Genomic DNA, 215937 nt, shown 5'->3' on the forward strand with positions numbered 1-215937 from the left:
CTCGACACGCTGCCAGGCAAGCCTACGGGTGCAGACCTGCAGGCCGCGCTGGCGAAGCGCTATGCCGGCAGCAAGCATGTCACGGCGATGCCGCTGCACAGCGAAGGCGGCAAGCTCGAGCCGGAGGCGCTCAACGAGACTAACCAGCTCGAGCTCTATGTCTTTGCCAGCGACAAGCACCACCAGGCGGTGCTGGTCGCTCGCCTCGACAATCTCGGCAAGGGGGCCTCGGGCGCGGCCGTGCAGAACATGCGGCTGATGCTGGGGCTGGCCGACGCCTGAGTGCCGCGTCGTGGACGACGAGACGCTGCAATTCTATCGGCGCAATGCCGAGGCCTATGCCGGGTGGGCGAAAGCGCCGTCCACCCGGCTGAAGGGTTTCCTCGCGCTCTTGCCGCGGGGCGGCGCGATCCTCGAGCTCGGTTGCGGCGCCGGTAACCACGCCGCGGTGATGCTTGCGGACGGCTTTGTGTTGCGTGCAACCGACGGTTCGCCCGAGATGGCTGCGGTCGCGGCGCGCCGCATCGATCATCCCGTCGAGGCGATGCGTTTCGACGAGCTCGAGGATTGCGAGATCTATGACGGCGTCTGGGCCAGCGCCTGTCTGCTGCACGTGCCGCGCGACGAGCTGGCGGGCATCCTGGCCCGCATCCATCGCGCGCTGCGGCCGGGCGGCATCTTCTACGCGAGCTACAAGATCGGCCACGACGACGGTCGCGACAGCATCGGCCGCTACTACAATTATCCGCCCGCAGAATGGCTGCAGGCGACCTACGCCGCGTCAGGCGCCTGGACGCAGGTCTCGTCCGACACCGGCGAGATCAAGAGCTTTGACGATGCGCCCGCGACGATGCAGCACATCGTGGTGCGCAAGACTGCGGAATAGCACGACTGCGGAATCGGGAGGCCGGTGCGGCCGAGTGCCGCGACCGGAGGCAATGATCGGCTTCAGACGATCTTGAAGATCGCGAGCGCCAGGACGATCTGAGCGATGAAGCCGACCGTGAAAGCCAGTGTGCGGAACACCGGCACACCCAGCGCGTAGACGATCAGGTGCGCGACACGAGCCCAGAAATAGACGGCGCAGGCCAGCACGGTCCATTTGGTGGAATAGTCGGCGGCGTTGAGGATCAGCACCAGCGGCGCGAAGATCACGAGGTTTTCGATCGCGTTGTCATGCGCGAACATCAGCCGGTTGGCCCATTCGGCATGGGGCTTGTCGGTGCGCGAGGGATTGGCCATGGCGCCGGAGAGGCCGCGGACCTGGATCCGGTTCAAGGTGTAGGGGAGCCACAGCAGTCCGGTCAGGATCACCGTCAGCGCCAGCCAGAACAGTTCACGCGTCATCGTCTCCCCCTCGAATGATTTCGATTCCCGGCCCGGCCGGGACGATTTGTTATAGCCGAGCGGGAGGCACAGCGCTATGCGCGGACGCGGACGTAGCTGCCCGGTGCGTCCTCGAGCGGTGGCGTCGCGACCGAGCCGGCCTCGCGCGCCGGCACCTGCTCCGGATCGTGGCTCTCCAGCCATTGCCGCCAGTCCGGCCACCACGAACCCTTGTGCTCCTCGGCGCCCTTCATCCAGTCGGCGAGCTTGACGCCCTTGATGTTGTCGTTGGTCCAGTACTGGTACTTCTTCGACGCCGGCGGATTGACCACGCCGGCGATGTGGCCGGAGCCGGACAGCACATATTTCACCGGGCCGCCGAAAAACTGCGAGCCGTAGAGCACCGATTCCGCCGGCGCGATGTGATCCTCGCGGGCCGCCAGATTGTAGACCGGAACCTTCACCTTCGAGAGATCGAGCAGCGTGTTGTCGAGCACCATGGTGCCGGTCGACAGCCGGTTTTCCAGGTAGCAGTTGCGCAGGTAGTAGGAGTGGTTCGACGCCGGCATCCGCGTCGCGTCGGAATTCCAGTGCAGCAGGTCGAACGAGGAGGGTGACTTGCCCTTCAGATAGTTGTTCACGACATAGGACCAGATCAGGTCGTTGGAGCGCAGCATGTTGAAGGCCATCGCCATCTTGCTGCCCTCGAGCACGCCGCTCTCCTGCATGTCGCGCTCCAGCGCCGAGATCTGATCCTCGTCGACGAACACGAGCAGATCGCCGGCCTGGGTGAAGTCGACCTGCGCGGCAAAGAACGTGGCCGAGGTCACGCGCTGGCGGCGCTTCTCGGCGAGATAGGCCAAGGTCGAGGCGAGCATCGTGCCGCCGACGCAGTAGCCTGCGGTGTGCACCTTCATCTCGCCGGTCGCCTTCTCGATCACGTCCATCGCCGTGAGCGGGCCTTCGGTCATGTAGTCGGCCCAGGTCTTCTTGCCGAGCTCCTTGTCTGGGTTGACCCAGGAAATCACGAACACCGTGATGCCCTGGTCGACGCACCATTTGATGTAGGATTTCTCGGGGCGCAGATCGAGGATGTAGAACTTGTTGATCCAGGGCGGCACGATCAGGAGCGGCGTGCGCAACACGTGCTCCGTCGTCGGCGAATACTGGATCAGCTGCATCAGATCGTTCTGGTAGATCACCTTGCCCGGCGTCGTCGCCATGTTGACGCCGACCTCGAGATTGCTCGGATCGGACTGGCGGATGCGCAGCGTGCCGTGGCCGGCCTCGATATCCTCGGCCAGCATCTTCATGCCGCGGACCAGATTGTCGCCGCTGCTGTCGACGGTGGCGCGCAGCAGTTCAGGATTGGTCAGGACGAAATTCGACGGCGCGATCGCGTTGGTGATCTGCTGCACATAGAACTCGGCCTTCTTGCGGGTATGCGGATCGATCCCTTCGGCGTCGTGGACCAGTTGCTGCGCCCATCGCGAGGTCAGGAGGTAGAGCTGCAGGATGAAGTCGAAGAACTGGTTCGATTTCCACTCCGGATCCTGGAAGCGCTTGTCGCGCGGGGCCGGCTCGATCGCCGGCTTGGCGTCGGCTTCACCGGCCATGCGGCGCGCCGCCATGCCCCAGAGATCGAGATAGTCCTTGCCGAGCTGCATCTGCAGTGCCGAGGCGCGCTCCTTGTCGGACAGCCAGTATTCGGCGATCACGCTGAACGTCTTGACGACCTCGCCGAACTCGTTCGGCGTCTTGTCGCGGAGCTCACCGTTCTGGCGCGGCTTCAGATAGGCCGCAAGCGCCTGGCCGCTGCTCTCCATCGCGCGCGCGATGTTCATGGCGAAGGCTTCGGCGTTGAATTTGGGGGCGGTCTGGGAGTCGGGAATGACGTTGCTCATCTCAAGGACACTATCGCTTCGTATCGGGGGCGTCATCGCGCGGTGCGGCATTGATAATCAGTCAAATTCCAACGTTTCGTTGTGTTGCACTGCGACAAAAAAGCTTTGTTCTGACATATTGATGCCTCAGCGGATGGTTTTGGTGCTTCCGGCTTTAATCGTTTCGGACAACAATGGTTTGAACGACTAAGGTAAGATTTGACGCAGCGGGGACGCTGCAAGGCTTGTACCAGTGCGGCTCGTACCAGTGCGGCCCGTGTCGGCGAGGGTGCGCATCGCGCGCGGCCTGCTTGTTGGGGATATTCGGCGGATGCCGATCGATCGGATGATGAGGGGGCTCGTGGGCGCCGCGCTGCTTGCGTCGATGGCGGCGCTGGGCGGCTGCTCGAGCACGGTTGCCGATATGACATTGCCCGCCGACGCCCCGGCGCGGGCAAAGGATCCGAGCGGCTATCTCCCGGTTCACGATTTGCCGCCCGATCGTACCGAGCAGACCATGAAGCCCGCGGATCAGGCGAAGCTCGAGCAGGAGCTGATCGCCGCGCGCGACCACCAGGCCCAGGAGTCCGGCGCGACCCAGAATACGTCCGGGAAGTGAGGCCGAACGGCCGATCAGCGCTGGCGCCACCGGGCGTCCGTGCTAAAAGAACCTCAATTCAACCGCATATCCGGCCGTCGCCCGCTGATTGCGCGCCTGAGTTCGCTTTAAGTCATTGATTTAAGTGCGATTTCTGGATGAGGCCGGCTCCGGCCTCGAACAAGCCGCAGGGGTGATCGATTCTGGCATGCAGGTTTGTCGGAGCAAGGGTCCCATGGAAGATTTCTACCGCATTCGCCGTCTGCCGCCTTACGTCTTCGAGAAGGTCAACCAGGCCAAGGCGGCCGCACGCAATGCCGGGGCCGACATCATCGACATGGGCATGGGGAACCCGGACCTGCCGACCCCGCCGCATGTGATCGAGAAGCTGAAGGAGACGCTGGGCAAGCCGCGCACCGACCGCTACTCGGCCTCGCGCGGCATCAACGGCTTGCGCAAGGCCCAGGCCGGCTATTACGCGCGCCGCTTCGGCGTCAAGCTCAACCCGGACACCCAGGTCGTCGCGACCCTCGGCTCGAAGGAGGGCTTTGCCAACGTCGCCCAGGCGATCACCGCGCCAGGCGACGTCGTGCTCTGTCCGAACCCGAGCTACCCGATCCATGCCTTCGGCTTCCTGATGGCCGGTGGCGTGATCCGCTCGGTGCCGTCGGAGCCGACCCCGCAATTCTTCGAGGCGGTCGAGCGGGCGATCATTCATTCGATCCCGAAGCCGATCGCGCTGATCGTCTGCTATCCGTCGAACCCGACCGCCTGTGTCGCCGACCTCGACTTCTACAAGGACCTGGTCGCGTTCGCGAAGAAGCACGACATCTTCATCCTGTCCGATCTCGCCTACGCCGAAGTCTATTTCGACGACAACAATCCGCCGCCGTCGGTGCTGCAGGTACCGGGCGCGATCGACGTCACGGTCGAGTTCACCTCGATGTCGAAGACCTTCTCGATGGCCGGCTGGCGCATGGGTTTTGCGGTCGGCAATGAACGCATCATCGCAGCGCTGGCGCGGGTGAAGTCCTATCTCGATTACGGCGCCTTCACGCCGGTCCAGGTCGCGGCGACCGCTGCGCTGAACGGACCTGACGACTGCATCCGCGAGATGCGCGACACCTATCGCAAGCGCCGCGATGCGCTGGTCGAGTCGTTCGGCCGCGCCGGCTGGGAGATTCCGCCGCCGCAGGCCTCGATGTTCGCCTGGGCGCCGCTGCCCAAGGCATTCGAGGCCGTCGGCAGCATGCAGTTCGCAACCTTGATGGTGGAGAAATCCGGCGTCGTGGTGTCGCCCGGTGTCGCCTTCGGCGAGCATGGCGAAGGCTATGTCCGCATCGCGATGGTGGAGAATGAGCAACGGATCCGGCAGGCTGCGCGCGGCGTGCGCCGCTTCCTTGAAAGCGGCATCGAAACGTTGCACAACGTGGTTCCTCTCGCCAACCGACGCTGATCTCCCGGGTTCCTGAATTCTCATGGTTGCACCGTTGAAAGTGGGCATAGCGGGGCTCGGCACCGTCGGTGCCGATGTCCTCCGCCTGATCGATACGCAGGCGCGCGTGCTCGCCGAGCGCTGCGGCCGCGGTGTGCGGGTCACGGCCGTCACCGCACGCTCGAAAGCCAAGAAGCGCGGTCTCGATCTGGCCGGCATCGCGTGGGCCAAGAGCCCGCAGGCGCTCGCCGAGGATCCCAACATCGACTGCTTCGTCGAGTTGATGGGCGGCGCCGGCGATCCTGCGCTGTCGGCAATCGACGCCGCGCTGAAGTCGGGCAAGTCGGTCGTGACCGCCAACAAGGCGCTGATCGCCAAGCATGGCCTGCGTCTCGCCGCCGCCGCCGAGAAGCATGGCGGCGCGTTGAATTTCGAGGCGGCCGTCGGTGCAGCGATCCCCGTCATCAAAACGCTGCGCGAGGGGCTCGCCGGCACCGGCATCAGCCGCGTCTATGGCATCCTCAACGGCACCTGCAACTACATCCTGACGCGGATGGAGCAGGAGGGCCTGTCGTTTGAAGAGTGCCTGAAGGATGCCCAGCGCCTCGGCTATGCCGAGGCCGACCCGTCGTTCGACGTCGACGGCTACGACACCGCGCAGAAACTTGCGATCCTGGCGAGCCTCGCCTTCGGCACCAAGGTCGCCGAGAGCGCGGTCTATGTCGAGGGCATCTCCTCGATCGCACCTGAGGACCTCAAGGCCGCTGCGGAGCTAGGCTACCGGGTCAAGCTGCTCGGGGTCGCGGTCCGCACCGCGAAGGGCATCGAGCAGCGCGTGCATCCGACCATGGTGCCGAAATCGTCCTCGATCGCCCAGGTGATGGGGGTGACCAATGCGGTGACTGTTGACGGCGAGGGCATTCCGCCGATCACGCTGGTCGGGCCTGGCGCGGGCGGCGGCGCGACCGCCTCGGCCGTGGTCGCCGATATCGCCGATGTGGCGCGCGGCATCCGCGCCAGGCCGTTCGGGCTGCCGGTCGAGCGGTTGCGCGACACCACCAAGGCGCCGATGGAGCGCCACGAGGGCGGCTACTATATCCGCCTGATGGCGCGCGATCTTGCAGGCACTGCCGCAACAATCGCCACCCGGCTGGCCGAACAGAAGATATCCCTGGAATCGATCGTGCAGCGTCATCCGGATGGCGTCGACGTGAACGGTGCGGCCAAAAAACCTTCACCGGTTCCGGTCATTCTGATTACCTATGCTACCACCGAGGATGCGGTGCATCGGGCACTGGCCGCGGTGCAGCGCGACAAGGTCATCAGCGGGCGGCCGCAGGTGATCCGGATCGAGAAGAACTAGAGCGTTTTCGAGCGAAGTGGGTACCGGTTCGCGTGAAGAAAACGCGTCAAATGTAGAATCTGGAACTTCCATTCCGATACGATCGGAATGGCAGTTCCAGCGCTCGGCCCGAACGGGTCGCGCGCGAGACGATTGATGCGGGCAGGGGTCCCTGTCCCTGAGACCTGAGGAGTACGCGATGTCGACCCATATTTCCGTTCCGCCGCAGATGCTGCTCGAGCGCATCCTGACGCTTGAAATCGTGCGGGTGACGGAGCGCGCGGCGGTGTCGGCCGCGCGGCTGCGCGGCCACGGCCAGGAGAAGGCGGCCGACAAGGCCGCGGTCGACGCGATGCGGCGCGAGCTCAACAAGCTGCCGATCGAGGGCACCATCGTGATCGGCGAGGGGGAGCGCGATGAGGCGCCGATGCTGTTCATCGGCGAGAAGGTTGGGCTCAATGCCGGTCCCAGGGTCGACATCGCGGTCGATCCGCTCGAAGGCACCACGCTGTGCGCCAAGAACATGCCGGGCTCGATCGCCACCATGGCGATGGCCGACGGCGGCACGCTGCTGCACGCGCCAGACGTCTACATGCAGAAACTCGCAGTCGGTCCGGGCTATGCCAAGGGCGTCGTCGAGCTCGATGCCTCGCCGGCCGACAACGTCCGCCGCCTCTCCAAGGCCAAGGGCGTCGATCCCTCCGCCATCAACGTGCTGGTGCTCGACCGCCCGCGCCATGCGGACATCATCAACAGCGTGCGCTCGACCGGCGCTGCAGTGCAGCTGATCACCGACGGTGACGTCGCCGGCGTCATTCACTGCGCCAAGCCCGACGAGACCGGCGTCGACATGTACATCGGCACCGGCGGCGCGCCCGAAGGCGTGCTGGCGGCCGTCGCGCTGCGCTGCATCGGCGGCCAGATGCAGTGTCGCCTGATCCTCGACACCGAGGAGAAGCGCGAGCGCGCCCACAAGATGGGGGTCACCGACCCGAAGATGATCTACGGCATCGAAGATCTGGCCCGCGGCGACTGCCTGTTCGCCGCCACTGGCGTCACCACCGGCTCGCTGCTGTCGGGCGTGAAGTTCAAGAAGGACGTGATCGAGACCGAGACCGTGGTGATGCGCTCGGTGACCGGCACCGTGCGCTACATCAAGGCCGAGCACCGGCAGCTGGAGAAGTTTCATCTCGATTGAGAACAAGAACAACAACAATCGTCGTCATTCCAGGGCTCGCGAAACGAGAGCCCGGAATGACAAAGTGAAAGTGTGACGCAACCAAAAACAACAAAGGGAGAGACGCGCATGTCCGACATCTCCGGTGTCAAAGCCCTGGTCTTCGACGTGTTCGGCACGGTGGTCGATTGGCGCACCAGCCTGATCAACGACTTCACCAAATGGGGGGAAACGCGCGGCGTCACGGTCGACTGGACCGCGCTGGTCGACGGCTGGCGCGCGGTCTATTCCGCCTCGATGGATGAAGTGCGCAAGAACCCGCAAAACGGTTATGTCATCCTCGACGTGCTGCATCGTCGCTCGCTGGAGACGCTGGTCGCGCAGCTCGGCATCAAGGGCCTGACCGACGCCGACCTGCACCATCTGACGATGGGCTGGCACCGCCTCCATGCCTGGCCCGACAGCGTCGCGGGGCTGACGCGGATGAAGACGAAGTACATCCTCTCGCCGCTGTCGAACGGCAACGTCGCGCTGCTCACCAACATGGCGAAGTTCGCTGGCCTGCCCTGGGACCTCGTGATGTCGGCCGAGCTGTTCGAGCACTACAAGCCCGATCCGGAGACCTATCTCGGCGCCGCAAAGCTGCTCTGCCTCAAGCCCGAGCAGGTGATGATGGTCGCCGCGCACAATTACGATCTCAAGGCCGCGCAGAAATACGGCCTGAAGACGGCCTTCGTGCCGCGCCCTAGGGAATACGGCCCGCTGCAGAAATACGACCTCGAGGCCAGGGGCGACTGGGACATCGTCGCCAACGATTTCGGTGGGATAGCCGACAAGCTCGGCTGCTAGGGCTGGCCTGCGAATCATTGAAGCGTTACGGTTCTTTCCTAGATCGTTCGGTTCCGAGTAGTTCGAAACCGAACGATCTAGATTCTGTTTTGACGCGTTTTCTTCACGCGAACCGATGTTCACTCGCTTGAAAACGCTGTTGCTCGGAAAGGACCATGACGCTCCACGCATCCGCACTGCCCGTCGAGATGCCACCGGCATTCCTCGGCGTGACGCGCTCTCTCACCGGAAAGCTCTGGCGCGACCGGCTGGATGCGCGCGGCGCGGCGCGGGCGCTCGCGATCGTGCAGCGGCACAATCTGCCCGAGATGCTGGCGCGCGTGCTGGCCGGGCGCGATGTCGAGATCGATGGGGTCGCCGACTATCTCGATCCGACCATCCGCAAGCTGATGCCGGATCCGCATACGGTGACCGAGATGGAGGTTGCGGCCAGTCGTATTGCGGACGCCGCTGTGCGCGGCGAGAAGGTCGCGATCTTCGGCGACTATGATGTCGACGGCGCGACCTCGGCCGCGCTGCTCGCCTGGCATCTGCGGCATTGCGGGCTCGATCCGCTGATCCACATTCCCGACCGTCTGTTCGAAGGCTACGGGCCGAATACCGACGCCGTCCGCGCGCTGGCGGCCAAGGGCGCGACGCTGCTCGTCACCGTCGATTGCGGCACCACCAGCATCGAGCCGCTGGCGGAAGCGAAGCAGCTCGGGATGTCGGTCGTCGTGATCGATCATCACCAGACCGGCGACGAGCTGCCCGTGGTCGACGCGCTGGTGAATCCGAACCGGCCCGATGATCTCTCCGGCCTCGGCCATCTCGCGGCGGTCGGCCTCGTGCTGGTGACGCTGGTGGCGATCAATCGCGAGCTGCGCCAGCGCGGCTTCTGGTCGAGCGGGATGCCGGAGCCTGATCTGCTCGGCATGCTGCATCACGTCGCGCTCGGCACCGTCGCTGATGTCGCGCCGCTGATCGGGCTCAACCGTGCCTTCGTCGCCAAGGGACTGATCGCGATGCGACGGCGCGACCATGTCGGGCACACCGCGCTGATGGACGTGGCGCGGCTGAACGGGCCGCCGGAGGCCTGGCATCTCGGCTTCATGCTGGGGCCGCGCATCAATGCCGGCGGCCGCATCGGGCGGGCCGATCTCGGCGTGCGATTGCTGCTCGAGGGCGACGTCTCGGAGGCTGCGCGGATTGCGGCCGAGCTCGACCGCCTCAATGCCGAGCGGCGCGTGATCGAGCAGGCGGCGGAAGCACAGGCCGAAGCCGAGGCGCTGGCTTCGCTCGGGCTCGAGGACAAGGGCGCGGTGATCGTCACCGCGGCGGAAGGCTGGCATCCCGGCGTGGTCGGGCTGGTCGCGGCGCGGCTGAAGGAGAAGTTCGCGCGGCCCGCATTTGCGATCGCGCTCGAGCCCGGTGGCATCGGCACCGGATCCGGGCGCTCGATCGGCGGCGTCGATCTCGGCAAGGCGGTGCGGCAGGCCGTGCACGACGGCCTGCTGATGAAAGGTGGCGGCCATGCGATGGCTGCCGGCGTCACGCTGCGGAAGGAGAGGCTCGCCGAATTCCGCGCCTATCTGGAAAGCGCGCTTGCCGCCGACGTCGCCAACTCGCGTCACGAGAACGAGCTGTTCATCGACGGCGCGGTGACCGCGCGCGCCGTGACGCCGGAATTCGCCGCGACGCTCAATCGTGCGGGCCCGTTCGGCAGTGCCAACCCCGAGCCGGTGATCGCATTGCCGTCGCATCAGCTCGTCTACGCCGACGAGGTTGGGCAGGCGCATCTGCGGCTGCGCTTCAAATCCGGCGATGGCTCCATCGTCAACGGTATCGCATTCCGCTCGGTCGGACAGAAGCTCGGCAGCGCCTTGACGCAAAATCGCGGTCAACCATTGCATGTGGCGGGCTCTCTGTCGGTCGACCGTTGGCAAGGCACCGAACGTGTGCAATTCCGTGTGCTCGACGTCGCGGTGCCCGATCAAGGCCCGGCGGTGATCCGATAAGAAACGAGCGGGAGTGGACATGTCAGGACAGGTTTTGGGCAAGGTCGCGCTGGTGACCGGCGGCGCATCGGGCATTGGTGCTGCGATCGTGGAGCTGCTGGCGCTGGAGGGCGCGACCGTTGTTGCCACCGATGTCGATGAGCTGAAGGGGCCAGAACTCGCCGCGCGGCTCGAGAAGGCGGGCCGCGCGGTGATCTTTCTGCAGCAGGATGTCACCAGCGAGGAGCGCTGGATCGAGGTGGTCGCCGAGATCGGCAAGCGTTTCGGCCGCCTCGACATCATGGTCTCGAATGCCGGCATCGGCGTCGGCGTGCCCTCGATCGTCGACATGACGCTGGCGGATTGGCGCCGGCAGACCGCGATCAACCTCGACGGCGTGTTCCTTTCGGTGAAGCATTCGCTGCCGCTGATGCGCAAGCACGGCGGCGGCTCGATCGTGATGATGTCGTCGCTCGCGGGCCTCCGCGGCGCAGCGAACCTCGCCGGCTACAGCGCCACCAAGGGCGCGGTGCGGCTGTTTGCCAAGTCGATCGCAATGGAGTGCGCGCAGATCGGTGACGGCATCCGTGTCAACTCGGTGCATCCCGGCATCATCGACACGCCGATCTGGGGCAAGATCCCGACCGGCGCTGCCGGTGCCGGCCAGAACGCGCCGATCGATCCGGAGGAGCGGGCCCGATTTGCCACGCCGCTCGGCCGTGCCGGCCAGGCGATGGAGATTGCGCAGGGCGTGCTGTATCTCGCTTCCGACGCGTCGCGCTATGTGACGGGGACCGAGCTCGTGATCGACGGTGGCATGAATGCCGGCGGCGTGGTGCGGAGGACATAGAAGCAGCTGTCGTCCCCGCTTTGTGGGGACGACTATGTGGAGCGATCCCGCACTACCAAACAATCGGTGTCATCACCCGCGCATGCGGGTGATCCAGTATTCCAGAGACCGCGGTGCTTGAGAAGATGGGCCGCGGCGTACTGGATCGCCCGATCAAGTCGGGCGACGACAGTGGTGGGTGAGGACGCAGTCCGCAACCTGCATGAGCGAAGCGATATGCGCGATCAACTCCCCGAGTATCGCTGCGCTCACTCGGCTACCCGCCTTGCCGCAACCGCGCCAGTACCTTGAGCCCACCATAGCCATCGGCGGGCTGCAGGCCGGCCTTGACCTGAAAATCCTTGATCGCCTGCATGGTATCGTTGCCGACGCGGCCATCGGTGCCGCCGGTGTCGAAACCGGCTTTTGTCAACCGCGTCTGCATCTCCTGCACTTCGGCCAAGGTCAGCGCGCGCTCCGAGGCGGGGAAGGGCTGGATGAAGGGCGGACCACCGAGGCAGCGATCGCCGAGATGGCAGATCGCCAGCGCATAGTTCATCGACGGGTTGTAGCTCTTCACCGAATAGAAGTTCGGACCGAGCAGGAAGGCCGGTCCGCCCGGCTCGGGGATCCAGAACTGCGCCGAGGCATTCGGCTGCGGGAAGGGCTGGCCGTCGGCGCGGGTGACGCCAGCGCTGGCCCAGGCCGCATAGGAGCGGCTGCCGCCGGCGCCGCCGGAGGCGCGGACCTCGTAGCCCCAATGCTCGCCGCGGCGCCACTTGCCGCGATTGACCAGATATTTCGCAGTCGAGCCGAGCGCATCGTCGGGGCGGCCGAACGGCGAGACCTTGCCGTCGCCGTCATAGTCGAAGCCGACATTGAGCCAGACTTCCGGCATCCACTGCGAATGGCCCATCGCGCCGGCCCAGGAGCCGTTCATCTCCTCGGGCGTGCTCCAGCCGCGCTGCACGATCTTCATCGCGTTGATCAGTTCGCTCTCCCAATAGGCCTTGCGGCGCGGTTCGTTCCAGGCGAGCGCGGCAAGCGAGGGAAACACCGGCGTCATGTGGTTCTGCTGCACCAGCGGGTCGCCATAGGCGGACTCGACGCCCCACAGCGCGAGCAGCGTGCCGCGCTCGACGCCGAAGTCGCGCTCGATCCGGCCGAACAACGCCTCGTTCTTCCGGAGCGCTTCCTTGCCATGGATGATGCGCCAGTCGGAGACGCGGCGGTTGATGTATTGCCAGATCTTCTCGTGGAATTCCGGCTGATTGCGCATCTGCTTGAATACGCTCATGTCGGGCTCGACCCGCCCCATGCAGCGGTTCCAGGTCGCCTCCGAGATGCCCTTTGCGATGGCGCGGCCGCGGAAACTGTCGCGCCATTGATCGAAGCCCGCAGGGGCGGCCAGTGCGCGGAGCGGATCGGTCAGCGCGACGCCGACCGCGAGCCCCGTCTTCAGCACAGCGCGTCGGGCAGGGGATATCGGAGAATCAGCCTGTTTCATGCGTCCAGTCTAGCGGCGCAGTCGGGATGGACCAAAAGGCATGACGCCGCGGAATCATGATTTGAGCACGACCTGATCGGAAAACCGGTACCCACTTTTCCGGATCATGCTCTAGTTATCCTGCAAATCTGCGGCGATTTTTGACAGCCATTGCCGGACCACGCGCTCCGTCTTGTCGTCGAGGCCGGCGGCCAGCCGGCGCTCCTGCGCCTGGGCGATCCGGCGACACTGATCCAGCAAGGTGACGCCGTGGTCGGTCAGGGTCCACTGCAGCACCCGGCCATGGACCGGGTGCGGCGTCTTGCGGATCGCGCCGTCGCGTTCGAGGTTGCGGATGATCACACTTACGGTTTGCGGCGTCAGGATCGCGACCCGCGCCAGGTCGGCGCCTGATAGCCCCGGATAGGCCTTCAGCATCGTCAGCACGACGAACTGCGGCGAGGTGACGCCGAGGCGCGCCAGCGTGCGCTCCATCGACAGCCGCGAGGCCGCACTGGCCTGGCGGAGCAGATAGGCGAGATAGCCCTGCTCGCCGCGCTTGCCCTCGCCGGGCGGCGGTGGGACGGGCAGGGCGCGCGTGCCGGGGCCCGCTGCATGTCCCTGATCGCCAGTCGATTTTCCGGATGCCGCGCTGTTGGCCGGGCGCCGCTTGGCACCGCCGGATTTCCCGCGTTTCTGCATCGCCGCCATGCCGCCCGATGTTGCTCTGGTCGATATTCGCGTCTTGCTCATTTTATCAGTGCTCTGTTAAGTTAACAGTATACTGATAACATGAGGCCGACCCGATGTCACATGCGCGCAAGGAATACACCGACTTCCAGAAGCTCGCCCCGGACGTGTTCGCGGCCGTGCAGTCGCTCGGGCAGTTCGCGGCGAAGGCGGGTCTCGACAAGCAGCTGCTCGAGCTCGTCAAGCTGCGCGCCTCGCAGATCAACGGCTGCGCGTTCTGCGTGCAGTATCACATCCTGCAGGGCGAGAGCCTCGGTGTCCCCGTCGACAAGCTCAATCTCGTCGTGGTGTGGCGCGAGGTGTCGCTGTTCTCGGCGCGTGAGCGCGCCGCGCTGGCCTGGACCGAGGCGCTGACGAAACTGCCGGACGGCTTCGGCGACGAGGTCTATGTGCAGGTCACCGCCGAATTCTCCGAGCAGGAATTGACCTATCTCACCTCGGCAATCGCCTCGATCAATGTCTGGAACCGGTTCGGCGCTGCCTATCGCTGGACGCCGCCAGCGCGCAAGCCGAAAGCCGATGCGGCCGCATGAGGCGTCCGATTGAAAACCGTAACAGGGGAGAACCACCGATGAGTGCGATGACACTGTCTCTTCCACGCGCGCGGCCGCCGCGGCCGGTCGCGCTGGCCGTGGTTGCCGGCCTTGTCTGCGCGTTCGTGATCGGCAAGTCGCTGCCCGCTCCGATGGATGCGATCTCCGCGGTGATTGCACCGTTGTGCGCGAGCGCGAATGCGGCGTCTCCGCTCGACAAGGTCGAGGTCATCACCTCGCATGCCTTGCCGAACGTACCGGGCAAGCGCGTCACGGTTGTGCGTGTGTTCTACGGTCCGGGCGGCTTCACGCCGCCGCACCGCCATTCCGGCTCGGTGACGGCCTATATCACCAAGGGCGAGATCCGCTCGCAACTCGGCGGTGGGCCGGTGGAAACCTTCCATGTCGGCCAGTCCTTCTTCGAACCGCCGGGCTCGACCCACATGGTCTCGGCCAATGCGAGCACCACGGAGCCGGCCGAGCTGATCGCCGTGTTCGTGGCGGATGAGGGCGCGCAGCTGACGACGATGCTCGAATAGCCGCCGGCATCACCCGACGGGAGCCGGCTCAACTCCGCGGCTCGCTGAGCGCCGCGGAACACTGGACCAGTTTGGTGCGATGTCCGCGGCATACTGGACCTTGCAAGCGGGACGGGGGCGGGAATTGATGCGATCTCGCCGTCTGCTGTCGAGCGACTTGACCGATGAGGAGCAAACCGATGGTCCATCTGACGGGACTTTCTGCCTTCCCGATCACGCCCTCGAACCGGGATGGGCAGGTCGATGCGGGAGCGCTTCGCGCGTTGCTGGAGCCCTTGATCGCGGCGAAGGTGGATTCGGTCGGGCTGCTCGGGAGCACCGGCTCATATCCGTATTTCAGCCGCGAGGAGCGGCGGCGCGCGGTGCAGGCGGCGGTTGCCCTGGCAGATGGCAGAACGCCAATGCTGGTTGGCGTCGGCGCGCTGCGAACCGACGACGCGGTCAGGCTGGCGCAGGATGCACGCGATGCCGGCGCGGCGGCCGGCCTGCTGGCGCCGGTGTCGTACACGCCTCTGACGGATGACGAGGTCTTTGAGCATTTCCAGACGGTGGCGCGCGAAAGCGGATTGCCGATTTGCATCTATGACAATCCCGGAACGACGCATTTTCGATTCACGCCGGCGCTGATCGGCCGTTTAAGTCGCGTAGAGGGAATAGTCGCGGTGAAAAGTCCTGCGCTGGATGCTGCGGCTTTGCCCGGCCATGTCGCCGAGTTGCGGGCTGCCGTGCCGGATGGTTTCTCGTTGGGCTACAGCGCCGACTGGAATTGCACCGAGGCGCTGCTGGCGGGCGGCGAGACCTGGTACAGCGTTCTCGCAGGAGTCTTCCCCAGCATCTGCCTCGACATCGTCCGTGCCGTGGCACGTGGAGATATCGCCAAGGCGCGCCAGCTCGACGCGAGTCTGGAACCGGTCTGGCACCTGTTCAAGACATTCTCGAGTCTGCGCGTGGCCTATGCGATGGCCAATCTCAGGGGCCTCTGTGCTGCCGAGCCTCCGCGTCCGATCCTGCCATTGCCCCCGGACGCCCAGAACAAGGTCAGGGACGTGTTGGCCGCAACGGAGATCGACTGATCGCCTCGCATCGTCTGGCGTTGCGCAAGCGATGCAGTTCCGGATGGAACCCGCCGTCGCTCCGACGGCATCGTGGCTTCCATCCGCGCGCAAAATCGGCATAACAATCGCAAGGCGTGCCCGGCTCTCCTGGAGGCGTTCGATGCGGTTGGTGGTGTTGCTGTTGACGCTTCTGGTTCCCGCTGCGGCTTCGGTAAGATAGGCGGGCGTGCTGGCAATGCGGATCTCTCTCCGGCGCATGCTCGCGGGCGTGGCGATCGCCCTGATCGGCTGTACGGTTGCCTCGATCCCTGCCTTTGCCGAACGGCGCGTCGCGCTCGTGATCGGCAATTCCGCCTACCGCAACACGGTGCAATTGCCCAATCCGCGCAATGACGCGACCGATGTTGCGCGCATGCTCAAGAGCGCCGGCTTCGAGGTGGTGGAGGGCGTCGATCTCGACAAGCGCGGCATGGACGACGCCTTCCGCCGCTTCGCCGATGCGGCCGTCGGCGCCGACGCCGCGCTGTTCTTCTACGGCGGCCACGGCTTTCAGTTCCAGGGCACCAATTACCTCGTGCCTGTCGACGCCAAGCTCGCCGGCGCCACCGACATCGGTGCGCAGATGGCACGCGTCGACGACATCCTCGCCGATCTGCAGCGTGCCAGCGGCGTGCGCATCCTGATGCTCGATGCCTGCCGGGACAATCCGCTCGCCGATCAATTGCTGGCGCAGGTCAACCCGGCGCGCGCGGTGACGATCACGCGCGGACTGGCGCGGATCAAGCAGACCGCGGGCACCGTGATTGCCTATTCGACGCAGCCCGGCGCGGTCGCCGCCGACGGCGAGGGCCGCAACAGCCCGTTCGCCGCCGCCTTCATCCGTGAAGTCGGTCAACCCGGCGTCGAGATCGGCCCACTGTTCCGCCACGTCGCCGCCGACGTCTACAAGGCGACCAGCGAGCGCCAATTGCCCGAGGTGACGTTCTCGCTGCTCGGCGATTTCTATTTCACGGGTCAGCCGGTCGCAGCGCCGCCGCCGGTTGCCACAGCGCCGTCGACGACGCAAACGGTCTCGCTCGCGCTGCCGACGCCGGCCGCACGCTCCGCCGCGGAAGGCTGCGACAAGCTTGCCGCGTCGGCCGAGGATATCGACCGTCCCTCCGGCGTGCCCGGCGTGGCGCTGAATCGAATCCAGCCGCGGCTTGCGGTCGACGCTTGTCGCGCGGCGCTGGCGCAGGCACCGGATCACCGCCGCCTGCAGTTTCAGATCTCGCGCGCGCTGAGCGTCGCCGGCGAGAATGCCGAGGCGCGGGACTGGCTGACGAAGTCGGCGGCCGCGGGTTCGGTCGCCGCGATGTCCGACCTTGCCGTGATGCTCGAGAAGGGCGAGGGCGGCCCGGCCGACCTGCCGCGCGCGGTCGCCCTGTTCGATCAGGCCGCCGCCGCGGGCAACGTGCCGGCGATGCGCAATGTCGCGATCGAGTTCGAGAACGGGCTGGGGCGTCCGGCCGACGCGGCGCAGGCCGCGCAATGGTATCGCAAGGCGGCCGACACCGGCGATCCGCAGGCGATGGGTTTCCTTGCCGTGCTGTATCTCCAGGGCACCGGCGTGCCGAAGGATGCGAGCCAGGCACGCGCATGGATCGACAGGCTTGTCACCACCGAGCACACCGCGACCATGCTGCGCGTCGGCTATGTGCTGCTCGGGCTCACCGGCGCGGTGAAGGATTACGCGACGGCACGAAAGCTGTTCCTGCGCGCTGCCGAGCTCGGCGACGGCGACGGCAATGTGATGCTCGGCAACATGGCGGCCGGCGGCATCGGCGAGCCGCGCGATTTCGCCCGCGCCGCCGACTTCTACGAACGGGCGGCGGCGATCGGAAATCTCAACGCCAAGGCGAGCCTGATTCCGCTGCTGATGGTCGGCGTTGGCGGCGTCAGGCGCGATCCCGGCAAGGCCGCCGAGTATGGCCTGGAAGCGCTGCGCGGCGGCTCGCCGGTGGCGCGCGGATTATTGATCGAGAAACCGACGACGTCGCTGACGCCGGAGCTGCGCAAGGCCATCGAGCAGCGGCTGGCACGCGCCGGCCTGCTCAAGCGGGCGCCTGACGGCCGCTATGGTCCCGATACGCTCGCGGCGCTGCAGAGCGCGGTGCTCGCGAGATAGTGTCGGACCGCTAATTGCCGCCGCCTTCCTGGATGTCGATGTGATGCGTCACGTCGTCGGGCAGCGCATGGGCGACGGCGGCCGCGGGGCCGGGCTCCGGGCCGATCTCGCGGCCACGGCCGCGGATCAGCCGCTCATAGGCCGACACCAGCGTGGTGTAGGGATTGACCCACAGCCAGCCGTCGCGCGTGAACAATTGCACGTCGAAATGCAGGTGCCGCGAGGTGCCGTTGGGATGGTCGAGATAGTTCGAGACCACGCCGATCTTGTCGCCCTCGGTGACGCGGCGGCCGTTGAGCAGCCCGTCGTCATCCATCGCCGACGGGTTCATGTGCATGTAGCGGAAGCGGATATGCTCGGTCGAGGTGTTGACCTGCAAGGTCGCGGCCTGCTGCTGCGGTGAGCGGATCACCATGCTGTCGCGCACCGCGACCACCGCCTGTTGCTTGGGATCGCAGCCATCCTTGCTGTCCGCGGGGCAGGCGCCGGGGCGGATGTCTTGCCCTTGATGGCCGTAACCGCTGGCGCATTGGCCGACCTCGAAGCTGCGCGCCTCACAGAAATTGTCCTGCCAGGGATATTCGTCGACCGGCGCGCCCGCCTTGCGCTTGGCAAAGGATTGCGAGTGCGCGAAGGCCGGCGCCTTCTCGAGCGGAAAGCGGATTTGCGAATAGACCGTGAAGTCGGCGTGGCCGCCCTGCCTGCGTCCGCCGCTGCCGGTGACGATGTCGCCGCTCGGGCGATAGCTGAAGTCGGGCGATGGCGCGGCCGGCCGTTCGGCAATGTCGGAGGCGATCTGGCTGCGCGGCCGCGACGGTTGGCCGCCGGCGATGCGCAACGCCTTCAGGAAGCGTTCGGCAACCGGCGTCGCCTCGCGGCAAGCCAGTCGCTTCGCCCGCGGCACGCTGTCGAGACACTGGATCGAGACGACATAGGGAATGCCGAAGCGGGTGAAGGCGTAACGGAGATAGCCTTCACGAATGAAGCGGCGCAGGTCCGGAAACTGCGCGGCCAGCGCCTGCACCGGTTCGCCCTTGCCGCCGAGCCGGTCGGCAAGGTCGTAGACCAGGATCGAGCCCGAGATCTGCACCTCGACCGGTTTTGCGTATGTCCGCTTCGGCATGCCGTCGCCGGCACCCGGCTCGAGCGCGAACACGGCGTCATAACCGGATGCGCCGGCGTGGAAGAAATCGGCGGCGCGGAAGTCGGCCTGATAGCGCGCCACGGACGGGCTGTCCGGCGCGCCGGCCTGCCGCGCCTCAAGATAAACGGCCGCATCGAACGGCAGCAGCACCGGGATCGGACTACGCGAAATTCCGGGGAAGATCGGCGAGGTGACCGCGTTGAGCTGGACCAGCGCCGGCGTTGCGCGCGGATCGGAGGCCGGGACGCGGCGCTGGCCCGCGAACGTGAAGTTGGCGGCAACCGCCGACCGCACGTTGATCTCCTGCCGCAGCTGGTCGAGCACGGCACGCCACTCGACCCGCATGGCCGAGATCGATGGCGTCCTGAATTCGTCGGCGGAGGCGCCGGGAAGGGGCACGGCCAAGGCTGCCAGCCAGCAAGCGACGAAGCTGACAACCTTCCTGTTCACTGCGCCCCCCGGCCCCTGCTGCGACCAGAGAGACTAGCGCTTAGTCCTTGGCGCGTTCAACGTAGGACCCGTCCTCGGTCATGACCACGATGCGGGTGCCTGCGGCGACGTGCGGCGGCACGCCGGTGCGCACGCCGTTGGAGAGGATCGCGGGCTTGTAGGACGAGGAGGCGGTCTGGCCCTTGGTCACGGGCTCGGTCTCCATCACTTCCAGCGTGACGCGCTGTGGCAGCTGGATCGCGACCGGATTGCCCTCGTGCATCGAGAGCTTCACCGTCATGTTCTCCTGCAGATAGGGCGCGGACGAGCCGACGGTCTCCTTGGAGACCTGGACCTGGTCGTAATTCTCCGCGTTCATGAAGTGGAAGCCGTCGGCGTCTTCGTAGAGGTAATTGTAGTTGTGATCCTCGACCGTGGCCTTCTCGACCTGGTCGGTGGTCTTGTAGCGCTCCGACACCTTCACGCCGTCGCCGATGCGGCGCATTTCGATCTGGCTGACCGGGGTGCCCTTGCCGGGGTGAATGTTCTCGGCGGACAAGACCACATAGAGCCGGCCGTCCTGCTCGATGATGTTGCCCTTGCGGATGGAGCTGGCGATGACTTTCAAAGGTGTTTTCCTGAATGTGGCAGCCGGAGCGCAAACCGGATCGGCAGCTCCTTGGACATGCGGTGATTTCGGGCCGCAACATACTCATTTGTCATGGAGATACCAGCCTTTTGCGGCCGATTCCGACAGGTTGCCAACTGTTCCGGATGCGCCGTCGACCGGCCCTGAGCCGGTCGGTGCATGGACAAGCCCGATGTCTTTCGACATTAAGGGAGCGAGTTCGCTGCGGTTCCCCGGGATGTAGATCGTGCTGACCTTTAATTCTCGTAAAATCAACCGCTTGTGCCAATGTCTTGAGCTGAGATGCGGGCTTGTTGATGTTGAATCCGCAATGCTTGGGTCGCGACGGTAATGGCAGAGCAGGCTGAGCCTTCGCCGTGGTGGACGCCATCACGCTACACCGACCGCAGGCCGTTCCTGCAGGCGCGGCGCGCGATCACCGCGGCGCTGAGGGCGTGGTTCGAGGAGCAAGGATTTGCCGAGGTCGAGACCGGGATCCTCCAGATCTCGCCTGGCAACGAGACGCATCTGCATGCGCCCCATACCGAGCTGTTGCGGGCCGACGGCTCCCGCGCGACGCGCTATCTGCGGACGTCGCCCGAGTTCGCCTGCAAGAAGCTGCTCGCGGCCGGTGAGCCGAAAATCTACGAGTTCGCCCGCGTGTTCCGCGATCGCGAGCGCGGCGATCTGCACCTGCCCGAATTCACGATGCTGGAATGGTACCGCGCCCATGCCGGCTATGACGCCATCATGGCCGATACGATCGTGGTGATCGCGCACGCCGCGCAGGCGACCGGGATCGGGCGGTTTTCGTTCCGCGGCAAGACCGCCGATCCCTTTGCCGAGCCGGAGCTGCTGACCGTCGCTGCCGCCTTTGAGCGGTTCGCCGGCATCGATCTGCTGGCGACGATCGCAGGCGGCGAGGGTGACCGCGATGCGCTGGCGGCGGCGGCGCGCGACAGGGTGCGCCTTGCCGACGACGACACCTGGTCCGATATCTTCAGCAAGGTGCTGGTCGAGCATGTCGAGCCCAATCTCGGGCAGGGCCGCCTGACCGTGCTGTTCGAATATCCGTCGCCGGAGGCCGCGCTGGCACGCACCAAGGCGGCCGACCCCAGGGTCGCCGAGCGCTTCGAGGTCTATGCCTGCGGCGTCGAGCTCGCCAACGGTTTTGGCGAGTTGACCGATGCCGCCGAGCAGCGCCATCGTTTCACTGCCGCGATGGAGGAGAAGGCCCGCCGTTACGGCGAGCGCTATCCGCTCGACGAGGATTTCCTTGCCGCGGTCGGCTGGATGCCGGAGGCGAGCGGGGTTGCGCTTGGCTTCGACCGGCTGGTGATGCTGGCAAGCGGTGCGCCGCGCATTGATCAGGTGGTCTGGACTCCGCCTGCAGGAGAGACATGAACCGGATCGATCCCAAACTGGCGGCAACGCTGCGACAGCCGCGTGAGCTGGTCGATGCCGGGCTCGCGCCGGTCGACGCATTGACCGCGCTCGAACGGGTCGCCGCCCGTTATGCGGTCGCGGTGACGCCGGAGATCGCGGCCCTGATCGATCCGGCCGATCCCGATGACCCGATCGCGCGGCAGTTCATCCCCGATGCCGCCGAGCTCATCGCGCAGCCGGGCGAGAACCCCGATCCGATCGGCGATGATGCACATTCGCCGGTGGCCGGGATCGTCCACCGTTATCCCGACCGCGTGCTGTTCAAGCTGGTCCATGTCTGCGCGGTCTATTGCCGGTTCTGTTTCCGTCGCGAAATGGTCGGTCCCGGCAAGGCGACCGCTTTGTCGGACGATGCTTACCGCGCGGCGCTGGATTATATCCGCGGCCACGATGAGATCTGGGAAGTCATTCTGACCGGCGGCGATCCGTTGATGCTGTCGCCGCGCCGGCTGACCGAGATCATGGCGGATCTCGCCGGTATCGATCATGTGAAGATCATCCGCATTCATACCCGCGTGCCCATCGCCGATCCCGCGCGTCTCAGCCCCGAGATGATCGCAGCGCTGAGGCCGCAGGGGGCGACGACCTGGATCGCCGTTCATGCCAACCACCCGCGCGAGTTCGGCGCCAATGCCCGCGCGGCCTGCGCAGCGCTCGTCGATGCCGGCATCCCGCTGGTGAGCCAGTCGGTGCTGCTGCGCGGCGTCAACGATGACGCCGCCACGCTGGAGGCGCTGATGCGGACCTTCCTCGAGTGCCGGATCAAGCCCTATTATCTGCATCACGGCGATCGCGCCCCCGGTACTGCGCATTTGCGCACCACGATCGAAGCCGGGCAGGCGCTGATGCGCGCCTTGCGCGGCCGGGTCTCGGGTCTGTGCCAGCCGGACTACGTGCTCGACATCCCCGGCGGCCATGGCAAGGCGCCGATCGGACCGAGCTATTTGTCGCAGTCATCTTCCCGCGAACGTGAAGATTTGACGGAACGGCAATACCGTATCGTCGATTATTGCGGTGACGTGCACCTCTACCCGCCGGAAACATGAGCGGGGCCCCGGGAATCTGGCTACTAGGTGCGATGGCCGATATACGGAAGGTGCAGGATTGCGCGGCGCAGGGGCGGCGCAACTGCGCACCCATCGACGTCCCGGAGCGGGCGCGGTAAGAAGGGCTGAGAGGCGGAGGCGCAAGATGCGGAAAACAGTTTTGGCGATGGCTTTGATGGTTGCGGTCGGAGCGCCGCAAATCCTGACGCAGCAGGCTTGGGCCCAGGGCGGGTCGTCCACCATGCAGAAGGGCGGGCAGGTGCCGCAGGCGCCGATCGGGCACCGCCAGCCGCGCGCCGGCGACGTGCCGAGCGAGAAGAATCTGAGCGATCCGAACGCCGCCGCGAACAAGGAAGACGCGGCGCTCGACAAGAAGATCAAGAGCATCTGCCGCGGCTGCTAGAACGTGAGGTTCACCTCTCCCCGTCGGGGAGAGGCCGGATTGCGAAGCAATCCGGGTGAGGGGCCTCTGCTTGCTCGATAGACCGTAACCTTCACCCGATTTGGTGCGCAAATCGACCTCTCCCGAGGGAGAGGTGGCGTTTGCAATGCCGCTCCAGTTCGGCGTCTCAGGCCGAACGTTCCTGCAGGCCGGCGCGCCGCACACGTCGCCTGCCATCGACTGCATCCGCCAGCCGCTTCAACACGTCGGCCGTCGTCTTGAGGTCGATGCAGCCGTCGGTGATGCTCTGGCCATAGGTCAACGGCTTGCCCGGCACGACGTCCTGGCGGCCTGCGACGAGATTGCTCTCGATCATCACGCCGATGATGCGCTGCTCGCCGCCTGAGACCTGACGCGCGATTTCGTCGGCGACCATCGGCTGGTTCTCAGGCTTCTTGCTCGAGTTGGCGTGGCTGGTGTCGATCATCAGCCGCGGCGCGACGCCGGCACGGCCGAGCTCGGTCGCGGCGGCATCGACGCTGGCCGCATCGTAATTCGGCGCCCGGCCGCCGCGCAGGATGACGTGGCAGTCCTCGTTGCCGCTGGTGGCGGCAATCGCCGAGCGGCCGCCCTTGGTGACCGCCATGAAGTGATGCGGGTGCGAGGCCGACTTCACCGCGTCGGCTGCGATCCGCATGTTTCCGTCGGTGCCGTTCTTGAAGCCGACCGGGCAGGACAGGCCCGAAGCCAGCTCGCGATGGATCTGGCTCTCGGTGGTGCGCGCGCCTATTGCGGCCCAGGAGACCAGATCGGCGATGTATTGCGGCGTCGTCATGTCGAGGAATTCGGTGCCGGCCGGCAGGCCGAGATTGTTCACGGCCGACAGCACGTTGCGCGCAAGCCGCAGGCCCTTGTTGATGTCGAAGCTGTTGTCGAGGCCGGGATCGTTGATCAGGCCTTTCCAGCCGACGGTGGTGCGCGGCTTCTCGAAATAGACCCGCATCACGATCTCGAGGCGGTCGGCGAGCGCTTCGCGCAAGCCGGCGAGGTGACCGGCGTAGTCGACGGCCGCCGCGGGATCGTGGATCGAGCAGGGGCCGACCACGACCAGCAGGCGGTCATCGGCTCCGTTGAGGATGGCGTGGATGGCGTTGCGGGCGCCCATCACGACCCGGGTCGCGGTCAGGGTGCGCGGAATCTCCCCTATCACCTCTTCGGGTGTACTGAGTTCCTTGAGTTCTTTGATGCGAAGGTCGTCTGTGGTGCTCAACACGGCTTGGCTCCTTTGGATTGGGACCTGCCGGCACAAAAAAGCCGCCAGGTCTGGCGGCTTGGTTCGGACGTTTGCTGCAATTCTTCAGATTGAGCGCGATCCTCCTGCCGCCAGCGAGCTGTCGTAGCTAAAGTACCAAAAATAGCTGGTGGCGACGGTGATCATGAGGCGGCTCTATAGCGCACGGATATGGGTCTGTCATCCCAAATCCGCAACCCGTCGGGCGGTTCGGTGTCAGGTGTTGCGCGCGGCCAACGCCATGCCGATCAGGGTGGCGCCGCCGAACATCAGGTTGAGGCCGACGAGCAGGCCGATCGCCCATTCCGCCGAGCCCGGCAGGCCGGCGACGATGAAGAAGGCGATCACGATGTCCATCAGGCCGGCGATCAGGAGCCATGACCAGCGTCCCGACAATTCACGGCGATGCTCCAGCGCGTACATGATGGTGGCGACGCCTTCGGCGACGAAATAGGCGCCGATCACGATGGTCAGCGTCAGCACGCCCTGCATCGGCCGCGCCAGCAGTACCATTCCGGCCAGTACGGCGAGCGCGGCCGAGATCAGCGACCACCAGAAGCCCGGCATGTTGCGGGCCCAGAACGTCACGATCAGGCCGCCGATGCCCGAAATCAGGAACATCCAGCCGAGGAAGATGGTGACGGCGAGGCTCGCCAATGCCGGCACGATCAGCGCCGCGATGCCGAGCACCACCAGCAAAATGCCTTCGAACAGGAACGCCTTCCAGTGCTGCTTGACCGCGGCGCCCATCTGCGAGCGCAGCTTGTCGAGATCGTGGGGAAGGGTCATCGCGGCTCTCCCGGGTACGCGGGCGTGAAGCTATCCTAACCCGGGCCCGACGCCGACGAAAAGCCCCCGCCGGCACTCCGCACCCGGTTGCGGCCGAGCAGGTAGACCGCGATCGTGGCGATCAGCAGCGCCAGACCGATCAGGATCGAGGTGAAGCCGATCGGGACCAGGATGAACGACGCGTTGCGCTCGGGATTGACGTACCAATGATGCAGCGAGGTGAGCAGGAAGGCGACGCCGACAAAGCCCGCGCCGCCGCCGACCATCAGCAGCGCCCACATTCGCCTGAGCTGGCTCAGCCGCTCGCGCGCGACGTCGGTGCGCGGCGCATGGTGTTTGCCGACACGGCGCACCAGCCGGATCGCAAAGCCGATCGAGGCGAAGCCGATCACGACGCTGGACGTGCCGAGCAGGAGCCGCATGTTCGAGGAGAGGTCGGGAATCCGTTGCAGCGAGAGCAGCGGGAAGTCGAACGCCGCGTGCAGCGCGATCGGCGCGAACAGCACCAGCGCCCAGCTTGAGATCCGGGCCCAGTCGCGATGATGCCGGTGCGCACCGAGCGCGCCGCCCGAGCGCGCGATCGCAAGATAGGCGCCGGCAATGACGCCGAGCGAGCCGTGAAACGGCACGGTGAGCACGCTGCGCAGCGCGGCGAGCGCGCGCCACATGTCCTTGTGCTGGACGAGATAGGCGAGGTTCTCGTAGGCCGCAAAGCCCAGCCCGGCGGCTGCGCCATAGACCACGGTGTCCATCGGATCGGCAAAGGCGCGGCGTCGCGCCGAGATCGCGACGATGACGAGAACCTTAACGATCTCCTCCGGCGCCGCGACGCCGAACGCCGCGCGAACCGCTTGCGTCATCCAGGGATTGTCGGGAATGGCGAGCAGCGCGTTGAATGGAACCCGCGCCAGCCCGAGCAGCGAGATGCTGGCCGCGCCGAGCACGAAGGCGAGCCAGACCTGCGCCGGCGGTCCCGGGCGCTCGTCGGCCGCGATCACCAGCCACAGCACCAGCAATGCGGGCGCGATGGCGGCGGCGCCAATCACTGTGGGCAGCGACTCAAGCAACAACATGAACGTAATTTGTCCTTCTGAGCGGCGAAAATGGCCGCAAATCCAGCGCTTTGCAAGGTGGACTGGAGCAGCGGACACGCACTTGGGAATTCACGTTTCGCTGTAACGGATTGCGCGTCCCGCCGCGCGCGGCGCGGCGCCGCACTTCAAGGGGGCGGGCACGCCTGCATGCCACAGGCCGATGGAAGCGCCGATCAACGGCGTGATAGAGATATGTCTGATCAATCGGGAGGCATTGCCGGGTGTTTCTACGCGGGACAGAGACTCATACGCGGTCGATCCTCAAGGCCGTCAGTTGGCGGACACTGGGAACGCTCGATACGTTTGCCATCAGCTGGTTCATGACCGGCAAGATTGCGCTCGCAGGCTCGATCGCGGGACTGGAGATCGCCACCAAGATCGCCTGGTACTACGTGCACGAGCGGGTCTGGGCGCTGGTTCCGTTCGGCCGGCGGGCTTAGAGCATGATCCGGAAAAGTGTGAAGCGGTTTTCCGAAAGGATCATGCTCAAACAAAGAGCCGAAGCGCGATGACGAATCAAGCCAATTGCATCGCGCTTTAGCGCTGTGCCGCGGCCGCTTGTGACAACAGGCGCCGACAGGTCTCGACAAACACCTCGGCGCCCGTGACGATGTCGGCATCGTCGGTGTTCTCGCTCCAGTGATGGCTGATGCCGCCGATCGACGGCACGAACAGCATCGCTGCCGGCATGATGGTGGCGAGCACCTGGGCGTCGTGGCCGGCGCCGCTCGGCATGCGGATCGATCTGCCGTTCGCGAAGTTCGCGCCCGCGGCCTCGATCGCATCCTGGAACGCCGCGTCCATGATCGCGGGTGCGCCGGTCCTGATGCGCTGCACGTCGACGCCACAACGGCCTTGTGCGGTGACCTCGGCCGCCATGCGATGCAGCTGCGCCTCGAGGCGCGCGATCACCTCGGGATTGTCGTCGCGGATCTGGAACAGCATCTCGGCCTGGCCCGGGATGATGCTAGGCGCGCCCGGCTCCAGTGTGATGCGGCCGGTGGTCCACACCGTGCGCGGTCCGCATAGGGCAGGGAAGCTGTCGTCGATCGCGACGCAGAATCTTGCCAGCGCGAGCCCGGCGTCCTTCCGGACCGCCATCCGCGTGGTGCCGGCATGGTTCTGCGCGCCGGTGAATATGATCCGGTATTGCCAGATCCCGACGATCGAGGTGACGACGCCGATCGTGAGCGCGCTGCTCTCGAGCGTGTCGCCTTGCTCGATATGCGCCTCGAGATAGCCGATGTGCCGGCCCCGCTCGGCCTGCAGCCGCACCCGGCCGGCGAAACCCGCATCACGCAGCGCCTGCCGCATCGTGCGGTCGCTGCTGCGGTCGCGCGCGGCGTCGATCTCGGCCTCGCTCACGGCGCCGACATAGGATCGGCTGCCGAGGAAACTGCCGAAATGGCCTTCCTCGTCGCACCAGGCCGCCACCTCGACCGCGCCGCCGATGCTGGCATCGGCGTTGATCACGCGTGCTGCCTCCAGCGCATAGATCACGCCGAGTGGACCATCGAGCCAGCCCGCGTGGTTCTGGCTTTCGAGATGCGAGCCGGCGAGCAGCTTGGGGCCAGGCTTTGCACACATACCGAACACGTTGCCGATGCCGTCGATCGTTGCAATGAGGCCCGCGTCCGGCAGCCGCGCCGCAAGCCAGTCGAGCGAGCGCAGATGCGGTTCCGAGAAGGTCGGCTTGTGCACGCCGGTTCGGTAGGCGCCGATGGCGCGGAGCGCGTTGAGATCGGCGAGCACGCGCTTGCCATCGCAGCGGGCATTCATGATTGCGACTCCGTTTTGGTCCTTTGCCGCCTCAATAGCGTCGTCGTTGAATGTGAAGCTTCGGAAAGAAACAGGGCAAACGATTTCTTAGCGGTTCTGCTCTTAGCTCGCAGCACCAATAGCGTGAGAGTCTGATCATGTCTGCATTCCGGAACTGGGCCGGCAGGGCCGTTGTGCTGCTTCTGCCGATCGCACTCGGCGCCTGCGCGCAATATGCGCAATACGGCATGACCACGCCGGCACCGGGGACCGGGCCGCTGGCCTGGGATGGCGCCGGTCGCGATCCCAACCTCGCAGCCCCGCAACGGCACGCGCGGAATGCGACGCCCGCGGTGGCACAGTCGTCCGGTGAGCGGGAAACCGTGGCCGCAAACGACGACGACCAGCTGGCGCGAAAGCTCGTGATCTGCAGCACCTGCATCAAGCAGGCGCCGGTAGCCCAGTCGAACGATCGGCAGGATGTCGCGAGCGTCGCCAATCGTTAGCGCGGTCAGAGAGGGCGCGCCGTCACATCGTCATCAATGATGAGATGACGAGCCTTAGTTAGGCCACGATATCATCTGATGCGCACGGGCATGTTGTTCAGAAGACCCTTGGTTCTCGCGGCCATCCTCGCGCTCGCTGTCGTTTTGATCCACCTCAGCGGCAGCCGCGCGCACGCGCATATGCCGTCGCATTGCGGCTTCTGGACCTCGATTGAGGCCGGTTTGTCCTGCGAGTGAGCGGCCTGCGCGGCGCTCCCTGACGTTCTCCAGGTTCCTGGATCCAATGGAGGAACCCGAGCGGCCGGGCCTATGCCAATTGATCCATTTGGATCATGACGCGCACGCTGTGTTTGTGTTCTCAACTGGTGCAGTAAAAGGTGATATTGTAGGGTCGGACGTTCTCGGAGCGCTGCAAAGTGCGTGAGGTGTTCGGGTCGTTTTTCAGTGATTGTCGGGACGAATTTATGCTGCGTACTGGATTGATCTTGTTTGCCATTTTGGCGGGCCTCGTGGCCCTGTTGTCGCTGCCGGATACTGGCGACCAGGCATCGGCCGGTAGCGCGATCGGCACCCCGGTCAGTCAGCTGGATCGCTGACACGACGCTTGCCCGCCCGCTCAATCGCCACTATACGTTCGCCCGTCGCGGCCGTTCGCCGGCTGCGGCCAGTCCGGCGTGTCTCACGTTCAACGTATTGATTTGCCGGGAGTTTTGCTCCCTTCGTCTATCGGTTAGGACGCCACCCTTTCACGGTGGAGAGAGCGGTTCGATTCCGCTAGGGAGCGCCATTGATCCCAAAATCGCCCTCCTGCCATCAAATCCCCCGTGCTCGCATGACACCGCGATCCGCCGATCGCTGCAATCCAGTGCGATTTCGCAACCCTTTGTAAAGCGAAGGGGGGTACCCGTCAGCGTCGGGGATGAATGCGATGGCATTGGGAAGCAAGAAGCGTGAGTCGCGCCGGTCGCTGCGGCAGTCCGGCTGGATCACGCTCGATGGCGGCTTTGCGGCGCGGCCTTGCATGGTCGAGGACATCTCGTCGTCGGGCGCCAAGATCACGGTCGAGGACAACAACACGCTGCCGGCCAAGCTGCGGCTCGCGTTCTCGCGCGACGCGCGCACCGGGCGCGCCTGCGAGGTGGTCTGGCGCGAGGGCAAGACGTTCGGCGTCAAATTCGTGAACTAGCCTCGTCTGGCCGCGCGCGCTAAAAAGCGCGCATGCGGAAAACATGCTTTGCCGTCATCGCCGTGCTGCTTCCGGCCACTGCCTTTGCGCAACAGGCCAACAGCCGCAATTTTCAGACCCCGCCCGATGCCGGCAGGACGCTGCCGTCCAAGTCCACGACGCGCAGCAATCCTTGCGCGGCGTTCGGACCGGGCTTCGTCAAGGTCGAAGGCTCCGACACCTGCGTCAAGCTGGGCGGCGGCATCAGCGTCGGTGGCGGGATGTCGAGCGGGCGCTGAACCTCGCCCTGCGCCGCGTCACGACATCGGCGGCGCGACGACACGGACGAAACCCGGCCGTTGTCCGAGCTCGCCGAACCAGCGCGCGAGATTGGGCAGCGTCGGCTTGGCGACGCCCTCGACGCCGAGCCAGCGTCGCGCAAAGGCGCCGAGCACGATATCGGCGATGGTGAATTGATCGCCCTCGATGAAACGGCGGCTCGCAAGCTGGCCTTCGACGACGCGCCACACCACGGCTTCGGCATTCACATCCTTCTGGATCTGCACCAGGTCGCGCTTCTCCGGCGGCGTGCGGACCAGCGCCCAAAACACCGGGCGATCGACCGGCTGCAGCGTCGACAGCGACCAGTCGAGCCAGCGATCGACCGCGGCACGCGCCCGCGGCGCCGGCGGATAAATCGGCGTGCCTTGTCCGTAGGCCATGCAGAGATAGCGCATCACCGAATTGGATTCCCACAGCACGTAGTCGCCATCGACCAGTGTCGGCACGCGACCATTCGGATTCATCGCGAGATAGTCCGCCTGGTCGTTCTTGCCGAACTGCATCCCGGCATCGATGCGCTGATAGGGCACGTCGAGCTCGGCCAGGCACCACAGCACCTTCTGCACATTGACCGAGTTGGCCCGGCCCCAGATCGTCAGTTGCGGCTTGCCGTCCATCGCGCGCGTTCTCCTGCGGGCTTTTGCTTGCAGGTGTTCTTAGCGGAGTCTTCTGACGAACGCTCCCGATCAATTGCGTCAAGAGCAAAAAAGTGAAGCCCTGCCGCGGAGCGACAGGGCCTCACTTGTCTCGTCGTTGATCTGCACTCTACACGTCAGACCGGCTTCAATGACCGAAGAACAACCATAGCAGGATGATCACCGGGATTGGCACGCCCAACAGCCAAAGCAAAATTCCTCTTCCCATCGCGTCCTCCTCGCGTGTCTCATTTGCTGGAGACAACACGGGAGGTCGCGCACGGTTCCTATGCCGCTATGCCACGCGCCGCGACGATCACGGGATTTCCGAAGCTGAAAGACCGAACCCGACGAGGAGCGGGGCGAGGGCCTCACCAGTGGCCGGTGTTCGGCATCGAGGTCCACGGCTCGGCCGGCGGCTTCGGATCGCCCTTCTGCAGGATCTCGATCGAGTGCAGGTCGGGCGAGCGCACGAACGCCATGTTGCCGTCGCGCGGCGGGCGATTGATCGTGATGCCCATCTTCATCAGCCTGTCGCAGGTCGCGTAGATGTCGTCGACCTCGTAGGCGAGGTGGCCGAAATGGCGATCCTCGCCATACTTCTCCTCGTCCCAATTGTAGGTCAGCTCGACCAGCGGCGCGCCGCGGGTCGCGGGCTGCGACTTCAGGAGGTCGAGATCCTCTGGCGCGCAGAGGAATACCAGCGTGAAGCGGCCCTTGTCGTTGTCGATGCGGCGCACTTCCTTCAGCCCCAGCGCATCCTGATAGAACTTCATCGCGGTCTCGAGATTGCGGACGCGCAGCATGGTGTGGAGATAGCGCATTTTCTTGTCCTCCTGGGAGCGTTCAGAGATTTTTGTTGGGGCGAGGGTAGTCCGGGGGCAACAAATAGCAGCAAAATGCAACAAGGGGCAGCCTTTGCGCGTGCGATGCGAGCGTCCGGAAACCGCTTTGCGCCCTCGGGCTTCTCAACCTTTCGCGAGCTTGCAGGCGCGCGGGTCCGGCGGTGCCAACATGAAACCGTCTCGAAACACGCCTGAAACCAGATTGCGTGAACGTGCGGGCGTCTCCTCCTGTCTAACAGGCATAGGAGATCGACAATGCGTAAGATGATTCAAGTTGGTTCGAAGGAAGAAGTCGAATTGCTGCTGGCACTGTTCGGCTCGCAGCCGAAGCCGCCCAAAGAGAAGTCGCGCTAGACGATCCACGGCGCAATGGCCAAGCTCGCCGGACGACTGTTCGTCGGACTAGCCCTACACCTTGATATCGAGGACGGTCTCGACGGCGTCGCGGTCGGCCTGGTTCTTGGCGGCGAAGACGTCGAGGACATCAGCGCTGATGATGCGCGGTTGAGCCTTCGCCATCTGGTCGATGACGAGCTGCACCCTGGCTTGCGTCACTTCGACGGGCGTCGGGTAGATGAGCACGGCTCTCCTCCTGGCGGGAACCTTGTCGGGGTAAGCTTGTCGGCCGGCTCGCCTGCGGCCCCGGTTCGGGTCATAATGCTGAGGTATCCGGGACCGGGCGACGCGATCGATGAGGAATGGGCTCTATTCGATCCATATCCATATGACCGACGGCGTGAAGGGGCGCGACAGCGGCGTCCTGATTCTGCGCGATGGCCTGCTGATCGGGGGCGGTCCCTATTTCTGGTCGATCGGTGCCTATACCGCCGGCGAGGGGACCTGGAAGGGCCATCTCAGCACCAACCAGCACACCCAGTTCGCCGATGCCTATGTCCGTCCGCTGTTCGGCGGGCATGAGGTCTCGAGCGGCTTCTCCGGAACGTTCAGCGATGACGAGGCGGAAGCGTTCGGCACGGTGCTGGTTGGAACGCGCAGCCTGGGCTTCCACGCGACGCTGAAGCGGCTGGCGGATGCATGAGCGGGGGCTGTGGATTTGTGCGCAGCAAGAGCAGGAATTCGTTAACTAAAGGCGCACGCTAGCGCTGTGGATATGCTGCGGACAGAAACGGGATTTGCTGCGGACAATGCCTTTCGGACGGCGCTGCTTGCATCACGCCGGCGGCTCGCCGTCCGGCTGCTCCGGAGGTTTGTGATAGATCGCAATGCCGATGAACCCGGCGAAGGCGATCACATCAAGCAGAAGTTCCATCCACGCTGGCATAGCGATGGTCCCGTTCGTGCCGACAAACTAACCCGAACGATTGTGTTCTGGTTCCCGTGCTGACCGATGGTTGATCTGCCCGATCGCATGGCTGCGGAACCCGATCTGTGACGGACCCTCCGGATCGGGGCTGCAACCAACCCGGCGCGCCGGCGTTAATCGGCCAGATCAACGTGTTTGAGGAGGTGCGCATGAGAAAGGCATTGGCGGTTCTGGCAGCGGTCGCGACGGTTGGCGCGACGACGCTGAGCGCGCCGGCGCAGGCGCGCGGTATCGGCCCTGGCCTGGCCTTCGGTCTGGCGGCCGGTGCGATCGCCGCCGGCGCGGCGGGGGCCTATGGCCCATATTACTACGGACCGGGCTACGGCTATTACGGTCCGCGCTACGGCTACTACGGTGGCCCGCGCTATTACGCCTACGGCCCTGGACCATACGCCTACTATGGCGGCCCGTATTATCGGCACCGCTATTATTATCGGCACTGGTGACGGCAAAAGCCCGGAGCACATCGCTCCGGGCTTTTCCAACTCTGCTCTACAGGCGCGGTCGGCAACGGAGGTTCGTCACGCGGTCTCGCGTTGAAAGCCACTCCAGACGCTGCCGAGTTTGCTGGCGTAGAATTCCTGACGATCGCGTTCGAATTTTCGCTGGGTCGCCCTGAAGCTGGCAACGCGTGCGACGATCTCCTCGCGCTCGCGCGCGACGCGGTCTTCGTTCTCGGTCATTGCGCATCCTCCGTGTCGCCCTGTCCCCGTCGGCATTGGCATCACGGAATTGGGCGCGAATGCGGAGCGGGCGTTGCAGGAATGTGATGAAGCCGAGGCGACCTGATCGCCGTTTCGGCTGCCGGCGTCGCATGAACTCGCAATCGGTCTGCCCATGCTATAATGGTCGCGGCCAACCGGACCGTCTCCAGTGATTGCAAAAGATCTGCACAGCGGTGTCGAGCAGCTCGGCAACATGATTGCCGAGGCATCATCGATCGTTCCGTTCACGGGGGCCGGCATCTCGACCGAGTGCGGCATTCCCGATTTCCGTTCGCCCGGTGGGATCTGGACCCGCAACCGGCCGATCCCGTTCGACGAGTTCGTCGCCAGCCAGGATGCGCGCGACGAGTCGTGGCGCCGCCGCTTGGCGATGGAACCGACTTTCGCCGCGGCTAAGCCCGGTCGCGGGCATCGCGCGCTTGCCTCGCTCTATCGCGCCGGCAAGGTCAGCGGCATCATCACCCAGAACATCGACAATTTGCATCAGGCGTCAGGCGTCAAGGCCGCCGACGTCATCGAGCTGCACGGCAACACGACCTATGCCCGCTGCATCGGTTGCAGCAAGGACTACGATCTGTCGTGGGTGAAGCTGCACTTCGACCAGACCGGTAGCGCGCCCGACTGCGCCGACTGCGGCGATCCGGTCAAGACGGCGACGATCTCGTTCGGCCAGGCGATGCCCGAGGATGCCATGCGCCGCGCCACGGAACTCACCCAGCAGGGTGATCTCTTCCTCGCGATCGGGTCATCGCTGGTGGTGTGGCCGGCCGCGGGCTTTCCGATGATGGCGAAGAATAGCGGCGCGAAGCTCGTGATCATCAACCGCGAGCCGACCGATCAGGACGACCTTGCCGACCTCGTGATCCGCCACGACATCGGCGACACGCTCGGTCCCTTCGTGGGCAATTGATGCCCATTTGATTCGCGGCCGCGCAAGCCTGTTCATAGTTCCCGGCAGATTCGATTTTTATCTATGCGCCGCAAGCGGGAGTGTTATCTTTTGATTCGAGATTCGCGCGACGTTATCGCGAGTTGGTGATGGATAGCAGCGTGTTCAGGCTGCGCCGCGATGTCGGCGAGCTGCATTTGATGTGTGGGGTCCGGGGTCATGGGGTCGGACGGATTTGAGTCCAAGAAGCTCGGCGGACCACCGACGAGCGGCGTTGGGCAAAGCAGGATTGGGCAGAGCGAGTACGGTGCAGCCGCGCCGCGCGATCCAGGGATCGACGCATTCTCCGGTCTCGGCGACACGGCGGCCAACCTGGTCGAGCTCACCGGCGTCATCAAATGGTTCGACGCCTCGAAGGGGTACGGCTTCATCGTCCCCGACAATGGCTGGCCCGACATCCTCTTGCACGTGACGGTGCTGCGACGCGACGGCTACCAGACCGCCTACGAAGGCGCGCGCCTGGTCGTCGAATGCGTGCAGCGCCAGAAGGGCTACCAGGCCTTCCGCATCGTCTCGATGGACGAGTCGACCGCGATCCATCCGGCCCAGATGCTGCCGCCGCGCACCCACGTCACGGTGACGGCGACCAGCGGGCTCGAGCGCGCGCAGGTCAAGTGGTTCAACCGGCTGCGCGGCTTCGGCTTCGTCACCTGCGGCGAGGGCACGCCCGACATCTTCGTGCACATGGAGACGCTGCGCCGCTTCGGCATGACCGAGCTGCGCCCCGGCCAGTATGTGCTGGTGCGGTTCGGGCCCGGCTCCAAGGGCATGATGGCCGCCGAGATCCATCCGGAGAGCGGGCCGTCGGCGCTGTCGTCGCACTAAGCCCGATGGCTTGCGCCTGACGGAAACGTGAGGCGCCGGGCGGCTGCCGAAACGCCGACTTCAAGGGTCTGGCATTTGCCGCAATCGTCGGGGTAGGGTCCGCCGGAAATGTCCCGGACCCCGTGAGTATCATTCGATGAATCTCGATCGCATTGTTGGGCGGCTTCGGCCGTGGCTGCTGGCCGCGCTGGTCATCACGTTCGGCGCGCTGGCGGGTGCGTCGGCACAGGCCGCAACCTTCCAGCCGCTCGAGATCGTCACCAAGTCCGGCGTCCACGTCTTCTCGGTGGAGATGGCGACATCAGCGCAGGAGAAGGAAACCGGCCTGATGTACCGCAAGGAGCTGGCCGACGGCAAAGGCATGCTGTTCGACTTCTCGCCGGAGCAGGAGGTATCGATGTGGATGAAGAACACCTACATCTCGCTCGACATGATCTTCATCCGCGCCGACGGCCGGATCCTGCGCATCGCCGAAAACACTGAGCCGCTGTCGACCAGGATCATCCCGTCGAGGGGCCTCGCCAAGGGCGTGCTTGAAGTGATCGCCGGCACCGCACAGAAGTACGGCATCAAGCCCGGCGACCAGGTCGGTCATCCCTTGTTCAACGGCCGCTGAAGGGCGAACCGATCAGGTCGAGTTCGCCTCCGCAGGCGGCGCTCGGCCAAAACATCGAAAACAACCCCATGCAAAGGAGCCGGCGGGCCGCCGGCGTTCGACACGACGGCTGCTCCAATGACGCCTGCCCCAATGACGGCTGTCCCAATGACGGCTTGACACGTCGGGCAACTCAGGGGCATAATTCCAATATTCCGAAATTGCAGAGACTGCCGCGCTGTGGGATGTGCCCGTGGCCACCACATGCGATAGCGCCGCCCGTCGAGGAGAGGTGGACCGAACTCGCGGCCAATCCTCTTAAAGCTCATTCCATTTCGCGCTAGCTGCTTGTTTTGATGTCGATTTCCAAATGCGAGCCGACGCCTTGCTGGCGTCAGGCGAAGCGTGTATTCACAGGGCCTCTCGGAAAATCGGGGTATAGCGCAGCCTGGTAGCGCGGCAGTTTTGGGTACTGCAGGTCGTTGGTTCGAATCCAGCTGCCCCGACCAAACTTCGCGTTGAATCCGCTGCATTTTCCGTCCGTGATTCCGAGTTGCGGTTCTTGCCTTGTTGCGCCGTGATCGTTGGCAGCGTATGCCGGCGCGTGATCGCGAAGCAGTCGACCTTGCGCTCGAGCGCGCTGGCTACGAAGCCGGCGCGCAGCGAATGGCCGGAAGGAAAATGTCTTGGGGTCGAGGCCCGCGGGCCGCGATCACTCGCGTGCAGATCACCGACGATCACGACGTCCGCGGATTCCGCCCAGACCCGTCGCCTACTTGCGACGCTCGAGCGGGTACTTCTTGAAGCCGTGTAGGGCGGCCGCCTGGTCGAGCCACAAGAGAGCGTCGAGCTCGTTGCCGATCAAACGGATGTCGCTTAGGACACTGGTCGTGTTGCCGATGTCGGCCTGGATCGTATAGCTAGCCTGGGCTCCCGCCGGCGTATCCTGCAGCACGCCAACGAACTTCGCGCCGTTCTCTGCGCGGAAATGGCTGCGATCGACCTCAGCCCTCGTCCTGGGCCTGGTGTTCACCACTGCCTGGAAGCCGCCTGGAGCGGGATCCGGCATATCATGGTGAACGGGGACAGTTACGTTGCGCATTTTCGATGCCTCCTTGGTCATGGTGGGTGTGGGAACAAGATTGAGCCGGCCGCGCTCGACCAGGTCGACCGCGGCGCCATCGGGTAACCGAGAGATCGCGATCGCGATCGCGCGGACGTGTGCGGGCTTCGACGGGAAGCCGCAGGTCTCGGCGTCGCTGTCGTCGGCGGGCAGCCCAATGATGAAAGCACGCCGCCCGTAGTCTGGCTGCAACGATGCCGCGAAAGCCTTGCCGGCAGCCTCGATGCCGCGCATCAACACCTGCAGCTCGGTGATAACGTTTATCGGTGCCGGCCGGCGATCGCTACACCAGGATTTCACGCTGTCGAGCCTGACAACGTGAAAGTCGGCGGCCTCCTGCTGGGATAGCCCGCATGCCTCACGCATCAGATCGTAGACGCTGGCCATAGCGTTTTGTCTCCCGTTTCATCATGGAAAGTGCGGTCCCAGTCGCCGAGGATCGCGTTCGTCTAGTTGTTCTCGAAACGATCGTCGAAAGACTGGCGTTCGGCAATAACGCCAGCAGAGCGAAGCCCAACCCTTCGCCTTGGCGTAGCGGGTGGGGCGGCGACGATTCGGAATGCGCTCGATGATCTCATACGGGTGGAAGGTCATCATCCAGGCTATGCTGGTGATGTGAGATTCACCGCGACCTTTCGAGATAGTGCAGGCCAATCCGCTCTGCGCCGTTGCGCAGTGCTTGCACTTCGTTCAGCGGGTTACGCTCGTAAAAAATTGAACATTGAAGGCTTCCTTTCCTTGCGGTGTCGGGCAAATCCCAACGCTGAAAAATTGTACACTAAAAGAGTACATGCGGCAAGGCCGATCGACACAAGACGGAAATATAAGGCTCTAGGAGCGTCCTGTTTCGTGTGGCGACATTCGATATCCTTGCCCTTAAGCTGTGCGCGGTGCAAACCGGGGAAACAGGCAAGATGAACTCAAATTTCGAGGCCATCGGTAAATACATCTTCTATTTTTCTCACCTCGAACAAGTTGTGCGCGTGGTGGCCAAGGAGCTTCTGGGGCTCTCCGACGATCAATACCACGGAGTGATGCCGGTGATTGATTTCGCGGGCGCTTGCAACGTCTGCAAAGCCGAAATCTCGAAAGAGAAGCTCCCATTGCCACAGGTCGGGCCGGCTCTCGATCTCATCAACCGAGCCTTAAAGTGCAACGAGGACCGGATACGTGTCGCTCATGGAAGCTGGAGATTAGGCCTGGGGGCCGCGGTCGCGTCACACGTCTCTCGAACGACACTTCGCGAAACCCACTACTTCTCCAATCCGGGAGAGCTTGATGAGAAAGCCGAAGCCTTGAAGGTCCTCGCTGGCAACCTGTGGGACTTTTTCCTTTCACCCGAGCATGGGCTGATCTGACATTCGCTGACGCAGCCTCATAACAACAATCCGGCGAGGAAACCCCATGCCCCGCAGACTGATCGATATCTCCGTTCCCTTGCAGAACGACGTTCCGGCCGATCCGCCCGGCAATCACCCGACGATCCAGTATATCGATCACCAGCAGGGCCTGCCGCGCATGCTGCAGTTCTTCGATGGGTTGAAGGCGGAGGATTTGCCTGACGGGCAGGGCTGGGCGGTGGAGCAAGTCTCGCTGTCGACGCACAACGGCACGCATCTCGATGCGCCCTGGCATTTCCATCCGACCATGAATCGCGGCGAGCGGTCCTGGACCATCGATGAGGTGCCGCTGGACTGGTGTTTGCAGCCCGGCGTGAAGCTCGACTTCCGGCATCTGCCTGACGGCTACGTCGCAACCGCAAAGGATGTCGAAGCCGAGCTGAAGCGGATCGGCCACACGCTGTCGCCGCTCGAGATCGTCGTCGTCAACACCAGCGCCGGCGCCAAATATGGCCGGCCGGATTACGTCACCTCGGGCTGCGGCATGGGCTATGAGGCGACGATGTATCTGCTCGAACGCGGCGTGCGGCTGACCGGCATCGACGGCTGGAGCTGGGACGCGCCTTTCGTCTACACCGCGAAGAAATACGCGGAGACCAGGGACGCCAGCCTGATCTGGGAAGGCCACAAGGCTGGCCGGCACATCGGCTACTGCCATATCGAGAAGCTGCACAATCTGGAGGAGCTGCCGTCGACCGGCTTCATGGTGTCGTGTTTCCCGGTGAAGATCGAGCGGGCTTCGGCGGGGTGGACGAGGGCGGTCGCGATCCTGGATGGCTAGGCCAACTGCTTGGGCAGCATGGTTTTTGGAACCGCCGGCGTGCCGATCATTCCGGCGGGCTGTTGCCGCGAGGCTACAGCCTCAGGCATTCAGATGCGTTTTAATGCACCCACTGGTCGTAGGCGTGTCGGATGATTGAGCGAAGGCCGTTCGTCGTCCGTTCATGGCTTCGCGGTTCTCTCCCTTAGACTAGAGCCCCGGTCTCGTCCGGGGCTCTTTCTTGCGCTCAACCTGAGGCCGCTGCTGTCGTGCCGCGCCCGAGCGCAAACTGGCCGACCGGTCCTTCGACGTGAAAGTCGAGCCCCGTCATTCGCGCGAACAGGTCGATATTGGTGGTGCCGATCGCGCAGCCGCCGAGACCGAGTGCGGTTGCCATCATGTACAGCGTCTGGGTCAGCACGCCGACATCCTTCAGGATCAGCGCGTAGGCGATCGCGCTGTACTTCCAGGAAACGCGGCCGAAGCGCGCGGCGATCGTGATCAGGATCTGCGGCGCAGCTTCCGCGTCCATCGCAAAGCTCGCGCCTTGCAGCATGGCGTCGAATTGCTGCGGATGCGCGTCGATGGCGGTCAGCGCATGCGCATCGGCATCGTAATGATAGAAGCCGCGCGCCAGGCCATCGCAATTGTCGACCGCCAGATAAAGCTCGAGCTCGTAGGCGCTGCCCGCCGCGGGATAGGGTCGGCTGGAGTATTCGACGTCGGGGCCGTCGGCGGCGAATTCGAGCGCGCCGCTCCATTTCGACCGGATGCGCGTGGCGCCATCGAGAAGTGCCGTGAGCTCGGCCAGCGTGACCGGCCGCTGCGCGTCGAAATCGCGTGTGGAGCGCCGTTGATGCAGCAACGCCTCGAACGGCGTGCGGCTACCGTCGCGCTCCTGCAGCTTGATCGTCTTGCCGGGCCAGGCGGGGCGCGCCGCGGGCAGCGGCGCGATCAGGCCCGTGTTCGGGTAGAGGCCACCCAGCGGGTTCGCCTGCCGGCCTTCGGTGCTGCGGGTGTGGAACAGCAGGTCGTGAAAGTCCCAGAGCACGAGGCCGTCATCGCCCTCGGCCTGGCGGAGCGTCTCGTGCTTCGTGGTGTCGACCGCGACCAGGATCTGGCAGTCCAGCAGCAGCGCCAGCAGCTCCGGCCCCGGATAGCCGTCCTGACGCTTGATCCGGCGGATCGTCTGGGGCGCGGCAAGGGATGCGAGCAGGCTCGCGATCGCCGCGTCGCGGATGCAAAACAGCGCAGCCGCGCGCGGGGACTCCAGCACCATCTCGGTGCCGCGGCGGCGCAGATAGGCAAAGCGCGACAGCACGATGGTTGCAGCATCGTCGAGCTTCGGCGCCTGCGGCCAGTAATCCGGCGCCTGCGGCTCGATGACGACGAGCTCGGTGTCGTCGCGCATCAGGCGATATTCGACGAGACCGCGCCGCGCCAATTGCCGGATCAGGCGCGCGATGTCCCGCGCGGCCGTGTCGTTTTCACGGGCCGCGAAAGGCAGCGGCAAGCCTGTCCGCAGCTCGCGCGCCCGTTCCGACGTGGCGGCGCTGTACTTGCCCAGCGGCTCCGAATAGTCGTCGAAATGGGCGGCGATGCTGCCATCGTCCTGCGCGTCGAGCGTGACGTGCGGATTGAGACGCGCTGCGAGCGTCGGCGGCGCGGCCTTCTGCGATCGCTTCGGCGCCGGCTTTGGCGCTCTCGTTTTCGATTTCGTTTTCTTCGACGCGCGCACGCCGGCCTGTCCTCAGGTATGCGGCAGGAACGGCGTCAGCTCGCTTTCCGGCGACGGGGCATCGCGCAGTCCGAGCTTGACCGGCACGTCATAGAGCCGTCCGGCTCCGAAGCGGCGATAGAAGTGGCGCATGCCGGGAACGATGACCCGCACGACGGGCACTTCGACGTCCGGCCGGGTCTGATCGAGGACGAGGAAGTCCATGCCGGCGCGGGCGGCGATGTCGACACAGGCCTCCGCCTGCGCGCGCGCATCGTCGAGCGGCACATTCGCCGACGGGGCCGGGGGAACCGCCGGTTTCGCCGCTGGGATCAGGAACGGGTAGTTGTCGAGCCGAAGCGGATTGATGCCGTCGAGGCTCGGCTTCTCGCCGTCGCCGCCGCCCATCAGCCCGATCGACAGGAACTGGTTGAGCTCCGTCAACGATCGCAGCAGCGCGATGCGCCGATCGAAGTGCGAGCCGGACCCGAACTCGATATTCTCCTGTCCGTTCTTGATCCAGTGCACGATGGCGACATAGGTCGGGATGCCGAGATCGCTGGTGATGTCGAGCACCCAGAGCTTTCGGCCGGATGCGGCGAGCTGGGACTTGAGGTCGCGGATGTAGGAATCGTCGAACTGATCGAGGTCGACCTCCGCCCGCTGCGATCGGTTGTACCACCAGATCGCGTAGGCATCGCGCTCCATCAATTCGAGGAAGCCCTGCACGATCGCTTCCTCGCGCGTATTGCCGGCCGCGCAGCCGTTCGAGTCGGCAGCGAAGAAGGCGCCGGGGCCATCGTAGAAGAAATACAGCAGGCTGGTCGGAATCTGCCTGAATTTCTTGTCGCGCAGCGACCAGACCGGCGACCACTCGATCCGTGCCGATGGATCGAACGGTTCGGGGGCGGGCTGAGTGTGGAAGGAATCATTTTCATTGCCGCGCGGCCCGGCGCGGTACTGCTCGTCGCTGAACAGCAGGATGTCGTTGGGACGGATCGCATCATCAGGCGCAAAATCGGTGAAGCGCTTGCGCGAGCGAATCTCGTCGCCCTGGAATATCCCCGAATAGCGCTCGATGGCTTCCATCAGCGCGCTGGCTTCGCCCTGCTCGGCGGTGCTGCCTTTGCCGAAGCTGCCGCCGCTCAGTCCCGCGCGGAGCTGGTCGACGCTCTGCGCCGGCGCGGAGAAATTATGCTGGGCGTGGAAATTGGTGTTCATCGGCAGATCAACATCGATCCGCTCGAGCCTGGTCACGACGCCGGTGAGCGGGCTGACATGCTTCCTGAAGCGATCCACCGTCGCGCGCGAGGACATGCTGCGATAGCCGCCGCTGGTCATCACGAGCTTGGCGCCCGCTTTCAACTCGATCGGCTGCGGCGCCCGCTTCGGATTTTGCAGCTTCTTGTTGCCACAGGTCGGACATTGCGGGCGTGTCGCCACGTAGTGCCTGGCCGTGGTCGAACCCAGCAGGTCGAGGCTGACGACGTTATTGCGCAGATCGGTGCGGAAGCCGCTGCCGATCGCCTTGGCGATCTCGATGGCGGCGAACTGGATCGCGCTTTGTCCGACCGTCTGCTGTGCGAGCGGAGAGAGCGCAACCGGGCGCGCGTTGCCACGATCGAGAAAGCCCTTGATCTCCCGGTTGCGGATCATGCGGTCGAACAGACAGGTCCAGCACGCGCCGTCCGCCTTGAAGACCGGGCCGACCAGCGGAAACACCCCGGCGGGCTGTACCAGCAGCCACGGAGCCTTGGCTGCCGCGCGCTCCCGGTTGCGCTCGGTCAGCCGCCGATCGAGGTAATCGTTGACCAGCGTGACCGTGAGATCGGGCGATGATTTGACGACGTGCACGCCGAGATCTTGCAGCGCCTTGCCGAGCTCGGCCGCGCCCTTGACGTCGATGGCTTCGACCCGCACGCGGCAGTTCTGCAGATTTTGTCGCGCGACATCGACGGGCAGGCCGAGGCTCGCCCAGAGCCCGTCGACGACGCCGCCCGAACCCGGCTGCTTCAGAATCACATAGCGCCGATCGAACATTCGCTTCAGCGCTTCCTGGATCGTCTCGACCGGAAACTTCCGTCCAAGGTCGGTCAACAGCTTGGTGACGCTCGCACCATTGGTGCCGATCGCGGAAGCCAGTGCGCAATAGAGCTCGCCGTGCAGAAAGAATTTGCGGTCTTCGGAATACAGGCAAACGACGTCGGGAGGCAGGACATAGGCCGTGAAATTCGGAGCGAATTGCAGAATTTCCTTGTTGGCCTGCTGAGAAGGTTTTTTGGGCAAAGACGCGATCCTGTACGACGGGCGGGGTCCGATGTTCTGACGGGGCAGGGCGCCGTCGTCAGCGTCCCCGCATCGACGTCGAGATCACGTCGCGCAAGGGCGAATGGACAACCGATGTGATGACAGATGTCATGGCATAAGTGGCGACGACATGAAATGGCCGGGTCGACCTGCGTCGAACCCGGCCATGACGATTGATACGCGTCAACTGATAAGCGTCGACGCGATGCTGTTGGGTCAGCAGAGGCGGCAAGCGCCCCACGACAGGCAGCAGCCGCCGCCGCAACCGCCACATCCGCCGCAACGGCAACCGCGGCAGCCGCGACAGCCTCTGCAACCACGGCAACCGCCGCAGCCGCGGGCTTCCTGGACGCGCTGTCCACCGACCTCTTCCTTGTCGAAGAGGTGGAACGTGGCGAGGCTGACGTCGGCGAGTTCTTCTTCACCGAGCGTGATGGCCTGGGTCGGTGCATAGTGGTTGGTCTGCGGCAGGTCGGCGGCCGGCACCGCAGCTGCGGATGCGCTTCCCACCAATGAGAAAGTCAGTCCGGCCGCACCCAACGCGGGCACGGCGGCCTTGGTCACTCGCTTCCGCTTCGGGGCTTGCTTCAGACTTGGCATAATCGCATCCTCCATTCCTGATCGTGACGAAACTGTTTTCCACTCCACCCTCGATATTTGTACGCTTCGTGCTGTCGGCATGCAAGACTCGCTGCGCCACGTTTCATCGTGCGTTCGTCGTTCATCGTGGGTTCATGCTGTGGTTCATCTTGATGAATGTGATCAGCGGCAGACGGTCGTCACACGGTCCTCTCGTTCACCATAGCTGCGCGCCGAGCGCGATGTTGCACTGCAGCTGACTTGAACGATCGCCACGGAATCGGCATCAAGGAATCGGCATGCAGAATGATGGCGCGAGCTTTGCTTGGTACGAGCTGCTGACCACGGACGTGGCGGGCGCGACCGGATTCTATCGCGGCGTTCTCGGATGGGACGCCAGGAACATTTCGACCCCGGGCTTTTTCTACAGCCTGTTCACCACAGGTGGCACTCCGCGAAGCGGGCTGATGGAGCTGCCGGAAGAGGGCCGGCGGCAAGGCGCGATGCCGCGATGGATCGGCTATGTTGCCGTCGCCGATATCGAGGCGACGGTGGCGCGGATTCGCGCGCTTGGCGGCGCCATCTACGTGCCGCCGACCGGCACCAATATCGGCTGCATCGCGATCGTCGCGGATGCGCAGCAGGCTACCTTCGGACTGGTCGACGGCTTGAAGATCGATCCGCCGCCGGTCGATGACCTCGATGCGCCCGCGCGGGTCGGTTGGCACGAACTGCTGGCAGCCGATTGGGGCAAGGCCTTCGGTTTCTACGCCGAGCTGTTCGGCTGGCAGCCGGTCGATCTCGACGGCCCGGCGCCCGAACCCTATCAGCTGTTCTCGACCGGTGGCCGGCCCGTCGGCGGCATCTTCAACAAGCGCCCGCTCGAACCGATTCCGTTCTGGCTCTACTACTTCAATGTGGACGACGTCGACGCCGCCATCGCACGGGTGACGAGCGGCGGCGGCCGCGTCTACGAGGGGCCGTTGCTGCTGCCAGACGGCGGCTGGATCGCGCGTTGCCTCGATCCGCAGGGCGCCACCTTTGCGCTGCAGGGTCCGCGGACCGAGGCCGGCATCGCCAGCGCCGCGACGCCGGAGATCCGCTGGAGCTCCAGCTGGGGCGGAATCTCGTCCAAGGGAAAATGGGCCGGCGACCAGCCGCCCGGAAAGCCGCGGCCGCCGCGCAAGTGAGCGAGCTCGCTCGGGGACGGCCCACTCAGCCCGAAGCGCTCAGCCAGCCTTGTTCAGCCAGGCTTGCTGCTCCAGCCCTTGCTCAGCTCGCTTTGGCGACCGGCGCTGCCGGCTTCGGTGCCGGCGGCTTGATCGGCTTGTCCTGCCGCTTCGACCACGAGATGTAATAGGCCACGATCGTCATGATCGCGATGCCGGAGATGCTGACGAAGATCTGCGCGAACAGCGAGCCCGAGCTCATCGACAGCTCGAAATGCCCGACGAACGACAGGAACACGCCGACGCAGAACACCGCGAGCGATTGCTGGCCGCACACGATCACCGGATCGAACACCTTCCACTCCAGCGCCGACCAGTCCTTCGGGATGAAGCGGATCACCAGCACGGTGATGACGACGAAATGCAGGAAGCGGTAGGGCGCGAGGTTGGTCTTGTCGTTCGGGTTGAAGGCCGAATAGAGCCAGTCCGGGAACATGGCGCCGAAGTCGGTGAAGCGCCCGGCCATGGTCATGATCAACCCGAAGATCAGATAGGCGATGCAGAACCACAGCGTGTAGCGCGAATTGATGATGTGCATGTTCTTGCGCGCGCCGCCCATCGCGCACCACGAGCCGAACACGAATAGCACCTGCCAGCAGAACGGATTGAAGTACCAGGTCCCGGCCGGATAGGCCGGCAGGTTCCAGCCCATGTGCCGCGACACCAGCCACAGCGCGATCGAGGTCAGCATGGTCCAGTTCGGCTGCCGCAGCATGATCCACAGCACCGGCGGGAACAGGCCCATCAGCACGATGTAGAGCGGCAGCACGTCGAGATTGACCGGCTTGAACTTCAGGAACAGACCTTGCCGCAACGTCTCGGTCGCGTTGTCGACGAGGCCGGCGACGTTGAACTCGTTGATGATCTCGGAATCGCCGAAGCGCAGCGCCAGATAGCTGATCGAAGCGATGTAGATCACGAACAGGATGATGTGGGCGACGTAGAGCTGCCAGACCCGCTTGGTCAGCCGGGTGGCGCCGACGACGAAGCCACGCTCCAGCATCATGCGGGCATAGACGAAGGATGCGGTGTAGCCGGAGATGAAGACGAACAGGTCGGCAGCATCGCTGAAACCGTAATTCCGCGTCGTGACCCAGTTCACGATGTTGTCGGGGATGTGGTCGAGATAGATCGCCCAGTTCGCGATCCCGCGGAACAGGTCGAGCCGGAGGTCACGTCCTTTGTCGGGCAGGGTGGCGTGGATTTCCATGGGGCGCGCGCCGCTTCTTCGAGTGATGCTGTCGAGAAGGCCGCGCTGCGGGCCCAAGGGGACTTTTCAAGAGGGCCCCGAGGCCAGATTGTCACAGCGCGGTAGAATGACTATACCGGTCCGGCGAAAGTTGCCTCCGAGATCAGGGAATCGCCGATCACAATGCTGAACGGTGTCTCTATACTATCCCGGTGGTTTCCTCCAATCGCTTCCATCTCGCATATCCCACGGGGCCCGACCATCCATGACCGCACGCATTTTTAAGCCCGCCAAAAACGCGATGCAATCGGGACGCGCCAAGACCAAGGAATGGCAACTGGACTACGAGCCGGAGCAGCCGCGCACCGTGGAGCCCCTGATGGGCTGGACCTCGTCCGGCGACATGAAGCAGCAGCTCACGCTGCATTTCGAGACCAAGGAAGACGCGATCGCCTATTGCGAGCGCAAGGGCATCGCCTATCAGCTGATCGAGCCCAAGGCCTCGGCGCACCGCCAGATCGCCTATGCCGACAATTTCGCCTTCCGCCGCTGGGAGCCCTGGACCCACTAGCTCGCTGCGGCGAGGCCGGTCGGGATCGGCAGCGGCGCGTCCTTGGAGACGCCGAGCACCGGAAAGCTCCTGATCTTCCGCACATTGGGCAGGCCGGCGAATTGCAGCAGCTGCCGGCGCATGTCGTCGACGCTGGGCGCCACGCAGCGAAGCATGAAATCGGCATCGCCCGAGATCCGCCAGCATTGCAGGAAGCGCGGTACCTCGGCCACCGCCGCCTCGAACGCCTCGATCGCGACCAGGGTCTGGCTCTCGAGCTGGATCAGGACGAAGGTCGTCACCTCGTAGCCGAGCATCCGCTCGTCGAGGCTGGCGCGGACCGCCTGGATCACGCCGCGGCCGCGCAAGGCGCGCAGCCGGCGCAGGCAGGGCGGGGCGGTGATGCCGACGCGGGCGGCGAGTTCGTTGATCCTGATCCGGCCGTCGTTTTGCAGCTCGGACAGGATCTTCAGATCGATGTCATCGAACTGTTGGCGTTCTGTCACGGTTGCGAGCCCGCGACGGCCGCGTGCGGGGTGCTGCCGCCGCTGCGAAGCTCGCCGCGTACGGTCTGCGCCGCGACGCCGGACAGCACCAGCTTCTCATGCGCCGCGATGATGGCCTCCCGGGTCAGCCGCCCGCCGGGGCGGTACCAGCTGCACAGCCCGGTCAACAGCGCGATGATGGCGAAGGTCGCGACCTGGACGTCGACCACATCGAACACGCCGTCGGCGACGCCCTGGTTCAGGATCTGCGCCAGCCGCTGCTCATAGGCGCCGCGCAGCGTCACCACGGCGTCGTAGTTCTTCGGCTCCAGGCTGCGCAGCTCGGAATTGGCGATGAAGACCTCGCGCTTGCGGGTCATGTGGTAGGTGACGTGGAAGGCGACGAAAGCCCGCAGCTTCTCGACCGCATCGCCCTTGCCCGCGAGCGCAAGGTCGAGCTCGCGCAGGAGATCGTTGATATGCTGCTGCACCAGATCGAACAGCAGATCCTGCTTGGTTGAGATATGATTGTAGAGGGAGCCGGCCTGGATGCCGACCTCGGCGGCGAGCTGGCGCAGGCTCATCGCCTCATAGCCGCGCTCGAAGATCAGGCGCACGCCGGCCTTGCGGATCGCTTCCAGCGTCTTCGGGCCGTGTGAGCCGATCGTGCGTGCCATCGGGGCCTCGGATGGGTGTCAGCTTGTCGGAAGCGAGAGAAACAAGCGAACGACCGTATGTTTATTGCACGAAATCCGAGCAAATTCAATGCGCTGCGGATTTCTTGCATGAACCATAGCACGATCGCTTGCGAAGCCAAGAAAAAAACGTATGATCGTTTAATTGCAAGATGAATCTCCAAGGGAGGGATCATGGCCTCGAACCGGGCAGCCATCTTCAATTTCGACCTCGGCGAGACCGCGGATGCGATCCGCGAGACCGTCCACGATTTCTCCTCCAATGAGATCGCGCCGCGCGCGGCCGAAATCGACCGCAGCAATCAGTTTCCGCGCGACCTCTGGCCGAAGATCGGCGCGCTCGGCCTGCACGGCATCACGGTCGAGGAGGAGTACGGCGGGTCGGGCCTCGGCTATCTCGAACACTGCATCGCGGTCGAGGAGATCTCGCGCGCTTCGGCCTCGGTCGGGCTGGCTTACGGCGCCCATTCCAACCTCTGCATCAACCAGATCCGCCGCAACGGCAACGAGGCGCAGAAGCGGAAGTATCTGCCGAAGCTGATCTCCGGCGAGCATGTCGGTTCGCTCGCGATGTCCGAGCCGTCCGCCGGCTCGGACGTGGTCTCGATGAAGACCCGTGCCGAGAAGAAGGGCGACCGCTTCGTGCTCAACGGCAGCAAGATGTGGATCACGAACGGTCCCCACGCCGAGACGCTGGTTGTCTACGCCAAGACCGATCCGAATGGCGGCCCGCGCGGCATCACCGCCTTCATCATCGAAAAGGGCATGAAGGGATTTTCCACCGCGCAGAAGCTCGACAAGCTCGGCATGCGCGGCTCCGACACCTGCGAGCTAGTGTTCGAGGATTGCGAGGTGCCGGAGGAGAACGTCCTCAACGACGTCGGCCGCGGCGTCAATGTGCTGATGTCGGGCCTCGACTACGAGCGCGCGGTGCTGGCCGCTGGCCCGATCGGCATCATGCAGGCCTGCATGGACGTGGTGCTGCCCTATGTCCACGAGCGCAAGCAGTTCGGCGAACCGATCGGCTCGTTCCAGCTGGTGCAGGGCAAGATCGCCGACATGTACACCACGATGAACGCTTCGCGCGCTTATGTTTATGCGGTGGCAAAAGCCTGCGATCGCGGCGAGACCACGCGCGAGGATGCCGCCGGCGCGATCCTCTATGCCGCCGAGAAGGCCACCCAGTGTGCGCTGGACGCGATCCAGCTGCTCGGCGGCAACGGCTACATCAACGACTATCCGACCGGCCGCCTGCTGCGCGACGCCAAGCTCTACGAGATCGGCGCCGGCACCAGCGAGATCCGCCGCATGCTGATCGGCCGCGAGCTGTTCGCGAAGACGGCCTGATTACAATCATCGCGCCCTCGGCGCGATGATCCAGCTCGAACATCCGGCTCCTCCAACGAAACGTGCAACCGAGATGCCGCTTCATTCGACGATCGATCCCACATCCTCCGAATTCGCGCGCAACGCCGACGTCATGCGTGGCCTGGTCGCGGAGCTCCGCGACAAGCTCAACGAGGTCTCCGGCGGCGGCGGCGAGGCCTCGCGCAAGCGTCACACCTCGCGCGGCAAGATGCTGGCGCGCGATCGCGTCGATCTGCTGGTCGATCCCGGAACGGCGTTCCTGGAGCTGTCGCCGCTCGCCGCCAACGGGCTCTATGGCGGTGACGTGCATTCGGCGAGCGTTGTCACTGGCGTGGGACGCATCGCCGGGCGCGAATGCATCATCGTCGCCAACGATGCCACCATCAAGGGCGGCACCTATTATCCGATGACGGTGAAGAAGCATCTGCGCGCCCAGGATATCGCGCGGCAGAACAATCTGCCCTGCGTCTACATGGTGGATTCCGGCGGCGCCTTCCTGCCGCTGCAGGACGAGATATTCCCCGACGAGCGGCACTTCGGCCGCATCTTCTACAATCAGGCGCAAATGTCGGCGCAGGGCATTCCGCAGATCGCGATCGTGATGGGCTCCTGCACCGCCGGCGGCGCCTATGTGCCGGCGATGTCGGACGAGAGCATCATCGTGCGCAATCAAGGCACCATCTTCCTCGGCGGGCCGCCGCTGGTGAAGGCGGCGACCGGCGAGGTGGTCACGGCCGAAGAGCTCGGCGGCGCCGACGTGCATTCACGGCAATCGGGCGTCACCGATCACTATGCCCAGAACGACGCGCATGCGATCGGGATCGCGCGCCGCATCGTGGGGACGCTGAAGCAGCCGGCCAAGCCGCCGCTCAACATGCGCACCCCCGAGGCGCCGCTGTTTCCCGCCGAGGAGATCTACGGCGTCGTCTCCGCCGACGGCAGAAAGCCGTTCGACGTGCACGACATCATCGCGCGGATCGTCGACGGCTCCGAATTCGACGAGTTCAAGAAGCTGTACGGCACCACGCTGATCTGCGGTTTCGCGCACATCTGGGGCCATCCGGTCGGGATCATCGCCAACAACGGCATTCTGTTCAGCGAGAGCTCGTTGAAGGGTGCGCACTTCATCGAGCTGTGCTGCCAGCGCGGTATTCCCCTCGTGTTCTTGCAGAACATCACCGGCTTCATGGTCGGCAAGAAATATGAGGCCGGCGGCATCGCCCGCGATGGCGCCAAGCTGGTGACCGCGGTTGCTACCGCCGGCGTGCCGAAATTCACCGTCGTGATCGGCGGCTCCTACGGCGCCGGCAATTACGGCATGTGCGGCCGCGCCTACTCACCGCGTTTCCTCTGGCTGTGGCCCAACGCCCGCATCTCTGTGATGGGCGGTGAGCAGGCCTCGATGGTGCTGAGCCAGGTGCGCCGCGACAACATCGAGGCCAAGGGCGAGGCCTGGTCGGCGGAAGAGGAGGAGGCGTTCCGGGCGCCGATCCGCGCCAAATACGAGAGCCAGGGCAATCCCTATTACGCAACCGCGCGCCTCTGGGACGACGGCGTGATCGATCCCGCCGATACCCGCCTGTTGCTCGGGCTCGGGCTGTCTGCCGCCGCCAACGCGCCGATCGAGCCGACGAAGTTCGGCCTGTTCAGGATGTGACCATGGACCGCTCAAAACTCTACCGGCGCTTCCGCACGCTCCTGATCGCCAACCGCGGCGAGATTGCCTGCCGCGTTATTCGGTCCGCGCGCGCCATGGGGTTGCGCACCGTCGCGGTCTATTCCGAGGCCGACCGCGATGCGATGCATGTCGCGCTCGCCGACGAGGCCGTGCTGCTCGGGCCGGCGCGGGCACGCGACAGCTATCTCAACATCGAGCGTGTGATCGCGGCCGCCAAGGAGACCGGTGCCGAGGCCGTGCATCCCGGCTACGGCTTCCTGTCGGAGAATGCCGAATTCGCGCAGGCCTGCCTCGATGCGGGTCTCGTCTTCGTCGGCCCGACCGCCGAGATGATGACGGCGATGGGCTCGAAGTCCGGCTCCAAGGCGCTGATGGAGAAGGCCGGCGTGCCGCTGGTGCCGGGCTATCACGGCGAGGCGCAGGACGAGGCGGTCCTTGCCGAGGCCGCCAACCGGATCGGCTTCCCGGTGCTGGTCAAGGCGTCAGCCGGCGGCGGCGGCCGCGGCATGCGCGTGGTCAATGCGGCGGCCGAGCTGTCGGCTGCGATCACCAGCGCAAAGCGCGAGGCCAAGGCGGCGTTCGGCGACGACCGCATGCTGATCGAGAAATACGTCCAGAACCCGCGCCACATCGAGGTGCAGATCATCGGCGACAGCCACGGCAAGCTGCTGTCGTTGTGGGAGCGCGAATGCACGCTGCAACGGCGCCACCAGAAGGTGATCGAGGAGGCGCCGTCGCCGACGCTCAACGCCGCGCAGCGCGAGGCGGTCTGCGAGGCCGCGCGCAAGGCGGCCGGCGCGGTCAATTATGTCGGCGCCGGCACCATCGAGTTCGTCTCCGACGGCAAGGACGTGTTCTTCATCGAGATGAACACCCGCCTGCAGGTCGAGCACCCCGTCACTGAATTAATCACTGGCGTCGACCTCGTCGAATGGCAGCTCCGTGTTGCCTTCGGTGAGTCGCTGCCGCTGAAGCAGGACGAGATCAGGCTCAACGGTCACGCCATCGAGGCACGCGTTTACGCCGAGAACCCGCAGAAGAACTTTATGCCCTCAGTCGGCCGCATCAAGACCTGGCGGACGCCGCCGGATGGCGATGGCTTGCGCATCGACGCCGGCTATCGCAGCGGCGACGCTGTGTCTCCTTACTACGACGCGATGCTCGCCAAGGTGATCGCCTGGGCGCCGACGCGAGAGGGGGCGATCGAGAAGCTCAACCGCGGTCTGGAGCAGACCGACGTCCGCGGCATCGTCACCAACATCCCGTTCTTGTCGGCGCTGGTGACGCATCCGGACACGCGGGCGAACAAGATCGATACCGGCTTCATCGAGCGTCAACTGAAGAACCTGACCGCCGAGAAGGGCGCGGCCGGTGAGTTCGAACTCTGCGCGGCGGTCGCGTCGATCGTGAGCGAGGAACGGAAGGCTGCGCGGAGCGAGGCGAACTCGCCCTGGCAGACCTTTGGCTGGATGCCGGTCGGCCGCCGGCAGCGGGTCTTTTCGTTCCGGCAGGGCCACGAGCCTGCCCAGACCATCACGCTGCACTATGGCAACGGACCGTCGACGCTGACGATCGGCGGCCGCGAACTCACATTTTCGATCTCGTCGCCTGGCGACGGCGGCTTCGACCTGATCCTCAACGGCGTCAAGTCGCGCGTTGTGTCCGTGATCGAGGGCCACGAACTCTATCTGCGCACCCGCAACGGCCGCTTCGACCTGCATTGGGTCGATCCGTTCGGCGGCGAGAGCGAGGAGCAGGTCGGCGAGGACAAGATCGTGGCACCCTTGCCGGGAACGGTGGTCGCTCTGCTCGCAGAGGAAGGCGCGACGCTCGAGAAGGGCGCACCGATCCTCACTCTGGAAGTGATGAAGATGGAGCAGACCTTGCGCGCGCCCTATGCCGGCGTGTTGAAGAAGCTCAAATGCAAGGTCGGCGATATCGTCGGCGAGGGCGTCGAGCTCGCCGAAGTCGAGCCGGCCGCGTCATGAGCGATCACGTCAGGATCATCGAGATGGGGCCGCGCGACGGCCTCCAGAACGAGAAGGCATCGGTCAGCATCGAGGCCCGCATCGCCTTTGTCGAGGCGCTGGTGGCCGCCGGTCTCACCACCGTCGAGGTCGGCGCCTTCGTCTCGCCGAAAGCGATCCCGCAGATGGCAAGCTCCGATCAGGTGCTGCGCGGCGTCAGCCACATCAAGGGTGCCGAATTCCACGTGCTGGTTCCGAACGAGAAGGGCTACGACGCCGCGCGCGCGGCCGGTGCTCAGGTGGTCTCGGTATTCGCGGCGGCGTCCGAAGGATTCTCGCGCGCCAACATCAACTGCTCGATCGCGGAATCAATCGAGCGCTTCCGGCCGGTGCTGGCACGCGCCAAGGCCGATGGCGTCAAGGTGCGTGGCTATATCTCCTGTGTGCTGGGCTGCCCGTTCGACGGCGAGATCAAGCCGAAGGCGGTTGCCGACCTCGCCGTCACGTTGTGGGATCTCGGCTGCTACGAGATTTCGCTCGGCGACACCATCGGCGTCGGCACACCGCTCAAGGCCAGGCAGATGCTGCGTGCCGTTGCCTCCGAGCTCCCGGCGGCCAGCCTCGCGATGCACTTCCACGATACCTACGGCCAGGCGCTGGCCAATCTCCATGCCGGCATGGAGGAGGGCGTCCGCGTCATCGATAGCGCCGCCGGCGGCCTCGGCGGTTGCCCCTACGCACCCGGCGCGACCGGGAATGTCGCGACGGAGGACGTGGTCTATATGCTCGAAGGCATGGGGATTGCGACCGGCGTCGACATGGGCAGGTTGCTGGCCGCGACGAATGAGATTGCCGGGTTGCTCGGCCGCCCGCCGGTGAGCCGCGTGGCCACCGCGCTGAACGCCAAGGCGACACGCGCTTCGTAGCGCGGGTAGAGCGAAGCGAAACCCACGGAAGGTGATGGGTTTCGCTTCGCTCTACCCATCCTACGCGCTGGAGCATTTTCGGTTCTGATTGAATCAGAACCGAAGCTCTAGCTTTTTGTTTTGACGCGTTTTCTTCACGCGAACCGGTATCCACTTCGCTCGAAAACGCTCTAGTGGCTCCCGTCCGGGCCCATGACCAGGTTCGGCAGTGAGGTGGAAATCTCCGGGAAGAAGCACAGCATCAGCACCGCGAACATCATCAGCAGCACGAAGGGCAGCGTGCCCCAGATCACCTCGCTGAGCGGAATGTCCGGCGCGACGTTGCGGATGACGAAGATGTTCAAGCCCACCGGCGGGTGGATCAGGCCCATCTCCATCACGATGGTCATCACGATGCCGAACCAGATGATGTCGAAATTGGCGGCGCGGAGCGGCGGCAGGATGATCGGTGCGGTCATCAGGATGATCGAGACCGGCGGCAGGAAGAAGCCGAGCACGATCACCATGACCAGGATCGCGAACAGCAGCTCCCAGCGCGGCAGGTGCATCGCGACGATCGACTCCGCCGCCGACTGCGAGATGTGCAGGTAGCTCATCACGTAGGAGTAGAGCAGCGACATGCCGATGATCAGCATCAGCATGGTGGATTCGCGGATGGTCGATTTCAGGATCGGCGACAGGTCGCTCGGCCGCCACACGCTGTAGATCACCGCGATCAGCGCCAGCGCGAGCAGGCCGCCGAGGCCGGCGGTCTCCGACGGCGTGGCGTAGCCGCCATAGAGCGCGATCATGACGCCGGTGAGCAGCAGCACGAACGGCAGCACGCGCGGCAGCGCGCTGAACCGCTCGGCCATCGTGAACTCGTCGCGCTGCAGGATCGCGGCATCCTTGCCGGTCGCCTCATAGGCCGCCTTGGCCGTCGCATATTCCTTGCGGAAGCGGAACACGGCGTAGATGCCGAACAGCGTCACCAGTAACAGCCCGGGTCCGATGCCGGCGAGGAACAGCCGGCCCAGCGATTTCTCGGCCGCGACCGCGAACAGGATCATTGTGATCGAGGGCGGCAGCAGGATGCCGAGCGTGCCGCCGGCGGCGATGATGCCGGCGGCAAAGCCGCCGGAATAGCCGCGCTTGCGCATCTCCGGAATGCCGGCCGAGCCGATCGCCGAACAGGTCGCGGGCGAGGAGCCTGCCATCGCCGCGAACAGCGCGCAGGCGAACACGTTGGCGACGCCGAGGCCGCCCGGCACCCGGTGCAGCCAGGCATGCAGCGCCGAATAGAGATCCTGGCCGGCGCGCGACTTTCCGATCGCCGCGCCCTTCAGGATGAACAGCGGGATCGACAGCAGCGTGATCGAGGCCATCTCCTCGTAGACGTTCTGCGTCACCGTATCGAGCGAGGCCGCCGGCATGTAGATCGCCATGAACACGACCGCAACCGCGCCCAACGCAAACGCAATGGGCATGCCGGAGAACATCGCAAACAGGGTGGCAAGCCCATAGGAGATGCCAATGCCAAACACGGTCATCGGCGGGCGCCACCAACAAGCGGGATGAGGATCTGCAGCAGGAGCTGCACGCAGAGCAGCGTCATGCCCAGCGCCATCAGCACATAGGGGATCGCCAGCGGCGGCGACCACATCGAGTTCGAGACCTGGCCGTCGACATAGGCTTCATGCGCCAAGGTCCAGGACTTCCAGGCGAAGAAGCTACAGAATGCGAAGCTCGCGACGTCGACCAGCCACAGCCTGACGCTGTTGGCGCGCGTCGAGAGCAGGCCGACAAAGGCCTCGATGCTGACATGGCCGCGCTGGCTCTGCACATAGGCCGAGGTCATGAAGGTGGCGCCGACCAGAAGGAACACGGCGGCCTCGTCCTGCCAGTAGTTCGCCATCTGGAACAGGGCGCGGCCGAGCACGCTGTAGCTCAGGATCGCGCAGGCGGTGATCAGCGCGAGGGCTGCGAACACCACGATGATGTTGTTGCAGACGGACAGCACGCGCTCGAGCGCCGCCAGGGGCGTATTGCCCGCGGCGACGCCAGTGCTTTCGTCTTGATCCGCGACCGGACCATGCATCATGCGGCAACGTCGCTTGCGAGCTTCAGCAGGTTGGCCGCGGTCGCGGTCTTGGCGCCGTAGTCCTTCCAGGCGGTGTCGCGCGCAATATCGCGCCACTTGCCGACGATGCCGGCATCGAGCGCAGCGACCTTGGCGCCGGCCTTCTCATAGACCTTGGCGACCTCGGCGTCGTCGTCCTGCGCGCCCTTGAGGCCGAACGCCTCGAGCTCCATGCCGACCGCGAGAATGATGTCCTGCTGGTTCTTCGGCAGATTGTCGAAGATCGCCTTCGACATCATCAGAGGCTCCAGCATGAACCAGTAGGAGGCGGTGGCGCCCGAGGTCAGCGATTTCGCGATCTCCTCGAGGCGGAACGAGATCAGGCTGGTCGAGGAGGTGATGCCGGCGTCGCAGGCGCCGGTCTGCATCGCGGCGTAAAGCTCGTTGGAGGGCACCGACAGCACCGCGGCGCCGGCGGTCTGCAGCACCATGTCCATCTCGCGCGAGCCGCCGCGCACCTTCATGCCCTTGGCGTCTTCCGGCGCCACGATCGCCTTGGAGCGGCTGGCGACGCCGCCGGCCTGCCAGACCCAGGAGATCAGCAGGATGCCCTTGTCGGCGAGGAAGTCGGACAGCGCCTTGCCGACCGGCTCCTTTTTCCAGCGCAGGCCCTGCTGGTAGGTCGTGACCAGGCCCGGCATCAGGCCGATATTGGTCTCCGGCAATTCGCCGCCGGCATAGGGCATCGGATACAGGCTGAGGTCGAGCGCGCCCTTGCGCATCGCCGAGAACTGCGCGTTGGTCTTGATCAGCGAGGAGTTCGGATAGACCTCCGCGGTGAGATCGCCGCCCGAGCGCTTGGCCACCTCGGCCGCGAACATCCGGCACAGCCGGTCGCGGAAGTCGCCCTTGTCGATGGTGCCGCCGGGGAATTGATGGGAGATCTTCAGCGCGGTCGCGGCATGCGCGGTGCCCACGCCCATGCGCAGGACGGCAGGCGCGGCGAGGGCGGAAGCGAGGACGTGGCGGCGTGTGAGCATGGTGTCTCCCAGGAAGAGCTTCTTGAGTGGCTGTTAGGCCGGGTGCGGAGCTTCAGCTTACCCGGTCTCGGCGTGAATCTTCTCTAGTCTGATAGTTCGAGGCGCCCTGATAGAGCGGACCCGCGCGCGACGGCAAGAGCTCGTCTTGCTGCAGCGCACACTGTGCCGCGCGGTTCAAGAATTCGTTATTCGCGGTAACACGGGATGGTCCCGACGCGTCGAGGAGGAAGCGGCAGTCGTCGCGCTCACATTCGACCACACAAGGGATCACCCTCATGACCAAGACCTCCATCGGCCTTTCCGCCGCGCTCCTGTCGCTCAGCCTCGCGCTCGCGCCCACAGCCTTCGCTCAGGACAAGATGGGCAAGGACGACGCGATGAAGAAAGAGGACTCGATGTCCAAGGATGCCATGAAGAAGGATGGCGGCATGATGAAGAAGGACGACGCCATGAAGAAGGACGGCGGCGCCATGATGAAGAAAGACGACGGCATGAAGAAGAACTGACCGCCGTCACCGCGTCGGCGTCACCGTATCGCCGTCCTCGCATCGCGGTCGTCTTATCGTCGTCAGCAGGCCCGCCGGTGCGGCGGGCCTGTTGTGCGGCCTACCGCTTCTTCTTGCCGCGCTCCTTGCGGGCGGCATAACGGGCATCGCGCTTGGCCTTCTGTTCGGCCTCCTGTGCGGCGAGCCGCGTCTCTTCCTCTTCCTTCTCGCGCGCGATCCGGGCGGCCTCGGCCGCGGCGGCCTCTTCCTCGCGGCGCTTCTGCTCGGCCTTCTCGGCGTCGCGCGCCTCCTTGGCCTTGGCGCGCCGCTCGGCGATCGCCGCGCGTTCGTCGGCCCGCGCCTTCACGGCAGGATCATCAGCTCCCGGCTGGGCGCGAAACTTGTTGAGGATGTTTTGCCGCGCCTGCTGGGCCGCCTTCGCGCGATCGGCAAAACCCGGTTCCTTGAAGCCACTCATAGAGGAGGTCTGCTCCGTTCTGTCTGTGTTGGGATTGGGGGTTAGTTCGCCGTTTCAATAAGTGATGCGAGGCGAAAATGCCAGCGTTGAACCAATACTCCGGAAGCAAGCGAGATATGATTCCGCAGCGATCGGCGCGGCGCCGGCCGTGTTACGGTGGTGAGCGAACGATCACCGCGAAGTCCCGACCATCAGCTGCGCGGAAAATGCACGCGCCGTCCGTAGTTGCCCAAGACTTTTGCAACCGTCTCGGCGGTCATTGCGGTCCGGTCGGAGGCGCGCTGGGCCTCCAGGCGGTCGCGCGCCTTCTCCCGGATCAGGAGGTTGATCAGCTGCAGCCGGCTGGTCTCGTCGACGGCCTCCGCGAGCAGTTGCCGGTAACGATAATGGTCGTAGCTCGCCTCGTGTTCGCCCATGTGGCACGCCCCGCAACCCGCGCTTCCCTTACGCGAACATTTTTTCGCAAGCTGCCGCCGCGTGCAACGTCTGGCGTTGAACCTGCGCATTTAATTCCGCGACTGTTGCAGAATTGATCGCCCGCAACAGTGCTAAGCGGTCATGATAAGTTCGACACAACTGGAACCAAGGCGATCATGAGCGAGCCGGAAGACGGAGGAGGCAGCCGCCGCGGCGCGCTGGTCGGGCTGCTGGTGGCAGTGGTGATGCTCGTCGTCGGCCTCTGGCTCGCCCGCGAGCTGACCGCGCAGAGCAAGCTGCAGGACTGCCTGATGTCCGGCCGTACCAACTGTAATGTGATCGAGCCGGCACGCTGACCGTTCTTGCGGCAGTGCAGTATGACCCCCACATCGGGTCCCAAAGGTCGGTCCGAAATATTTGGTCCCGTTTGTGATTTCCTTCACAGGACCCCGGGCAGGCCGTTCCTAGATTGCCAGTGATCGGACGGGAACCAAGGCCATGATGTCCAAGCTGTGGTCCGGAAGGGGCGTGGCGCTGGTTGCCGCGATCCTGACATGCGCATGTCTGGCTGCTCTTTTGTCCTGGAGCGTGGCGTCGCCGATGCCGGTCTCCAGCGCCGCCCTCGGGCCGGATTGGCAATGCAGCCGGGTCGCCTTCATCCTCACCACCTGCACCCGCGCGGTAGCGGCCGAGCGGCGGGCGATCCCGGTCGGGGTCCGGGCCAAGGAGGATTGCCCTCCGGAGCTCTAGCCGCCTTTCGATCTATTTCTTGGCCGTCCTGCGCGGCTTGATCGAAAGGCCGAGCCGCATCGCCATCTTCTTGATCCGCTCCGGCGAGCGGCCGGTGACCTTTGCAACCTCCTCCAGCGACTTGGAGGAGCGTGCCAGTTCCATCAGTCGTCGGTCCTCCTTGAACGACCAGCGCGGCTTTCGGGCCATCTTTCTTGCTATCCTTGCATTGCTCGCCAACAAAGCCGCCAGACGAATCGCCTGACGGCTTTGCCGGTGTGGGCCCGGACCTTGGGGAAATGTCCGGTGGATAAGCAATACTGCTTCCGGATAAGGCCGCAATTGAAACCGGAATTTAACCTAACCCATCAAGGTTACTCCGGTGGCGCGCGGCAGGAGGCCTTATGCGCAAGGTCGCCATTCCAGGTATTTTGCCAGGTATTTTGCCAGGTATCTCGCTAGGTATCTCGCTAGGTATCTTGCTAGGTATCGCGGCGCTTTGCCTGTCCGGGTGCTGGTCCGATTCCGAAGTCACGGGATCGACCAATAGCTGCACGGCCAACCTTTACAGCAGCTACAATCCCAAGGTGATGGACCAGTGCGTCAACGCCTGCATCAAATGTGACCACGGCAACATCACGACCTGCACGACCTCCTGTACCCTGAAAGGCGCGCGGTAATTCGATCCCGTGCCTTCGCACGGTGCGTGCAACGCGCCGCTGCCGGACGCGGTGCCATCAAAATTTAACGGCCCTGGGCTACCAAGCCGGCATGATGGATGCGGGAGCTTCACGGTGGTGGCGGGAGCGGGCGATGCGGATCGGCATCGCGGCGGCGCTGACGCTCGCCTCCACCATGGTCTTTGCCGGCACCGAACCGCCGGCGCGGGCCGACGATGCAACGTCCGCGGTCGACGCTGCGACGGCCGAGCTGCCGGTTGCGCCGACCCAAACCTTTCCGGCGCGCGCGGCGATCCGTGTGCTGATCGAGCAGGAAGTGCTCGGCACCGGGCTGCCGGCCGACATCGCCGAAGCGGTCGTGTTCGTCGAGAGCCGCTACGATTCCAGCGTGATCGGAAGCGTGGGCGAGATCGGCGCGATGCAGGTGCGTCCCGAGACAGCGGCGATGCTCGGCTTCCGCGGCGACAAGGCCGAACTGGCCAGGCCCGAGGTCAACATCCATTACGGCGTGATCTATCTCGCCCGCGCCTGGCGGCTGGCGCAGGGCGATTTGTGCCGCGCGCTGATGAAATATCGCGCCGGCCACGGCGAGGAGACCATGACGCCGCGCTCGGTGGTCTACTGCAACCGCGCGCGCAACCGGCTCGTCGCGATGAGCTCGCCGTTTGCGGTGCCGGGCGCAATGGCCGCGTTGCCGCCGGGCAATCCACCGGCGGCTGCACCGAAGCCGCCAGCCGAGGCCAAGTCCGAGGCGAAGTCCGCGCCGGCTGTTGCCAGATCGCCGCGTCCGGCCGACGTCTATGCGCGGCTCAGGCAGGGCACCCCCGCCGCCAGCCGCGCGTTCTGGGCCGTCCACGAGGCCCGTGTCCGCGCCATCAAAGCGAAGATCGAAGCGAAGTGGAGCCGCCGCGTGGCGGCGCGCTGAATAGACCTTCTTCACGTTTCAAATGGCCTGCGTTGCTCTCAGTCCCGTCATCCCGAAGCGCGGGCTGTCGCGAGCCTCGGATGCATTCGCCTCGCGCCTTGCACGATGCCGCGAACGGCTCTATCGCATCCTGATGGCGACACCCGTCGTTGCGCAGCAGGGACATCGTGGGACGGAACGGAATGAGCGAGGCGGCCTATGTTGCCATCGATTGGGGAACCAGCAGCTTCCGGCTCTGGCTGATGGACGCGGCCGGCGGCGTGCTCGGCGAACGGCGCAGCGACGAGGGCATGACGGTGGCCGCCAGGACCGGCTTTGCCGCCGTGCTGCAATCGCATCTCGATGCGCTCGGCGCGGCCGCCGGTCTGCCGGTCGTGATCTGCGGCATGGCTGGCGCGCGGCAGGGCTGGGTCGAGGCCGGCTACATCGATACGCCGGCGCGTCTCTCCGATATTCTCGATCGCGCCGCGGTGGTCGGCGGACACGCGCGCGAGATCCGGATCCTGCCGGGGATCGCCCAGCGCGATCGCGCGGCGCCCGACGTGATGCGTGGCGAGGAAACCCAGTTGCTCGGCGCGCTCGGCCTCGATGCGTCAGGTGCAGCCGACGTCTGCATGCCCGGGACGCACTCCAAATGGGTGCGCGTGCGTGGCGGCATCGTCGAACGTTTCGCGACTTTCATGACCGGCGAGCTGTTCAGTGCGATCGCGCGCGACACCATCCTGTCGCACGCCGTGGCAGACGCCGAGGATGCCATCGATCAAGATGCGTTCGGAGCGGCGGCGAGGGCGGCGTTTGCCGCGCCGGCGTCCGCCGCCAACCTGCTGTTCCGGGTCCGCGCGCGGCAGTTGCTGTTCGGCGGCACCGCTTCGGCCGCGCGCGAGACGATCTCGGGCACGCTGATCGGCATCGAACTGGCGGCCGGGCTTGGTGAACATGCGCAAGGCGGTGCGATCACGCTGATCGCGTCGGGGCGGCTCAAGCGGCTCTATCAACTTGCGCTCGAGACGCTTTCGATTCCGCATCATGCCGTCGATGCAGATGAGGCGGTCCGCCGCGGGCTCGTCACGGCGGCGACGGCGATCTGGACGAATTGAGGGATCAACCGATGAGCATTCCGTTTCCGCCGATGAAGCGCCCGCTGGTCGCGATCCTGCGCGGGGTGAAGCCGGATGAAGTTCTGGGCATCGTCAGCGGGCTGATCGAGGCCGGCATGACCGCGATCGAGATTCCGCTCAACTCGCCGGAGCCGTTCCGCTCGATCGAGATCGCCGTGAAACGTGCACCGCCCGACGTGCTGATCGGCGCGGGCACGGTGCTGACGGCTGATGACGTCGATCGCCTGCACGGTGCCGGCGGCCGGCTGATGGTGTCGCCGAATGTCGATGTCGACGTGCTGGCGCGGGCGCGTGCGCGTGCGATGGTGACGCTGCCCGGCGTGCTCTCGCCGACCGAGGCGCTGCTGGCGGCGCGGGCGGGCGCGTCGGGCCTGAAATTCTTTCCGGCGAGCGTACTGGGTGCTGCCGGCATCACAGCGATCCGCGCGGTGCTGCCGCCGGATCTGATGGTTGCGGCGGTCGGCGGCGTCTCCGACCGGAATTTTGCCGAGTATGTGAAGGCAGGCATTCGCGCCTTCGGTCTCGGCTCCAGCCTCTACAAGCCCGGCATCACGGCTGTGGAGATTGCGGCGAGGGCGAGGGTCACGATCGACGCCTATGATGCCGCGGTGCGCAGCGCGGGCTGACGCGCCGCGCACGCCGCTTTCCCGCATATCAAGAGCGACTTCGCTTGAACCGTCATCCTGCCTGCCCGGTCGCCTTGCGCATCACGAGATCGACGTAAGCGGATTTCGCCTCGGTGTAGGCTTCGCGATCGGTCGGATGCTCGGCGGCGAGCCGTCGCTTGAGCCGCTCGTAGGTCAGGGCTTCCTCGGGATGGCTGCGCAGATAGTCCCTGAATGCCAGGCGATGCCACATCTCGCCCTCCGGTTCCGTGACGTGCACGTGATGGGTGCGTCTCGCGCCGAACGGCGGCATCCCCTTGACGAAGAACATGCGGTCCTTCCTGGGATTGTGATGCCAATAGACATAGTCGAGGGGCTGAAGCGCCTCGACGAACGTCGCCTTCGCTGCGGCCAATGATCGCACGGCGATCAGGATATCGATGATGGGCTTGGCGGAGAGGCCGGGAATCGCGGTGCTTCCGAAATGCTCGAGCCCGACGATCAGCGATGAATCGAGCACGGAACGCAGCGTTTCGGCCTCTTCGCCGAACAGCAGCGGCCATCGCGGATCGTAGTCGACGATTTCGATCTCATCCATGCCGCTGTCGATCACCTGGAATAACGCGGAGTGTATCGCTGCGAAACAAGTACACGTTGCGAAAATGTCTAGCACACGGTGCGGCGGACTTGCTAGGTTGCTTGTGATTGATTGACGAACGGCAGAACGCCTTTTCCCAGCCGTGAAATGAATTTCAACCTGTGGGTGATTTCGATGCGGACCATTGCAAGAGACGCCATTGCTGTCTTCACGCTCGTGGCGACGGGGACGATGCTGGCTGATGCCGCGAAGGCGTCGTGCGACCACCGGCCTCCGACGCCGGAACCGCTCGCGGTCAATTCGAATGCGAATTCCATCACCATCAATTGGACACCGAAGGCCGGCTGGATCGATCTCTCCGTCAAGCGGAAAAAGACCAACACGTTCGTCGTGAACGTTGCCGGTGGCCTCGGCGGCCAACATCGCTATGTTGTCCCCAATCTTCCCTCAAACGAGGATTTCGAAGTCATGATCCGGTCTCGCGACGAGACCGGCACGAAGGGGTGCGTCTCCGTTCCACCGGTCGTGATGACCGTCAAGACGGAAGCGCCGGCGCCCGTCACACCGCCGACACCTCCGCCATCGACCTCGCTGACGCCTGACCAGAATGCCATTCTCGCCAAGCACAACGCCTATCGTCAGGTATGTGGTGCGCCGAACCTGGTGTGGGACGCCGCGCTTGCCGCGAACGCCGCCAGATGGGCGGGCGGCTGCCATACCGACAGGTTCGGCAATTTCTGCCACCAGTATCAGTCGTCGGCGGACTGCCCGGGTGCGCCAGGCAGCAATCCGAACGGCGAAAGCACATCGTTCGCGTGGCGTACGACGCGGCAGGGCAATGGCCCCGAACAATCGGTTATGCCCGGTCAGTTGCCCGCCGACGCCGTCAAGGGCTGGTACTGCGAGGTGTCGCGCTTTCCGTTCGACAGCCCGAACCCCACCATTGCCGGCGGCTTCACGGGCAACAATTGCTCGGGAACGGCGACGGGACACTTCACCCAGGTGGTCTGGAAAAGCACGACGCGGCTTGGCTGTGCGTCCAATACGTGTCCCGTTCCCGGCAAGCCCGGAATGACGGGCACGTTGTGGGTTTGCGAATACGCACCGGCCGGGAACGTGAACACGCCGCAGCAGATCCTCGCCAACGTGTCCAAGACTTGCGCGCGCCAGCCGTAACCGATCACGAGGCGATGGTGGCGGTGGACTATTCGTCCCGCCTGCCGCCGTCGATCACCCTGAACAGCGGCGCGGCCTCGCGGGGATGTTCGAGCAGCTCGTCGACCATGGCGATGGCCGCGGCGACATATTTTTCAGTCGCGGCATCGAGCGGCCGTTCGGCTTCGTCGGCCAGTGCGAGCTTGGCGCCATCGAGCAGTTTGCGGGTCCGCGCGGCGTGTTCGTCGCCGGCGGTCAGCGAGGCGCGGGCGATCGAGCGCAGCACGAACAACTCGCCCTCCAGCCGCAGCAACCGGTCGTTCAGCTTGCTCAGGACGGTGTTCAGGTTCCGCATGATGTCCTCGTCGCGCGCAGGGGGCCGGCCTTTCTACACGTCCTTTTCTGACGAAAGTCTTGCGCTCTCGGCCGGAATGGTCACGAACCATCCGGTGCGTTGCACGGCGCCGCCGGCCTGCCCATGGTTCCGACGGCCTTGGCGCGTCGGGAGGTTCGATTTGTGGATCGCAGCGAAGCTCCGTAGATTGATCGTGTCCGTCGTGCCGGTTCGGACGCTTTGCTTTGAGGAATGCAGATGAAGATTTCGGTCGAAACCACCGTTGCTGCAGACATCGCCGATGTCTGGCGGGCCTATACGACGCCTGATGACATCAAGCAGTGGAATGCCGCCTCCGACGATTGGCACACCACGGCTGCGACCGTCGACCTCCGCGCCGGTGGCGCCTTCTCGTCGCGGATGGAGGCCAAGGACGGCAGCATGGGTTTTGACTTCGCCGGAACCTACACCAAGGTCGAGGCGCCCCGCCTGATCGAATATGCGTTCGGCGACCGCACCGCGCAGGTCACGTTCACGCCCGAGCCCGGTGGCGTCAAGGTGCATGTCACCTTCGATGGCGAGGACACCCATTCGGTCGAGCAGCAGCGCGGTGGCTGGCAGGCGATCCTGGAGAATTTTGCGCGCTATGTCGAAGCGAAGCGGCGCCCTTGAGCGGAGCGCAGGCGAGGGCGTAATGCTGAAGCGTCCGCGCGCAACGATGCCGGCCGGCATTCGTCGCGCGCTCGACGCGGCCGGCCTGATGGCGGTATTCAGGGAACGGCCGCCCTACCAGCGCAACGACTATTTGCGCTGGATCGCCCGCAGCGTCCGGCCCGTGACGAAGCAGAAGCGCATCGACCAGATGCTGGAAGAATTGCGCAAGGGCGGGGTTTACATGGGCATGGCGCATCGGCCGAGCAAACGGAAATAGCCGCGTCGGATGGCACGGGCTCGGCTGACGTCGATGTCTGGATTCGTGGGCCACGCCGTCTGCGGCTGGCAGATGGATGATCCGGAGCAGGTGCGATGCGTTTTGCTTTGGCTCTCGGCCTGTTGCTCGCTCTCGGCGCGTCCGCGAGTGCGGCGCCGGCGCATCACCTCCACGCGCGCCGGCCTGCGGCGGCTCGTCCGCCCGCAGCCGCGGATGTCACGCCGAAAGCCCGCTTCGCGGTGCCCGGCTGGAGCGACGAGGACACCCGCAAATGGCTCGACAACGCGTCCATTGTCGGGATCGGCGGGTAGTTGCCGGCCTTAGACGATATTTAGTCGTCGGCCTCGGACGTCTCGTCGCGCCCGCCTGACGCCGAGCGGCCGCTGGACCGTCGGGATGCGCTCGACCTCGATGTTGCCGGCGCGCTTTCGCTTTCGCGCAACTCCTTGCGGATACGCCGCGCCGTCCGCATCACCCGCTTGATGATGGGGTTTGCCGAATCCTCGTCGAAGAACAGCATCACCTCGCAGCTCGGGCATTGCCGCGAATAGCCGTTCTGCAGCCGCCTCGCGCGATCGCGAAACACGTTCTTGCAGCGGGTGCAGTGGATCTGGACGGAGTCTTCCATGATGGCTTTGACCTGTCGGCGGGACGCCGGGCAGGGTACGCGACAGCCGCTTGGCGAAGCAACCGGCTGCCGCGTAGCTATTCTGCATCTGCTCCGCGGAACCGGCGGAGCAGATGGTCACGAGCCATGCAACAAGCGGCCTATTGCTGGCCGAGGTCGGAGGTGGCGCCGCCGGCCGGCGTGATCGTTCCCAGCGCCGACGAGGTGTTGCGGTTGTTGCCGTAGGTGATCACGCTGCCGGACACGTTGTTGATGCCCGTCGAGTTGAACGAGAGGGTGTTGTTCGACAGCCGCGTGGTGCCGCCCGACTGGTTCCGCACGCCGGTCAGGTTGCTCGAGATCTGGTTATCGTTCGCGAAGATGAACGCGCCGGTGTTGTCGATTCCGGAGATCGTGTTGTTGGCCAGCACCGACCTCGTGATCGTCGCCGTGGTGTTGTTGCCGAGCGCGATGCCGTAGGTGTTGTTGGTCGACCGAAAATTGTCGATTGCCACGGCGACGGTGCCGGACATCGGCGCGACCCCGAGGCCGGCCGAGCTGTAGCGGGCGTAGGTATCGAAGATGTTGAGAGTGCCGGCCGATGTCGAACGCGTATCGACGATGGCCTGCTGGGAGAAGTTCTCGATCCTCATCTTCTCCAGCGAGACGTTCAGCCCGGCGAGGATATTGACGCCGTGGAGGCCGAGGGTCGTGCCGGCGCCGTTGATCGTGAGGCCGCGCAGGATCACCGTATCGACTGGGCCCGCGTTGATGTTCACGCCGTTGGTGGCCGACGCCAGGATCGACGACGGGACGTATTCGCAATCGATAACGATAGCCTTGGTGATCGTCACGGTGCCGAAGCCGCCCGGATCGAGGCAGTTGATCTCGCCGCCCGCGGCAGTCTTGGAGATCGCACCGGCAAAGGTCTTGCACGGCGCGGTCCGGCTGCAGGGGTTGACGTCGTCACCGACGCCGGAGACCCAGGTCCGGGTTGCCTGAGCGTATGCCGGTGCCGATGCCAGCAGCATCGACGTGACAAGCACAAGAGATGAATCGAATGAAAAAATACGACGCATGATCAATATCTCCTTGGTTAGCGCGCGCACTATCAGCCATTTCTGCGGCAGCAACACAATGAAATTCGTCGGCAAACGATCGTCGACCATGCAATGCCGGTGATTTTGCGCACCGGGGAATTACGGGCCAGTGAAATTTGAGACGGCGATTTCCCATCGCGCGCACGATGTGCCTTCGTGGCCGCTGGCGCGACCGGCATATCGCGGCCGAACTGCGAATCGCAGCCGGTTTGCGCCGGCACTTGATGCGGATGCGAAACGCTGCTTCATGCGAGATCAGTGCGCGCGAAAATGCCGCAGCATCTCGCGCGCCGTCCGGTGTCGCCGCGCAGTGGGCGGACATTGGGCCGCGACGACCAGCAGCCGTGGGACTTCTCGCAACCGGCACTGGCGATCCCGGCAGGGCTTCCCGAAGTGAGCGGATCAAGGACTTACGAGGAAGTGGGTCACAAAACCCATCCAAGGAAATGCAGGGGATTTCGCAGCGTGTGACCCACTTCTCACGCATTGTTCTGCCCTCCCGGCGTGAACGCGAGAAGGTTCATGGCGCCGCCGGCCATCATCTGTTGCTGCACGGCCTTGGTGTAGAGCTCGGCCTGCTGCAGCGTGCGCCAGCCGAAGATTGCCATCAGCTGATGCGGCGTGGCGAGGTTCTGCGCAGCCAGCGTCGCGCCGGCCTTGCGGAGACCGTGGGCGCGTCCGGGCACCTTGGCCTCGTTGCAGCGGTCAGCAAACCAGTTGCCGAGACCCTTGACCGTGTGAGGCTTGCCGTACTCGGTTTCCAGGAAGGTCATGGTGCCGAGCGCACCGGCTGAGCGAGCTTGCTCGAGCACGGCCTCGAGCTGGGGCAGGATCGGGATCACCAGATCGACCGGCGCGCTGTTGCGGTTCTTGTGCTGCCTGAAGTCGAGCCAGCGGCCGGGATGGATCAGACGCAGAGGTGCGGCAACGTGCTCCGGCCGGCGAATATGCTGCTTGCCGAACTTCGACACATCGGAGATCCGCTGGCCGAGCAGCAGGAACAGCATCAGCGCCAGATGCGCCTTGGTGCCTGGCGGGTGCCGCTCGCAGTAGGTCTCGATCTCCGGGACGGTCCATGTGTGGTGGCCACCCGTCTGCGGCGCCCTGAGCAGATCGACGGCCTTGGCGCGGTTGGCGCCGATCAATGGCGGCTTCTGCTTGACGGCCCATTCGGACATCTTGCGGATCGCCTTCAGGCGATGGTTGGCCGCGTTGATCGAGGTCAGCGCCTTGCGGTTGACCAGCAGTTCGATCTTCTCCTGCGGGATGTCGCAGGGCAGATCGCCGATCTCGCGCTTGTCGTCCTCGCTGACCAGCTCCCGGCAAAGCGCCTTGAAGATGCGGACACGGTTCTTCTTGGTCTCGCCGTCATAGCCGCGGAATTCGAGGCTTTCGCGCTGGTATTTTTCGACCAGCCAGCGCAGCGATTTTTCCACAACTTTCGGCTCGGGTGGCCGTGGCTTCTCGCCTGCTTTGATATAGGGCCGCCCGGCCATCGCGGCCGCGAATTCCTCCAGAAACTCGATGGTTCCGGGCTTTTGACGAAGCCGGACCTTGCGGTATTTGCGGCTGCCGGGAATCCGTCGGCGGAAATAATGCCGCCAGTTACCGTGGCGGTCCTGGTCCTTGTAGTAATAGCGCTGGTCGAGGTCGGGCATGGGGATGCTCAAGTGACGGCCCCCCACGCTGGGTCGGGGACGAGCGACGCACTTTCGTCCTCATCCGGCAGTTCCTCGAAGGCGATGTCAAGCTGATACCGGTCCCAGACCCGGCAGCCGCGCACCAGCTTTCCGCGGGGCATCAGGCCGGATTTGACGAGCTCGTCAAACTTGGTTGGGGACATGCCGACCCAATCGGCCGCGGCCTCCCTCCGCAGTCCGCGGGGGGCGTAGGCACGCTCGCGATGGTCGACGGTCTGCTTCAAGGGTCGTGTCTCCGTCCGACCTCGGCATCGGCTCGCACCTGCGCCGCGATCCGGACCGCCTCGCAGGCGAGCGGCAGCAGGCAGAACACGAAGATGATCTTCTCGATGAGCAGGGCCATGATGTTCAACCCGGAAGGAGGGGTCCGCGTTCGCGGTCTACCGCTGCAAGACCCGCGCGCCGAGCGGATCTCCTGTGGATGACGCGCACATCGCGGCCGGCGAGCCGGAGATCGAGACGCGCGGCTCGGGCCGGAAGCGTTTGGCGAAGGGCAAAGGCGTGGTGTCGACGAAGGTGCCGAAGGTGGCCTTCTCCCGCCCGCGGGCTGTGGCCTTCTTCAGCGCGGCGACGAAGGCGTCGTCGGCGGCCTCGGCCTGCTCCTTGGCCTGCAGCTCGGATTTCGACAGCCAGCGGTCGAACTCGGCCGGTGACATGGTCTTGATGTCGGTGACGTCTGCCATGTGATGCTCCTTGGCAAGATTTTAAGGTTGGGGACAATGAACAGCGGGACGCGCGGGCGCACCTGTCAGGTTATCTGGCAGACGCGCCCGCGGGCCTTCGCGCCGCAATCACGCAGTACGCAACAGCACGCATCGCAACGAGGTCGCCGGTCTTGGCGTAAAGCCGCTCGGCGGCGACAAAAGGATTGATATCGAGTTCGGCCCAGAACGCTTGTTCGGATCGGTTGTGCTGCGCGGTGCGCGCCAGGCGGTGGCACTGCGCGCAGAGCGGAAGCGCCCAACGGTCTTCCGGCTTCTTGCCGAGCCCCGATGCCTTCCCGTGCGCCGCGCTCGCCATCCGGACGTGCGCCGCCTCGCTCGGCTCCATCCCGCACGACAGGCACGGGCAGCACCTGATCAATTTCAGATGCGCCTCGTCACGATCGGCTCCCTGCTTGACGCGCAGCCGGGGCTGGACGTCCACGCGCTTGAGCAGGGAGCCGATCGGAGCCCGGGGAAAGCAGTATTGCGGACGGTCGATGGTCACGGCGCCGACATCTCCCGCGCCACCACATGCTGAACCGCAACCGCGATCGCGTCCTCGACCAGCTCGGTGACCTCGAAGGCGCTGAACCCGCACAGCCGCAACGTCAGCACGGCATCGTGGCGGTCGGCGAAGGCCTCATGCTCGATCAGGACCTTCGCCATCTCGGCGACCCGGCAGCAGCGGGCGCTGTGCTCGGGCAGCACCAGCGGGCCGTCGACCAGGCGGAGGCGGGTGTGGATGGTCATGGCAGCACCGTCGAACAGTGCGGGCAGACGATGTCGCCGCAGTCGGAAATGGCCTGATGCATCCCGGTCGGCGAGAACGCGCAGTTGCGCACGACCAGGAACGGATCGCGCGGCGGAAATGCCTCCGAGATCAAGAGCTGCAGATGAGCCTCGATCTCATCCGCGATCGCGATGCAGACCGGTGGCGGGGCGGGTTGGGTTTGGCGAAGGTAGCCCATGTCAGTAGACCTCCGCCGCGATGCACGCCGCAACGGCGCGCTGGAAATCGCCGCTGGCGCGGGACATGTCCCGCCATACGCTACCTTCGGCCAGATCATCGGCGAGCCAGGCGAAGTCGGTGACGTAGCAGATCGCGTGCAGCAGGATGCGCTCGCCGGAGGAGCACACGCCATCGCACTCGCGCACGCGCTTGACGAAGTTGCCCTGGTCCGGATGGTTGAACTCGACGATCAGTTCGCGCAGGTCGCGCCAGCTCGATGCGGCGGCGAGATGATCGAGTAGACCCATCTTGCGGAACATGATCCGGGCCGGCTGGCTCATTTTGAATTCGGCGAAGTTCATGGTGGTCCTCGGTGATGCTGTGAAGGGTGAGGCGGCGGCGCAACGGAGCCGCCCGGCGCCGCCGCCCGTCGTGACCTTGGCGTGCTACGCCGCGGCCACGAACTCGGATGGGGTGGCATCGCCGCGCTGGCGCATCAGGGCGACGACCTCGTCGAGATCGGCATTGAAGCGGTCGACCTCGGCGGCGAGCGTCTTGATGTAGGCCTCGTCCCGGAAGGTGCGCTTCACGAACAGCGGGATGCCGGGCCAGTAGACCGCGATGTCCCACCAGTCGCGCCCGGTGATCCAGAGCGCGCCCTGCACCTGCGCCTTGTGCTCCTCGGGGAACTCGTCCTTGAGGATGACGTCGATCAGCAGATGCGGCGCCTTGGTCTTGATCTCCAGCCCGCCATTGTCGCCGATCAGCGAGTCCGGCGAACAGCCGACCCGGTCGCGGCGCAGGAAGCCGACCCGCTCCGGCATCTCGCCGGTCTGCAGCATGTACAAATCGCGCGCCTCGGGCTCGAGCAGGTGGCCGCGCTCCATGTCGCGGGTCGTCACCATCTCCATCGGCTGGCCGGTCAGGACCTCGCCGGCCAGCTTCAAGAGGTAGGTGCGGCGGGTCTTCTGCTCGGTCTTGGTCTTGCCGGGGGTCAGGACCGCGTCGAACGAGGAGGATGTCGCAATCCCCATCCGCGCGCGCTGCCAATCGGCCGTGTTCTGCTCGCAGGCCATGATCTGCAGCGGGTCGACGATCGGCCAGGCGAACGGCGTGACGACATGCTCGGGCAGGTCGGCGGCCGTGATGACCGGCTCAGCCGCAGCCGGCGCCGTCTCCACCACGCGCGGCCGGCGCGGCTTCTTCGGGGCCTCGGCGGGCACCGGGGTTTCCTCACGGAGGCGGGCGGCGAACTGCTCGGCGAGCAGATTATGGTTGGTCTTGTCGTCCATCACTTCCTCCCCACGTTCTTGATCAGGTCGACGGCCTTGGCGAAGTGCTCAACGCCGATATCCTCGATGCGCGCCAGTTTGATGCGGGCGGCGAAGGCCTTGTGCGAGATGCCGCGCTCGTCGAGCAGGGCGCGGATGGTCTGAGCCTGGGCGGCGCTGATGCAGCCGGGCAGCGGCGGTGCCGCGGCGGCCGTCGTGCCGGCGGCGTTGCCGTCGTCGTCCTTGGAGACCGCGATGTTGAAGATCAGCCGCAGCAGCCCGCGCTGGCCGTAGGTGAAGGCGCTCTGGGTGGCATGGGTCTTGGTCATGACGTCGCCGCCGCGCGCGCCCTTGCCGTCGGCCGGCATGTCGACATGGTATTTGCGGACGTGGCTGCGCTGGACGCTGAAGCCGCCGCTGCGCTCGGTGTGGGTGACGAGGCAGAACACCCGGACGTGGTCGGCCTTCGGCGAATCCTCCTCGCCGTAGGACAGCGCGAAACCCGCCGGGGCGTAGATCGGCCGCAGCATGCGGTCCATCGCGGCGTAGTCGGCATAGACGCTGCGGGTCTGGGTGTTCTCGACCATGGCGCGGACCGTCGTCATCTCGCGCTGCACGTCGGCCATCGCCGCGTTGAAGGCAGCCTCGGCGGCGAGCTCGGCCCGCTTGTCCTCGCGGGCATCCTGCCGGTCCTGCTCCTCGCGCTGGATCGCAACCAGCGCGCGGAACTTGTCGACGTCGAAAGCCGGGTCGCTGCCGGCGTGCAGGATGACGTCGAGCAGCGATGTCGGTGCGGGCATGGTCGGCGCCGCCGCCGGGGTGCGGTTGGTCGGCATGCTGGCGCGGGTCTGGCGCGCTGGTGGTCGGCTCTCAATGGTCTCGGTCACGTTCAACATGGGTTTGGCTCCGTTTTGATAAAGTCGCTGTGTGGGCTTGCCGTAGCTGCGCTCGAAGGCCGCGATCTGGCGGAGGCGCAGGCGGATAAAGTCGGGGTCAAGGGGCGTCGGGCGCCTCCTCTAAATCCGTGATGATCGCCCGCAGCACGCCGATCATCTTGTCCTTGTGCTTGGCGGTGCGGGCCAGGTGATTGAAGAAGGCGGCGAAGCACAGGTAGGTGATGATGACCTTGTGCTCGTCGGCGTCTTCGGGCTTGTAGAAGCAGGTCGTGGTCGCGACCAACGAAGTGGCGAGGATCGACATGGTTTGAGCCATGGTGACCGGTGCGACTTCGAAAGCCTTCTCCATGGTGTCATTGGTGGCGTCGGTCATTTTGATCCCTTCGGCTGGTAGGTGATGACGTTCTCGGAAAGCCGCTTCATCGAACCCAGAAGCGGGTTGAGGTAATCGACCGCAATGCCGTCGGACCGGCCGGCGTCGATCAGCTTGCCGAGCTGGCCCATGAATGCGTGGAGCTTGGCCTGCTCGGCCGACGGGAGCGCTTTGATGTAGGCTCGCGCCTTGCCGACGGCATCGGCGAAGTCGTCGCCCTGAAAGACCTGGTAGTTGCGGTCCCAATCGTTCTGGACGTGCGGCTTGACCCAGCTCAGCGTGATGTAGATGCCGGCGTTTGCCTCAATCTTGAGGTCGACGTTCGGTTTCACCTTGCCCTTCTCGGACAGCATGGCAGGCAGCGGGTTGATCGCGGCGTAGACGTCGTCGATCGTGACGGATGCGGGTTTGGACTTGGCCATCACGCAGCCTCCTCGATCTGATCAAGAAGGTCGGCGATCGCGTCCTGCTCGGTCGCGCCGTGCCCGACCGGATGGGTGCTGAAGAAGCCGTCCTGGTCGCAATCGCAGTCGTAATCGTCGGTCACGGCGGACCAGTCGAAGGAGCGGACCGGGATCGGCGGGTAATCGAACGAGGTGTGGATCTTGACGCCGTTGATCTGGTGCAGGGCCATGATCACACTTCGTCGCTGTCGAAGGCGTAAGGCGCGGTCTCGGTCGCGTGGGTCGCGTTGCCGTCGACGGCGCCAAGGAAGGCGCCGGAGAACAGGCGGAGATCGACGGCGCGGTTGGCGTTCTCGGCCACCTCGGCGCCGATCGCGAACAGCCATTCATCGAACAGGTTGGCGGCGTCGCGGATGTGGTCGGCCAGATGGGCGAACTCATCGCGTCGCGGGCGCAGCGACAATTCGCGCGGCACCTCCATCTCGACCAGCCGGCGGATCAGCGCCGAGCGGGCGGCCTCGAAGGGGTTGCGGATGGGCGTGACGCCGTAGGCCTTGGACACGGCGGGCGCTGCGGCAGGCTTGGACGGAAGCGGGGCGGGGAGAACTTCGGCGGTGGCGGACATGGGCGGCTCCATGTGGTTGATGGAGCCATTCTTAGCTAGTAGCTAAATCATGGTCAACAAGAATCTTTAGCTATCAGCGAAAAAATTTAGCTGCTGGTTTTGTCTGACCTGGAGGAGGGCATACCGAGAAGGCGATAGGAATGATCAATGCCGGCCTGATAACCCGCCTTGAAACCGATCCGGCGTGCGACCAAACAGGCGCCCGCGGTCGCCAGTATCCACGCACACAGAAAGATCAGCTGCATCGGGCCGCCCTCGGGAAACAATCTAAAGTCTCACGTGCGGGTTGTAAACGGGCGTGCTATCCACCTTTTGATTAAGACACCAAGGGTTGCATCCTTGTCGGCGGACGTCAGGTTTTCATTGCTGATTGCCTTCATCCTGTTCAGTCTAACGGCCATTTTGGCATGTGGCATGAGGCCCGAGCAAATGATCGTGCCCCACGGTGAAATCGTGGTGCAGATGATCCGTCCATTCTATGTCGACGGGCATGCGGCCGTAGCGCCGCCAAATCAGATCGAAAAGCTCCTGCAATATGGCGACGATCCAGATGAGGCGGATGACGTCTCATCAACGATCGAGATTTATGAGGACGGCCACCCCATCGGTCCCGGTCACAGTAGCTATGCCGACATCCGCGCGTACGGAGCAGGGCGGTATTCGCATTGGAAAGGCCGCGGAATCGCGTTTTCCACCAGCGACAATTCCGACCCGAACAGCAATGGCCGGAAGTATTTTGCTGTAAAGCCGAACCATCAATGATAGTTCGCCGTGTACCGGCGTTGGATGTCGTCAAGCCGATCCATGAGGGCCGTGTTTGGCAGTCTGTCGCAGATCCCCGGAAACGTTCCGAAGTCTTTGGCGACCTCAGCCTTGATCTCTTCCATGATCCGATTGGCGCGCTGGTAGGGGATGTTCGCGCCACGCGTGATTTGGTCGTTGGCGGCGCGCCAGCCGGCCTGCATCGAGGCGAACCAGGCATTGCTGCGCAGCGAGCAGATCGAGGCGTTGAACGCGAGCATGTAGTTGCGATCGACATTGCGCAGCGCGTCCTCCGCAGTTGGCCTCGCCGGACTGGCTGGTTGCTGCGCCAGCGAAGGGGTGGCCGATAGCAAGAGAAGCGTTACGGCACTGCACAATCGATGCATGAGCGCACCATCGCTAAAAAGTTGGGGACTAACTGCGCTTGGCCTGGTCGAGCAGCCGGGTGAGCGTGGCGGCATCGGAAGGGGACAGGTTCTTCAGCCGATCGAGCTGCGCCTGCGACGGCGGCTTTCGGTAGAAGTCATTGACCGTAATATTCAATTCCTCGGACAGCGCCCGCAGCACATGGGCTGACGGGTTTTTCTTCTTCCCCGAGATCAACTCGGACAAATAGGCATCGGTGATCCCCGCCGCGTCGGCGATGTCCTCTTGCTGGCGCCCGGACTGGGCGACCCATTCGCCCACGTATAAGGGCCTGAAAAGCTTCGCGGAACTTCGTGGCATGGGGGCATGATTTGCTAACGGCGAACCGTTGTCCAAAGCTGATAGCTAAAATGCGCGTTGACAGAAGATTTAGCCGATAGCTAAATCGTGCCCATGAGTGAGCAGACGAATCAGCGGGCTGAGGCTGCCCTGCAGGAATTGGCGCGAGCAATCGACGCCAAGCCGGGCACGCGCGCGGACTTCGCGAAGAAGGTCGGCATCGGCCAGGTCTATTTGTCGCAGATCCTGCGCGGCCGGCGCCCCATCGACCGCTTGCCGATGGGCACGGTGCGCAAAATCTGCGACGCTGCCGGTGTCCCGATCGAGCGTGTCGCGGTTGCGCCTTCGCTCTCGCCGTCCGATGAGGACGGGCGATGAACGCGTCAGCTCACATGCTTGGGCGACAAGGGCATCACCCCCGCGATGTTGTGCGGGTTCAGGGCGGCAATCGTGGCCAGGACCGCGTCCGGAATGTTGCTCGCGGGGAAGACGAGCTTGGCGACCACCTTCTTCTCGGTCTCGCCGCTGTCGTTCATCTCGTCGATGACGAACCAGAACCGATAGAGGTTGCCGCCGAGGCGTTCGATCGCGCCGAGGTTCGAGCATATAATGTCTTGAATTGGAACGGTTTCTTGCAGGCCGCGCATTGCAATTTCCCCCGCACACGAAAGGGGGAGAACGTCGCGCCGTTGCATGCGAAATACAACGTTCAATTCGTCTACCCCGTAACAACACGGGGTTTGCTGTCCCAATCACGTGCAACTTGTTCGCTCGGTACGTGCGCGAGGGCGGCGCCTCAACCTGCTGGAAATATCTGTGCACGTGATGGTGATTATCGTTCACGCGGCCGTGACAGTACCTGCCTCGCGTCGGACTGCTTTCCGACGAAATGGAGATATCCATGATCGAGGTCACCGACCACACGCGCGCTATGATGCGCACAGGGTGGATATATTTCATCAAGCCCCGAGGGCAGGCCGGTCCGATCAAGATCGGCTTTTCAAAAAGCTTGGGGGAGCGTTTCGGCTCGATCTCGACTGCATCGCCCCTCTTGCTGGAAATCATCGGATCCACGCCTGGCTCTCTGGAGGATGAGCGTTTCCTTCATCGTTGCTTTGCCGAGCAACATTCCCACGGCGAATGGTTTTACCCGAGCGCGGCTCTCCATGCAGCGATCGAAAATATTCTGCAAAAAGGGATTCAATTCGCGCGCGAGACTCTGACCGAGAAGGGTAAAGATCGGCCGTGGGCGCGCCGGAAGCGCTCTGATCTGACGAAATCTCGCATGTCGGCCTCGATGCGCAAGCAATGGGCATTGAGGCGCGCGCGGCTTGCGGAGCCAAAATCATGATGGTCTCCGCATCACGCGAACATCTTAATCCACGCGCCAGCGGCGATGCCGGTTGCGAGCACGGCGAGGATCGTCGCATCCCGCGAGCGCCGCAGCGCTTTCGCCGCCAGCTCGTAGGCGTGCTCGCCCATCGCTTGCGCGATCTCGGTGCGGCGCTGCTCGGGGGTGGGTTCGGTCATTTTCTGATTTCCAGTTCAGTTGCGTTGGGTGAGTGGGGGTTCGTTCCATGCATGGAACTCTACAGAAGCGGGTCGACGAGAATCGAAAAATCGAACGCAAGATCCTGCAGGGCTCTGCAACTTTTTGCAGTGCTTCGATTTTCGGTAAGGCCTGCAAGGGGATGTGGCCCGACAAGACAGCCGAGACGCTGGCCGCGATCACAGGCTGCTCGGTGCGCGCCGCCTCCTACTACATCTCCGGCGAGCAAGAGCCTTCCGCGCGCGTCCTCCAAGCCATCATCAATCTGTGGCTCCCGCCGCGCGAGTGATCTGGATCACCTCGCCAGCCAGATCGCGTCGGCCATCATCGGTCACCCCGCAGGGGAGGGTGTTGCAGCATGAGCAGGTCCCACTACAGCGACGACATCGACAACTGGCAGTTGATCAAATGGCGCGGTGCCGTCAACAGTGCGCTGCGCGGTGCGCGCGGGCAGGCCTTCTTCAAGGAAATGCTCGCCGCGATGGACGCGATGCCGGTCAAGCGCCTGGTCGCGCATGAACTGGTCGAGCCCGAAAACATCCCGTGCTCGCATTGGGGCATGTTCGAAACCGAATCCGTCTGCGCGATCGGCGCGGTCGGCAAAGCCCGCGGTATCGACATGTCCAGCATCGATCCGGAAGACGCCGACACCGTCGCCGGCAAGTTCAACATCGCTCACGCGCTCGCCTGCGAGATCGTCTACATGAACGATGAGTGGGGTTCATACAAGGAAACTCCCGAAGCGCGTTTCATCCGCATGCGCAAGTGGGTGGAATCCAACATCCTCGCCAATCCGCAGCCTCGCATTGCATCCGTCGGCGATGAGCATCTGCGCTGGGCCGATGACGGCGGCGCCAACATCGAGCCGAGCCAAGACCCAGAAATAACCTGACAGCTGCCGCAGCGAGTCCCGCCGGCAGTTGTCCCCATATCCAAAGCGTTTCCGCGTATCAGAACTTTCAGTTTCTTCCGGTTTTCGTAAGCGTAGCATCACGACCGCGTACCTCTGAAATCCAGAAAGCCTGATCCCCGCGCCCGGCCTCGTTTCCGGACGTGAGGCTGCTTGACCCTTTTGTGGAGCACCGCTGCCCATGCTGCCGACCTTCGACCAGTGCATCACTTTCGGCCTGTGGTGGCTCCTCGCAGGCTCGCTCACTTGGTGGGCGCTGTGGTGCCGGGACGTGGTGCACGAGATCAATGCCGAACGCGGCGCCAAGGCTATCTCGGTCGTGATCGCGTCCGCTGGTGTCATCGTCCTCTGGCCCGTCGCGTGGCTGGGCGTGGCTTACGGCGTCGTGATCATGCTCCGCAAGGGGGTGCGGCGATGAACGCAACCCCGTACCAGGTTATGCCTGCGCTCGCGCCCGACGAATTCGAGGCGCTGAAGGCCGACATCAAGGCGCGCGGCGTACAGGTCCCCGTCGAATACGACGAGATGGGCAATATCCTCGATGGTCACCATCGCGTGCAGGCCTGCTTCGATCTCGGCATCACGCATTGGCCGCGCCTGGTGCGGCATGGCCTTTCCGAGGAAGAGAAGCGACGCCACGCGCGGCGGCTCAATCTCGACCGTCGCCATCTCAATGCCGAACAGAAGCGCGAGCTGATCGCAGCCGAGCTGCGCGAGCAGCCGGCGCGCAGCGACCGCACCATCGGCGCCGGCCTTAACGTCGACCACAAGACCGTCGGCGCCGTCCGCGATAAACTTGAATCAACTGGGGAAATTCCCCAGTTGACCGAGCGCGAAGGCCGCGACAACCGGACCCGGCGCATCACCCAATTCGTGCCGGCGACGCCGGAGGAAGAGAAGGGTCTCTTGATGTCGGCGCGGGAATTGAACTTCCGCAATGACGAGGCCAATCGCGAGAACCGGCGCAGCCTGCAAAAGGAACTGTCCGAAAAATCGCTCGAGCTGACCGGCTCGCGCAAATACGCCGCGATCTACTTCGATGCGCCATGGAAGCGCAAGCAGGGCATCACCGACCGTTCCTATGAGAACCACTACCCGACCATGACGTGGGACGAGATCGTTGCGTGGGCCGCCTCGATGCGAGAGCGGCTACTCAACGATGCATGGGGTTTCATGTGGATCCCCCGCGCCCACGCTTTCGCGCTGCATCCGGTCACCTACAAGGTCGATGTCGGCGGCGAGATCGTCGAGGTCGACATCAAGACGCCGCTCGCCTGGGCCATCGCGCGGGCGATGGGCTTCGATGCGTTTTCGACCTGTTTCGTCTGGACCAAGACGGACGAGGAGCATGCCGACGACGCCGGCATGGGCATTCTCGTTCGCGACCAAGACGAGCTGCTGCTGATGTTCAAGAAAGGCCGCGGCAACGCCAAGCCCGCGCGCAACGAGGTCTACAACTCGAACCATCGCGAGCGCTCGCGCCCGCTCGGCCATTCCCGCAAGCCGCAGCATTACCGCGAGATGATCGCAAGCATGGTCGGCGACGGCGTGCCGGTGCTCGAATGCTTCGCGCGGCATGACGAGAAATTCCCGCTGCCCGGTGGCTGGGACAGTTGGGGCAATCAGGCGAAGTCGGCAAACGAGGAGGCCGCATGACCGAGCGCTGTCCATCCTGCAATGCCGATCTCGACGGCGGTCCGATCCCGGAAAACATCCGGCAGCACTATTCGCCGCCGTATCGCTTCTCGCGCCGCATCGACGTCGTGGATCGGCAGCGAGACTGCGTCGTCGCGCACAAGTGTCCGGATTGTCATCATCGCTGGCCCGCCGAGGATCACCGTCAATGAAACTCCCGCAATCCATCGTCTCCCATCTGTTCGCGCGCCTCTCCGCCATCACGGCGAAGCGTCCGCCTGACGTGCTGATCGGCAAGCCCGACGACACCTACATGCGCCGCTGGTGGGTGATCCCGCGCAACCGCGTCTTCAACGTCTACCTGCACCACTTCCTGCGCTCCGACGATGACCGCGCGTTGCACGACCATCCCTGGCTCAACGCCTCGATCCTGCTCGACGGCCGCTACACCGAGCACACGATCTCGGCCGGCGGCGTCAACCATCGCGTCGAATATTCGTCCGGCGCCGTGAAATTCCGCGGGCCGCGCTACGCGCATCGGGTCGAGCTGACGGACGGGCCGTGCTGGTCGCTGTTCATCACCGGACCGACCGTGCGCGACTGGGGTTTCCATTGCCCGGCCGGCTGGCGGCATTGGAGCGAATTCGTGGACGGCAACAATTCAGGCCACATCGGCAAGGGCTGCGACTAGAGGAGGGGACGATGACGGAATCCGAATTCCTGCGTGCGAGCGAACTGCGCGGCATGGAGCGTCTTGGCGCGGTGCTGCTCGGCGTCCTGATCGGCGCCGCTGCGATGGCGGTCGGCGGCACGATCTTCCTGCTGGTGTGATCGCGTGGGCGCAACAGAAAACATCCGCAACCTGGTGCCGAACATCGTGCTCAAGCTCGATCGCAAGGTGGTGTGCATCGAGCTTCATTGCTCCGATGATCCGGCGCCGCATGTCCTGTTCGATGACATCTGCGAGAAAACGAAGTCGGAGTGTGGGCTGTGCCTGACGCTTCACGCCACGGAGCCCGTCGCGCCATGACCGCCTCAACCCGCCATTCCTGGTCCGAGAAGCATCGGCTCCAGTTCACGACCTCACGCGCCTGCTGGCGCTGCGGGATGGTTGAGATGGTGCATCATCAGCACGAAGGCCCGCGGGATATGATCTGGACCGAATACTGGCGGGACGGCAATTGCGAGCGGGGTGACGGACGAGTCCCGGCGTGTGATGGGCGCAATGAGAAGGGTGTGAATCAAGGTGCCGCTGCCGGTGACGCGGCACTGAGCGGTCACCCCGGCAACGTCGGGGCCGCAACAGGGGCGCAGTCCCATGCGGGTTGAGCAGCAATAGGAGAGAGCGATGCTTGCAGTGCGTTGGAGCGACAACGATCATTATCTCGGACCCTTCACCTTCGCGTGGAGCGATCACTATCGGACCGTCGCGATCAGCGTGCAGTCCGGGGATGAAGATGAGCGGAAGGCTTATTTCCGGCTCAGCCTTGGGCGATTCTCCTTCCTATCGACGCTCCCGGCCTGGCTGATCCGACCTGAGAGAAAGCGCGTGCAGGCGACTTACTGGTCGCCGGAAGATATCGCGCGCATGGGGCGTGATTGGTATTGGGAGGCAATTCCGCGCGAGTACGGCGTCAGCATCATCGACGGGCATTTCAATGTCCAGTACGGGCGCGTGACGCACGATAGTTCGACCGAACAGCGCTGGGGTTGCTTCCTGCCGTGGACGCAGTGGCGCTTCGTGCGTCACAGCTTTTATGACTCGCTCGGCAATCATTTCTGGACCGCCCCCAAAGGGGCGTCATGGGATGTGCGACGCGAGATGGAAGATAAGTGCCCGACGCTCAAGTTTTCGTTCCGGGACTTCGATGGCGCTGAGCTGACGGCGACAACCAAGATCGAAGAACGGGAGTGGCTGTTTGGCGAGGGCTGGTTCAAATGGCTGTCCTGGTTTCGCAAGCCGATGATCCGGCGCAGCCTCGACATCAGCTTCTCCGGCGAGACCGGCCCAGAGAAGGGTTCGTGGAAGGGCGGAACGGTCGGCACCGGCATCGACATGCTGCCCGGCGAACTGCATGAAGCCGCGTTCCGCCGATATTGCGATCAAGAGCATCGTTCGAAATATCGCAAGTACCGGATCGAATTCGCAGACCCCGTCACATGAGTGCTGGTGCCAGCCACGCATGCGCCCCTGATCGGGTTTCCAGCAGCGGCGGGGTGATCTCGCCGTGGCTCGGCCGCGGCAGAGGCGCCTTGATTCACCCTGACTTCCGATCCGCAAGCCGTTCTGTCCCCAACGGCCTGCGGCCTGTCGACGATGCCGGCGCGACAAATGTCGTCGCCTGTGCATCGCGACGAGAGCCCGCGTCCGACAGCGCCCATACCCCAACGGACGCGGGCTCGTTCTTTTCGAACGGAGGAACGCGACCATGACGCGACCTGACCCGATCCCGAAGATCGTCGACCTGATGCCGCCCGATCCGTCGGCGCTGCCGCGCTACTCACCGGGATTCCTGGTTGCGATGGCACTGCTGACGACCGAACTGGTCAAGCGCCCGATCTCCGAGGAGAGCATCCCGGTCACCACCATCCTCGACATGTTCGAATACGGCGGATGGAAGCTGGAGCCGATGACGCGGGAGGATTTCGAGAAGGCCATGCGCAAGCGGGCGGGGAGGTCGATATGACGGGAGGGAAGGATATGGATCAAGGCACCACCACGCCCGCGTCGGCATCGAGCGGTCACCCCGCTGCGGAGGATGCTGCGGCAGCGGCGAGCGCGATCGACTTGAAGCAGTTCTGCGGCGACGATGATTTCCGCCCGTATATCCGCGCGCCGTTCCGCTACAAAGGGCACGTCTACGCCACGGACGGACGCGTCTTGATCCGCGTGGCCGACAATCAATCCTATCAAAGCTCCGACAAGGTCGCGGTCGAGAAGGTCCTTGATCTCGATGCGCCGCGCGAATTTCTCCGCGCGCCAGCGACCAAGCAATTTCCGAAGAAGCGGCCGGTCGAGAAGGTGAGATGTCCCGATTGCGACGGGCGCGGCACCGATCACGACTGCGAACGCTGCGAATGCACCTGCTACTCCTGCAAGGGAAGTGGGTCGATCGAAGAAAAGCCGGAGGTCTCGACAATCTTCGGGGGCCAAATCTTCGATCTCGAATACGTGCGGCTGCTCTACACGTTGCCGGATTTGGAGATCGCGCCGAACCCGGCCGATGCACCGATGTTCACACCGCTTTTCTTCCGCTTCACCGGCGGTGTCGGCGCGCTGATGCCGATGCGCGAGCAATACAAAATCCATGTCGACATCTCGCCGAGCAAAGATGCGGCAATAACCTGACAGGTCGACCAGCGCACGCCGCCGGTCATTGTCCCCAAATCGAAAGCATCACCATGCTCGCACCATCCGAATCCTCAGCCCCGGTTCTCAAAGAAGAACCCGCAACCCGCTTCGCCAAGGACCAGCTCCGCTCCATCATCGAGCGCATCGAGCGCCTGGAAGAAGAAAAGACCACCATCGCAACCGACATCCGCGACGTCTACGCGGAGGCCAAAGGCAACGGCTTCGACGTCAAGGCACTCAGAGCGATCGTCCGGATGCGCAAGCAGGACCCGAACGAGCGGCAGGAATCCGAGACCATCCTGGAAACCTACATGCAGGCGCTGGGGATGCTGTGATGGACCGCGAGAAAAAGGCCGTGCCAATCCCAGATCGCCGGATCAAGGAACGTATCGTCCGTAGCACCCCGGATTATCCATTGACGCCCGGGCTGCGCGTCACGCGGGCGGACGCCATCGGATTTATTCATAGATTTGATCGCGAGGAGGAGATCGAATGACACTCCTCCCCAACGACCCCTTCGAGCTCGGCCTGCTCCGCGCCATCCCCATGCTGCGCCGCTTCGCCTTAGCGCTCACCCGCAACACCGACCGCGCCGAGGATTTGGTGCAGGACACCCTGCTGCGCGCGCTCGACCACCGCGCCAAGTTCACCCCCGGCACCAACCTCGACGCCTGGCTCACCACGATTTGCCGCAACACCTGGTACCACCAGCGCCGCAAGGGCTGGCGGGAGATCCCCGACGCCGACGGGCTGATCGCGGCCAACCGCACCGCGAGCGACGACCCGCAGGCCGTGCTCGAGGCCAAGCAGGGGTTAGATGCCTTCCACGCGCTGCCGGACGCCTGGCGCCACCCGATGCAGCTGCATGCCGACGGCATGGAGGTGACTGCCATCGCTGCCCTGGTCGGCGTGCCCGACGGCACCATCAAGAGCCGGATGAACCGTGGTCGCGCCGCACTGCGCGCCGCAACCGCAGCGGAGGTCCGATGAAAGCAGGTTGGTTTTTGATGACGGCGACTGCGCTGGTTTTGGCGGCGTTCACCGCACCATCCGAATGGCACGACACAATCGCAGCTGCGAGCGCCGCGTTTCTCTGGAGCGTTGACCAGATCATTTGCGCCATTCGGGAGAGCAAGAAATGATCAGCCCGGACGCCAAGGTGACCACCCACGTCCCGCCGCGGAAGCGGATCGACCTCTCCCCGCGACGGGGAGGTGACCCCAACGCGGACATCGCCGCCGACATGGCCTACAGCCCGACCGAATGCGACCGCATCTGGGCGCTGGTCAAGCAGGCGGCGGGCTCCGAGGTGACGCCGGTCGACCTCGCGCGGCTGTGTGCGCCGCTATGAGATACCCGCTCTGGACGGTTGACGAGTTGAAGGCACTCCAGGCCCAGCGCCAAGCAGGTGCGTCGATCAACCGGCTCGTCCTGCCGGGCCGCACGCGGAAAGCCTGCACGCAGGCCTATTACCGCTCGCTGGACGGCCGGCTGGAGGTCATCGAGCGACACGAGCAGCGTGCTGCCCAGGCGCGTGCTGCTGCGGCGTCCGTGCCACAGAAGGCCGGCCGCAAGCCGAAACAGCCTGAGCCGCAGCCGATCGCGTCGCCAACTGCGGCGCTCTGCGGAGTGCACGGCCGCAGGCAGGACAATCTCGAAGTGCTGCGCGAGCGCGCCGATTTTCATGCGCGGATCGCCGAGCGCGGCCTCACTGCTGGCTTCTTCGGCGATCCGCCGCCGGGGCGCAGCGCGCTCGACAAACGGGAAGGGTCCTTACCATGATCGAGGCCCAGCACCCGGAAATCCGCGACCTGATCCGTCGCCTGACCGCGGCAGGCGCGGACACTGCCGCCTCGTGGCGCGCCATCACCGACACGCTCTGGACTCTCTCCGTGCGCTGCGCCGAGGCGGAAGCCCGGCTGGCGCAACTTCGACTGCAGGTGCCACTGGAATGAGCCGACCCTGGATGCCCCTCTACATCGCGGACTATCTCCGCGACACCCAGCACCTCAGCGCGCTGGAGCACGGGGCTTATATGCTCCTGATCATGCAGTACTGGACCGCGGGCGGCTTGCCGCAGGATGACGCGCGGCTGGCCCGCGTGACCCGCTTGACGCCGGCTGAATGGATGGTGGTCCGCCCGGTCGTTGCGGAATTCTTCGAGGCCGGCTGGCGGCATCCGCGGATCGACGCCGAGCTTGCGGAGGCCGAGCGCATCACGGCGGCGGCCAAGGCGGCCGGACATGCCTCGGCGCGCAGCCGCCGCAAGAGGGGGCATTCCCCGCATGAACCGGACGGCAACGAAACGTCAACGGACGTTGCAACGGAAACGCAACGGTCGTTCAACGGACGGGGCAACGAAACGCCAACGGCAGGGCCAACGGAAACGCAACCTATCACAACCACAACCACAGTTGATAGGATGGGAGATGCGCGCGCGGGCGCGAGAACCGCGTTCACCGCAGGTTCGAAAGCGCTGGCATCGGCGTTCTGGACCGCGCTCGGTTTCGACGATCCGCTGAAAATCCCGCCGGAATTCGCCGGCGTCGACTGGCGCGCGATCGAGTGGGAGCGGGCAGGCTGGACACCGGACCTGATCGGGGCCGAGGCACGACGTCTCGCCCGCGACGGCCCGCTGAAGCCGCTGACCTATTTCGAAAAAGTGTTCGCAACCGCCTTCGCCAAGCGACAGGCACCGCTCCCGGTCGTCACAGTCCGGGACGCGGAGAAAATCACGGTGACACGCCATGCAGGACAACCCGGAAACATCATTCAAGCCGCTGACCGTCTCGTTGAAAAACTCGCCAGCTTCGATGCCGGATCAGGCGACACTGACGAGCTACGCGGCGAAGCGGGCACGCCTGTTGTTCGGCTGCTATCGCAAGGGTGACGCCAACGACCCGGAGACCTACACCGCGGCCATCACCGCCGTGCTGGCGCGCTATCCGGAGGACGTGATCCAGGCGGTCACGCATCCGGCAACCGGGCTCGTCTCGAGGTTGAAGTTCCTGCCCGCCGTCGCCGAGGTCCGCGAGGCCTGCGAGGATCTGATGCAGCCCAGGCGCGAGCGCGAAGCCTACGAGAAGCGGGTCGCCAAGCAGATCGCGGAGCGCACGCAACTCGAGGAGAGGAAGCCGCCCCGATGAGCGCCAAAGCCTTGAACTGGGCGCAGGACCAGCGCCTCGCCAACCCGCTGCAGCAGATCATCCTGCAGGCGATCGGCGACTGGGCCGATCCCAAGGGGATCGCCCGCGGCTGCGACCTCACGTACCTGGCTGACGCGGCCAGGCTCGCGCCGGCCTCGGTGCGCAAGCATCTCACCGAACTGCGCGAGGCCAATACGCTCGATCTCGTGGAAAAGTTCAACGAGGACGGCGGCAAGGTCTATGACTTCACGCTGCACCTCGGGGATGCCGTCGCCTTGAGGCGGGTGCCGCTCTCCAAGGACGAGAAGAAGGAGAAGCCACAGCCGCAAGGGCCGGCCAGCTATCCAGCCGGCAGCATCGAGGCCAAGGCCATCCGCGTGCTGCACGACATGTGTGGCCGCTCCAGCGCGTTCTTCAAAATCTTCCGCAAGGCCGACGGCTCCGTCACCTGGTCAAAGGACATGACGCCGCAGCTTGCCGCGCTCGGTACTCCCGAATGTCCGCCAGCGGAACGCTGGGTGAGACTCAACCGACAGCAGGCCGGCGCGTGGGAGGATCTGATGCGCCATTACTTCGAACAGGGCGTGCTGCGCCAGAAGCTGCAGGAAGGCTCGCTCGCGCCTTGGCCGTGGCCACCCTCGTTGGACGGCAAGACCTATCCGGTGGGCGCCGAGCCGCCGCTGATGACCGACGACGACTACCAGAACTTCAACTGAAAACCCGAGGCAGGTGAGATGCAGATGACGGAGACGACGAAGGGCAATCTCGACACGGTGCGGAGTGCGTTGACGGGTATCACCGGTGTCGAGCCCGTCGCGGTCGGGCAGGCCGAGCGGTATTACGTGATCGTCTGCCGGCCGAACCACGAATTCGAGGCGGTCGATAGCTTCCGCCGCAACGCACAGCCGGCCTTCTGGCCGAGCTATGAGGAATTGGTGACCACGCGGCAACGCCAGAACGACCAGCCGGTGCGCCGCATCCGCCGGATCGGCATCATCTCGGGCTACGTGTTCACGCCGGCATCGCCCAGCCGGGACTTCACGGTCTTCCTGCAGCGCATCGTCGGCGCCATCGAGATCGCCAAGACGTTCTCCGGCGCGCCGCTGGTCCTGGACGAGGCCGATGTCGCGGTGTTCCGCCGGATCGAGGCCGAGGAGGGCTTCAAGGACACGGTCAAGACCGAGCACGATTTCAAAATTGGGGAAAAGGTCCGCTTCCGCGACGATCTCCAGCGCCGCTGGCCTCCCGGCAAGATCATCAAGCTTGCCCGCCAGGGGAGAATCAGTGTTGAAGTAGCCATGATGGGGCGGAAGATGGAAATCAAGGTCCTTCCGCATCAGATCGCCCGAACCTAAGTCCTGCCCCCTGCCAAGGGGACGCTCACTTAAAGGTCCGGCGACGGCGGCCCCGAGGGGCGGTTTCACAGCTCCTGCCTTGAGCAGGAGTCGGGCGGCGTGGCCCGATCATCAAGCCCCGGCATCGTCCGGGGCTTTGTCGTTTCTGCACCACATATTGCGTGACCGCGCGTTCGTTCGCTTTCGCGCGGTTGCGGCCCTTCTTGGGCTGTTTCCTCCCTAGACTTGGGCCGCTTGCCGCTGTGGTTGCTCTCGCGCAAGCGGCCCGTTTTTCCGTCGCTCATGGTCCGGTCAGGCACCTGACATAGGTTGACCAAGACCCAGCAATCAGCTATCAACGGGGTTCCACGCGCCGTTTTCGCTGGTGCTGGGTCTTGGTCTTCGTCACAACGAAGACTTCATGCCTTCGCCGTCGAAGCTCGGTAAACAAACACCCTCCCTGCAAGGAGGGTGTTTTGCGTTGTGGACCTGTTCCGTTGTGGCGGCGGTTTCGACGTCACCTACCGGTTCATGAAGGGCGGTTGACCCGTCAAGCTTATGAACGGATTTGATTCAGAGTGATTCACCGTGTCCTTGCCTGCATCGTCCGACAAGCTCGATCCTTCCGTTCCGCTCACTGACGAGCGCTACGAGCGGTTCGCGCGTTTGCGTGTGATGGGTGTGGGCTGCAAGGAAGCAGCGATCGAGGCCGGTCTGCCGGTGACGCACCGCAATGCGCCCCGGTTCGACCGGCATCCGGAGATCATCGCGCGCAAGGCCTATTTGGCCAAGGATGATGCCGAAGTCATCGCCGCAACCCGATTGATGGTGCGTGACCGGCTCGTCGCCTCGGTCGAGCTCAACGTTCTGGCGCACTATGCGATCATTGGCCACCAGGAGGTGGGCGGCAAAAAGGTCGCCCGTGTCGTGGGGATCAACTGGAAGGCGCTTCAGAAGTCCGACCACTCCGCCGCCGTGACCGGCTTCAAGTTCGACCGCGAGACCGGCGTCATGACCGAGTTCACGCGCGACGATCCGATGCAGGCGATGTCCCAGCTGCGCGACATGTACGGCTTCCGCGCGCCGCGGCGCACCGAGCTGACCGGTCGGGCGGGCGGTCCGGTGCAGATGATCGATGTCACCAAGTTGACGCATGACCAACTCGTCCAGCTCGAAAGCATTCTTGCCGCCGCCGCTCCCGCCGGGGACGTTGAAGCAGGTGAGAGCGGAGATCCAGCGGCGCACGGCGCTGCAGCAGAGGGAAGCGGAGAGAATTCGTCTCAGCCGCGACTCGATCTCCCAGCCAACGGCCGTTAGGGCGCAGGCGGGTCCGCAGGAACGCTTTCTCGCCTCGACGGCGGATATCTGCATCTACGGCGGATCGGCGGGCGGCGGCAAATCCTACGGCTTGCTGCTCGAAGCGCTAAGGCATATCGACAACGCCGCGTTCGGCGCGGTCATCTTTCGCAAGACGCTGGTCGACGTCAAAAAGCAGGGATCGCTGCTCGACACGTCGATCCCGCTCTACGGTCAGTTCGGCGCGTCGCTTCGCCAGGCCGGCGACATGCTGTGGCGGTTCCCATCCGGAGCCAAGGTCGCCTTCGGCCATCTCGAGCACGAAAAGACCGTGCTCGACTGGCAGGGTGCGCAGATCCCGCTGATCTGCTTCGATGAGTTGACGCATTTCTCGCGGACGCAGTTCTTCTACATGCTGTCGCGCAATCGTTCGACCTGCGGGGTGCGCCCGTATGTCCGTGCGACCTGCAACCCGGATGCAGATAGTTGGGTCGCGGAGTTCATCTCTTGGTGGATCGACCAGGAGACGGGTCTTCCGATCCCGGAGCGCTCAGGCGTCATCCGCTATTTCGTGCGGGTCAGCGACTCGCTGGTGTGGGGCGACACCGACCGCGAACTTCGCGAGCGATTTCCTGGCGCCGAGCCGAAGTCCGTCACGTTCATTCCGTCTCGCCTCGAAGACAACGCCATCCTGATGGCGCGCGATCCCGGCTACCGCGCAAACCTGATGGCGCTCAACGTCGTCGACCGCGAACGGTTGCTCGGGGGCAACTGGAAAATACGGCCAGCGGCCGGCTTGTTATTCAAGCGCGGCTGGTGCGAGGTGGTCGACGCCGTCCCCAACGGCGCGAAATTCGTGCGAGGGTGGGATTTGGCGGCGACGCCGAAAACCGAAAGCAACGATCCGGACCGCACCTGCGGCACCAAGATCGGGCGCATGCCGGACGGACGCTTCATCGTCGCGCACCATGTGCGCATGTGGGGCGCACCGCTCGAGGTCGAGCGGCTGCTCAAGAACACTGCCTCCGACGACGGCCTGCACACCCTGATCGCGTTGCCGCAGGACCCCGGCCAGGCCGGCAAGGCGCAGAAATCGCATCTCGCCCAGGTGCTGGTCGGCTATCGGGTCAAGTTCGCGCCGGCGACCGGCGACAAGGTCACGCGGTTCGGCGCGTTCTCCGCACAGGCCGCGGCCGGCAACGTCGTGGTGCTTCGCGGCCCGTGGAACGAGGACTGGTTTGCGGCGCTCGAAGCGTTCGGACCGGAAGCCCGTCACGACGACGACGCGGACGCCACCAGCGAGGCGTTCAACGAATTGATCGGCAAGCGCAGCATCGTGATCTCCGAGGAAGCGCTGGCAGCATCACGCCGCCCCAGCGTTTCCGCCCACCAGCACAGGTCCATCCGGTGACGAACCAGTCCCCCGCAGCAAAGCGGCAGGCGCGTTACCGGGAACGGAAACGAGCCGACAAGATTCAGGGGAAGGCGCCGGCCACCAAAGCGGGGGCCACGCGCCGCCTTCCTGTCGGTCAGAATGCGGTCGCCGCTTCGCAGCGACGTCCGATTGCCTCGACGAAAACAGCTGCGAGCCTGTTCGCGATCCCAAAGCCGCCGCCGGGCGTGCTGCCGAAAGAGCACCACGGGCTGGCCATGGACCAGCAGCCCAACGTCCTGCAGTTCGGTGCATGGGCCGGAAGCTATTACGGCGGCGCCTTTGCCGAGGGCATGGAATTCCTCGGCTATCCCTACCTTTCCGAGCTCGCGCAGCGCCCGGAGTATCGTCGGATCGTCGAGATCACCGCGACCGAGATGACGCGGAAGTGGATCAGGCTGCATTCGACCGGCGACGACAAGAACAAGGCGGACCGGCTCCAGAAGATCAATGCCGAGATGACGCGCCTTGGTGTGCAGCGGGCATTCAAGAAAGTCGCCGAGCAGGACGGCTTTTTCGGGCGCGGCCATCTCTATCTCGATACCGGAGCGACCGACGATCCGGGCGAACTGATCACGCCGATCGGCGACGGCCGCGACAAGCTGAGCAAGAAAAAGGTCGCCAAGGGTTCGCTGAAGGCTGTGCGTGCAGTCGAGGCGGTCTGGACCTATCCGACCAACTACAATTCGAACGACCCGCTGAAGGGCGACTGGTACAATCCGGACGTCTGGTTCGTGATGGGCAAGCGCATCCATGCGAGCCGGTTGCTGCCGTTCATCGGCCGCGAGGTCCCGGACCTCCTGAAGCCGGCCTATTCGTTCGGCGGCCTGTCGCTGACGCAGATGGCCAAGCCCTACGTCGACAACTGGCTGCAGACCCGGCAATCGGTCAATGACGCCGTCTCGGCATTTTCGGTCTTCTGCCTGAAGACGACCATGTCGGAGATGCTGCAGGCCGGCGGCGATGCTCTGACGAACCGGGCCGAGCTGTTCAACAACTTCCGCAACAACCGCGGCTTGATGTTGCTGGACAAGGAAGCGGAAGAGTTCGCGAACGTCTCGTCGCCGCTCGCCGACCTCGACAAGCTTCAGGCTCAGTCGCAGGAGCACATGGCCAGCGTCTCGGGGCTGCCGCTGCTCAAGCTGCTCGGCATCCAGCCGGCCGGCCTCAACACCACGTCCGAGGGCGAGTTGCGGTCGTTCTACGACTGGATCGCGGCCTGCCAGGAAGGTCTGTTCCGGGCCAACCTGACCCGGGTAATCGATTTCGTGCAATTGTCGCTGTTCGGCGACGTGGACGAGGAGATCACTTTCGAGTTCGTGCCGCTGTGGGCCCTGAACGAAAAGGAAGAGGCTGAGGTCGAAAAGATCGCGGCCGAAACGGCCGAAATCCGGATCAATTCCGGGGTCATTTCGCCCTCAGAGGAGCGCCAGGCGCTGGCCAGCCGGCCGGACTCGCCCTACGAAGGTCTCGACCCGGACGATGCGCCCGACCTCCTTGAGGAGGAGGAAGAAGGCCTCGAACCCCGCGCCGGCGCCGCCAAGCTGGCGTTGGGTACCGAGGAAGACGACGAATCGGAGGCGGACCGCAAGGCGGCGTGAAAAAGTGTCGATTTCGTCTATGCAAGGCTGGGTGCGAGGGTAGACTCGTCGCTTCTGAATCGGCCAGAGGCTAATATGAGTGCTCAAGAGTTGAGGTTTGGGATCAGGCAGTCGGTGGAAACCGAGGTCGTGATCACCGCGACATTTCCGACGTATCTCACCTTGTATGATTACGTCGATGATGGCACTGCGGACTGGCACTTTTTTGTCCGTATCGATCTCATCGGAGCTAGTTCCGCGCGGGTCGACTTTCTGAAGATCGAAAGCGACGGGACGTATGAATTCCGGTCGGAGGTGAGGTTGACAAGCCGGCTCGGCGAATATTTTGGTCCGCATAACAGCTATTCGAGGATCAGCGCGGGCGAATATCGATCGAAGATCGCGGAGTTGCGTGGCGTGCTCGATACGATTCCGAACGAGGAGTGATCTCGCATGATCGGTGTATCTCCTCGATTTGAGATGAGCGAGCGTGACAGGGGCGACAACGATCTGGTCGAAACGAGCCTTTTGATCGCGACTGGCATCGATCTCGACGACTGGGCCGAGCAGCTTGGCGTTGTTCATCGCAGCATCGTGCTGGATGAAAGTGAGACGCACGTCATAGACATTCGCACCGGCATGCCAGCGCTAACGGACGATGCATTTAGGCGCAGCATCCTGACACGAATTGGGCGCCTATGACGCCGAGTGAATGGATCAAGAGATTCTCGGATCGAATTGTCCTCTTCTTCGGGGAAGAAGAGCGAGAGCGTGCTGAGGAGAATGCTCGCATTTATCTTCAGGACGGCGATATTCGCGATGACCCGGAGGCGGCCGCCACGCTAATCATGGAAGGTTGGCGTGCTGCATGATCGACATCCGCCTCTCCGACATGCTCGACGCCCACGACGAGGACGTCAGCGCGGTGCCGATCTCACTATCTGATTTGCAGAAACAGGAAGCCGGACGAACCGAGCATGCCAAGCGCGCGCCGCAAGGGCGAAAAGCTGCTCGCGCCGGTTCACCCGAACGCGGGCGTTGAAGCTGAGTACCGGCGCCGTCTCGTTCGCCTGGTCGACGAAATGGCCGCGTCCTATCTCTATTGGGTGAAGGCGACATATCGCGCCAACGAGCCCGCGATCGCGCAGGACGAGACGCCGGCCGTCGCGCTGAAACGGCGCATCTCGCGGCTCGGCGCGCAGTGGACGAAGAAGTTCGACCAGGCCGCCGACGACCTCGCGAAGTGGTTCGCGGAGGCGGCCTCCAAGCGGTCATCGGCGGCGCTGCGCTCGATCCTGAAGAAGGGCGGTTTCTCGGTAGAGTTCAAGCTCACACCGGCGGTGCGCGACATCCTGCAAGCGACGATCGCCGAGAACGTCTCGCTGATCAAATCGATCCCGAGCCAGTACCTCACCAACGTCGAGGGGCTGGTGATGCGCTCGGTTACGGCAGGTCGTGATCTGGCGCAGCTGACGAAGGATCTGCAGGAGCAGCACGGCGTCACGCGGCGCCGAGCCTCGCGGATCGCGCTCGATCAGAACAACAAGGCGACCGCCGCGATCACGCGCGCGCGTCAGGTCGATCTCGGCATCACCGAGGCCATCTGGGTGCATTCGGGCGGCGGCAAGCATCCGCGGCCGACGCATCTGAAGGCGGGGCGGGAGCGGACGAAGTACACGATCAAGGACGGCTGGTATGATCCCGCCGTCGGCAAGAACATCTGGCCTGGTGAGCTAGTGAACTGCAGGTGCGTGTGTCGCGCCGTGGTGCCGGGATTTAGCTGAGGACATCATATGCGACGGTTGATTATTGGAGCGGCGTTACTCGCGCTCGCCGCTGGTTCGGCACACGCCCAGTCCGCGCCGACCGACAAGATGACCATCGAGGTCACTCGCGCCGAGCTCCAGATCATTGGCCAGGGCCTGATGGAATTGCCCTACAAGTCGGTCGCGCAATTGATGATCAAGCTGCAGGCGCAGATCGATGCGGCGGAGAAGACAAAGCCCGTCGATCCTGCGCCGGCGATCGTGCCGAAAGCCTATCCGGACGCGAAGCCGAACTGATGCGCGCTGATTACATCGTCGCGGGAGCGGTATCGCTCGTTGGATTGGCCAACATCGTGACTGCGACGATGTTCGATCGTCCGCGCACCATCGTCGTGCTCGCGCCTGCCATTGGCGGTGACGCCGATTGCAATCTGGCCTCGATCCAGCCGGATCGCTCGGTGAAGCTCGATTGGGAGTGCATCGACCGCGCCTCGGGCCGTTTCCGGATGGAAGCGCCCAGCATGTACGGCTCGATGGCGCTGGCGCTGAAGGCGGCGAAGGACCAACGAAGCGAGCGTTGACCCAGGATTCTGTCAAGTGCGAACGGCGCAATTAACAGTTTGTCCCCCGGGGCAAAATGGAAGTGCGGTTGCCCCACTGACATCGGGTGGGCTGAGGTCTATTCTTTTTGTCTAGACTCAACCGAGGCAGACAAAATGAATCAAACAGCATTTACAATCGATGAGTGGTGCACCGCGAACCGCATGTGCCGCGCGACCTTTTACAACCTGATGAAGTCGGGCAAGGGCCCGGTCATCATGAAGGTCGGAAGCAAGACGCTGATCAGTGTGGAGGCAGCAGAAGCCTGGCGGCGCCAGCGCGAGGCGGGAAATCATGAGCGCCGAGAAGAGACCATGAAGGCGAACGTCAGCAAGGCATGCGAGACGTGCGCATGTGCGCAACGGTTACACTCCGGAGAATGGCATTGTCGTCGCCACGCGCCCGTAGTGATCCTCGCAGGGTCTTGCGCTGGCGAGTGCGTGTGGCCGCTCGTTGGACCAACATCATGGTGTGCCGAATGGGAAAGGCGGAAATGACTCCGCTCGCATATCGCATACTGAGAGAAAATACGCTTCCGCTTAAGGAGCGGACTTTTCGCGATCGATGTGGACTGGTCGCGGCGATGAATGACATTCATTGTTTCGAGTGCAGCGACGTACTCCAAGCAGCGCGCGCCTTGGTCTGGGACAAGAAAAAGCCGCTAGAGGAAAATCAAAAGCGCGCTGCGTTGATGTCGGAAGTGACGTCCTTTTTGCCTGCGCCAAAAACGTGGATAGAGTTTAAGGACCCGGAGCGGCGTAACACGCGCTGGGGCGTGCTCATGCAAGAAGACGCCGGCTTTGCAACCTTTACAGTGGGCGCAGCTTGACGACTTCTGCTCCGCATCCGTCACATCGGAGCTTGCATTACGCGGGGAACGCGTCGGCGAAGTTAACAAGATGTTCATACCTGAAGCGTGTGAAGGCGGCCTCGCGGATTTGTTACGGCGGCTGAATACGCTGCTTGTGCCGTTGCTGGCGATGATAAACACGCCTCGCATTATCGGGCGCTGCCAGCATATGCCTCATGCTGGCTTGGCACGTGACTTGCGCAAGCGCTTTGGTGCGGGTCGATTCCCGCTGCGGGCTTGGACTGAAATCCAATTGAAGGTCACGCCTCCCGAACAAGGCGAAGGCGAGGCTGAGGCCCACCTGACCGGAGCGCGTGCACTACACTTTTGCAGAGCGCATCTCCGCGTAAGGCTCGGCCGCTTGGAATTGGTATCATCCCATTGGCGGGGCGATCCGGCGCTGGGCATCAAGCAGTCGAAGTATCGGCTGGTTTCCTAAACCGAGCAATCACTCATGCCATTCCTCACCGGATCGTCTCAGGCGACGATCTCCGCCAACATTGCTGAGCTGGTGCGCGCCGGGTATCCGGAGACGCAAGCAGCGACGATTGCGTATCGCAGGGCGGGCGAGGATGCTGCGCTTGCGCATGACTCAATGACGCCTACGGACTGGAGCGATCTTGTCTCTGGTCTCACGGCCCACATTGACGGAGGACAGCTCTCAGACGGCGAGATGGGCGAGATGACGCGAATCCTCGTCGCAGCGCGCGGGATCGCAGCGGACGCGTCCGGCAAATTGAGCGAGAAAGAACGCGAGGAAGCCGACCGCACCCACGGCTCGCGCGAGGACATGCCGGCCGGGGCCTTCCTGGAAGGTGAGGCGCGCAAGTATCCCGTCAAGGAAAAACAGGACGGCGAGTGGGTCTATTCGCGCAATCTGCTGCTGGCCGCTGCACGCGAGGCGCGCATGCATGGGCATGGGGACCTTGCCAAGCGCGCCGATACGATCCGCGCGCGCGAGTTCGGCGCCGCGCAGGATGAGGCGCTGCTGTCGTTTGACCGCGCCTCGGTCCGCAACTACGACGCCAACGGCTGGCTGCACGTCAAGACGACGCCGATCTCGAAGGCCAACGTCTGCGAATACTGGGGCCGCGAGATCCCCGGTCACGAAGACCTCGGTCTGCGGCCGGACCAGAAGTACAAGCTGCTGCGCCATCCGGATGAGTTGCGCAAGGCGGCATCGTCGTTCAACAATCTGCCGCTGCTCAACAAGCATGTGCCGATCTCGGTGCTGCAGTATGATCCGGAAGACGTGATCGGGTCGACCGGCTCCGATACCGAATTCGATCATCCCTATCTCAACAACTCGCTCGCTGTCTGGCGCAAGGACGGCATCGACGACGTCGAGAGCGGAGCCAAGAAACAGCTTTCCTCAGCGTATCGATACCGCGCCGACATGACGCCCGGCGAATTCGAGGGTGAACGCTACGACGGCGTCATGCGCGACATCGTCGGCAATCACGTTGCCATTGTTCCTGAAGGTCGAGCCGGGCCCGATGTGGTCGTCGGCGATAGCATGGAGAACTTGACTATGACGCTTTCCCGCAAGGCCCTGATGGTGCACGGCGCAGTCGCCGCCTACCTGCTTCCCAAGCTGGCGCAGGACGCCAAGATCGACGTCATGTCGGCCTTCCACGGCGTCACCCACAAGAACTTCCCCAAGCGCCGCGCCCAGATCGTCACCGACCTGACCAAGCTCACCGCTGGCAAACTGGCCAAGGACGCGAAGCTTTCCGACCTGCCGACCGTGCTGATGGCCTTCGATGCCATGGAGCCGGATGAGCCGAAGGCCAAGGACGAGGAAGACGACAAGGACAAGAAAGCCAAGGACGAGGGCGGCATCCGCGAGTTCCTGAAGGGCAAGCTCTCCGAGGACGACTACAAGGCGGCCTGCGACATGATGGACGACGATGATGTCGACGCCATGGACGAGGACGACGACAAGGAGAAGGACAAGGATAAGCCGAAGGCCGAGGACGAGGAAGACGACAAGAAGGACAAGGTCGACCGCAAGGCCATGGACCAGGCCATCGCCGACAATACCAAGGCCGAGCGCGATCGCGCCCGGGCCGTCCGCGATGCCGAGCGCTTCGTCCGTCCCTGGGTCGGCGATCTCGCCCATGCCTACGACTCGGCGGAGGAGGTCTACGGCGCGGCGCTCGAGGCGCGCGGCAAGAGCACCAAGGGCCTGCATCCGTCGGCCTTCAAGTCGGTGCTGGAGATGCTGCCGAAGGCCGGCGAGGCCAACCGGCCGGCGCCGCGGCTCGCGACCGACGCCAAGGGTTCGTCGAGCTTCAACGAAATGTTCCCCGACGCTGGCAAGATCAAGCTAACGGCGTAACCAGTTTCTGGCGGCGGCGTGGAAAGCAGACACGCGAACCTTTAGCAGCGCTCGGGTCATGGCCTGAGAGTCAAGCGCTGGAGCCCGGGTAGCGTCGGGCCCGCCAATTTCGAGTTTGAGCTTCCTTCCCAACCCTCATCAGCATGGAGAAACGCCAATGTCCGGCGGTATTCAGAGCCAAATCACGACCCAGCCGGCCCCGGGCATTCCCGGCGATTTCGCGAGTGCCAATCCTCGTTTCGCGGCAAACTTCGGCGCGGGCGGCGCGGTTGCAGGGCCGAATGGTCTTGTCGTCAACCTGGCGTGCTGGGCCTCGTATTCCCAGATCGACGGCGACGGCGCGCCGTGCGCGCTGAACAACTTCGGCTCCGGCAACATCACCGGCATTGCCGGGCGTCTGGAGCAGGGTCTGATCACGACCTATCTCTCGAATGCCGGCGTGACCATTCCGGCCGGCGTGCAGGCCTCGGCATTCACCGGCGGCGATTTCTGGGTGAAGAACAACGGCGCAGGTCAGGCACAGTCCGGTATGAAGGCCTACGCCAGCTTCACTACCGGCCAGTTCACCTTCGCCGCTCCTGGTGCGCCCACGACCGCGAGTGCGACCTCGTCGTCGATCGCGACTGGTACGGCTGCGACCTTCACGGGATCGATCTCCAACGACGTCCTGACCGTGACCGGGAGCGTCACCAATACGATCTATCCGGGCGCTATCTTGTCCGGCTCCGGCGTTGCGACGAACACGGTCATCACCAGCCAGTTGTCGGGCGCGACCGGCGGTGCCGGCACGTATTCCCTGTCGATCCCCGAGCAGTCGGTTGCATCCGAATCCCTGACTGCCACCCCGTATGTGCTCGACACCACCGGCGGCACGGTGACCGGGTCGATCGTGCAGGGGTCCGTGATTTCGTCCGCGGGCGGCACGGCAACCGGTACCGTCGTCGGCATGTCGGTCGCGACCGTCAATCAACCCGCCACGGGCAAGTATATCGTGGCTCCGGTCGCCAACATCGCGCCTGGTACCGTGACGTCCGGCACTATCGTCCTCGCGTCGAATGTCGAGACGTCGTTCTATGCGGTGTCGTCGGCGCTCGCCGGCGAGAGCGTCAAGATCAGCAACAACCCGGGCGTGACCCACTAACGGTCATGCCCTACGCTGTTGTCAGCCGGCTAACGCAAGGTCTCGCGATTGGCGCTCACGTCATTCGCGGGACCAACTACGATCGGTCCAAAGAGCGTCCCGACTACCTCATTTACGGGTGGGCGCTCACCGAAAACATCCCGGACGCTGTCTGGGAGTCGTGGTTCGAGGCGAACAAGTCGGCTCCGTTCATCGTAAACAAGATGGTCTTCGGGTCCAAGGACCTGATGGAAGCTCGGCGGTTCGCCCATGGCCGCCTCGCGGGCATCGGCCTCGCCGACGGCGCGCCGCAAGGTGCGGTGAAGCCGACCTGACGATGACATTTGTTCGCGTCCGCGAACTCTGAGAGATAGCAGCGAAATTGTTCCCTTCATCGGCCCTTGGGTGATGCGAAAGCATCCCCTGCTTGCTGCGCCGGGCGTGGATGGCCCAAGGCGCCGATGAAGTCGAGCCAGAGTCCTCGCATCCACGGGGATTGAGACCTGCGCGGTGAGATTTTCATAAACCTCATCGGAGCACTGAAGATGAACCAGCAAGAAGCAGTATCGCTGTGGAATGAGCACAAGGCTGCTCTTGCCCTGCGCGGCGTGACCATGGATTCCGTCCGTTCGTACCTGCCGGATGAATTCCGCCATGACTTCGGCATGGCGATGGACGCGCAGCCCGCGCTGTCGACGACTGATCCGAACTCGGCGGTCCCCGCGATCTTCACCACCATGGTCGACCCCAAGGTGTTTAAGGCGCTGTTCGCGCCGAACAAGGCTGCCGTCATCCTCGGCGAGGAGCGCCGCGGCACTTGGGTCGACGACACCATCATGCTGCCGGTGACGGAGGCGGTCGGCGAGGTCTCGAGCTACGGCGACTACGCCGAGAGCGGCACCGTCAATTCCAACATGAACTGGCCCCAGCGCCAGTCGTACCTGTTCCAGGTGATCAAGCAGTACGGCGAGCGCGAATTGGAGCGCGCCGGCGTCGCGCGGATCAACTGGGTCGCAGAGTTGGATTATTCGGCCGCGCTGATGCTGAACAAGTTCTCCAACTTGACCTATTTCTTCGGCGTGAATGGCCTGCAGAACTATGGGCTGCTCAACGACCCGCATCTCAATGCATCGCTGACGCCGGCGACGAAGAGCTACGGTGGAACCACCTGGTACAATTCATCCGGCCAGATCGCTGCGACGGCGAACGAGATCTATGCCGACATCGAGAACACGTTCGTCCAACTCGTCGCGCAGACGGCAGGCATGGTGGATCGGGAGACGCGCATGGTGCTCGCAATGTCGCCCCAGTCGGAAGCGGCGCTGACCACCACCAACTCGTTCAACGTCAACGTCTCCGATCTCCTGAAGAAGAACTTCCCGAACCTGCGCGTCGAGAATGCCGTGCAATACGGTGTCCTGTCGGCGACCAACCCGCAGGGCATCGCGGGCGGCAACTTCATGCAGCTGATCGCCGAGGAGATCGAGGGCCAGGAAACCGGCTACTGCGGCTTCAACGAGAAGATGCGTGCGCATAAGCTGATTCCGAAAACCTCCTCCTATGTGCAGAAGGTCTCGGCCGGCACGTGGGGCGCGATTCTTCGGCAGACCAACACGATCGCATCGATGTTGGGAATTTAACTTAGACCATTCGCCTAAACCGAACGAAAGGGAATCGCGCATGTCTGGCGCTGGAGACACTGTGACCGTTGCGTGCAAGCATCCTCCCGGATTGCTGCTGGTGCTGTACGGACGCGATGAAGATCATTACGAAGCCGCACCGGGCGGCGGCCGCATGCTCAAATTGGAATCGCGCGCGGTCGCACTTTCCGATCCGATCAAGATCAACGGACCGGCCGTACCGTTCGGTGCGACTCCGCCGTTCGTCATCGCGGGCGGCTACGCGCTCACGCCGAATGTGCCCGGAGACTTCATGGAAAAGTGGATGGAGGCCAACAAGGACTCACCAATGGTGAAGAACAATGTGATCTTCGTCCAGAAGAGCGACGCGGCTGCACAGAAGCAGGCGAAGGAGCAGAAGGAAGTCCAGTCTGGACTGGAGCGGCTTGACGTCAGGATGGTGCGCAAGGGTGAGCGCATGGTCCCCCGCGACCCCCGCTGGCCGAAGAGCGTCAATCCGAACCTGTCCGTCGTCGCCACCGACACCCGCGACGTCGCGTAACGCGTCACGTCACGCGTGACGCCCTGAAGAGGTGCGGCGATGGGTGTAATCGTCCCGTTCGACTTCACGACATGGTCGGAGCTGTTTCCGGCCTTCGTGACCTCGACGCCACAGTTCACGGCGTTGACCGAGCCGCAGGTCGTCAACCTGATCCTGCCGATCGCCGAGCAGTACAACCGGAACGATGGCGGCGGACCGGTCAACAATGCGGGCGTCCAGACGCAGCTATTGAACCTGATGGTCGCGCATGTCGCGCAGTTGATGTTCGGCTCCGCGACGCAGCCGCTGTCGCCGCTCGTCGGTCGCATCTCGAACGCGACCGAAGGTTCGGTCTCGGTTGCGACCGACTTCCCGACCACGCCGGGCAATGCATGGTTCGTGCAGACCCAGTGGGGTGCGATGTGGTGGCAGATGGCGCTGCCGTATCGGCTCGGGCGCTACCGGGCCAAGATCACACCGCAGGTGCAGGCAATCAATGGGGCAAGGGGGTTCTGGTGATCGTTGATACGCTGAAAATTCGTCGCAGCGAAGTGATGCAGTCCTTGACGCTCAGGGTCCGCGCGCAAGGCTTTGGCCGCGCATTTCGGGTTCGCGTCTGGATCGCCACGCGGCTCATCTCATTAGCTGGCAAGATTCTGGGCTGCCGGATGGACATCGAGATCAAGTAGATGGCCACCATGCGCGGCGGCGAGAAGCTGACGGCCGAGCTGCAGCGCATCGCCGACAACGTCCGCGGCAATGCGACGGTGAAGGTGGGTTTCCTGGAGAAGGCGACCTATCCGGACGGCACCCCGGTGGCGATGGTTGCGGCAATTCAGGAGTTCGGCGCGCCGAGCATCAATATTCCGCCGCGGCCGTTCTTCCGCAATATGATCGCGGACAAATCGTCGGAGTGGCCGAAGGCGGTCGGTGACCTCCTGAAATCGAACGACTTCGACGCCGAGCAGACCATGGGGCAGGCCGGCGAGGGCATTGCAGGGCAATTGCGCCAGAGCGTGGTCGACACCAATTCGCCGCCGAACGCAGCCTCGACCATCGAGCGCAAGGGCGCGAGCAAGCCGCTGGTTGATACCGGCCATATGCTGGCGTCGATCGATTACGAAGTGAAAACCTGAGTTCATCTTCAACGTAAAGCCAACCGCCCGCGTAACCGGGGCCTGAAGGAGCAATCGATCATGGGTAATCGCGGCACTCTCTGGGACCCGCAGGTTGGCGACCGTCCGTTCAACATCGCGCTGACCAACAACTACAGCGGCACCGTGAACCCGGGACCGACCAACGATTTCTCGCAGGGCTATCGGAAAGGCTCCGAGTGGATCAACACCACGACCGGCGAGATGTACAAATGCGTCGACGACACCACCGGTGCCGCGGTCTGGGCGCTGATTACCGGCTTCAGCGGCAACACGCTCGCTGCAGGCCTTACCTCGGCGCCGACGGCGATCGTCGACACGATCTCGAACGTCACCACGGCGGATGCGACCCATATCGCGGTCATCCTGCCGACCGGCGTCAAGGGCGACCAGCGGCTTGTGAACAACAGCGGCGGCGCCAGCGCGCAGACCATGAGCGTGTATTGCCAGTCCGGCGACACGATCGACGGCGGTAGCGCCGGCGGCCACGTCACGCTGACGGTCGCGCACCGCGCCGCATGGTTCTACTGCGTGGCGCCGAACACCTGGATCAGCGCGCTGGTCGGCGCGGTCTCGACCTAACCGGTGAACCTGCATTCAATCGTCGCGCCGATCATCGGCGCGATCAATCCGCTCATCTTCGTCACGGTCCGCAAGAGCGTCGGGCCCGTGACGAACCCGGATTTCACCAAGACGCCGGGCTACGCGACGCCCGGCGGCTTGACCGCGAGCATCGCAGGCAATGTGCTTGATGTGACGGCGGTCGCATCGGGCTTGCTGCAGCCCGGCCAGACGCTTGCCGATACGTCCGGAAATCTCCAATCCAATACCCTGATCACGGCCCAGCTCACCGGCACGCCGGGCGGCATCGGGACCTATCAGGTCAGTGTCGCGCAGGACGTGGCCTCCGAGGCGATGACCACCGCGCTCGTGGTGCAGGCGCAGGTGCAGGCGCTGTCGGGGCGGGATCTTCGCCAGCTCGAAGGCCTCAACCTGCAGGGCACGCTGAAGTCGATCTATTTGAACGGCGACCTGGCCGGCGCGGTTCGTGTCTCGGTCAAGGGTGGCGATCTCGTCACCTTGCCGGATGGCTCGGTCTGGCTGGTCACGGTGGTGCCGGAGCCGTGGAATCTGACGGCAGGATGGACCCACGCCGTTCTCACCTTGCAGGACGGATCGTGACGTCATCCATCACGCCGACGCAGTCGAACCTGACGCAGGCGATCGGTCAGTTCCTGATGGCGACGCTCGGGCTCTCGCCGGACCAGATCATCGTCGGCGAGGGCAACCGCGTCGCGGAGCCCGCCAGTCCGATCTTTGTCGTGATCACCCCGATGCGGTCGGATCGGCTGGCGACCAACATCGACAGTTTCGCCGACGTCAAGTTCACCGGCGCGATCACGGGTACGACGCTCGACGTCACGAACGTGGCGTTCGGAACCATCGCGCTCGGCTCGATGCTGTTCGGCATCGACGTGCTGTCCGGGACCGTCATCACGGCGTTCGGAACGGGGTCGGGCGGGGTTGGGACCTACACCGTCTCGCAGGCGCAGAATGTCGGCAGCGAGACGCTGTCCGCCGGCACCAAGGCGCTTCTGCTGGAATCGCGCACCACGGTGCAGCTGGATTTCCACAGCGCCGACCAGAGCGCGTCCGATCTTGCGCAGACAGCGGTCGCGACGCTGCGCGATGAATACGGTGTCGATTTTTTCGCGGCGCTGGATGCGCCGCTGAACCGGATCGCGCCGCTCTATGCGGATGATCCGCGACAGGCGCCGTTCATGAACGACCAGAGTCAGGTCGAATGGCGCTGGTCGCTCGATGCGGTGTTCCAGGTCAACCAAAGCGTCTCGGTTCCGCAGCAATTCGGCGACAGCCCGACGCTCACCACCATCGCCGTCCCCGAGCAGGTCGCTCTCTGATCTTCACCCGGGGTATCCCGGTCTTTTCCAAGAGGGAAGTTGAATGGGCACCATCGACGCGTCACAACTCGTCAGCGTTACGCCGAGCGTGCTGTCCGCCGGCGGCAGCGCCGTCGACATCGTCGGCATGATCCTGACGAACGGCACCCGTGTGCCGCTCGGCCAGGTCCTGGGCTTCCCGACGGCGGCGGCGGTCTCGAGCTATTTCGGGCCAAGCTCGAAAGAGGCGCAGATCGCGGGCGGCGGCGCCGGTCTCGGCAGCGGGTATTTCGGCGGGTTTGACAATTCCAACAAAAAGCCTGCGATCATCTATTACACGCAGTACAACACGGCGGCGGTCAACGCCTGGCTGCGCGGCGGCAACGTGTCCTCGCTCACGGTCGCGCAGTTGCAGGCGATCAACGGCACGCTGTCGATCAATATCGACGGCTCGACGAAGTCCGGCAGCATCAACCTGTCCGCGGCGACGTCGTTCACCAATGCGGCGACCATCATTGCCGACACGCTCGATATCGAAAGCCCGCAGGCCGGCTCCTTCACGGGCTCGATCACCGCGACCACGCTGACGGTCTCCGGCTCGGTCACCGGCACGCCGCTTGCGATCGGCCAGTTCATTCATGGCGCCGGCGTCGCCTCTGGGACCTACCTGACCGCGGGCAGCGGCACGTCGTGGACGGTCAACAATTCGCAATCGGTCGGCAGCGAGGCCATGACCTCGACCACGCCGGGCGTGGTGTTCGACAGCGTCTCGGGCGGCTTCCTGGTCACCAGCGCCACCACGGGCCCGACCTCGACCATTGCCTACGCGACGGGATCGACCGCCGCTTCGCTGAAGCTCGACCAGGCCGACGGTGCGGTGCTCTCGCAGGGTGCCAACGCGGCCGTCCCCGCAGCGTTCATGAACGCGCTGGTCGCCCAACAGAACAACTGGGCCACCTTCATGACCGGTTTCGATCCGGACGGCGGCAGCGGCAACACCGTGAAGCAGGCGTTCGCGGCTTGGAAGAATTCCAAGAACAACCGTTACGCCTATGTGTGCTGGGACAACGACATCACGCCGACGGAATCGGTCCCGGCAACGTCGAGCCTGGGCTATATTCTCGCCAACGACAACGATTCCGGCACCTACCTGCAGTATGAACCGTCCGATCTGAACCACGCAGCGTTCTTGTGCGGTACAGCGGCGTCAATCGATTTCTCCGAGACCAACGGACGCATCAGCTTCGCCTATCGCTCGCAGGCGGGCCTCGTTGCCGGCGTGACCGATCCGACGGTTGCGATCAATCTCGCCGGCAACCCGCAGACCACCGGTCGCGGCAACGGCTACAATTTCTACGGTGCCTACGCCAACGCCAACCAGGACTTCGTCTGGGAGCAGCGCGGCTTCGTCACCGGGCCGTTTGCGTGGTTCGACAGCTACATCAACCAGATTTGGTTCAACAGCCTGGCGCAGAGCGCACTGTTGCAACTGCTGAACACGGTGAAGTCGATCCCGTATGGTCCGGTCGGGCAGTCGCTGATGGAGGCGGCGCTCGCCGATCCCATCGCGCAGGCGCTCAACTTCGGCATGTTCGGGCCCGGCACGCTGACCAATGCGGAGATCGCCGCGGTCAACGCGCAGGCCGGCGCCAGCATCGCAGGGGCTCTGCAGGTCAACGGCTACTATCTCCAGATTCTCGCCTCCGATCCGACCGCGCGGCAGGGTCGCACCGGGCCGCCGGCGACGTTCTGGTATCTCGATCTCGGCGCCGTGCAGGCGATCAACCTCAACAGCGTCGCGCTGTCGTAACGGAGACGCATCGATGACCGATATCACAGCAGCGAACGCGATCCTGACGCTGGCGATCCCGGGGCTGTTCTCCAGCCCGCAGCAGATTCAGGGCTTCTCCGCAGATGACGTCTATGATCTCAACGAGGTCTCCAACGTCCAGGCCGTCATGGGCGTGGATGGTGTGCTCTCCGGCGGCTTCGTCTGGGTGCCGCAGGAACAGTCGATCGTGCTGCAGGCGAACTCGGACTCGAACGCGATCTTCGACACCTGGAACCAGAACCAGAAGGCGTCGCAGCGAACCTATCCGGCCTCGGGCGTCCTGACATTGCCCAGCCTCGGTCTCAAATTCGTGCAATCCGGCGGCCTTCTCACCACCTACAAGCTGCCGGGCGCGAAGAAGATCCTCACTCCGCGGCGCTTCATCATCACCTGGGAAGACGTCAGCCCGCAGCCGGCGTAACAAGGGGTTTCGCGTGCGAAAGACGGAAATCGTCAAGGCCACCCATGGCCGCGACGCCAACAAGCATTTCCAGATCACGGAATGGCCGGCGGAGGCCGCGGACCGCTGGGCGACCCGCGTTCTGCTCGCGATGACGCGAGGGTCCAAGCCGATCCACATCCCGGTGGAATCGCTGCTCGGCCGCGGCATGGAAGCGATCTTCGTGGTCGGCCTGCAGACCATCCTCAGCGCCAGCGTCGATACCAACGAGGTGCTGCCGCTGATCGACGAATTGCTGGACTGCGTGCAGATCGTGCGCGATCCCGTCGCGCGGGACAAGACAACTGGCGGTCCCGTCGCGTCGCCAGTCGTCGCCATGTCAGGCGATATCGAGGAGGTTCAAACCCGCTGGTGGCTGCGCTCGGAGGTGTTGCGCATCCACACGGGTTTTTCCGCGGCCGACATGTTCGGCACGCTTCTCTCCTCGATCTTGTCGCCGACGGGCCCGAATTCCGGGAATATGCCAACATCGGCGGCAAGCTCGGCGCCGTGATCTCGGCACGGCTGGCGACGCTCCACGAATTGCAAACGGTCTACGGCACCGAGGACCTGGAAGACATGCTGGAGATCGTCCAGGTCGATGCCGAGAACGCACGCATCGCATCGCGCTGGTCGGCCAGGCAGGCTAAGGCATGATCATCGACGAACTGGTGCTGGAATTCGGGCTCGACAGCCGCAATTTCTCGCGCAACCAGCATGAGGTGCTGGAGCAGCTGCGCCAGCTCGAGCAGGAAGGCGCGAAGTCGGCAACCCACGCCGAGCGTAATGCCAAGAACCTGACCGACATGTTCGCGACGTTCCGACGCGAGGCGGTCGGGGCGCTCGGCGTGTTCCTGGGCGGTGCGGGGATTGCCTCGTTCGTCAGCCAGATCGCGACCACGGACGCGACCGTCGGGCGTCTCGCCCAGACGATGAACATGTCGGCGAAGGAGTTGGTCGCCTGGCAGGGTGCGGCGCGAACGCTCGGCGGGTCCGGCGAAGGCGTGACCGGCACGCTGAACGCGATGACGCAGGACATGAACCGGTTCATGCTGACCGGTCAGGGAACGCTCACGCAGGTACTGCGGCCGCTCGGCATCAGCATCATGAATGCGAACGGCGAATTGAAGACTGCCGGCGAACTGATGGAGGATCTGGCGCAGGCATCGCAGCACATGGACCCGGCGCGGTTCGCGGCGCTGTTTCAGATGCTCCCCGGCGCCAATCAGGAAAGCCTCAACCTGATCATCAACGGCCGCGATAGCCTGCGCGCCATGCTCGATGAGCAGCGGCGGATCAACAACATCACGCCGGAGTCGATCCGGCTGGCGAAGGAATACCAGAAGGCGGTTTCCGAGCTCGACACGACATTCTCCCGGCTCGGCCGCACCATCGCGGTCGAATTGTTTCCCGTGATGACGGGGCTTGCCAAGATTTGGGCCGATACGCTGTCGGGCGGCGACAACAGCCTGCTCAAGATCAAGAAAGGCAGTCTGGTCGATCGTTTGCACGATTCCTTTTCCGGCGCTGTGCCCGGTCTGACGCCGGCGCAGGCGGTCAAGGACTGGTGGAATGCCAACCACCCGCAAGAGCCGGCAGCGTCCGACCAATCGAAAAGCGACAATTCGGCACCCGGGCCCGCCACGTCCGAGCCGCCTAAGCCGCCAACGGCCGGCGGCACCAATTGGACAAATTTCCTGCACGGCCTGTCCTATCTGGAAACCAGCGATCGTGATTCCGGCAATGCGACGTCGACCGCGCAAGGCTATTTCCAGTTCCTGAAGGGGACGGCCGCGCGCGCGACCAAGGCAGGGTTGCCGGACCCGCGATACGGCAGCTACGATGAGCAGTCGGACGCCACCAAGCGCTATATCGAGCGGTTCTATCCGCAGGCCTCCGCCGCGATCGCGCGCGGCGACTATGCAGCGGCCGAGCAGATGCTCAAGGAAGAGTGGCCGAGCCTGCCCGGAGGCTCGCAACAGCAGAACGCGGCGCGATACTCCGTGTACAGGCAGAAGCTCGGCGGCAATTCCTCGACGTCGAGCAGCAAGACCGACGTGCACATCGGACAGGTCAACGTCCAGACCCAGGCGACCGATGCGCGCGGCATCGCGCAGGATATCAAGCCGGAGCTCGACCGGGCCATGACGACGTCGCAGTTCAACACCGGGTTGGAATGAGCGATGCCGAACGTACCTGACGTCCCGGGCGTGCCCGCGCTGTCGTCGTTCCTCGACGACACCATTACGCTGCTGGTCTCCGATGCTGTTTCGCTTTTGGTCGGGGCGCAGGGCAACACCTATGACGTCCTGCTCGACGGATCGTCGGCGTTCGACTTCAATTCGATCCTTCGGGTCGGCTACGATCAGGAATACGCGGTTGCCGACTACAAGGTCGAGCCCGGCAGCTTCGTCTCCTACGACAAGGTGCAACAGCCGGCTGCGATCCGGCTTCGCTGCACTTCGTTGGGCGATCCCGATTCCTTCGCCAGCCTGGTGGCGCAAATCCAGAGCGCGGTCGACAGCACCAACCTCTACGACATCCAGACGCCGCAGCAGCTCTACCAGAACTACAACCCGGTGCGCTGGAGCTACGAGCAGACCGCGACCAACGGCGTCGGCATGCTGATCGCCGACATCATGTTCCTGCAGATCCGGGAATCCGAGGCCGCGGCGTTCTCGAATACGCAGCAACCGGGATCGGCCGGGCAGGCGGGTGCCGGCAACGTGCAGCCGCGCGACCCGACCGCGCAGGAACAGAGTTCACTGCTGGCGCCCGAGGATGGCGGCGCTCCGGGGATCATGTGATGCAGGTGGTGCCGACCCAGCCGGTCGCGAGCCAGCAGTTGCAATGCCAGCTCAACTCGCAGGCCGTGACGCTGAACATCTATCAGCAGGCCTTCGGCCTTTATGTCGACGTGCTGGTGGGAACGTCGCCGATCATCCAGGGCGTCATTGCGGAAGATCGCAACCGCATCGTGCGCTCGGCCTATCTCGGCTTCACAGGCGATTTCGTGTTCATCGATCTGCAGGCGCCAGCCGGGCAGTTCGGCGACGACCCGGTGTATACGGGTCTTGGAACGCAGTTTCAGCTGGTCTACCTCACCGTTCCGGACCTTGAATCCTATGGGTTCGAAGCATGACGACGACCTTTGTCGCAAAGCAGATCGAGGTCTCGATCCAGCTTGCCAACAACCCGCAGACCAACCAGCCTGCGCAGTTTGCCGAGACCGGCGGCGATACGCTGACGACCTCGGACAAGCGGGTCTCGGTGCGTATCCAGAACTCCGGCGCGCCATCGAGCTCGGCCGCGCAGGTCATGATCTTCGGACTCTCCAGCTCGGTGATGAACCAGCTGTCGACGCTCGGTATGGTGCTCAACCTGGTGCCGCGCAACACGCTGACGATCAAGGCCGGCGATGTCGGCGGCGCGCTGTCGGCGGTGTTCTCCGGCACCATCGTCAATGCCTATGCCGATCTCAACGCGGCACCCGATGTGCCGTTTATCCTGACGTGCCAATCGGGTCTGGCGGACGCGACCATGAACGTGCCGCCGACCACATTCAACGGTTCGACGCCGGTCTCGACCGTCATGTCGGGGCTCGCACGACAGATGAACGTGGGCTTCGAGAACAACGGCGTCGACTCCACGCTGTCCAATCCCTATTACCGCGGATCGCTGACGCAGCAGATGCGGCAATGCGCGAAAGACGCGGGCATCAATGCCGAAATCGTCAACGGCAATGTGCTGGCGATCTGGCCGAAATTCGGCTCGCGCGATACCCAGAACATTCCGCTGATCGCAGCACCTCCCGATGGCGGCATGATCGGCTTTCCGTCGTTTACGCAGCAGGGCATCCTGGTGCGCAACATCTTCAATCCGAACATCTCGTTCGGCGGCAAGGTGCAGGTGCAGACCAGCGAGGAGGCAGTCCAGAAGGCCAATGGCACATGGACGGTCTACAAGCTCGACATGGCGCTCGACGCTCAGCTGCCGCACGGCAAATGGGAGATGGCGGCCTACTGCTATAACGCCAATTCGCCGAATCCGGTCCTGCCGCCGCCGTGACCGACAACACAGCGAGTGCCGGCAGTAACGGCGCCGGACAGCAGGGCCCGAACGACAGTGCGGCCGGCATCAACGAAATCTCGTTCGCGGTGGATCGCATCCTCGCGCGCTACGACTTCATGAAGCCGGTCAAGGTGATTGCGGTCCATCTTAGCGATGGCACGCCGCCGGCGCCCGCGACGGTCGACGTGCAGCCGCTGGTGTCGCAGGTCGACGGCAACATGAATGCGGTGCCGGAGGGGACGGTCTACGGCATCCCATGCCAGCGCACCCAGGGCGGTCCGTGGACCATCATCTGCGACCCGGCGGTCGGGGACTTCGGCTATGTGATCTCCTCGGATCGCGACATCACCAAGGTCAAGGCGAGCCCCGGCGTGGCGCCTCCGGGCTCGCAGCGGCGGTTCTCGATTGCCGACGGCGTCTATGTCGGCGGCGTGCTCAACAAGCCCGGCAAGGCCTATCTCTGGCTGAAGGGTGACGGCTCGCTCAAGTTCGCGGATGCCGGCGGATTCGTGATCGAGAGCGATGGGCACGGAAACGCGACCGTCACGGGCAACGTGCTGATCAACGGCAATCTGCAACTCGGCGGCACGATCCAGGCGCTGGACGGCTCCGAATATGCCGGCAACATTTCGACGCTTGGCGACGTGCAGGCCGGCACGGTCAGCCTCAAGAACCATGTGCATCTTTACCAGCGGCCGACCTCGGGCGCGACGACGCCGACCGAGACGGGAGCAGCGCAAGCGCCATGAGCAGCACGCTTCTTCTCGATACCGTCGCATGGGACCTGGTGCTCGATGCCGACGGCAACATCGCTGTTGCCTCGGAGCCGTATTCGCTGGCGCAGGACGCGGCGTCGGCGATCCGAACCTGGTTCGGCGAAGCCTATTTCGACACCACGCTCGGGGTCCGCTGGGGCAACATCTTCGGCAAGGTGCCGAACTACGCCTTCATCAAGCAGCAATGCCAGGCGGCCGCAGTCACCGTGCCTGACGTGGCCTCCGCCAAGGTCTTCCTCACGTCAGCCGGAGGCCGCGGCATCTCCGGGCAGGTGCAGGTCACCAGCCAAACCACCGGGCTGACATCGGCAACGAACTTCACGGTCATCAGCCCGCAGGGAATTGGTTAAGCAATGACCGGAACGCTCGTCCCGTCTTTCACGTTCGGCCCGACCGGGTTCGTGGCGCCGACCGGGCCCGCCGTGCTCGCCGGCGTGCAGGGCGACATCAACGCGGCCTTCGGCAACACGCTGAACTATCAACTGACCACGCCGCAGGGGCAGTTGGCCTCTAGCGAAGCTGCGGTCATCTCGAACACCTACGCCACGTTCCAATATTACACCCAGCAGGTCGATCCGGCCTATGCGTCCGGCCGGATGCAGGACGCGATCGCGCGGATCTACTTCCTCGAGCGGGACCCGGCCGAACCGACCGTGCTGCAGCTCAACTGCACCGGCGGTCCCGTCACCATCCCGGTCGGCGCGCTGGTGCAGGACTCCAGCCAGAACATCTATTCCTGCACCACGGCAACGCTGATCCCGGCGACCGGGTCGGTGGTCGTGCCGTTCGCCTGCACGGTGCCGGGGCCGGTATCGGTGCCGGAAAGCGTTTCGATCTATCGCGGCGTCAACGGCTGGGACACAGTCTCGGTGGTCTCGGGCGTGGTCGGCCGCGACGTCGAAAGCCGCGCATCGTTCGAGCTCCGCAGGCAGGACTCGGTCGCCGGCAATAGTTTCGGTCCGGTGCCGGCTATTCTCGGCGCGGTCGCCAAGGTCGCGAACGTGCTGGACTATTTCGGCTACAACAACAACACGGCATCCCCCGTGACGGTGTTCGGCGTCACCATCCCGGCCTATGCGATCTATATCTCGGTGTCTGGTGGGCTCGCTGCGGACATCGCCTCGGCGATCTTGTCGAAAAAAGGCGCCGGCGCGCCGATGGCCGGCAACACCACGATCACGACCTATGACGAAAATCCGCTCTATGCGGCGCCGATCCCGTACACCATCAAGTTCACCATCCCGAATCCGCTGCAGCTCGTCTTCGGCGTCGTGCTGGTCAACAATGGCCTGATCCCGAGCGACGCGCAGACCCAAGTGCAGGCCGCGCTGATCCAGGCTGTGACCGGGCAGAGCAACCTCAATCCGGCGCCGCCGCGCGCGCGGATCGCCTCGACGGTCTACGCCGCGAACTACATCCCGGCGATCGCCGCGCTCGGCTCGTGGGCGCAGGTGGCCTCGATCCAGATCGGATCGACCAATTCGCCGGGTGCGGTCGTGGTCGGCAGCATGTCCGGCAATACGCTGACGGTGGCAAGCGTCACCAGCGGCGCGCTTGCGATCGGGCAGGCGCTGTTCGACGCCGATGGCCGGATCATCAACGGCACCGTGCTGGTGGCGGGCTCCGGCTCGTCCTGGACCGTGAACAACCCGCAGAGCCTCGGGGCGACGTTCACCGGTACCGGCAGCGGCACCAATCTCACGGTGACGTCCGTCACCGGCCTGATCGGGATCGGCGACGTGGTCAGCGGCACCGGCGTCCCGGGCAGCACCACGATCGTCAGCCAGACCTCCGGCACGCCCGGCGGCGCGGGGGTCTACGTCACCAGTAACGCGACGACGTCGGCCGGCGCTTCGCTCACGACCAACGCGGTGATCTCGGCAGTCGCGGCCAGCGGATCGTCGGTTGCGGTCCGGGCCGACCAGGTGCCGCAGATCACGGCGCCGAACATCGCGGTGACGACGACGTGAGCGGGCCTCCGTATCCGCACCCGAACCCGGCGCCAGGGTCGAATGCGATCGGGTCCTTCGCGATCGGCGTTTCGCCGATCGGTACGATCCCGACCTTCGACGTCTGGACCACGATCCTTGCGCAATATGCCAACTCGCCGATCATCACGTCGTGGGTCAATTCGTTCAACGCCGCGATGGACCTCACCGAGGCGTTCGATAATTTCTACGACCTGATCTGGAACGTGCTGACGGCGCAAGGATACGGGCTCGACGTCTGGGGCCGGATCGTCGGCGTGCAGCGCGCGATCTCGATCCCCGGCGGCGTGCAATATCTGGGCTTCGAGGAGGCGGGCGGCAGCTGGACCGGCTTCAACCAGGGCGGCTTCTATAGCGGCGGCGGCCTGACCCAGAACTATGTGCTGAGCGACGATGATTTCCGCAAGTTGATCCTCGCCAAGGCTTCCGGCAACATCTCCGACGGATCGATCCCGTCGGTCAACGCCATCCTGCTCGGGCTCTTCCCCGGTCGCGGTACTTGCTACATCGCCGACAACCTGAACATGAGCCAGACCTACACGTTCAATTTCGCGCTGACGGCGGTCGAGATCGCGATCGTGCTGCAGGCCAACGTGCTGCCCAATGCGGCCGGCGTGATCGTCAATATCCTGGTGAACTGAGGAAATCCCTCGCATGAAAAGCGTCCTCCGGCTGGCTTCAGCCGCAGCGTTGCTGTGGCTCTCGCAGATCGTCGGCGTGCTGGCGATGACGCAGGCACAGATGCCGACCAAGATTCCGATCCCGTGGGGCAACAGCGCGGGCTCGGCCTATATCCGCACCATCCCGCAGACCTCCCAGATCGGCATCCAGAACTGTGCGGCGTCGTGGCCGGATGGCTTTCCGCCGCTGACCTTCGTGCCGTCTTCGAGCGGGGGTTGCCCGCCGTTCGGCCAGGACATGAACGGCGTGCTGGCGGCGATCTCGCAATGGTCCCGCTTCATGCAGGCCTATTCCGGTCTGCCCTACGACGCGACGTTCTCGACGGCGGTCGGCGGCTATCCGAAGGGCGCCGTCGTGCAGTCGGGCCTGGTGCAGGGCCGGCTCTGGTACAACACGACCGACAACAACACGACGACCCCGGATGCGATCTCGGGCTCGTCCGGCTGGACCGTTCTTCCCGGAACCTATGCGCCAGGGACGCCGATCCCGGTCTATTCGACGACCTCGCCGCCGCCAAATGCGGTGCCTGCCGACGGTCTCACGGTCGGCAACGCAAGTTCGAACGCGACCTCGCGCGCCAATATCGACACCGCCTTCCTGTTCGCGTTCCTTTGGAATAATTGCATCAATTGCACGCTGTTCAATTCGTCCGGCGGCGTGGTCTCCAAGGGCGCCACCGCGCTCGCGGACTTCAATGCGAACCGCGCGATCGCGACCATCCAGATGATGGGGCGCGGCCTGATCGGCGCGGACTCGATCGGCGGCTCCTCCACGACGTTCCTTACCGGCGTGCCGGTGACGGTCGGCGGGCGGGTCATCCCGAGCTCGGTTCTCGGTGAGAACCTGCACCAGCTCACGGTCTCTGAGCTCGCGACACACACCCACGCGAACAGCCTGACCGATCCAGGGCATATCCACGCGAACTCGCTGACCGACCCTGGCCACACGCACACCAACTCGCTGACCGATCCCGGTCATAATCACACCCAATCATTCGCAAACCAGGCAAATCTCAATCTCGCCGCGGGCGGCAATGCGGTCCCGACCCAAGTCAATCTAGGACCCTCCGGCACCTCTGTGACCGGGATCACGATCAACAACGCGTCCGCGACGACCGGGATCACGATCAACAACGCGTCGTCGACGACCGGCATCACGCTCACGAACGCCAACCAGGGCGGCAACGTCGCGCACAACACGGTCGAGTTGTCGACGGTCGTCTGGTGGTACCTCTCGCTATGATGGGCCGAAACATGCAACTCATGCGAAAGTTCGTCTTCGCAGCGGTGCTCTGCGGAGCGTGGTCGACCGCCCATGCGCAAAGCTCGCCCGGCTGGACCTATGGCCAGGTGCCGACGCCGGCGCAGTGGAATGGCGCCTTCGCTGCGAAGCAGGACTATCTCGGTGCATCGCCTCTTTTGATCACCGGCGGGACGTTGTCCGGCCGCCTGATCACGGCGGCTCCGTCGTCGACCCTCGCAGGCCTCAATCTGACGCCTGGCTCGGCGCCGTCCGCGCCGGCCGACGGCGATCTCTGGTTCACTGCATCGGGCGTGTTCGCGCGCGTCAACGGCGTGACGGTCGGTCCATTGTCGAGCGGCGCAGCGGCATCGTTCGCCGCGACCACGCCGTTATCGGTGTCCTTCCCGGCCGGCGTCACGACCTATGCCTGTGCGACATGCGGCATCACGTCAAATCCGCTCTCGCAGTTTGCGGCGACGACGTCGGCGCAGCTCCGCGGAGTGATGTCGGACGAGACGGGCACCGGAGCGCTGGTGTTCGCAGGCGGGGCGATTGGAGCGGCCACCGGCACGTCGCTCGCGCTCGGTGGCGCCTCGATCGGGTCCAACGCGCTCGCAACAACCGGCTCGTCTCAACTTGGCGGCGCGGTGACGGTGACGTCGAACTCCGGCGCAGCCTTCGCGGTCGGAGCGAATGGCGGCACCAATGCCGCCTTCAGCGTTGACGCGTCGGCAAGTTCGGTTGCGACCGGGCTTCGTGTGCAGGGGCTCGCCGCCGGCAACGGCATCAACCTGCAGGCGACCTCTTCGGCGACGAATGAGGCGCTCGGCATCAACGCCAAGGGTTCCGGCATTCTCGCGCTTGGCGCAGTCTCGACCGGGCAAGTCCAGATTGGCGGCGGAGGTGGTGGCGTCCAGATCGGGTCCGCGCTGACTTATGGCGGCGTCACCTTGAACAATGCGGTCGCCGGCACCGGCAATCTCGTTGCCAGCGTCTCCCCCTCGCTGTCGACCCCGACCATCGCGGGCGCGACGCTGTCGGGCACCTTCGCCGGAACGCCGGCCTTTTCCGGTGCCAATTTCATCACGCTCGGCAACATCGCGCAGAACACGACGGCGTGGTCCTTCCTCGGTAACGCCACGAGCGGGACGGCGAACAATGCGCCGTTCACCATCGGTGGCTTGACGGCGAAGTCGTCGCCCGCATCGACCGATCTTTTGATGCTGTCGGACCAGGCCGCGAGCGGCGCCCTCAAGCAGGCAACGATCGCGCAGGTGGTCGGCTCGCTGGCGTCGGGCGTATCCTCGATCGATAGCAAGACCGGCGCGTTCACGACCGGTAACGGCATCGACACCAGCGTCAATGTCATCGAACTGACCGCGGCCCGTCGAACCCTGCCGACCACGCAGGTCTTCCTGTCGGGCTCCGGCACCTACACGACGCCATCGAATGTGCTGTGGCTCGAGATCGAGATGGTCGGGGGTGGCGCCGGCGGCGCCGGCAGCGGCAGTACCGGGGCGACGTTCGGGACCAATGGCGGCAACTCGACGTTCTCGACCTTCACCGCAGGCGGCGGCAATTCTCCCGCCAGTCAGTCTTCGCCCGGAAATGGCGGAACGGCGTCCGGCGGATATCTCAATCAGATCGGCGGCAGCGGCGGTGCCGGCAGCTCGGTGACGACGCCGGCCAATGGTCCGATCGGCGGGTCGTCGCCATTCGGCGGTTTTGGCCAAGGGGGCGCGCCCGGCGCCGGTGCGGGCAGTGCTGCAACCACCAACAGCGGATCTGGCGGTGGCGGCGGTGGCATCAACACGACCGCGCCCTCGGGCGCGGGCGGCGGCTCCGGAGGTTACCTGAAAGGCATCATCCAGAGCCCGAGCGCGACCTATTCCTACGCGGTTGGCGCGGCCGGCGGCGGCGGATCGGCCGGCAGCGGTGGTGCAGCGGGTGGGGCCGGCGCCGCAGGCCGCATCATGGTGATCGAGCACTACGGGTCCTAGGCGGACCATCACGACCTTCCTTCACATTCGGAGACCATCCCCATGCCGGAAATCGTAAACCCGGCGCTGGCCAATGCCGGCGCCGGGCCCGCTGCCGTGCCTCAACCGCGCTCGTCACAGGACGCGATCGACCTGATCGTCCGGGAAGAGGACTCCAGCCCCGAATATTACGCGCGCCATTACACGCATTTCGAATGGCCGCTCGGCGCCTCCGGGCCCACGGTCGGCATCGGCTACGACTGCGGCTATTCGACTGCGGCGCAGATCAAGTCCGACTGGACCGGTTTCGTTGCGGACGATGTGGTCACGGCGCTGCAACGCGCCGCTGGCCTGACCGGCGAGGCCGCGCATCAATGGGTGAGGGCGCATGGCGGCAGCGTCACGATCACCTGGAACCAGGCGATCGCCCAGTTCCGGGCGCATGAGCTCTTGAAGTGGGAGCACATCGTCTCCCAGCACCTGCCAGGCAGCGACAAGCTGAACGGCGACTGTTTCGGTGCGATCACTTCGATCGCCTACAACCGCGGTCCGTCCTTCGACGCGCCCGGTCCACGCTACGCCGAGATGCGGAGCATCAAGGCACATGTGGCGAGCGGCAACCTCGCGGCAGTCCCGGGCGACATTCTCTCGATGCGCCGGCTCTGGCCAAAGGGCGGCGATCTCTGGAATCGCCGCGTCCATGAAGCGGCGCTGTTCACGCAGGGCCTTCGCACCGCAGGCATCGCGTGAACCCGCACGCGCTGATCCACAAGCTCGCCGCCTTCAAGGGCTGGCAGCTGATCAAGGCGATCGACGACATCAAGTCGATCGTCGAGCCGCTGGGCTATTCGGTCAACGTGACCGGGGGCCTGGTGAACGTCGGCTCGATCGACAACGAGCCGACGCGCCTCAATGTCCGCATCGACGCGGATTCCATCATCAAGTCATTCTCGATCGGGTAGATCATCATGTTGCTGATCTCGACCGCACAGGCGCAACCGTTCGGCGGCTCGGCGGCCGAAGGCACCAACGGCTTTGGCGATGCCGTCTATCACGGCGTGATGGGCGTCCTGGTGTTGGCGCTGCTGGTGGCCGTGTTCTGGCCCGCGCTCAAGCGGCTGGTCCGTGCGGGGCTCGGCCGATGATCCGCATCCGCTTCGTTGACGGTGTCGACGCGGTCGCGGCCGGCATCCGCGCGGCCTGCTACGGCTTCTGGGCGATCCACACCGAGGCGGTGATGCCGGACGGCACGCTGCTGGGAGCCCACTACAAGGGCGGCGTGCAGGCGCGCGCCGGTGACTATGACGTCGGCCAATACACCAAGGACATCATCGTCGAGATCCCCGTCGAGCAGGCCTTGGCCGACAAATTCCATGCCTTCATGCGGGCGCAGCTCGGCAAGCCCTACGACATCGAGGCGATCGCCGCATTGGCACTCAACCGCGAATGGCAGGAGCCGGAAGCCTGGTTCTGCTCCGAGCTCGTTGCGGCCGCGCTCGTCGACTGCGGCTGGTTCACCTACCGCCTCGCCACCGAGTTCAACAAGATCACCCCGCGCGATCTGCTCTTGATCGTCTCGGGCCGCATCAACGTCAACTGAGGAGAACGAGAACATGGACTTTCTGAAGGGCTTCAATTGGGTTGCGGTGCTCGGCATCGTCGTCGCCGTCGAGACGCAGCTCGGCAACGGCTCGATGTCGCTTGCCAACATGGTGCCGGAGGCATGGATTCCCTACGTCAAGGCGTGGGCCGCCAATCTCGGATCGGTCGGTGCCCTGATCATGTCGGCCGGTGCGTTCGGCCCGCGACCTGCCGGGCAGTTCACCGTGACGCCGGCGGTGAAGCCGGCGGTCATGTTGGCGATCGCGACGGGCCTTCTGCTTTCTTGCGGCATCAATGGGGCGCGTGCGCAAACCCGGCAACCGGTGCGGGCCGCAGCTCCTGCAGGTGACGCCACACCCGCGGCCCCGTCTCCGTCGTCGCTTCCGACCCTCGGTTCCTATACCGCCGGCAAACCCCACCTTCTGAAGATTCCCAATCCGCTCGGCCTGCCGGACCCCATGTGCATCACGGACCATCCGGGCGCTAGCTGCCCGACCGGTACGGTGACCGGCGGCGGCGTCAAGATGACCGGCGACGCCAACAAGGACCTCGCCGACTTCATCAAGCGCGGTGGCATCACGCTGGTGCGCGACATGATGCGGGCCGACCAGTTCCTGTCCTATCCATGCGCCGTTGGGCCGGTCGCCGCCGGCTCGACCTGCACCAAGACGGACGGACTGTCGTCATCCTGCATAGAGGCAATCGTGCCGATTGCGAAGCTGGTGGTGAATGGGCCACCGGTCGCGCCGTCGCCGACGGCTTCTCCCGCGGCTGCGTCAGCAGCGCCAACTCCGACGCCTTCAGCAACGCCGACCCCTTCGTCGACGGTTCTGACTCTTGACGGCTTGCCTGCGGTCGAGGGGCCGGATGGTACGACAATGTCGACGGACAGTCCGGCCGTTACCTCTGCCGATGATGGCGTGGTTACGCAGGCGGCGAAGCTCGATATCGTCTTCATCGCGTTGACGGGGCCTTCTCTCAAGGCCGGATGCGCTGGTTGGGTGCAAGACAAGTTGCAAGCCGGCACGGGCCTTGCCGCAGGCGTCATGACATTCGTGACCACGCTCGGCGTCGCCGGCGCATAAGTTCAAGACGGGACAGCGCGCCGCTTGGAACGACGCGCTGCCCCTGACCTACATCGAGGTGCGGCCCTCAACGCAGGCTGGGAATGAGCAATGGGAATGAATTGCGAAGGCTTTCTTAACGCGAGGGAGGCCTGACCGATGGGAATCTCCTTTGAGTGGACGTTCAGGATCGGCGACATCCTAACGTTCTTCGGCGCGCTGTCGGTCGCGGCGGCCTTCCTCTACCGCCGGGGCGGCGACGAGACGCGCACTCGGCTGATGCTGGAGGCGCTGAAGGACGAGATCAAGGAAATGAAGACCGAGTTCAAGGCCTTCGGCGAGACCGTCAAGCAGGTCGCGACCCAGGGCGTGCAGATCGGCATGCTCATGAAGTGGTACGACGAGTTGCGCCGCGGTGAAGGGTTCGTGAAGGGCGCCCGCGGCGTTGATCGCGAATACCCGTGATCGCGCTCTACTACGTCTTCGCCTATGTGGTCGTCGTGCTGATCCTGGTGGCCGGCGTGCTGGTCCAGAACTGCTGGGACGGCCGCCGACGCCGCAGAAAGACTGGCAAATAACCTGACAGGTCGACCAGCGGACCCCGCTGGTCATTGTCCCCAAAGCTTACGACAGCGCATCTCTGACCCGGGAAAAGGCCGGGTGCTGCCGGTTCTTCACCTTGACCCAATCGCAGGTTCGCGGCCGGTACCGTCGCTGCCGGTGCTTGGAGACGATGCCTTCCAGCCCCATCTTGCAGGCGGCATCGAACAGGTCGGGGCCGATCTCGCCGTGCTCGAAGGGTGCGACGAAAATGCCCTCCGGCCGGCGCGCCAGCAGCTTCGCCAGCCGCGCCTTGCGGTCGACCAGCGGCAAATCGCGCAGGTCGTCGCCGTCGAGTGCAAGCAGATCGAACGCGTAAAGCTGCGCCTCCTCGTTGTTCCGGTTCGAGTGCAGGGCGTCGAAGTCGGAAATGCCGCGGACGTCGAGCACGCAAATCTCACCGTCGATCACGAAACGCTGCGGCTTCAATTCCAGGGCGGTCTCGACGATCCACGGGAAGCGCCAGGTCCAGTCCAGCCCCGATTTGGAGCTCAGCCGTACCGTGGCGCCATCGCGCTCCAGCCGGCCGCGGTAGCCGTCGTATTTGACCTCGTGGAGCCAGTCGTCTCCGGTCGGGACGGCCTTCGCCAGCACCGGCAGGCAGGGCTGTAGGGGTGTCTTTCGCATGGTGCGAAGATAGGTATTCCGGGCCGGATTTGCGAATCTAGACCGATGGCACAAGCTTGTTCCGGACGACGTAGGCGCGACCCTTGGTTGTAAGAGACCAGTAATTGTCGCCGCTGTTCATGTTAAACCCGCCCAGGTTGACCAAGTCTCGCTCGGCGAGCTCATCCAGATGATACTGCGCGATGCCTGGGTCCATTTTGAGTCTGGCGGCTAAGTATCTAGCATCGCTGTGATCGGAGTTCGGTTGCCCGAACATATCGATCAAAACGCGTACCGTATCGGCATCAAGATCAACTGATGGTGCGGGTGGGTCAACAAAGTCCCTCATGTGAACGGGCTGCCCGTGAGCAATCAGCTCCGCGCCGATTGAGTGGTCGAGTTCTTTGCATGCATCCGCCAAAAACTCCGCGGTCGGCGCGCTTTTGAAGCCTGTCACGATGTAGCGGGCATCCATCGCGACGTCTTCTTCCTTGATGTGGCTCAGAAGTGCAGTGGTCTCTGTCGATATTGGAAGGCCGGTTTTGGCTGCTTCTTCGCCCAAGCGGCTGATATTGTGGCCGATGCCTTTCAGTTTGCCCAGGTCGTAGCCGTGGCACCGCAGCTGGCTCTTCAGGTAGAGCTCGATCGCGTGGCAGAACAGGAAGGTGATTGGCGCGCTCGGGTGCGTCACCTTCAGCTGAGCCTGATGAAGCGTGACGGCCGATCTCCAATAGGATCGGGCGGTATTGAACAAGCCAAGCGCGGTCGTGCGATCAATATCCATGCGTGCGCCTCAATTGGACCAGCCGCAGCGTCAACTGCCTGCGGTCTCCGATATGCCGGTCGACGAACCCTTGGAGTTGGGAGGGGACCGCAGTGCCGTCGAGATCGCATCTGCGCTGGATCTCGCGCGCGATGTCCTCCGACACGTCCTCGCTCCAGTGCTCCGCCGTGTTGAAGCCGATCACCCGGATCGGGTCGTGATATTCGCCGGATAACAGACTGGAGATCACCGTCTCGAGGTCCGTTGCCTCGACATCGGCCTCGCGCCAGGCGCGGCCGATCTGGCCGAAATCGTCGGCGACCAGGTAGACGGTCTGGTCGGTTGCCGGGACAATCGATGGAACCCAGCCGGTCCGGGTCATACGCATACTCCACGCTACACGGGTGCCCCAAAGATAGGGGCGGCCGGCAGCGTTGTCGAATCGATCGCTGATATCCGAGCCGCCGTGTCGACCGCGCCGGCCAGCTATGCCCGGCCGGGCTTCCTCCTCGGTGACCGGCGGGGCGCCCGCGCGGGGCTGATCCGGCACCCGCGCGGGCAACCCTTCCTCGATCCTCTAAAACCAGGTGTTGGACATGAAGAAGCGATTTCTGATTGCGGCTGGACTTGCGGTCGCTATCGCCACGGCGGCTCTGGCGCAGGCGATCAGCACCGGCAACGAGTTCGCCACCCAGACCGCCGGCAAGTCGGTCGTCGGCACCGTCCAGATGTTCTGGAATGCCGCGCTGGGCTACGCCCAGCCGGTCTCGTCCACCACGCCCTTGCCCGTGAGCGCGGGCACCGGGACCAATCTGGCGCCGTTTGCCGCCTATTCCAAGGCGACCATCGCCCGGCCGAACAACACCACGACCTATACCGCCAACACCGGCTGGAACAACGCTACGTCGGCCGCGACCGGGTTCTTCTCGTTGACGACCGCCTGCCGCGTGAACGGCGGCCAGGTGCTGATCCCGCGCATCGACATCTGGTCGAGTGCCAATCCGGCCACCAAGCTCACCGGCGTGGTGTGGCTGTTCAGCGCGGTGCCCGGCACCAACGTCTCGGACAACGCGACCTTCACGATCGCCGCAGCAGACTTCGCCAACCTGACGGGCAGCGTTCAGGGCTTCGCGTTCACGCTCGGCAACGCGCAGACCAATTCCGGCGCCTCGAACAGCGGCGCGTCGCTGACCGGCACCACGTTCCAGGCGCAGTGCGCCTCCGGAACGACGACCATCACCGGCATGGTCGAGGTGACCAACGCCTATGTGCCGGCGGCCAATGAGGTGCTGACGGTCGGCGTGGCGACGATCGGCGCCAATTAGCGAAGTCAGGCTTGGTTCACCGAACCGCTGCCGTCTTATCGACAACGGTGCGGTCATCATGAAGCGCGGGGATTTTCACCATGGGTCAGAAGACGATTGGTGTTCGTGTGATGCCAAACGCTTCAGGCTACCTGGATGCGTCGGAAATCGACAAGCCGAGCCGATATGGTCGTGCGACCGCGGAGCGCGTGAAGAATACGCGATCAGGTTGGTGGCAGGTCACTGCGCCCGATGGGACAGTCGGTTCTCTGAATCCGGCTGTTCACCAAATTGAAGAACACGATGACGGCACCATAACGGTGTCGCCCTCGCTTGACTACGGAAAGCGCAAGCCGGGCGCGTGGCACGGGTGGCTCCGCCGCGGCGTCTTTGACGAGTGCTGACAAGCACACTGCCAGCGCACGGATGGAAGAGCGGCTTGCTCCGCTGCGCATAGTCCAAAGCATTTTCTTCCTTCGATCAGACAGAGACCTCACGACATGCTGAAGCATCTGTTGCTCGGCGCGATCGCGCTTGCGCTCATCATCGCGCCAGCGCTCGCCCGCGACCCCGACGGCCGCTACGCCAATTCACCGCTGAAGCCCTGGTTCGAGCAACTGTCCTCGAAGGGCGGCGGCCGCTGCTGCTCGGATGCCGACGGCACGGCGCTGTCCGACGTCGACTGGGAGACTCATGACGGACACTACCGCGTCCGGCTCGACGGCCAGTGGGTCGACGTCCCCGACGACACGGTCATCACCGAGCCGAACCGCTACGGTCGCACGATGGTGTGGCCGTTCTATCTCGACGGCCGCCCCGTAGTCCGATGCTTCATGCCCGGGAGCATGACCTGATGGCAAAGCGCAAAGGCATCACCCGGCGCGAGCTCGTCACCGGCGTCGCGGCGCTCGCGGCATATTCCCAGATCGGGGAGGCGGAGGCGTTCCCGCCGAACAAGTTCGTCACTCTCCTTGGGGGAGCTCGCACGCCGTCCTGGCTACCGGCGGGATTCGCCGGAGCTCTGAACTTCCAGACCCAGCAAGCTTATGTCGTCGGTCAGGGATACATCCCTTTCAGCCCACTGCTCACGACCGCGCGCACGACGCCTGAGCTTGTCACCGACTACAATGGCAACGTCACCGTCGTAGGTAATAATACCGCAGCGATTTCAAATGCTGGCCTTCAAATCTATGGTGCAACGACGAACGTTGTTCTTTGGAACAACGATGGCACCAACGCCGCGTGGACGAAAACCAACTGCACGGCGGCTCTTGATCAGCCTGCGGTCACCAGCGACCAAACACCGAATACGGCCACGAGCCTGACGGCAACCGGGGCCAATGCGACGTGCCTGCAGTCGATCACGCTGGCTTCCTCGGCGCGCTTCCATACAGCCTACGTGAAGCGCATGGTTGGCTCTGGCGAGATCGACATGACGATGGACGGCGGGGCCACATGGTGGCCCGTGACGCCGTATCTCAACTCGAGCGGCTATACCCGTCTTTCAATCCCCGGCAAGACGCTCGCCAATCCGCAGGTCGGCTTTCGGATCGTCACAAACGGCGACAAGATCGCCTTCGGTCTCGTCCAGAACGAGAATCATAATTTCCCGTCGCCCGCCATCCCGACGACCAGTGCGGCCGTCACCCGTAACCAGGATGTCATCACGGGAACGGCCGCGCTCAGAGCGCTGATTTCTCCGACCACTGGCACCATCTACGAGGCCTATGGGACGACCTACGCGCCACCGGCCGGGATTTGGTCTCTCTCGGACGGCACGACCAGCAATCGAATGGATGTTCGTTCGAACCAGACAGGGCTGGCGGGTTCGTTCATCACGGTCGGTGGCGTCCAGCAGTCCGGCATCAATGTCGGCTCTCAAGGCTCGCCGGGCTCGATTGCTGCGGCTGTGATGTCCTATACAACCGGATCGCAACAACTCGCGGTCAACGGGGCGCTTGCAACACCGGGAACGCCAGGCTCGATTTTTGCGTCGCCGACCACGATGCATTTCGGTCAGCTCGCAGGTAACACCAATCCGCTTCAGAATAATCTTCTTGTCTTTGCATGGTCGGCCTCGGCTTTGAACGGCGCCGCTGCCCAGGCAATGAGCGCACAGGCCTACTTCTCGCTGCCCGCGAATACGATCTTTTGTTGGGGCGACAGCCTTACCGCCGGTACGGAGGATGGCACCAACATCACCTATCCGAACGTGCTCTCGACGCTGTATGCCCCGGCGCGGCTGACAGAGAATATGGGGGTTGGTGGGCAGCCGAGTACTGCGATTGTCGGTCGCTTTCTAGCCGCCCCGTTCACATGGAATTACAACTCGGTCCTCTGGCTTGGCCGCAACAACACGAGCCAGGGATCGACGGTTCAAGCCGATATCGCATCTATGGTCGCCAAGCTCGGCCTTAGTCGATCCCTTGTGCTTGCGGTGCTCAATGGTGAGGGTGAAGGATCCAGCTCCGGCACGGTCTACAATAACATCACGGCACTCAATGCGGCGCTGTCGTCCACCTACGGCGCGCGTTATCTGGACGTGCGCAGCATGCTCGTGGCAGCCTATAACCCAGCAAATCCAGTCGACGTCATCGATCACACCAACGATATTCCGCCGTTCAGCCTCCGTGCGATCGATGTGACGGGAACGATATCGACAGCAACCGTCAATCCAACCGATACCGCGTTCTCCGTCTCGGTCAGCGGGTTGGCCGCGAACTTCATTCTGACGGTCGGCACTGAATATATCTATGTGAACGCTGTCTCCGGAACATCCATCACGAGTTGCGTCAGGGGCTACGCCGGGACGACTGCCGGGACGTATTCTTCAGGACAGACGTTCAGCGGGACGGACAACATTCACCTCAGCGCAGCCGGCTACGCCCTGGTGGCGCAATGGGTGGCGGCTGCTGCGGGTTATTGAGGTCGGTATCCTCCGCAAACGCCACGCCCTCCGGATCGTGCACAGCAAGCCACGCCTGTGCTTCATCCTCGGTCTCGAACCGCTTGAAGCGCTCGGGATCGTCCGGGGCTTTGGAGGTGTCTTCGTAGACCCTGACTTTCATCGGATGATCTCCGGAAAATGCGAAGCCCTCCCGCCCGAAGGCGAGAGGGCCTATGGTTAGCCCACATTGAGGCGCTTGTTAGTTTCCTTGACGTAGGCATCTGGGTCGTCCTGGCCGCCGCGATCGATCCACCTCTCGTACTCTTCTCCCATCGCTGGCTTGCCGTCACGTCCATGGAAGCGGACGAGATAACGTTCTTCGCCGGGCGAGTCGGTGGGCTTGAGTACGGTCGCGCGGCCTTCGAATATCAGCCCCTTGTTCACCGACATCTGAAACACATTAACGACGTCGCCCTTCTTGTGAAGATGCTTCACGATAGTTCTCCATTTTCAAACAGCCCGCACTTCCCGAGTGCGTGAGAACATCGTAGCAAATCGACTTTCGCCAACTTGGCAGTTTCAGCCGTTTCGGCTCTGTGATGTCCTTTGAAAATAGGGGTTGCGTGCATTTCCGAAAATCAGTTGACGCGGCAAAAATAGAGGCGGCGCGCATGATTGCGCGAGGTCACACTCGGATTTGGCGCCACTGTACCCTGCAACAATTTGTGAATCATCATCGGATGATCCTATAGCCTTTGACCGCCTTCTTTCTCGGCGCCCGCGGCTCCTCCGGCTGCCCGTGGTTGATCGCCCTCAGCATGAACATCCACGCAAACAGCACCCATCCTTGCTCTCGTTCTGCGGCCTTGATCAGGTGCTCTACGGCGTCCTGCCAGTGGGGTTGCTGCTGCTGGGCCTTGGGTAGCGAGAGGATGTGGTCGGCGGCCTCCTGGAGCGTCCTGAGCGTCTTGCCGGGCAGTTCGATCGGGTCGGTGAACTCGCGGGACCAGGTCATCCACGCACCGGCCCCCATTTCTGCCTCGGGAAGTCCGGCCGGATATCGGCACCGCGGCGGTGACATTCCTTGCACGTGAACCTGGGCTCGAGATCGGACAGCCGGACGTCATCCGGCCATTGGTCCACCTCTGCCGGCGCCAGCTCGACGGAATGGCTACACCTGTGGTCCGAGCAATAGACCAGCAGGCCGCGCACGCCCGATTGCCGCATTTCCCCGAGGGTGATCTTTTGTTCCGCCATCCCCGCAGGCTATCAGGCCGCGGGCGGCGTGAGGAGCCTGTGTGGGCGGCTTGTTTCCGGTGCCGCCGCCCCGAGCACCTGACAAATCGTCTTGGTCAGTAAACCAAAGGGAGAAACCTGACGGCCGACGATCCGGAACTGGTGATGGCGCGCCCCCTCAGGGAGAGCGTGGAGGGGATGGTAACTCGTCTTTTGAGTAGGGTCCTTTATCGACTTGCGTCCTCGTGAGCCTGCATCCGTCTCCACACCTTCGACCATCCGCAGTCCGATCGAAGCGCCCCCCGCAAACTTCGCAGACCTGATTGACTCTGGCTAATCCTCGTGCTCGCCGTATCTCGGTAGGCGTCCTGTTGTCTGCCATGCCCCCTCCATCTTGGCTTAGGACTGTTGTAGTTCTTCGCAGGATCGAACGCGTGCGCGGTGAGGCGAGATCGATCTATATGATCCGTCATGTGCGATATAGCGGCAACCGGCTCCAGGTCGAGCCAGACAATAGGGGCACTGTACTTTGAAATATTCGCTGTTCTTTGTCGGCGTTGGCGGCTTGGTAATGGCCGCCAACGCGGCTCGCGCGACATCGCGCTCAGCCTCGCCTATGGCTGTATTTAGCCCCAGCTTTGCTACAATAGCCATCGCGACGCGATTTATCGTTGCAAGGTCGTAGATCATTCCGCACTCCCTGCTCACCAAAGTCGTTAGGGGTTGCTCGCTCTAATTTTCTTCGGAATTGGCGGCTGGCCTGATTTAAGGCCGAGTCTATATGTCCTAGCTTGGACGGAACCTCGCGGCCAACCGACGTGGGGCCGATTGCCCCAATAAGCCTCGAGGGCTGCGACGCACATCTTTTCTGTGATCGGTATGTTGTCCACGTCGCGCCTCCTCGGGTTCTACTGAAGTACGCTGCGGGTCTTGACGCCGGGACCCATAAGCAGTTCGCCGTTGTCGTCGTGATATTCCCACCACAGGGTTTCCAGCCGATCGAGATCGCTTCTCTTCCAGCCGATCTGCAGACAGTAGGCGAGCCAGCGGGCGCAGGCCATGATCGCTTTCTTCTTCGGCATTCAATCCCCCTCCCGCGAGTTTCCCACAGGACTGGCCGGCCGCTGCACCAGATCGAGAAGCCGTTCTATCTTCCTCGAAACGGAAACCCATTCGGACGCCGGTATGCGCCAGACGTCCTCAAACGAGATGGTGGGCTCCGATTCCTCGGTTTCCTGTTCGATTGTGACCGTCACCTTGAAGCCGCTGCCGTCGCTGTACGGAGCGAAGCCGGACTTCGAATAGAAGAACTTTTCGTCACCCATTGCCGCCCTCCGTGCTCGGTGAGGAGATGGCACCGGGCCGCACTGGCAGACGCTTCCAATGCGTAAAGGCTCGAATGTGAAACGTCGGGCCGTCCGAAGTCGCAAGGCGCCACTCGGTTTCATCGTTGTCGTCATCCCAGAAGACAACCTGATGGAAGCCATCTAGCAATCGGTCGTCGCAGACGAGATAAGCCTCACCGTCCCTTGGGAAGGTTTCGATCGGCTGCCAGTCACCGCCCGTCTGCTCGGATGACCGAGCAACCCCCGTCAGCAAATCTTCAATCACCTCAGCGATCGATTGCCGAACCGTGTTCGGGACGCGCTGCAGACTGGCGTCCGGTTTGCGGAGCGCGTCGATGGCGCGGTTCGCTCTTTCGACATCAATCTGCATTGCGGGCCTCCGCAAACTTGCGACGAAGCTCTTCACGCCGAGCATCTTCCTGCGCCTGCGCTTCCGGAGTGAGCTTGAACATCGCGACGCCGCTCGATGTCGGGTAAATGTCGCCGCCGTCCGAAACCATGTAGAGGCCGTCAGGCCACTTGCCCTGGTAGTAGCAATCGAAGATTCCGGTCGAGCCGAGTTCGATCACTTTGAAGTCGGAGCCGTCCTTCGGGCAATACTGCGGCTCTCTCCAGCCCAGTTCCCTTAGCCTTTGATGAGCGTCCCATAGAGCCGCGATAGCAGCCTTCTCGTCCGGCATTTGCTCGGCGCGTTTGGTCTCCGCTGTCTTGGCGTGCTGCCATAGGGCGTCGGCCTCGGCTCGCGTCAGCGGCTCATGCCGCAGAATTGGCATGCCGTTATGATCGCGGCGCTCAGTGTCGAAGGTTTTGTGCCCGACGATATCGTCAGGTCCTTGGGCGATGAACATATTGCAGGTGTCGGCGGTGTCCATGCTGTGTTCCCCCAGCGCTCGGTTGCACATACGGCAAACCTCATCTGTCATGATCCTATCCCCGATCTCTCCGAATGACCGTTGCGGCCATCAGCCAACTTGTGCGATCTGGATGGCTCGATCGAACATTGCCATCGCCTGCGAATGACCCTTGTCGTTCTCTTCGTGAGGCCACGAGCTGCCCTGTTCTTTGGCCGCGAGTTCCAGCAGTTTGTATGCCGAAGAATTTTCAGCGACTTTGATGTTCGTGCCGGAGACAACAGCAAGAGCTCCGATCGAGCAGAAACTGACAGCGCCCGCCTCGTCGAAACGAACCCATGAGTGATTGATGTCTCTCGCGTACTCGCCGCATGTCCAGTGCTCCGGGTTCGCTATGATATCTTTCGCCTTGCGGAGGATGGTAACGACGTCGTTCTTGGTGGCCCAATTCGGATCGTAAAGCATCTTCGTTCTCCTAGAGTGTTGAACCGGGGTCGGTGGGGTTGCGTTGAGACCGGCTATGCCGCGCGGCGGTAGCCTGTCATCATGATGAAGCCACTGCCGGCGGCTTGAGTGGCTTCTTCGCCCTTCATTCCGAACATGGCTGGAGTGATCACGTCCCAAAGGCCAAGCACCTTGCCCAGCGCAAAAAGCTGGAATGCCGCGCCCTGGTCGCCGATCTCGGCCCCGACCGTGATGTAGGATGGACCGCCGGCCAGCGAGGCGGGGTCCGGATACTCATTGAGAAGATTGACCAGCTCGGCCTTGTGCTTCTCAGCCTCGACCTTGTTGACGCCGATGACGAGAAACTCAAGGTCAACCTTCACTAGGTCATCTGGCGCATCGTTGGCGGGTGGCATCATGTCGAAGGTGACAACGCCGCCGGGCAGCTTGTCGCTCTCGACGCCTTCCTTGATCGCATCGACGAGCTCGGGAGTGCCGTGAATCACTTCGCCCTTGCGAAGCTGTACGGTAGTTTCGTTCAGTATTTTATAGAGGCGATTGAGGTCCATTTTTAAATCTCCTGATTGGGGGTTGAGAGGTGGTGGCGCGAGAGTGATGCGCTGGCTACCGCCTCCAATGCGCGCACGCAGACCTCGATCTTATGATCGACGTGGGAGGTCGGCAGACCTCTCCGCTGCAGCCGTTCTTGCTCGGCCATGAACAATGCACCGGCGCGTTCGAGGTCGCGCTCAGGCGTTTTCGGCTTCCACCACTTGGCATCCCACGGCCAGCCCATGGGGGCACCGTCGTATCTGATCGGGGCGAGCTCGCCGGGTAGCAAGCGCGCGTTGGCGAGGTAACACATTCCCGCTCTCAATAATTCGCCGTCGGCGTGATGGTCATCATGGCTCGTCGACCAGCCTTTGATCGCGACCTGCCGGCGTCGTTCGGCGACAATTCTGTCCATCGACGTCATGGGATTCCTCGGTGAGTTGAAGGAAGTGATGCTGCCCCGCGGACCTCGTCGATGTGCTCTTTCGTGATGCCGCCGTTCTCGACGAACCAATCCCAAGAGCCTTCGCGCAACAGACCAAGGCGCTCACAGCGACGAACGAGTTGTCCCGGTGACGTTCCGTCCATGTCGGCAAGCGCAATTGCCATGCGCCTGGTGAACGTGCTGCTGCCCTCGACGTGGCTCCGGAATGCGGCCGTAAGCGCGTCCATGTCCATGATGCTCACTCCCGCACCCCCTTGTGCTGCGGAGCGGAGGGGGCGGACGCGCGTCTGAGCACATCGGCCTGACGCGGTGTCGCGATGATCGTCGAGTTGCCAATGACCAAGACGTCGGTCGGCTCCCGATAGAGCATGATGAAGTGAGGAGGGTTGCGACGTTTCCACATGCGGCGCGTTCCCCAGCGGCCAGTTCGCTTGCTTGGGACTTTCGGACGCACCCAAGGGCCGCAGACATCTTGTTCGGTGCGACACTGAGCTTGTGCATCAACAATCCGAACGGTCATCCCGCCGTAGGTTCCGGGTCGATCAAATATGCCCCTCATCGCCGCTCCCCATTGTGTTGAGGCTCGGGGGCGGATGGACGGTTCGCCAGCTCGAGTAGCACGTCGGCGTGGCACGGCTGATCGAGCGCGCACCAGCACGCCAAATTCTTGCCGCCAAGCTCTGCTCTGATCTCCTCGCACGAGGGTGGCTTTCCGAAACAATTCTCATAGCTTCGAACGGCCGGGTCACGATCAAGCCACGCCTGGTACTGTCGAACAGCATCAGCGGCCGTGAAATCCTTCCACATGCCAACCCGGAGCGGATTGCCCCACTTTCCCGGCCGCGTGACGCTCACTGTGTTCGGCGGCATCTTCCAGCCCGGTGTTCGCTTGCGCTGCATCCTGATCGGCTCACCCATGGGCGCCACCATCGGTGCTACGTGCTCGATCTCCTTCCGCCACCAGCGCCGCCATCTTCACCAGGGCGCCCATTGCATCGTCCTTCGTCTGGACTTCCGCAACGCTGAGTGCATAGTGTTCGCCGATGTTCTCGGCCAATCGATCGGCATAGGTGCGTAAAGCGCCGCCCGATCCGCCATTCAGCAGACCCGTCTTGCTCCAATCTAGGAGTTCGCGGCAGCGCTGAACGAGATCAGGATCAACGGCCGGCACCACCGCCATCGTCCCGCCCTGCGCAGGCTGGGACGCGGCGAGCTGGGCGCGGAGAGCGTCGGCGAGGTCCCTGCGAACCTCCCAAGCGCATTGCAGGCCGTGCTTCGCGAAGACGTCGATGATGGCTCGGTCGATGTCACTCATGGTCTTCTCCCGACTGCGCCTTGCGCTCGCGCTCGGCCGCAGCTTTGGCGTCTCGCCCATCGCACCAGCCGCGGTTGTAAAGTTTCTCCGCCCAAGTCGCGTTGATCTTGGGGATCGCGGGTCCCGGTTTTCCTGCTGCTGCGTCGGCGACGCCTCGGAGATAAGGTGTCGTCATTTGCCTTCTCCCGACTGCGCAGGCTGGAGGGCGGCGCGGGCTCGTTCTCCGCAATCCTCCAGCAATGCTTCGGTGGGCTTCCATTCTGACAATCCGACTCCCATGCGCGTTCGCTTTTGATGGAGTTTGAAATTGTCGCGATAGAACTCAAGCGCCTCTCTCAGCGGCTGCTCGGCCGGGCGGGGATGGGCGGGATGCTTGGCAAAACAGCTAACCAGACGCCGTTCAAAATTCTCTTTGGCTGCTACTTGGGCGGCTTCGACCGTATCGAAATTTCCGATGACTCGGCCGCCGGCTATAAGCTCCCATGGAATGACACTAAAATAATCGCGCTCAATCGCATAGGAACCGAACTGATGGTCGGCCCAATATGAGATTTCGTCAGCGGGGTTCTTGTGCTCTTCCCATTCCAATGGAAGGATTGATATTGACGCATGTTCTAAGTTAATCCGGCGCTCGATCTCCAGCATCCCGCGGAGCTGGTCCAGATCTCTCCGCAGTTGATCAACGGTCGGCTGATCCACATGCCTGAGCGGCTCGTCATAGGGCTGGGTTGTCGGATCGTAGACCCCCTCCGGCTCTCTGGGCTGCTCACCGAGGGACCGGGTATTCCAGCGAACGGCCATCGCGTCGTGGTCGTCGCCTTCGATCGCGTCGAGCATGGCGTCGCAATCGTCGCACCGAACATAGGGCCACGGCACGAAATCGATCTCATTCACGCCGAACACGGCTTTCCCGCCGCAAAACGGGCACGGCTTCAGCTCTGTGGTGGTGTCGGGGGTCATGGGGTGGCTCCTATCTCGGATCGCACTTCGGGCAATGCCAGAAACCGGCGCCTAGCCCCTCGTATCGCGTCATCTCGGCCCCGCATTCGCATTGCGGTCCCCGGTTCATCCACGCGACAAAGCGCTTCCAAATCCTCATTGGCCTATCCTTTAGCGACGGTGAGCGGGCCAATTTTGCGAACAAGCGCGCCACGCAGCCAGATTTGACCAATCTCGCGCGGGTGTTTTTTCAGACGCTCCTCGACCCTGGCCACGGCATGGTCGAGCGTCGTTGCGCTATCGCGCATTCCCGTTCCGTAGGAAATCAGATAGGGGCGATTTTGCTGCTTGATCTTGCGCATGCAGATCAGCACTCCCCCATGTCGGCGCTATCCATGCGCTGGCCGTACAGCGGGTCGCAGCCGTCGTCCTCGTCGCGCGGCGGCTCCTCGTCGTTAGCGGGGGCCTCGAAATACGGGGACTGTCCGCGATACTTGATCACGTAGCCCTTGAAGCCATCGCCGCGCCTGGAATCGTAGATGCCGATCTGGCCTTCCTCGACCTCCGCAAGGAGATCGGTCGCGATCTCGATTACGGTCTCCAGCTTGTAACCCTTGGAGACGTAGCGGCTCTTGAGCGGGGGAGTGGTGTCGCAATCGAGATGCATTGTCTTGCTCCGCTGTTGACTGGATATCTCGTATGAGTTATTTATCTCATATGAGATATCATCCGTCAACAATAAATCATATGAGAAATGGCAAATTTCGTGTATGTGATCGGAGCCGTTAGCGGCCCCCAAAAGATCGGCATTGCGCGCGACGTCCAAAAGCGCATGAAGACGATCCAGAGCGGCAGTTTCGAGCCTCTTGCGATCGGTTTTTGCCTGGAATCGCCCGACCTTGCCGTTCATATTGAGAGCTACGCCCATTGGCTTCTCCGCGATCACCGGATGTCCGGGGAATGGTTCAAGGTCTCTCCGGATGCAGCGATTTCGGCTGTCAAAGAGGCGGCGGCCGCCGTCGCGCTGGGTGAGCGTCGTGCTAAGCTGGTAGGTGTTGTGGGCAGGAAGAAACGATGGTCTGAGGACATGCAGGCTCGGTTCCCGGAGGGGACGTTCGAGCGCATTGAGGCCGTCTTGGCGGATGGTGAGGATCGGACGGACTTCGTCCGGGACGCCGTCGAGCGCGAGCTGAAGCGCCGCGAGAAGGCAGACCGCTGAACCCGCTCCGGCGATCCTTGGGCAGCACCGATCATCGCACCGGCTCCGCAAGGCGCCGAAGCTGGTAGAGCAGGTACGGCTTGACCCGCTTGGCATCGGCGGCGGTCTTCACGAAGAGGCCGATCTCCGCGATGTTCGAGCCGATGCTATGCTTGTGCGAGGGAAGGCTGGGCCGGGCGCGCAGCAGTGTGCGGGCCATCTCGCGCGCGGCGGCGACTTCGGGGTGAACACCCAAAGTGCGACAATCGCCCGGGTTTGCAGGGCTTTCAGCGGGTTTTTCCGGGGCTGGAAAACTGTCGCACGCATTGACATCGCTACTTTGTTGTAGCTCTGCCACTCCTGCCATCTCGGCAAGCAGATCTTCGCCTGTCATCACGCTGTACTCCGATACGCAACAAAAAGCCCCGCGCTGAACAGCGCGAGGCGGCACACACATCAGATGCGATGTGAACTCGGTCGACATGCGAGCGCGCGCAGCCGCGCGTCGCGTCAGGTCGCTATAATGGCGAAAGGATCGATGTGACCCACCAGAACAAGGGTTCTGAAAAGTGGGCCACTGAGCGCTGTTTTTTGTAGAGATTTCAATGCGCGATTTTTGCGCTGGCGATCCCGGCAGGATTCGAACCTGCAACCCGCGGAGTAGAAATCCGCTACTCTATCCAGTTGAGCTACGGGACCGTGGCCGCCTTGTAGCATCGCCAATATGAAAAATCTGCTTGTCTGCCAAGCCGTCGGAGCCGATTTTATCTGCCCACCTCGAGGCGCCGCACCAGCGCCCTGGCTGAAAAATCCGCGCCATCGCCAAAACTCTCCGAACCGGTCTTTACCATCGCGCGACTAAGGCGAGCAGGCCCCCTTCCGGTCGCCTGTCCAGTTGGCAGGCGCCGGCACGACACGGCCGCTTGCGCTGGCGCAAGGACTGCTGGCAATGACATCTGTGACGTATTCGTCCGTTCATGTTGACGCCTTCACTCCGTCACCTTTTCGCGCACTTCTTATCAGCCCGTGCGGCATTGCTGCCGCTGGGCCTTCAGGAGCTCCATCATGATCGGTTTGGTTCGTGCCGCCGCAATTTGCGCCGCGCTGGCGCTCGGGCTTGGGTGGGGCGCGGCCAGCGCCGCGAACAAGGCCTTCACCCGCGACGACCTGGCCGATTCCGCGATCAAGCTGGAGGCGCAGATCAAGAGCGAGGCCGGGCCGGTCAACAAGACGGCCGCGACGCTCCGGACCGACGCGGATGCCGCCTTCAGGCGCAATGATTTCCGGGCCGGCTTGCAGATCCTCGGCCAGATCGCCGCGACCACGCCGGAGGACGGCGCCAACTGGCTACGGCTCGCCAGGACCATTTTCCAGATCTGGACCAACAGCTCGAGCGAGCGGACCTTCCTGATGGAGCGCGCCTCGACCGCGGCCTATATCGCCTATCAGCGGGCCGGCAATCAGGGCGAGGAAGCCGACGCGCTCGGCGTGCTCGGCACCGCGTTGTCGGAGCGCAAGCTGTGGCGCCCGGCGCTGGATAGCTTGCGGATGTCGCTCGACATGCGCGAGGTCGCCGATGTCAGGCGCCGCTACGAGACGCTGCGCGACGAGCACGGCTTCCGGCTGCTCGACTATACCGTGGATTCCGACTCGGCGTCGCCGAGGGCCTGCTTCCAGTTCTCGGAGGACCTGGCCAAGCGCGTCGACTTCGCGCCGTACCTCGCGCTCGCCGGTACCGACAAGCCGGCGCTGTCGGCCGAGGACAAGCAGCTCTGCGTCGACGGGCTGAAGCATGGCGAGCGCTACAACATCAATCTGCGCGCCGGCCTGCCGTCGACCGTGAAGGAGACGCTGCCGAAATCCGCCGAGTTCAACATCTATGTCCGCGATCGCAAGCCGTTCGTGCGCTTCACCGGCCGCGCCTATGTGCTGCCGCGGACCGGACAGCGCGGTATTCCGGTGGTCAGCGTCAACACGCCGGCGGTCAAGATCGACGTGTTCCGGATCGGCGACCGCAACCTGATCAACACTGTGATCGACAGTGACTTCCAGAGCGCGCTGAGCCGCTACCAGCTCTCGGACCTCGGCGACCAGCGCGGCGTCAAGGTCTGGTCCGGCGAGCTCGCGACTGCGACCACACTGAACCAGGACGTCGTCACCGCATTCCCGGTCGACCAGGCACTCGGCGACCTGCAGCCGGGCGTCTATGTGATGACCGCGGCCGCCAAGGGGCCGGGCACCGACGATGACGGCTCGCTCGCCACGCAATGGTTCATCGTTTCCGACATGGGGCTGTCGGCGTTCTCGGGCAATGACGGGATCCATGTCTTCGTCAACTCGCTGGCCTCGACCGATCCGGTCGCCAATGCCGAAGTGAAGCTGGTCGCCCGCAACAACGAGATTCTGGCGACCCGCAGGACCGATGCGGCCGGCCATGTGCTGTTCGAGTCCGGACTGGCACGCGGCGAGGGCGGGCTGTCGCCGGCCCTGCTGACGGTGACTAGCGACAAGGCGGATTATGCCTTCCTCAGCCTGAAGACCAGCGCCTTCGATCTGACCGACCGCGGCGTCGCGGGCCGGGCGATCCCGGCCGCGGCGGATGCCTTCGTCTATGCCGAGCGCGGCGTCTATCGCTCCAACGAGACGGTGTATCTGACCGCGCTGCTGCGCGACGGGCAGGGCAATGCGCTATCGGGCACCCCGCTGACCATGGTGATCGAGCGGCCGGACGGCGTCGAATTCCGCCGCGCCGTGCTGCCGGACCAGGGCGCCGGCGGCCGGTCGCTGGCCGTGGCGTTGAATTCAGCGGTGCCGTCGGGCACCTGGCGCGTCAGGGTCTTCACCGATCCGAAGGGCAATTCGGTCGGCGAGACCACCTTCATGGTCGAGGATTACATCCCCGAGCGGATCGAATTCGACCTCACCGCCAAGGACAAGCTGATCAAGGCTGAAGTTCCAGTGGAACTTCAGGTAAACGGCCATTTCCTCTATGGCGCGCCGGCGTCCGGCCTGCAGCTCGAGGGCGACATGCTGGTTGCGCCGGCGGCCAATGGCCGTCCGGGGTATCCCGGCTACCAGTTCGGCGTCGACGACGAGCAGACCGCGAGCAACGAGCGGACCTCGATCGGCGACCTGCCGGAGGCCGATGCCAATGGCGCGGCGACCTTCCCGGTCAAGCTGGAGAAGCCGCCGACCTCGACCCGGCCGCAGGAGGCCCAGATCTTCATCCGCATGGCGGAGACCGGCGGCCGTTCGGTCGAGCGCAAGATCGTGCTGCCCGTGGCGCCGGCGGCCTCGCTGATCGGCGTCAAGCCGCTGTTCGGTGACAAGAGCGTCGCCGAGGGCGACAAGGCCGAGTTCGACGTCGTGTTCGTCGCCCCCGACGGCAAGCAATTGCCGCGTGACGGGCTGCGCTACGAGCTGTTGAAGCTGGAATCGCGCTACCAGTGGTATCGCCAGAACTCGTCCTGGGATTACGAGCCGGTCAAGTCGACCAAGCGCGTCTCCGACGGCGACGTCAATCTGGCCGCCGACAAGCCGATGCGGCTGACCTTCCAGCCACAGCCCGGCCGCTACCGGCTCGACGTCAAGTCGAACGATGCCGACGGCCCGGTGACCTCGGTGCAGTTCGACGTCGGCTGGTATTCCGACGGCAGCGCCGATACGCCGGACCTGCTGGAGACCTCGATCGACAAGCCGGAATACGCCTCCGGCGACACGATGACGGTCACGGTGAACGCGCGCAGCGCCGGAAAACTGTCGGTCTATGTGCTCGGCGACCGCCTGCTGACGACCGAGAGCATCGACGTCAAGGAAGGCACCCAGCAGGTCAAGATCCCCGTCGGCAAGGACTGGGGCACCGGCGCCTATGTGCTGGCGACCTTGCGACGTCCGCTCGACGAGGCGGCCGGCCGTATGCCGGGCCGTGCCATCGGGCTGAAATGGTTCGGCGTCGACAAGAAGACCCGCACGCTCAGCGTCGCGTTGTCGCCGCCTGCGTTGGTGCGGCCCGGCTCGACGCTGAAGATCCCGGTCAAGCTCGGCGGGCTCAATCCCGGCGAGGACGCCAAGGTGGTGCTGGCCGCGGTCGATGTCGGCATCCTCAATCTCACCAATTACAAGCCGCCGGCGCCGGACGATTACTATCTCGGCCAGCGCCGCCTTACGGCCGAGATCCGCGACCTCTATGGGCAATTGATCGACGGCATGCAGGGCACGCGCGGCCAGATCCGCAGCGGCGGTGACGCCGCCGGCGCCGAGCTGCAGGGCTCGCCGCCGACGCAGAAGCCGCTGGCGCTGTATTCCAGCATCGTCACCGTCGGTCCCGACGGCACCGCTGAGATCAGCTTCGACATCCCCGAATTCGCCGGCACGGCGCGGGTGATGGCGGTGGCTTGGAGCGCCACGAAACTCGGCCGCGCCACGACCGACGTCACTGTGCGCGATCCGGTGGTGCTGACCGCGACCTTGCCGCGCTTCCTGCTCACCGGCGACAAGGGCACGCTGAGCATGGATATCGACAATGTCGAGGGCGCCGTCGGCGACTACACTGTCAGTGTCAAGACCAGCGGACCGGTCAAGGTCTCGGGCAATCCGACCACGACTATGAAGCTTGCCGCCAAGCAGCGCTCGTCGCTGTCGCTTGGGCTGGAGGCCGGCGGCTCGGGACGAGCCGATTTCGATGTCGATATCTCCGGTCCGAACGGCCTGACCCTGGCGCGGCACTATGCGCTCGACGTCAAGCCGGCCACGCAAGTGCTGGCGCGGCGCTCGATCCGCACGCTGGCGAAGGGCGAGAGCCTGACGCTGACCTCGGACATGTTCTCCGATCTCGTCCCGGGCACCGGCAGCGTCTCGATCTCGGCGTCGCTGTCGACCGCGCTCGACGCCGCCAGCATCCTGCAAGCGCTCGATCGCTATCCCTATGGCTGCTCCGAGCAGATCACCAGCCGCGCGCTGCCGCTGCTCTATGTCAACGATCTCGCCGCCGGCGCCCATCTGGCGATGGATACCGCGGTCGACCAGCGCATCCGCGATGCGATCGAGCGGCTGCTGGCGCGGCAGGGCTCCAACGGCTCGTTCGGACTGTGGTCGGCTGGCGGCGACGATGCCTGGCTCGACGCCTATGTGACCGACTTCCTGACCCGGGCCCGCGAAAAGGGCTTTGCGGTGCCGGACGTGCTGTTCAAGAGCGCGCTCGACCGCGTCAGGAATTCGGTGGTCAACGCCAACGAGCCGGAGAAGGACGGCGGCCGCGATCTGGCCTACGGCCTCTATGTTCTGGCCCGCAATGGCGCAGCGCCGATCGGCGATCTGCGTTACCTCGCCGACACCAAGCTCGGCAATCTGGCGACGCCGATCTCGAAGGCGCAGCTTGCCGCGGCGCTGGCGCTGGTCGGCGACAAGGCGAGGGCGGAGCGGGTATACGCTGCCGCGCTCGACGCGCTGAACCCGAAACCGGTGCTGGAGTTCGGCCGGGTCGATTACGGCTCGGCGCTGCGCGATGCGGCAGCCTTGGTCTCGCTCGCCGGCGAGGGCAACGCGCCGCGGCAGACGCTGACCCAGGCGGTGCTGCGGGTCGAGGCCGCGCGAGGGCTATCGCCCTACACCTCGACGCAGGAGAATGCGTGGATGGTGCTGGCCGCGCGCGCGCTCGCGAAGGAGACGATGGCGCTCGACATCAACGGCGAGGCGGTCAAGACCGCGGTCTATCGCAGCTACAAGGCCGGCGAGATGGCAGGCCAGCCGATCCGGATCACCAACACCGGCGACGCGCCGGTGCAGGCGGTGGTCTCGGTGTCCGGCTCGCCGGTGACGCCTGAGCCGGCGGCGTCGAACGGCTTCAAGATCGAGCGCGCTTACTACACGCTCGACGGCAAGCCGGCCGACGTCAGCAAGGCGAAACAGAACGACCGTTTCGCCGTTGTCCTGAAGGTCACGGAAGCCAAACCGGAGTTCGGGCACATCATGGTCGCCGACTACCTGCCGGCCGGGCTCGAGATCGACAACCCGCACCTGGTGTCGTCGGGGGATTCCGGCACGCTCGACTGGATCGAGGATGGCGTCGAGCCCAAGGACAGCCAGTTCCGCGACGACCGCTTCACCGCGGCGATCGACCGCGCCGCCAGCGACAAGTCGGTGTTCACGGTCGCTTACGTCGTGCGCGCGGTGTCGCCGGGCAAATACGTGCTGCCGCAGGCCTATGTCGAGGACATGTACAACCCCTCGCGCTACGGCCGCAGCGGGACCGGCTCGGTCGAGGTGCAGAAGGCGAAATGAGCGATCGTGGTATGAACGGCGATGGACGCCCAGCACTCATGTCGTCATCCCCGGGCAAAAGCGCGAAGCGCGTCTTCGCGCAGATGACCCGGGGATCCACGTCTGCGGAAAGCGCAAGAGAAGACGTGGATGGCCGGGTCAAGCCCGGCCATGACGGATGGAGGAAGCGGTTCGTTCTTCGCCTCGCGGCTTTTGCGGCCGTCTCTCTGTTCGTCGTTGCCGGTGGCCTCGCCGCCTGGGCCTTCTCGCTCGGCCCGTTGCCGCTCGACGAGGCAAAGCAGGTCTCGACCACGGTTATCGACCGCAACGGCAAGCTGCTGCGCGCCTATGCGATGGCCGACGGGCGCTGGCGGCTGCCGGTTGATGCGAGGACGTCGGTCGATCCCGGCTATCTCAAGCTTTTGTTCGCCTATGAGGACAAGCGCTTCTACGAGCACCACGGCGTCGATCCGCTGGCGCTGTCGCGCGCCGCGTTCCAGCTCGCGACCCGCGGCCGCATCGTTTCCGGCGGCTCGACCATCACGATGCAGCTGGCACGGCTGATCGAGCCGCGGCATCAGCGGTCGGTCTATGCCAAGCTGCGGCAGATGGTGCGCGCGGTCGAACTGGAGCACCAACTCACCAAGGACCAGATCCTCGACCTCTATCTCGCCCTGGCGCCGTTCGGCGGCAATCTCGAAGGCGTGCGTGCGGCCTCGATCGCCTATTTCGGCAAGGAACCGAAGCGGCTCTCGCTGGCCGAAGCCGCGCTCTTGGTGGCGCTGCCGCAATCGCCGGAGCGGCGGCGGCTCGACCGTCATCCGGAAGCCGCGCATCTCGCGCGCGACCGCGTGCTCGACCGCATGGTCGAGGACGGTGTCGTGTCCAAGGAAGATGCCGCGCAGGCCAGGGCAACGCCGGTGCCGAAGCTGCGCAAGCAGATCCCGATGCTGGCGCCGCATTCCTCGGACCAGGCGGTTGCGACGGTGAAGGATCAACCCGTCATCAAGCTGACGCTGGATGCCACGCTGCAGAAGAATCTCGAGGCGCTGGCGCATGACCGCGCCATCGCGCTCGGGCCCGACATCTCGGTCGGGATCGTCGCCGTCGACAATGAGAGCGGCGACGTGCTCGCGCGTATCGGCTCGCCGGATTATTTCGACGAGCGGCGGGCCGGGCAGGTCGACATGACCCGCGCCGTGCGCTCGCCGGGCTCGACGCTCAAACCGTTCATCTATGGACTCGCCTTCGAGGACGGCTTCGTGCATCCCGACAGCCTGATCGAGGATCGGCCGATTCGCTTCGGCTCCTACGCGCCGGAAAATTTCGACATGACATTCCAGGGCACGGTGCCGGTGCGCAAGGCGCTGCAATTGTCGCTCAACGTGCCGGCGATCGCGTTGCTCGACCGCGTCGGCGCTTCCAGGCTGTCGTCGCGGCTGAAGCAGGCCGGCACCAGCCTGGTGCTGCCGAAGGACGAGGCGCCAGGCCTCGCCATGGGCCTCGGCGGCGTCGGCATCACGCTGCAGGATCTGGTGCAGCTCTACGTTGGTCTGCCTCGGCTCGGCACCACCAAACCGCTGCGTGAAATCATGCAGGCGAGTGACGCGCGAGAGACGATGCGGCTGATGGATCAGGCCGCGGCCTGGCAGGTCGGCAACGTGCTGCTCGGCACGCCGCCGCCGGAAAACGGCGTCCATGGCCGGATCGCGTTCAAGACCGGCACCAGCTATGGCTACCGCGATGCCTGGTCGGTCGGCTTCGACGGCCGCATCACGATCGGCGTCTGGGTCGGCCGCCCGGACGGCGCGCCGGTGCCGGGCCTGGTCGGCCGCGTGTCCGCAGCACCAATCCTGTTCGATGCCTTCGCGCGCACCGGAAAAATCCCGGCCGCGCTGCCGAAGCCGCCGCGCGGCGTGCTGATCGCCAGCAACGCCAAACTGCCGCCGCCGCTGCGGCGCTTCCGGCCGCTCGGCGAACTGGTGCGCTCTGGCAGCGACCAGGCGCCGCACATCCAGTTTCCGGTGAATGGATCGCGCATCGACGTCGACCATTCCGAGGGCGGCCGCTTCGCGGCGATGCCGGTCAAGGTCGCCGGCGGCGTGCTGCCGCTGACGGTGCTGGTGAACGGCGTCTCGGCCGGGGATATCGACAGCCGGCGCCAGCGCCTGATCGATCCGCCCGGGCCGGGTTTTGCGCGGGTGACGGTGGTCGACGCGACGGGCGCTGCCGATACGGTGGTGATCCGGGTGCAGTGATGCGTCGCGCCGGTTGAATTCACGCGTCGACAAAATTGATCTGACCCAGGAAATCCATTTTTCCGACCTCCACGCCGTTGTGACGCAAGATCGCGTAGGCCATCGCAATGTGGAAATAGGTGTTGGGAATCGTCATCTGCAGCAAATAGTCCGTGCCGCCGATCACCTTGCCTGGTGCCCAGGATAGCCTGACCTTGCGGTTGCCGGCGTCCGCATATTGCTCCAGCGTGACGCTGTTCACGAAATCCACGGTCTTGCGGATGCGCGCTTTCAGCTCATCGATCGTCTGCTCGTTGTCTTCGTGCACCGGCGGCTTCTGTCCTGACAGCCACGCCGCTGCGGCCTTGACGTAGTCGCACGCGCTTTGAACCTGATAGGAGGTGAGTGGCTGCATGTCTGGGGCAAGTCGGCTGCTCAAGAGCACGGTCGCATCGAACGTCTTCGCAACCGCATGCTGCTCGGCCTTGTCGAGGCAGATCAGGAGGTTGCTGAGGCTCTGCATACATTGCAAGATGACATCATGGTACATCCGATCTCTCCTTTGTCGCGTTTGGATCGTAGCGCATAACGCAATACGGGCCGACGCTGTGTACGTCGGCCCATATCGCGTCGATGGCTGTCAAGCTGGCGCGCTGCAGGTTGCCGTGCGGCAATTCTCGGCGGCGGCGATGCGGATGGTCGCGAGCTCGGCGATGACGAAAGCCACTACGGCCAGGCCCGCGCCGACAAAACCGAGATAGTGGGCGCCGACGAGCGGAATGGCGACTGCGCCGATCAGGCCCGCCGCCGACATCCCGAAGAATGAACCGGCGGTATTCAATCCCAGCAACACGGGAGCGATCGACGGGGCGAGGGCGACGAGGCGGTATTGTTGCGGCACCAGCAGGCCCCATCCGGCCGCGCCCCAGATCGCGACGACAGGAACGGCGGTCCACAGGCTCGCGCTGGTCCACGGCATCGATGCGCTGACGATGGCGAGCACGATCAGCGTCGTCAGGATCACCATCCGCGAACCGATGCGGTCGATCAGGCGTCCGAACGCGAGGTTCGCCACCGTGCCGCCGGCGCCCCACAGCACGAGCAACGCGCCCAGCACGACCGCATCGTTGCCGATGGCACGGTCGAACGCGACCGCGAAATACGTGTAGACGGTGAAGATGCCACCGAGGTTGACCAGGGTGGTGGCAAGCGTCAGCAGGATGCGCAAGTCAGCGAGGGGCGCCAGCCGCTTCGACAGCGAGACCGCCGGAGGCAGCGGCACGTCGGTCAGGAAAGCCCAGACCCCTAAACCGGCGGCGGTGCCGAGCGCAGCGACGAACAGCATCGTGTATCGCCAGTCGCCGAGGCCTCCAATGACTGCGCCGGCCGGTGACCCCAACGCGGTCGATAGCGTCAGGCCCGCCACCACGATGGAGAGCGCGTAGCCGCGGCGCTCCGGAGGCACCAGCATTGCGGCGGAGCCGGTTGCGGTCGGCGAGAACATGGCGGCGCCGACACCGGCGAGCGCGCGGGTCAACAACGCGATGGTGAAGGTCGAGGCGACTGCGGTCGCAAGGTTTGCCAGCACGAAGACGGCGGCACCCGCGATCAGCATGGTCTTGCGCGGAACACCGGCTGCGATCGCGGCGATTGTGGGAGACAGCAGCGCGAACGTGACCGAGTAAATCGTGGTCATCTGCCCGGCGGCGCCGATGCCGACATCGAAATGGCGAGCGATCTCCGGCAGCACTCCGGCGACAACGAAGCTGTCGGTGCCGAGCGCGAACATCCCGATCGAGAGGACGAGAAGGCGGCGGTCCATGATATTCTCCTGAATGTGTGTTGCGTGATGGCGGGCGCGGTCAGGCGGCAGCACCGATCGTCCCCCGGGTGGGCGCGAACCTCGCCTTGATCTCGCAGGCGACCTGCGAAACGTTTTCGTCGAGCACGAAATGTCCGCTATCGAGCCAGACGAGCTTGGCGTCCGGCAGGTCGTTCAGGTAGGCGCGCGCGCCCGGCGGAATGAAGAACGGATCGTGCTTGCCCCAGACGATCAGCGTTTTCGGCTGGTGCTTGCGGAACGCGGCCTGCCAGTCGGGATAGAGCGCGATGTTGCTTTTGTAGTTCTCGAGCAGGTCGACCTGGTAGTCCTGCGTGCCGGGACGGTCGAGCAGTGCCTGATCGAGAACCCAGTTGTCGGGGTTAATCGCTTGGGGATTCTTCGCTCCGACCAGCCAGTGGAATTTGGTCCCGTCGAGGCTGACGAACTCGCGCGCCGCCTTCTCCGTTTCGGCAGTGCGTTCCTCCCACAGCGGCAACAGCGCCTTCTTGGGAGCTTCGCCGACGCCCTCCATATAGGCGTTGGCGTTCTGGATGATGAAGCCTTTCACCTGCTCGGGGCGCTGCGCGAACAGGCGGAAACCGATCGGACCGCCGTAGTCCTGCATGTAGAGGATGTACGAGCTGAGACCGAGGACATCGACAAGTCCCGCGACATGCGCCGCGAGATTATCGAAGGTGTAGGAGAACTCGTTGCGGGACGGGGCGTCGGAGTGGCCGAAGCCGATGTAGTCGGGCGCGATCAGATGGAAGCGCTCCGCCAGGGCCGGCATCAGGTCGCGGAACATCTGGCTTGAGGTCGGCAGCCCGTGAAGCAACAGGATGGTCGGAGCGGAGGGGTCTCCAGCCTCGCGATAGAACACATTGCGACCGTTCACGGCGGCGGTGCGGTATGAGGTGCGATTGATCATGGCCTTGCTTCCTGGTTGTCCGGCCGCGGACGAGGATTACGCCGTCATGCCGTGGCCCCCGTTTTGGGGCTTCCCGGAGTTGCCCGGCAGCCGGTAAGATCGGGAGAAACCCTCTCAATTTTTGGAAGACCTATGGATCGCTTGGACGCCATGTCGGTATTTCTCGCCACAGTTGAGTGCGGCAGCCTGTCGAAGGCCGGCCGCGAGCTGAGGCTTCCGCTGGCGACGGTCAGCAGGAAGGTCGCGGAACTCGAAGCGCATCTGAAGGCGACGCTGCTGATCCGCTCAGCCAAGGGCGTCGAGCTGACCCCGGCCGGACGGTCCTACGTCACCGCCGCGAAATCGATCCTGGAGCAGTTGACCGAAGCCGAGCGCGCCGCATCCGGCGAGTACACCGAGCCGAAGGGCGATCTGGTCGTTACTGCGCCGATCATGTTCGGCAGATTGCACGTGCTGCCGATCGTGACGCGCTTCCTGGAGGCGTATTCCGAAGTGTCGGTCGGCCTTGTCATGACCGACCGGCTGGCGCACTTCCTCGAAGATCAGGTCGACGTTGCCATTCGCATCGGGCCGCTGCCGGACAGCAACCTCATCGCAACCCGCCTTGGCGCGGTCAGGCACGTGATCTGTGCCAGTCCGGATTACCTGGCTGCCAACGGGATTCCGGCGGCGCTCGATGACCTCGCGCAGCACAGGCTCATTTCGTTCCAGAGCGTGTCCGCATTGAGCTCCTGGATATTCGAGACCGGCGGCACCGAAACCACGGTGCCGTTTCGCTCGCGCCTGAGCGTCAACACGATCGATGCGGCAATCGATGCGGCGCAATCGGGCGCAGGATTGGTTCGCGCGGTGTCCTACCAGGTCGCTGATCACGTGCGCGACGGACGGCTGGCCATCGTCTTGCAAGACTTCGAGCCGCAGCGCCGCCCGGTGCACCTGGTCTACGATTCCCAGAACCGTTTGGCGCTCAAGCTGCGCGCATTTGTCGATTTTGTCGTCCCGCGCTTGCGCGAGCGTCTCGCTCACGCCGAGCTCTAGGATTCAGCGCGACGGCCGGCAGAGCTCAGCGGATGAACGACCAGTTCTTGTAGAACACGGTCTTGAACGAGGCCGCGATCGCGGCCGCGACCACGAGCGCCGCATCGAAGGCCGGCTGCAAATGGTTCGGGCGCACGATGTCCATGAACAGGCAGTAGCGGGTCTGGTCGACGTCGTTCACAGATTGGTGGAACAGGGTGTCGTCGAACACGAACAGCGGCTGGTTCTTCCAGTAATGCGTCTTGTCGTCGACATTGATGTAGACGTCGTTGCTGTCGATCGGCTCGAGATTATAGAGCACGCGGAAGGTCAGGCGCAGCGGGCCGAAGTGCCAGGAGGTCTTCTCGCGGGTGTTGAACACCGAGACCGCGATGGTCTTGATGTAGCGGAAGTCCTGCTCGAACGCGGGAATCTTGACCGTGATGTCTTGCTGCCGCGCGAACCATTTGAAGGTCAGCATGCCGCGCTTGCTGTTGCCGAGCACTTCAGCGACGCGCGCCTTGATCAGGTCGCCGTTCTCGACGAAAGCCTTGACGCAGGTTTCGATCTCGGCGCGATGCTCCGCCGGGAGATCTTCCAGACGGTACATGCCGAGGTTTCGCGCCGACAACAGGTCGGCAAGCAGGTTGATCGGCGACAGCAGCCAGGTCGGGATGCCGTTGCCGAGGAAGTACTTCTCCGCCATGTCGGGCGTGACCTTGAAATGCCGCTTGATGTCGAGCGCGCCGCAGATCAGGAAAAACAGCGTCAGGGTCGGCACGAAATACAGCGCCGGGACCAGGATGACGAGCACAACGGCAAATCGCCGGATGCGCTTGCGGGTGTTACGATCCATTGCCATCCACCAAGCGTCGATCAAAGGTACGGACAAAATCCGTTTCTGGAGGTGTTTAGGATTTCTCCACCGTGGCGGCAAGGCCGCAGGCTCCCCGGGGGCAGGTGGAACGACGCAGTTGTTTGCAGTGCGGTTTCATCGTATGCGGAGCATATGGTCGATACCCTCCAGCCCCGGCGCTTCGGAGCAGGTCAACAGCCTGCAAAGCCTACGCATTCCAGCCGCAGGCTGTTCATGGCGTTCGAATTCGCAACTGCGAGCCATCCCCGCGCGGTTTTGTTCCTGCTGCTGTGCTGCCTAGTGCTGTTCCTGCCCGGGTTCTTCACCATTCCACCGATCGACCGCGACGAGGTGCGGTTTGCCCAGGCGACCAAGCAGATGGTCGAAAGTGGCGATTATGTCGACATCCGCTTCCAGGACGACGTCCGCTACAAGAAGCCGGTCGGCATCTACTGGCTGCAGGCGGCCTCGCTGAAGACGGCGTCCGCGCTCGGGCTGCCGCGCGCGCAGGTCCGCATCTGGGTCTACCGCGTGCCGTCGCTGCTCGGCGCCATCGGCGCGGTGCTGCTGACCTACTGGACGGCGCTCGCCTTCGTCACGCGGCAAGGCGCGGCGCTTGCCGCCCTGATGATCGCGAGCTGTGTGCTGCTCGGCGGCGAGGCGCGGCTTGCCAAGACCGACGCGATGCTGCTTTTGACCGTCACCGCGGCGATGGGCGCGATGGCGCGGGTCTATCTGTCCTGGCAGCGCGGCGAGGATCCGGCGCGTCCGCCATGGGCACCGCCGGCGATCTTCTGGACGGCGCTGGCCGCGGGCATCCTGATCAAGGGACCGCTGATCCTGATGTTCGTCGGCCTTGCGATGGCCGTGCTGGCGTTCTTCGACAAGTCCGCCGCCTGGTTCTGGCGCATGCGCCCGGTCTGGGGCATGACCTGGATGCTGGTGCTGGTGCTGCCATGGTTCGTGCTGATCTTCCTGCGCGCCGGCGATGCCTTCTTTGCCGATTCGGTCGGCGGCGACATGCTGAGCAAGCTCGGTGCCCAGGAGTCCCATGGCGCGCCGCCCGGCCTCTATCTGCTGTTGTTCTGGATCACGTTCTGGCCCGGCGCGCCGCTGGCCGGCATGGCTGCGCCCGCGGTCTGGCGCGCGCGGCGCGAGCCGGGCGCCCAGTTCCTGCTGGCATGGCTGATCCCGTCCTGGATCGTGTTCGAGGCCGTGCTGACCAAGCTGCCGCACTACGTGCTGCCGCTCTATCCGGCGGTCGCGATCCTGACCGCCGGCGTGGTGGAACGGCGCATGCTGTCGTCGAACTCCTGGCTGGTGCGCGGTGCGGCCTGGTGGTTTGCGCTGCCGGCGCTCGCCTCGGTGCTGGTGATCGTCGGCGCCATCAAGGCGATCCATCAGCCGGTGTTTCCGGTCTGGCCGCTGTTCGCCTTTGCGATGGTGTTCGGCCTGATCGCCTGGTGGCTGTTCGAGGAGAGCCGCGGCGAGCGTGCGCTGCTCAACGCCGCGATCGCGGCGATGCTGCTCGCCGGCGGCACTTATGGCGTGGTGCTGCCGCGGCTGACGACGATCTTTCCGAGCCAGGAGGTGGCGCGCGCGCTGCGCAACGTCACCTGTGTCGGTCCGAAAGCGGCCGCCGCTGGATACCTCGAGCCGAGCCTGGTGTTCATGACCGACACCTCGACGCTGCTCACCGACGGATCGGGCGCCGCCGATTTCCTGGCGCAGGGGTCATGTCGCTTCGCGCTGGTCGAGCAGCGTTCGGAGCGTTCCTTCGTGCAACGCGCCGAGGCGATCGGGCTGCGCTACAACGCGCCGGTCAAGGTCGAGGGCTACAACGTCTCGCAGGGCAAGGCGGTCTCGATCTCGATCTTCCGCTCCGAAGGAACGGAATGACATGCCGATGCTGCAAGCAGGCCCGGAGTCCGCCCATTATTTCGGACGATTGCTGACACTGGTCTGGCTGTCCTTTGCCCGGCTGGTGCGCGCGCCGTCGCATTCGCGACGCGCCGATGCCGCACGGCGCTCGGCGCGTCACGTGCTGCTGCTCGTCGTCATCGCGGGCGCCGTGATCGTCGCGCTGATGGTCGCCGTCGACACAGCTGAAATCAGCGCGATGCCGCCGCGCGGCACGCCGAGCCTGTGGTGGGCACGGATCCTGACCGATTTCGGCAAGGACGTGCACGTGCTGTGGACGCTTGGTGTGCTGCTGATCGCGGTCGCGCTCGTTGCGCCTGCATTGCACGGCGTGCGGCGCGCGGCCTTGCTCGGCCTCGGCACACGGCTGCAATATCTGTTCCTGTCGGTGGCACTGTCGGTCGCACTGGGCGAAGTGATCAAATGGATCGTCGGCCGCGGCCGGCCCTTTGTCGGCGGCAAGGCCAATGCGTTCAACTTCCAGCATTTCGCCGGCACCGAGGCCTATGCGAGCTTTCCGTCGGGACATGCGATCACGGCGTTCGCGCTGGCGTTTGCGGTCTCCGCGGTGTGGCCGCGGGCGCGGGCCGTGATGCTCGTTTATGCGCTGGTCATCGCGGCGACCCGGCTGCTGCTGCTGGCGCACCATCCGAGCGACGTGGTGGCCGGCGCGGTGGTCGGCGTGATCGGCGCCATGGCTGCGCGCTACTGGTTTGCCGCGCGCCGCCTTGGTTTTGCCATCAGGCAGGACGGCGCCATTTTGGCGCTCTCCGGACCGCCCGAGGGGCGTCTCAAAAGGGTTGCGAGGAGCGCTTTCGCCCCATAAAAGCGGTCGCCCGGCCGGATCGGGTGAGTTTCCGCCGCTGCCAACACCAACCACGAGTGCCCTTTGCCTGCTTCCGACCCAACGCCGGTCGCCGTTTCCATCGTCGTGCCGGTGCGCAACGAAGCCGACAATATCGCGCCGCTGATCGCCGAGATCGCGGCGGCACTGGACGGCCGCTGGGCCTACGAGATCGTCTATGTCAATGACGGCTCAACCGACGCCACCGGCGAACGGCTCGCCGCGATCATGGCGCAACGGCCCAATGTCCGGCAGCTCCGCCACACGGTGTCCTCGGGCCAGTCCGCCGCGGTGCGCAGCGGCGTGCGCGCGGCGCGCGGCGCCGTTGTGGCGACGCTCGACGGCGACGGTCAGAACAACCCTGCGTTCCTGCCGGACCTGATCGCGGCGGTCGAGAGCGGCAACGGCCGGGTCGGACTTGCCGCCGGCCAGCGGGTCGGGCGCAAGGACACCGGCTTCAAGAAGCTGCAGTCGCGCATCGCCAACGCGGTACGCGGCGCCATCCTGCGCGACGGCACCCGCGACACCGGCTGCGGTTTGAAGGCGTTTCCGCGCGAGGTGTTTTTGGCGATGCCGTATTTCGACGGGCTGCATCGCTTTCTGCCAGCGCTGGTTCGTCGCGAGGGATTTGCGATCGCCTATGTCGACGTCGTCGACCGTCCCCGCCATTCCGGTGTCTCGAACTACGGGTTCTTCGACCGGCTTTGGATCGGGATCATGGATCTCTTGGGTGTGTGGTGGCTGATCCGCCGCAAGAAGCCGACCCCTGTGGTCACCGAAGTGACCGACGTTACCGAGGTGAACCGATAATGCTGATTCAGTACGGACAGGCACTGAACGCCTATCTCTACGACGTCTTCATCGCCAAGTTCGATTTCTGGCTGGCGTTCGGCCTGATCGCGCAACTGTTCTTCACGGCGCGATTCCTGGTGCAGTGGATATCCAGCGAGCGCGCCGGCCAGAGCGTGGTGCCGATGGCATTCTGGTTCTTCTCGATGGGCGGCGGCCTGATGACGTTGGTGTACGGCCTCGCCAAGCGCGAGCCCGTCATCATCGTCGGCCAGGGGCTGGCGACGCTGATCTATATCCGAAACATCATGCTGATCGTGAAGAACCGCGGCAGCGCATCGAAGACGCTCGAGCGCTGATCACGGCCGGCCGGGAGCCGGCGCCGGAAGCTCGGCCGGCTCCATAGCGCTCTCGCCGGCGGTTGCCGTCTCGCCTGCGGCATCGAGCACGGGATAGGCGACCGAGCAGATGTGCGAATGGATGCGGCGAAGGTCGCGCAGCACGTCGAGATGCAGCGAGGTGGTCTCGATGGTTTCGGGGCGGCCTTCGCGCAGCCGCTCTAAATGGCGATCGACGGCGGCGAGCTCGACCGCGCGCAAGGACGCTTTCTCGGCGAGCAGCTTGCGCGCTTCGCCGACGTCGCCCGACATGAACACCGCGAACGCGATCCGTAGCGAGTCGATGGTCCGCTTGTGGAAGGCAGCCAATTCCGCGGCACCCTCGGCGGAGAATTCCAGCCGCCGCTTGATCTTCTTGCTCGCGAGCTCGCTCAGATTCTTGTCGATGATATCGCCGATATGCTCGAGGTTGATCGCAAAGGACACGATCTCCATCGCGCGCTGGCCCTCGCGCTCGTCGAGGCTGCCGCGGGTCAGTTTTGTGACGTAGAGCTTGATCGCCTCGTTCAATCCGTCCACGGCATTGTCGGTCTTCGAGACCTGGTCGACCAGGGCGCGGTCATTGGCAGTCATTGCCGCCATCACTTTGCGCAGCATGGCCTCGACATGGTCGCCCATGTGCAGCACCTCGCGCGCGGCATCGGCCAGCGCGAGCGAGGGCGTCTCCAGCGCGCTCTCGTCCAGATAACGCGGCTGCGACGGGTCGGTCGCCTGCGCGCGTTTCGGCAGCAACCGCTCGAGCAGCCGCGCCATGGTGTCGAGCACGCCGATGAACAGCACGGCGGTGACGACATTGAAGGCGATGTGGAACAGCGCGGTCGCCCTGGCGAGGTCCGGCTCGAGCGCGTGGAGATGCTCGGTGATCGGGCGCAGGAATGGCGCCACGACGAGGATGCCGATCACGCGGTTGACGAGATTGCCGACCGGCAGGCGGTAGCTCGCCGGGTCGTCGCGCCGCGCGCCTTCCATCAGCGGGTTGATGGCGCTGCCGAGATTGGCGCCGAGCACCAGCGCGAACGCCGCGTAGGGCGAGATGAACTGGGAGTAGGCGAGCGACATCACCAGCAGCACGCTGGCGACGCTGGAATGCACCGCCCAGGTGACGACGGCGCCGATCAGGATGCAGAGCACGGGATCGCCGGTGATCGCGCTCAGGAAGACGCGCACGCCGGGCGCATTCTCGGCCGGCGCCATGGTGTCGAGCAGGATGTGCAGCGCCAGCAGCATCAGGCCGAGGCCGATCGAGACCCGGCCGAGGTCCTTCACCTTGGAACGCGGCCCGCTGCGGAACGCGACCAGGCCGATGATGAACAGCACCGGCGCCACCGCGGCGACATTGAACGACAGCACCTGCACGATCAGGGTGGTGCCAACATTGGCGCCGAGCATGATGGCCAGCGCCGGCACCAGGCTGACGAGCCCCTCGGCGGCGAAGGAACTGGTGATCAGGCCCGTGGCCGTGGAGCTCTGGAGCAGGGCGGTCAGGCCGAGACCCGCCGCAAAGGCGGTGAAGCGATTGTGCAGCGCCTTCCCGAGCAAGTGGCGCAGATCGGGTCCGAAGGCGCGCAGGATCCCGCTGTGGACCATGTGCAGGCCCCACAGCAGAAGCGCAACGCCTCCCATCAAATCGAGCAGAACAATGCTTCCCATGCTTGCTTTCATCCCGGCGAAATCAGGTCGAAGGGAACAAGTTATGGCCTATCGAACGCCAATCAACCCCTTTTTGTTCTTGCAGAACTGGATGGTACTGACCGGAATAAGGCCGCTAACTGACGTGGCCTCAGTGCCTGGCTCCTACGTCTCTATAGATGAGGGAGACGCAAAACAGCCTCTTCGTTGTAGAGCGAACCTCGATCGCCATATCCGGCCGTCCGCTCACGAAGGTTGAGTCCTTCGCCATGCCGGCAAGCGTGGTCAGGGCTTCGATCTCGGCGGCTTTGAGGTCGGACAAATCCAAGCCTTCTTCATCGGCGTAGAACTCGCCGTTGCTCTGGATGTCGAAATAGTACCGGGACATGGGCGCCTCCCGTCGATATGGCGGGAGCGCGCATGTCTCTCAGCCACCGGCGCACCAAGGTTTCTGCCGGTGGTGCTCCTACAAGCGACGCCGTCGCGGTTGGTTTCTAGTCATGTCTGGGCTTGAATCTCCGGAGCGCGTAGCCAATCGCTCATCTGCGCGCCGGTCTCAGCCTGCCGGGCTCGCTTTAACAGGGCTTCCTTCTCGGCCCCGGGCGGCATTGCCTTGGCCCGGTCACGAAGTTCCTTGGCCCGTTCTTTTAGTCGTTCTTCAAGTGTCTGCGTCTGCTTAAGCCGCCGTCGCTTCTGAACCATATCCTTTCCCCTTGCCGTTCCCTGCCCGGAACGGCGACTCTAAATTTTAACGAGGAGTAAGGTTCCTATGCCTGCGGGGAAGTCATGGCCCGCTCGACGTCATCGGCTAACATGCGATGGTGCGCCGCCAGCTTGGCGAACAGAGCTTTCTTGGTCGCGTTGGTCGCGAGCTTGCTGATTAGTTCGCATTCCTCAGCTTCGATCCGAAGTTTCTCCAGATGCGCCTTCATGTCCTTCATCGGATGCTCCCATGTCCGGTGGGTTTGAACACGGGAACCGATTTAGGCAAATGTCGGCACTCGTCAAGACCGAGTGACAAGGACACCCCACTGTGGATGGAAACAGGCCAGCATCGGACTGGATCGCGGGAAGGGATCCGAACGAAAAGGCCGCCAATCGGGGCGGCCTCGTTTCGCTCTTTCGTTCGCTGCGCGGTCAGTTCTTCAGTCCGAGATTGCTGCAATACCAGGCCTGCGCGTTGTTGTCCCAGCCGAGGCTCTGCAGCTTGATATGGCATTCGCCGACATTGGTGAACTTGTAATAGTTCCGGCATGGGACCGCCGCGCCGATCCAGCCGGTGCTGCCGTTGCATCCGATCCTTGTGTCCGACGTGACCGTCGACGTGTCGCTTGCCCTTTGCACCGGCCCCGCGTGGGCCGCAGCCATGGACAAGATGGCCGTGAGCAGGAGTAACGAGGTTCTCATCTCTTTTTCCTCCCAAGTCTTTGGGTCCAACAAGTCTTTGTATCCAAGCGTGCAGCGCAGCGGATTGCTGCCTGCGCGCGCAGGATAGCATGCTTCGTCGAAAACGAATTAGCATCTTGTTAACCGCGGTCCGGCGGGCCGGGCCCCGGCGATGAACGAAGCCCTAAGCGATCGGCTCAATTGCAACCGGTTCCGCTAGGCAGTTCCCAATCTTTCTCAGGTATCCCAGTTGCCAGCCGAAGGTTGTCCAGCAAGGGCTTGGGGATCGAGATGTTTGCCAATCGCCGCCAGAGCGAACGCCGTGTGTGCCGTAGCGCTGCCAAGATTCAGGTCGGGACGGGCTCGCTGCCGCGCGACTGCATGATCACCGATATCTCCAACGGCGGCGTCAAGGTGATCGCCGAATATCTGGAGATACCGCCGCAATTCACCATCATTTTCTCGGCCGGCAGTCGCCCGCGCCAATGCCGTCTGGCCTGGCGGATCGGCCACGAATTCGGTGCCCAGTTCGTCGACTGACCCGATCCGAACGCGATGTCCGTTCGTGTCGGCGGGACACCCGCGGCCGCCCGCAATTGGTTGGTATGACGGCGACATGATGCCAAGCTTAACCGGAACTTAGGGTTAAGCTGTGAGCATCCGGAACAACAGTTGTTCCGAGTCCCCGTTGATGTCCGAGAAATCATTCCGACCAAAAGGCCGCGCGCATCGCCTCGCAGGCTCGCTCTCCGCCGCGATCCTCTTGATCGGGCTGTCCGCCTGCCAGACCTCGGGACCGTCTGACATCACTGGGTCATTGGGCGACACCGTGGAACAGGGCGAGGCGCCCGTCGACCCGCGCCGCGACATCGAAACCTATCACGAGCGCCTCCGCGCCAATCCCAAGGACGCCGACGCCGCGCTGAAATATGCCAGGGCGCTGCGCGCCACCGGGCAGCGCGCGCAGGCGGTCGCGGTGATGGAGCAGGCGGTGCTGGCTCAGCCATCCAACAAGGCGCTGCTCGCGGGCTACGGCCGGGCGCTCGCCGACAACGGCAATTTCCAGCAGGCGTTCGACGTGCTCGGGCGCGCGCACACGCCGGAGGATCCGGACTGGCGCATCCTGTCCGCGCAAGGCGCCGTGCTCGACCAGCTCGATCGCCACGACGAGGCGCGGCAATATTATGCGAGCGCGCTGAAGATTGTGCCCGACGAGCCGTCGGTGCTCTCCAATCTCGGCCTGTCCTACATGCTCGCGAAGGACCTGCCGAAGGCGGAGGAAACGCTGCGGCGGGCCCGCGAGCGCGCACCTCGTGACATGCGCGTCCGCACCAATCTGGCGGTCGTGGTCGGGCTACAGGGCCGCAGCGCCGAGGCCGAGACCATCATGAAGGCCGACTTGGCGCCGGCCGAGGGCGCCGCCAACGTCGCGGCGCTGAAGAAGCTCCTGGCGCGCAAGGAAGCGGTCCGGGCCGGTGCCGACAAGATCCCGGTCGCCGCCAGCCACCGGGTGGACTAAGCGTCCCTCAATTTGATCTAGAGCATTTTCGGTTCTGATTGAATCAGAACCGAAGCTCTAGCTTTTTGTTTTGACGCGTTTTCTTCACGCGAACCGGTATCCACTTCGCTCGAAAACGCTCTAGCTCGCCGCGCGGCGCCCGTCGCCGCGGCGCGATTGCAGGCGCTTGAGCAGCGGCGACAGGAACGACTCGCTGTTTTCGGCGAGATCGGGACGGCCGGTCAGGCGCTGCGCGATCTGCAGGAAGGTCCTGGTGGTGCGGTGGCGCGCGGAGACTTCCGCGATCATCTGGCCGTTGTTGGCGGCCTCGCCGAATAGCCGGCAGTCGAACGGGATCGTCGCGATCGGCTGGCTCTCGATCGACTTGGCGAACTCCTTGACCTCGATCTCCGGCCGCTTCGGCATGCCGACCTGGTTCAGGCAGTACAGCGGCGGCCGGTCGTTGGGGCGCGCCGCCTTCAGCAGGTTCAGCATGTTCTTGGTGTTGCGCATGTTGGCGAGGTCAGGCTCGGCGACGATCAGGATGTCGTCGGCGCCGACCAGCGTGCGCTTGGTCCAGGCGGTCCATTGATGCGGGACGTCGAGCACGATGCAGGAGGTCGTCATGCGCATCGTGTCGAAGATGGCGTCGAACGCCTCGGCGCCGAAATCGTAGACCTGGTCGAGGGTGGCGGGCGCCGCCAGCAGGCTGAGACGGTCGCTGCACTTGGCGAGCAGGCGGTCCATATAGGCGGTGTCGGGCCGCTCCGGCGAGAACACCGCATTGGCGATGCCCTGCACCGGATCCTGGTTGTAGTCGAGCCCGGCGGTGCCGAAGGCGAGGTCGAGATCGACTACGACCGAATCGAGCCCGAGGTCGCGCGCGACGGTCCAGGCGACATTGTGCGCCACGGTCGAGGCGCCGACGCCGCCTTTGGCGCCGGCGACCGCGATCAGGCGGCCGACCGAGACGGCCTCCGAGGCCGAGAACAGGCTGCAGATCGTGCGCACGATGTCGAGCACCGTGAACGGGCCGACGACGTAGTCGTTGACGCCGCGGCGCACCAGCTCGCGATACGGCGCGACGTCGGCCGCGTTGCCGAGCACGACGACGCGGGTGCCGGGATCGCAGACGGTGGCGAGCTCGTCGAGGCCGGCGAGGAAATCGCAGTCCGGCTCGGTCTCCAGCATGATGACGTTGGGGGTCGGCGCCTTGTGATAGGCGTCGATCGCAGCCGTGATGCCGCCCATATGGACGGAGAGGTGGGCCTTGGCGAGCCGGCGATCCTCGGCGGCGGCGCGCGCGGCCGCGGCGGTGGCGACGCTGGCGCAGAACGCCTGCACCGAAATGCGCGGCGCCGGCGCGATGTAATCGTCGCCATGCGGCTGGTCTGGTTGCTGCTCGCTCATTTCCCTGCGTCGCTCAGCTTGGCTTTCTCGGTTTCGGGATAGGTGGTCGCGGTCGCCTCGCCCTTGCGGTACTTCTCGAACGCGATGGAGCGGCGCGGCGTGTAGGCCGCCGTCTCGCTGCGCGGCTGCTCGAGGTCGGACGGATTGACGACCATCGCCGCCATGTTGCGCTGGGTGGCGCAGCCGAAATTGCTGTACTGCTTGTTCTCGTTGTAGCCGGGATCGAAGATGTTGGGCCCGAGATCGGCCGGCCACACCCCGCAGGGACCGGCAACCGCGGCCATCTTGGGATAGCTGAGGCGGATGGTGGCGAGCGCGCGCGGATCGTCGCTGCGGTATGGGCGCTTGGTGATGGCGTGGGCGGGCACGCCCGTCGACGCGAGCAGCCCGTGGATCTCCTGCGACATCGCCTGCGCGGCGCGCGCGTTCGGCGTATCGACGGGAACGTCGATTGCGATCGCGCCGGTGCCTTCACGGCGCCAGTTGCGGGCCAGCCCCATGACGTCGTCACGCTGCGTTTCGGTCAGGTTGCCGCGGCTGCGGCCGACGAACACCACGATCGACTGTTCGCCTTCGGTGACCGCGACCGGATGGCGCAGCCGATAGTCGTCAGGCACCGTTCCTGTCGTCGCGACGTCGCCGGTCAGATTGCAGCCGCCGAGCGCGATTGCGGCGGCGGCGAGGGCGCCGAGCAGCGGCAGCGTTGCGGCGCGGCCAGCCTGTTTGTTGCGTGTCATCGTTCGATCCCCCAAAGCTCAAGGCGCGGCGTTAGTCGATGATGAAGCCGAAATTGACCGGCGTGGCCCCGATCGGTTCGGGGCGGGCGGCGACGCCGTAGATGCGGTTGATGCGTCCGAGCAGCGCCGACTGCGAGTCGGAGGCCGGGGCAAATCCATCATCCGGCCGCGACAGCTCCTTCTGCGCCACCGCGCGCACCACGTAGGGCGTCACGATAACCACGAGCTCGGTCTCGTTGTTGACGAAGTCCTGGCTCCTGAACAACTGGCCGAGGATCGGGATCTGGTCGACGCCGGGCATGCCGTTGATGGCCTGCTTGGTCTGCTGCTGGATCAGGCCTGCCATCGCGATCGAGCCGCCGGAAGGGACCTCGAGCGTGGTGTCGGCGCGGCGGGTCTTGATCGAGGGGATCGTGGTTCCGTTCTGCCCGCCGGTCAGCGCGTTCTCGGTCGAGACCTCGGACACCTCGGTCATCACCTTCAGGCTGATCCGGCCCTCCGAGAGCACCACCGGCGTGAAGTTGAGCGAGATGCCGAATTTCTTGAAGCTGACGGTCTGGACGCAGTTTCCGATCGCGCCCGTCGTCGAGGTCTGGCAGGTGACACCGGTCGGGATCGGAAATTCGCCGCCGGACACGAAGGTCGCGGATTCGCCCGAGATCGCCGTGAGATTGGGCTCGGCCAGTGTCCGCACCACGCCGGCGCTCTCCATCGCGCGCAGCGTCGCGGTGACCGTCGGCGAGCCGAGCTTGTTCAGGGCGGAGCCTGCCAGGCCGTTGTCGGGGACGAGGGCGCCGCTGTTTGCGGTGAACGGATTGCTGTTGGCGAACACCACCGATGCGGTGCCGTAGTTCATGCTGGCCGAGAGATCGACGCCGAGCTGCTTGATGACGTCGCGGCGCACCTCGGCCACGGTGACCTTCAGCATCACCTGGTCGCGGCCGCGCACCACGATCGAGTTGACGACCTTGTCGGCGCCACCGACCAGCTTGGCGGCGATGTCGCCGGCCTGCTGGGCCTCGACGGGACTTGCCACCGTGCCGGTCAGCACCACGCTGTCGCCGACACCCTCGATATTGACGCCGGGCAGGATCTCCTTGAGCGCGGAGCGCATGCCGTTGAGGTCGCGCTTGATCGCGATGTCGTAGGAGGCGACCTGGTTGCCGTCGGCATCGAAGAACACCACGTTGGTCTGGCCGACCGCGGCGCCGATGATGTAGGCGCGCTGCGCCGAGCGGATCACCGCATTGGCGATCTTGGGATCGGCGACCAGCACGTCCTTGGCTTCGCGCGGCAGGTCGACCACGACGGACTTGCCGACGCCGAGCGAGACGAACCGCGTCTTTGCGGCGATGCTGCTGGTGAAGGTCACATCGGCGTTCTTGTCGGTCTCAGCCGCGATCGCCGGCGCCAGCGCGGGGATCAGCACCAGGGCTGCGACCGCCGAGAACGACAGCGAGCGGACCAATGCGGTCCGCGTCGTGGTTTGGGTCGTGGGTTTTGTTGCGCCGGATGTCATGTCGAAGCCCCCATCACTTCTGTGTCGTCTGAGAGCTGGGCACGCCGTAGCGAACCACCCTGATGCTCTCGCCCCGCTTCGGGGCCTGGTCGTCCTCGGTCGGCTTATCGACCGTCTTTTCGTTGACGTCGGCGATGCTGCGCAGCGCCAGCGTCACGATGCCGCTTTGCCGTGCCCGCGCCAGCGTCTCGGCCTGCTCGGGCTTGAGCTCCAGCGTGACCGTCTTGCCGACGAGCGCGTTGTTGCCGTCCTTTTCCTTCGGCGCCTGGTCAATGGCGAGCACGCGGACGTTGGACAGCAGGATTTCGGTGGAGACGACGTCGGCGTTGTTGCCGGTGCCGCCGTGGTCCGGATTCTTCTCGCGCTTGGACAGGATCACGTCGACGCGGTCGTTCGGCAGGATGAAGCCGCCGGCGCCGGTCTCGGGCGAGATTTCAGTGGAGATCGCGCGCATGCCGGAGGGCAGGATCGCGGCCATGAAGCCGCTGCCGTCGGCCTTGACCAGCTTCTGCTCGCGGATCGGCTCGCCGATGATGAAGGCGGAGCGCGCGATCGAGCCGATCACATCTTTCATCGCATTGGCATTGGTGTCGTTGCGCATGAAGCCGGCGCTTGCGGTTTCGGCCGGCCAGCGCTGCCATTGCACGTCTTCGGCCTTCAGCACCTGGCCGAGGCCGATGTCGGACTTCGCCACCAGCACCTCGACGGTCGGCACCTGCACGACCGGCGCGACCGGCTCCGGCTTGTGATCGCCGACGCTTGCGAGATAGGTGGCCGCCAGACCTGCGACGCCGGCGATGGCCAGGACCACGATGCGTGCCGTCTTCATGCGATTGTCTGTATGCCCTTGCAGCGGGCCTCACGCCTTGCGGCGGACAGCCCTTCCCGTGAGCATGACTACGGCGGCAAAAGTATAAGGGAACTTGATGCGACGGCCGGCCGGTTAAGGGATTGGTGGGGATGGTGAACGGCAGGTTAGCGATGCCGTCACAACCCGCAAAATGCTGGGGAAGCAGACGCAATGCGTCGCTCGCGCTGCGGTTGCAGCGCGCGGTCGTGGTTAATTTCGTCCAACTCGCGCCGTCAGTGCGCGGCGCGCAGCGCTGCAAATCCGCGGTCGAGATCGGCCTTGAGGTCGTCGACGTTCTCGAGCCCGATATGCAGCCGCAGCGTCGGTCCGCCCGGCGCCCACTTCGTCGCGGTGCGATACTCGCTGCAATCGAAGGGTATCGCGAGGCTCTCGAAGCCGCCCCATGAGAATCCCATGCCGAACAGCGTGAGCGTGTTGAGCATGGTATCGACGGCCGTTTGCGGCGCGGACTTCAGTACGATGCTGAACAGCCCGGAGGCGCCGGTGAAGTCGCGCTTCCAGATCGCATGCCCCGGATCGGTTTCGAGGCCAGGGTGCAGCACGCGCGCCACTTCCGGCCGTGCGGCGAGCCAGCGCGCCATCTCCAGCCCGGAGTGATGATGCTGCGCGAGCCGCACCGACAGCGTGCGCACGCCGCGCAGCGCGAGATAGACGTCGTCAGGTCCGGCGCAGACGCCGAGCAAGCGGATTCCCTCCGAGATCAGCGGCCAGGCCTTTGCGTTCGCCGAGATGGTGCCGAACATGATGTCGGAATGGCCGCCGTAATATTTGGTGCCGGCCTGCATGCTGATGTCGACGCCCTGTTCGAGCGAGCGGTGAAAGAGTGGCGTCGCCCAGGTGTTGTCGTCGATGACGAGCGCGCCACGCTGATGCGCGACGGCTGCGATCGCGCGCATGTCGGGCATCTCGAAGGATTGCGAGCCCGGTGCTTCGAGCAGCACTGCACGCGTGTTCGGCTTGAACAGACCAGCGATGCCGGCGCCGATCAGGGGATCGAAATAGTCGGTCTCGACGCCGTAGCGCTTGAGGATGCCGTTGCAGAAATTGCGGGTCGGCCGGTAGGCATTGTCGCAGACCAGAAGATGATCGCCGGCTTTCAGCACCGCGAGCAACGCGGTCGAGATCGCTGCCGCTCCGGACGGGGCGAGGCCGACGCCGGCGCATTGCGGACCTTCCAGCGCCATCAGCACGTCCTGCAGCGCCCGCGTGGTCGGGGTGCCGTGGCGGCCATAGGTAAATTCGGCGCGGTGGGCGTGCAGGTCCTCCGCGGTCGGGTAGAGCACGGTCGAGCCGTGGAACACCGGCGGATTGACAAAACCCTTTTGGGCCTTGGTGTCGCGGCCGGCGGTGACCAGGCGGGTCGCAGTCTGTTGCGGGTGGGCGGGCGAGTGAGGAGGCTTGGAGCTGTCGGAAGCGGTCATGGGTTCGTCCGGCGTTAGACTTTTTGCCACGGCCATGACGCGTCGGGAGGACAGGCAGGCCGGGAAGTTTACTAACAAGACGCAGAACCGGCACGTCAACCCCTTGACCCGGCTCGTCAGTCGCTATGTGATGCGCCGCAACTACCAGTCGCCGCACGTTGAGGGGCCTGCCGCGACCTTCGATCCCGGGATCGACGTTCGATCCCTGCCTGACCGATTTGCAGTCATGCTGCCGGTCAGATCAGCAGTTTCTGCTGAAGGGATCATCGGGGTTGGCCCGTGAGCGCCAGGCGAGCAAAAAAGCACCGTCCACGGACGACCCTTGAAAGGCCCTGCCCATGAAACGCGTATCCCTGGCTGTCACCCTTGCCGCTGCCGCCGTCCTTTCGGTCCAGGCCGCCTCGGCGCAAACCCTGAAGACGATCAAGGACCGCGGCCAGCTGTCCTGTGGCGTCAGCCAGGGCCTGCCGGGCTTCTCGGCGCCCGACGACAAGGGCAACTGGACCGGCCTCGACGTCGATGTCTGCCGCGCGATCGCCGCCGCGGTGCTCGACGACCCGACCAAGGTCAAGTTCGTGCCGCTGTCGGCCAAGGACCGCTTCACGGCGCTGCAGTCCGGCGAGATCGACGTGCTGTCGCGCAACACCACCTGGACGGTGTCGCGCGATACCTCGCTCGGCGCCAATTTCACCGGCGTGACCTATTATGACGGGCAGGGCTTCATGGTGAAGAAGTCGCTCAAGGTCAATTCGGCGCTCGAGCTCAACAGCGCCTCGGTCTGCGTGCAGACCGGCACCACGACGGAGCAGAACCTCGCCGACTTCTTCAAGGGCAACAACATGAAGTACGAGGTGATCGCGTTCGGCAGCATCGACGAAGCGGTCAAGGCCTATGAATCCGGGCGCTGCGACGTCTTCACCGACGACGCCTCGGGGCTCTATGCCAGCCGTCTGAAGCTCGCCAATCCCGCCGATCACGTCGTACTTCCGGAGATCATCTCCAAGGAGCCGCTGGGGCCGATGGTGCGCCACGGCGACGACCAGTGGTTCGATATCGTGAAATGGACGCTGTTTGCGATGATCAACGCCGAGGAGCTCGGCATCACCCAGAAGAACGTCGATACGATGCTGAAATCCGACAAGCCGGAGATGAAGCGGGTGCTCGGCACCGACGGCAATCTCGGCGAACAGCTCGGCCTCACCAAGGATTGGGTGGTGCGCATCGTCAAGGCAGTCGGCAATTACGGCGAGACCTTCGAGCGCAATGTCGGCAGTGGATCGCCGCTCGCCATCAATCGCGGCGTCAACAATCTCTGGAACAAGGGCGGTATCCAGTACGCGCCGCCGATCCGCTGAGCCCAGCCAGCGGCTGCGGCGATGAGCATCGCGCCCCGAAAACCACCGGTGCAATTTGCCCTCAGGCTGAAGCGATCGCTTGGCGGCAAGGCCGGCTGGAACGGGCTCGCCGCCCAGCTCGGCTTCGCCGCGGTCCTGGCCTGGATCGCCTACGAGATCGTGGCCAATGCGCGCACCAATCTGGAGACCCAGCACATCGCGTCGGGCTTCGGTTTCCTGCAATACAACGCAGGCTTTGACGTCAGCCAGAGCCTGATCGCCTACAACAATTCCGATACCTACTGGCGGGTGTTCTTCGTCGGCCTGCTGAACACGCTCGTGGTCTCGGTGATCGGAATTGTGTTTGCCACCGCGATCGGCTTTGCGGTGGCGCTCTGCCGGCTGTCGCCGAACTGGCTGTTGTCGCGGATCGGCGGCATTTATGTCGAGATCATCCGCAACCTGCCGCTGCTGTTCCAGATCCTGTTCTGGTATCTCGCGGTGCTGGCGGCGCTGCCGGCGCCGCGGCAGAGCATCTCGATCCTCGCGACGTTCTTCCTCAACAACCGCGGTCTGATCGTGCCGCGCCCGGTCAGCGAGCCCGGCCTCGATCCGTTCCTGGTGATGCTCGCCGTCGGCATCCTCGCAGCGCTGGGTTTGCGGCATTACGCGCGCAGCGCCTTGTTCCAGCGCGGGCAGGTGATCCGGATCTGGCCCTATGTGCTGGGCGGCGTGATCGGCCTGCCGCTGGTCGCGATGCTGATCTTCGGCTGGCCGCTGACCTTCGAGGTGCCGGTCCTGAAGGGATTCAACTTCGCCGGCGGAGCGCGCATCATCCCCGAATTCGTGGCGCTGACGGTGGCGCTGTCGACCTACACGGCGGCCTTCATCGCCGAGATCGTCCGCGCCGGCATCCTGTCGGTCCACAAGGGACAGATGGAGGCAGGCTCCTCGCTTGGCCTGAGCCGCGCATCGACCTTGCGGCTGATCGTGGTGCCCCAGGCAATGCGCGTGATCGTGCCGCCGCTGACCAACCAGTATCTCAATCTCACCAAGAACTCGTCCTTGGCGGTCGCCATCGGCTATCCGGATCTGGTGTCGGTGTTCGCCGGCACGGCGGTGAGCCAGACCGGGCAGGCGATCGAGATCATCGCCATGACGATGGGCGTCTATCTGCTGCTCTCGCTGACGACGAGCGCGCTGATGAGCATCTACGGCTGGCGCATCAACCGGAGCCTCGGGACATGACGGATCTCGCGGCGCCGACCTTTGTGCGGCAGGATCTGATCCCCGAACGCCCGACGCCGGTGAAGACCACCGGCTTCATTGGCTTCGTGCGCACGCGCCTGCTCAACTCGCCGGGCAATATCCTGCTCACGATCCTGGCGCTCCTGGTGCTCTGGTACACCATCGTCCCGTCGCTCAAGTTCCTGCTGGTCGACGCGGTCTGGACCGGCAAGGATCGCACCGCATGCCTTGCCGAGAAGGCGGGGCATGAGGTCGGCGCCTGCTGGCCCTACATCCAGGCGAAATTCAGCCAGCTCATCTATGGCTTCTATCCGGAAGCCCAGCGCTGGCGCGTCAATCTGACCTTCCTGCTTGGCGCCGTGCTGCTGCTGCCGCTGCTGGTTCCGCGGCTACCCGCGAAGAGCATCAACTCGGGCCTGTTCTTCTTCGCGTTTCCGGCGGTGGCATTCTTCCTGCTGCATGGCGGCGGCTTCTCCGGTTTCGGCGTGAGCTGGACGGCCGGGCTGCTGCAACTGTTCGACGACAGTATCAGCGGTGCGGGGCAGGTGCTGGTCAATACCAGCCAGACCTCGGCGATCGGTCCGCTGCTCTGGGTCGTCGGCAAGCTGATCGTTCTGATCGGCGTTGCGATCCACTGGCTGATCTTTCCGTTGACCTGGCTGCGCGATCAGATGCAGGCCTCGTCCCAGCCGGTCTGGGTGGATTTTCTCGTCACGGCCGTGATCGTCTCCGCCGCTCTGTTCGTGCTGGGCGGCGGTATCCGCACCGGCCGCAGGGCGCTGGTCGGCAGCCTGGTGACGTTTGCCGGGATCGCCGTGGTCATCAAGCTGATGGCGCTCGATCGCGGCGGCTTCCCGATCGTCGATACGCGGCTGTGGGGCGGCCTGCTGGTGACGCTGGTGATCGCCATCACCGGCATCGTCGCCTCGATGCCGATCGGGATCGCGCTGGCGCTGGGTCGGCGCTCGACCATCCCGCTGATCCGGATCTTCTCGATCACCTTCATCGAATTCTGGCGCGGCGTGCCGCTGATCACGGTGCTGTTCTTCGCGACCTACATGCTGCCGCTGTTCGTGCCGGGCAATTTCACCGTGGACGGCCTGTTGCGGGCCCTGATCGGCGTGGCGCTGTTCACCGGTGCCTATATGGCCGAGGTGATCCGCGGCGGCCTTGCGGCCGTGCCACGCGGGCAGGCGGAGGCCGCATCGGCGCTCGGCCTGTCGTGGTGGAAGACGACGTCGCTGATCGTGCTGCCGCAGGCGCTGCGCTATGTGATTCCGGGCATCGTCGGCAGCTTCATCTCGCTGTTCAAGGATACCTCGCTCGTCTCGATCGTGGCGCTGTTCGATCTGTTGGGCTCGCTGCGGGCATCGTTCTCGGATCCGGTCTGGACCACGCCGACCACGGCCTTTACCGGCTTCGCGTTTGCCGGCATCGTCTATTTCGTGTTCTGCTTTGGAATGTCGCGCTACTCGCTGTTCGTCGAACATCGGCTCAACGCCCATCGCCGCAATTGAACAAGGCCACCATGTCCACCAATCCAATCGTCAACATTTCCGCGCTCAACAAATGGTATGGCGACTTCCACGTGCTGCGCGACATCAACCTCGACGTCGGCCGTGGCGAGCGTATCGTGATCTGCGGCCCGTCAGGCTCGGGCAAGTCGACGCTGATCCGCTGCATCAATGCGCTGGAGGAATTCCAGGAGGGCGAGATCAATGTCGACGGCATCGATCTCGGTCCGAACCTGCGCCGCGTCGACGAGGTGCGCCGCGAGGTCGGCATGGTGTTCCAGAGCTTCAACCTGTTCCCGCATCTCACCGTGCTCGACAATTGCACGCTGGCGCCGATCTGGGTGCGCAACATCCCGAAGAAGGATGCCGAGGCGATGGCGATGAAGTTTCTGGAGCGGGTCAAGATTCCGCATCAGGCCAGCAAGTTTCCCGGCCAGATGTCGGGCGGCCAGCAGCAGCGCGTCGCGATCGCCCGCGCGCTGACCATGAACCCGAAGGTGATGCTGTTCGACGAGCCGACCTCAGCGCTCGACCCGGAAATGGTCAAGGAGGTGCTCGACACCATGGTCGATCTCGCCAAGGAGGGCATGACCATGCTGGTCGTGACCCACGAAATGGGCTTCGCTCGCGAGGTCGCCAACCGCGTCGTGTTCATGGACGCCGGCCAGATCATCGAATCCAACACGCCGCAGGAGTTCTTCGCCAACCCGCAGCACGCGCGGACGAAGCTGTTCTTGAGCCAGATCTTGCGGTGATCAAGATTTCGTAGGATGGGCAAAGCAAAGCGTGCCCACCACATCTTGCACGGCTCGTGAGGGTGGGCACGCTGCGCTTTGCCGCCCCTACGACGCTGTTGCGCGCCTCACACGAACGGCAGCTCGAGTTTGCTGCGCTTCTCGAGCCAGGTCGGCGCCGGCAGGTTCTTCGAGCGCATGAACTCCGGATTGAACAGTTTCGACAGATAGCGGCTGCCGGAATCGCAGAGGATCGTGACGATGGTCTTGCCGGGGCCGAGCTGCCTGGCGAGACGGATCGCGCCGGCGACGTTGACGCCGGTCGAGCCGCCGAGGCAGAGGCCTTCGTGCTCGAGCAGTTCGTAGATCACCGTCACGGCTTCCTCGTCGGGGATCAGGAAGGCGGTGTCGACCTTCGCCGTCTCGATCACCGGGGTGATGCGGCCAAGCCCGATGCCTTCGGTGATCGAGCTGCCCGGCGTCACCTTCGGCTCGCCGTTCTTGAACAGCTCGTACATCGCCGCGCCGTGCGGATCGGCGCAGGCAACCGTGATGCCGCTGTTCTTCTCCTTCAGGTAGCGGCTGGTACCTGCCAAGGTGCCGCCGGTGCCGACCGAAGAGACAAAACCGTCGACCTTGCCGTCGGTCTGCTGCCAGATCTCGGGGCCGGTTGATTCGTAGTGCGCCTTCGCGTTGTCGAGATTGTTCCACTGGTCGGCGAACAGCACGCCGTTCGGCTCGCTCTTGCGCAACTGGTCGGCGAGCCGTTTGCCGAGGTGCTGGTAATTATTCGGATTGGAGAACGGCAACTGGGGCGCCTCGATCAACTCGGCGCCGCACAGCCGCAGGAAGTCCTTCTTCTCCTGGCTCTGGGTCTCCGGAATCACGATCAGGCTGCGATAGCCCCGCGCGCTCGCCACCACCGCGAGCCCGATGCCGGTATTGCCCGCGGTCGATTCGACGACGAGGCCGCCCGGCTTCAGGGTGCCACGCTTCTCGGCCTCCAGGATCATCCATTTGCCGGCGCGGTCCTTGACCGACTGGCCTGGATTCATGAATTCGGCCTTACCGAGAATGGTGCAGCCGGTGAGCTCGGATGCGCGCTTCAGCTTGATCAGCGGCGTGTTGCCGATCGCTTCGATGACGTCTTTATTGAATGTCATGTCGGGAGAATTCTTTGCGGGTCCGTATGTTGCTAGCCGCGAACCTAGTGCGCTGATCGGAAAAGGGAAGGGCTTTTGCACTGCGGCAAGGTCGCGGAGAACAGGGCTTTTGCGGCGATGATGTCGGCCGGTACGATCTTCTTGCAAAGCATCGTTTGACGCGAATCCCGCCAAGCGCCCGCGAACGACCGATGCCTGCGAGATCGATTGGCCGCCGTCAAGACAACGATCGGAAGGCCGGTCGCCTCAGGCTGCGGATTTGGCGCAACAGGTGCCGAGAAATCCCCATGAAATCTTGGTAAGAATCCCGGTGCTGCGCGCCTGGCGCATCGCGCGAAAATGCCGCGAAAAATAGCGGAATGTTGACGTTCCAGCAGCCTGAAATCGCCGTGGATGCGACCTTGAGGGATACTGCCGGGGTCTGTCCGCCCCAACCTGCCAAGGGTAGTATGGGGAAGGCAGGTTCCATTGGAAGCATCACCCCGTGAACGTCTCTCAGACCATCCCTGAACGCGTCATTGCTGCGCCACAGGTGAGGTCTGTGCTCGGCGGAGAACGGGTGTGACCCAGCGCATTGCCGCAGCAGTACCTGGAGGCCCGTTCGGCCTCGCGTTTCGCGTGGCTGCACGCGCGCTGGTCGCGTTTGGCCTGCTCGCAAGCTCGGCCGGCTGCATCCTGACCCAGGATATCCCGGATCCTGCGCTCGACATTCCCCAGGGCTACAAAGCCGCCAAATCCGGCAAGCCGGGTGAGGCTGTGCCCACGCTCGACTGGTGGCGGGCATTCCGCTCCACTGAGCTAACCCAGCTGATGGAGGAGGCACAGGCCGTCAATCTGGACATCGCGGCGGCCGTTGCGCGGTTTCGCCAGGCCGACGCGTTGGCGCGGCAGGCCGGCGCGGCACTGCTGCCGACCCTGAACGGCGGCGGGCAGGAGAACTACTCGCGGAATTCGGGCTCGAGCGCCAGCGGCCTCACCAATGGCGGGCGCGAGGTGGTCAACTTCAGCGCCACGCTGAGCGCGAGCTACCAGCTCGACTTCTGGGGCCAGAACCGGGACGCGCTGCAGGCGGCGGAGGAGACGTCGGTCGCCAACCGGTTCGACCGCGAGGTGACGGCGCTGACCACGATGACGACGGTCGCAACCGCCTATTTCACGGTGCTGGCGTCGCAGGACCGGCTGCGCACCGCCCAGCGCAACATCGCCAGCGCCGAACGCATCCTCAACGCCATCAGAGACCGCTTCAAGGCCGGCACCGGCACCGATCTCGACGTCGCCCAGCAGGAGAGCGTGCTCGCCAACCAGCGCGCGCTGGTGCCGCCGCTGCGGCAGACGCTCGACCAGAACATCAATGCGCTCGCCGTGCTCGTATCGCGGCCACCGGAAAGCGTCCGTATCGCCGGCGGATCGCTGAATACGATCGCGATCCCGAAGGTGACGCCGGGGTTGCCGTCGGAATTGCTGACCCAGCGACCGGATATCCGCCGGCAGGAGGCGCAGCTTGCCTCGGCCACCGCCAATGTCGGCAGCGCGCGGGCGCAATTCTACCCGAGCATCCAGCTGACCGGGAACGGCGGCTATCAGAGCCAGGCGCTGACGTCGCTGTTCCAGCCGCATGCGGCGTTCTTCAGCCTGGTCGGCAGCGCCACCCAGCCGATCTTCGACGGTGGGAAAATCCTGGGCAATTTCGAGTACAGCCAGGCCAAGCAGGATGAATTGCTGCAGACCTACCGCAAGACGGTGGTGCAGGCCTTCACCGACGTCGACAATGCGCTGGTCGCGATCCGCGAGACCACACGGAAGCTGCAGCTGCAGCGCGACGTGCTGTCGGCTTCGCGGCGGGCCTTCGCGCTGGCCGAGCAGCAGCTCAAGGCCGGCACCGCCGATATCGTAACTGTGCTAAACACCCAGCTCACTCTGTTCCAGGCCGAAGACGCCTATTCGCAGGCCCAACTGGCCCGTCTGACGGCGATCGTGAGCCTCTATCAAGCGCTGGGCGGCGGCTGGGAGCCCAAGATCGAAAAAATGGAAAGACCGGTCGATGCTCTTTAAGCCCGATCAGACGGACGACGAGACAAACACGGCGCCGCGCAAGCGCAGCGTTCTCTCGCGCGTGCTCGGGCGCATGGTGTCGCTATCAATCACGCTCGTGATCCTCGGCGGTCTCGGGTATCTCGGCTGGCTCGCCTTCCAGCCCAAGCAGGGCGGTGGTTTCGGTCGCGGAGGCGGGCGGCCCGATTTGCCGGTGCCGGTGCTGGCCGCCACTCCGCGCGTCGAGGACGTACCGGTTTATCTCGACGGCGTCGGCTCGGTGAAGGCGCTGAACACGGTCACGGTGCGCTCGCAGGTCGACGGCAAGCTGATCAAGGTCAATTTCGTCGAGGGCCAGGACGTCAAGAAGGACGACGTGCTCGGCGAGATCGATCCGGCGATCTACCAGGCGCAATACGACCAGGCGGTGGCCAAGAAGGCGCAGGACGTGGCGCTCTTGACCAACCAGAAGCTCGATCTCGTCCGCTATCAGCAACTTGCCACCACCAATGCCGGCTCCAAACAGCAGGCCGATACCCAGCGCGCGCTGGTCGCCCAGCAGGAGGCGCTTGTTAACGCCGACCAGGCCGCGATCGACAATGCCGCGGCGACCTTGAGCTATACCAAGATCGTGGCACCGATCGCGGGCCGCGCCGGCCTGCGCCAGGTCGACCAGGGCAACATCATCCACGCTTCCGACACCACCGGATTGGTGATCCTGACCCAGCTGCAGCCGATCGCGGTGTGGTTCAGCCTGCCGCAGCAGCAGATCATGCGGGTCAATGCCGCGGCGGCGAAGGGCCAGCTCGCGGTCGATGTGTTCGGCAATGACGGCGTCACCGTGATCGATACCGGCAAGCTTGTCGGCATCGACAACCAGGTCGATCCGACCACCGGCACGCTGAAGCTGAAAGCCGAATTCCCCAACGCTCAGTACCAGCTCTGGCCGGGCCAGTTCGTCAATGTCCGCCTCAAGGTCGAGACCCTGCCGCAGGCCATCGTGGTGCCGACCTCGGCTGTACAGCGCGGGCCGGCCGGCACCTTCAGCTATGTGATCGGCGAGAACGACATCGTCACCGCGAAACCGGTCACGGTGACGCAGCAGAACGAGCATGACGCCGTGATCGCGAGCGGTCTCACGACATCGGACCGCGTCGTGACGACCGGCTTTGCCAATCTCGCCGAAGGCTCCAAGGTCGTGGTCGGCACCGACACCGGCCCGCCCGTGGTCGATCTCGCGCCGCGCAAGCGCACCCGCAATCCCGATGGCAAGCGCGGCGGCCAAAATCAGAATCAAGGCCAGAACCCGGGTCAGCAAGGCCAGGGTCAAGGCGAAGGCACCAAGCGGGATTTGCAGGGCAAGAACGGCGAGCATCACGGCGAACACCGCGGCCATCACGAGCATGGCGAGGGCGATCAGAAGGGAGCGACCGGGCCGGCTCCGGCGCCAGCGGCAGGGGGCGAGCAGTCAGGCGGCGCGGCGAAGTCGCAGCCGTGACCGCATGATCAACCCGTTTTCGAGAGCGAGCACGCAAGCATGAGCGTCTCCGAACCGTTCATCCGCCGGCCGATCGCGACCTCGCTGCTCGGCATCGCGCTCATGATCGGCGGCGCGCTCGGCTACTGGGCGCTGCCGGTCTCGGCGCTGCCCCAGGTCGACTTCCCGACCGTGGAGGTGACGACGCAACTGCCGGGCGCGAGTCCCGATGTGGTGGCCTCGCTGATCACGGCGCCGCTGGAGCGGCAACTCGGGCAGATCCCGTCGCTGTCGTCGATGAACTCGACCAGCTCGTTCGGCGTCAGCCAGATCTCGCTGCAATTCGACCTCAACCGCGACATCGACGGCGCCACCCAGGACGTGCAGGCCGCGATCAACGCCGCCGCCGGCATCCTGCCGAAGACGCTGCCGTACCCGCCCGTCTACGCCAAGGTGAACCCGGCCGACGCGCCGGTGATGACGCTGGCGCTGACCTCGGACACCATCTCGCTGCGCGCGATGAGCGACCTGGCCGACACCATCCTGGGGCAACGGCTGGCGCAGATCTCCGGCGTCGGCCGGGTCTCGATCCTCGGCGGGCTGAAACCCGCGGTGCGCGTGCAGGCCGACCTGGCGCGGCTTGCCGCCTATGGCATCGCGATGGAAGACCTGCGCAACGCGATCGCCGGCGCCAACGTGTCGGGGCCGAAGGGCTCGCTCGATGGCGCACAGCAATCCTATACCATCGCCGCCAACGACCAGATCGCCGCCGCCGACGCCTACAAGCCCGTGATCATCGCCTACCGCAACGGCTCGCCGGTCACGATCGGCGACGTCGCGCGGATCGTCGACGGGCTAGAGAACGACCGCACCGGCGGCTGGTACAACGGCACGCCGGCCGTGATCATCGATATCCAGCGCCAGCCCGGCGCCAACGTGATCGACGTCGTCAGACAGATCCGCAACGAGATCCCGCGCATGCAGCGGACGATCCCGGCCGGCGTCAAGCTTACCATCGTCTCCGACCGCACCGTGACGATCCGCGCCTCGGTGCATGACGTGCAGTTCACGCTGGTGCTGAGCGTGGTGCTGGTCACGCTGGTGGTGCTGCTGTTCCTGCGGTCGCTGCGGGCGACCCTGATCGCCGGCGTGGCGCTGCCGCTGTCGCTGATCACGAGCTTTGGCGTGATGTATTTTGCCGGCTTCAGCCTCGACAATCTGTCGCTGATGGCGCTGACCATCGGCACGGGTTTCGTGGTCGACGACGCCATCGTCATGATCGAGAACATCGTCCGCCACATGGAGCAGGGCGAGACGGTGATGGAGGCCTCGCTGAAAGGCGCCAGCGAGATCGGCTTCACGGTGATCTCGCTGACGGTGTCGCTGATTGCGGTGTTCATCCCGCTGCTGTTCATGTCCGGCCTGGTCGGCCGCATGTTCCGCGAATTCGCGCTGACCTTGACGATCGCGGTGGTGACCTCGGCGATCGTCTCGCTGACGCTGACGCCGATGATGTGCTCGCGGCTGTTGAAGAACATCCACGAGGAGATGGCGGTTCCCGGCCTCGCCGCGATCAGCCGCTTCATCGACCGCATGGTCGAGTTCTACCACAAGACGCTGCTCTGGGTGCTGCGGCACCAGCGCGCGACCTTGCTGGTGACGTTCGCAACCATCGCGCTGACGCTGCTGATGTACATGTTGGCGCCGAAGGGGTTTCTGCCGCTGCAGGATACGTCTTCCGTCACCGCGGTGACCGAGGCCGGCCCCGACGTCTCCTTCGCCGAGATGCGGCGCCGGCAGAGCGAGGCGGCCACCATCATCAAGGCCGACCCTGACGTGATCGGCGTGGTCTCGGTGATCGGCGCCGGCTCGGTGAACCCGACCACCAATGTCGGCCGCCTGGTGATGACGCTCAAGCCGCTCGATGAGCGGCGCGAGGGCGTCGCCAAGGTGATCGAGCGCCTCAAGCAGAAGGTGGCGACGATTCCCGGCATGACCGTCTACTTCCAGCCGGTGCAGGACGTGCAGATCTCGACCCAGTCGAGCCGCTCGCAATACCAGTACACGCTGACCGCGACCGATGCGGCCGAGGTCTCGCAATGGAGCCAGAAGCTGGTCGCGGAGATGCGGCGCGACCCGATCTTCCGCGACGTCTCCTCGGAGGCGCAGGAGGGCGGCCTGCGCGCCGCGCTCGACATCAACCGCCAGCGCGCCGGTCAGCTTGGCGTCAATCTGCAGGGCGTCACCGACACGCTGAACGACGCCTTCGCGCAGCGCCAGATCTCGACCATCTACGGCCAGGCCAACCAATACCGCGTGGTGCTGGAGGCGCTGCCGATGTACCAGCGCGACCCATCGATCCTGGACAAGCTCTATCTGCCGGGCGCGGCCGGCGCGCAGGTGCCGCTGTCGGCGGTGGCGACCTTGATCCGCACCACGGCGCCGCTCGCGATCTCGCATCAGGCCCAGTTCCCATCGGTCTCCCTGAGCTTCAATTTGGCGCCGGGTGAGGCGCTGGGCGATGCGGTCCAGGCGGTGAAGGCGATCGAGACCAGGATCGGCATGCCCAACAGCATCGTCGGCCTCTATTCCGGCGACGCCGCCGAATTCTCGCGCTCGCTGGCGGGACAGCCCTGGTTGATCCTGGCTGCGATCATCACGATCTACATCGTGCTCGGCGTGCTCTACGAGAGCTACATCCATCCGATCACCATTCTGTCGACGCTGCCCTCGGCCGGCGTCGGCGCCATCCTGGCCTTGATCCTGTGCGGGCAGGATCTCTCCGTGATCGGCCTGATCGGCATCATCCTGCTGATGGGCATCGTCAAGAAGAACGCGATCATGATGATCGACTTCGCGCTCGAAGCCGAGCGGCATCAGGGCATGTCGTCCTATGACGCGATCGTGCAGGCCTGCCTGTTGCGCTTCCGCCCGATCATGATGACGACGCTGGCCGCGCTGTTCGGCGCGCTGCCGCTGGCGATCGAAAGCGGCACCGGCTCCGAGCTGCGCTTTCCGCTCGGCATCTCGATCATCGGCGGCTTGCTGCTCAGTCAGCTTCTGACGCTCTACACCACGCCGGTGATCTATCTGGCGCTGGATCGGCTCAATCGAAGGATCGAGCGGGCGGTGCCGGAAGCCGGTCCGCACGGCCCGCCGGTCGCGGGCGCGACCGAGGGCATGCAGTGATCTCGATCTCCGAGCCCTTCATCCGCAGGCCGGTGGCCACCACGCTGCTTGCGATCGGGCTGTTCCTGGTCGGGATCGTCGCCTACGAGTTCCTTCCGGTATCCTCGGTGCCGAATGTCGACTTTCCGACCATCCGGGTGTCGGCGTCGCGGCCCGGCGCCGATCCGTCGGTGATGGCCGCGACCGTCGCCGCGCCGCTGGAACGTAAGCTCGGCACCATCGCCGGCGTCGACCAGATCACTTCGACGAGCTCGCTCGGCACCACCAGCATCCAGGTGCAGTTCTCGATCGGCCGCGACATCGACCGTGCCGCGCGCGACGTGCAGGGCGCGATCAACGCTTCGCTCGCCGATCTGCCGAGCGATCTGCCGTCGCTGCCCAAATTCCGCAAGGCCAATCCGGCGGCTGCCCCCGTATTCGTGCTGGCGTTGACCTCGCCGACGATCTCGACCAGCGCGATGTACGACGTCGCCGACACCGTGCTGGCGCAGCGTATCTCGCAGGTGCCGGGGGTCGGCGAGGTCACCGTCAGCGGTGCCGACCAGCCAGCGGTGCGCATCGCGCTCAATCCGGTGTCGCTGGCCAATGCCGGGATCGCGACCGACGATGTGCGGCTTGCCATCATCAACGCCAATCCGCTCGGGCCGGTCGGCATCTTCAATGGCAACAGGCAGAGCGAGACGCTGTCGATCAACAAGCAGATGCGTACCGCGGCCGAATTCCGCGACATCATCATCAAGAGCTCGAACAGCAATTTCGTCCGGCTCTCCGATGTCGCAGAGGTCGAGGATTCCGTGCGCAATGCGCGTTCGATCGCCTGGTTCAACAAGCAGCCCGCGGTGCTGATCCAGATCACCAAGCAGGGCGACGCCAACGTCATCGACACGGTCGACCGGGTCCGCGCGCTGATCCCGGTGCTGAAGCAATGGATCCCGGCCGGCGTCGAGATCTCGACGCTTGTGGATCGCACCGGCACGATCCGCGCCAGCGTCGAGGACATGCAGTTCACGCTGCTTGCGACCGTCGTGCTGGTCATGGTCGTGGTGTTCGTGTTCCTGCGCCGGCTGGTGCCGACCATCGCCGCCGGCGTCTCGGTGCCGCTGGCGCTGGCCGGCACTTGCGCCGGGATGTGGCTTGCCGGCTTCTCGGTCGACAATCTGTCGCTGATGGCGCTGGCGATCTCGGTCGGCTTCGTGGTCGACGACGCCATCGTGATGATCGAGAACATGTACCGCAACCTCGAGCAGGGCATGGCGCCATATCCGGCCGCGCTCGAGGGCGCCAAGCAGATCGGCTTCACGGTGCTGTCGATCTCGGTGTCGCTGGTCGCGGCCTTCACGCCGCTGGTCTTCATGGACGGCGTCGTCGGCCGCCTGCTGCGGGAATTCTCGCTGACGCTGGTGTTCGCGATCGCGGTCTCGACCGTGGTGTCGCTGACGGTCACGCCGATGATCTGCGCGCACTACATCAAGGAAGCGACCTCGGATCACGCCACCTGGTACGACCGCGCCATCGAGGGCACGCTGTCGCGGATCGTGGCGTTTTATACCCGGACCTTGCGAAGCGTACTTGGCTATCCCTGGCTGACGATGATGGTATTCGCGGCCACCGTCGCGCTGACGGTCGTGCTCTACGTCAAGACACCGAAGGCCTATTTCCCGACCGACGACAGCGGTTTCGTGATCGGCTCGACGCGGGCCTCGGCCGATATCTCGTTCCAGGCCATGCTCGGGCTCCAGCAGCGGCTCGCCGATATCGTGATGGCCGATCCCGCGGTCGCCGGCATCGGCTCCTCGGTCGGCTCCGGCGGCGGGCCGGGCGGGGCGACGGCCAACCGCGGCAGCATGTTCATCAGCCTGAAGCCGCCGGGGGGGCGCGGAGGGCTCACCACCGCGCAGGTGATCGACCGGCTGCGCCGCAATCTCACCATGGTGCCGGGCATCCGCCTGTTCATGTTCGCGGCACAGGACATCCGTACCGGCGGTCGGCAGAGCGATTCCGATTACCAGTTCACGCTGTCCTCGACCGATCTCGAGCTGTTGCAGAAATGGGCGCCGCTGGTGGCAAAGCGCATGGAGACGGTGGAGGGCATCACCGACGTCTCCTCGGACCGCGATCCCGGCGGCTTGCAGCTCAACCTCGTGATCGACCGCAAGACCGCCTCCAGCCTCGGCGTCCGCGTCCAGGACATCGACAACGCGCTCAACAACGCCTTCGCGCAGCGTCAGATCTCGATCATCTATACCCAGCGCAACCAGTACATGGTGGTGCTCGAGATCGATCCGAGATTTCAGAACGACCCGTCGAACCTGGAGCGGGTCTATGTCGCCGGCGCCAACGACGTCCAGGTGCCGTTGTCGGCCGTGGTGCACCAGCAGCGCGGCCTGTCGGCACTGGCGGTGTTTCACTCCGGCGGATTCCCCTCGACCACGGTGTCGTTCAACCTGCTGCCGGACGTGCCGCTCGAAGTCGCGACCACGAACATCCAGCAGGCGGTCAACGAATTGCACATGCCCGAAGGCATCCGCGGCAGCTTCGACGGCAATGCCGGCGACTTCAACAAGACCGCCGGGCGGCAGCCGCTCTTGATCCTCGGCGCGCTGGTGGCGATGTATATCGTGCTCGGCGTGCTCTATGAGAGCCTCGCACATCCGATCACCATCATCTCGACGCTGCCGTCAGCCGGCCTGGGTGCGCTGCTGGCATTGCAGGTGACCGGTCTGCCGCTCACCGTGATCGCCTTCGTCGGCATCATCCTGCTGATCGGCATCGTCAAGAAGAACGGCATCATGATGGTAGACTTCGCGCTGGAGGCCGAGCGGCACCAGGGCCTGTCGTCGCGCGAGGCGATCTTCGAGGCCTGCCGGGCCCGCTTCCGCCCGATCCTGATGACGACGATGGCCGCATTGTTTGCCGGCATCCCGCTCGTCATCGCGACCGGCCCCGGCACCGAACTGCGCCGGCCGCTCGGCATCACCATCATCGGCGGCCTGTTCGTGTCGCAGATCCTCACGCTCTACACCACTCCGGTGATCTATCTCCTGATCGATCGGCTGCGCGGGCGCTCCGCGCCATCGGCGGTGCACGTGCCGGCGGAATAGGTTGAATTGCGCCGCTGTCAGCGTATAGCGAAGCGATGTCAGACCCGACCGAAGCCGACACCGATCTCACAGACGCAGCACGCGAAGACTGCCCGCATTGCGGCAAGCCCAAGCCGCTGTGCATCTGCGACAGCGTCACCCCGATCGAGAGCCGCATCCAGCTCCTGATCCTGCAGCATCCGCAGGAGCAGGACAGGGCGCTCGGCACCGCACGGCTGACCGCGCGGCATTTTGCGAACGCCGTGGTGCGGATCGGGCTGTCCTGGCCGAGCCTTGCGAAGGCGCTCGGTCGGCCGGTGGCCGACCCACAGCGCTGGGCGGTGCTCTATCTGGGTTCGGCCAAGGTCGAGGATCTCGAGACCGATGCCGAGATCGCAGCCATTAACCGCAAGGGCGAGCTCGAGCCCGAGCAGCGCCGCATTCTCAGCCGGATCGAGGGCATCGTGCTGCTCGACGGCACCTGGAGCCAGGCCAAAGCGCTGTGGTGGCGCAATCCCTGGATGCTGAAGTGCCAGCGCGTGATTCTCGGGCCGAAACGGCCGTCGCGCTATGGCGCGCTGCGCCGGGAACCGCGCCGTGATGGCTTGTCCACCCTTGAAGCGGCCGCAATGCTGCTCGCGGGGCTGGAGAAGCGGCCCGACATCGCCGCAGCGTTAATCGATAGTTTCGAGCGGATGCTGGCCAAATACCGCGAAGTCCAGGCCGAAATGCCGGAATTGGCGCCGAAACCGAAGAAGCGGGACTATCGCAGGCGGAAGCGCTAGCCGTCCGGCTTGGTTGCCTATCGGAAAGAGGGCGTATATGAGTGCGCCTCAAGGGGCCACGTGGCGGAGTGGTTACGCAACGGTCTGCAAAACCGTGTACACCAGTTCAATTCTGGTCGTGGCCTCCAAACTCATCCATATCAGGGCCTTGTGCCGGACAGATGAGACGCCGCATTAGCTGGCGGCGTACCAGCCTTCAGGAAAAGGGATCAGCGGCCAGGGCACGACGTCGTTGTCATTAGCGGCGCGCGGTGGCGGCTGGATGCGGGGCGAGGGCTGAGCCACAAAATCCTCCTGAGCAATAGGTGCGAGCGCCGTTCGCACGGCGTCCAGCAACAGATCAAATTCGACTTCGCTCATCGGGCTCTCCGAAATTCGAGAGCGCCAACTTCGCAAAACTGTCTTGGACCCGGATTGAGCCGATCGTTCGCATTTTAACGAACGAGCGATCGCATCCGCGTTGGTTAATGAATTGTTGCGGTCCGTCGGAACCTAGGCCGGCTGCACCGGGCCTCGTGTGAGACAAATCACATTCGCCGAAAAATCGTTCGCGTAATCCCCGATCACGCCACGCGGCAAGTCATAGGCAAGTATCGGATCAATTTTACGGAGACGCGACCATGAAGGCAAGTTTCGTCCATCGATCCTCACCATTGCGTGTGTGCCGCGCATCGATCCTCGCTTGCGTCATTGCGACCGCCGTCAGCGGCGCGGCGTTGGCCGAGCCGGGCACGCCCGAGCAGCGCAGGGCCTGCACGCCCGACGTCTATCGCCTCTGTGCCGGTGAGATCCCCAATGTCCGCGCCATCACCGCCTGCTTGCGCCGCAACAGGGCGAATTTGAGCGCGGCCTGCGCGGCGGTGTTCGAACAATGACGGCGTGCCTGTAAAAGTGGCCGGTCGTGCGAACGAATCTTGAGCAGGCCTGCCCATTTCGCAGGCCTTGTTGATCCAATTTTTTGTGCGTCCCGGGACAAGCCATCCCGGCGTGGTTCCCCGTAGCCTTTCCTCCGAGCTTTGGAGCATGGCCCTCGCCATGACACATTCGGAGGAGCTGCAGCATGCAGAAGTGGCTTTGTGGGGAAGCACGGTGCGCGCCACGTGCGTTGCGCGTAATGGTGCTGGGGGCAATTGTCGCCGCCGGATGTCTGGCATCCGCCGGCGCACAGGCGGCGCCGGCCGCGTGCGCGGCGTTGCAGGAGAAATACCCGGACTGGAAGGGCAAGACGCTGGTCAACGCCATCAACCCGCACACCCCGGGCTATGAGGCGATCGACCCGAAGGACCCCAGCAAATATGTCGGCTTCGACATCGATCTCGGCGAGGAGATCGGCGAGTGCCTCGGCTTCAAGCTGACCTATAAGGCGGTGACCTTCGCCGCGCTCTTGACCACGCTGGCGAGCGGGCAGGCCGATATTGTCATTTCCGACATCTACGCCACCGAGGAGCGTGCCAAGGCCGCCGACTTCATCACCTATTCGAAGGTGTTCGACGGCGTCTTGGTCGCCAAGGGCAATCCGAAAGGCATCAACGGCATCAACCTCTCGCTGTGCGGCGCTGCCGCGGCCGAGAATACCGGCTTCGTCGAGGTCCCGCTGGTGCAGGCCTTGATCCCGCAATGCAAGGCCGCCGGCAAGCCGGAGCCGACGCTGCAGCTCTATGACAACAACGCCAACTGCATCCAGGCGATCCTCGCCGGGCGCGCCGACACCTACATCAACGACGTCAACACCGTCGACAATGCGGTGAAGGCCTATCCGGACAAGCTTGAGAAGGCGATCGCGGTCACGATTCCCTATTCGGTCGGCATCGGCGTTCCCAAGGACAAGCCGAAATTCCGCGAAGCCGTGATGGCCGCGATGGTCGAGATCTACAAGTCCGGCGACCAGCTCGCGCTGCTGAAGAAGTGGGAGCTCGATCCGAACAATCTGAAAGAGCCGGGACTGCTGACCGTCAACTGATGTCGCTGTTCCTGCACTATCTCAGCCTGCCGTATCTGCTCGAGGGCATCGAGGTCACCCTGGAGGTGACCGCCCTCGGGCTCGGCGGTGGGTTGATCCTCGGGCTGATCCTGGCCTGGATGCAGCTCAGCCGGTTCTGGCCGCTAGCCGTCTTTGCGCGCGGCTACACCGTGATCTTCCGCGGCACGCCGCTGATCCTGCAGATGGTGTTCGCCTACGACGCCCTGCCGCATATCGGCATCAAGCTGCCGGCGATCCTCGCCGCCGGCCTGGCGCTCGCCTGCAACGAGGCGCCGTTCATTGCCGAGATGCTGCGTGCCGGCGTGCTCGGCGTCGACCGCGGCCAGGTGTCGGCCGGCCAGGCGCTCGGCATGACGCCGGCGGTGGTGATGCGGCGGGTGATCGCGCCGCAGGCGATCCGCACCATGATCCCGGCGTTCGGCAACGAGACGGTCAGCGCGCTGAAGAACTCCTCGCTTGCGTCGGTCATCGCGGTGCAGGAACTCACGCTGCGCTCGACCCAGCTGGCATCCTCGACCTTCGATTTCTTCTCGATCTTCTTCGCCTCGGGCCTGCTGTACCTGGTGCTGACCGGTGCGGTGAGCGTGATCCAGCTCGCACTGGAATGGACGCTCGATCTCGACCGCACCGCACGCCAGCGGCGGCTTGCCGACTACCTGCCGTGGCGCCGGGTCGATCCCGGTAGCAAGCTCGCGCTCACGGACGAGGCCGGCCCGGCCGTCGCCGCCGCGACGCAGCCGGAGATCCCGTTGCCACCTGCGCGTGCCCTGACGATGGAGGATCGTGCCAGGCGAGCCGCGACCATCGCGCGCAACAATGTCGCGGTCGAGGTCGATGGCCTGCGCAAGCGCTACGGCACCCAGACCGTGCTCGACGGTCTCGACATGACGGTGCGGGTCGGCGAGGTGGTTGCGCTGCTCGGGCCGAGCGGGTCCGGTAAGAGCACGCTGCTCCGCTGCGTCAACCATCTGGAGGACTGGGATGCCGGCACGGTGCGCGTCGGCGGCCGCCGTCTCGGCCTGTCCGAGCACGGCAAGCGGCTGTCGCCGCGCGCCATCGCCAATGAGCGTGCAAGTGTCGGCGTCGGCATGGTGTTCCAGCAGTTCAACCTGTTCAGCCATCTGACGGCCAAGGAGAACGTTGCGGGGCCGCTGCGCTGGGTGCACGGCATGACCCGGCTCGACGCCGATCGCAGGGCGCACGAACTGCTCGATCGCGTGGGCCTGAGCCATCGCGCCGATGCGTTGCCGCGCCATCTGTCCGGCGGCCAGCAGCAGCGGGTCGCGATCGCCCGCGCACTCGCACCCAATCCGAGCGTGCTGCTGTTGGACGAGCCGACCTCGGCGCTCGACCCCGAGCTCGTCAACGAGGTGCTCGAGGTGATCCGGCGGCTCGCCGTCAACGACGGGCTCACCATGATCATCTCGACCCACCAGATCCGCTTCGCCGACGAGGTCGCCGACCGCGTCGCCTTCCTCAATGGCGGGGCGATCCTGGAGGAGGGACCGGCGCATGAGGTGCTGTCGCGCCCGCGCCATCCGATCACCGCGCGCTTCCTCCGCGTGATGGACGCCGAGAAGGCGCCGGAGACGGTGCGATGAAGGCGACAGGCCACCCTATCTTTCGACCGCTCGAAGAGGCACGTGCATGAAACACTTCAACCTGCCGGTGTCGCCGGCGACCGTTCACTGGGGCTATTTCAGCAAGCAGGTCCAGCCGGCGCTGACATTGCGCTCAGGCGACCGGGCGACCATCGAAACGCTGACCCACCACGCCAATGACGACTACGAGCGAATGATCGCGAACGATCCCGGCGCCGAGAGCGTGTTTCAGTGGACGCGCGAGCACAAGGCGGTGACGCGTCGTGGTGCCGGTCCGACCGAGGGGCCGTTCATTCGCGGCGCCGGCGAAGGCCTCGGCGTGCATCTGTTGACCGGCCCGGTCGCGATCGAGAACGCCGAGCCGGGCGACGTGCTCGAGGTGCGCATCCTCGACATCCGGCCGCGGCCGAGCTGCAGCGCCTGCCATGCCGGCCGCTGCTTCGGCTCCAACGTCGCGGCGAACTGGGGCTTTCACTATCACGATTTGATCGAGGAGCCGAAACCGCGCGAGGTCATCACCATCTTCGAGCTCGACACCTCGGGCGAGCCGTTCGCCAAGGCGGTCTACAATTACGTCTGGACGCCGCAGACCGACCCCGACGGGATCGTGCATCCGACCATCGATTATCCAGGCGTCCGGGTCGATCATGGGACGATCAGGAAGCGCGAAAACATCCTGACCAATGTGAAAGTGCCGGCACGGCTGCATTTCGGCACCATGGGGCTCGCGCCGTCGGAAGCCGACTTCGTCAGCTCGATCCCGCCGAACTATACCGGCGGCAATATCGACGACTGGCGGATCGGGAAGGGCGCGCGGATGTATTATCCGGTCGCGGTCCCCGGTGCCTTCTTCTCGGTCGGCGATCCCCACGCGGCCCAGGGCGACAGCGAGCTCGGCGGCACAGCGATCGAAACCTCGCTGACCGGCGATTTCGAGTTCATCCTGCACAAGAAGAACGATCTCGGCGGCACCAGCCTGGAGGGTCTGATCCATCCGTTGCTGGAGACCGAGCAGGCCTGGTCGGTCTACGGCTTCACCTTCCCGAACTATCTCGCCGAGCTCGGCGCCGGCGCGCAGACCGAGATCGTGAACCACTCGAGCCTCGACCGCGCCATGCGCGACGCGTTCCGCAAGCTGCGCCGCTTCCTGATGACGGTGCATCGCCTGAGCGAGGACGAGGCAATCTCGCTGATGTCGGTCGGCGCCGATTTCGGCGTCACCCAGGTCGTCGACGCCAACTGGGGCGTGCACGGCACGATTCGGAAGAACGTCTTCAGGTGCGATTGACCGCGGCCGGGTCGGTCGCGCGATCGAGTTTTGGCGTCGATGTGACGCCGCCCTTTGGGCGGAGGAACCGGCTTGTCTGGCACGCAGGTTGCTTTGATCGATCCCGATTGGGTCGATGCAATGAGTTTCCGTCCGTTCACGAGTGAATCCTACGTTCAGGACGACCGCCCGGAAGCATGGCGGGACGTGCTGGGCGCGGTCGGCCTGCAGCCGGAGGGCGCCTTCCATGACGGGCACGCCACCGCGTCGCATCGCGCGGCGCCGGGGATTGCCCTGACCCGGATCGCGGCGGGGGCGCAGACCGTTGCGCCGCTGCATCATGGCGGCGAGGGCCTGCCGATCGCGCTATTGCCGATCGATGACGGCGTGATGCTGCGGCACGGCGGCAGTCACCGGATCGTGCCGGTCGGACATCTCCTGCTGCTGCCGCGATCGGGCGATTGTGGCGTCGTGTTCCAGCGCGACATGCGGGCGATCATGCTGTCGGTGACAGCGGAGGCGCTGCACGGCCGGATCTCCGGCAAGCTCCGCTTCGGCGAACCGCGCGTGGTGGCGCCGGGCGGACTTGCGGACGTGTTCTCGCGCATGCTGGATGCGACCGCACGCACGCTCGAGACGCTGAGCGATGTCGAATGGGCTGCGGCCGCCCAGGCGATGGCCGATCTGCTGCTGACCATCGCACATCAGCTCGCCGGCGCGACACCGGATGCCCGCCACACCGCGTCGCAGGCCGCAACCTTGCATCGGATCTGCCAGGCCGTCGAACGCCGGCTCGACGACCCCGACCTCGCACCGGCGAGCGTCGCGCAGGCCGAGCGCATTTCCGAACGTTACCTGCAAAAGCTGTTCGAGAATGTCGGCGACAATTTCACGCACTATGTGCGCGAGCGCCGGCTGCAGCGGGCCTGGGCCGACCTGTCCAACCCGGCCGAAGCGCAGCAATCGATCTCCGAGATCGCCTATCGCTACGGTTTTGGCGATTCCGCGCATTTCAGCCGCGCCTTCCGCCATCGCTTCGGCCTGCCGCCCCGCGAATTCCGCCAGCAGGAGGCGCGCGCGACACCGGCGCCGGCATCGACCGGGCAGCGCGGCTGGCCGCTGGATGCGTTGGCGCAATCGCGCGCGCATCAGCCGTCGGCGGGAACGAAGCGGGCCGCAGCGCTGGCGACAGCCGAGCACGGCGCCGGCCAGGCCGGGCAAATCCACCACCATCTCGCGATCGAGGCCGCGAAGGTGCACTGGGGCTATTTCAGCCGCACGCTGCTGCCGCAGGCCGAGATCGCCTCGGGCGATACCATCACGATCGAGACGCTGACCCAACATGCCTCCGACGATCCGGAGCGGATGATTGCCGGCGATGACGGTGCGGAGAGCGTGTTCGGCTGGACTGCCGACCGCAAGAACGTCGACCGTCGTGGCGCCGGTCCGATGGATGCCTCGGTGTTCGGCCGCGGCGCCGGTGAGGGGTTCGGCGTTCATATCTGCACCGGACCGATCGCGGTGAAGGACGCGCAGCCCGGCGACGTGCTGGAGGTGCGCATCCTCGACATCGTGCCGCGTCCGAGCCGCAGTCCTGAGTTCGAAGGCCGCGTGTTCGGCTCCGGCGTCGCGGCCTGGTGGGGCTATCACTACAATGAATTCCTCGCCGGTCCGAAACCGCGCGAGGTCGTGACGATCTACGAGATCTTTGCAGGCGAGGGCGATACGGCGCCGCATGCCCGCGCGCTCTATTCCTACCGCTGGGAGCCGCAGACCGATCCGTTCGGCGTCGTGCACGCGACCTATGATTATCCGGGCGTTCCCGTTCAGCCTGGCAGCGTCAAGCGCCGCCACGCGGTGCTCGACGGCGTCCGGATTCCGTTGCGGCCGCATTTCGGCGTGATCGCCGTCGCGCCGCGCGAGGTCGATTTCGTCGACTCGGTGCCGCCGTCCTATTTCGGCGGCAATCTCGACAATTGGCGGCTCGGCAAAGGCTCCGCGGTCTACCTGCCGGTGTCGGTGCCCGGCGCGCTGCTCTCGGTCGGCGATCCCCATGCCGCGCAGGGCGACGGCGAGCTCTCCGGAACCGCGATCGAATGCTCGATGACCGGCACGTTCCAGGTGATCCTGCACAAGAAGGGCAGCCTCGCCGGACAACCGTTTGCCGATCTGAGCTATCCCCTGATCGAGACCGCGACCGACTGGGTGCTGACCGGCTTCAGCCATCCGAACTATCTCGCCGAATTCGGCGCACAGGGGCAGAGCGAGGTCTATGCAAAATCCTCGCTCGACCTTGCAATGAAGGATGCATTCCGCAAGATGCGACGCTTCCTGATGAGCGTCAAAGGCTTGACCGAGGACGAGGCGATCGCGTTGATGTCGGCGGCGGTCGATTTCGGCGTCACCCAAGTGGTCGATGGCAATTGGGGCGTTCACGCGATCCTGAGCAAACGGCTGTTTGACCTCAGTTGAGCGGGGCAGGCGGAGAATCTCACGTGAAATTCCATATGATTGCAGGCGGGCCGAAACCCGTCGCTCCCTTCAGCCATGCGGTCGAGACCGACGGCTTCGTCTTCGTCACCGGCCAGATGCCGGATACGCCGGCCACGCCCGGCGTGCTGCCCGACGGCATCGTGGCGCAGACCAGGGCCGTGATGGAGAATCTGCGTGTCGTGCTCGCGGGCCTCGGCCTCGGTCTGGAGCACATCGTGATGTCGCGGATCTACCTGACGCGCTTCAAGGACGACTACGCCGCGATGAACGAGGCCTACCGGGCATTCTTTCCGCCGGATCGGCTGCCGGCCCGCACCTGCGTCGGCGTCACCGGGCTTGCCTATGATGCGCTGATCGAGATCGATCTGGTGTGCCGGAGGCCGTGAGGCCCGTCCGATCCTGGAGCCGAGGTTTCGCATTTTGTGCACGATTTGTCCGCCTGCGGCACCGTCGCTAAGCAGGTGAATGTCGCGCACCGGAGCGTGACTCACCTCCAGGAGGACTTTTTCATGAAGCATATTTTGTCGGCATTGCTTGTGATGGGAATTGCGCTTGCCACGGCACCCTCGCGCGCCGCTGACAACCGCAATGTCTCCGTGGTCAACGAGACCGGCTACGCCATCAAGTTTCTCGGCTTCAACGGACCCGACGACGGCCTCGACGAGTGGGAGAACGAGCTCGAGGAAACGCTGAAGAACCAGGACACCGCCTATGTCGAGTTCGGCGCCGATGACGAAGGCTGCGTCTGGAACATCAAGGTCGACTTTACGACCCCGGCACCAAGACCACCTCGTTCGTCGCGGAGTAACGGGCCTCGTCCCGCCAAGGCCGGGAATCACGGCGCGGCAGGCTCCGCCGCGCCGCTGACAGTCCCGGGCCTTACCCAGCCCGCAATGCGGCAGGCCAACTGGATCGGAGGCCGGCAACCCCTTGTGTCACAGTGGGTTTACCCTTCGGGTTAAAGTTGCGCGGGAGCGCCATTTGGTTCTTTGCAAGGCCGGAAGGCTTTGTTATACGCTGCCCGCTCGCGAACAGTTGGTTCGCCTATTCCTCGGTAGCTCAGCGGTAGAGCATTCGACTGTTAATCGAATGGTCCCTGGTTCGAATCCAGGCCGGGGAGCCAGTTTCTGGCCCCATCAAAACACGCAAGATTATCGCCGATGTCCAGACCGCCGATCACAAGCCCGTGGTCCGGATAGGCCAAATTAGTCGTCAAATCGACTTAATAGATGCCGAGCTTTCCTCTTGCCGGGTTCTGAGAGGTGATGTCCATGGCTGTGAACCTGATCGACCTGTCGTTCGCGCAACCGACGCTCGTTCCGAGCGGTGTTCCCGAGATCAGCGACGATGAGTGCCTGCGTCGGCTGGCCAAGGCGGTCGAGGAGCATGATTCCGAGCACCTCGACGAGGTGGCCCGGATGATTAGCCGGCTCGCCGTCACCATCGAATAGCGCAACGGGCCTGCGGCGCGGGCGTGTTGCGTTTTGGCGGAGCTTGTTCCAAAAGATGGCCCTCATCTAAGCTCCTCCAGCGGCATCGCCGCGCGATTTGCAGGGTCCAGCCAATGTCGGGTTTTTCGACCGCGCGCCAGTACATGGTCGATTGTCAGGTGCGTCCGAGCGATGTCACCGACGACCGCATCCTCGAAGCCATGCTGGAGGTGCCGCGCGAAGTGTTCGTGCCCGACAGCAAGCAGGCGCTGGCCTATCTCGACCTCGACCTCGATGTCGCCGAGGACGGCGCCGCCAAGCGCTGCCTGATCAAGCCGGCGCTGCTCGCCAAGCTGTTGCAGGCGGCGGACATCGGCAACGGCGATCGCGTCCTGGTGGTGGGTTGCGCCTCCGGCTATGCCGCCGCGGTCGTGGCGAAGTTCGCAGCCGAGGTTCGGGCGACCGAGAGCGATCCGGTGCTCAGTGCGAAGGCGAGCGCGGCGCTGGCCGGGCTCGGCATCGGGAACGCGACCGTGACGACCGCGGCTGCGGCCGACGGCGATGCCGCCGGCGGGCCGTACGACGTCATCGTCCTCAATGGTGCCACCGAGGTGGTGCCGAGCGGGCTGTTCGGCCAGCTCAAGGAAGGCGGCCGGCTGGTCGGCGTGTTCGGCCTGACACCGCCACCGCGGGCCGGCCTCGTGGCGCACTCGCACGCGGATTTCGGACATCGCGAGCTATTTGACGCATGGGCACCCGTGCTGCCCGGGCTGGAGCGGCTGCCGGCGTTCGTTTTCTGACGCTATTGCGCTGCCGTCACTCGATAAAATCCCGTTCTGAATCAGAAGTGTGGCCCGTTTGCCCCACGTGAAGAGTTTCCACCGCGTTTCATTGCGGAGTGGTTCCGTTGCCCTTAGCTGCGGACTAAGGTGAGGCGGGACTCACTTGGTCTGAAGCGACGTCTGGCTCCTGTAAGTGCGCCGGCGACTACAATGAATGGATAATTGGGGATGCGTGGGGTGAAGGTTGTCACCGCGGCTGCGACAGCGGTCCTTCTGTTGGCTGCAATGGGCCCGTCGCCCGTGCTGGCCGATACGATCGAGGCCGCGCTGGTGCGTGCCTACCAGAATAATCCTCAGCTGAACGCCCAGCGCGCGCAGGTGCGGGCGACTGACGAAAACGTTCCGCAAGCGCTCTCGGGCTACCGTCCGACGGCTAAGCTGACCGTGAGCGGCGGATATCAATACACCGACGAGCAATTGAGCGCGAATACCGCTCCGATCCATGGTACCCAGAATCCGGCCCAAGCGGCCCTGACGGTGAACCAGTCGCTGTACAACGCGCAGACGCCGCAAAAGGTGCGCGCCGCCGAAAGCCAGGTCTCGTCGGCACGCGAGGGACTGCGCGTGCTCGAGCAGACCGTGATCCTGAACGCGGCCACGATCTACATGGACTATCTACGCGACGCCGCGATTGTCGAGGTCCAGCGCAGCAACACCCGCGTGCTGGAGCAGACGCTGAAGCAGACCCAGGACCGCTTCAATGTCGGCGAGGTGACGCGCACCGACGTCGCGCAATCCGAGGCGCAGCTTGCGGCAGGCCGAACTCAGCAACTGCAAGCGGAATCGCAGCTCACCACGACGCGGTCGAACTTCCGCCGCATCATCGGCAATGAGCCGCAGAACCTGGCACCGGGCTCGCCGGTCGACCGCTACTTGCCGGCGTCACTGGCCTCCGCGGTCGAGCTCAGCCTGACCGAGAACCCGAACGTCACCTCCGCGATGTTCGGCGTCGATATCAATTTCCTGCAGACCAAAGTCGCCGAGGGTGCGCTGCTGCCGAGCGTCGGGTTGCAGGCGACGGTGAGCGAAGGCTACCAAACGCAGTTGTCGGTCAACCGCCTCTTCAATGCGGCCGCCAACGTTCAGCTGTCGGTGCCGATCTATGCGGGCGGTGCCGAGTACTCGCTGATCCGGCAGTCCAAGGAGTCGTTGGCCCAGCAGCGTCTCGTTCTGGAGCAAACGCGCGATCAGGCGCGCGCCAACGTCGTCACTGTCTGGGGTCAGCTGGTCGCCGGCAAGGCGCAGGTGATCTCGGCGCAGTCGCAGGTCACCGCATCCGAGATCGCGCTCAACGGCGTGCGCGAGGAAGCCAAGGCCGGCCAGCGCACCACGCTCGACGTGCTCAACGCGCAGCAGTCGCTGGTCAATGCCCGCAACGCGCTGGTCACGGCGCAGCACGACCGCGTCGTCGCCTCCTATAACGTGCTCAACGCCATCGGCCGGCTGTCGCCGACGGTGATGGGCCTGAAGACCAACGTCTACGATCCGAGCGTGCACTACCACCAGATTCGTGACAGCTGGGCCGGCGTGCGCACGCCGGACGGCCGCTAACCGCGAACACCGTCGCGCTTCAGCTCTTGAGTGAAGCATGATCGTCTCGGAAGAGTGCGTCGCACTTTTCCGGATCATGTCCTGACCGCCACATCAACGTCGCTTGTCGTACTTAAGTTTGTGGTCCTTGAGTCAATCAGGGCCACAAACGCCGTGCGTTTGCTTGCAATCGATAATTGCCCTGACATACCGTTTTGTCGGGCAGAAAAGCGATTCGCGGCAAGGCCAATGCCATCGCGCGGCGCAACGAACGGTTTGCTGCCGCAGTGTTGGGCGAGGCGAGGCCGCATGAAGCCTCTGGCGGGCTTGATCTGGGGACAAGTCGGGCGTGAGTGACGAAAAACTCTGCCCGCATCATCGGAACCGGCGAATCCTCACAGGCTTGATGTAAAATAGTTTCGATGTGGAGTCGGAGATGACGCAACCTGCGAAGGTCCAAGAGCCCTCGATGGAGGAGATTCTGGCGTCGATCCGTCGCATCATTGCCGACGACGAGGCAAAGCCGGCGGCTGCCGAGAAGTCGGCGCCTGCCGCTGCTGCACCGCCGCCGCCCAAGGTCGAGCCGCCGCAGGCTCCAGCCAAGCCCGCGATGAAGAGCCCGCCGCCCGCGCCGGCACCGGCCGCCAAGGCGGCTGCGCCCGCGCCGAAGCCGGCGCCGGCTGCACCGGCCGCTGCCGCCAGCAACAGCCAGGACGATATCGATTCCCTTCTGGCGAGCCTCGATGAGGCGACGCCGGCCTCCGAGATCAGGCCGCCGCAGCCGGACGGCGACGTGTTCGAGCTGACCGACGAGATGGCGCTGCCGGAACCGGCTGCTCCCTCGTTCCGCAAGGTCGATCCGCAGGACGATGTCGAGTTCACCGACCCGTCGGCACGGGGCCGGTCGCAGGCCCAGGAACGAAGCCAGGAGCCGAGCCGAGAACCGAGCCGCGACCCATTCCGGGAGCCTGTGCGCGAGCCGCCGGCGATCGAGACGGCTCCGATGCAGCCGATCATCTCGGGAACCACGATGCGGGCGGTGGAATCCGCCTTCAACTCCCTGGCCAACACCGTCCTCAGCAACAATGCGCGGACGCTGGAGGACCTGGTCAAGGAAATGCTGCGGCCGATGCTGAAAAACTGGCTGGATGACAACCTGCCGGGCTTGGTCGAGCGGATCGTCAAGGCCGAGATCGAGCGGGTCTCCCGCGGGCGGTAGGGCGCTAGCCCTCATTCAGCCACCCCAAATTGCCCTAATCGCGCCTCCCGCGCGCCAGTCCGGTTGACTTGGTGCGTTCGGACGGCTTTCTAGCCTTTCCACATCCCCATATTGCATTGCCATGATCGAGAAAAACTACCAGCCCGCCGATATCGAGAGCCGGATCTCCCAGACCTGGGAGCAGAGCGGCGCGTTCAAGGCCGGCCGGCCTGAGCGCAAGGACGCCGCGCCGTTCACGATCGTGATCCCGCCGCCCAACGTCACCGGCTCGCTGCATATGGGCCACGCGCTCAACAACACGCTGCAGGACATCCTGTGCCGGTTCGAGCGGATGCGCGGCCGCGACGTGCTGTGGCAGCCCGGCACCGACCATGCCGGCATCGCGACCCAGATGGTGGTCGAGCGGCAGCTGATGGAACGGCAGGAGCCGGGCCGGCGCGACATGGGCCGCGCCAAGTTCCTCGAACGGGTCTGGCAGTGGAAGGCCGAGAGCGGCGGCACCATCGTCAACCAGCTCAAGCGTCTCGGCGCCTCCTGCGACTGGTCGCGCGAACGCTTCACGATGGACGAGGGCTTGTCGCGCGCCGTCGTGAAAGTGTTCGTCGAGCTGCACCGCGAGGGCCTGATCTACAAGGACAAGCGGCTGGTCAACTGGGACCCGAAGCTGCTCACCGCGATCTCCGACCTCGAGGTGCAGCAGGTCGAGGTCAAGGGTCATCTCTGGTACCTGCGCTATCCGATCGAGGGCCGGACGTTCAATCCCGAGGATCCAAAATCATTCATCGTGGTCGCGACGACGCGCCCCGAGACGATGCTGGGCGATACCGCGGTGGCCGTGCATCCGGACGACGAGCGCTACACCGATCTGGTCGGCAAGCACGTCATCCTGCCGCTGATCGGCCGCAAGATTCCGATCGTCGCCGACGATTACTCCGACCCGGAGAAGGGCTCGGGCGCCGTGAAGATCACGCCGGCGCACGATTTCAACGATTTCGAGGTCGGCAAGCGCCACGGCTTGCCGCAGATCAGCGTGCTCGATCAGGAGGGCTGCCTCACCCTGGTCGGCAACGAGGATTATCTACGCGGCCTGCCTGAAGGCGCGGATGAATTCGCCGCGGAGTTCGACAAGATCGAGCGCTTCGCCGCGCGCAAGAAGATCGTGGCTCGGCTCGAGGAGTTCGGTTTCCTGGAGCGGATCGAGCCCAACACCCACATGGTGCCGCATGGCGACCGCTCCGGCGTCGTGATCGAGCCGTATCTGACCGACCAATGGTATGTCGACGCCAAGACGCTGGCGCAGCCGGCGATGGCGGCGGTGCGCTCGGGCGAAACCACCTTTGTTCCGAAGAACTGGGAAAAGACCTATTTCGAGTGGATGGAGAACATCCAGCCCTGGTGCATCTCGCGCCAGCTCTGGTGGGGCCATCAAATTCCCGCCTGGTACGGCCCCGACGGCAAGGCCTTCGTCGCCGAAACCGAGGACGAGGCGGTCGCCAACGCGCTCGGCTATTACGTCGAGCAGGAAGTCATCACGCCGGAGCAGGGCCATGACATGGCCACCGATCCCGCCAACCGTGAGGGCTTCATCGTCAGAGACGAGGACGTGCTCGACACCTGGTTCTCCTCGGCGCTATGGCCATTCTCGACGCTGGGCTGGCCGGACGATGTCCCGGAGGTCGCGCGCTATTATCCGACCAACACGCTGGTCACCGGCTTCGACATCATCTTCTTCTGGGTCGCCCGCATGATGATGATGGGCCTGCATTTCATGAAGCAGGCGCCGTTCTCGACCGTCTACATTCACCGTCTCGTCCGCGACGAGAAGGGCGCCAAGATGTCGAAGTCGAAGGGCAACGTCATCGACCCGCTGGGTGTGATCGACGACTTCGGCGCCGACGCGCTGCGCTTCGCGCTGACCCGCGAGGCGGCGCAGGGCCACGACATCCGCCTGTCGCCGCATCTGGTCGAGACCAACCGCAATTTCGCGACCAAGTTCTGGAACGCCTGCCGCTTCGCCGAGATGAACGAATGCGTGACGCCTGACGGTTTCGACCCGAAGGGCGCCAAGGAAACGCTGAACCGCTGGATCGCGCACGAGACCTCGCGCGCCACCCGCGAGGTGACCGAGGCGATCGAGGGCTATCGCTTCAACGATGCCGCCGGCGCGATCTATCGCTTCGTCTGGAACGTGTTCTGCGACTGGTATCTTGAGCTGGCAAAACCCGTGCTGATGGGCGAGGAGGGCGCGGCCAAGGCCGAGACCCGCGCCATGATTGCCTGGACGCGTGACGAGATCCTCAAGCTGCTGCATCCGTTCATGCCCTTCATCTCCGAGGAATTGTGGGCGGTGACGGCGAAGCGCGACGGCCTGCTGGTGCTCGAATCCTGGCCACGCAAGGCCACCGCCATCACGCCCGAGCAGCTCGCCGAGATGGCGATGACCGGACCGAACGGCGAGATCATGCCGGCGGTGCTGATCTCACCGGACACCGACGACTTCAGCGATCCCGCGGCCGAAGCCGAGATCGGCTGGGTGGTCGACCTCGTCACCGCGATGCGCTCGGTGAAGGCAGAGATGAACATCCCGCCCTCGACGCTGACGCCGCTGGTGATCGCGGGTGCTTCCGCCGAGACGAAGGATCGCGCGCAGCGCTGGAACGACACCATCAAGCGGCTGGCGCGGCTGTCCGACATCTCGTTTGCCGATCATCCCCCGGAAGGCGCCGTGCAGCTCGTCGTCCGCGGCGAGGTCGTCGCATTGCCGCTCAAGGGCGTGATCGACCTGGCCGCCGAACGGACGCGGCTGGAGAAGGAGCTCGGCAAGGCCGACGCCGACATCAAGCGGGTCGACGCCAAGCTTGCCAATGAGAAGTTCGTCGCCAACGCGCCCGAAGAGCTGGTCGAGGAAGAGAAGGACAAGCGCGAAGCGGCGCTGGAGCGCAAGGCCAAGATCCTGGAGGCGTTGGAGCGCCTGAAGAAAGCTTCGTGACTACTCCTCGAAGCGCTTACTCAGAAACTTCGATCCCTTCACCCCGTAGCGCCACGGCAGCTCGACGGCCTTGGTGATGCCGATCCGCACGCCGGTGGCGATTTCCGGCTTCTCGGTGCGGGCGTACAGCGCGATCGGCGGACGGTCGAGCGGCAGTTCGCTGTGGGCAATGGTGATGCCCAGCGCCTCGCAGAGCTTGCCCGGCCCCGAGCAGAGCGCCCGCGCATCGTCGAGCCCGCGCCGTCGCCGCATCGCCGCGAGGCCGTGGGTCGGCTCCAGCGCGCGGATCAGCACCGCGCTGGCGGAGCCGGCTTCCTCGCAGACGAAATTGATGCACCAGTGGATGCCGTAGGAACGGTAGACATAGGAAAAGCCTGATGGCCCGAACATCACCTTGTTGCGCGGGGTCGGCCCGTTGAACGAATGCGCTGCCGGCTCGGTGTGATGATAGGCCTCGAGCTCGACGATGCGGCCGCCGACGCCGTTGACGAGGAAGGTCGCGCCGATCAGGTCGGGCGCCACCTCATGGACGCTGCGGTCGAAGAACGACCGCTTCAGCGGCTTGCCGAGGCGAGGCGTCGTGGCCGTGGCCGATTTGGGTTTTTGAGCCATTATCAGGTGGGAATCGCGGCGGAACGGGCCCCGAGACTGCCAATATATTGGCTGATCTGCTAGGGTCGCATGGGCCGGGTTGCGAGCGGCGCCAACACGGACTAGCTAAGGCCTCTCGCGACTTGCAGGCACCATGGTCACCATCGTCGATACCATCTCCACGACCCCGCTGCGGCCCCGTCACCCCGAAAAGGTGAACCGGCCGGACGCCGTGTCGCCGCCGAAACCGGACTGGATCCGGGTCCGCGCGCCGAACACGCGCGGCTATGCGGACACGCGCCGGATCGTCAAGGAGAACGGCCTGGTCACGGTGTGCGAGGAGGCGGGCTGTCCGAACATCGGCGAGTGCTGGGACAAGAAGCACGCCACCTTCATGATCATGGGGGACACTTGCACCCGCGCCTGCGCGTTCTGCAACGTCAAGACCGGCATGCCGACAACGCTCGAAGCGAGCGAGCCCGAATATGTCGCCGAGGCGACGTTCAAGCTCGGACTGGCCCATGTGGTCGTGACCTCGGTCGACCGCGACGATCTCGCGGACGGCGGCGCCGAGCACTTTGCACAAACCATCCGCGCCATCCGCGCGCGCTGCCCGGCCACCACGATCGAGATCCTGACGCCGGACTTCTTGCGCAAGGAGGGCGCGCTGGAGCGGGTGGTCGCGGCTAAGCCCGACGTGTTCAACCACAATCTGGAGACGGTGCCGTCGCGCTATCTGACGGTGCGGCCCGGCGCACGCTATTTCCACTCGATCCGGCTGTTGCAGCGGGTCAAGGAGATGGACCCGACCATCTTCACCAAATCGGGCATCATGGTCGGCCTCGGCGAGGAACGGCACGAGGTGCTGCAGGTGATGGACGATCTGCGTTCGGCCGACGTCGATTTCCTGACCATCGGCCAGTATCTGCAGCCGACCCGCAAGCATCACGCCGTGATGAGCTACGTGACGCCCGACGAGTTCGCCGGCTATGAACGTGTCGCTTACACCAAGGGCTTCCTGATGGTGTCGGCAAGCCCGTTGACCCGCTCGTCGCATCACGCCGGCGAGGACTTTGCCAAGCTGCAGGCGGCGCGCGTGGCGCACGGCGGCTAGCCGCCGGCGGCGAACCGCGTCGCCTTATTGAACCTCGGACCGATCAATGCAACGCGTTCTGGTGATGGGATCGTCGGGATCCGGCAAGTCCACCTTTGCCCGACGACTGTCCGGCATCACCGGACTTCCGACCGTGTCGATCGACGCGCTGTTCTGGAAACCCGGCTGGGTCGAATCCGATCGCGACGAGTTCCGGCAGCGCATGATCGAGGTGACGGAACAGCCGCGCTGGATCATGGACGGCAATTACACGCGGCATGGCGCGGGCGAGCTGCGCCGGAAGCTTGCCGACACGATCATCTGGTTCGACCTGTCGCGCGCGGCCTGCATGTGCGGCATCCTCGGCCGGATCGCGAAGAGCTACGGCCAGGTCCGGCCCGAGATGGCCGCGGGTTGCCCGGAGAAGATCGATCTCGAATTCTTCCGCTATGTCTGGACCTACCGGCAGCAGCAGCGCCCGACGCTGCTCGCATATTTCGAGGGGCTGCGCCCCGATCAATCCCTGATCTGCTTCACCGCACGGAAGCAGGCGGACAACTACCTGAAGGCGCTCGCACCCCGGCAAAACCGTGCGAGTATCCACTGATGCCACGATTCTCCAGCAAGAAGCGGGTGCGCCACGCCGCCGCGCAGATGTTCGATCTGGTCGCCGATGTCGAGCGCTATCCGGAATTCGTGCCGCTGTGCCAGTCGCTGAAGATCCGCCAGCGCACCCCGAAGGATGACGGCACCGAGATCGTTGTCGCCGACATGACGGTGTCGTTCAAGCTGGTGCGGGAGACCTTCACCAGCAAGGTGACGCTCGACCGGCCCAATCTGAAGATCCTGGTCGAATATCTGCGCGGCCCCTTCAGCAACATGGAGAATCGCTGGAGCTTCGAGCCGAAGTCGGACACCGAGTGCGATGTCGGCTTCTTCCTGAGCTATGAATTCAAGAGCCGGATGCTCGCGATGCTGATGGGCTCGATGTTCGACGCCGCATTCTCGCGCTTCGCCGCTGCGTTCGAGAAGCGGGCGGACCAGGTCTACGGGAAGCCGGCCGCGTCGACTTAGCAAGTCCTCTCGTCGTCATGGCCGGGCTTGTCCCGGCCATCCACGTCTGTTGTGCCACGCTGCCGGAGAGACGTGGATGCCCGGCGCAAGGCCGGGCATAACGGATAGATGAGAAAGCTGCCTTACGGGCAGGAACGGCGCACGCCGCCCGCCGCGAGGTAGGTGCCCGAATTGGGATCGTAGGAACGGAAGCGCTGCGAGCAATAGGCGTCGTTGTTGGCCTTGGCCTGGCTGGCCGCGATCGCGCCGCCGATGATGGCGCCGACCGCGAGGCCGCCGATCAGCGCACCGGCACCACCGCCGCCGCCACCATGCCGATACCCGCCGCGGTAGCCGCCGCCGCGATAGCCGCCATGGCCGTGATATTGCACCTGCTGCACGGATGTCGGCCGATCCTGCAATGGCATGGGTGCGAGCGGCGCGGCAAAGGATGGGGCAATCGTCGACAGTGCCATGGCGCCCGAGGTGACGGCGGCCACGACTAAAGTTCCCAACTTCATCAATTTTCTCCTTGTTGTAGGGATTTATGCTGGGTGGGGACGACGATTGAAGCATCGGAAAGCGGCGAAGTCACGTTCTGCTCCGCCTGTGCGGGTGTCACATGGTCGCATTGACCGAAGGTGGCATCGGCAAAGCGACTCGGCGCTCTATCCGCGCGGCGGACGCCGGCGCTTTGCGGCGTGACTGCGCGGCGAACGCGCCACCCGTGGACGCAAGCGACTGACGGCCTCGCGGCGCGGCTTGGCCGCCTGCGGCGGTCGCGCCAATTCCATCAGCATGCGCAGCGCCTCGACCACCGAGCGCTGGCGCACCGCGCTGCGGCCGATCGCGCCGAAACGCTGCTCGCGATGAATGATGCGGCCGTCGCGCGCGGCGACGGCGAAATGCACCAGCCCGACCGGCTTGCCCGGCGTCGCACCGCCGGGACCGGCGATGCCGGTGATGGAGACCGCGAGATCGACGCCGGCCTTTTCCAGCGCGCCGATCGCCATCGCGGTCGCGGTCTCCTTGGAGACGGCGCCGAAGGTGTCGAGCGTTGCCGCCTTGACGCCGAGCATCGCCCGCTTGGCCTCGTTGGAATAGGTGACGAAGCCGCGGTCGATCACGTCGGACGAGCCTGGGATGTCGGTCAGCGCGCCGGCGACCAGGCCGCCGGTGCAGGATTCGGCGGTCGCAACCGTCAGCTTGCGCATCCGGCACAGGTCGAGCAGCGCGCGGGAGAGGGCTCGAGCGTCGCTGCCGCCCATGTCAGGCACTCCAGCCTTTATCGTCCCAGGGAAGCCGGATGGTCGCACTCGCGGTCGCGGCGATGCCTTCCTCACGGCCGGTGAAGCCGAGCCGCTCGCTGGTGGTCGCCTTCACCGCGACGCGTGAGACGTTCACGCCGGAGATCTCCGCGATCTTCGCCCGCATGGTGTCGCGCAGCGGGCCGATCTTCGGCCGCTCGCAGATCATCGTCACTTCGAGGTTGGCGATCCGCCCGCCGCGCGCGGTGACGCGCTCGACGGCGTATTTCAGGAACTGGTCGGAGGAGGCGCCCTTCCACTTGGCATCGCTCGGCGGAAAATGCGAGCCGATGTCGCCGTCGGCGAGCGCGCCGAGGATGGCGTCGACCAGCGCATGCAGCCCGACATCGCCGTCCGAATGGGCGAGGAAGCCCTTCGTATGCGGCACGCGCACGCCGCAGATCATCACATGATCGCCGTCGCCGAACGCGTGCACGTCGTAGCCGGTGCCGGTCCGGATGTCGCCGAGCTGGCTTGCGAGCCGCGCTTCCTCGCGCACGAAGTCCTCGGGTGTGGTGAGTTTCATGTTGGCAGGATCACCTTCAAATGTCGCAACCGTCAATCCCGCCCATTCCGCCAGCGCCGCATCGTCGGTGAAATCGCTGCGCCCCTCGCGCGCGGCGCGGCGATGCGCCTCCAATATCACGTCGAAGCGAAAGGCCTGTGGCGTCTGCGCGATGCGTAGCCGCGCGCGGTCCGGCGTCGCCTCGACGTCGCCGGCCGCGTTGGTCAGCTTGATGGTGTCGGTGACCGGGGCGACAGGGATCGCGGCGCCGGTGCGGCCGGTGGCGGCGATCGCGCGCGAGATCACCGCCGACGTGACGAACGGCCGCGCGGCGTCGTGGATCAGCACGATGTCCGGCTTCTCGGCCGCGAGCGCCTCGAGCCCGGCATGCACCGAGGCCTGGCGGGTCGCGCCGCCCGGCGTCGGCGGCTGGTGGCGCAAGCCGGCGACGGCGTCCTGAAACAGCGCGGTGTCATCGGGGTTCACCACCGGCTGCACAGCAAAGACATCAGGATGTCCGGAGAACGCCTCCATGGCGCGGTAGATCACGGTCTGTCCGCCGATGGTTCGATACTGCTTCGGTCCGCCCGTGCCGGCGCGCAAGCCGCGGCCGGCTGCGACAAGAATGGCTGCGGTACGCTCAGGCTTCGGCATTGTTGAACCAGTGACAGACGAATCGGGGATGAGGAGAGGGCGACGGGATCGCCGCGCACAGCCCCTTACCATGACCGCTGCGCAAGAACAGAGCGTTTCCAGATGACTGTGGGAAAAGCAGATTTTGTTGCAGTGCACTTGCGCGCGTGGTAGGAATGTCTAAAGTGTAGGCATGAAGCTTGACTGCACAGATATTGTGCGCACAATGTGCGCCATCGGCTGCAATGAGGTAGCCGATCCAACCACGAGACGGCCGTGACCGGCGTGCAAAGAGTTCCCCGTAACCCATTGAGGATAGGCGACATTGCTGTCGCCAACCGGGTCCTCCTCGCGCCGATGTCCGGGATAACCGACGCGCCGTTCCGCCGACTCGCGGCGACGCTCGGTGCCGGGTTGGTGGTCTCGGAAATGACCGCCAGCGATGATCTCGTGAACGGCAAGCCGATGTCGAAGCTGCGTTGCGAAGCGGCCGGGATCGGTCCGCATGTGGTCCAGCTCGCCGGCTGCCAGACCCACTGGATGGCGGAGGGCGCGCGCATTGCGGAAGCCGCCGGCGCCGACGTCATCGACATCAACATGGGCTGTCCGGCCCGCCACGTCACGGGCGGCCAGTCCGGCTCCGCCCTGATGCGCGACCTCGACCACGCGGTTGCGCTGATCGAGGCGACGATCGCGGCGGTCAAGGTGCCGGTGACGTTGAAGATGCGGCTCGGCTGGGACGAGCGCTCGCTCAATGCGCCGGAGCTGGCGCGCCGCGCCGAGGCCTCCGGCATCCAGATGATCACCGTGCACGGCCGCACCCGTTGCCAGTTCTACAAGGGCGAGGCGGACTGGGCCGCGATCCGCGCCGTCAAGGACGCCGTCACCATCCCCCTCGTGGTCAACGGCGACATCACCTCGTTCGACAAGGCCGTCGCCGCGCTCGATCGGTCGGGCGCCGACGCCGTGATGATCGGCCGCGGCGCGCAGGGTCAGCCCTGGCTGCCCGGCCAGATCGGCCGCCGCCTGGAGACCGGCATCGCGGAGACCGCGCCGCCGCTCGCCGTGCAGCTTGCGCATGTTCGCGCGCTCTACGACGAGATCTGCAGCCATTACGGCCTTCGCATCGGGCTCAAGCATGCGCGCAAGCATCTCGGCTGGGCGCTGGAAAGCGCCGCCGCCTATAGCTGCGCGCCGGCTGCGGTGCTGAAAACCTGGCGGCAGAAAATCCTGACCGCCGAAGAGCCGGCGAGCGTGCATCGCGCGCTCGAGCAGGCCTATGACGATTTCGCCCGGAGTGCTGCCGCATGACGTCAGCCATGGATTTTCGCAGGTCGGTGCCGACCGATGGCGAGGCCATCCTCAACGCGCTGCCCAACCCGGTGCTGCTGGTCGCGCCGGACGGGCGGATCGTCGATGCCAATATCGCCGCCGAATCCTTCTTCGAGATATCGACGCAGTTTTTGCGCCGGCAGTCGTTGAAGGAGCTGGTGCCGTTCGGCAGCCCGCTGCTGGCGCTGATCGATCAGGTGCGGGCGACCGGCTCGCCGGTCAATGAATACAAGGTCGATTTGGGCACGCCGCGGATCGGCGGCGACCGTCAGGTCGATCTGCACGTAGCACCCTTGACCGAGCGGCCCGGCCATATCGTGGTGATGCTGCAGGAGCGTACCATCGCCGACAAGATGGACCGCCAGCTCACCCATCGAAGCGCCGCGCGTTCGGTGATCGCGCTGGCCGCGATGCTGGCGCACGAGATCAAGAATCCGCTGTCGGGCATCCGCGGTGCCGCGCAGCTGCTGGAGCAGCAGGCCTCGTCCGAGGACCGGCTCTTGACCCGGCTGATCTGCGACGAGGCCGACCGCATCGTCACGCTGGTCGATCGCATGGAGGTGTTCGGCGACGAGCGCCCGGTGGCGCGCGGGCCGGTCAACATCCATTCCGTGCTCGACCACGTGAAGCGGCTGGCGCAGTCCGGCTTCGCCCGCAACGTCCGCTTCGTCGAGGACTACGATCCGTCGCTGCCGCCGGTGCTCGCCAATCAGGACCAGTTGATCCAGGTGTTCCTCAATCTGGTGAAGAACGCAGCCGAGGCGGTGGTCGATCTCGGCACCGATGCGGAGATCCAGCTCACCACCGCGTTCCGGCCGGGCGTGCGGTTGTCGGTCCCCGGCAAGAAATCGCGGGTCTCGCTGCCGCTGGAATTCTGCGTCAAGGACAACGGAAGCGGCGTGCCGGAAGACCTGCTGCCGAACCTGTTCGATCCCTTCGTCACCACCAAGCAGACCGGCAGCGGGCTCGGCCTTGCGCTGGTCGCCAAGATCATCGGCGATCACGGCGGCATCATCGAATGCGAGTCGCAGCCGCGCAAGACCACCTTCCGCGTGCTGATGCCGGTTTACAGTGCCACCAAGCAACTCGACCACAGCAACCGCGACGACGTTCCGGGTACGCCGTCGCCTGCCTCTCAGGATGCACGATGAGGAACCACGATGCCTGCAGGTAGCATACTTGTCGCTGACGACGACACCGCGATCCGGACCGTCCTGAACCAGGCGCTGTCGCGCGCCGGATATGAAGTGCGGCTGACCGGCAATGCCGCCACCTTGTGGCGCTGGGTCAGCCAGGGTGAGGGCGATCTCGTCATCACCGACGTGGTGATGCCGGACGAGAACGCGTTCGACCTGTTGCCGCGGATCAAGAAGATGCGGCCTAACCTTCCGGTCATCGTGATGAGCGCGCAGAACACCTTCATGACCGCGATCCGCGCCTCCGAGCGCGGCGCCTATGAATATCTGCCGAAGCCGTTCGACCTGAAAGAGCTGATCACCATCGTCGGCCGCGCGCTCGCCGAGCCGAAGGAGCGCGTCACCAGCGCCAACGACGACAACGAGTTCGACTCGATCCCGCTGGTCGGCCGCTCGCCGGCGATGCAGGAGATCTACCGTGTGCTGGCGCGGCTGATGCAGACCGATCTCACCGTGATGATCTCGGGTGAATCAGGCACCGGCAAGGAGCTGGTGGCCCGCGCGCTGCATGATTACGGCCGGCGCCGCAACGGCCCGTTCGTCGCGGTCAACATGGCGGCGATCCCGCGCGACCTCATTGAATCAGAGCTGTTCGGCCATGAGCGCGGTGCGTTCACCGGCGCCAACACGCGCGCTTCCGGCCGCTTCGAGCAGGCCGAGGGCGGCACGCTGTTCCTCGACGAGATCGGCGACATGCCGATGGAGGCGCAGACCCGGCTGCTGCGCGTGTTGCAGCAGGGCGAATACACCACGGTCGGCGGCCGCACGCCGATCAAGACCGACGTGCGGATCGTTGCCGCCTCCAACAAGGACCTGCGCATCCTGATCCAGCAGGGCCTGTTCCGCGAGGATCTGTTCTTCCGCCTCAACGTGGTGCCGCTGCGGCTGCCGCCGCTGCGCGAGCGCATCGAGGATCTGCCCGATCTCATCCGGCACTTCTTCGCGCTTGCCGAGAAGGACGGCCTGCCGCCGAAGAAGCTCGACACCCAGGCCTTGGAGCGGCTCAAGCAGCATCGCTGGCCGGGCAACGTCCGCGAACTCGAGAACCTCGCGCGCAGGCTCGCCGCGCTCTATCCGCAGGACGTCATCACATCATCGGTGATCGACGGCGAGCTGGCGCCGCCGGCCGTCACCTCGGGCGGCAACGCCACCGTCGGCGTCGACAATCTCGGTGGCGCGGTCGAGGCCTATCTGTCCTCGCACTTCTCCGGCTTCCCGAACGGCGTGCCGCCGCCGGGCCTCTATCACCGCATCCTCAAGGAGATCGAGGTGCCGCTATTGACCGCAGCACTCGCGGCCACCCGCGGCAACCAGATCCGCGCCGCCGATCTGCTCGGCCTGAACCGCAACACGCTGCGGAAGAAGATCAGGGATCTCGATATCCAGGTGTATCGCAGCGGGGGCTAGGCGAGGCGCCGCGTTCCGCTTCCATGCGGCGGCGACGTGCAGAAATTTCGCGGGGAGAGCGGACCGCTCATTTGGTCTTGGTCTTGTCGTCCGGCGCAGCGCGGTCAGCCGTCATCGCCTCGATGACGTCGAGCAGCTGCAGCCTGATGGCGCGATCCTTGATCGAGCGGTATGCGCGCACGAGGCGCAAGACCTCCGGCGCGTCTCGGGAGAGTTCGTCTTTTGACAAGGCAGTTTCCATCCTGGGGCTTGGAAGTCCCAAGGCCGCGATGAAGGTATCGGCCAGCAGTCGCGCGTCTTCAATTCCGGAGAACTGCGGTCTCGGTCGTCATTTCCGTGCCGGATTGCTCGACATTCTGCCAAGCGGGTGGAACCGAGGGGTGACGAGGGGGACCAGGCATTGCTCCTGCCGGCACGGAAGACGGCCTCAGCGGGGAGGAGCGCTGAGGCCGTTTTGAATCCCGCGGTAATGTGGACTGCTATTTGGGCGCTACTTTGGTGCCGCCCTGGTCGCTGCCCATGCCGGAGCCGCCTTGGCCGGAGGCGTCGGGCTTCGTCATGCCCTTGGACGCGCCGCTGTTCATACCCGTGGTGCCGTTGTCCATCGAGCCCTTCTGCATCGAGCCCTTTTCCATGGTCCCGCTGGTCATGCCGGGCTTCTTCATATTGTCGCTCTGGTTGCCCGGCCCGGTCGTACCTTGGGCAAATGCTGAGCCGCACATCATGAGGGCCGCGGTGGTGATGAGAATCTTCTTCACGAATATATCTCCATTGACAGGTTCACACCGCGACAACGGCTGTCGAGCAATCGACGTTCCTAGCAGGGACGGCCTGTATTTTTGCTCCCGATCTGAAACGCGGGTCTGCGTCGATCGTAAGGCGCTCGGCGCCCTTCCTGTCGCATCACAAGCAGACAGGGTAATCTCGGGACGGCTCCAGCGTTTGCGGGGTGGAGCGGGAGGATTGTGTATGTCGACGATGATGACGGGAGTCTTCATCTCGATGAAGGATCAGCGTCCGAGCCGGGCGGTCGAAAAGCCGGACAATCGAAAGATGCTGGAATGAAAACGTCTCGCGGCGCTCAACGCGCGGCGCGCGCCGTCATTCCGGGCACCTCAGGCCCGGAGAGCGCAGCCATTCGCTCATGTGAGCGGCAACGTCGGCCTGTCTGGCTTTTTTCAGAAGCGCCTCTTTCTCCACGCCCGGGGAAAGAGTCTTGGCCTCGATGCGAAGGCTCTTCGCCTCGGCCGTAAGGCGCTCTTCCAATACGTCCTGTTGCACGAAACGCCGCCGCTTGATGATCATGGCGCTGCTCCCTGTTGAATGGGGCGGGAGCGCTGTGATGGGGGCGATCTCATCACCGATGTTTGCCAAGGGCCGGGCGGTGATGGGTCGATCATACGCCGTCCGGTCGCCCGATTAGGTAACGCAAGTTAACTGGACGGCGAATAATGTTCGGAACCTTTAGTCGTTCTCCGGATTGTGTTGGCGCCGTCTGACCAGCCCCGGGGCGGCATGAAACGACCCCGGCATTTCAGCCCCCAAAGGCTACCGGGGTTTTTTCTTTTCGACGAGCAGGTGCTGCTGGCCTACGCCACTTCGGTGAATATCCCGCAGTCATGAGCCGGCACACCGATGGAACTGGCTTCTGATCGGGAGAGAGCCCGGTTATCGGCCGTTACAAATGGTGTTTGGGGACACGGCGCCGCACCCGGCTTTGCGCCGCGGAAATGTCGCAATTCGGCAACATTGTGATATGATTGCATCAGTCCGCACTTCCCGCGGGCGAGAAAGCACTCATCTCAATTGCCGGTATGACCAGCGCAGAGACCACGGCCGCACCGTTAGACGCGTCACCTGCCGAGCCCAACGGGGAGGCTCGGGGCTTCCCGTTGCGGCGATGGCTGGCGCCGTTCGCTGCGACCACGGCGCTGCTGTCGGCGTTCCTGACCTTCGTGGTGCTGAGCGGCCTGACGCCGATCGAGCCCACCAAGAAGGTCGTCTACTCGTTCCTGCTGATCAATGCCGCTTCCATCCTGCTCTTGATCGGCATCATCGTCCGCGAGGTCTGGAAGGTGATCCAGGCCCGCCGTCGCGGCCGTGCAGCGGCCAGGCTTCATATCCAGATCGTCAGCCTGTTCTCGATCATCGCGGTGCTGCCGGCGGTGCTTGTCGCCGTCGTCGCCAATGTCACGCTTGATCGCGGCCTCGACCGGCTGTTCTCGGGACCGACGCGCGAGGCCATCCAGAATTCGCTTAGCGTCGCCCGCGCCTACACCTACGAGCACGCGCAGCTGATCAATGGCGATATCCTCGCGATGGCCTCCGACCTCTCCAACGCGCGGCCGCTGTACGACCAGGACCGGCGCTCGTTCAACGAATACCTCACGGCGAGCGCGGCCGCCCGCGAACTGCCGGGGGCGATGCTGCTCGACAAGGACAGCAATGTCGTGGAGCGCGCCGACACCGGCATCAGGGCGGCGTTTGCGACCCCGCCGAAGGAGCTGCTCGACGACGTCGGCGAGAACAAGCCGGAGATATCGGTCTTCCCCGAGGAGAACTACGTCGCCGCGGTGGTCCGGCTGCGCGGCTTCGACAACGTCTTCCTTTACGTCGCACGGCTGCTCGATCCGCGCGTCATCAGCCAGCTGAAGCAGACCCAGGCCTCGGTCGCCGAATATGCCCAGACCGAGTCGCGCCGGCTCGGCATCCAGGTCACCTTCGCGCTGATGTTCGCGGTGATCGCGCTGACCATCCTGATGGCCTCGGTGCTGATCGGGCTGAATTTCGCCAACTGGCTGGTCGAGCCGATCCGCAACATCATGAGCGCGGCGAACAAGGTCTCGACCGGCGACCTCGACATCCAGGTGCCGGAGGTCAAGTCCGAGGGCGATCTCGCCCAGCTCGGCCACACCTTCAACAAGATGACGCAGGAGCTGCGCAGCCAGCGCGACGAGCTCGTCAACGCCAGCGAGCTGATCGACAGCCGCCGCCGCTTCATCGAGGCGGTGCTGTCCTCGGCCTCCGCCGGCATCATCGGCGTCGACGCCTCCGGCAGCGTCGGCATCCTCAACCGCTCGGCCGAGAAACTGATCGGGCACGCCGAGTCCGAGACGCTCGACCACCCGCTGTCGGATGTGCTGCCCGAGCTCGACGAGATGATGAAGACGGCGCGGGAAGGCACCCAGCGCCTGGTGCAGGGACAGATCACGATCACCCGCGACGAGCACGAGCGCAATCTGTCGGTGCGGATCGCCGCCGAGCCGACCAGCCAGGCGCGCGACAGCTACATCATCACGCTCGACGACATCACCGAGCTGGTTTCCGCGCAGCGCACCTCGGCCTGGGGCGACGTCGCCCGCCGCATCGCCCATGAGATCAAGAATCCGCTGACCCCGATCCAGCTCTCGGCCGAGCGCATCAAGCGCCGGTTCGGCAAGGCCATCACCGAGGAGAAGGACAAGTCGATCTTCGACCAGTGCACCGACACCATCGTGCGCCAGGTCGACGACATCAGACGGATGGTCGACGAATTCGCGCGCTTCGCCCGGATGCCCAAGCCCGTGATGGAGGGCGAGGACGTCGCCGACGTGGTGCGCCAGGCCGTGTTCCTGATGAAGGTCGCCAATCCCGACCTCGACATTGAGGCCGACATCAAGCAGTCGCCGCTGCCGGCGCAGTTCGACCGAAGGCTGATCTCGCAGGCGCTGACCAACATCATCAAGAACGCCACCGAGGCGATCGAGCAGGTCGCCCCGGAGGAGCTCGGTCGGGGCCGCATCGACGTCGTCGCCCAGCGCGAAGCCGATGACATCCTGATCGACGTCATCGACAACGGCATCGGGCTGCCCAAGGTGGCGCGCTCGCGCCTGCTGGAGCCCTACGTCACGACGCGGGCCAAGGGCACCGGCCTCGGGCTTGCGATCGTCGGCCGCGTGCTGGAAGACCATGGCGGCCGCATCGAGCTCAAGGACGCGTCCGATTTCCGCGAGGGCCAGCGCGGTGCCTGGATGCGGCTGCGCTTCGCCGTGACGGGGCAGGCGGCGAAGCCCGACAGCAAGGAGCAAGTGCCGGACGTCAAACCTGAATCATCCGAACCGACAGCTGAAAAAAATCCGCAGCGGGAGCCGACCGACGGCCTCCGAGAGACGACCAACAATGAACCCAGAAGCCAAGATGCAGCGCAAGAACCTCTTCAAGAACCAAAAATCAAAGCCGCGACGGGCGACTGACAGGCAGGTGTAACCCATGGCAAGTGACATTCTGATTGTCGACGACGAGGCTGACATTCGCGACCTCGTTGCGGGCATCCTGGACGACGAGGGCTTTTCCACGCGCACCGCGCGCGACAGCGATTCGGCGCTTGCCGAGATCGCCAACCGCCGCCCGAATCTGGTGTTCCTCGACATCTGGCTGCAGGGCTCCAAGCTCGACGGCCTGCAGCTGCTGGAGCAGATCAAGAAGGACAATGCCGATCTGCCGATCGTCATGATCTCCGGCCACGGCAACATCGAGACCGCGGTCGCCGCCATCAAGCGCGGCGCCTATGACTTCATCGAGAAGCCGTTCAAGTCGGACCGGCTGATCCTGGTGGCGACCCGGGCGCTGGAGACCTCGCGGCTCAAACGCGAGGTCAAGGAGCTCAAGCAACTGGCGCCGGCGGCGAGCGTTTTGACCGGCCGCTCAGCCTGCATGAACCAGCTCCGCCAGACCATCGACCGTGCCGCCAAGGCCAACAGCCGCATCCTGATCGTCGGGCCCTCCGGCGCCGGCAAGGAGCTCGCGGCGCGCACGCTGCACCACGCCTCCGGCCGCGCCGAGGGGCCGTTCGTGGTGATCAACGCGGCCGCGATCACGCCCGAGCGCATGGAGCTCGAACTGTTCGGCACCGAGGGATCGAACGGCGAGCAGCAACGCAAGGCCGGCGCGCTCGAAGAGGCGCATGGCGGCACGCTGTTCATCGACGAGATCGCCGACATGCCGCGCGAGACCCAGAACAAGATCCTGCGCGTCCTGGTCGACCAGACCTTCCAGCGCCAGGGCGGCACCGCCAAGGTCCATGTCGACGTCCGCATCATCTCCTCGACCGCGCGCAATCTCGAGGAGGAGATCGCCGCCGGCCGCTTCCGCGAGGACCTCTACCACCGCCTCTCGGTGGTGCCGATCCGGGTGCCACCACTGTCGGAGCGTCGCGAGGACATCCCCGAGCTGATCGACTATTTCATGGACCAGATCTCGGCCACGACCGGCCTGCCGAAGCGGCAGATCGGCCAGGACGCGATGGCCGTGCTGCAGTCCCATGTCTGGCCCGGCAACGTCCGCCAGCTCCGCAACAATGTCGAACGGGTGATGATCCTGGCCGGCGGCGGCCCGGAGGCGATCATCACCGCCGACATGCTGCCGCAGGACGTCGGCTCGATGGTGCCGGCGATGCCGACCTCCAACAATGGCGAGCACATCATGGGCCTGCCATTGCGGGAGGCGCGTGAGGTGTTCGAGCGCGACTATCTGATCGCCCAGATCAGCCGTTTCTCCGGCAACATCTCGCGCACCGCCGAGTTCGTCGGCATGGAACGCTCGGCGCTGCATCGCAAGCTCAAGGCGCTGGGGGTCGGCTGACCCCCGGAGCGGCAGGAACGGAGTGGCCCGGGTGTGCCTTCAAAGGGGGCGCCCGGCGGCAGCAGAAGGGCTGGGTACAACCGGGGATTTATCCACTTCGGTCGAGAATATTCGTCTCTTTCGGCGGCTTTTCTTAGAATTGCCACCGTGTTCCTACCGACTGGTACGCGAACTGGCTTGCCTTAAAACCGCGCGTAGCCTCTAATCCTTGCCGCAATGCCTGCCGGAGGGGGATCTCAGGGCAGGCAAAGCAGCCGGAGGAGGCTCCGTCAGAGAGCCGAGCCGGTTCAATAAAAAGAAGCACAAGCATGCGGGACAAAAACAATGGCGGCAGACCGCGCACAAAATCTACAAGACACCTTCCTTAATCACGTTCGTAAAACCAAAACACCTTTGACGATCTTCCTGGTCAACGGGGTAAAGCTGCAGGGCATTGTCACCTGGTTCGACAATTTCTGCCTGCTGCTGCGGCGCGACGGTCATTCGCAGCTGGTCTACAAGCACGCGATCTCGACCATCATGCCCGGCGCTCCGATCCAGCTGTTCGAGGGTGGCGAGGACGCACCGGCTTGAGAGTGAACTGATTGGAACCCTTCAACCGTGAAGGGGGCGCCGACCGGCCCAAATCTCGGCCGACGTCGGCGGGGGACAATAGCACCGGGCGGGTGATCGTCATCGGCCCTTACCTGCGCACACGCCGTGGCGACGGCGATGCGCAAACGGATTCCTCTATCCGCGACTACGAAGCGCGGATCGAGGAAGCCGCCGGTCTCGCGCGCGCCATCGACCTCGACGTGGTCGAGAGCGTGGTCGCGCCGATCAGCCAGATCCGGCCCGCGACCTATCTCGGCAAGGGCAAGGTCGAGGAGATCGGCGGGCTCGTCGCGGCTGACAAGGTCGAGCTCGTGGTGATGGATTGCGCGCTGTCGCCGATCCAGCAGCGCAACCTCGAGAAGGCCTGGAGCACCAAGGTGCTCGACCGCACCGGCTTGATCCTGGAAATCTTCGGCCGTCGCGCCAAGACCAAGGAGGGCGCGCTCCAGGTCGAGCTCGCCCATCTCAACTACCAGCGCAGCCGCCTGGTGCGGTCATGGACCCATCTCGAGCGCCAGCGCGGCGGTTTCGGCTTCATGGGCGGCCCCGGCGAAACCCAGATCGAGGCCGACCGCCGCCTGATCGGCGACCGCATCACGCGGCTCGAGAACGAGCTGAAGAAAGTGCAGGCGACGCGGCGGCTGCACCGCGCCGGCCGCCAGCGCGTGCCGTATCGCGTGGTGGCGCTGGTCGGCTACACCAATGCCGGCAAGTCGACGCTGTTCAACCGCCTGACCCGGGCCGATGTCCAGGCCGCCAACATGCTGTTTGCGACGCTGGACCCGACCTTGCGCGCGCTCAACCTGCCGCATGGCGGCAAGGCGATGCTCTCGGACACGGTCGGCTTCATCTCCAATCTGCCGACCCAACTCGTGGCTGCTTTCCGCGCCACGCTGGAGGAGGTGCTGGAGGCCGACATCATCCTGCATGTCCGCGACATCTCGCACGAAGACGCCGAGGCGCAGGAGCGTGACGTCGAGGCCGTGCTGCGCCAGCTCGGCATCGATCCGGATGCCGACGGCGGCCAGCGCATCATCGAGGTCTGGAACAAGATCGACCGCTTCGATCCGGAGGAGCGCGAGAACCTGCACAACATCGCCGCGCGCCGCCCGCCGGAGCGGCCGTGCTTCCTGGTCTCGGCTGTATCGGGCGAGGGGATCGATGCGCTGCTGTCGGCGATCGAGGACCGCCTCGCGGCCAAGCGCTTGACGCTCAATCTCTCGATCGACGCCTCCGACGGTGCCGGCATCAGCTGGCTGCATCGCAATGCCGAGGTGCTGAACAAGGAGCTGCATGGCGAGCGCTTCGACATGACCGTGCGGGTCGACGAGACCAAGCGCGACATCGTCATGAACCGGTTCGACGCGGTCCCCGGCAGCGCCTGAGGCAGGCAAAATACGACATTGTCGTGACATCGGCGGATTGCGACCAACGGCCGCACTTTCCGTTTGAAATTCCCGCCGCCTTGGTTCATTGCGCTGCAGAACGCGCAACGGCGAGGGCAATCGATGCAAAACCCCGGCGACACCATGACGAGCGAGCCGCTCGCGGCCCAGAATGGCGACCTCGCCCACGAACGGGCGCCTGACATCGTCGAGGCACTCAACGCACACGAGCCCGAGGAGGCGGCCAGGCTGCTGCGATCGCTGCCGCCCGAGCGCGCCATCGAGGTCCTCGATCTTCCCGGGCTCGAAAACACCTGCGAGATCCTGGCCGAACTGCCGACCGACGCCGCGGTGGCGCTGCTATCGGGCGTCTCGGACGACCGCGCCGCCGACATCTTCAAGGAGCTGGTCGAGCCGCTGCGCAGCACGCTGCTGAACGGGCTCCATCCGGAGACCCGCAACGTCATTTCGGGCCTCTTGGCCTATCCCGAGCGCAGCGCCGGCTCGATCATGACGACTGAGTTCGTCAGCGTGCCCTCGACCTGGACCATCGCCGAGGTGCTGCACCACATCCGCATGGTCGAGCGCACGCGGGAGACCGTCTACTCGATCTTCGTGATCGATCCGGTCAAGAAAACCCTGATCCAGGCGGTGCCGCTGCGCCGGCTGATTTCCGCCGACCCACACGCCAACGTGTTGACCGCGGCGCCTGCGCGCAAGCCGCTGATGATCGCGCCGGAAGCCGACCGCATGGAGGCGGCACGGCTGATCTCGCGCTACGACCTGCTCGCGGTCGCGGTGGTCGACGGTCCCGGCCATATCCTCGGCATCGTCACGGTCGACGACGTCATCGACGCCATCGTCGAGGAATCCACCGAGGACGCCCAGAAGTTCGGCGGCATGGAAGCGATCGACGAGCCATATCTGCGGATCGGTTTCGGCGAGATGATCAAGAAGCGCGCCGGCTGGCTGTGCGCGCTGTTTCTCTCGGAGATGCTGACCGCGACCGCGATGCAGTCGTACCAGAGCGAGCTCGAGAAGGCGATCGTGCTGACGCTGTTCATCCCGCTGATCATGAGCTCCGGCGGCAATTCCGGTTCGCAGGCAACCTCGCTCCTGATCCGCTCGCTGGCGCTGCACGAGGTGCGGCTCGGCGACTGGTGGCGCGTCGCGGTGCGCGAATTGCCGACCGGTATCGTGCTCGGTGCCATCCTGGGCGTGATCGGCATCGTCAGGATCACGCTGTGGCAGACGCTCGGCCTGTTCGATTACGGCCCGCATTGGGTGCTGGTGGCTGCGACCGTCGGCGCCGCGCTGGTCGGCATCGTCACCTTCGGCTCACTGTGCGGATCGATGCTGCCCTTCATCCTGAAGCGCATCGGCTTCGACCCCGCCAGCGCCTCGGCGCCGTTCGTCGCAACGCTCGTCGACGTCACCGGCCTGGTGATCTATTTCGGCGTCGCCGCGGTGATCCTGCACGGGACGCTGTTGTAGGCACGCAGCAACCCCAAATTCGATGTCGTCCCGGCGGAGGCCGGGACCCATAACCGCAGGCCTCCATAGAGGCCGCGCTAGCCGTTCCGCATGCGCGCGCGACTGGCACCGTCAGATCACGCGGTATGGGTCCCGGCCTTCGCCGGGACGACGGTGGTGGTTTCGGTTTTTGCCTCATTCCACAGCGCGTCCATCTCCGCCAGCGACGCGTGATCCAGCGAACGTCCCTGCGCCGCCAGCGCCCGCTCGATATAGGCGAACCGGCGCTCGAACTTCGCATTGGTCCCGCGCAGCGCGGTCTCCGGATCGGCGCCGGCATGGCGCGCGAGATTGACGACGGCGAACATCAGGTCGCCGGTCTCGTCGGCGATCTCGTCCTTGTCGTTGCGATCGAGCGCAGCCTCGATCTCGTCGGCTTCCTCGCGAATCTTGGCGAGCACGGCGCGCGGATCGTTCCAGTCGAAGCCGACCGTGGAGGCCTTGCGCTGCAACTCCAGCGCCCGCGTCAGGGCAGGGAGGCCGGCCTTCACGCTCGCGAGCAGCGATTTGCGCGCGGTCTCTTCCGGCGGCCGCCGCGCGGCGCGCTCGGCCTTCTCCTCGGCCTTGATCCGCTCCCAGGCGCTCTTGACGCCGGCGGGCTGGATGTTGCCGTCTCTGTCGGCAAACACATGCGGGTGACGACGGATCATCTTCCGCGTGATCGCCTCGACCACGTCGCCGAACGCGAAGGCGTTCTGCTCTTCGGCAAGCCGCGCGTGGTAGACCACCTGCAGCAGGAGGTCGCCGAGCTCCTCGCGCAAATCGTCGAGATCGCCGCGGGTGATCGCGTCGGCCACCTCATAGGCCTCTTCGATCGTGTACGGCGCGATCGTCGCAAAATCCTGCTCGAGGTCCCACGGGCAGCCGGTCACTGGCGTGCGCAGCGCGGCCATGATCTCGATCAGGCGGGAAATATCGCGGGAAGGGGTCATCGAGCACCGGACTGTGAGAGCTGCCGCCGTTATGCCAAATCGCACCGGATGATCCCAGCCGGACGTGCCCAAATCGCCGTGATGTCCACCGATTGGCCGGCGCCCGCGGGAGTGCTAAGTCCGTTCCATGCAAACCACCTCCGATACCGCCCTGGTGCTGTTTTCCGGCGGCCAGGACTCGACCACCTGCCTGGCCTGGGCGCTGCAGCGCTTCGCCTGCGTCGAAACGCTCGGCTTCGCCTACGGTCAGCGCCATGCGATCGAGCTCGATTGCCGCGACCGTCTCGTCGCCGGCATCAAGGAGATGCGGCCGGACTGGGCGGCCAAGCTCGGCGACAGCCATACGCTCGCGATCCCGACACTGGCGGAGATCTCGGACACCGCGCTGACCCGTGACGTCGCGATCGAAATGGGCGCCGACGGACTGCCGAACACCTTCGTGCCCGGCCGCAACCTGGTGTTCCTCACCTTCGCGGCGGCGCTGGCCTATCGGCGCGGCATCCACCACATCATCGGCGGCATGTGCGAGACGGATTATTCCGGCTATCCGGATTGTCGTGACGAGACCATCAAGGCGCTGCAACAGGCGCTCAACCTCGGCATGGCGAAAAACTTCGAGCTGCACACTCCGCTGATGTGGCTCGACAAGGCCGCAACCTGGCGGCTCGCGCATCAACTCGGCGGGGCAGGGCTGGTCGACCTGATCCGCGAGCACTCCCACACCTGCTATCTCGGCGAACGCGGCGCCCAGCACGACTGGGGCTATGGCTGCGGCGAATGCCCGGCGTGTGCGCTGCGGGCCAAGGGCTGGCGGGAATATGTCGCGCAGGGCGTGGGTTGATAGTCCTCGGCAGGGGCACACTGCCAAATATTGAAAAACAACCCCATGCAAAGGAGCCGGCCGGCTATCGCGTCGTCGTCTCGCGGGGTGTCGTAGGGCTCGGCTCGCTCCAAGGTGTCGTCCCGGCGAAGGCCCATAACCTCCGTAGTTCATTGCTGCGCAACGCTGGGGCCACAGCCTATTCTAACAACCCAACCCTGTGGTTATGGGTCCCGGCCTTCGCCGGGACGACACTGAGTTTGGTTTCCCATCAGTTTGTCCAACAAGTGAAACGCTACTCGAAATCTCTCGGCATCAGCTCGATCGGCTTGCCGTGCGGCGTGCGGTCGGCGGCGTGGTCCCAGGCGTTGCGGTAACGGCGCAGATTATCTGCGGTGGTCACACCTTTGGCGGCGACGAGGTGCTCGAGCGTGGCCAGCCAGTGCAGATAATAGGTCTCGCCCGTATCGGGATCGCCATCCGCCTGCGCGCGCTTGATCTGGTCGGCAAGCGCAGCGGCCCATTCGGTCCAGGTGAACACGCCGCGGTCATACAAAGACAGCGCCATGGCGAAGGCCTGTGCCTCCCAGGGCGCGCGAAACACCGGGCCGTCTTCGTCGCGGGGGACGCTCGGAACGGCGCTGGTGGCGCGCGCGGCCGCGGCACCGTCCATCAGACAGTCTCCAGATATGGCTCGAACGCGTCGACCGACACCTTGATGGTCGGGTCGGAGTCCGGTCCCCACAGCTCGCGCCCCTCGAACACGACGGTGTACAGCCATTGCGGCTGCTCGCCGGCATCGTTCGCGGCGGTGTCGGGAAACACGTGGCAGCCGTGATCGCGCTCGACGATCCCGACATGGCCGCGCACATAGCGTGGCAGCCTGGTGTGCGTGACGGGGTGGATGTTCTTGGCCCGCACGCGATCGCCGGCCTTGAATTTTGCCGGCGCCGGCGCCGTGCGGCCGAACTTGCCGCGCACCATGATGCGCTCGACGTCTGCGGCGGAGAACTTGCCGTGCTTGAGCGATTTCGCCGGCACGACGGAATGGCCGGCGGCGACATCCTCCTGCGCGACAAAACCTTTGTCGAGCAGCAGGGCCTCCAGACCGAGCAGCCATTTCTTGTAGTAGGAGCTCGTCATATAAACGTGCGGCGGCAGCGCCTCGCGATAGAACCGCGACGCATCGATGTTGAAGGCGCCGGCTGCGCCCATCGCGCGCACCATCGCCAGCACGCGCGATTCCCATTCCTCGTGAAACATCGGCTCGTTCGGCTCGGGCTCGACCTTGCCGAAGCCGTCCATGCCGCCCATGTCGTGGACGCCGTTCATGACGGCGCTCCCGGGGTCTTCGGGAAGCCGGTGCCGATCATGGAATCGCGCGTCACGAGTTCGGCGAGCTGGGCTTCGCTCCAGCCCTCGGTGCCCGCGGGGCGCATCGGCAGCACCAGGAAGCGCGTTTCGGCCGTCGAGTCCCAGACCCGGATCTCGGTCTCGTTCGGCAGGCTGACGCCGAAATCGGCGAGCACGCCGCGCGGATCCTTCACCGCGCGCGAGCGATACGGCGAGGCCTTGTACCAGACCGGCGGCAGCCCCAGCATTTCCCAAGGGTAGCAGGAGCACAGCGTGCAGACGACCATGTTGTGGCGGGAGGGCGTGTTCTCGACGGCGACCAGATGATCGCCGACGCGGCTGACATGACCGAGCGTGCCGACCGCCTTGGTGGCATCCTCGAGCAGCGCCTGCCTGAAGGCGGGATCGCTCCAGGCCTTGGCGACGACCTGGGCGCCGTTGTGCGGGCCGATCTTGGTCTCGTAGGCCTGCACGATGGCGTCGAGCGCGGCCGGATCGAGATAGCCTTTCTCGCTCAGGATCGATTCCAGCGCGCGGACGCGCAGCTCCATCTCCGACAGCTCGGAGTGGTCGTGATCGTGGTGATGATGGTCGTGGTCATGGTCGCTCATGAGCGCAGGATAGGCGAAGAGGCCGTGCTATGTCGAGGCAGGCGGGACACGACAAAGCGAGCAGGGAGGTATGCGTGGTTGACGATGTGACGATTGAAAAAGGCCTCGGGCCCGAGGGCCGCATCGCGGTGGTGCGCTTCGACCGCGGGGACGGCATCAACGCGCTGTCGCCGGAGGCGATGCGGCAGCTCACCGACGCCGCGCGCAGCTTCGAGGATGACGGCGGAACTTCTGTCGTCGTGCTGACCGGCGGCGCCAACGCTTTCAGCGCCGGTTTTGACCTCAAGGACGTCGAGGGGCGCTCGCGCCAAACCATGGACATGGGCGCGCTGCGCCGGCATCTGAAACTCGGGCCGCGGCTGACGCGGGCCTGGCAGGAGATGGAGCAGGTCACGATCGGCGCGATCGAAGGTTTCTGCATCGGCGGCGGTGTCGCACTCGCCGTCGCGCTGGATTTCCGCGTGATCGCGCGCGACGCGCACATGCGCGTGCCCGAGATCGCGCTCGGCATGAACATGAGCTGGCAGAGCGTGCCGCGCATGCTGCATCTGATGGGGCCGGCGCGCACCAAGCAGGCGGTCATCCTGGCCGACGACAGGATCTCGGCCGCCGAGGCCTATGAATGGGGGCTCGTGGAGCAGGTGAGCGAGCCCGGACAATCCTACGAGGCCGCCATGGTGCTGGCGACCAAGGTCGCGGCGCAGCCGCCGATCTCGGTGGCGATGACGAAACTGACGGTCAATCGACTGGCGCAT

At 64.6% G+C, this 215937-nt stretch carries 259 protein-coding genes and 5 tRNA genes (2 of these 264 running past the window's edge); 164 read left to right on the forward strand and 100 right to left on the reverse strand.

The window, feature by feature from the left end; translation table 11 throughout:
- Together argC and IC762_RS17090 are read left to right on the forward strand one after the other, a co-directional pair.
- Positions 1-282, forward strand: the final stretch of a protein-coding gene (gene argC, locus IC762_RS17085) for an N-acetyl-gamma-glutamyl-phosphate reductase (protein WP_195789925.1). Its footprint begins 687 nt before the window's first position; the window shows 282 of its 969 coding nt (coding positions 688-969); its start codon lies off the left edge, out of view; its stop codon occupies positions 280-282.
- Between the two features lie 10 nt (positions 283-292).
- Positions 293-886 carry a class I SAM-dependent DNA methyltransferase gene (locus IC762_RS17090; protein ID WP_195789926.1) on the forward strand — a complete coding sequence of 198 codons (594 nt, stop codon included), beginning with the start codon at positions 293-295 and terminating at the stop codon, positions 884-886.
- A gap of 62 nt (positions 887-948) precedes the next feature.
- Here the strand turns inward: IC762_RS17090 and IC762_RS17095 are convergent, their stop codons facing one another.
- Both IC762_RS17095 and IC762_RS17100 read right to left on the reverse strand, forming a co-directional pair.
- Positions 949-1347 (reverse strand): MAPEG family protein, encoded by a 399-nt coding sequence (locus tag IC762_RS17095; protein WP_195789927.1) that lies wholly within the window; start codon positions 1345-1347, stop codon positions 949-951.
- Between the two features lie 74 nt (positions 1348-1421).
- Complete coding sequence (locus IC762_RS17100) at positions 1422-3230, reverse strand: PHA/PHB synthase family protein (protein ID WP_195789928.1); 1809 nt, start codon at positions 3228-3230, stop codon at positions 1422-1424.
- A gap of 310 nt (positions 3231-3540) precedes the next feature.
- Here IC762_RS17100 and IC762_RS17105 point away from each other — a divergent pair, with 310 nt between their 5' ends.
- The 7 genes from IC762_RS17105 (at position 3541) to IC762_RS17135 (ending at position 11436) form a co-directional block, all read left to right on the forward strand.
- Entirely contained in the window at positions 3541-3828 is a 288-nt protein-coding gene (locus tag IC762_RS17105) for a hypothetical protein (RefSeq protein ID WP_195789929.1), read from the forward strand.
- Positions 3829-4042: 214 nt separating this feature from the next.
- A complete protein-coding gene (locus IC762_RS17110; RefSeq protein WP_195789930.1) occupies positions 4043-5263 on the forward strand; it encodes an LL-diaminopimelate aminotransferase in 1221 nt (406 codons plus the stop codon).
- Between the two features lie 22 nt (positions 5264-5285).
- A complete protein-coding gene (locus tag IC762_RS17115; RefSeq protein WP_195789931.1) occupies positions 5286-6605 on the forward strand; it encodes a homoserine dehydrogenase in 1320 nt (439 codons plus the stop codon).
- Positions 6606-6783: 178 nt separating this feature from the next.
- The gene (gene glpX, locus IC762_RS17120) at positions 6784-7782 is read left to right on the forward strand and encodes a class II fructose-bisphosphatase (protein WP_195789932.1); all 999 of its coding nucleotides are present in this window, start codon (positions 6784-6786) and stop codon (positions 7780-7782) included.
- Positions 7783-7890: 108 nt separating this feature from the next.
- Positions 7891-8610 (forward strand): haloacid dehalogenase type II, encoded by a 720-nt coding sequence (locus tag IC762_RS17125; protein WP_195789933.1) that lies wholly within the window; start codon positions 7891-7893, stop codon positions 8608-8610.
- 155 nt (positions 8611-8765) lie between these two features.
- On the forward strand, positions 8766-10607 hold the full coding sequence (gene recJ / locus IC762_RS17130; RefSeq protein ID WP_195789934.1) for a single-stranded-DNA-specific exonuclease RecJ: 1842 nt from the start codon (positions 8766-8768) through the stop codon (positions 10605-10607).
- 19 nt (positions 10608-10626) lie between these two features.
- Entirely contained in the window at positions 10627-11436 is an 810-nt protein-coding gene (locus IC762_RS17135; protein ID WP_195789935.1) for a glucose 1-dehydrogenase, read from the forward strand.
- 256 nt (positions 11437-11692) lie between these two features.
- On the opposite strand, the gene IC762_RS17140 is transcribed toward IC762_RS17135, so the two are convergent.
- Positions 11693-12922: a lytic murein transglycosylase gene (locus IC762_RS17140; protein WP_195789936.1), complete on the reverse strand. Its 1230-nt coding sequence runs from the start codon at positions 12920-12922 to the stop codon at positions 11693-11695.
- Positions 12923-13033: 111 nt separating this feature from the next.
- Positions 13034-13654, reverse strand: a complete 621-nt coding sequence (locus tag IC762_RS17145; protein WP_246801597.1) for a MarR family winged helix-turn-helix transcriptional regulator — start codon at positions 13652-13654, stop codon at positions 13034-13036.
- 53 nt (positions 13655-13707) lie between these two features.
- On the opposite strand from IC762_RS17145, the gene IC762_RS17150 reads away from it, so the two are divergent.
- The 4 genes from IC762_RS17150 to IC762_RS17165 all read left to right on the forward strand — a co-directional run bounded on the left by IC762_RS17150 (position 13708) and on the right by IC762_RS17165 (position 17945).
- Complete coding sequence (locus IC762_RS17150) at positions 13708-14184, forward strand: carboxymuconolactone decarboxylase family protein (protein WP_195789937.1); 477 nt, start codon at positions 13708-13710, stop codon at positions 14182-14184.
- 38 nt (positions 14185-14222) lie between these two features.
- Positions 14223-14723, forward strand: a complete 501-nt coding sequence (locus tag IC762_RS17155; RefSeq protein WP_195789938.1) for a cupin domain-containing protein — start codon at positions 14223-14225, stop codon at positions 14721-14723.
- A 179-nt stretch (positions 14724-14902) separates the two neighbouring features.
- Entirely contained in the window at positions 14903-15796 is an 894-nt protein-coding gene (locus IC762_RS17160) for a dihydrodipicolinate synthase family protein (protein WP_195789939.1), read from the forward strand.
- A gap of 217 nt (positions 15797-16013) precedes the next feature.
- Entirely contained in the window at positions 16014-17945 is a 1932-nt protein-coding gene (locus IC762_RS17165; RefSeq protein ID WP_195789940.1) for a caspase family protein, read from the forward strand.
- A 10-nt stretch (positions 17946-17955) separates the two neighbouring features.
- Here IC762_RS17165 and IC762_RS17170 read toward each other — a convergent pair whose 3' ends face one another.
- Both IC762_RS17170 and efp read right to left on the reverse strand, forming a co-directional pair.
- Positions 17956-19539, reverse strand: a complete 1584-nt coding sequence (locus IC762_RS17170) for a M23 family peptidase (RefSeq protein ID WP_195783472.1) — start codon at positions 19537-19539, stop codon at positions 17956-17958.
- A 40-nt stretch (positions 19540-19579) separates the two neighbouring features.
- A complete protein-coding gene (gene efp / locus IC762_RS17175) occupies positions 19580-20146 on the reverse strand; it encodes an elongation factor P (RefSeq protein WP_195783473.1) in 567 nt (188 codons plus the stop codon).
- Positions 20147-20497: 351 nt separating this feature from the next.
- On the opposite strand from efp, the gene epmA reads away from it, so the two are divergent.
- The 3 genes from epmA to IC762_RS17190 all read left to right on the forward strand — a co-directional run bounded on the left by epmA (position 20498) and on the right by IC762_RS17190 (position 23041).
- Entirely contained in the window at positions 20498-21550 is a 1053-nt protein-coding gene (gene epmA / locus IC762_RS17180; RefSeq protein ID WP_195783474.1) for an EF-P lysine aminoacylase EpmA, read from the forward strand.
- Positions 21547-22638 (forward strand): lysine-2,3-aminomutase-like protein, encoded by a 1092-nt coding sequence (locus IC762_RS17185; RefSeq protein WP_195783475.1) that lies wholly within the window; start codon positions 21547-21549, stop codon positions 22636-22638. Before epmA ends, IC762_RS17185 begins: the two co-directional genes overlap by 4 nt.
- A gap of 145 nt (positions 22639-22783) precedes the next feature.
- Positions 22784-23041, forward strand: a complete 258-nt coding sequence (locus IC762_RS17190; RefSeq protein ID WP_195783476.1) for a hypothetical protein — start codon at positions 22784-22786, stop codon at positions 23039-23041.
- A gap of 166 nt (positions 23042-23207) precedes the next feature.
- On the opposite strand, the gene IC762_RS17195 is transcribed toward IC762_RS17190, so the two are convergent.
- The 3 genes from IC762_RS17195 to IC762_RS17205 all read right to left on the reverse strand — a co-directional run bounded on the left by IC762_RS17195 (position 23208) and on the right by IC762_RS17205 (position 26173).
- Positions 23208-24293, reverse strand: a complete 1086-nt coding sequence (locus IC762_RS17195) for a 3-deoxy-7-phosphoheptulonate synthase (protein ID WP_195783477.1) — start codon at positions 24291-24293, stop codon at positions 23208-23210.
- Between the two features lie 234 nt (positions 24294-24527).
- Positions 24528-25100, reverse strand: coding sequence for an HdeD family acid-resistance protein (locus IC762_RS17200; protein WP_195783478.1), 573 nt, complete (start codon positions 25098-25100; stop codon positions 24528-24530).
- A 35-nt stretch (positions 25101-25135) separates the two neighbouring features.
- A complete protein-coding gene (locus IC762_RS17205) occupies positions 25136-26173 on the reverse strand; it encodes a PrsW family glutamic-type intramembrane protease (RefSeq protein ID WP_195783479.1) in 1038 nt (345 codons plus the stop codon).
- A gap of 242 nt (positions 26174-26415) precedes the next feature.
- On the opposite strand from IC762_RS17205, the gene IC762_RS17210 reads away from it, so the two are divergent.
- Positions 26416-26634, forward strand: a complete 219-nt coding sequence (locus IC762_RS17210; RefSeq protein ID WP_195783480.1) for a DUF2061 domain-containing protein — start codon at positions 26416-26418, stop codon at positions 26632-26634.
- Positions 26635-26731: 97 nt separating this feature from the next.
- Here IC762_RS17210 and IC762_RS17215 read toward each other — a convergent pair whose 3' ends face one another.
- Positions 26732-27973: a Zn-dependent hydrolase gene (locus IC762_RS17215; RefSeq protein ID WP_195783481.1), complete on the reverse strand. Its 1242-nt coding sequence runs from the start codon at positions 27971-27973 to the stop codon at positions 26732-26734.
- A gap of 137 nt (positions 27974-28110) precedes the next feature.
- On the opposite strand from IC762_RS17215, the gene IC762_RS17220 reads away from it, so the two are divergent.
- The 5 genes from IC762_RS17220 to IC762_RS17240 all read left to right on the forward strand — a co-directional run bounded on the left by IC762_RS17220 (position 28111) and on the right by IC762_RS17240 (position 29922).
- Positions 28111-28458 carry a hypothetical protein gene (locus tag IC762_RS17220; protein ID WP_195783482.1) on the forward strand — a complete coding sequence of 116 codons (348 nt, stop codon included), beginning with the start codon at positions 28111-28113 and terminating at the stop codon, positions 28456-28458.
- A 416-nt stretch (positions 28459-28874) separates the two neighbouring features.
- A complete protein-coding gene (locus tag IC762_RS17225) occupies positions 28875-29054 on the forward strand; it encodes a hypothetical protein (protein ID WP_195783483.1) in 180 nt (59 codons plus the stop codon).
- A 116-nt stretch (positions 29055-29170) separates the two neighbouring features.
- Positions 29171-29245: transfer RNA gene (locus IC762_RS17230), tRNA-Glu, on the forward strand.
- A 141-nt stretch (positions 29246-29386) separates the two neighbouring features.
- On the forward strand, positions 29387-29644 hold the full coding sequence (locus tag IC762_RS17235) for a PilZ domain-containing protein (protein ID WP_195783484.1): 258 nt from the start codon (positions 29387-29389) through the stop codon (positions 29642-29644).
- A 32-nt stretch (positions 29645-29676) separates the two neighbouring features.
- On the forward strand, positions 29677-29922 hold the full coding sequence (locus IC762_RS17240) for a hypothetical protein (RefSeq protein ID WP_195790431.1): 246 nt from the start codon (positions 29677-29679) through the stop codon (positions 29920-29922).
- A gap of 18 nt (positions 29923-29940) precedes the next feature.
- On the opposite strand, the gene IC762_RS17245 is transcribed toward IC762_RS17240, so the two are convergent.
- The 3 genes from IC762_RS17245 to IC762_RS17255 form a co-directional block, all read right to left on the reverse strand.
- Entirely contained in the window at positions 29941-30582 is a 642-nt protein-coding gene (locus IC762_RS17245; RefSeq protein ID WP_195783485.1) for a glutathione S-transferase family protein, read from the reverse strand.
- Positions 30583-30971: 389 nt separating this feature from the next.
- Positions 30972-31424 carry a VOC family protein gene (locus tag IC762_RS17250; protein ID WP_195783486.1) on the reverse strand — a complete coding sequence of 151 codons (453 nt, stop codon included), beginning with the start codon at positions 31422-31424 and terminating at the stop codon, positions 30972-30974.
- Positions 31425-31853: 429 nt separating this feature from the next.
- A complete protein-coding gene (locus IC762_RS17255; protein ID WP_195783487.1) occupies positions 31854-32027 on the reverse strand; it encodes a hypothetical protein in 174 nt (57 codons plus the stop codon).
- Positions 32028-32136: 109 nt separating this feature from the next.
- Between IC762_RS17255 and IC762_RS17260 the strand changes: the two genes are divergently transcribed.
- Together IC762_RS17260 and IC762_RS17265 are read left to right on the forward strand one after the other, a co-directional pair.
- A complete protein-coding gene (locus IC762_RS17260) occupies positions 32137-32484 on the forward strand; it encodes a GrlR family regulatory protein (protein WP_195783488.1) in 348 nt (115 codons plus the stop codon).
- Between the two features lie 434 nt (positions 32485-32918).
- The gene (locus tag IC762_RS17265) at positions 32919-33215 is read left to right on the forward strand and encodes a hypothetical protein (protein ID WP_195783489.1); all 297 of its coding nucleotides are present in this window, start codon (positions 32919-32921) and stop codon (positions 33213-33215) included.
- A gap of 75 nt (positions 33216-33290) precedes the next feature.
- Here the strand turns inward: IC762_RS17265 and IC762_RS17270 are convergent, their stop codons facing one another.
- A complete protein-coding gene (locus tag IC762_RS17270) occupies positions 33291-33452 on the reverse strand; it encodes a hypothetical protein (RefSeq protein ID WP_195783490.1) in 162 nt (53 codons plus the stop codon).
- A 190-nt stretch (positions 33453-33642) separates the two neighbouring features.
- Between IC762_RS17270 and IC762_RS17275 the strand changes: the two genes are divergently transcribed.
- The 4 genes from IC762_RS17275 to IC762_RS17290 all read left to right on the forward strand — a co-directional run bounded on the left by IC762_RS17275 (position 33643) and on the right by IC762_RS17290 (position 36372).
- On the forward strand, positions 33643-34404 hold the full coding sequence (locus IC762_RS17275) for an SIR2 family NAD-dependent protein deacylase (RefSeq protein ID WP_195783491.1): 762 nt from the start codon (positions 33643-33645) through the stop codon (positions 34402-34404).
- 198 nt (positions 34405-34602) lie between these two features.
- Complete coding sequence (locus IC762_RS17280) at positions 34603-35268, forward strand: cold-shock protein (RefSeq protein WP_195783492.1); 666 nt, start codon at positions 34603-34605, stop codon at positions 35266-35268.
- 136 nt (positions 35269-35404) lie between these two features.
- On the forward strand, positions 35405-35884 hold the full coding sequence (locus IC762_RS17285) for a DUF192 domain-containing protein (RefSeq protein ID WP_195783493.1): 480 nt from the start codon (positions 35405-35407) through the stop codon (positions 35882-35884).
- 411 nt (positions 35885-36295) lie between these two features.
- Positions 36296-36372, forward strand: a tRNA-Pro gene (locus IC762_RS17290).
- Between the two features lie 263 nt (positions 36373-36635).
- Here IC762_RS17290 and IC762_RS17295 read toward each other — a convergent pair.
- Complete coding sequence (locus tag IC762_RS17295) at positions 36636-37373, reverse strand: hypothetical protein (protein WP_195783494.1); 738 nt, start codon at positions 37371-37373, stop codon at positions 36636-36638.
- Between the two features lie 464 nt (positions 37374-37837).
- On the opposite strand from IC762_RS17295, the gene IC762_RS17300 reads away from it, so the two are divergent.
- Complete coding sequence (locus IC762_RS17300; RefSeq protein WP_195783495.1) at positions 37838-38344, forward strand: hypothetical protein; 507 nt, start codon at positions 37838-37840, stop codon at positions 38342-38344.
- A 46-nt stretch (positions 38345-38390) separates the two neighbouring features.
- A complete protein-coding gene (locus tag IC762_RS17305) occupies positions 38391-39167 on the forward strand; it encodes a cyclase family protein (RefSeq protein WP_195783496.1) in 777 nt (258 codons plus the stop codon).
- Positions 39168-39393: 226 nt separating this feature from the next.
- Here the strand turns inward: IC762_RS17305 and IC762_RS17310 are convergent, their stop codons facing one another.
- The 3 genes from IC762_RS17310 to IC762_RS17320 all read right to left on the reverse strand — a co-directional run bounded on the left by IC762_RS17310 (position 39394) and on the right by IC762_RS17320 (position 43734).
- Entirely contained in the window at positions 39394-40884 is a 1491-nt protein-coding gene (locus IC762_RS17310) for a SagB/ThcOx family dehydrogenase (RefSeq protein WP_195783497.1), read from the reverse strand.
- Positions 40885-40896: 12 nt separating this feature from the next.
- The gene (locus IC762_RS17315; RefSeq protein WP_246801057.1) at positions 40897-43149 is read right to left on the reverse strand and encodes a TOMM precursor leader peptide-binding protein; all 2253 of its coding nucleotides are present in this window, start codon (positions 43147-43149) and stop codon (positions 40897-40899) included.
- 237 nt (positions 43150-43386) lie between these two features.
- Positions 43387-43734, reverse strand: a complete 348-nt coding sequence (locus IC762_RS17320; protein WP_195783498.1) for a hypothetical protein — start codon at positions 43732-43734, stop codon at positions 43387-43389.
- A 314-nt stretch (positions 43735-44048) separates the two neighbouring features.
- Between IC762_RS17320 and IC762_RS17325 the strand changes: the two genes are divergently transcribed.
- On the forward strand, positions 44049-44939 hold the full coding sequence (locus IC762_RS17325; protein ID WP_195783499.1) for a VOC family protein: 891 nt from the start codon (positions 44049-44051) through the stop codon (positions 44937-44939).
- Positions 44940-45021: 82 nt separating this feature from the next.
- Here the strand turns inward: IC762_RS17325 and IC762_RS17330 are convergent, their stop codons facing one another.
- The gene (locus IC762_RS17330; protein ID WP_195783500.1) at positions 45022-46188 is read right to left on the reverse strand and encodes an OpgC domain-containing protein; all 1167 of its coding nucleotides are present in this window, start codon (positions 46186-46188) and stop codon (positions 45022-45024) included.
- A 244-nt stretch (positions 46189-46432) separates the two neighbouring features.
- On the opposite strand from IC762_RS17330, the gene IC762_RS17335 reads away from it, so the two are divergent.
- Positions 46433-46738 (forward strand): ETC complex I subunit, encoded by a 306-nt coding sequence (locus IC762_RS17335; protein WP_195783501.1) that lies wholly within the window; start codon positions 46433-46435, stop codon positions 46736-46738.
- Here IC762_RS17335 and IC762_RS17340 read toward each other — a convergent pair.
- Together IC762_RS17340 and IC762_RS17345 are read right to left on the reverse strand one after the other, a co-directional pair.
- The gene (locus IC762_RS17340) at positions 46735-47223 is read right to left on the reverse strand and encodes an Lrp/AsnC family transcriptional regulator (RefSeq protein WP_195783502.1); all 489 of its coding nucleotides are present in this window, start codon (positions 47221-47223) and stop codon (positions 46735-46737) included. The genes IC762_RS17335 and IC762_RS17340 overlap by 4 nt on opposite strands.
- Complete coding sequence (locus IC762_RS17345; RefSeq protein WP_246801059.1) at positions 47220-47879, reverse strand: TetR/AcrR family transcriptional regulator; 660 nt, start codon at positions 47877-47879, stop codon at positions 47220-47222. Before IC762_RS17345 ends, IC762_RS17340 begins: the two co-directional genes overlap by 4 nt.
- A 192-nt stretch (positions 47880-48071) precedes the next feature.
- On the opposite strand from IC762_RS17345, the gene IC762_RS17350 reads away from it, so the two are divergent.
- The 4 genes from IC762_RS17350 (at position 48072) to IC762_RS17365 (ending at position 53836) form a co-directional block, all read left to right on the forward strand.
- Positions 48072-49244, forward strand: coding sequence for an isovaleryl-CoA dehydrogenase (locus IC762_RS17350; RefSeq protein WP_195783503.1), 1173 nt, complete (start codon positions 48072-48074; stop codon positions 49242-49244).
- Positions 49245-49317: 73 nt separating this feature from the next.
- Positions 49318-50922: a carboxyl transferase domain-containing protein gene (locus IC762_RS17355; RefSeq protein ID WP_195783504.1), complete on the forward strand. Its 1605-nt coding sequence runs from the start codon at positions 49318-49320 to the stop codon at positions 50920-50922.
- Positions 50923-50924: 2 nt separating this feature from the next.
- Positions 50925-52931, forward strand: a complete 2007-nt coding sequence (locus IC762_RS17360; RefSeq protein ID WP_195783505.1) for an acetyl/propionyl/methylcrotonyl-CoA carboxylase subunit alpha — start codon at positions 50925-50927, stop codon at positions 52929-52931.
- On the forward strand, positions 52928-53836 hold the full coding sequence (locus IC762_RS17365) for a hydroxymethylglutaryl-CoA lyase (protein WP_195783506.1): 909 nt from the start codon (positions 52928-52930) through the stop codon (positions 53834-53836). The genes IC762_RS17360 and IC762_RS17365 overlap by 4 nt, the downstream gene beginning before the upstream one ends.
- Before the next feature lie 170 nt (positions 53837-54006).
- Here the strand turns inward: IC762_RS17365 and IC762_RS17370 are convergent, their stop codons facing one another.
- The 3 genes from IC762_RS17370 to dctP are packed head-to-tail and all read right to left on the reverse strand — an operon-like array spanning position 54007 to position 56935.
- Entirely contained in the window at positions 54007-55365 is a 1359-nt protein-coding gene (locus tag IC762_RS17370; RefSeq protein ID WP_195783507.1) for a TRAP transporter large permease, read from the reverse strand.
- Positions 55362-55916, reverse strand: coding sequence for a TRAP transporter small permease (locus IC762_RS17375; RefSeq protein WP_195783508.1), 555 nt, complete (start codon positions 55914-55916; stop codon positions 55362-55364). The genes IC762_RS17370 and IC762_RS17375 overlap by 4 nt, the downstream gene beginning before the upstream one ends.
- Positions 55913-56935 carry a TRAP transporter substrate-binding protein DctP gene (gene dctP / locus IC762_RS17380; protein WP_195783509.1) on the reverse strand — a complete coding sequence of 341 codons (1023 nt, stop codon included), beginning with the start codon at positions 56933-56935 and terminating at the stop codon, positions 55913-55915. Before dctP ends, IC762_RS17375 begins: the two co-directional genes overlap by 4 nt.
- 275 nt (positions 56936-57210) lie before the next feature.
- On the opposite strand from dctP, the gene IC762_RS17385 reads away from it, so the two are divergent.
- On the forward strand, positions 57211-57441 hold the full coding sequence (locus tag IC762_RS17385) for a pentapeptide MXKDX repeat protein (protein ID WP_433995835.1): 231 nt from the start codon (positions 57211-57213) through the stop codon (positions 57439-57441).
- A gap of 100 nt (positions 57442-57541) precedes the next feature.
- Here IC762_RS17385 and IC762_RS17390 read toward each other — a convergent pair whose 3' ends face one another.
- Positions 57542-57898, reverse strand: a complete 357-nt coding sequence (locus IC762_RS17390) for a DUF6481 family protein (RefSeq protein WP_195783510.1) — start codon at positions 57896-57898, stop codon at positions 57542-57544.
- A gap of 191 nt (positions 57899-58089) precedes the next feature.
- Positions 58090-58314: a hypothetical protein gene (locus tag IC762_RS17395; RefSeq protein WP_195783511.1), complete on the reverse strand. Its 225-nt coding sequence runs from the start codon at positions 58312-58314 to the stop codon at positions 58090-58092.
- A gap of 177 nt (positions 58315-58491) precedes the next feature.
- On the opposite strand from IC762_RS17395, the gene IC762_RS17400 reads away from it, so the two are divergent.
- Together IC762_RS17400 and IC762_RS17405 are read left to right on the forward strand one after the other, a co-directional pair.
- On the forward strand, positions 58492-58671 hold the full coding sequence (locus IC762_RS17400) for a hypothetical protein (RefSeq protein ID WP_195783512.1): 180 nt from the start codon (positions 58492-58494) through the stop codon (positions 58669-58671).
- Positions 58672-58813: 142 nt separating this feature from the next.
- Positions 58814-59065: a hypothetical protein gene (locus IC762_RS17405; protein ID WP_246801061.1), complete on the forward strand. Its 252-nt coding sequence runs from the start codon at positions 58814-58816 to the stop codon at positions 59063-59065.
- A 12-nt stretch (positions 59066-59077) separates the two neighbouring features.
- Here IC762_RS17405 and IC762_RS17410 read toward each other — a convergent pair whose 3' ends face one another.
- Complete coding sequence (locus tag IC762_RS17410; RefSeq protein WP_195783513.1) at positions 59078-59254, reverse strand: hypothetical protein; 177 nt, start codon at positions 59252-59254, stop codon at positions 59078-59080.
- A gap of 194 nt (positions 59255-59448) precedes the next feature.
- Here IC762_RS17410 and IC762_RS17415 point away from each other — a divergent pair, with 194 nt between their 5' ends.
- The 4 genes from IC762_RS17415 to IC762_RS17430 all read left to right on the forward strand — a co-directional run bounded on the left by IC762_RS17415 (position 59449) and on the right by IC762_RS17430 (position 62393).
- Positions 59449-59724, forward strand: a complete 276-nt coding sequence (locus tag IC762_RS17415; RefSeq protein WP_246801063.1) for a hypothetical protein — start codon at positions 59449-59451, stop codon at positions 59722-59724.
- A gap of 133 nt (positions 59725-59857) precedes the next feature.
- A complete protein-coding gene (locus IC762_RS17420) occupies positions 59858-60649 on the forward strand; it encodes a transglycosylase SLT domain-containing protein (RefSeq protein ID WP_195783514.1) in 792 nt (263 codons plus the stop codon).
- 182 nt (positions 60650-60831) lie between these two features.
- Complete coding sequence (locus IC762_RS17425; protein WP_195783515.1) at positions 60832-61746, forward strand: 2-dehydro-3-deoxygalactonokinase; 915 nt, start codon at positions 60832-60834, stop codon at positions 61744-61746.
- Between the two features lie 11 nt (positions 61747-61757).
- Positions 61758-62393, forward strand: a complete 636-nt coding sequence (locus IC762_RS17430) for a 2-dehydro-3-deoxy-6-phosphogalactonate aldolase (protein WP_195783516.1) — start codon at positions 61758-61760, stop codon at positions 62391-62393.
- A gap of 52 nt (positions 62394-62445) precedes the next feature.
- On the opposite strand, the gene IC762_RS17435 is transcribed toward IC762_RS17430, so the two are convergent.
- Positions 62446-62970, reverse strand: coding sequence for a GrpB family protein (locus IC762_RS17435; RefSeq protein ID WP_195783517.1), 525 nt, complete (start codon positions 62968-62970; stop codon positions 62446-62448).
- Positions 62971-63117: 147 nt separating this feature from the next.
- Between IC762_RS17435 and IC762_RS17440 the strand changes: the two genes are divergently transcribed.
- Positions 63118-64146, forward strand: a complete 1029-nt coding sequence (locus IC762_RS17440; RefSeq protein WP_195783518.1) for a CAP domain-containing protein — start codon at positions 63118-63120, stop codon at positions 64144-64146.
- 28 nt (positions 64147-64174) lie between these two features.
- Here the strand turns inward: IC762_RS17440 and IC762_RS17445 are convergent, their stop codons facing one another.
- Positions 64175-64480, reverse strand: coding sequence for a hypothetical protein (locus tag IC762_RS17445; protein WP_195783519.1), 306 nt, complete (start codon positions 64478-64480; stop codon positions 64175-64177).
- A 237-nt stretch (positions 64481-64717) separates the two neighbouring features.
- Between IC762_RS17445 and IC762_RS17450 the strand changes: the two genes are divergently transcribed.
- From IC762_RS17450 to IC762_RS17460, 3 genes are all read left to right on the forward strand, one after another.
- A complete protein-coding gene (locus IC762_RS17450; RefSeq protein WP_195783520.1) occupies positions 64718-65131 on the forward strand; it encodes an SRPBCC family protein in 414 nt (137 codons plus the stop codon).
- A gap of 22 nt (positions 65132-65153) precedes the next feature.
- Entirely contained in the window at positions 65154-65390 is a 237-nt protein-coding gene (locus tag IC762_RS17455) for a YdeI/OmpD-associated family protein (protein ID WP_195783521.1), read from the forward strand.
- A gap of 95 nt (positions 65391-65485) precedes the next feature.
- Positions 65486-65701, forward strand: a complete 216-nt coding sequence (locus tag IC762_RS17460; RefSeq protein WP_195783522.1) for a hypothetical protein — start codon at positions 65486-65488, stop codon at positions 65699-65701.
- 20 nt (positions 65702-65721) lie between these two features.
- Here IC762_RS17460 and IC762_RS17465 read toward each other — a convergent pair whose 3' ends face one another.
- The 16 genes from IC762_RS17465 to IC762_RS17535 form a co-directional block, all read right to left on the reverse strand.
- Positions 65722-66018, reverse strand: coding sequence for a hypothetical protein (locus IC762_RS17465; RefSeq protein ID WP_195783523.1), 297 nt, complete (start codon positions 66016-66018; stop codon positions 65722-65724).
- A gap of 140 nt (positions 66019-66158) precedes the next feature.
- Entirely contained in the window at positions 66159-67076 is a 918-nt protein-coding gene (locus tag IC762_RS17470; RefSeq protein ID WP_195783524.1) for a hypothetical protein, read from the reverse strand.
- Positions 67077-67576: 500 nt separating this feature from the next.
- Positions 67577-68755, reverse strand: coding sequence for a tyrosine-type recombinase/integrase (locus IC762_RS17475; RefSeq protein ID WP_195783525.1), 1179 nt, complete (start codon positions 68753-68755; stop codon positions 67577-67579).
- Positions 68756-68763: 8 nt separating this feature from the next.
- Positions 68764-69021: a hypothetical protein gene (locus IC762_RS17480; RefSeq protein ID WP_195783526.1), complete on the reverse strand. Its 258-nt coding sequence runs from the start codon at positions 69019-69021 to the stop codon at positions 68764-68766.
- Entirely contained in the window at positions 69018-69140 is a 123-nt protein-coding gene (locus tag IC762_RS35595) for a hypothetical protein (RefSeq protein WP_283816251.1), read from the reverse strand. Before IC762_RS35595 ends, IC762_RS17480 begins: the two co-directional genes overlap by 4 nt.
- 37 nt (positions 69141-69177) lie before the next feature.
- Complete coding sequence (locus tag IC762_RS17485) at positions 69178-69480, reverse strand: hypothetical protein (RefSeq protein WP_195783527.1); 303 nt, start codon at positions 69478-69480, stop codon at positions 69178-69180.
- A 70-nt stretch (positions 69481-69550) separates the two neighbouring features.
- A complete protein-coding gene (locus tag IC762_RS17490) occupies positions 69551-70006 on the reverse strand; it encodes a hypothetical protein (RefSeq protein WP_195783528.1) in 456 nt (151 codons plus the stop codon).
- The gene (locus tag IC762_RS17495) at positions 70003-70251 is read right to left on the reverse strand and encodes a hypothetical protein (protein ID WP_195783529.1); all 249 of its coding nucleotides are present in this window, start codon (positions 70249-70251) and stop codon (positions 70003-70005) included. The genes IC762_RS17490 and IC762_RS17495 overlap by 4 nt, the downstream gene beginning before the upstream one ends.
- On the reverse strand, positions 70248-70469 hold the full coding sequence (locus IC762_RS17500) for a hypothetical protein (RefSeq protein ID WP_195783530.1): 222 nt from the start codon (positions 70467-70469) through the stop codon (positions 70248-70250). Before IC762_RS17500 ends, IC762_RS17495 begins: the two co-directional genes overlap by 4 nt.
- A gap of 1 nt (position 70470) precedes the next feature.
- Complete coding sequence (locus tag IC762_RS17505) at positions 70471-70812, reverse strand: hypothetical protein (RefSeq protein ID WP_195783531.1); 342 nt, start codon at positions 70810-70812, stop codon at positions 70471-70473.
- A gap of 84 nt (positions 70813-70896) precedes the next feature.
- On the reverse strand, positions 70897-71742 hold the full coding sequence (locus IC762_RS17510) for a lambda exonuclease family protein (protein ID WP_246801065.1): 846 nt from the start codon (positions 71740-71742) through the stop codon (positions 70897-70899).
- Positions 71742-72617 (reverse strand): ERF family protein, encoded by an 876-nt coding sequence (locus IC762_RS17515; RefSeq protein WP_195783532.1) that lies wholly within the window; start codon positions 72615-72617, stop codon positions 71742-71744. Before IC762_RS17515 ends, IC762_RS17510 begins: the two co-directional genes overlap by 1 nt.
- Positions 72618-72714: 97 nt before the next feature.
- Positions 72715-72990 (reverse strand): hypothetical protein, encoded by a 276-nt coding sequence (locus tag IC762_RS17520; RefSeq protein WP_195783533.1) that lies wholly within the window; start codon positions 72988-72990, stop codon positions 72715-72717.
- Positions 72987-73412 carry a hypothetical protein gene (locus IC762_RS17525; protein ID WP_195783534.1) on the reverse strand — a complete coding sequence of 142 codons (426 nt, stop codon included), beginning with the start codon at positions 73410-73412 and terminating at the stop codon, positions 72987-72989. Before IC762_RS17525 ends, IC762_RS17520 begins: the two co-directional genes overlap by 4 nt.
- Positions 73412-73624 carry a hypothetical protein gene (locus IC762_RS17530; protein WP_195783535.1) on the reverse strand — a complete coding sequence of 71 codons (213 nt, stop codon included), beginning with the start codon at positions 73622-73624 and terminating at the stop codon, positions 73412-73414. Before IC762_RS17530 ends, IC762_RS17525 begins: the two co-directional genes overlap by 1 nt.
- Before the next feature lie 2 nt (positions 73625-73626).
- Positions 73627-74019 carry a hypothetical protein gene (locus IC762_RS17535; protein ID WP_195783536.1) on the reverse strand — a complete coding sequence of 131 codons (393 nt, stop codon included), beginning with the start codon at positions 74017-74019 and terminating at the stop codon, positions 73627-73629.
- A 339-nt stretch (positions 74020-74358) separates the two neighbouring features.
- Here IC762_RS17535 and IC762_RS17540 point away from each other — a divergent pair, with 339 nt between their 5' ends.
- Positions 74359-74781 carry a hypothetical protein gene (locus IC762_RS17540; protein WP_195783537.1) on the forward strand — a complete coding sequence of 141 codons (423 nt, stop codon included), beginning with the start codon at positions 74359-74361 and terminating at the stop codon, positions 74779-74781.
- On the opposite strand, the gene IC762_RS17545 is transcribed toward IC762_RS17540, so the two are convergent.
- Positions 74775-75041 (reverse strand): hypothetical protein, encoded by a 267-nt coding sequence (locus tag IC762_RS17545; protein WP_195783538.1) that lies wholly within the window; start codon positions 75039-75041, stop codon positions 74775-74777. The two genes, IC762_RS17540 and IC762_RS17545, sit on opposite strands and share 7 nt — an antisense overlap.
- A gap of 154 nt (positions 75042-75195) precedes the next feature.
- Complete coding sequence (locus tag IC762_RS17550) at positions 75196-75468, reverse strand: helix-turn-helix domain-containing protein (RefSeq protein ID WP_195783539.1); 273 nt, start codon at positions 75466-75468, stop codon at positions 75196-75198.
- A 132-nt stretch (positions 75469-75600) separates the two neighbouring features.
- Here IC762_RS17550 and IC762_RS17555 point away from each other — a divergent pair, with 132 nt between their 5' ends.
- Positions 75601-75864, forward strand: a complete 264-nt coding sequence (locus IC762_RS17555; RefSeq protein ID WP_246801661.1) for a helix-turn-helix domain-containing protein — start codon at positions 75601-75603, stop codon at positions 75862-75864.
- A gap of 5 nt (positions 75865-75869) precedes the next feature.
- Here the strand turns inward: IC762_RS17555 and IC762_RS17560 are convergent, their stop codons facing one another.
- Positions 75870-76133 (reverse strand): hypothetical protein, encoded by a 264-nt coding sequence (locus tag IC762_RS17560; protein WP_195783541.1) that lies wholly within the window; start codon positions 76131-76133, stop codon positions 75870-75872.
- A gap of 254 nt (positions 76134-76387) precedes the next feature.
- On the opposite strand from IC762_RS17560, the gene IC762_RS17565 reads away from it, so the two are divergent.
- Positions 76388-76837: a GIY-YIG nuclease family protein gene (locus IC762_RS17565; RefSeq protein ID WP_195783542.1), complete on the forward strand. Its 450-nt coding sequence runs from the start codon at positions 76388-76390 to the stop codon at positions 76835-76837.
- An 11-nt stretch (positions 76838-76848) separates the two neighbouring features.
- Here the strand turns inward: IC762_RS17565 and IC762_RS17570 are convergent, their stop codons facing one another.
- Positions 76849-77016, reverse strand: coding sequence for a hypothetical protein (locus IC762_RS17570; RefSeq protein ID WP_195783543.1), 168 nt, complete (start codon positions 77014-77016; stop codon positions 76849-76851).
- Positions 77017-77048: 32 nt separating this feature from the next.
- Here IC762_RS17570 and IC762_RS17575 point away from each other — a divergent pair, with 32 nt between their 5' ends.
- From IC762_RS17575 to IC762_RS17590, 4 genes are all read left to right on the forward strand, one after another.
- On the forward strand, positions 77049-77324 hold the full coding sequence (locus IC762_RS17575) for a helix-turn-helix domain-containing protein (RefSeq protein WP_195783544.1): 276 nt from the start codon (positions 77049-77051) through the stop codon (positions 77322-77324).
- Positions 77325-77393: 69 nt separating this feature from the next.
- A complete protein-coding gene (locus IC762_RS17580) occupies positions 77394-77927 on the forward strand; it encodes a hypothetical protein (protein WP_210338376.1) in 534 nt (177 codons plus the stop codon).
- 199 nt (positions 77928-78126) lie between these two features.
- Positions 78127-78363 (forward strand): hypothetical protein, encoded by a 237-nt coding sequence (locus IC762_RS17585; protein ID WP_195783545.1) that lies wholly within the window; start codon positions 78127-78129, stop codon positions 78361-78363.
- A complete protein-coding gene (locus IC762_RS17590; protein WP_195783546.1) occupies positions 78360-79601 on the forward strand; it encodes a ParB N-terminal domain-containing protein in 1242 nt (413 codons plus the stop codon). Before IC762_RS17585 ends, IC762_RS17590 begins: the two co-directional genes overlap by 4 nt.
- Here IC762_RS17590 and IC762_RS17595 read toward each other — a convergent pair.
- Positions 79568-79789, reverse strand: coding sequence for a hypothetical protein (locus IC762_RS17595; RefSeq protein WP_195783547.1), 222 nt, complete (start codon positions 79787-79789; stop codon positions 79568-79570). The two genes, IC762_RS17590 and IC762_RS17595, sit on opposite strands and share 34 nt — an antisense overlap.
- Between IC762_RS17595 and IC762_RS17600 the strand changes: the two genes are divergently transcribed.
- From IC762_RS17600 to IC762_RS17880, 59 genes are all read left to right on the forward strand, one after another.
- Positions 79789-80271, forward strand: a complete 483-nt coding sequence (locus IC762_RS17600) for a hypothetical protein (protein ID WP_195783548.1) — start codon at positions 79789-79791, stop codon at positions 80269-80271. The two genes, IC762_RS17595 and IC762_RS17600, sit on opposite strands and share 1 nt — an antisense overlap.
- Before the next feature lie 11 nt (positions 80272-80282).
- On the forward strand, positions 80283-80411 hold the full coding sequence (locus tag IC762_RS35600; RefSeq protein WP_283816252.1) for a hypothetical protein: 129 nt from the start codon (positions 80283-80285) through the stop codon (positions 80409-80411).
- Between the two features lie 4 nt (positions 80412-80415).
- Positions 80416-80610 carry a hypothetical protein gene (locus tag IC762_RS17605; RefSeq protein ID WP_195783549.1) on the forward strand — a complete coding sequence of 65 codons (195 nt, stop codon included), beginning with the start codon at positions 80416-80418 and terminating at the stop codon, positions 80608-80610.
- 318 nt (positions 80611-80928) lie between these two features.
- A complete protein-coding gene (locus IC762_RS17610) occupies positions 80929-81744 on the forward strand; it encodes a hypothetical protein (protein ID WP_195783550.1) in 816 nt (271 codons plus the stop codon).
- A gap of 265 nt (positions 81745-82009) precedes the next feature.
- Positions 82010-82267: a hypothetical protein gene (locus IC762_RS17615; protein WP_195783551.1), complete on the forward strand. Its 258-nt coding sequence runs from the start codon at positions 82010-82012 to the stop codon at positions 82265-82267.
- Positions 82195-82929 (forward strand): hypothetical protein, encoded by a 735-nt coding sequence (locus tag IC762_RS17620; protein ID WP_195783552.1) that lies wholly within the window; start codon positions 82195-82197, stop codon positions 82927-82929. The genes IC762_RS17615 and IC762_RS17620 overlap by 73 nt, the downstream gene beginning before the upstream one ends.
- Before the next feature lie 53 nt (positions 82930-82982).
- Complete coding sequence (locus tag IC762_RS17625; protein WP_195783553.1) at positions 82983-83267, forward strand: DUF2312 domain-containing protein; 285 nt, start codon at positions 82983-82985, stop codon at positions 83265-83267.
- A complete protein-coding gene (locus tag IC762_RS17630; protein ID WP_195783554.1) occupies positions 83267-83428 on the forward strand; it encodes a hypothetical protein in 162 nt (53 codons plus the stop codon). The genes IC762_RS17625 and IC762_RS17630 overlap by 1 nt, the downstream gene beginning before the upstream one ends.
- Positions 83425-83922 carry a sigma-70 family RNA polymerase sigma factor gene (locus IC762_RS17635; RefSeq protein ID WP_195783555.1) on the forward strand — a complete coding sequence of 166 codons (498 nt, stop codon included), beginning with the start codon at positions 83425-83427 and terminating at the stop codon, positions 83920-83922. Before IC762_RS17630 ends, IC762_RS17635 begins: the two co-directional genes overlap by 4 nt.
- On the forward strand, positions 83919-84074 hold the full coding sequence (locus IC762_RS17640; RefSeq protein WP_195783556.1) for a hypothetical protein: 156 nt from the start codon (positions 83919-83921) through the stop codon (positions 84072-84074). The genes IC762_RS17635 and IC762_RS17640 overlap by 4 nt, the downstream gene beginning before the upstream one ends.
- Positions 84071-84283, forward strand: a complete 213-nt coding sequence (locus IC762_RS17645; protein WP_195783557.1) for a hypothetical protein — start codon at positions 84071-84073, stop codon at positions 84281-84283. The genes IC762_RS17640 and IC762_RS17645 overlap by 4 nt, the downstream gene beginning before the upstream one ends.
- A 26-nt stretch (positions 84284-84309) precedes the next feature.
- On the forward strand, positions 84310-84714 hold the full coding sequence (locus IC762_RS17650; RefSeq protein ID WP_195783558.1) for a hypothetical protein: 405 nt from the start codon (positions 84310-84312) through the stop codon (positions 84712-84714).
- Complete coding sequence (locus IC762_RS17655; RefSeq protein WP_195783559.1) at positions 84711-84887, forward strand: hypothetical protein; 177 nt, start codon at positions 84711-84713, stop codon at positions 84885-84887. Before IC762_RS17650 ends, IC762_RS17655 begins: the two co-directional genes overlap by 4 nt.
- Before the next feature lie 11 nt (positions 84888-84898).
- On the forward strand, positions 84899-85822 hold the full coding sequence (locus tag IC762_RS17660) for a YdaU family protein (protein WP_195783560.1): 924 nt from the start codon (positions 84899-84901) through the stop codon (positions 85820-85822).
- Positions 85797-86078: a hypothetical protein gene (locus tag IC762_RS17665; protein ID WP_195783561.1), complete on the forward strand. Its 282-nt coding sequence runs from the start codon at positions 85797-85799 to the stop codon at positions 86076-86078. Before IC762_RS17660 ends, IC762_RS17665 begins: the two co-directional genes overlap by 26 nt.
- Positions 86075-86794, forward strand: a complete 720-nt coding sequence (locus IC762_RS17670; protein WP_195783562.1) for a hypothetical protein — start codon at positions 86075-86077, stop codon at positions 86792-86794. Before IC762_RS17665 ends, IC762_RS17670 begins: the two co-directional genes overlap by 4 nt.
- A 24-nt stretch (positions 86795-86818) precedes the next feature.
- Positions 86819-87433 (forward strand): transcription termination/antitermination protein NusG, encoded by a 615-nt coding sequence (nusG, locus tag IC762_RS17675; protein ID WP_195783563.1) that lies wholly within the window; start codon positions 86819-86821, stop codon positions 87431-87433.
- Between the two features lie 567 nt (positions 87434-88000).
- Positions 88001-88729, forward strand: coding sequence for a hypothetical protein (locus tag IC762_RS35265; RefSeq protein ID WP_246801066.1), 729 nt, complete (start codon positions 88001-88003; stop codon positions 88727-88729).
- Complete coding sequence (gene terL, locus IC762_RS17680; RefSeq protein WP_246801067.1) at positions 88632-90119, forward strand: phage terminase large subunit; 1488 nt, start codon at positions 88632-88634, stop codon at positions 90117-90119. The genes IC762_RS35265 and terL overlap by 98 nt, the downstream gene beginning before the upstream one ends.
- Before the next feature lie 239 nt (positions 90120-90358).
- Positions 90359-91741, forward strand: a complete 1383-nt coding sequence (locus IC762_RS17685) for a DUF1073 domain-containing protein (RefSeq protein WP_195783565.1) — start codon at positions 90359-90361, stop codon at positions 91739-91741.
- Positions 91742-91816: 75 nt separating this feature from the next.
- The gene (locus tag IC762_RS17690) at positions 91817-92167 is read left to right on the forward strand and encodes a hypothetical protein (protein WP_195783566.1); all 351 of its coding nucleotides are present in this window, start codon (positions 91817-91819) and stop codon (positions 92165-92167) included.
- A gap of 6 nt (positions 92168-92173) precedes the next feature.
- The gene (locus IC762_RS17695) at positions 92174-92422 is read left to right on the forward strand and encodes a hypothetical protein (protein WP_195783567.1); all 249 of its coding nucleotides are present in this window, start codon (positions 92174-92176) and stop codon (positions 92420-92422) included.
- Between the two features lie 166 nt (positions 92423-92588).
- The gene (locus IC762_RS17700; protein ID WP_195783568.1) at positions 92589-92762 is read left to right on the forward strand and encodes a hypothetical protein; all 174 of its coding nucleotides are present in this window, start codon (positions 92589-92591) and stop codon (positions 92760-92762) included.
- Entirely contained in the window at positions 92698-93504 is an 807-nt protein-coding gene (locus IC762_RS17705) for a phage head morphogenesis protein (RefSeq protein ID WP_210338378.1), read from the forward strand. Before IC762_RS17700 ends, IC762_RS17705 begins: the two co-directional genes overlap by 65 nt.
- Before the next feature lie 9 nt (positions 93505-93513).
- Complete coding sequence (locus IC762_RS17710; protein ID WP_195783569.1) at positions 93514-93783, forward strand: hypothetical protein; 270 nt, start codon at positions 93514-93516, stop codon at positions 93781-93783.
- Positions 93783-94067 (forward strand): hypothetical protein, encoded by a 285-nt coding sequence (locus tag IC762_RS17715; protein WP_195783570.1) that lies wholly within the window; start codon positions 93783-93785, stop codon positions 94065-94067. Before IC762_RS17710 ends, IC762_RS17715 begins: the two co-directional genes overlap by 1 nt.
- A 512-nt stretch (positions 94068-94579) precedes the next feature.
- Positions 94580-94915 (forward strand): hypothetical protein, encoded by a 336-nt coding sequence (locus IC762_RS17720; RefSeq protein ID WP_195783571.1) that lies wholly within the window; start codon positions 94580-94582, stop codon positions 94913-94915.
- Between the two features lie 70 nt (positions 94916-94985).
- Positions 94986-95375 (forward strand): hypothetical protein, encoded by a 390-nt coding sequence (locus IC762_RS17725; RefSeq protein ID WP_195783572.1) that lies wholly within the window; start codon positions 94986-94988, stop codon positions 95373-95375.
- Positions 95376-95618: 243 nt separating this feature from the next.
- A complete protein-coding gene (locus IC762_RS17730; RefSeq protein ID WP_210338379.1) occupies positions 95619-97277 on the forward strand; it encodes a DUF2213 domain-containing protein in 1659 nt (552 codons plus the stop codon).
- Positions 97278-97434: 157 nt separating this feature from the next.
- Positions 97435-98418: a structural cement protein Gp24 gene (locus tag IC762_RS17735; protein WP_195783573.1), complete on the forward strand. Its 984-nt coding sequence runs from the start codon at positions 97435-97437 to the stop codon at positions 98416-98418.
- Between the two features lie 5 nt (positions 98419-98423).
- Positions 98424-98732: a hypothetical protein gene (locus IC762_RS17740; RefSeq protein WP_195783574.1), complete on the forward strand. Its 309-nt coding sequence runs from the start codon at positions 98424-98426 to the stop codon at positions 98730-98732.
- Positions 98733-98942: 210 nt separating this feature from the next.
- Positions 98943-100037 carry a major capsid family protein gene (locus IC762_RS17745; RefSeq protein WP_195783575.1) on the forward strand — a complete coding sequence of 365 codons (1095 nt, stop codon included), beginning with the start codon at positions 98943-98945 and terminating at the stop codon, positions 100035-100037.
- A gap of 91 nt (positions 100038-100128) precedes the next feature.
- Positions 100129-100578 carry a hypothetical protein gene (locus tag IC762_RS17750; RefSeq protein WP_195783576.1) on the forward strand — a complete coding sequence of 150 codons (450 nt, stop codon included), beginning with the start codon at positions 100129-100131 and terminating at the stop codon, positions 100576-100578.
- A gap of 39 nt (positions 100579-100617) precedes the next feature.
- Positions 100618-101076, forward strand: a complete 459-nt coding sequence (locus IC762_RS17755; RefSeq protein WP_195783577.1) for a DUF4054 domain-containing protein — start codon at positions 100618-100620, stop codon at positions 101074-101076.
- Complete coding sequence (locus IC762_RS17760) at positions 101073-101246, forward strand: hypothetical protein (protein ID WP_195783578.1); 174 nt, start codon at positions 101073-101075, stop codon at positions 101244-101246. The genes IC762_RS17755 and IC762_RS17760 overlap by 4 nt, the downstream gene beginning before the upstream one ends.
- Positions 101247-101693, forward strand: coding sequence for a hypothetical protein (locus IC762_RS17765; protein ID WP_195783579.1), 447 nt, complete (start codon positions 101247-101249; stop codon positions 101691-101693).
- Between the two features lie 60 nt (positions 101694-101753).
- Positions 101754-102293 carry a hypothetical protein gene (locus tag IC762_RS17770; RefSeq protein ID WP_195783580.1) on the forward strand — a complete coding sequence of 180 codons (540 nt, stop codon included), beginning with the start codon at positions 101754-101756 and terminating at the stop codon, positions 102291-102293.
- 3 nt (positions 102294-102296) lie between these two features.
- On the forward strand, positions 102297-102893 hold the full coding sequence (locus IC762_RS17775) for a hypothetical protein (RefSeq protein ID WP_195783581.1): 597 nt from the start codon (positions 102297-102299) through the stop codon (positions 102891-102893).
- Positions 102890-103633: a phage neck terminator protein gene (locus tag IC762_RS17780; RefSeq protein WP_195783582.1), complete on the forward strand. Its 744-nt coding sequence runs from the start codon at positions 102890-102892 to the stop codon at positions 103631-103633. Before IC762_RS17775 ends, IC762_RS17780 begins: the two co-directional genes overlap by 4 nt.
- A gap of 43 nt (positions 103634-103676) precedes the next feature.
- Positions 103677-105422 carry a DUF3383 family protein gene (locus tag IC762_RS17785; protein ID WP_195783583.1) on the forward strand — a complete coding sequence of 582 codons (1746 nt, stop codon included), beginning with the start codon at positions 103677-103679 and terminating at the stop codon, positions 105420-105422.
- 13 nt (positions 105423-105435) lie between these two features.
- Entirely contained in the window at positions 105436-105864 is a 429-nt protein-coding gene (locus IC762_RS17790) for a phage tail fiber protein (RefSeq protein WP_195783584.1), read from the forward strand.
- Positions 105865-105877: 13 nt separating this feature from the next.
- Positions 105878-106396, forward strand: a complete 519-nt coding sequence (locus IC762_RS17795) for a hypothetical protein (protein ID WP_195790432.1) — start codon at positions 105878-105880, stop codon at positions 106394-106396.
- Positions 106393-106539, forward strand: coding sequence for a hypothetical protein (locus IC762_RS17800; RefSeq protein ID WP_195790433.1), 147 nt, complete (start codon positions 106393-106395; stop codon positions 106537-106539). The genes IC762_RS17795 and IC762_RS17800 overlap by 4 nt, the downstream gene beginning before the upstream one ends.
- Entirely contained in the window at positions 106536-108062 is a 1527-nt protein-coding gene (locus tag IC762_RS17805; RefSeq protein WP_195783585.1) for a hypothetical protein, read from the forward strand. Before IC762_RS17800 ends, IC762_RS17805 begins: the two co-directional genes overlap by 4 nt.
- A 3-nt stretch (positions 108063-108065) precedes the next feature.
- Complete coding sequence (locus IC762_RS17810) at positions 108066-108689, forward strand: phage baseplate protein (protein ID WP_195783586.1); 624 nt, start codon at positions 108066-108068, stop codon at positions 108687-108689.
- On the forward strand, positions 108689-109024 hold the full coding sequence (locus IC762_RS17815) for a hypothetical protein (RefSeq protein WP_195783587.1): 336 nt from the start codon (positions 108689-108691) through the stop codon (positions 109022-109024). The genes IC762_RS17810 and IC762_RS17815 overlap by 1 nt, the downstream gene beginning before the upstream one ends.
- On the forward strand, positions 109021-109950 hold the full coding sequence (locus IC762_RS17820; protein ID WP_195783588.1) for a baseplate hub protein: 930 nt from the start codon (positions 109021-109023) through the stop codon (positions 109948-109950). Before IC762_RS17815 ends, IC762_RS17820 begins: the two co-directional genes overlap by 4 nt.
- Positions 109947-110702 (forward strand): Gp138 family membrane-puncturing spike protein, encoded by a 756-nt coding sequence (locus IC762_RS17825; RefSeq protein WP_195783589.1) that lies wholly within the window; start codon positions 109947-109949, stop codon positions 110700-110702. Before IC762_RS17820 ends, IC762_RS17825 begins: the two co-directional genes overlap by 4 nt.
- Positions 110699-111079, forward strand: coding sequence for a hypothetical protein (locus IC762_RS17830; RefSeq protein WP_195783590.1), 381 nt, complete (start codon positions 110699-110701; stop codon positions 111077-111079). Before IC762_RS17825 ends, IC762_RS17830 begins: the two co-directional genes overlap by 4 nt.
- Before the next feature lie 3 nt (positions 111080-111082).
- The gene (locus IC762_RS17835) at positions 111083-112699 is read left to right on the forward strand and encodes a baseplate J/gp47 family protein (RefSeq protein ID WP_195783591.1); all 1617 of its coding nucleotides are present in this window, start codon (positions 111083-111085) and stop codon (positions 112697-112699) included.
- On the forward strand, positions 112696-113358 hold the full coding sequence (locus tag IC762_RS17840; RefSeq protein ID WP_195783592.1) for a DUF2612 domain-containing protein: 663 nt from the start codon (positions 112696-112698) through the stop codon (positions 113356-113358). Before IC762_RS17835 ends, IC762_RS17840 begins: the two co-directional genes overlap by 4 nt.
- Before the next feature lie 13 nt (positions 113359-113371).
- Entirely contained in the window at positions 113372-114640 is a 1269-nt protein-coding gene (locus tag IC762_RS17845) for a hypothetical protein (RefSeq protein ID WP_195783593.1), read from the forward strand.
- Positions 114641-114660: 20 nt separating this feature from the next.
- Complete coding sequence (locus tag IC762_RS17850; protein ID WP_195783594.1) at positions 114661-116640, forward strand: hypothetical protein; 1980 nt, start codon at positions 114661-114663, stop codon at positions 116638-116640.
- A 42-nt stretch (positions 116641-116682) separates the two neighbouring features.
- Positions 116683-117369 (forward strand): hypothetical protein, encoded by a 687-nt coding sequence (locus IC762_RS17855; RefSeq protein WP_195783595.1) that lies wholly within the window; start codon positions 116683-116685, stop codon positions 117367-117369.
- Positions 117366-117581: a hypothetical protein gene (locus IC762_RS17860; protein WP_195783596.1), complete on the forward strand. Its 216-nt coding sequence runs from the start codon at positions 117366-117368 to the stop codon at positions 117579-117581. Before IC762_RS17855 ends, IC762_RS17860 begins: the two co-directional genes overlap by 4 nt.
- A gap of 6 nt (positions 117582-117587) precedes the next feature.
- Positions 117588-117764 carry a hypothetical protein gene (locus IC762_RS17865; RefSeq protein WP_195783597.1) on the forward strand — a complete coding sequence of 59 codons (177 nt, stop codon included), beginning with the start codon at positions 117588-117590 and terminating at the stop codon, positions 117762-117764.
- Complete coding sequence (locus tag IC762_RS17870; protein ID WP_195783598.1) at positions 117761-118219, forward strand: hypothetical protein; 459 nt, start codon at positions 117761-117763, stop codon at positions 118217-118219. Before IC762_RS17865 ends, IC762_RS17870 begins: the two co-directional genes overlap by 4 nt.
- 13 nt (positions 118220-118232) lie before the next feature.
- Positions 118233-119306 (forward strand): hypothetical protein, encoded by a 1074-nt coding sequence (locus tag IC762_RS17875; protein ID WP_195783599.1) that lies wholly within the window; start codon positions 118233-118235, stop codon positions 119304-119306.
- 138 nt (positions 119307-119444) lie between these two features.
- Positions 119445-119750, forward strand: coding sequence for a hypothetical protein (locus IC762_RS17880; RefSeq protein ID WP_195783600.1), 306 nt, complete (start codon positions 119445-119447; stop codon positions 119748-119750).
- 159 nt (positions 119751-119909) lie between these two features.
- Here IC762_RS17880 and IC762_RS17885 read toward each other — a convergent pair whose 3' ends face one another.
- Genes IC762_RS17885 through IC762_RS17895 form a run of 3 tightly spaced genes read right to left on the reverse strand, consistent with a single transcriptional unit; the run spans position 119910 to position 121636 of the window.
- Entirely contained in the window at positions 119910-120512 is a 603-nt protein-coding gene (locus tag IC762_RS17885; protein WP_195783601.1) for an RNA ligase family protein, read from the reverse strand.
- A gap of 37 nt (positions 120513-120549) precedes the next feature.
- Positions 120550-121275 carry a hypothetical protein gene (locus tag IC762_RS17890; protein WP_195783602.1) on the reverse strand — a complete coding sequence of 242 codons (726 nt, stop codon included), beginning with the start codon at positions 121273-121275 and terminating at the stop codon, positions 120550-120552.
- Positions 121265-121636, reverse strand: a complete 372-nt coding sequence (locus tag IC762_RS17895; protein ID WP_195783603.1) for a hypothetical protein — start codon at positions 121634-121636, stop codon at positions 121265-121267. Before IC762_RS17895 ends, IC762_RS17890 begins: the two co-directional genes overlap by 11 nt.
- Before the next feature lie 214 nt (positions 121637-121850).
- Between IC762_RS17895 and IC762_RS17900 the strand changes: the two genes are divergently transcribed.
- The 4 genes from IC762_RS17900 to IC762_RS17915 all read left to right on the forward strand — a co-directional run bounded on the left by IC762_RS17900 (position 121851) and on the right by IC762_RS17915 (position 125484).
- On the forward strand, positions 121851-122579 hold the full coding sequence (locus tag IC762_RS17900; protein ID WP_195783604.1) for a hypothetical protein: 729 nt from the start codon (positions 121851-121853) through the stop codon (positions 122577-122579).
- Positions 122580-122659: 80 nt separating this feature from the next.
- Entirely contained in the window at positions 122660-122962 is a 303-nt protein-coding gene (locus IC762_RS17905) for a DUF6527 family protein (RefSeq protein ID WP_195783605.1), read from the forward strand.
- 96 nt (positions 122963-123058) lie between these two features.
- Entirely contained in the window at positions 123059-123412 is a 354-nt protein-coding gene (locus IC762_RS17910; protein ID WP_195783606.1) for a hypothetical protein, read from the forward strand.
- Positions 123412-125484: an SGNH/GDSL hydrolase family protein gene (locus IC762_RS17915; protein WP_195783607.1), complete on the forward strand. Its 2073-nt coding sequence runs from the start codon at positions 123412-123414 to the stop codon at positions 125482-125484. Before IC762_RS17910 ends, IC762_RS17915 begins: the two co-directional genes overlap by 1 nt.
- Here IC762_RS17915 and IC762_RS17920 read toward each other — a convergent pair.
- From IC762_RS17920 to IC762_RS18000, 18 genes are all read right to left on the reverse strand, one after another.
- Positions 125426-125626 (reverse strand): hypothetical protein, encoded by a 201-nt coding sequence (locus IC762_RS17920; RefSeq protein WP_195783608.1) that lies wholly within the window; start codon positions 125624-125626, stop codon positions 125426-125428. The two genes, IC762_RS17915 and IC762_RS17920, sit on opposite strands and share 59 nt — an antisense overlap.
- Before the next feature lie 56 nt (positions 125627-125682).
- Complete coding sequence (locus IC762_RS17925; RefSeq protein ID WP_195783609.1) at positions 125683-125940, reverse strand: hypothetical protein; 258 nt, start codon at positions 125938-125940, stop codon at positions 125683-125685.
- A gap of 238 nt (positions 125941-126178) precedes the next feature.
- Complete coding sequence (locus IC762_RS17930; RefSeq protein ID WP_246801068.1) at positions 126179-126460, reverse strand: hypothetical protein; 282 nt, start codon at positions 126458-126460, stop codon at positions 126179-126181.
- Between the two features lie 620 nt (positions 126461-127080).
- Positions 127081-127371, reverse strand: a complete 291-nt coding sequence (locus IC762_RS35795) for a zinc finger domain-containing protein (protein WP_433995836.1) — start codon at positions 127369-127371, stop codon at positions 127081-127083.
- A 218-nt stretch (positions 127372-127589) separates the two neighbouring features.
- Complete coding sequence (locus IC762_RS17935; protein WP_195783610.1) at positions 127590-127763, reverse strand: hypothetical protein; 174 nt, start codon at positions 127761-127763, stop codon at positions 127590-127592.
- Positions 127764-128006: a hypothetical protein gene (locus IC762_RS17940; RefSeq protein WP_195783611.1), complete on the reverse strand. Its 243-nt coding sequence runs from the start codon at positions 128004-128006 to the stop codon at positions 127764-127766. It lies immediately after the preceding gene.
- Positions 127999-128397 (reverse strand): hypothetical protein, encoded by a 399-nt coding sequence (locus IC762_RS17945; protein ID WP_195783612.1) that lies wholly within the window; start codon positions 128395-128397, stop codon positions 127999-128001. Before IC762_RS17945 ends, IC762_RS17940 begins: the two co-directional genes overlap by 8 nt.
- Positions 128387-128899, reverse strand: coding sequence for a hypothetical protein (locus tag IC762_RS17950; protein WP_195783613.1), 513 nt, complete (start codon positions 128897-128899; stop codon positions 128387-128389). The genes IC762_RS17945 and IC762_RS17950 overlap by 11 nt, the downstream gene beginning before the upstream one ends.
- A 90-nt stretch (positions 128900-128989) precedes the next feature.
- Complete coding sequence (locus IC762_RS17955; RefSeq protein ID WP_195783614.1) at positions 128990-129343, reverse strand: DUF6197 family protein; 354 nt, start codon at positions 129341-129343, stop codon at positions 128990-128992.
- A gap of 53 nt (positions 129344-129396) precedes the next feature.
- Complete coding sequence (locus IC762_RS17960; protein WP_195783615.1) at positions 129397-129891, reverse strand: hypothetical protein; 495 nt, start codon at positions 129889-129891, stop codon at positions 129397-129399.
- 2 nt (positions 129892-129893) lie between these two features.
- A complete protein-coding gene (locus IC762_RS17965; RefSeq protein ID WP_195783616.1) occupies positions 129894-130298 on the reverse strand; it encodes a hypothetical protein in 405 nt (134 codons plus the stop codon).
- Positions 130295-130552: a hypothetical protein gene (locus IC762_RS17970; RefSeq protein ID WP_195783617.1), complete on the reverse strand. Its 258-nt coding sequence runs from the start codon at positions 130550-130552 to the stop codon at positions 130295-130297. Before IC762_RS17970 ends, IC762_RS17965 begins: the two co-directional genes overlap by 4 nt.
- A gap of 322 nt (positions 130553-130874) precedes the next feature.
- Positions 130875-131249 (reverse strand): DUF4326 domain-containing protein, encoded by a 375-nt coding sequence (locus tag IC762_RS17975; RefSeq protein WP_349629717.1) that lies wholly within the window; start codon positions 131247-131249, stop codon positions 130875-130877.
- On the reverse strand, positions 131230-131634 hold the full coding sequence (locus IC762_RS17980; protein WP_195783619.1) for a hypothetical protein: 405 nt from the start codon (positions 131632-131634) through the stop codon (positions 131230-131232). The genes IC762_RS17975 and IC762_RS17980 overlap by 20 nt, the downstream gene beginning before the upstream one ends.
- Positions 131627-131809 carry a hypothetical protein gene (locus IC762_RS17985; RefSeq protein WP_195783620.1) on the reverse strand — a complete coding sequence of 61 codons (183 nt, stop codon included), beginning with the start codon at positions 131807-131809 and terminating at the stop codon, positions 131627-131629. Before IC762_RS17985 ends, IC762_RS17980 begins: the two co-directional genes overlap by 8 nt.
- Complete coding sequence (locus tag IC762_RS17990) at positions 131806-132594, reverse strand: Lar family restriction alleviation protein (RefSeq protein WP_195783621.1); 789 nt, start codon at positions 132592-132594, stop codon at positions 131806-131808. Before IC762_RS17990 ends, IC762_RS17985 begins: the two co-directional genes overlap by 4 nt.
- A gap of 143 nt (positions 132595-132737) precedes the next feature.
- Complete coding sequence (locus tag IC762_RS17995) at positions 132738-132935, reverse strand: hypothetical protein (RefSeq protein ID WP_195783622.1); 198 nt, start codon at positions 132933-132935, stop codon at positions 132738-132740.
- A 5-nt stretch (positions 132936-132940) separates the two neighbouring features.
- Complete coding sequence (locus tag IC762_RS18000; RefSeq protein ID WP_195783623.1) at positions 132941-133240, reverse strand: hypothetical protein; 300 nt, start codon at positions 133238-133240, stop codon at positions 132941-132943.
- 87 nt (positions 133241-133327) lie between these two features.
- Here IC762_RS18000 and IC762_RS18005 point away from each other — a divergent pair, with 87 nt between their 5' ends.
- Entirely contained in the window at positions 133328-133792 is a 465-nt protein-coding gene (locus tag IC762_RS18005) for a GIY-YIG nuclease family protein (RefSeq protein WP_195783624.1), read from the forward strand.
- A gap of 31 nt (positions 133793-133823) precedes the next feature.
- Here IC762_RS18005 and IC762_RS18010 read toward each other — a convergent pair whose 3' ends face one another.
- Entirely contained in the window at positions 133824-134165 is a 342-nt protein-coding gene (locus IC762_RS18010; protein WP_195783625.1) for a hypothetical protein, read from the reverse strand.
- A 228-nt stretch (positions 134166-134393) separates the two neighbouring features.
- A tRNA-Arg gene (locus IC762_RS18015) sits at positions 134394-134470 on the reverse strand.
- Between the two features lie 366 nt (positions 134471-134836).
- Between IC762_RS18015 and IC762_RS18020 the strand changes: the two genes are divergently transcribed.
- Entirely contained in the window at positions 134837-140050 is a 5214-nt protein-coding gene (locus tag IC762_RS18020) for an alpha-2-macroglobulin family protein (RefSeq protein WP_195783626.1), read from the forward strand.
- Positions 140047-142287 carry a penicillin-binding protein 1C gene (pbpC, locus tag IC762_RS18025; protein WP_433995837.1) on the forward strand — a complete coding sequence of 747 codons (2241 nt, stop codon included), beginning with the start codon at positions 140047-140049 and terminating at the stop codon, positions 142285-142287. Before IC762_RS18020 ends, pbpC begins: the two co-directional genes overlap by 4 nt.
- Before the next feature lie 19 nt (positions 142288-142306).
- On the opposite strand, the gene IC762_RS18030 is transcribed toward pbpC, so the two are convergent.
- The 3 genes from IC762_RS18030 to IC762_RS18040 all read right to left on the reverse strand — a co-directional run bounded on the left by IC762_RS18030 (position 142307) and on the right by IC762_RS18040 (position 145016).
- Positions 142307-142816 carry a DUF1993 domain-containing protein gene (locus IC762_RS18030; protein WP_195783628.1) on the reverse strand — a complete coding sequence of 170 codons (510 nt, stop codon included), beginning with the start codon at positions 142814-142816 and terminating at the stop codon, positions 142307-142309.
- A gap of 90 nt (positions 142817-142906) precedes the next feature.
- Positions 142907-144088: an MFS transporter gene (locus IC762_RS18035; RefSeq protein ID WP_195783629.1), complete on the reverse strand. Its 1182-nt coding sequence runs from the start codon at positions 144086-144088 to the stop codon at positions 142907-142909.
- 40 nt (positions 144089-144128) lie between these two features.
- Positions 144129-145016, reverse strand: coding sequence for an alpha/beta fold hydrolase (locus IC762_RS18040; RefSeq protein ID WP_195783630.1), 888 nt, complete (start codon positions 145014-145016; stop codon positions 144129-144131).
- Between the two features lie 132 nt (positions 145017-145148).
- On the opposite strand from IC762_RS18040, the gene IC762_RS18045 reads away from it, so the two are divergent.
- Complete coding sequence (locus tag IC762_RS18045) at positions 145149-146054, forward strand: LysR family transcriptional regulator (RefSeq protein ID WP_195790173.1); 906 nt, start codon at positions 145149-145151, stop codon at positions 146052-146054.
- Positions 146055-146079: 25 nt separating this feature from the next.
- On the opposite strand, the gene IC762_RS18050 is transcribed toward IC762_RS18045, so the two are convergent.
- Positions 146080-146889, reverse strand: coding sequence for an aspartyl/asparaginyl beta-hydroxylase domain-containing protein (locus tag IC762_RS18050; protein ID WP_195783631.1), 810 nt, complete (start codon positions 146887-146889; stop codon positions 146080-146082).
- 153 nt (positions 146890-147042) lie between these two features.
- Between IC762_RS18050 and IC762_RS18055 the strand changes: the two genes are divergently transcribed.
- The 4 genes from IC762_RS18055 to IC762_RS18070 all read left to right on the forward strand — a co-directional run bounded on the left by IC762_RS18055 (position 147043) and on the right by IC762_RS18070 (position 150801).
- Positions 147043-148788, forward strand: a complete 1746-nt coding sequence (locus tag IC762_RS18055; protein WP_195783632.1) for an ArnT family glycosyltransferase — start codon at positions 147043-147045, stop codon at positions 148786-148788.
- A 1-nt stretch (position 148789) separates the two neighbouring features.
- Positions 148790-149635 (forward strand): phosphatase PAP2 family protein, encoded by an 846-nt coding sequence (locus tag IC762_RS18060; protein ID WP_195783633.1) that lies wholly within the window; start codon positions 148790-148792, stop codon positions 149633-149635.
- Positions 149636-149698: 63 nt separating this feature from the next.
- On the forward strand, positions 149699-150463 hold the full coding sequence (locus IC762_RS18065) for a glycosyltransferase family 2 protein (RefSeq protein ID WP_195783634.1): 765 nt from the start codon (positions 149699-149701) through the stop codon (positions 150461-150463).
- The gene (locus IC762_RS18070) at positions 150463-150801 is read left to right on the forward strand and encodes a lipid-A-disaccharide synthase N-terminal domain-containing protein (protein WP_195783635.1); all 339 of its coding nucleotides are present in this window, start codon (positions 150463-150465) and stop codon (positions 150799-150801) included. The genes IC762_RS18065 and IC762_RS18070 overlap by 1 nt, the downstream gene beginning before the upstream one ends.
- Here IC762_RS18070 and IC762_RS18075 read toward each other — a convergent pair whose 3' ends face one another.
- From IC762_RS18075 to IC762_RS18095, 5 genes are all read right to left on the reverse strand, one after another.
- Positions 150802-152490: a Na/Pi cotransporter family protein gene (locus IC762_RS18075; RefSeq protein WP_246801070.1), complete on the reverse strand. Its 1689-nt coding sequence runs from the start codon at positions 152488-152490 to the stop codon at positions 150802-150804.
- 130 nt (positions 152491-152620) lie between these two features.
- Entirely contained in the window at positions 152621-152857 is a 237-nt protein-coding gene (locus IC762_RS18080) for a DUF6894 family protein (protein WP_195783636.1), read from the reverse strand.
- A gap of 110 nt (positions 152858-152967) precedes the next feature.
- Entirely contained in the window at positions 152968-153171 is a 204-nt protein-coding gene (locus tag IC762_RS18085) for a hypothetical protein (RefSeq protein WP_195783637.1), read from the reverse strand.
- 65 nt (positions 153172-153236) lie between these two features.
- Complete coding sequence (locus tag IC762_RS18090; protein ID WP_195783638.1) at positions 153237-153410, reverse strand: hypothetical protein; 174 nt, start codon at positions 153408-153410, stop codon at positions 153237-153239.
- Between the two features lie 196 nt (positions 153411-153606).
- Positions 153607-153837 carry a hypothetical protein gene (locus IC762_RS18095; protein WP_195783639.1) on the reverse strand — a complete coding sequence of 77 codons (231 nt, stop codon included), beginning with the start codon at positions 153835-153837 and terminating at the stop codon, positions 153607-153609.
- 309 nt (positions 153838-154146) lie between these two features.
- Between IC762_RS18095 and IC762_RS18100 the strand changes: the two genes are divergently transcribed.
- Entirely contained in the window at positions 154147-154395 is a 249-nt protein-coding gene (locus IC762_RS18100; RefSeq protein WP_195790175.1) for a PilZ domain-containing protein, read from the forward strand.
- Between the two features lie 151 nt (positions 154396-154546).
- Entirely contained in the window at positions 154547-155374 is an 828-nt protein-coding gene (locus tag IC762_RS18105) for a tetratricopeptide repeat protein (RefSeq protein ID WP_195783640.1), read from the forward strand.
- 120 nt (positions 155375-155494) lie between these two features.
- Here IC762_RS18105 and IC762_RS18110 read toward each other — a convergent pair whose 3' ends face one another.
- The 5 genes from IC762_RS18110 to metC form a co-directional block, all read right to left on the reverse strand.
- A complete protein-coding gene (locus IC762_RS18110; protein WP_195783641.1) occupies positions 155495-156763 on the reverse strand; it encodes an AAA family ATPase in 1269 nt (422 codons plus the stop codon).
- A complete protein-coding gene (locus tag IC762_RS18115; RefSeq protein ID WP_195783642.1) occupies positions 156760-157500 on the reverse strand; it encodes a CpaD family pilus assembly protein in 741 nt (246 codons plus the stop codon). The genes IC762_RS18110 and IC762_RS18115 overlap by 4 nt, the downstream gene beginning before the upstream one ends.
- Before the next feature lie 31 nt (positions 157501-157531).
- Entirely contained in the window at positions 157532-159019 is a 1488-nt protein-coding gene (locus IC762_RS18120) for a type II and III secretion system protein family protein (protein WP_195783643.1), read from the reverse strand.
- 13 nt (positions 159020-159032) lie between these two features.
- Positions 159033-159848 carry a Flp pilus assembly protein CpaB gene (cpaB, locus tag IC762_RS18125; protein ID WP_195783644.1) on the reverse strand — a complete coding sequence of 272 codons (816 nt, stop codon included), beginning with the start codon at positions 159846-159848 and terminating at the stop codon, positions 159033-159035.
- Positions 159849-160102: 254 nt separating this feature from the next.
- A complete protein-coding gene (gene metC / locus IC762_RS18130) occupies positions 160103-161311 on the reverse strand; it encodes a cystathionine beta-lyase (RefSeq protein ID WP_195783645.1) in 1209 nt (402 codons plus the stop codon).
- Here metC and IC762_RS18135 point away from each other — a divergent pair.
- Genes IC762_RS18135 through IC762_RS18155 form a run of 5 tightly spaced genes read left to right on the forward strand, consistent with a single transcriptional unit; the run spans position 161310 to position 166162 of the window.
- On the forward strand, positions 161310-161594 hold the full coding sequence (locus tag IC762_RS18135; RefSeq protein WP_195783646.1) for a hypothetical protein: 285 nt from the start codon (positions 161310-161312) through the stop codon (positions 161592-161594). The genes metC and IC762_RS18135 overlap by 2 nt on opposite strands.
- A 55-nt stretch (positions 161595-161649) precedes the next feature.
- Complete coding sequence (locus IC762_RS18140) at positions 161650-162666, forward strand: amino acid ABC transporter substrate-binding protein (protein ID WP_195783647.1); 1017 nt, start codon at positions 161650-161652, stop codon at positions 162664-162666.
- A gap of 21 nt (positions 162667-162687) precedes the next feature.
- Positions 162688-163893: an amino acid ABC transporter permease gene (locus tag IC762_RS18145; RefSeq protein WP_195783648.1), complete on the forward strand. Its 1206-nt coding sequence runs from the start codon at positions 162688-162690 to the stop codon at positions 163891-163893.
- A complete protein-coding gene (locus IC762_RS18150; RefSeq protein ID WP_195783649.1) occupies positions 163890-165410 on the forward strand; it encodes an amino acid ABC transporter permease in 1521 nt (506 codons plus the stop codon). Before IC762_RS18145 ends, IC762_RS18150 begins: the two co-directional genes overlap by 4 nt.
- Positions 165411-165421: 11 nt before the next feature.
- Positions 165422-166162 carry an amino acid ABC transporter ATP-binding protein gene (locus IC762_RS18155; protein ID WP_195783650.1) on the forward strand — a complete coding sequence of 247 codons (741 nt, stop codon included), beginning with the start codon at positions 165422-165424 and terminating at the stop codon, positions 166160-166162.
- A gap of 107 nt (positions 166163-166269) precedes the next feature.
- Here IC762_RS18155 and IC762_RS18160 read toward each other — a convergent pair whose 3' ends face one another.
- Positions 166270-167304, reverse strand: a complete 1035-nt coding sequence (locus tag IC762_RS18160) for a cysteine synthase A (protein WP_195783651.1) — start codon at positions 167302-167304, stop codon at positions 166270-166272.
- 561 nt (positions 167305-167865) lie between these two features.
- Here IC762_RS18160 and IC762_RS18165 point away from each other — a divergent pair.
- The 6 genes from IC762_RS18165 to IC762_RS18190 all read left to right on the forward strand — a co-directional run bounded on the left by IC762_RS18165 (position 167866) and on the right by IC762_RS18190 (position 177994).
- Entirely contained in the window at positions 167866-169356 is a 1491-nt protein-coding gene (locus tag IC762_RS18165) for an efflux transporter outer membrane subunit (protein ID WP_195783652.1), read from the forward strand.
- Positions 169346-170833, forward strand: coding sequence for an efflux RND transporter periplasmic adaptor subunit (locus IC762_RS18170; protein WP_195783653.1), 1488 nt, complete (start codon positions 169346-169348; stop codon positions 170831-170833). The genes IC762_RS18165 and IC762_RS18170 overlap by 11 nt, the downstream gene beginning before the upstream one ends.
- A 39-nt stretch (positions 170834-170872) precedes the next feature.
- Entirely contained in the window at positions 170873-174001 is a 3129-nt protein-coding gene (locus IC762_RS18175) for an efflux RND transporter permease subunit (protein ID WP_195783654.1), read from the forward strand.
- Entirely contained in the window at positions 173998-177102 is a 3105-nt protein-coding gene (locus tag IC762_RS18180; protein ID WP_195783655.1) for an efflux RND transporter permease subunit, read from the forward strand. The genes IC762_RS18175 and IC762_RS18180 overlap by 4 nt, the downstream gene beginning before the upstream one ends.
- Positions 177103-177137: 35 nt before the next feature.
- The gene (locus IC762_RS18185; protein ID WP_195783656.1) at positions 177138-177866 is read left to right on the forward strand and encodes a tRNA-uridine aminocarboxypropyltransferase; all 729 of its coding nucleotides are present in this window, start codon (positions 177138-177140) and stop codon (positions 177864-177866) included.
- A 54-nt stretch (positions 177867-177920) separates the two neighbouring features.
- Positions 177921-177994 (forward strand) — tRNA-Cys (locus IC762_RS18190).
- A 46-nt stretch (positions 177995-178040) separates the two neighbouring features.
- On the opposite strand, the gene IC762_RS18195 is transcribed toward IC762_RS18190, so the two are convergent.
- Positions 178041-178226, reverse strand: coding sequence for a hypothetical protein (locus IC762_RS18195; protein WP_195783657.1), 186 nt, complete (start codon positions 178224-178226; stop codon positions 178041-178043).
- A 260-nt stretch (positions 178227-178486) separates the two neighbouring features.
- On the opposite strand from IC762_RS18195, the gene IC762_RS18200 reads away from it, so the two are divergent.
- From IC762_RS18200 to IC762_RS18260, 13 genes are all read left to right on the forward strand, one after another.
- Positions 178487-178741, forward strand: a complete 255-nt coding sequence (locus IC762_RS18200; RefSeq protein WP_195783658.1) for a hypothetical protein — start codon at positions 178487-178489, stop codon at positions 178739-178741.
- Positions 178742-178980: 239 nt separating this feature from the next.
- Positions 178981-179826, forward strand: coding sequence for an ABC transporter substrate-binding protein (locus IC762_RS18205; protein ID WP_246801664.1), 846 nt, complete (start codon positions 178981-178983; stop codon positions 179824-179826).
- Positions 179826-181448: an amino acid ABC transporter permease/ATP-binding protein gene (locus IC762_RS18210; RefSeq protein ID WP_195783660.1), complete on the forward strand. Its 1623-nt coding sequence runs from the start codon at positions 179826-179828 to the stop codon at positions 181446-181448. Before IC762_RS18205 ends, IC762_RS18210 begins: the two co-directional genes overlap by 1 nt.
- Positions 181449-181494: 46 nt before the next feature.
- Positions 181495-182736 carry an acetamidase/formamidase family protein gene (locus IC762_RS18215; protein WP_195783661.1) on the forward strand — a complete coding sequence of 414 codons (1242 nt, stop codon included), beginning with the start codon at positions 181495-181497 and terminating at the stop codon, positions 182734-182736.
- Between the two features lie 120 nt (positions 182737-182856).
- On the forward strand, positions 182857-185187 hold the full coding sequence (locus tag IC762_RS18220; RefSeq protein WP_195783662.1) for an acetamidase/formamidase family protein: 2331 nt from the start codon (positions 182857-182859) through the stop codon (positions 185185-185187).
- Positions 185188-185210: 23 nt separating this feature from the next.
- Positions 185211-185594, forward strand: a complete 384-nt coding sequence (locus tag IC762_RS18225; RefSeq protein ID WP_195783663.1) for a RidA family protein — start codon at positions 185211-185213, stop codon at positions 185592-185594.
- A 123-nt stretch (positions 185595-185717) separates the two neighbouring features.
- Complete coding sequence (locus IC762_RS35275) at positions 185718-186170, forward strand: hypothetical protein (protein ID WP_246801072.1); 453 nt, start codon at positions 185718-185720, stop codon at positions 186168-186170.
- 86 nt (positions 186171-186256) lie between these two features.
- Positions 186257-186331: transfer RNA gene (locus IC762_RS18235), tRNA-Asn, on the forward strand.
- 148 nt (positions 186332-186479) lie between these two features.
- A complete protein-coding gene (locus IC762_RS18240) occupies positions 186480-186659 on the forward strand; it encodes a hypothetical protein (protein ID WP_195783664.1) in 180 nt (59 codons plus the stop codon).
- Between the two features lie 113 nt (positions 186660-186772).
- A complete protein-coding gene (locus IC762_RS18245) occupies positions 186773-187438 on the forward strand; it encodes a protein-L-isoaspartate O-methyltransferase family protein (protein ID WP_195783665.1) in 666 nt (221 codons plus the stop codon).
- A 210-nt stretch (positions 187439-187648) separates the two neighbouring features.
- Positions 187649-189031: a TolC family outer membrane protein gene (locus IC762_RS18250; RefSeq protein ID WP_195783666.1), complete on the forward strand. Its 1383-nt coding sequence runs from the start codon at positions 187649-187651 to the stop codon at positions 189029-189031.
- A gap of 415 nt (positions 189032-189446) precedes the next feature.
- Positions 189447-190229, forward strand: coding sequence for a PopZ family protein (locus IC762_RS18255; protein WP_195783667.1), 783 nt, complete (start codon positions 189447-189449; stop codon positions 190227-190229).
- A gap of 121 nt (positions 190230-190350) precedes the next feature.
- Positions 190351-193218 carry a valine--tRNA ligase gene (locus IC762_RS18260; protein ID WP_195783668.1) on the forward strand — a complete coding sequence of 956 codons (2868 nt, stop codon included), beginning with the start codon at positions 190351-190353 and terminating at the stop codon, positions 193216-193218.
- On the opposite strand, the gene IC762_RS18265 is transcribed toward IC762_RS18260, so the two are convergent.
- On the reverse strand, positions 193219-193830 hold the full coding sequence (locus IC762_RS18265) for a DNA-3-methyladenine glycosylase (RefSeq protein ID WP_195783669.1): 612 nt from the start codon (positions 193828-193830) through the stop codon (positions 193219-193221). It abuts the gene before it with no gap.
- Between the two features lie 133 nt (positions 193831-193963).
- On the opposite strand from IC762_RS18265, the gene lipA reads away from it, so the two are divergent.
- From lipA to IC762_RS18280, 3 genes are read left to right on the forward strand one after another with little or no spacing between them, the layout of a single operon-like run.
- On the forward strand, positions 193964-194923 hold the full coding sequence (gene lipA / locus IC762_RS18270) for a lipoyl synthase (RefSeq protein WP_195783670.1): 960 nt from the start codon (positions 193964-193966) through the stop codon (positions 194921-194923).
- A 46-nt stretch (positions 194924-194969) separates the two neighbouring features.
- The gene (locus IC762_RS18275) at positions 194970-195509 is read left to right on the forward strand and encodes a DNA topology modulation protein (protein WP_195783671.1); all 540 of its coding nucleotides are present in this window, start codon (positions 194970-194972) and stop codon (positions 195507-195509) included.
- Entirely contained in the window at positions 195509-195976 is a 468-nt protein-coding gene (locus tag IC762_RS18280; protein WP_195783672.1) for a type II toxin-antitoxin system RatA family toxin, read from the forward strand. The genes IC762_RS18275 and IC762_RS18280 overlap by 1 nt, the downstream gene beginning before the upstream one ends.
- 122 nt (positions 195977-196098) lie before the next feature.
- On the opposite strand, the gene IC762_RS18285 is transcribed toward IC762_RS18280, so the two are convergent.
- From IC762_RS18285 to IC762_RS18295, 3 genes are all read right to left on the reverse strand, one after another.
- Complete coding sequence (locus IC762_RS18285) at positions 196099-196476, reverse strand: BA14K family protein (protein WP_195783673.1); 378 nt, start codon at positions 196474-196476, stop codon at positions 196099-196101.
- 147 nt (positions 196477-196623) lie between these two features.
- Entirely contained in the window at positions 196624-197223 is a 600-nt protein-coding gene (locus tag IC762_RS18290; RefSeq protein ID WP_195783674.1) for a CinA family protein, read from the reverse strand.
- Position 197224: 1 nt separating this feature from the next.
- Positions 197225-198421 carry a bifunctional 2-C-methyl-D-erythritol 4-phosphate cytidylyltransferase/2-C-methyl-D-erythritol 2,4-cyclodiphosphate synthase gene (locus IC762_RS18295; protein WP_195783675.1) on the reverse strand — a complete coding sequence of 399 codons (1197 nt, stop codon included), beginning with the start codon at positions 198419-198421 and terminating at the stop codon, positions 197225-197227.
- A gap of 288 nt (positions 198422-198709) precedes the next feature.
- Between IC762_RS18295 and dusB the strand changes: the two genes are divergently transcribed.
- The 3 genes from dusB to ntrC are packed head-to-tail and all read left to right on the forward strand — an operon-like array spanning position 198710 to position 202335.
- A complete protein-coding gene (gene dusB / locus IC762_RS18300; RefSeq protein WP_195783676.1) occupies positions 198710-199711 on the forward strand; it encodes a tRNA dihydrouridine synthase DusB in 1002 nt (333 codons plus the stop codon).
- Entirely contained in the window at positions 199708-200883 is a 1176-nt protein-coding gene (locus tag IC762_RS18305) for a two-component system sensor histidine kinase NtrB (protein WP_195783677.1), read from the forward strand. Before dusB ends, IC762_RS18305 begins: the two co-directional genes overlap by 4 nt.
- 9 nt (positions 200884-200892) lie before the next feature.
- The gene (ntrC, locus tag IC762_RS18310) at positions 200893-202335 is read left to right on the forward strand and encodes a nitrogen regulation protein NR(I) (RefSeq protein ID WP_195783678.1); all 1443 of its coding nucleotides are present in this window, start codon (positions 200893-200895) and stop codon (positions 202333-202335) included.
- A 67-nt stretch (positions 202336-202402) separates the two neighbouring features.
- On the opposite strand, the gene IC762_RS18315 is transcribed toward ntrC, so the two are convergent.
- The 3 genes from IC762_RS18315 to IC762_RS18325 form a co-directional block, all read right to left on the reverse strand.
- The gene (locus IC762_RS18315; RefSeq protein WP_195783679.1) at positions 202403-202564 is read right to left on the reverse strand and encodes a hypothetical protein; all 162 of its coding nucleotides are present in this window, start codon (positions 202562-202564) and stop codon (positions 202403-202405) included.
- A 250-nt stretch (positions 202565-202814) separates the two neighbouring features.
- On the reverse strand, positions 202815-203093 hold the full coding sequence (locus IC762_RS18320; RefSeq protein ID WP_195783680.1) for a hypothetical protein: 279 nt from the start codon (positions 203091-203093) through the stop codon (positions 202815-202817).
- A gap of 343 nt (positions 203094-203436) precedes the next feature.
- Positions 203437-203640: a hypothetical protein gene (locus tag IC762_RS18325; protein ID WP_349629718.1), complete on the reverse strand. Its 204-nt coding sequence runs from the start codon at positions 203638-203640 to the stop codon at positions 203437-203439.
- Positions 203641-204149: 509 nt separating this feature from the next.
- Here IC762_RS18325 and IC762_RS18330 point away from each other — a divergent pair.
- The 5 genes from IC762_RS18330 (at position 204150) to mgtE (ending at position 211427) form a co-directional block, all read left to right on the forward strand.
- Complete coding sequence (locus IC762_RS18330; RefSeq protein WP_195783681.1) at positions 204150-206567, forward strand: sensor histidine kinase NtrY-like; 2418 nt, start codon at positions 204150-204152, stop codon at positions 206565-206567.
- A 16-nt stretch (positions 206568-206583) separates the two neighbouring features.
- On the forward strand, positions 206584-207954 hold the full coding sequence (locus IC762_RS18335) for a sigma-54-dependent transcriptional regulator (RefSeq protein ID WP_195783682.1): 1371 nt from the start codon (positions 206584-206586) through the stop codon (positions 207952-207954).
- A 324-nt stretch (positions 207955-208278) separates the two neighbouring features.
- On the forward strand, positions 208279-208527 hold the full coding sequence (hfq, locus tag IC762_RS18340) for an RNA chaperone Hfq (RefSeq protein WP_006020546.1): 249 nt from the start codon (positions 208279-208281) through the stop codon (positions 208525-208527).
- A gap of 11 nt (positions 208528-208538) precedes the next feature.
- Positions 208539-209933 carry a GTPase HflX gene (hflX, locus tag IC762_RS18345; RefSeq protein WP_195783683.1) on the forward strand — a complete coding sequence of 465 codons (1395 nt, stop codon included), beginning with the start codon at positions 208539-208541 and terminating at the stop codon, positions 209931-209933.
- A gap of 123 nt (positions 209934-210056) precedes the next feature.
- Complete coding sequence (gene mgtE, locus IC762_RS18350) at positions 210057-211427, forward strand: magnesium transporter (RefSeq protein WP_195783684.1); 1371 nt, start codon at positions 210057-210059, stop codon at positions 211425-211427.
- Positions 211428-211543: 116 nt separating this feature from the next.
- On the opposite strand, the gene mazG is transcribed toward mgtE, so the two are convergent.
- A complete protein-coding gene (mazG, locus tag IC762_RS18355; protein ID WP_195783685.1) occupies positions 211544-212398 on the reverse strand; it encodes a nucleoside triphosphate pyrophosphohydrolase in 855 nt (284 codons plus the stop codon).
- A 127-nt stretch (positions 212399-212525) separates the two neighbouring features.
- On the opposite strand from mazG, the gene queC reads away from it, so the two are divergent.
- Positions 212526-213239: a 7-cyano-7-deazaguanine synthase QueC gene (gene queC / locus IC762_RS18360; RefSeq protein ID WP_195783686.1), complete on the forward strand. Its 714-nt coding sequence runs from the start codon at positions 212526-212528 to the stop codon at positions 213237-213239.
- Positions 213240-213513: 274 nt separating this feature from the next.
- Here the strand turns inward: queC and IC762_RS18365 are convergent, their stop codons facing one another.
- Genes IC762_RS18365 through nthA form a run of 3 tightly spaced genes read right to left on the reverse strand, consistent with a single transcriptional unit; the run spans position 213514 to position 215182 of the window.
- On the reverse strand, positions 213514-213891 hold the full coding sequence (locus tag IC762_RS18365) for a nitrile hydratase accessory protein (RefSeq protein ID WP_195783687.1): 378 nt from the start codon (positions 213889-213891) through the stop codon (positions 213514-213516).
- Positions 213891-214550, reverse strand: a complete 660-nt coding sequence (nthB, locus tag IC762_RS18370) for a nitrile hydratase subunit beta (RefSeq protein ID WP_195783688.1) — start codon at positions 214548-214550, stop codon at positions 213891-213893. Before nthB ends, IC762_RS18365 begins: the two co-directional genes overlap by 1 nt.
- Positions 214547-215182, reverse strand: coding sequence for a nitrile hydratase subunit alpha (gene nthA / locus IC762_RS18375; RefSeq protein ID WP_195783689.1), 636 nt, complete (start codon positions 215180-215182; stop codon positions 214547-214549). The genes nthB and nthA overlap by 4 nt, the downstream gene beginning before the upstream one ends.
- Positions 215183-215256: 74 nt before the next feature.
- Between nthA and IC762_RS18380 the strand changes: the two genes are divergently transcribed.
- Positions 215257-215937 carry the 5' portion of an enoyl-CoA hydratase/isomerase family protein gene (locus tag IC762_RS18380; RefSeq protein WP_195783690.1) on the forward strand. 126 nt of this gene lie beyond the right edge of the window, so the window shows 681 of its 807 coding nt (coding positions 1-681); the start codon lies at positions 215257-215259; its stop codon lies off the right edge, out of view.

Source organism: Bradyrhizobium genosp. L (assembly GCF_015624485.1).
Classification (GTDB): domain Bacteria; phylum Pseudomonadota; class Alphaproteobacteria; order Rhizobiales; family Xanthobacteraceae; genus Bradyrhizobium.

Excerpts from the sequence above, each read along its gene's own strand:
- IC762_RS17095 (WP_195789927.1), bottom strand. The coding sequence starts at position 1,347 with ATGACGCGTGAACTGTTCTGGCTGGCGCTGACGGTGATCCTGACCGGA.
- IC762_RS17100 (WP_195789928.1), bottom strand. The coding sequence starts at position 3,230 with ATGAGCAACGTCATTCCCGACTCCCAGACCGCCCCCAAATTCAACGCC.
- IC762_RS17105 (WP_195789929.1), top strand. The coding sequence starts at position 3,541 with ATGCCGATCGATCGGATGATGAGGGGGCTCGTGGGCGCCGCGCTGCTT.
- IC762_RS17110 (WP_195789930.1), top strand. The coding sequence starts at position 4,043 with ATGGAAGATTTCTACCGCATTCGCCGTCTGCCGCCTTACGTCTTCGAG.
- IC762_RS17115 (WP_195789931.1), top strand. The coding sequence starts at position 5,286 with ATGGTTGCACCGTTGAAAGTGGGCATAGCGGGGCTCGGCACCGTCGGT.
- glpX (WP_195789932.1), top strand. The coding sequence starts at position 6,784 with ATGTCGACCCATATTTCCGTTCCGCCGCAGATGCTGCTCGAGCGCATC.
- IC762_RS17125 (WP_195789933.1), top strand. The coding sequence starts at position 7,891 with ATGTCCGACATCTCCGGTGTCAAAGCCCTGGTCTTCGACGTGTTCGGC.
- recJ (WP_195789934.1), top strand. The coding sequence starts at position 8,766 with ATGACGCTCCACGCATCCGCACTGCCCGTCGAGATGCCACCGGCATTC.
- IC762_RS17135 (WP_195789935.1), top strand. The coding sequence starts at position 10,627 with ATGTCAGGACAGGTTTTGGGCAAGGTCGCGCTGGTGACCGGCGGCGCA.
- IC762_RS17140 (WP_195789936.1), bottom strand. The coding sequence starts at position 12,922 with ATGAAACAGGCTGATTCTCCGATATCCCCTGCCCGACGCGCTGTGCTG.
- IC762_RS17145 (WP_246801597.1), bottom strand. The coding sequence starts at position 13,654 with ATGAGCAAGACGCGAATATCGACCAGAGCAACATCGGGCGGCATGGCG.
- IC762_RS17150 (WP_195789937.1), top strand. The coding sequence starts at position 13,708 with ATGTCACATGCGCGCAAGGAATACACCGACTTCCAGAAGCTCGCCCCG.
- IC762_RS17155 (WP_195789938.1), top strand. The coding sequence starts at position 14,223 with ATGAGTGCGATGACACTGTCTCTTCCACGCGCGCGGCCGCCGCGGCCG.
- IC762_RS17160 (WP_195789939.1), top strand. The coding sequence starts at position 14,903 with ATGGTCCATCTGACGGGACTTTCTGCCTTCCCGATCACGCCCTCGAAC.
- IC762_RS17165 (WP_195789940.1), top strand. The coding sequence starts at position 16,014 with ATGCGGATCTCTCTCCGGCGCATGCTCGCGGGCGTGGCGATCGCCCTG.
- epmA (WP_195783474.1), top strand. The coding sequence starts at position 20,498 with ATGGCAGAGCAGGCTGAGCCTTCGCCGTGGTGGACGCCATCACGCTAC.
- IC762_RS17185 (WP_195783475.1), top strand. The coding sequence starts at position 21,547 with ATGAACCGGATCGATCCCAAACTGGCGGCAACGCTGCGACAGCCGCGT.
- IC762_RS17190 (WP_195783476.1), top strand. The coding sequence starts at position 22,784 with ATGCGGAAAACAGTTTTGGCGATGGCTTTGATGGTTGCGGTCGGAGCG.
- IC762_RS17200 (WP_195783478.1), bottom strand. The coding sequence starts at position 25,100 with ATGACCCTTCCCCACGATCTCGACAAGCTGCGCTCGCAGATGGGCGCC.
- IC762_RS17205 (WP_195783479.1), bottom strand. The coding sequence starts at position 26,173 with ATGTTGTTGCTTGAGTCGCTGCCCACAGTGATTGGCGCCGCCGCCATC.
- IC762_RS17215 (WP_195783481.1), bottom strand. The coding sequence starts at position 27,973 with ATGAATGCCCGCTGCGATGGCAAGCGCGTGCTCGCCGATCTCAACGCG.
- IC762_RS17220 (WP_195783482.1), top strand. The coding sequence starts at position 28,111 with ATGTCTGCATTCCGGAACTGGGCCGGCAGGGCCGTTGTGCTGCTTCTG.
- IC762_RS17235 (WP_195783484.1), top strand. The coding sequence starts at position 29,387 with ATGGCATTGGGAAGCAAGAAGCGTGAGTCGCGCCGGTCGCTGCGGCAG.
- IC762_RS17240 (WP_195790431.1), top strand. The coding sequence starts at position 29,677 with ATGCGGAAAACATGCTTTGCCGTCATCGCCGTGCTGCTTCCGGCCACT.
- IC762_RS17245 (WP_195783485.1), bottom strand. The coding sequence starts at position 30,582 with ATGGACGGCAAGCCGCAACTGACGATCTGGGGCCGGGCCAACTCGGTC.
- IC762_RS17250 (WP_195783486.1), bottom strand. The coding sequence starts at position 31,424 with ATGCGCTATCTCCACACCATGCTGCGCGTCCGCAATCTCGAGACCGCG.
- IC762_RS17260 (WP_195783488.1), top strand. The coding sequence starts at position 32,137 with ATGAGGAATGGGCTCTATTCGATCCATATCCATATGACCGACGGCGTG.
- IC762_RS17265 (WP_195783489.1), top strand. The coding sequence starts at position 32,919 with ATGAGAAAGGCATTGGCGGTTCTGGCAGCGGTCGCGACGGTTGGCGCG.
- IC762_RS17270 (WP_195783490.1), bottom strand. The coding sequence starts at position 33,452 with ATGACCGAGAACGAAGACCGCGTCGCGCGCGAGCGCGAGGAGATCGTC.
- IC762_RS17280 (WP_195783492.1), top strand. The coding sequence starts at position 34,603 with ATGGGGTCGGACGGATTTGAGTCCAAGAAGCTCGGCGGACCACCGACG.
- IC762_RS17285 (WP_195783493.1), top strand. The coding sequence starts at position 35,405 with ATGAATCTCGATCGCATTGTTGGGCGGCTTCGGCCGTGGCTGCTGGCC.
- IC762_RS17295 (WP_195783494.1), bottom strand. The coding sequence starts at position 37,373 with ATGGCCAGCGTCTACGATCTGATGCGTGAGGCATGCGGGCTATCCCAG.
- IC762_RS17305 (WP_195783496.1), top strand. The coding sequence starts at position 38,391 with ATGCCCCGCAGACTGATCGATATCTCCGTTCCCTTGCAGAACGACGTT.
- IC762_RS17325 (WP_195783499.1), top strand. The coding sequence starts at position 44,049 with ATGCAGAATGATGGCGCGAGCTTTGCTTGGTACGAGCTGCTGACCACG.
- IC762_RS17330 (WP_195783500.1), bottom strand. The coding sequence starts at position 46,188 with ATGGAAATCCACGCCACCCTGCCCGACAAAGGACGTGACCTCCGGCTC.
- IC762_RS17335 (WP_195783501.1), top strand. The coding sequence starts at position 46,433 with ATGACCGCACGCATTTTTAAGCCCGCCAAAAACGCGATGCAATCGGGA.
- IC762_RS17345 (WP_246801059.1), bottom strand. The coding sequence starts at position 47,879 with ATGGCACGCACGATCGGCTCACACGGCCCGAAGACGCTGGAAGCGATC.
- IC762_RS17350 (WP_195783503.1), top strand. The coding sequence starts at position 48,072 with ATGGCCTCGAACCGGGCAGCCATCTTCAATTTCGACCTCGGCGAGACC.
- IC762_RS17355 (WP_195783504.1), top strand. The coding sequence starts at position 49,318 with ATGCCGCTTCATTCGACGATCGATCCCACATCCTCCGAATTCGCGCGC.
- IC762_RS17360 (WP_195783505.1), top strand. The coding sequence starts at position 50,925 with ATGGACCGCTCAAAACTCTACCGGCGCTTCCGCACGCTCCTGATCGCC.
- IC762_RS17365 (WP_195783506.1), top strand. The coding sequence starts at position 52,928 with ATGAGCGATCACGTCAGGATCATCGAGATGGGGCCGCGCGACGGCCTC.
- IC762_RS17370 (WP_195783507.1), bottom strand. The coding sequence starts at position 55,365 with ATGACCGTGTTTGGCATTGGCATCTCCTATGGGCTTGCCACCCTGTTT.
- IC762_RS17375 (WP_195783508.1), bottom strand. The coding sequence starts at position 55,916 with ATGATGCATGGTCCGGTCGCGGATCAAGACGAAAGCACTGGCGTCGCC.
- dctP (WP_195783509.1), bottom strand. The coding sequence starts at position 56,935 with ATGCTCACACGCCGCCACGTCCTCGCTTCCGCCCTCGCCGCGCCTGCC.
- IC762_RS17385 (WP_433995835.1), top strand. The coding sequence starts at position 57,211 with ATGACCAAGACCTCCATCGGCCTTTCCGCCGCGCTCCTGTCGCTCAGC.
- IC762_RS17390 (WP_195783510.1), bottom strand. The coding sequence starts at position 57,898 with ATGAGTGGCTTCAAGGAACCGGGTTTTGCCGATCGCGCGAAGGCGGCC.
- IC762_RS17395 (WP_195783511.1), bottom strand. The coding sequence starts at position 58,314 with ATGGGCGAACACGAGGCGAGCTACGACCATTATCGTTACCGGCAACTG.
- IC762_RS17400 (WP_195783512.1), top strand. The coding sequence starts at position 58,492 with ATGAGCGAGCCGGAAGACGGAGGAGGCAGCCGCCGCGGCGCGCTGGTC.
- IC762_RS17405 (WP_246801061.1), top strand. The coding sequence starts at position 58,814 with ATGATGTCCAAGCTGTGGTCCGGAAGGGGCGTGGCGCTGGTTGCCGCG.
- IC762_RS17410 (WP_195783513.1), bottom strand. The coding sequence starts at position 59,254 with ATGGCCCGAAAGCCGCGCTGGTCGTTCAAGGAGGACCGACGACTGATG.
- IC762_RS17415 (WP_246801063.1), top strand. The coding sequence starts at position 59,449 with ATGCGCAAGGTCGCCATTCCAGGTATTTTGCCAGGTATTTTGCCAGGT.
- IC762_RS17420 (WP_195783514.1), top strand. The coding sequence starts at position 59,858 with ATGCGGATCGGCATCGCGGCGGCGCTGACGCTCGCCTCCACCATGGTC.
- IC762_RS17425 (WP_195783515.1), top strand. The coding sequence starts at position 60,832 with ATGAGCGAGGCGGCCTATGTTGCCATCGATTGGGGAACCAGCAGCTTC.
- IC762_RS17430 (WP_195783516.1), top strand. The coding sequence starts at position 61,758 with ATGAGCATTCCGTTTCCGCCGATGAAGCGCCCGCTGGTCGCGATCCTG.
- IC762_RS17435 (WP_195783517.1), bottom strand. The coding sequence starts at position 62,970 with ATGGATGAGATCGAAATCGTCGACTACGATCCGCGATGGCCGCTGCTG.
- IC762_RS17440 (WP_195783518.1), top strand. The coding sequence starts at position 63,118 with ATGAATTTCAACCTGTGGGTGATTTCGATGCGGACCATTGCAAGAGAC.
- IC762_RS17445 (WP_195783519.1), bottom strand. The coding sequence starts at position 64,480 with ATGCGGAACCTGAACACCGTCCTGAGCAAGCTGAACGACCGGTTGCTG.
- IC762_RS17450 (WP_195783520.1), top strand. The coding sequence starts at position 64,718 with ATGAAGATTTCGGTCGAAACCACCGTTGCTGCAGACATCGCCGATGTC.
- IC762_RS17455 (WP_195783521.1), top strand. The coding sequence starts at position 65,154 with ATGCTGAAGCGTCCGCGCGCAACGATGCCGGCCGGCATTCGTCGCGCG.
- IC762_RS17460 (WP_195783522.1), top strand. The coding sequence starts at position 65,486 with ATGCGTTTTGCTTTGGCTCTCGGCCTGTTGCTCGCTCTCGGCGCGTCC.
- IC762_RS17465 (WP_195783523.1), bottom strand. The coding sequence starts at position 66,018 with ATGGAAGACTCCGTCCAGATCCACTGCACCCGCTGCAAGAACGTGTTT.
- IC762_RS17470 (WP_195783524.1), bottom strand. The coding sequence starts at position 67,076 with ATGCGTCGTATTTTTTCATTCGATTCATCTCTTGTGCTTGTCACGTCG.
- IC762_RS17475 (WP_195783525.1), bottom strand. The coding sequence starts at position 68,755 with ATGCCCGACCTCGACCAGCGCTATTACTACAAGGACCAGGACCGCCAC.
- IC762_RS35595 (WP_283816251.1), bottom strand. The coding sequence starts at position 69,140 with ATGGCCCTGCTCATCGAGAAGATCATCTTCGTGTTCTGCCTGCTGCCG.
- IC762_RS17485 (WP_195783527.1), bottom strand. The coding sequence starts at position 69,480 with ATGGCAGACGTCACCGACATCAAGACCATGTCACCGGCCGAGTTCGAC.
- IC762_RS17495 (WP_195783529.1), bottom strand. The coding sequence starts at position 70,251 with ATGACCATCCACACCCGCCTCCGCCTGGTCGACGGCCCGCTGGTGCTG.
- IC762_RS17500 (WP_195783530.1), bottom strand. The coding sequence starts at position 70,469 with ATGGGCTACCTTCGCCAAACCCAACCCGCCCCGCCACCGGTCTGCATC.
- IC762_RS17505 (WP_195783531.1), bottom strand. The coding sequence starts at position 70,812 with ATGAACTTCGCCGAATTCAAAATGAGCCAGCCGGCCCGGATCATGTTC.
- IC762_RS17510 (WP_246801065.1), bottom strand. The coding sequence starts at position 71,742 with ATGGACGACAAGACCAACCATAATCTGCTCGCCGAGCAGTTCGCCGCC.
- IC762_RS17515 (WP_195783532.1), bottom strand. The coding sequence starts at position 72,617 with ATGTTGAACGTGACCGAGACCATTGAGAGCCGACCACCAGCGCGCCAG.
- IC762_RS17520 (WP_195783533.1), bottom strand. The coding sequence starts at position 72,990 with ATGACCGACGCCACCAATGACACCATGGAGAAGGCTTTCGAAGTCGCA.
- IC762_RS17525 (WP_195783534.1), bottom strand. The coding sequence starts at position 73,412 with ATGGCCAAGTCCAAACCCGCATCCGTCACGATCGACGACGTCTACGCC.
- IC762_RS17530 (WP_195783535.1), bottom strand. The coding sequence starts at position 73,624 with ATGGCCCTGCACCAGATCAACGGCGTCAAGATCCACACCTCGTTCGAT.
- IC762_RS17535 (WP_195783536.1), bottom strand. The coding sequence starts at position 74,019 with ATGTCCGCCACCGCCGAAGTTCTCCCCGCCCCGCTTCCGTCCAAGCCT.
- IC762_RS17545 (WP_195783538.1), bottom strand. The coding sequence starts at position 75,041 with ATGCTCGCGTTCAACGCCTCGATCTGCTCGCTGCGCAGCAATGCCTGG.
- IC762_RS17555 (WP_246801661.1), top strand. The coding sequence starts at position 75,601 with ATGAGTGAGCAGACGAATCAGCGGGCTGAGGCTGCCCTGCAGGAATTG.
- IC762_RS17560 (WP_195783541.1), bottom strand. The coding sequence starts at position 76,133 with ATGCGCGGCCTGCAAGAAACCGTTCCAATTCAAGACATTATATGCTCG.
- IC762_RS17565 (WP_195783542.1), top strand. The coding sequence starts at position 76,388 with ATGATCGAGGTCACCGACCACACGCGCGCTATGATGCGCACAGGGTGG.
- IC762_RS17570 (WP_195783543.1), bottom strand. The coding sequence starts at position 77,016 with ATGACCGAACCCACCCCCGAGCAGCGCCGCACCGAGATCGCGCAAGCG.
- IC762_RS17580 (WP_210338376.1), top strand. The coding sequence starts at position 77,394 with ATGAGCAGGTCCCACTACAGCGACGACATCGACAACTGGCAGTTGATC.
- IC762_RS17585 (WP_195783545.1), top strand. The coding sequence starts at position 78,127 with ATGCTGCCGACCTTCGACCAGTGCATCACTTTCGGCCTGTGGTGGCTC.
- IC762_RS17590 (WP_195783546.1), top strand. The coding sequence starts at position 78,360 with ATGAACGCAACCCCGTACCAGGTTATGCCTGCGCTCGCGCCCGACGAA.
- IC762_RS17600 (WP_195783548.1), top strand. The coding sequence starts at position 79,789 with ATGAAACTCCCGCAATCCATCGTCTCCCATCTGTTCGCGCGCCTCTCC.
- IC762_RS35600 (WP_283816252.1), top strand. The coding sequence starts at position 80,283 with ATGACGGAATCCGAATTCCTGCGTGCGAGCGAACTGCGCGGCATGGAG.
- IC762_RS17610 (WP_195783550.1), top strand. The coding sequence starts at position 80,929 with ATGCTTGCAGTGCGTTGGAGCGACAACGATCATTATCTCGGACCCTTC.
- IC762_RS17615 (WP_195783551.1), top strand. The coding sequence starts at position 82,010 with ATGACGCGACCTGACCCGATCCCGAAGATCGTCGACCTGATGCCGCCC.
- IC762_RS17620 (WP_195783552.1), top strand. The coding sequence starts at position 82,195 with ATGGAAGCTGGAGCCGATGACGCGGGAGGATTTCGAGAAGGCCATGCG.
- IC762_RS17625 (WP_195783553.1), top strand. The coding sequence starts at position 82,983 with ATGCTCGCACCATCCGAATCCTCAGCCCCGGTTCTCAAAGAAGAACCC.
- IC762_RS17630 (WP_195783554.1), top strand. The coding sequence starts at position 83,267 with ATGGACCGCGAGAAAAAGGCCGTGCCAATCCCAGATCGCCGGATCAAG.
- IC762_RS17635 (WP_195783555.1), top strand. The coding sequence starts at position 83,425 with ATGACACTCCTCCCCAACGACCCCTTCGAGCTCGGCCTGCTCCGCGCC.
- IC762_RS17640 (WP_195783556.1), top strand. The coding sequence starts at position 83,919 with ATGAAAGCAGGTTGGTTTTTGATGACGGCGACTGCGCTGGTTTTGGCG.
- IC762_RS17645 (WP_195783557.1), top strand. The coding sequence starts at position 84,071 with ATGATCAGCCCGGACGCCAAGGTGACCACCCACGTCCCGCCGCGGAAG.
- IC762_RS17655 (WP_195783559.1), top strand. The coding sequence starts at position 84,711 with ATGATCGAGGCCCAGCACCCGGAAATCCGCGACCTGATCCGTCGCCTG.
- IC762_RS17660 (WP_195783560.1), top strand. The coding sequence starts at position 84,899 with ATGCCCCTCTACATCGCGGACTATCTCCGCGACACCCAGCACCTCAGC.
- IC762_RS17670 (WP_195783562.1), top strand. The coding sequence starts at position 86,075 with ATGAGCGCCAAAGCCTTGAACTGGGCGCAGGACCAGCGCCTCGCCAAC.
- nusG (WP_195783563.1), top strand. The coding sequence starts at position 86,819 with ATGACGGAGACGACGAAGGGCAATCTCGACACGGTGCGGAGTGCGTTG.
- IC762_RS17685 (WP_195783565.1), top strand. The coding sequence starts at position 90,359 with ATGGACCAGCAGCCCAACGTCCTGCAGTTCGGTGCATGGGCCGGAAGC.
- IC762_RS17690 (WP_195783566.1), top strand. The coding sequence starts at position 91,817 with ATGAGTGCTCAAGAGTTGAGGTTTGGGATCAGGCAGTCGGTGGAAACC.
- IC762_RS17695 (WP_195783567.1), top strand. The coding sequence starts at position 92,174 with ATGATCGGTGTATCTCCTCGATTTGAGATGAGCGAGCGTGACAGGGGC.
- IC762_RS17700 (WP_195783568.1), top strand. The coding sequence starts at position 92,589 with ATGATCGACATCCGCCTCTCCGACATGCTCGACGCCCACGACGAGGAC.
- IC762_RS17705 (WP_210338378.1), top strand. The coding sequence starts at position 92,698 with ATGCCAAGCGCGCGCCGCAAGGGCGAAAAGCTGCTCGCGCCGGTTCAC.
- IC762_RS17710 (WP_195783569.1), top strand. The coding sequence starts at position 93,514 with ATGCGACGGTTGATTATTGGAGCGGCGTTACTCGCGCTCGCCGCTGGT.
- IC762_RS17715 (WP_195783570.1), top strand. The coding sequence starts at position 93,783 with ATGCGCGCTGATTACATCGTCGCGGGAGCGGTATCGCTCGTTGGATTG.
- IC762_RS17720 (WP_195783571.1), top strand. The coding sequence starts at position 94,580 with ATGACTCCGCTCGCATATCGCATACTGAGAGAAAATACGCTTCCGCTT.
- IC762_RS17725 (WP_195783572.1), top strand. The coding sequence starts at position 94,986 with ATGTTCATACCTGAAGCGTGTGAAGGCGGCCTCGCGGATTTGTTACGG.
- IC762_RS17730 (WP_210338379.1), top strand. The coding sequence starts at position 95,619 with ATGACGCGAATCCTCGTCGCAGCGCGCGGGATCGCAGCGGACGCGTCC.
- IC762_RS17735 (WP_195783573.1), top strand. The coding sequence starts at position 97,435 with ATGTCCGGCGGTATTCAGAGCCAAATCACGACCCAGCCGGCCCCGGGC.
- IC762_RS17740 (WP_195783574.1), top strand. The coding sequence starts at position 98,424 with ATGCCCTACGCTGTTGTCAGCCGGCTAACGCAAGGTCTCGCGATTGGC.
- IC762_RS17745 (WP_195783575.1), top strand. The coding sequence starts at position 98,943 with ATGAACCAGCAAGAAGCAGTATCGCTGTGGAATGAGCACAAGGCTGCT.
- IC762_RS17755 (WP_195783577.1), top strand. The coding sequence starts at position 100,618 with ATGGGTGTAATCGTCCCGTTCGACTTCACGACATGGTCGGAGCTGTTT.
- IC762_RS17765 (WP_195783579.1), top strand. The coding sequence starts at position 101,247 with ATGGCCACCATGCGCGGCGGCGAGAAGCTGACGGCCGAGCTGCAGCGC.
- IC762_RS17770 (WP_195783580.1), top strand. The coding sequence starts at position 101,754 with ATGGGTAATCGCGGCACTCTCTGGGACCCGCAGGTTGGCGACCGTCCG.
- IC762_RS17785 (WP_195783583.1), top strand. The coding sequence starts at position 103,677 with ATGGGCACCATCGACGCGTCACAACTCGTCAGCGTTACGCCGAGCGTG.
- IC762_RS17790 (WP_195783584.1), top strand. The coding sequence starts at position 105,436 with ATGACCGATATCACAGCAGCGAACGCGATCCTGACGCTGGCGATCCCG.
- IC762_RS17805 (WP_195783585.1), top strand. The coding sequence starts at position 106,536 with ATGATCATCGACGAACTGGTGCTGGAATTCGGGCTCGACAGCCGCAAT.
- IC762_RS17810 (WP_195783586.1), top strand. The coding sequence starts at position 108,066 with ATGCCGAACGTACCTGACGTCCCGGGCGTGCCCGCGCTGTCGTCGTTC.
- IC762_RS17815 (WP_195783587.1), top strand. The coding sequence starts at position 108,689 with ATGCAGGTGGTGCCGACCCAGCCGGTCGCGAGCCAGCAGTTGCAATGC.
- IC762_RS17820 (WP_195783588.1), top strand. The coding sequence starts at position 109,021 with ATGACGACGACCTTTGTCGCAAAGCAGATCGAGGTCTCGATCCAGCTT.
- IC762_RS17830 (WP_195783590.1), top strand. The coding sequence starts at position 110,699 with ATGAGCAGCACGCTTCTTCTCGATACCGTCGCATGGGACCTGGTGCTC.
- IC762_RS17835 (WP_195783591.1), top strand. The coding sequence starts at position 111,083 with ATGACCGGAACGCTCGTCCCGTCTTTCACGTTCGGCCCGACCGGGTTC.
- IC762_RS17845 (WP_195783593.1), top strand. The coding sequence starts at position 113,372 with ATGAAAAGCGTCCTCCGGCTGGCTTCAGCCGCAGCGTTGCTGTGGCTC.
- IC762_RS17850 (WP_195783594.1), top strand. The coding sequence starts at position 114,661 with ATGCGAAAGTTCGTCTTCGCAGCGGTGCTCTGCGGAGCGTGGTCGACC.
- IC762_RS17855 (WP_195783595.1), top strand. The coding sequence starts at position 116,683 with ATGCCGGAAATCGTAAACCCGGCGCTGGCCAATGCCGGCGCCGGGCCC.
- IC762_RS17865 (WP_195783597.1), top strand. The coding sequence starts at position 117,588 with ATGTTGCTGATCTCGACCGCACAGGCGCAACCGTTCGGCGGCTCGGCG.
- IC762_RS17870 (WP_195783598.1), top strand. The coding sequence starts at position 117,761 with ATGATCCGCATCCGCTTCGTTGACGGTGTCGACGCGGTCGCGGCCGGC.
- IC762_RS17875 (WP_195783599.1), top strand. The coding sequence starts at position 118,233 with ATGGACTTTCTGAAGGGCTTCAATTGGGTTGCGGTGCTCGGCATCGTC.
- IC762_RS17880 (WP_195783600.1), top strand. The coding sequence starts at position 119,445 with ATGGGAATCTCCTTTGAGTGGACGTTCAGGATCGGCGACATCCTAACG.
- IC762_RS17885 (WP_195783601.1), bottom strand. The coding sequence starts at position 120,512 with ATGCGAAAGACACCCCTACAGCCCTGCCTGCCGGTGCTGGCGAAGGCC.
- IC762_RS17890 (WP_195783602.1), bottom strand. The coding sequence starts at position 121,275 with ATGGATATTGATCGCACGACCGCGCTTGGCTTGTTCAATACCGCCCGA.
- IC762_RS17895 (WP_195783603.1), bottom strand. The coding sequence starts at position 121,636 with ATGACCCGGACCGGCTGGGTTCCATCGATTGTCCCGGCAACCGACCAG.
- IC762_RS17900 (WP_195783604.1), top strand. The coding sequence starts at position 121,851 with ATGAAGAAGCGATTTCTGATTGCGGCTGGACTTGCGGTCGCTATCGCC.
- IC762_RS17905 (WP_195783605.1), top strand. The coding sequence starts at position 122,660 with ATGGGTCAGAAGACGATTGGTGTTCGTGTGATGCCAAACGCTTCAGGC.
- IC762_RS17910 (WP_195783606.1), top strand. The coding sequence starts at position 123,059 with ATGCTGAAGCATCTGTTGCTCGGCGCGATCGCGCTTGCGCTCATCATC.
- IC762_RS17915 (WP_195783607.1), top strand. The coding sequence starts at position 123,412 with ATGGCAAAGCGCAAAGGCATCACCCGGCGCGAGCTCGTCACCGGCGTC.
- IC762_RS17920 (WP_195783608.1), bottom strand. The coding sequence starts at position 125,626 with ATGAAAGTCAGGGTCTACGAAGACACCTCCAAAGCCCCGGACGATCCC.
- IC762_RS17930 (WP_246801068.1), bottom strand. The coding sequence starts at position 126,460 with ATGACCTGGTCCCGCGAGTTCACCGACCCGATCGAACTGCCCGGCAAG.
- IC762_RS35795 (WP_433995836.1), bottom strand. The coding sequence starts at position 127,371 with ATGATCTACGACCTTGCAACGATAAATCGCGTCGCGATGGCTATTGTA.
- IC762_RS17935 (WP_195783610.1), bottom strand. The coding sequence starts at position 127,763 with ATGCCGAAGAAGAAAGCGATCATGGCCTGCGCCCGCTGGCTCGCCTAC.
- IC762_RS17940 (WP_195783611.1), bottom strand. The coding sequence starts at position 128,006 with ATGGGTGACGAAAAGTTCTTCTATTCGAAGTCCGGCTTCGCTCCGTAC.
- IC762_RS17945 (WP_195783612.1), bottom strand. The coding sequence starts at position 128,397 with ATGCAGATTGATGTCGAAAGAGCGAACCGCGCCATCGACGCGCTCCGC.
- IC762_RS17950 (WP_195783613.1), bottom strand. The coding sequence starts at position 128,899 with ATGGACACCGCCGACACCTGCAATATGTTCATCGCCCAAGGACCTGAC.
- IC762_RS17955 (WP_195783614.1), bottom strand. The coding sequence starts at position 129,343 with ATGCTTTACGATCCGAATTGGGCCACCAAGAACGACGTCGTTACCATC.
- IC762_RS17960 (WP_195783615.1), bottom strand. The coding sequence starts at position 129,891 with ATGGACCTCAATCGCCTCTATAAAATACTGAACGAAACTACCGTACAG.
- IC762_RS17965 (WP_195783616.1), bottom strand. The coding sequence starts at position 130,298 with ATGACGTCGATGGACAGAATTGTCGCCGAACGACGCCGGCAGGTCGCG.
- IC762_RS17970 (WP_195783617.1), bottom strand. The coding sequence starts at position 130,552 with ATGGACATGGACGCGCTTACGGCCGCATTCCGGAGCCACGTCGAGGGC.
- IC762_RS17975 (WP_349629717.1), bottom strand. The coding sequence starts at position 131,249 with ATGGTGGCGCCCATGGGTGAGCCGATCAGGATGCAGCGCAAGCGAACA.
- IC762_RS17980 (WP_195783619.1), bottom strand. The coding sequence starts at position 131,634 with ATGAGTGACATCGACCGAGCCATCATCGACGTCTTCGCGAAGCACGGC.
- IC762_RS17985 (WP_195783620.1), bottom strand. The coding sequence starts at position 131,809 with ATGACGACACCTTATCTCCGAGGCGTCGCCGACGCAGCAGCAGGAAAA.
- IC762_RS17990 (WP_195783621.1), bottom strand. The coding sequence starts at position 132,594 with ATGACCCCCGACACCACCACAGAGCTGAAGCCGTGCCCGTTTTGCGGC.
- IC762_RS17995 (WP_195783622.1), bottom strand. The coding sequence starts at position 132,935 with ATGCGCAAGATCAAGCAGCAAAATCGCCCCTATCTGATTTCCTACGGA.
- IC762_RS18000 (WP_195783623.1), bottom strand. The coding sequence starts at position 133,240 with ATGCATCTCGATTGCGACACCACTCCCCCGCTCAAGAGCCGCTACGTC.
- IC762_RS18005 (WP_195783624.1), top strand. The coding sequence starts at position 133,328 with ATGGCAAATTTCGTGTATGTGATCGGAGCCGTTAGCGGCCCCCAAAAG.
- IC762_RS18010 (WP_195783625.1), bottom strand. The coding sequence starts at position 134,165 with ATGACAGGCGAAGATCTGCTTGCCGAGATGGCAGGAGTGGCAGAGCTA.
- IC762_RS18020 (WP_195783626.1), top strand. The coding sequence starts at position 134,837 with ATGATCGGTTTGGTTCGTGCCGCCGCAATTTGCGCCGCGCTGGCGCTC.
- pbpC (WP_433995837.1), top strand. The coding sequence starts at position 140,047 with ATGAGCGATCGTGGTATGAACGGCGATGGACGCCCAGCACTCATGTCG.
- IC762_RS18030 (WP_195783628.1), bottom strand. The coding sequence starts at position 142,816 with ATGTACCATGATGTCATCTTGCAATGTATGCAGAGCCTCAGCAACCTC.
- IC762_RS18035 (WP_195783629.1), bottom strand. The coding sequence starts at position 144,088 with ATGGACCGCCGCCTTCTCGTCCTCTCGATCGGGATGTTCGCGCTCGGC.
- IC762_RS18040 (WP_195783630.1), bottom strand. The coding sequence starts at position 145,016 with ATGATCAATCGCACCTCATACCGCACCGCCGCCGTGAACGGTCGCAAT.
- IC762_RS18045 (WP_195790173.1), top strand. The coding sequence starts at position 145,149 with ATGGATCGCTTGGACGCCATGTCGGTATTTCTCGCCACAGTTGAGTGC.
- IC762_RS18050 (WP_195783631.1), bottom strand. The coding sequence starts at position 146,889 with ATGGATCGTAACACCCGCAAGCGCATCCGGCGATTTGCCGTTGTGCTC.
- IC762_RS18055 (WP_195783632.1), top strand. The coding sequence starts at position 147,043 with ATGGTCGATACCCTCCAGCCCCGGCGCTTCGGAGCAGGTCAACAGCCT.
- IC762_RS18060 (WP_195783633.1), top strand. The coding sequence starts at position 148,790 with ATGCCGATGCTGCAAGCAGGCCCGGAGTCCGCCCATTATTTCGGACGA.
- IC762_RS18070 (WP_195783635.1), top strand. The coding sequence starts at position 150,463 with ATGCTGATTCAGTACGGACAGGCACTGAACGCCTATCTCTACGACGTC.
- IC762_RS18075 (WP_246801070.1), bottom strand. The coding sequence starts at position 152,490 with ATGGGAAGCATTGTTCTGCTCGATTTGATGGGAGGCGTTGCGCTTCTG.
- IC762_RS18080 (WP_195783636.1), bottom strand. The coding sequence starts at position 152,857 with ATGTCCCGGTACTATTTCGACATCCAGAGCAACGGCGAGTTCTACGCC.
- IC762_RS18085 (WP_195783637.1), bottom strand. The coding sequence starts at position 153,171 with ATGGTTCAGAAGCGACGGCGGCTTAAGCAGACGCAGACACTTGAAGAA.
- IC762_RS18090 (WP_195783638.1), bottom strand. The coding sequence starts at position 153,410 with ATGAAGGACATGAAGGCGCATCTGGAGAAACTTCGGATCGAAGCTGAG.
- IC762_RS18095 (WP_195783639.1), bottom strand. The coding sequence starts at position 153,837 with ATGGCTGCGGCCCACGCGGGGCCGGTGCAAAGGGCAAGCGACACGTCG.
- IC762_RS18100 (WP_195790175.1), top strand. The coding sequence starts at position 154,147 with ATGTTTGCCAATCGCCGCCAGAGCGAACGCCGTGTGTGCCGTAGCGCT.
- IC762_RS18105 (WP_195783640.1), top strand. The coding sequence starts at position 154,547 with ATGTCCGAGAAATCATTCCGACCAAAAGGCCGCGCGCATCGCCTCGCA.
- IC762_RS18110 (WP_195783641.1), bottom strand. The coding sequence starts at position 156,763 with ATGAGCGAGCAGCAACCAGACCAGCCGCATGGCGACGATTACATCGCG.
- IC762_RS18115 (WP_195783642.1), bottom strand. The coding sequence starts at position 157,500 with ATGACACGCAACAAACAGGCTGGCCGCGCCGCAACGCTGCCGCTGCTC.
- IC762_RS18120 (WP_195783643.1), bottom strand. The coding sequence starts at position 159,019 with ATGACATCCGGCGCAACAAAACCCACGACCCAAACCACGACGCGGACC.
- cpaB (WP_195783644.1), bottom strand. The coding sequence starts at position 159,848 with ATGAAGACGGCACGCATCGTGGTCCTGGCCATCGCCGGCGTCGCAGGT.
- IC762_RS18135 (WP_195783646.1), top strand. The coding sequence starts at position 161,310 with ATGGGTTCGTCCGGCGTTAGACTTTTTGCCACGGCCATGACGCGTCGG.
- metC (WP_195783645.1), bottom strand. The coding sequence starts at position 161,311 with ATGACCGCTTCCGACAGCTCCAAGCCTCCTCACTCGCCCGCCCACCCG.
- IC762_RS18140 (WP_195783647.1), top strand. The coding sequence starts at position 161,650 with ATGAAACGCGTATCCCTGGCTGTCACCCTTGCCGCTGCCGCCGTCCTT.
- IC762_RS18145 (WP_195783648.1), top strand. The coding sequence starts at position 162,688 with ATGAGCATCGCGCCCCGAAAACCACCGGTGCAATTTGCCCTCAGGCTG.
- IC762_RS18150 (WP_195783649.1), top strand. The coding sequence starts at position 163,890 with ATGACGGATCTCGCGGCGCCGACCTTTGTGCGGCAGGATCTGATCCCC.
- IC762_RS18155 (WP_195783650.1), top strand. The coding sequence starts at position 165,422 with ATGTCCACCAATCCAATCGTCAACATTTCCGCGCTCAACAAATGGTAT.
- IC762_RS18160 (WP_195783651.1), bottom strand. The coding sequence starts at position 167,304 with ATGACATTCAATAAAGACGTCATCGAAGCGATCGGCAACACGCCGCTG.
- IC762_RS18170 (WP_195783653.1), top strand. The coding sequence starts at position 169,346 with ATGCTCTTTAAGCCCGATCAGACGGACGACGAGACAAACACGGCGCCG.
- IC762_RS18175 (WP_195783654.1), top strand. The coding sequence starts at position 170,873 with ATGAGCGTCTCCGAACCGTTCATCCGCCGGCCGATCGCGACCTCGCTG.
- IC762_RS18185 (WP_195783656.1), top strand. The coding sequence starts at position 177,138 with ATGTCAGACCCGACCGAAGCCGACACCGATCTCACAGACGCAGCACGC.
- IC762_RS18195 (WP_195783657.1), bottom strand. The coding sequence starts at position 178,226 with ATGAGCGAAGTCGAATTTGATCTGTTGCTGGACGCCGTGCGAACGGCG.
- IC762_RS18200 (WP_195783658.1), top strand. The coding sequence starts at position 178,487 with ATGAAGGCAAGTTTCGTCCATCGATCCTCACCATTGCGTGTGTGCCGC.
- IC762_RS18205 (WP_246801664.1), top strand. The coding sequence starts at position 178,981 with ATGGTGCTGGGGGCAATTGTCGCCGCCGGATGTCTGGCATCCGCCGGC.
- IC762_RS18210 (WP_195783660.1), top strand. The coding sequence starts at position 179,826 with ATGTCGCTGTTCCTGCACTATCTCAGCCTGCCGTATCTGCTCGAGGGC.
- IC762_RS18215 (WP_195783661.1), top strand. The coding sequence starts at position 181,495 with ATGAAACACTTCAACCTGCCGGTGTCGCCGGCGACCGTTCACTGGGGC.
- IC762_RS18220 (WP_195783662.1), top strand. The coding sequence starts at position 182,857 with ATGAGTTTCCGTCCGTTCACGAGTGAATCCTACGTTCAGGACGACCGC.
- IC762_RS35275 (WP_246801072.1), top strand. The coding sequence starts at position 185,718 with ATGAAGCATATTTTGTCGGCATTGCTTGTGATGGGAATTGCGCTTGCC.
- IC762_RS18240 (WP_195783664.1), top strand. The coding sequence starts at position 186,480 with ATGGCTGTGAACCTGATCGACCTGTCGTTCGCGCAACCGACGCTCGTT.
- IC762_RS18245 (WP_195783665.1), top strand. The coding sequence starts at position 186,773 with ATGTCGGGTTTTTCGACCGCGCGCCAGTACATGGTCGATTGTCAGGTG.
- IC762_RS18250 (WP_195783666.1), top strand. The coding sequence starts at position 187,649 with ATGCGTGGGGTGAAGGTTGTCACCGCGGCTGCGACAGCGGTCCTTCTG.
- IC762_RS18255 (WP_195783667.1), top strand. The coding sequence starts at position 189,447 with ATGACGCAACCTGCGAAGGTCCAAGAGCCCTCGATGGAGGAGATTCTG.
- IC762_RS18260 (WP_195783668.1), top strand. The coding sequence starts at position 190,351 with ATGATCGAGAAAAACTACCAGCCCGCCGATATCGAGAGCCGGATCTCC.
- IC762_RS18265 (WP_195783669.1), bottom strand. The coding sequence starts at position 193,830 with ATGGCTCAAAAACCCAAATCGGCCACGGCCACGACGCCTCGCCTCGGC.
- lipA (WP_195783670.1), top strand. The coding sequence starts at position 193,964 with ATGGTCACCATCGTCGATACCATCTCCACGACCCCGCTGCGGCCCCGT.
- IC762_RS18275 (WP_195783671.1), top strand. The coding sequence starts at position 194,970 with ATGCAACGCGTTCTGGTGATGGGATCGTCGGGATCCGGCAAGTCCACC.
- IC762_RS18280 (WP_195783672.1), top strand. The coding sequence starts at position 195,509 with ATGCCACGATTCTCCAGCAAGAAGCGGGTGCGCCACGCCGCCGCGCAG.
- IC762_RS18285 (WP_195783673.1), bottom strand. The coding sequence starts at position 196,476 with ATGAAGTTGGGAACTTTAGTCGTGGCCGCCGTCACCTCGGGCGCCATG.
- IC762_RS18290 (WP_195783674.1), bottom strand. The coding sequence starts at position 197,223 with ATGGGCGGCAGCGACGCTCGAGCCCTCTCCCGCGCGCTGCTCGACCTG.
- IC762_RS18295 (WP_195783675.1), bottom strand. The coding sequence starts at position 198,421 with ATGCCGAAGCCTGAGCGTACCGCAGCCATTCTTGTCGCAGCCGGCCGC.
- IC762_RS18305 (WP_195783677.1), top strand. The coding sequence starts at position 199,708 with ATGACGTCAGCCATGGATTTTCGCAGGTCGGTGCCGACCGATGGCGAG.
- ntrC (WP_195783678.1), top strand. The coding sequence starts at position 200,893 with ATGCCTGCAGGTAGCATACTTGTCGCTGACGACGACACCGCGATCCGG.
- IC762_RS18325 (WP_349629718.1), bottom strand. The coding sequence starts at position 203,640 with ATGATCATCAAGCGGCGGCGTTTCGTGCAACAGGACGTATTGGAAGAG.
- IC762_RS18330 (WP_195783681.1), top strand. The coding sequence starts at position 204,150 with ATGACCAGCGCAGAGACCACGGCCGCACCGTTAGACGCGTCACCTGCC.
- IC762_RS18335 (WP_195783682.1), top strand. The coding sequence starts at position 206,584 with ATGGCAAGTGACATTCTGATTGTCGACGACGAGGCTGACATTCGCGAC.
- hfq (WP_006020546.1), top strand. The coding sequence starts at position 208,279 with ATGGCGGCAGACCGCGCACAAAATCTACAAGACACCTTCCTTAATCAC.
- mgtE (WP_195783684.1), top strand. The coding sequence starts at position 210,057 with ATGCAAAACCCCGGCGACACCATGACGAGCGAGCCGCTCGCGGCCCAG.
- mazG (WP_195783685.1), bottom strand. The coding sequence starts at position 212,398 with ATGACCCCTTCCCGCGATATTTCCCGCCTGATCGAGATCATGGCCGCG.
- queC (WP_195783686.1), top strand. The coding sequence starts at position 212,526 with ATGCAAACCACCTCCGATACCGCCCTGGTGCTGTTTTCCGGCGGCCAG.
- IC762_RS18365 (WP_195783687.1), bottom strand. The coding sequence starts at position 213,891 with ATGGACGGTGCCGCGGCCGCGCGCGCCACCAGCGCCGTTCCGAGCGTC.
- nthB (WP_195783688.1), bottom strand. The coding sequence starts at position 214,550 with ATGAACGGCGTCCACGACATGGGCGGCATGGACGGCTTCGGCAAGGTC.
- nthA (WP_195783689.1), bottom strand. The coding sequence starts at position 215,182 with ATGAGCGACCATGACCACGACCATCATCACCACGATCACGACCACTCC.